Source organism: Lunatimonas salinarum (genome assembly GCF_017811155.1).
GTDB classification, from domain to species: domain Bacteria; phylum Bacteroidota; class Bacteroidia; order Cytophagales; family Cyclobacteriaceae; genus Lunatimonas; species Lunatimonas salinarum.
On record NZ_JACVCV010000006.1, the window covers coordinates 1 to 230,686 of the forward strand.

Annotated in this window: 196 protein-coding genes, 4 tRNA genes and 1 riboswitch (1 of these 201 cut by a window edge); of the genes, 107 read left to right on the top strand and 93 right to left on the bottom strand. The window is 47.0% G+C overall.

Annotation, left to right across the window (positions count from 1 at the left end; genetic code table 11):
• The first annotated feature begins 44 nt into the window (after positions 1-44).
• Complete coding sequence (locus IAQ59_RS08485; protein ID WP_209330376.1) at positions 45-347, top strand: hypothetical protein; 303 nt, start codon at positions 45-47, stop codon at positions 345-347.
• A 254-nt stretch (positions 348-601) separates the two neighbouring features.
• On the opposite strand, the gene IAQ59_RS08490 is transcribed toward IAQ59_RS08485, so the two are convergent.
• The 4 genes from IAQ59_RS08490 to IAQ59_RS08505 form a co-directional block, all read right to left on the bottom strand.
• Positions 602-1,480: a glycoside hydrolase family 16 protein gene (locus IAQ59_RS08490; protein ID WP_209330377.1), complete on the bottom strand. Its 879-nt coding sequence runs from the start codon at positions 1,478-1,480 to the stop codon at positions 602-604.
• A gap of 202 nt (positions 1,481-1,682) precedes the next feature.
• On the bottom strand, positions 1,683-2,204 hold the full coding sequence (locus IAQ59_RS08495; RefSeq protein ID WP_209330378.1) for a hypothetical protein: 522 nt from the start codon (positions 2,202-2,204) through the stop codon (positions 1,683-1,685).
• Positions 2,205-2,401: 197 nt separating this feature from the next.
• On the bottom strand, positions 2,402-3,496 hold the full coding sequence (locus IAQ59_RS08500; RefSeq protein WP_209330379.1) for a hypothetical protein: 1,095 nt from the start codon (positions 3,494-3,496) through the stop codon (positions 2,402-2,404).
• Between the two features lie 82 nt (positions 3,497-3,578).
• Positions 3,579-4,946 (bottom strand): Gfo/Idh/MocA family oxidoreductase, encoded by a 1,368-nt coding sequence (locus IAQ59_RS08505; RefSeq protein ID WP_209330380.1) that lies wholly within the window; start codon positions 4,944-4,946, stop codon positions 3,579-3,581.
• A gap of 393 nt (positions 4,947-5,339) precedes the next feature.
• Between IAQ59_RS08505 and IAQ59_RS08510 the strand changes: the two genes are divergently transcribed.
• From IAQ59_RS08510 to IAQ59_RS08540, 7 genes are all read left to right on the top strand, one after another.
• Positions 5,340-5,729, top strand: a complete 390-nt coding sequence (locus IAQ59_RS08510; RefSeq protein WP_209330381.1) for a heme-binding domain-containing protein — start codon at positions 5,340-5,342, stop codon at positions 5,727-5,729.
• A gap of 4 nt (positions 5,730-5,733) precedes the next feature.
• Positions 5,734-6,225, top strand: coding sequence for a heme-binding domain-containing protein (locus IAQ59_RS08515; protein WP_209330382.1), 492 nt, complete (start codon positions 5,734-5,736; stop codon positions 6,223-6,225).
• A gap of 143 nt (positions 6,226-6,368) precedes the next feature.
• The gene (locus IAQ59_RS08520) at positions 6,369-7,592 is read left to right on the top strand and encodes an FG-GAP repeat domain-containing protein (protein WP_209330383.1); all 1,224 of its coding nucleotides are present in this window, start codon (positions 6,369-6,371) and stop codon (positions 7,590-7,592) included.
• Between the two features lie 108 nt (positions 7,593-7,700).
• On the top strand, positions 7,701-9,299 hold the full coding sequence (locus tag IAQ59_RS08525) for a fucose isomerase (protein WP_209330384.1): 1,599 nt from the start codon (positions 7,701-7,703) through the stop codon (positions 9,297-9,299).
• 132 nt (positions 9,300-9,431) lie between these two features.
• Entirely contained in the window at positions 9,432-10,592 is a 1,161-nt protein-coding gene (locus IAQ59_RS08530) for a sialidase family protein (protein WP_245189510.1), read from the top strand.
• Positions 10,593-10,654: 62 nt separating this feature from the next.
• Entirely contained in the window at positions 10,655-11,575 is a 921-nt protein-coding gene (locus IAQ59_RS08535) for a dihydrodipicolinate synthase family protein (protein ID WP_245189511.1), read from the top strand.
• A 26-nt stretch (positions 11,576-11,601) separates the two neighbouring features.
• Positions 11,602-13,089, top strand: coding sequence for a sodium:solute symporter family protein (locus IAQ59_RS08540; protein WP_209330385.1), 1,488 nt, complete (start codon positions 11,602-11,604; stop codon positions 13,087-13,089).
• Here the strand turns inward: IAQ59_RS08540 and IAQ59_RS08545 are convergent.
• The 4 genes from IAQ59_RS08545 to IAQ59_RS08560 form a co-directional block, all read right to left on the bottom strand.
• The gene (locus IAQ59_RS08545) at positions 13,086-13,745 is read right to left on the bottom strand and encodes an MCP four helix bundle domain-containing protein (protein WP_209330386.1); all 660 of its coding nucleotides are present in this window, start codon (positions 13,743-13,745) and stop codon (positions 13,086-13,088) included. The genes IAQ59_RS08540 and IAQ59_RS08545 overlap by 4 nt on opposite strands.
• A gap of 85 nt (positions 13,746-13,830) precedes the next feature.
• Positions 13,831-15,918, bottom strand: a complete 2,088-nt coding sequence (locus IAQ59_RS08550) for a tetratricopeptide repeat-containing sensor histidine kinase (RefSeq protein WP_209330387.1) — start codon at positions 15,916-15,918, stop codon at positions 13,831-13,833.
• 521 nt (positions 15,919-16,439) lie between these two features.
• Positions 16,440-16,512, bottom strand: a tRNA-Lys gene (locus IAQ59_RS08555).
• Between the two features lie 80 nt (positions 16,513-16,592).
• Positions 16,593-16,666: transfer RNA gene (locus IAQ59_RS08560), tRNA-Arg, on the bottom strand.
• A 230-nt stretch (positions 16,667-16,896) separates the two neighbouring features.
• On the opposite strand from IAQ59_RS08560, the gene IAQ59_RS08565 reads away from it, so the two are divergent.
• Both IAQ59_RS08565 and IAQ59_RS08570 read left to right on the top strand, forming a co-directional pair.
• Entirely contained in the window at positions 16,897-18,351 is a 1,455-nt protein-coding gene (locus tag IAQ59_RS08565) for a DUF294 nucleotidyltransferase-like domain-containing protein (RefSeq protein ID WP_209330388.1), read from the top strand.
• A gap of 91 nt (positions 18,352-18,442) precedes the next feature.
• Positions 18,443-19,774, top strand: coding sequence for an MATE family efflux transporter (locus IAQ59_RS08570; protein ID WP_209330389.1), 1,332 nt, complete (start codon positions 18,443-18,445; stop codon positions 19,772-19,774).
• A gap of 3 nt (positions 19,775-19,777) precedes the next feature.
• Here IAQ59_RS08570 and IAQ59_RS08575 read toward each other — a convergent pair whose 3' ends face one another.
• Positions 19,778-21,139, bottom strand: a complete 1,362-nt coding sequence (locus IAQ59_RS08575; protein WP_209330390.1) for a sugar phosphate nucleotidyltransferase — start codon at positions 21,137-21,139, stop codon at positions 19,778-19,780.
• Between the two features lie 20 nt (positions 21,140-21,159).
• Complete coding sequence (locus tag IAQ59_RS08580) at positions 21,160-22,083, bottom strand: endonuclease/exonuclease/phosphatase family protein (RefSeq protein WP_209330391.1); 924 nt, start codon at positions 22,081-22,083, stop codon at positions 21,160-21,162.
• Between the two features lie 537 nt (positions 22,084-22,620).
• Between IAQ59_RS08580 and IAQ59_RS08585 the strand changes: the two genes are divergently transcribed.
• Positions 22,621-23,052 (top strand): response regulator, encoded by a 432-nt coding sequence (locus IAQ59_RS08585; protein WP_209330392.1) that lies wholly within the window; start codon positions 22,621-22,623, stop codon positions 23,050-23,052.
• Here the strand turns inward: IAQ59_RS08585 and IAQ59_RS08590 are convergent.
• Positions 23,049-23,555 carry a GNAT family N-acetyltransferase gene (locus IAQ59_RS08590; RefSeq protein ID WP_209330393.1) on the bottom strand — a complete coding sequence of 169 codons (507 nt, stop codon included), beginning with the start codon at positions 23,553-23,555 and terminating at the stop codon, positions 23,049-23,051. The genes IAQ59_RS08585 and IAQ59_RS08590 overlap by 4 nt on opposite strands.
• 306 nt (positions 23,556-23,861) lie before the next feature.
• Between IAQ59_RS08590 and IAQ59_RS08595 the strand changes: the two genes are divergently transcribed.
• Positions 23,862-24,128 carry a VF530 family protein gene (locus IAQ59_RS08595; RefSeq protein ID WP_209330394.1) on the top strand — a complete coding sequence of 89 codons (267 nt, stop codon included), beginning with the start codon at positions 23,862-23,864 and terminating at the stop codon, positions 24,126-24,128.
• Here the strand turns inward: IAQ59_RS08595 and IAQ59_RS08600 are convergent.
• From IAQ59_RS08600 to IAQ59_RS08610, 3 genes are all read right to left on the bottom strand, one after another.
• Entirely contained in the window at positions 24,112-25,395 is a 1,284-nt protein-coding gene (locus tag IAQ59_RS08600; protein ID WP_209330395.1) for a CehA/McbA family metallohydrolase domain-containing protein, read from the bottom strand. The two genes, IAQ59_RS08595 and IAQ59_RS08600, sit on opposite strands and share 17 nt — an antisense overlap.
• Before the next feature lie 134 nt (positions 25,396-25,529).
• Positions 25,530-26,105 (bottom strand): TlpA family protein disulfide reductase, encoded by a 576-nt coding sequence (locus IAQ59_RS08605; protein ID WP_209330396.1) that lies wholly within the window; start codon positions 26,103-26,105, stop codon positions 25,530-25,532.
• A gap of 369 nt (positions 26,106-26,474) precedes the next feature.
• Entirely contained in the window at positions 26,475-26,939 is a 465-nt protein-coding gene (locus tag IAQ59_RS08610) for a globin domain-containing protein (protein WP_342450690.1), read from the bottom strand.
• Positions 26,940-26,993: 54 nt separating this feature from the next.
• Here IAQ59_RS08610 and IAQ59_RS08615 point away from each other — a divergent pair, with 54 nt between their 5' ends.
• From IAQ59_RS08615 to IAQ59_RS08625, 3 genes are all read left to right on the top strand, one after another.
• Positions 26,994-28,661, top strand: coding sequence for a prolyl oligopeptidase family serine peptidase (locus IAQ59_RS08615; RefSeq protein ID WP_209330397.1), 1,668 nt, complete (start codon positions 26,994-26,996; stop codon positions 28,659-28,661).
• 5 nt (positions 28,662-28,666) lie between these two features.
• On the top strand, positions 28,667-30,085 hold the full coding sequence (locus IAQ59_RS08620) for an SLC13 family permease (RefSeq protein ID WP_209330398.1): 1,419 nt from the start codon (positions 28,667-28,669) through the stop codon (positions 30,083-30,085).
• Positions 30,086-30,149: 64 nt separating this feature from the next.
• Positions 30,150-31,067 (top strand): hypothetical protein, encoded by a 918-nt coding sequence (locus IAQ59_RS08625; protein WP_209330399.1) that lies wholly within the window; start codon positions 30,150-30,152, stop codon positions 31,065-31,067.
• Positions 31,068-31,077: 10 nt separating this feature from the next.
• On the opposite strand, the gene IAQ59_RS08630 is transcribed toward IAQ59_RS08625, so the two are convergent.
• Positions 31,078-31,995 (bottom strand): sugar phosphate isomerase/epimerase family protein, encoded by a 918-nt coding sequence (locus IAQ59_RS08630; protein WP_209330400.1) that lies wholly within the window; start codon positions 31,993-31,995, stop codon positions 31,078-31,080.
• A 172-nt stretch (positions 31,996-32,167) separates the two neighbouring features.
• Here IAQ59_RS08630 and IAQ59_RS08635 point away from each other — a divergent pair, with 172 nt between their 5' ends.
• Together IAQ59_RS08635 and IAQ59_RS08640 are read left to right on the top strand one after the other, a co-directional pair.
• Positions 32,168-32,695, top strand: coding sequence for a DinB family protein (locus IAQ59_RS08635; RefSeq protein ID WP_209330401.1), 528 nt, complete (start codon positions 32,168-32,170; stop codon positions 32,693-32,695).
• 73 nt (positions 32,696-32,768) lie between these two features.
• Positions 32,769-33,689, top strand: a complete 921-nt coding sequence (locus tag IAQ59_RS08640; RefSeq protein ID WP_209330402.1) for a Nif3-like dinuclear metal center hexameric protein — start codon at positions 32,769-32,771, stop codon at positions 33,687-33,689.
• Between the two features lie 134 nt (positions 33,690-33,823).
• On the opposite strand, the gene porU2 is transcribed toward IAQ59_RS08640, so the two are convergent.
• Positions 33,824-38,857 (bottom strand): putative type IX secretion system sortase PorU2, encoded by a 5,034-nt coding sequence (gene porU2 / locus IAQ59_RS08645; RefSeq protein WP_209330403.1) that lies wholly within the window; start codon positions 38,855-38,857, stop codon positions 33,824-33,826.
• Positions 38,854-39,978 carry a putative type IX sorting system protein PorV2 gene (locus tag IAQ59_RS08650; RefSeq protein ID WP_209330404.1) on the bottom strand — a complete coding sequence of 375 codons (1,125 nt, stop codon included), beginning with the start codon at positions 39,976-39,978 and terminating at the stop codon, positions 38,854-38,856. Before IAQ59_RS08650 ends, porU2 begins: the two co-directional genes overlap by 4 nt.
• Before the next feature lie 457 nt (positions 39,979-40,435).
• On the opposite strand from IAQ59_RS08650, the gene IAQ59_RS08655 reads away from it, so the two are divergent.
• The 8 genes from IAQ59_RS08655 (at position 40,436) to IAQ59_RS08690 (ending at position 48,281) form a co-directional block, all read left to right on the top strand.
• A complete protein-coding gene (locus IAQ59_RS08655) occupies positions 40,436-40,792 on the top strand; it encodes a PadR family transcriptional regulator (RefSeq protein ID WP_209330405.1) in 357 nt (118 codons plus the stop codon).
• 25 nt (positions 40,793-40,817) lie between these two features.
• A complete protein-coding gene (locus IAQ59_RS08660; RefSeq protein ID WP_209330406.1) occupies positions 40,818-42,713 on the top strand; it encodes a PspC domain-containing protein in 1,896 nt (631 codons plus the stop codon).
• A gap of 157 nt (positions 42,714-42,870) precedes the next feature.
• Entirely contained in the window at positions 42,871-44,271 is a 1,401-nt protein-coding gene (locus IAQ59_RS08665) for an MBL fold metallo-hydrolase RNA specificity domain-containing protein (RefSeq protein WP_209330621.1), read from the top strand.
• A gap of 11 nt (positions 44,272-44,282) precedes the next feature.
• A complete protein-coding gene (locus tag IAQ59_RS08670) occupies positions 44,283-44,750 on the top strand; it encodes a carboxypeptidase regulatory-like domain-containing protein (RefSeq protein ID WP_209330407.1) in 468 nt (155 codons plus the stop codon).
• 100 nt (positions 44,751-44,850) lie between these two features.
• Entirely contained in the window at positions 44,851-45,417 is a 567-nt protein-coding gene (locus IAQ59_RS08675) for an RNA polymerase sigma factor (RefSeq protein ID WP_209330408.1), read from the top strand.
• On the top strand, positions 45,389-46,150 hold the full coding sequence (locus IAQ59_RS08680; RefSeq protein WP_209330409.1) for a hypothetical protein: 762 nt from the start codon (positions 45,389-45,391) through the stop codon (positions 46,148-46,150). The genes IAQ59_RS08675 and IAQ59_RS08680 overlap by 29 nt, the downstream gene beginning before the upstream one ends.
• A gap of 123 nt (positions 46,151-46,273) precedes the next feature.
• Entirely contained in the window at positions 46,274-47,299 is a 1,026-nt protein-coding gene (locus IAQ59_RS08685; protein WP_245189512.1) for a PorT family protein, read from the top strand.
• A 67-nt stretch (positions 47,300-47,366) separates the two neighbouring features.
• The gene (locus IAQ59_RS08690) at positions 47,367-48,281 is read left to right on the top strand and encodes a DUF4097 family beta strand repeat-containing protein (protein WP_209330410.1); all 915 of its coding nucleotides are present in this window, start codon (positions 47,367-47,369) and stop codon (positions 48,279-48,281) included.
• Between the two features lie 18 nt (positions 48,282-48,299).
• Here the strand turns inward: IAQ59_RS08690 and IAQ59_RS08695 are convergent, their stop codons facing one another.
• Positions 48,300-48,797, bottom strand: coding sequence for a hypothetical protein (locus IAQ59_RS08695; RefSeq protein ID WP_209330411.1), 498 nt, complete (start codon positions 48,795-48,797; stop codon positions 48,300-48,302).
• An 8-nt stretch (positions 48,798-48,805) separates the two neighbouring features.
• Positions 48,806-49,906: a ferredoxin--NADP reductase gene (locus tag IAQ59_RS08700; RefSeq protein ID WP_209330412.1), complete on the bottom strand. Its 1,101-nt coding sequence runs from the start codon at positions 49,904-49,906 to the stop codon at positions 48,806-48,808.
• A gap of 216 nt (positions 49,907-50,122) precedes the next feature.
• Between IAQ59_RS08700 and IAQ59_RS08705 the strand changes: the two genes are divergently transcribed.
• The 3 genes from IAQ59_RS08705 to IAQ59_RS08715 all read left to right on the top strand — a co-directional run bounded on the left by IAQ59_RS08705 (position 50,123) and on the right by IAQ59_RS08715 (position 54,244).
• Entirely contained in the window at positions 50,123-50,857 is a 735-nt protein-coding gene (locus IAQ59_RS08705) for a DUF4397 domain-containing protein (RefSeq protein ID WP_209330413.1), read from the top strand.
• A 250-nt stretch (positions 50,858-51,107) separates the two neighbouring features.
• Positions 51,108-52,451: an adenylosuccinate lyase gene (gene purB / locus IAQ59_RS08710; RefSeq protein WP_209330414.1), complete on the top strand. Its 1,344-nt coding sequence runs from the start codon at positions 51,108-51,110 to the stop codon at positions 52,449-52,451.
• Between the two features lie 227 nt (positions 52,452-52,678).
• Positions 52,679-54,244, top strand: a complete 1,566-nt coding sequence (locus IAQ59_RS08715) for a SulP family inorganic anion transporter (RefSeq protein ID WP_209330415.1) — start codon at positions 52,679-52,681, stop codon at positions 54,242-54,244.
• A gap of 11 nt (positions 54,245-54,255) precedes the next feature.
• On the opposite strand, the gene IAQ59_RS08720 is transcribed toward IAQ59_RS08715, so the two are convergent.
• From IAQ59_RS08720 to IAQ59_RS08735, 4 genes are all read right to left on the bottom strand, one after another.
• On the bottom strand, positions 54,256-55,179 hold the full coding sequence (locus IAQ59_RS08720) for a hypothetical protein (RefSeq protein WP_209330416.1): 924 nt from the start codon (positions 55,177-55,179) through the stop codon (positions 54,256-54,258).
• A 389-nt stretch (positions 55,180-55,568) separates the two neighbouring features.
• Complete coding sequence (locus IAQ59_RS08725; protein ID WP_209330417.1) at positions 55,569-58,097, bottom strand: ATP-dependent Clp protease ATP-binding subunit; 2,529 nt, start codon at positions 58,095-58,097, stop codon at positions 55,569-55,571.
• Between the two features lie 72 nt (positions 58,098-58,169).
• Positions 58,170-58,805 (bottom strand): WbqC family protein, encoded by a 636-nt coding sequence (locus IAQ59_RS08730; RefSeq protein ID WP_209330418.1) that lies wholly within the window; start codon positions 58,803-58,805, stop codon positions 58,170-58,172.
• Positions 58,806-58,854: 49 nt separating this feature from the next.
• A complete protein-coding gene (locus tag IAQ59_RS08735) occupies positions 58,855-59,484 on the bottom strand; it encodes an L-threonylcarbamoyladenylate synthase (protein ID WP_209330419.1) in 630 nt (209 codons plus the stop codon).
• A 326-nt stretch (positions 59,485-59,810) separates the two neighbouring features.
• Between IAQ59_RS08735 and mltG the strand changes: the two genes are divergently transcribed.
• From mltG to IAQ59_RS08760, 5 genes are all read left to right on the top strand, one after another.
• The gene (gene mltG / locus IAQ59_RS08740; RefSeq protein WP_209330420.1) at positions 59,811-60,857 is read left to right on the top strand and encodes an endolytic transglycosylase MltG; all 1,047 of its coding nucleotides are present in this window, start codon (positions 59,811-59,813) and stop codon (positions 60,855-60,857) included.
• Between the two features lie 7 nt (positions 60,858-60,864).
• Positions 60,865-61,284: an acyl-CoA thioesterase gene (locus tag IAQ59_RS08745; protein WP_209330421.1), complete on the top strand. Its 420-nt coding sequence runs from the start codon at positions 60,865-60,867 to the stop codon at positions 61,282-61,284.
• Positions 61,285-61,294: 10 nt separating this feature from the next.
• Positions 61,295-62,236, top strand: a complete 942-nt coding sequence (locus IAQ59_RS08750) for a YihY/virulence factor BrkB family protein (RefSeq protein ID WP_209330422.1) — start codon at positions 61,295-61,297, stop codon at positions 62,234-62,236.
• A gap of 116 nt (positions 62,237-62,352) precedes the next feature.
• Positions 62,353-64,449 carry a phosphate acetyltransferase gene (gene pta, locus IAQ59_RS08755; protein WP_209330423.1) on the top strand — a complete coding sequence of 699 codons (2,097 nt, stop codon included), beginning with the start codon at positions 62,353-62,355 and terminating at the stop codon, positions 64,447-64,449.
• Between the two features lie 29 nt (positions 64,450-64,478).
• Entirely contained in the window at positions 64,479-65,678 is a 1,200-nt protein-coding gene (locus IAQ59_RS08760; RefSeq protein ID WP_209330424.1) for an acetate/propionate family kinase, read from the top strand.
• Positions 65,679-65,758: 80 nt separating this feature from the next.
• On the opposite strand, the gene IAQ59_RS08765 is transcribed toward IAQ59_RS08760, so the two are convergent.
• Positions 65,759-67,291 (bottom strand): DUF4394 domain-containing protein, encoded by a 1,533-nt coding sequence (locus tag IAQ59_RS08765; protein ID WP_209330425.1) that lies wholly within the window; start codon positions 67,289-67,291, stop codon positions 65,759-65,761.
• Between the two features lie 266 nt (positions 67,292-67,557).
• On the opposite strand from IAQ59_RS08765, the gene IAQ59_RS08770 reads away from it, so the two are divergent.
• A tRNA-Ser gene (locus tag IAQ59_RS08770) sits at positions 67,558-67,642 on the top strand.
• Positions 67,643-67,879: 237 nt separating this feature from the next.
• On the opposite strand, the gene IAQ59_RS08775 is transcribed toward IAQ59_RS08770, so the two are convergent.
• Both IAQ59_RS08775 and IAQ59_RS08780 read right to left on the bottom strand, forming a co-directional pair.
• Positions 67,880-71,464, bottom strand: coding sequence for a tetratricopeptide repeat protein (locus tag IAQ59_RS08775; RefSeq protein WP_209330426.1), 3,585 nt, complete (start codon positions 71,462-71,464; stop codon positions 67,880-67,882).
• 213 nt (positions 71,465-71,677) lie between these two features.
• Positions 71,678-71,863, bottom strand: a complete 186-nt coding sequence (locus IAQ59_RS08780; protein ID WP_245189513.1) for a hypothetical protein — start codon at positions 71,861-71,863, stop codon at positions 71,678-71,680.
• A gap of 431 nt (positions 71,864-72,294) precedes the next feature.
• Here IAQ59_RS08780 and IAQ59_RS08785 point away from each other — a divergent pair, with 431 nt between their 5' ends.
• Genes IAQ59_RS08785 through IAQ59_RS08795 form a run of 3 tightly spaced genes read left to right on the top strand, consistent with a single transcriptional unit; the run spans position 72,295 to position 74,312 of the window.
• Positions 72,295-72,591, top strand: a complete 297-nt coding sequence (locus IAQ59_RS08785; RefSeq protein ID WP_209330427.1) for a hypothetical protein — start codon at positions 72,295-72,297, stop codon at positions 72,589-72,591.
• 29 nt (positions 72,592-72,620) lie between these two features.
• Positions 72,621-74,117: a hypothetical protein gene (locus IAQ59_RS08790; RefSeq protein ID WP_209330428.1), complete on the top strand. Its 1,497-nt coding sequence runs from the start codon at positions 72,621-72,623 to the stop codon at positions 74,115-74,117.
• A gap of 6 nt (positions 74,118-74,123) precedes the next feature.
• On the top strand, positions 74,124-74,312 hold the full coding sequence (locus tag IAQ59_RS08795; protein ID WP_209330429.1) for a hypothetical protein: 189 nt from the start codon (positions 74,124-74,126) through the stop codon (positions 74,310-74,312).
• A gap of 187 nt (positions 74,313-74,499) precedes the next feature.
• On the opposite strand, the gene IAQ59_RS08800 is transcribed toward IAQ59_RS08795, so the two are convergent.
• Positions 74,500-74,778, bottom strand: a complete 279-nt coding sequence (locus IAQ59_RS08800) for an ImmA/IrrE family metallo-endopeptidase (protein ID WP_245189514.1) — start codon at positions 74,776-74,778, stop codon at positions 74,500-74,502.
• A gap of 229 nt (positions 74,779-75,007) precedes the next feature.
• On the opposite strand from IAQ59_RS08800, the gene IAQ59_RS08805 reads away from it, so the two are divergent.
• Positions 75,008-75,559 (top strand): hypothetical protein, encoded by a 552-nt coding sequence (locus IAQ59_RS08805; protein ID WP_209330430.1) that lies wholly within the window; start codon positions 75,008-75,010, stop codon positions 75,557-75,559.
• Between the two features lie 290 nt (positions 75,560-75,849).
• On the opposite strand, the gene IAQ59_RS08810 is transcribed toward IAQ59_RS08805, so the two are convergent.
• From IAQ59_RS08810 to IAQ59_RS08835, 6 genes are all read right to left on the bottom strand, one after another.
• Entirely contained in the window at positions 75,850-76,425 is a 576-nt protein-coding gene (locus IAQ59_RS08810) for a hypothetical protein (RefSeq protein WP_209330431.1), read from the bottom strand.
• Positions 76,426-76,600: 175 nt separating this feature from the next.
• Positions 76,601-77,158 (bottom strand): hypothetical protein, encoded by a 558-nt coding sequence (locus tag IAQ59_RS08815; RefSeq protein ID WP_209330432.1) that lies wholly within the window; start codon positions 77,156-77,158, stop codon positions 76,601-76,603.
• Positions 77,159-77,629: 471 nt separating this feature from the next.
• Complete coding sequence (locus IAQ59_RS08820; protein WP_209330433.1) at positions 77,630-78,493, bottom strand: hypothetical protein; 864 nt, start codon at positions 78,491-78,493, stop codon at positions 77,630-77,632.
• Between the two features lie 19 nt (positions 78,494-78,512).
• Complete coding sequence (locus tag IAQ59_RS08825) at positions 78,513-79,130, bottom strand: hypothetical protein (protein WP_209330434.1); 618 nt, start codon at positions 79,128-79,130, stop codon at positions 78,513-78,515.
• A gap of 43 nt (positions 79,131-79,173) precedes the next feature.
• Positions 79,174-79,596: a hypothetical protein gene (locus IAQ59_RS08830; protein ID WP_209330435.1), complete on the bottom strand. Its 423-nt coding sequence runs from the start codon at positions 79,594-79,596 to the stop codon at positions 79,174-79,176.
• Between the two features lie 3 nt (positions 79,597-79,599).
• Positions 79,600-80,232, bottom strand: a complete 633-nt coding sequence (locus IAQ59_RS08835; RefSeq protein ID WP_209330436.1) for a hypothetical protein — start codon at positions 80,230-80,232, stop codon at positions 79,600-79,602.
• Positions 80,233-80,671: 439 nt separating this feature from the next.
• Here IAQ59_RS08835 and IAQ59_RS08840 point away from each other — a divergent pair, with 439 nt between their 5' ends.
• The 5 genes from IAQ59_RS08840 to IAQ59_RS08860 all read left to right on the top strand — a co-directional run bounded on the left by IAQ59_RS08840 (position 80,672) and on the right by IAQ59_RS08860 (position 87,492).
• Entirely contained in the window at positions 80,672-83,827 is a 3,156-nt protein-coding gene (locus IAQ59_RS08840) for a PVC-type heme-binding CxxCH protein (protein ID WP_209330437.1), read from the top strand.
• Positions 83,828-83,834: 7 nt separating this feature from the next.
• On the top strand, positions 83,835-84,419 hold the full coding sequence (locus IAQ59_RS08845) for a plastocyanin/azurin family copper-binding protein (RefSeq protein WP_209330438.1): 585 nt from the start codon (positions 83,835-83,837) through the stop codon (positions 84,417-84,419).
• A gap of 22 nt (positions 84,420-84,441) precedes the next feature.
• Positions 84,442-85,203 carry a ThuA domain-containing protein gene (locus tag IAQ59_RS08850; protein ID WP_209330439.1) on the top strand — a complete coding sequence of 254 codons (762 nt, stop codon included), beginning with the start codon at positions 84,442-84,444 and terminating at the stop codon, positions 85,201-85,203.
• 32 nt (positions 85,204-85,235) lie between these two features.
• On the top strand, positions 85,236-86,354 hold the full coding sequence (locus IAQ59_RS08855) for a Gfo/Idh/MocA family protein (RefSeq protein ID WP_209330440.1): 1,119 nt from the start codon (positions 85,236-85,238) through the stop codon (positions 86,352-86,354).
• A gap of 100 nt (positions 86,355-86,454) precedes the next feature.
• Entirely contained in the window at positions 86,455-87,492 is a 1,038-nt protein-coding gene (locus IAQ59_RS08860; protein ID WP_209330441.1) for a glycoside hydrolase family 43 protein, read from the top strand.
• A gap of 15 nt (positions 87,493-87,507) precedes the next feature.
• On the opposite strand, the gene IAQ59_RS08865 is transcribed toward IAQ59_RS08860, so the two are convergent.
• The 5 genes from IAQ59_RS08865 to IAQ59_RS08885 form a co-directional block, all read right to left on the bottom strand.
• Positions 87,508-88,542, bottom strand: coding sequence for an aldo/keto reductase (locus IAQ59_RS08865; RefSeq protein WP_209330442.1), 1,035 nt, complete (start codon positions 88,540-88,542; stop codon positions 87,508-87,510).
• A 12-nt stretch (positions 88,543-88,554) separates the two neighbouring features.
• Positions 88,555-90,402, bottom strand: a complete 1,848-nt coding sequence (locus IAQ59_RS08870; protein WP_209330443.1) for a TonB-dependent receptor — start codon at positions 90,400-90,402, stop codon at positions 88,555-88,557.
• Positions 90,392-90,871 carry a phosphoribosyltransferase gene (locus IAQ59_RS08875; protein WP_209330444.1) on the bottom strand — a complete coding sequence of 160 codons (480 nt, stop codon included), beginning with the start codon at positions 90,869-90,871 and terminating at the stop codon, positions 90,392-90,394. Before IAQ59_RS08875 ends, IAQ59_RS08870 begins: the two co-directional genes overlap by 11 nt.
• Positions 90,868-91,389, bottom strand: coding sequence for a hypothetical protein (locus IAQ59_RS08880; protein ID WP_209330445.1), 522 nt, complete (start codon positions 91,387-91,389; stop codon positions 90,868-90,870). Before IAQ59_RS08880 ends, IAQ59_RS08875 begins: the two co-directional genes overlap by 4 nt.
• A 197-nt stretch (positions 91,390-91,586) precedes the next feature.
• Positions 91,587-92,720 (bottom strand): sialidase family protein, encoded by a 1,134-nt coding sequence (locus IAQ59_RS08885; RefSeq protein ID WP_209330446.1) that lies wholly within the window; start codon positions 92,718-92,720, stop codon positions 91,587-91,589.
• 1,392 nt (positions 92,721-94,112) lie between these two features.
• Between IAQ59_RS08885 and IAQ59_RS08890 the strand changes: the two genes are divergently transcribed.
• The 8 genes from IAQ59_RS08890 (at position 94,113) to IAQ59_RS08925 (ending at position 108,529) form a co-directional block, all read left to right on the top strand.
• A complete protein-coding gene (locus IAQ59_RS08890; RefSeq protein ID WP_209330447.1) occupies positions 94,113-97,172 on the top strand; it encodes a SusC/RagA family TonB-linked outer membrane protein in 3,060 nt (1,019 codons plus the stop codon).
• Between the two features lie 2 nt (positions 97,173-97,174).
• Positions 97,175-98,776 carry a SusD/RagB family nutrient-binding outer membrane lipoprotein gene (locus IAQ59_RS08895; protein ID WP_209330448.1) on the top strand — a complete coding sequence of 534 codons (1,602 nt, stop codon included), beginning with the start codon at positions 97,175-97,177 and terminating at the stop codon, positions 98,774-98,776.
• 462 nt (positions 98,777-99,238) lie between these two features.
• Positions 99,239-100,858, top strand: coding sequence for a hypothetical protein (locus IAQ59_RS08900; protein ID WP_209330449.1), 1,620 nt, complete (start codon positions 99,239-99,241; stop codon positions 100,856-100,858).
• A 120-nt stretch (positions 100,859-100,978) separates the two neighbouring features.
• The gene (locus tag IAQ59_RS08905) at positions 100,979-102,349 is read left to right on the top strand and encodes a DegT/DnrJ/EryC1/StrS family aminotransferase (RefSeq protein WP_209330450.1); all 1,371 of its coding nucleotides are present in this window, start codon (positions 100,979-100,981) and stop codon (positions 102,347-102,349) included.
• 20 nt (positions 102,350-102,369) lie between these two features.
• Entirely contained in the window at positions 102,370-103,665 is a 1,296-nt protein-coding gene (locus IAQ59_RS08910; RefSeq protein WP_209330451.1) for an NHL repeat-containing protein, read from the top strand.
• A gap of 199 nt (positions 103,666-103,864) precedes the next feature.
• On the top strand, positions 103,865-105,643 hold the full coding sequence (locus tag IAQ59_RS08915) for an FAD-dependent oxidoreductase (protein ID WP_209330452.1): 1,779 nt from the start codon (positions 103,865-103,867) through the stop codon (positions 105,641-105,643).
• Positions 105,640-107,472 carry a 2-oxoacid:acceptor oxidoreductase subunit alpha gene (locus IAQ59_RS08920; RefSeq protein ID WP_245189515.1) on the top strand — a complete coding sequence of 611 codons (1,833 nt, stop codon included), beginning with the start codon at positions 105,640-105,642 and terminating at the stop codon, positions 107,470-107,472. The genes IAQ59_RS08915 and IAQ59_RS08920 overlap by 4 nt, the downstream gene beginning before the upstream one ends.
• Before the next feature lie 4 nt (positions 107,473-107,476).
• A complete protein-coding gene (locus IAQ59_RS08925) occupies positions 107,477-108,529 on the top strand; it encodes a 2-oxoacid:ferredoxin oxidoreductase subunit beta (RefSeq protein WP_209330453.1) in 1,053 nt (350 codons plus the stop codon).
• A gap of 78 nt (positions 108,530-108,607) precedes the next feature.
• On the opposite strand, the gene IAQ59_RS08930 is transcribed toward IAQ59_RS08925, so the two are convergent.
• Entirely contained in the window at positions 108,608-111,259 is a 2,652-nt protein-coding gene (locus IAQ59_RS08930; RefSeq protein ID WP_209330454.1) for a DUF5686 and carboxypeptidase regulatory-like domain-containing protein, read from the bottom strand.
• A 288-nt stretch (positions 111,260-111,547) separates the two neighbouring features.
• Between IAQ59_RS08930 and IAQ59_RS08935 the strand changes: the two genes are divergently transcribed.
• Positions 111,548-112,054 (top strand): fasciclin domain-containing protein, encoded by a 507-nt coding sequence (locus tag IAQ59_RS08935; protein ID WP_209330455.1) that lies wholly within the window; start codon positions 111,548-111,550, stop codon positions 112,052-112,054.
• Positions 112,055-112,092: 38 nt separating this feature from the next.
• Here the strand turns inward: IAQ59_RS08935 and IAQ59_RS08940 are convergent, their stop codons facing one another.
• The 3 genes from IAQ59_RS08940 to IAQ59_RS08950 all read right to left on the bottom strand — a co-directional run bounded on the left by IAQ59_RS08940 (position 112,093) and on the right by IAQ59_RS08950 (position 114,408).
• Positions 112,093-112,812, bottom strand: a complete 720-nt coding sequence (locus IAQ59_RS08940) for a 2-phosphosulfolactate phosphatase (RefSeq protein WP_209330456.1) — start codon at positions 112,810-112,812, stop codon at positions 112,093-112,095.
• Between the two features lie 17 nt (positions 112,813-112,829).
• Positions 112,830-113,924, bottom strand: a complete 1,095-nt coding sequence (gene gcvT, locus IAQ59_RS08945; protein WP_209330457.1) for a glycine cleavage system aminomethyltransferase GcvT — start codon at positions 113,922-113,924, stop codon at positions 112,830-112,832.
• A 157-nt stretch (positions 113,925-114,081) separates the two neighbouring features.
• Positions 114,082-114,408, bottom strand: a complete 327-nt coding sequence (locus tag IAQ59_RS08950) for a HesB/IscA family protein (RefSeq protein WP_209330458.1) — start codon at positions 114,406-114,408, stop codon at positions 114,082-114,084.
• A 609-nt stretch (positions 114,409-115,017) separates the two neighbouring features.
• Here IAQ59_RS08950 and mce point away from each other — a divergent pair.
• Both mce and thiL read left to right on the top strand, forming a co-directional pair.
• Positions 115,018-115,434: a methylmalonyl-CoA epimerase gene (gene mce / locus IAQ59_RS08955; protein WP_209330459.1), complete on the top strand. Its 417-nt coding sequence runs from the start codon at positions 115,018-115,020 to the stop codon at positions 115,432-115,434.
• Positions 115,427-116,452, top strand: a complete 1,026-nt coding sequence (thiL, locus tag IAQ59_RS08960) for a thiamine-phosphate kinase (protein WP_209330460.1) — start codon at positions 115,427-115,429, stop codon at positions 116,450-116,452. The genes mce and thiL overlap by 8 nt, the downstream gene beginning before the upstream one ends.
• Before the next feature lie 26 nt (positions 116,453-116,478).
• On the opposite strand, the gene IAQ59_RS08965 is transcribed toward thiL, so the two are convergent.
• The gene (locus tag IAQ59_RS08965) at positions 116,479-116,853 is read right to left on the bottom strand and encodes a hypothetical protein (protein WP_209330461.1); all 375 of its coding nucleotides are present in this window, start codon (positions 116,851-116,853) and stop codon (positions 116,479-116,481) included.
• Complete coding sequence (rlmD, locus tag IAQ59_RS08970; RefSeq protein WP_209330462.1) at positions 116,850-118,262, bottom strand: 23S rRNA (uracil(1939)-C(5))-methyltransferase RlmD; 1,413 nt, start codon at positions 118,260-118,262, stop codon at positions 116,850-116,852. Before rlmD ends, IAQ59_RS08965 begins: the two co-directional genes overlap by 4 nt.
• Before the next feature lie 203 nt (positions 118,263-118,465).
• Between rlmD and IAQ59_RS08975 the strand changes: the two genes are divergently transcribed.
• Entirely contained in the window at positions 118,466-119,278 is an 813-nt protein-coding gene (locus IAQ59_RS08975) for an SDR family oxidoreductase (RefSeq protein ID WP_209330463.1), read from the top strand.
• 102 nt (positions 119,279-119,380) lie between these two features.
• A complete protein-coding gene (locus IAQ59_RS08980; protein ID WP_245189516.1) occupies positions 119,381-123,256 on the top strand; it encodes an AAA domain-containing protein in 3,876 nt (1,291 codons plus the stop codon).
• Between the two features lie 19 nt (positions 123,257-123,275).
• On the opposite strand, the gene IAQ59_RS08985 is transcribed toward IAQ59_RS08980, so the two are convergent.
• From IAQ59_RS08985 to recQ, 4 genes are read right to left on the bottom strand one after another with little or no spacing between them, the layout of a single operon-like run.
• The gene (locus IAQ59_RS08985) at positions 123,276-123,752 is read right to left on the bottom strand and encodes a gliding motility lipoprotein GldH (RefSeq protein ID WP_209330465.1); all 477 of its coding nucleotides are present in this window, start codon (positions 123,750-123,752) and stop codon (positions 123,276-123,278) included.
• Entirely contained in the window at positions 123,742-125,127 is a 1,386-nt protein-coding gene (gene ricT, locus IAQ59_RS08990; RefSeq protein ID WP_209330466.1) for a regulatory iron-sulfur-containing complex subunit RicT, read from the bottom strand. Before ricT ends, IAQ59_RS08985 begins: the two co-directional genes overlap by 11 nt.
• 28 nt (positions 125,128-125,155) lie before the next feature.
• A complete protein-coding gene (gene purD, locus IAQ59_RS08995) occupies positions 125,156-126,466 on the bottom strand; it encodes a phosphoribosylamine--glycine ligase (RefSeq protein ID WP_209330467.1) in 1,311 nt (436 codons plus the stop codon).
• Between the two features lie 11 nt (positions 126,467-126,477).
• Positions 126,478-128,655, bottom strand: coding sequence for a DNA helicase RecQ (gene recQ / locus IAQ59_RS09000; RefSeq protein ID WP_209330625.1), 2,178 nt, complete (start codon positions 128,653-128,655; stop codon positions 126,478-126,480).
• 98 nt (positions 128,656-128,753) lie between these two features.
• Between recQ and IAQ59_RS09005 the strand changes: the two genes are divergently transcribed.
• Positions 128,754-129,722: a KpsF/GutQ family sugar-phosphate isomerase gene (locus IAQ59_RS09005; protein ID WP_209330468.1), complete on the top strand. Its 969-nt coding sequence runs from the start codon at positions 128,754-128,756 to the stop codon at positions 129,720-129,722.
• A 4-nt stretch (positions 129,723-129,726) separates the two neighbouring features.
• Positions 129,727-130,800, top strand: a complete 1,074-nt coding sequence (locus IAQ59_RS09010; RefSeq protein WP_209330469.1) for a mannose-1-phosphate guanylyltransferase — start codon at positions 129,727-129,729, stop codon at positions 130,798-130,800.
• A 15-nt stretch (positions 130,801-130,815) separates the two neighbouring features.
• Here IAQ59_RS09010 and IAQ59_RS09015 read toward each other — a convergent pair whose 3' ends face one another.
• Genes IAQ59_RS09015 through IAQ59_RS09025 form a run of 3 tightly spaced genes read right to left on the bottom strand, consistent with a single transcriptional unit; the run spans position 130,816 to position 134,054 of the window.
• Positions 130,816-132,060 (bottom strand): DNA recombination protein RmuC, encoded by a 1,245-nt coding sequence (locus IAQ59_RS09015; protein WP_209330470.1) that lies wholly within the window; start codon positions 132,058-132,060, stop codon positions 130,816-130,818.
• Positions 132,061-132,084: 24 nt separating this feature from the next.
• Positions 132,085-132,858, bottom strand: a complete 774-nt coding sequence (gene rlmB / locus IAQ59_RS09020; protein ID WP_209330471.1) for a 23S rRNA (guanosine(2251)-2'-O)-methyltransferase RlmB — start codon at positions 132,856-132,858, stop codon at positions 132,085-132,087.
• The gene (locus tag IAQ59_RS09025; protein ID WP_209330472.1) at positions 132,831-134,054 is read right to left on the bottom strand and encodes a GWxTD domain-containing protein; all 1,224 of its coding nucleotides are present in this window, start codon (positions 134,052-134,054) and stop codon (positions 132,831-132,833) included. The genes rlmB and IAQ59_RS09025 overlap by 28 nt, the downstream gene beginning before the upstream one ends.
• Positions 134,055-134,126: 72 nt before the next feature.
• Here IAQ59_RS09025 and IAQ59_RS09030 point away from each other — a divergent pair, with 72 nt between their 5' ends.
• A complete protein-coding gene (locus IAQ59_RS09030; protein ID WP_209330473.1) occupies positions 134,127-134,900 on the top strand; it encodes a class I SAM-dependent methyltransferase in 774 nt (257 codons plus the stop codon).
• Positions 134,901-134,960: 60 nt separating this feature from the next.
• On the opposite strand, the gene IAQ59_RS09035 is transcribed toward IAQ59_RS09030, so the two are convergent.
• Positions 134,961-137,936, bottom strand: a complete 2,976-nt coding sequence (locus IAQ59_RS09035; RefSeq protein WP_209330474.1) for a glycosyltransferase family 117 protein — start codon at positions 137,934-137,936, stop codon at positions 134,961-134,963.
• Between the two features lie 425 nt (positions 137,937-138,361).
• Between IAQ59_RS09035 and IAQ59_RS09040 the strand changes: the two genes are divergently transcribed.
• The 6 genes from IAQ59_RS09040 (at position 138,362) to IAQ59_RS09065 (ending at position 144,573) form a co-directional block, all read left to right on the top strand.
• The gene (locus IAQ59_RS09040) at positions 138,362-139,552 is read left to right on the top strand and encodes an NAD(P)-dependent oxidoreductase (RefSeq protein ID WP_209330475.1); all 1,191 of its coding nucleotides are present in this window, start codon (positions 138,362-138,364) and stop codon (positions 139,550-139,552) included.
• 333 nt (positions 139,553-139,885) lie between these two features.
• Positions 139,886-141,019 (top strand): tetratricopeptide repeat protein, encoded by a 1,134-nt coding sequence (locus tag IAQ59_RS09045; protein ID WP_245189528.1) that lies wholly within the window; start codon positions 139,886-139,888, stop codon positions 141,017-141,019.
• A 210-nt stretch (positions 141,020-141,229) separates the two neighbouring features.
• Positions 141,230-141,712: an Lrp/AsnC family transcriptional regulator gene (locus IAQ59_RS09050; protein WP_209330476.1), complete on the top strand. Its 483-nt coding sequence runs from the start codon at positions 141,230-141,232 to the stop codon at positions 141,710-141,712.
• A gap of 131 nt (positions 141,713-141,843) precedes the next feature.
• Positions 141,844-142,395 (top strand): NUDIX domain-containing protein, encoded by a 552-nt coding sequence (locus IAQ59_RS09055; RefSeq protein WP_209330477.1) that lies wholly within the window; start codon positions 141,844-141,846, stop codon positions 142,393-142,395.
• A 19-nt stretch (positions 142,396-142,414) separates the two neighbouring features.
• Positions 142,415-143,806: an MATE family efflux transporter gene (locus IAQ59_RS09060; protein ID WP_209330478.1), complete on the top strand. Its 1,392-nt coding sequence runs from the start codon at positions 142,415-142,417 to the stop codon at positions 143,804-143,806.
• Positions 143,807-143,844: 38 nt separating this feature from the next.
• A complete protein-coding gene (locus IAQ59_RS09065) occupies positions 143,845-144,573 on the top strand; it encodes an SDR family NAD(P)-dependent oxidoreductase (protein ID WP_209330479.1) in 729 nt (242 codons plus the stop codon).
• On the opposite strand, the gene IAQ59_RS09070 is transcribed toward IAQ59_RS09065, so the two are convergent.
• Positions 144,553-145,053 carry a SixA phosphatase family protein gene (locus IAQ59_RS09070; protein WP_209330480.1) on the bottom strand — a complete coding sequence of 167 codons (501 nt, stop codon included), beginning with the start codon at positions 145,051-145,053 and terminating at the stop codon, positions 144,553-144,555. The two genes, IAQ59_RS09065 and IAQ59_RS09070, sit on opposite strands and share 21 nt — an antisense overlap.
• A 303-nt stretch (positions 145,054-145,356) precedes the next feature.
• Here IAQ59_RS09070 and IAQ59_RS09075 point away from each other — a divergent pair, with 303 nt between their 5' ends.
• The gene (locus IAQ59_RS09075) at positions 145,357-147,495 is read left to right on the top strand and encodes an outer membrane protein assembly factor BamB family protein (RefSeq protein WP_209330481.1); all 2,139 of its coding nucleotides are present in this window, start codon (positions 145,357-145,359) and stop codon (positions 147,493-147,495) included.
• A 540-nt stretch (positions 147,496-148,035) separates the two neighbouring features.
• A complete protein-coding gene (gene pgi, locus IAQ59_RS09080; protein WP_209330482.1) occupies positions 148,036-149,682 on the top strand; it encodes a glucose-6-phosphate isomerase in 1,647 nt (548 codons plus the stop codon).
• A gap of 50 nt (positions 149,683-149,732) precedes the next feature.
• Here the strand turns inward: pgi and IAQ59_RS09085 are convergent, their stop codons facing one another.
• The 9 genes from IAQ59_RS09085 to IAQ59_RS09125 all read right to left on the bottom strand — a co-directional run bounded on the left by IAQ59_RS09085 (position 149,733) and on the right by IAQ59_RS09125 (position 160,582).
• Complete coding sequence (locus tag IAQ59_RS09085; protein ID WP_209330483.1) at positions 149,733-150,425, bottom strand: LytR/AlgR family response regulator transcription factor; 693 nt, start codon at positions 150,423-150,425, stop codon at positions 149,733-149,735.
• An 11-nt stretch (positions 150,426-150,436) separates the two neighbouring features.
• Complete coding sequence (locus tag IAQ59_RS09090; RefSeq protein WP_209330484.1) at positions 150,437-151,843, bottom strand: sensor histidine kinase; 1,407 nt, start codon at positions 151,841-151,843, stop codon at positions 150,437-150,439.
• A gap of 524 nt (positions 151,844-152,367) precedes the next feature.
• Positions 152,368-153,072, bottom strand: coding sequence for a 3-keto-disaccharide hydrolase (locus IAQ59_RS09095; protein WP_209330485.1), 705 nt, complete (start codon positions 153,070-153,072; stop codon positions 152,368-152,370).
• Positions 153,073-153,222: 150 nt separating this feature from the next.
• Positions 153,223-154,596 carry a neutral/alkaline non-lysosomal ceramidase N-terminal domain-containing protein gene (locus IAQ59_RS09100; RefSeq protein ID WP_209330486.1) on the bottom strand — a complete coding sequence of 458 codons (1,374 nt, stop codon included), beginning with the start codon at positions 154,594-154,596 and terminating at the stop codon, positions 153,223-153,225.
• A 5-nt stretch (positions 154,597-154,601) separates the two neighbouring features.
• Complete coding sequence (locus IAQ59_RS09105) at positions 154,602-156,677, bottom strand: BNR-4 repeat-containing protein (RefSeq protein ID WP_209330487.1); 2,076 nt, start codon at positions 156,675-156,677, stop codon at positions 154,602-154,604.
• Positions 156,678-156,835: 158 nt separating this feature from the next.
• Entirely contained in the window at positions 156,836-157,486 is a 651-nt protein-coding gene (locus tag IAQ59_RS09110) for a hypothetical protein (protein WP_209330488.1), read from the bottom strand.
• Positions 157,487-157,637: 151 nt separating this feature from the next.
• On the bottom strand, positions 157,638-158,675 hold the full coding sequence (locus IAQ59_RS09115) for a DUF3500 domain-containing protein (protein WP_209330489.1): 1,038 nt from the start codon (positions 158,673-158,675) through the stop codon (positions 157,638-157,640).
• A gap of 11 nt (positions 158,676-158,686) precedes the next feature.
• Complete coding sequence (locus IAQ59_RS09120; RefSeq protein WP_245189518.1) at positions 158,687-159,850, bottom strand: FG-GAP repeat domain-containing protein; 1,164 nt, start codon at positions 159,848-159,850, stop codon at positions 158,687-158,689.
• Between the two features lie 285 nt (positions 159,851-160,135).
• Positions 160,136-160,582: a hypothetical protein gene (locus IAQ59_RS09125; RefSeq protein WP_209330490.1), complete on the bottom strand. Its 447-nt coding sequence runs from the start codon at positions 160,580-160,582 to the stop codon at positions 160,136-160,138.
• A gap of 258 nt (positions 160,583-160,840) precedes the next feature.
• On the opposite strand from IAQ59_RS09125, the gene mog reads away from it, so the two are divergent.
• A complete protein-coding gene (gene mog / locus IAQ59_RS09130; RefSeq protein ID WP_209330491.1) occupies positions 160,841-161,368 on the top strand; it encodes a molybdopterin adenylyltransferase in 528 nt (175 codons plus the stop codon).
• Between the two features lie 179 nt (positions 161,369-161,547).
• Here mog and IAQ59_RS09135 read toward each other — a convergent pair whose 3' ends face one another.
• The 3 genes from IAQ59_RS09135 to IAQ59_RS09145 all read right to left on the bottom strand — a co-directional run bounded on the left by IAQ59_RS09135 (position 161,548) and on the right by IAQ59_RS09145 (position 165,276).
• The gene (locus IAQ59_RS09135) at positions 161,548-162,501 is read right to left on the bottom strand and encodes a polysaccharide deacetylase family protein (RefSeq protein ID WP_209330492.1); all 954 of its coding nucleotides are present in this window, start codon (positions 162,499-162,501) and stop codon (positions 161,548-161,550) included.
• A 31-nt stretch (positions 162,502-162,532) separates the two neighbouring features.
• Positions 162,533-163,630: a hypothetical protein gene (locus IAQ59_RS09140; protein ID WP_209330493.1), complete on the bottom strand. Its 1,098-nt coding sequence runs from the start codon at positions 163,628-163,630 to the stop codon at positions 162,533-162,535.
• A gap of 398 nt (positions 163,631-164,028) precedes the next feature.
• Complete coding sequence (locus tag IAQ59_RS09145) at positions 164,029-165,276, bottom strand: ABC transporter permease (RefSeq protein WP_209330494.1); 1,248 nt, start codon at positions 165,274-165,276, stop codon at positions 164,029-164,031.
• A gap of 226 nt (positions 165,277-165,502) precedes the next feature.
• Here IAQ59_RS09145 and queA point away from each other — a divergent pair, with 226 nt between their 5' ends.
• The 5 genes from queA to IAQ59_RS09170 all read left to right on the top strand — a co-directional run bounded on the left by queA (position 165,503) and on the right by IAQ59_RS09170 (position 170,166).
• The gene (queA, locus tag IAQ59_RS09150) at positions 165,503-166,552 is read left to right on the top strand and encodes a tRNA preQ1(34) S-adenosylmethionine ribosyltransferase-isomerase QueA (protein ID WP_209330495.1); all 1,050 of its coding nucleotides are present in this window, start codon (positions 165,503-165,505) and stop codon (positions 166,550-166,552) included.
• A 187-nt stretch (positions 166,553-166,739) separates the two neighbouring features.
• Positions 166,740-167,420, top strand: a complete 681-nt coding sequence (locus IAQ59_RS09155; RefSeq protein WP_209330496.1) for a 2-C-methyl-D-erythritol 4-phosphate cytidylyltransferase — start codon at positions 166,740-166,742, stop codon at positions 167,418-167,420.
• 236 nt (positions 167,421-167,656) lie between these two features.
• Positions 167,657-168,388, top strand: coding sequence for a LiaF transmembrane domain-containing protein (locus IAQ59_RS09160; protein WP_209330497.1), 732 nt, complete (start codon positions 167,657-167,659; stop codon positions 168,386-168,388).
• A gap of 1 nt (position 168,389) precedes the next feature.
• Positions 168,390-169,454 carry a sensor histidine kinase gene (locus tag IAQ59_RS09165; RefSeq protein WP_209330498.1) on the top strand — a complete coding sequence of 355 codons (1,065 nt, stop codon included), beginning with the start codon at positions 168,390-168,392 and terminating at the stop codon, positions 169,452-169,454.
• Positions 169,429-170,166 carry a LytR/AlgR family response regulator transcription factor gene (locus IAQ59_RS09170; protein WP_209330499.1) on the top strand — a complete coding sequence of 246 codons (738 nt, stop codon included), beginning with the start codon at positions 169,429-169,431 and terminating at the stop codon, positions 170,164-170,166. The genes IAQ59_RS09165 and IAQ59_RS09170 overlap by 26 nt, the downstream gene beginning before the upstream one ends.
• A gap of 37 nt (positions 170,167-170,203) precedes the next feature.
• Here the strand turns inward: IAQ59_RS09170 and IAQ59_RS09175 are convergent, their stop codons facing one another.
• Together IAQ59_RS09175 and IAQ59_RS09180 are read right to left on the bottom strand one after the other, a co-directional pair.
• Positions 170,204-170,425, bottom strand: a complete 222-nt coding sequence (locus IAQ59_RS09175) for a DUF2795 domain-containing protein (RefSeq protein ID WP_010855875.1) — start codon at positions 170,423-170,425, stop codon at positions 170,204-170,206.
• A gap of 77 nt (positions 170,426-170,502) precedes the next feature.
• Positions 170,503-171,750, bottom strand: coding sequence for a DUF349 domain-containing protein (locus IAQ59_RS09180; RefSeq protein WP_209330500.1), 1,248 nt, complete (start codon positions 171,748-171,750; stop codon positions 170,503-170,505).
• A gap of 138 nt (positions 171,751-171,888) precedes the next feature.
• Here IAQ59_RS09180 and ettA point away from each other — a divergent pair, with 138 nt between their 5' ends.
• On the top strand, positions 171,889-173,568 hold the full coding sequence (gene ettA, locus IAQ59_RS09185; protein WP_209330501.1) for an energy-dependent translational throttle protein EttA: 1,680 nt from the start codon (positions 171,889-171,891) through the stop codon (positions 173,566-173,568).
• A 46-nt stretch (positions 173,569-173,614) separates the two neighbouring features.
• Positions 173,615-174,943 carry a pyridoxal phosphate-dependent aminotransferase gene (locus IAQ59_RS09190; protein WP_209330502.1) on the top strand — a complete coding sequence of 443 codons (1,329 nt, stop codon included), beginning with the start codon at positions 173,615-173,617 and terminating at the stop codon, positions 174,941-174,943.
• A gap of 10 nt (positions 174,944-174,953) precedes the next feature.
• Here the strand turns inward: IAQ59_RS09190 and IAQ59_RS09195 are convergent, their stop codons facing one another.
• Positions 174,954-175,907 (bottom strand): zinc dependent phospholipase C family protein, encoded by a 954-nt coding sequence (locus tag IAQ59_RS09195; RefSeq protein ID WP_245189519.1) that lies wholly within the window; start codon positions 175,905-175,907, stop codon positions 174,954-174,956.
• Between the two features lie 219 nt (positions 175,908-176,126).
• On the opposite strand from IAQ59_RS09195, the gene rpsT reads away from it, so the two are divergent.
• From rpsT to IAQ59_RS09270, 15 genes are all read left to right on the top strand, one after another.
• Complete coding sequence (gene rpsT, locus IAQ59_RS09200; protein ID WP_209330503.1) at positions 176,127-176,381, top strand: 30S ribosomal protein S20; 255 nt, start codon at positions 176,127-176,129, stop codon at positions 176,379-176,381.
• A gap of 160 nt (positions 176,382-176,541) precedes the next feature.
• Positions 176,542-177,237 carry a RadC family protein gene (gene radC, locus IAQ59_RS09205; protein WP_209330504.1) on the top strand — a complete coding sequence of 232 codons (696 nt, stop codon included), beginning with the start codon at positions 176,542-176,544 and terminating at the stop codon, positions 177,235-177,237.
• Between the two features lie 6 nt (positions 177,238-177,243).
• Positions 177,244-177,864, top strand: a complete 621-nt coding sequence (locus IAQ59_RS09210) for a DUF1684 domain-containing protein (protein WP_209330505.1) — start codon at positions 177,244-177,246, stop codon at positions 177,862-177,864.
• A gap of 156 nt (positions 177,865-178,020) precedes the next feature.
• Positions 178,021-180,432: a phenylalanine--tRNA ligase subunit beta gene (pheT, locus tag IAQ59_RS09215; RefSeq protein WP_209330506.1), complete on the top strand. Its 2,412-nt coding sequence runs from the start codon at positions 178,021-178,023 to the stop codon at positions 180,430-180,432.
• 4 nt (positions 180,433-180,436) lie between these two features.
• Positions 180,437-180,721 (top strand): hypothetical protein, encoded by a 285-nt coding sequence (locus tag IAQ59_RS09220; protein WP_209330507.1) that lies wholly within the window; start codon positions 180,437-180,439, stop codon positions 180,719-180,721.
• Positions 180,722-181,006, top strand: a complete 285-nt coding sequence (locus IAQ59_RS09225) for a cell division protein ZapA (protein ID WP_209330508.1) — start codon at positions 180,722-180,724, stop codon at positions 181,004-181,006.
• Between the two features lie 65 nt (positions 181,007-181,071).
• The gene (gene rny / locus IAQ59_RS09230; RefSeq protein ID WP_209330509.1) at positions 181,072-182,637 is read left to right on the top strand and encodes a ribonuclease Y; all 1,566 of its coding nucleotides are present in this window, start codon (positions 181,072-181,074) and stop codon (positions 182,635-182,637) included.
• Positions 182,638-182,732: 95 nt separating this feature from the next.
• Positions 182,733-183,074 (top strand): avidin-fold protein, encoded by a 342-nt coding sequence (locus IAQ59_RS09235; protein ID WP_342450691.1) that lies wholly within the window; start codon positions 182,733-182,735, stop codon positions 183,072-183,074.
• Positions 183,075-183,088: 14 nt separating this feature from the next.
• On the top strand, positions 183,089-183,466 hold the full coding sequence (locus tag IAQ59_RS09240) for a nuclear transport factor 2 family protein (protein ID WP_209330510.1): 378 nt from the start codon (positions 183,089-183,091) through the stop codon (positions 183,464-183,466).
• 168 nt (positions 183,467-183,634) lie between these two features.
• Positions 183,635-184,735, top strand: coding sequence for a serine hydrolase domain-containing protein (locus tag IAQ59_RS09245; RefSeq protein ID WP_209330511.1), 1,101 nt, complete (start codon positions 183,635-183,637; stop codon positions 184,733-184,735).
• A 192-nt stretch (positions 184,736-184,927) separates the two neighbouring features.
• Positions 184,928-185,009: transfer RNA gene (locus IAQ59_RS09250), tRNA-Leu, on the top strand.
• 90 nt (positions 185,010-185,099) lie between these two features.
• Positions 185,100-186,026, top strand: a complete 927-nt coding sequence (locus IAQ59_RS09255; RefSeq protein ID WP_209330512.1) for a ribose-phosphate pyrophosphokinase — start codon at positions 185,100-185,102, stop codon at positions 186,024-186,026.
• Positions 186,027-186,069: 43 nt separating this feature from the next.
• Positions 186,070-186,651 (top strand): 50S ribosomal protein L25/general stress protein Ctc, encoded by a 582-nt coding sequence (locus IAQ59_RS09260; RefSeq protein WP_209330513.1) that lies wholly within the window; start codon positions 186,070-186,072, stop codon positions 186,649-186,651.
• A gap of 201 nt (positions 186,652-186,852) precedes the next feature.
• On the top strand, positions 186,853-187,413 hold the full coding sequence (pth, locus tag IAQ59_RS09265; RefSeq protein ID WP_209330514.1) for an aminoacyl-tRNA hydrolase: 561 nt from the start codon (positions 186,853-186,855) through the stop codon (positions 187,411-187,413).
• 121 nt (positions 187,414-187,534) lie between these two features.
• Entirely contained in the window at positions 187,535-187,828 is a 294-nt protein-coding gene (locus tag IAQ59_RS09270; RefSeq protein ID WP_209330515.1) for a thiamine-binding protein, read from the top strand.
• Positions 187,829-187,903: 75 nt separating this feature from the next.
• Here the strand turns inward: IAQ59_RS09270 and IAQ59_RS09275 are convergent, their stop codons facing one another.
• The gene (locus tag IAQ59_RS09275) at positions 187,904-188,842 is read right to left on the bottom strand and encodes a succinylglutamate desuccinylase/aspartoacylase family protein (protein ID WP_209330516.1); all 939 of its coding nucleotides are present in this window, start codon (positions 188,840-188,842) and stop codon (positions 187,904-187,906) included.
• A 234-nt stretch (positions 188,843-189,076) separates the two neighbouring features.
• Here IAQ59_RS09275 and murB point away from each other — a divergent pair, with 234 nt between their 5' ends.
• Positions 189,077-190,090: a UDP-N-acetylmuramate dehydrogenase gene (gene murB / locus IAQ59_RS09280; protein ID WP_209330517.1), complete on the top strand. Its 1,014-nt coding sequence runs from the start codon at positions 189,077-189,079 to the stop codon at positions 190,088-190,090.
• Between the two features lie 4 nt (positions 190,091-190,094).
• Here the strand turns inward: murB and IAQ59_RS09285 are convergent, their stop codons facing one another.
• On the bottom strand, positions 190,095-190,577 hold the full coding sequence (locus IAQ59_RS09285; protein WP_209330518.1) for a deoxycytidylate deaminase: 483 nt from the start codon (positions 190,575-190,577) through the stop codon (positions 190,095-190,097).
• Between the two features lie 414 nt (positions 190,578-190,991).
• Between IAQ59_RS09285 and IAQ59_RS09290 the strand changes: the two genes are divergently transcribed.
• The 4 genes from IAQ59_RS09290 (at position 190,992) to IAQ59_RS09305 (ending at position 192,482) form a co-directional block, all read left to right on the top strand.
• On the top strand, positions 190,992-191,366 hold the full coding sequence (locus IAQ59_RS09290; protein ID WP_209330519.1) for a response regulator: 375 nt from the start codon (positions 190,992-190,994) through the stop codon (positions 191,364-191,366).
• A gap of 74 nt (positions 191,367-191,440) precedes the next feature.
• A complete protein-coding gene (locus IAQ59_RS09295) occupies positions 191,441-191,926 on the top strand; it encodes a hypothetical protein (protein WP_209330520.1) in 486 nt (161 codons plus the stop codon).
• Positions 191,927-191,990: 64 nt separating this feature from the next.
• On the top strand, positions 191,991-192,197 hold the full coding sequence (locus tag IAQ59_RS09300; RefSeq protein ID WP_209330521.1) for a hypothetical protein: 207 nt from the start codon (positions 191,991-191,993) through the stop codon (positions 192,195-192,197).
• Positions 192,198-192,341: 144 nt separating this feature from the next.
• The gene (locus IAQ59_RS09305) at positions 192,342-192,482 is read left to right on the top strand and encodes a hypothetical protein (protein ID WP_209330522.1); all 141 of its coding nucleotides are present in this window, start codon (positions 192,342-192,344) and stop codon (positions 192,480-192,482) included.
• A 64-nt stretch (positions 192,483-192,546) separates the two neighbouring features.
• Here IAQ59_RS09305 and IAQ59_RS09310 read toward each other — a convergent pair whose 3' ends face one another.
• The gene (locus tag IAQ59_RS09310; RefSeq protein ID WP_425342604.1) at positions 192,547-194,046 is read right to left on the bottom strand and encodes a peptide MFS transporter; all 1,500 of its coding nucleotides are present in this window, start codon (positions 194,044-194,046) and stop codon (positions 192,547-192,549) included.
• 407 nt (positions 194,047-194,453) lie between these two features.
• On the opposite strand from IAQ59_RS09310, the gene IAQ59_RS09315 reads away from it, so the two are divergent.
• Positions 194,454-194,888, top strand: a complete 435-nt coding sequence (locus IAQ59_RS09315) for a peptidylprolyl isomerase (RefSeq protein ID WP_209330524.1) — start codon at positions 194,454-194,456, stop codon at positions 194,886-194,888.
• A 53-nt stretch (positions 194,889-194,941) separates the two neighbouring features.
• Here the strand turns inward: IAQ59_RS09315 and IAQ59_RS09320 are convergent, their stop codons facing one another.
• The 4 genes from IAQ59_RS09320 to IAQ59_RS09335 form a co-directional block, all read right to left on the bottom strand.
• Positions 194,942-196,225 carry a NupC/NupG family nucleoside CNT transporter gene (locus IAQ59_RS09320; RefSeq protein WP_209330525.1) on the bottom strand — a complete coding sequence of 428 codons (1,284 nt, stop codon included), beginning with the start codon at positions 196,223-196,225 and terminating at the stop codon, positions 194,942-194,944.
• Between the two features lie 97 nt (positions 196,226-196,322).
• Positions 196,323-196,919, bottom strand: a complete 597-nt coding sequence (locus tag IAQ59_RS09325) for a bifunctional nuclease family protein (protein WP_209330526.1) — start codon at positions 196,917-196,919, stop codon at positions 196,323-196,325.
• 6 nt (positions 196,920-196,925) lie between these two features.
• Positions 196,926-197,891, bottom strand: a complete 966-nt coding sequence (locus IAQ59_RS09330; protein ID WP_209330527.1) for an electron transfer flavoprotein subunit alpha/FixB family protein — start codon at positions 197,889-197,891, stop codon at positions 196,926-196,928.
• A 12-nt stretch (positions 197,892-197,903) separates the two neighbouring features.
• Positions 197,904-198,641, bottom strand: a complete 738-nt coding sequence (locus IAQ59_RS09335; RefSeq protein WP_209330528.1) for an electron transfer flavoprotein subunit beta/FixA family protein — start codon at positions 198,639-198,641, stop codon at positions 197,904-197,906.
• Between the two features lie 70 nt (positions 198,642-198,711).
• Here IAQ59_RS09335 and IAQ59_RS09340 point away from each other — a divergent pair, with 70 nt between their 5' ends.
• The gene (locus tag IAQ59_RS09340; RefSeq protein WP_209330529.1) at positions 198,712-199,041 is read left to right on the top strand and encodes a tetratricopeptide repeat protein; all 330 of its coding nucleotides are present in this window, start codon (positions 198,712-198,714) and stop codon (positions 199,039-199,041) included.
• A 63-nt stretch (positions 199,042-199,104) separates the two neighbouring features.
• Here the strand turns inward: IAQ59_RS09340 and dnaB are convergent, their stop codons facing one another.
• Positions 199,105-200,712 carry a replicative DNA helicase gene (dnaB, locus tag IAQ59_RS09345; RefSeq protein WP_209330530.1) on the bottom strand — a complete coding sequence of 536 codons (1,608 nt, stop codon included), beginning with the start codon at positions 200,710-200,712 and terminating at the stop codon, positions 199,105-199,107.
• Positions 200,713-201,089: 377 nt separating this feature from the next.
• Here dnaB and IAQ59_RS09350 point away from each other — a divergent pair, with 377 nt between their 5' ends.
• On the top strand, positions 201,090-201,899 hold the full coding sequence (locus IAQ59_RS09350; protein ID WP_209330531.1) for a 3'-5' exonuclease: 810 nt from the start codon (positions 201,090-201,092) through the stop codon (positions 201,897-201,899).
• 43 nt (positions 201,900-201,942) lie between these two features.
• Here the strand turns inward: IAQ59_RS09350 and IAQ59_RS09355 are convergent, their stop codons facing one another.
• Positions 201,943-202,746, bottom strand: a complete 804-nt coding sequence (locus IAQ59_RS09355) for a M48 family metallopeptidase (RefSeq protein WP_209330532.1) — start codon at positions 202,744-202,746, stop codon at positions 201,943-201,945.
• A 199-nt stretch (positions 202,747-202,945) separates the two neighbouring features.
• Between IAQ59_RS09355 and IAQ59_RS09360 the strand changes: the two genes are divergently transcribed.
• Positions 202,946-203,437 (top strand): PaaI family thioesterase, encoded by a 492-nt coding sequence (locus IAQ59_RS09360; RefSeq protein ID WP_209330533.1) that lies wholly within the window; start codon positions 202,946-202,948, stop codon positions 203,435-203,437.
• 2 nt (positions 203,438-203,439) lie between these two features.
• Here the strand turns inward: IAQ59_RS09360 and trxA are convergent, their stop codons facing one another.
• Together trxA and IAQ59_RS09370 are read right to left on the bottom strand one after the other, a co-directional pair.
• Positions 203,440-203,757 (bottom strand): thioredoxin, encoded by a 318-nt coding sequence (trxA, locus tag IAQ59_RS09365; RefSeq protein WP_209330534.1) that lies wholly within the window; start codon positions 203,755-203,757, stop codon positions 203,440-203,442.
• A 72-nt stretch (positions 203,758-203,829) separates the two neighbouring features.
• Positions 203,830-204,354 (bottom strand): DinB family protein, encoded by a 525-nt coding sequence (locus IAQ59_RS09370; protein WP_209330535.1) that lies wholly within the window; start codon positions 204,352-204,354, stop codon positions 203,830-203,832.
• 52 nt (positions 204,355-204,406) lie between these two features.
• Between IAQ59_RS09370 and IAQ59_RS09375 the strand changes: the two genes are divergently transcribed.
• Positions 204,407-206,446: a M3 family metallopeptidase gene (locus tag IAQ59_RS09375; protein WP_245189520.1), complete on the top strand. Its 2,040-nt coding sequence runs from the start codon at positions 204,407-204,409 to the stop codon at positions 206,444-206,446.
• Between the two features lie 517 nt (positions 206,447-206,963).
• Here the strand turns inward: IAQ59_RS09375 and IAQ59_RS09380 are convergent.
• Complete coding sequence (locus IAQ59_RS09380; protein WP_209330631.1) at positions 206,964-207,953, bottom strand: cation diffusion facilitator family transporter; 990 nt, start codon at positions 207,951-207,953, stop codon at positions 206,964-206,966.
• A gap of 303 nt (positions 207,954-208,256) precedes the next feature.
• Here IAQ59_RS09380 and IAQ59_RS09385 point away from each other — a divergent pair, with 303 nt between their 5' ends.
• Together IAQ59_RS09385 and IAQ59_RS09390 are read left to right on the top strand one after the other, a co-directional pair.
• Positions 208,257-209,315, top strand: a complete 1,059-nt coding sequence (locus IAQ59_RS09385) for an AI-2E family transporter (protein ID WP_209330536.1) — start codon at positions 208,257-208,259, stop codon at positions 209,313-209,315.
• Between the two features lie 7 nt (positions 209,316-209,322).
• Positions 209,323-210,258: a tetratricopeptide repeat protein gene (locus tag IAQ59_RS09390; protein WP_209330537.1), complete on the top strand. Its 936-nt coding sequence runs from the start codon at positions 209,323-209,325 to the stop codon at positions 210,256-210,258.
• Here IAQ59_RS09390 and IAQ59_RS09395 read toward each other — a convergent pair.
• The 4 genes from IAQ59_RS09395 to IAQ59_RS09410 all read right to left on the bottom strand — a co-directional run bounded on the left by IAQ59_RS09395 (position 210,255) and on the right by IAQ59_RS09410 (position 214,874).
• Complete coding sequence (locus IAQ59_RS09395; protein ID WP_245189521.1) at positions 210,255-210,677, bottom strand: DUF4174 domain-containing protein; 423 nt, start codon at positions 210,675-210,677, stop codon at positions 210,255-210,257. The genes IAQ59_RS09390 and IAQ59_RS09395 overlap by 4 nt on opposite strands.
• Before the next feature lie 206 nt (positions 210,678-210,883).
• On the bottom strand, positions 210,884-212,944 hold the full coding sequence (gene metG, locus IAQ59_RS09400) for a methionine--tRNA ligase (protein WP_209330539.1): 2,061 nt from the start codon (positions 212,942-212,944) through the stop codon (positions 210,884-210,886).
• A gap of 59 nt (positions 212,945-213,003) precedes the next feature.
• Positions 213,004-214,299: a serine hydrolase domain-containing protein gene (locus IAQ59_RS09405; RefSeq protein WP_209330540.1), complete on the bottom strand. Its 1,296-nt coding sequence runs from the start codon at positions 214,297-214,299 to the stop codon at positions 213,004-213,006.
• Between the two features lie 38 nt (positions 214,300-214,337).
• Complete coding sequence (locus IAQ59_RS09410) at positions 214,338-214,874, bottom strand: DinB family protein (RefSeq protein WP_209330541.1); 537 nt, start codon at positions 214,872-214,874, stop codon at positions 214,338-214,340.
• 135 nt (positions 214,875-215,009) lie between these two features.
• On the opposite strand from IAQ59_RS09410, the gene IAQ59_RS09415 reads away from it, so the two are divergent.
• Together IAQ59_RS09415 and IAQ59_RS09420 are read left to right on the top strand one after the other, a co-directional pair.
• A complete protein-coding gene (locus tag IAQ59_RS09415) occupies positions 215,010-215,789 on the top strand; it encodes a sugar phosphate isomerase/epimerase family protein (protein WP_245189522.1) in 780 nt (259 codons plus the stop codon).
• Between the two features lie 116 nt (positions 215,790-215,905).
• On the top strand, positions 215,906-217,477 hold the full coding sequence (locus tag IAQ59_RS09420) for an amidase (protein WP_209330543.1): 1,572 nt from the start codon (positions 215,906-215,908) through the stop codon (positions 217,475-217,477).
• A gap of 112 nt (positions 217,478-217,589) precedes the next feature.
• Here the strand turns inward: IAQ59_RS09420 and IAQ59_RS09425 are convergent, their stop codons facing one another.
• Complete coding sequence (locus IAQ59_RS09425) at positions 217,590-218,765, bottom strand: trans-sulfuration enzyme family protein (protein ID WP_209330544.1); 1,176 nt, start codon at positions 218,763-218,765, stop codon at positions 217,590-217,592.
• 128 nt (positions 218,766-218,893) lie between these two features.
• Positions 218,894-218,993: riboswitch (SAM riboswitch) on the bottom strand.
• A gap of 268 nt (positions 218,994-219,261) precedes the next feature.
• On the opposite strand from IAQ59_RS09425, the gene IAQ59_RS09430 reads away from it, so the two are divergent.
• Positions 219,262-219,942, top strand: coding sequence for a DUF2461 domain-containing protein (locus IAQ59_RS09430; RefSeq protein WP_209330545.1), 681 nt, complete (start codon positions 219,262-219,264; stop codon positions 219,940-219,942).
• A 40-nt stretch (positions 219,943-219,982) separates the two neighbouring features.
• Here the strand turns inward: IAQ59_RS09430 and IAQ59_RS09435 are convergent, their stop codons facing one another.
• The 6 genes from IAQ59_RS09435 to IAQ59_RS09460 all read right to left on the bottom strand — a co-directional run bounded on the left by IAQ59_RS09435 (position 219,983) and on the right by IAQ59_RS09460 (position 224,085).
• The gene (locus IAQ59_RS09435; RefSeq protein ID WP_342450692.1) at positions 219,983-220,864 is read right to left on the bottom strand and encodes a Cof-type HAD-IIB family hydrolase; all 882 of its coding nucleotides are present in this window, start codon (positions 220,862-220,864) and stop codon (positions 219,983-219,985) included.
• 32 nt (positions 220,865-220,896) lie between these two features.
• Complete coding sequence (locus tag IAQ59_RS09440) at positions 220,897-221,046, bottom strand: type II toxin-antitoxin system antitoxin (RefSeq protein ID WP_209330546.1); 150 nt, start codon at positions 221,044-221,046, stop codon at positions 220,897-220,899.
• Entirely contained in the window at positions 221,036-221,533 is a 498-nt protein-coding gene (locus IAQ59_RS09445; protein ID WP_209330547.1) for a hypothetical protein, read from the bottom strand. Before IAQ59_RS09445 ends, IAQ59_RS09440 begins: the two co-directional genes overlap by 11 nt.
• The gene (locus tag IAQ59_RS09450; protein ID WP_209330548.1) at positions 221,530-222,024 is read right to left on the bottom strand and encodes a hypothetical protein; all 495 of its coding nucleotides are present in this window, start codon (positions 222,022-222,024) and stop codon (positions 221,530-221,532) included. The genes IAQ59_RS09445 and IAQ59_RS09450 overlap by 4 nt, the downstream gene beginning before the upstream one ends.
• Positions 222,025-222,028: 4 nt before the next feature.
• Positions 222,029-222,877 (bottom strand): SPFH domain-containing protein, encoded by an 849-nt coding sequence (locus IAQ59_RS09455; RefSeq protein ID WP_209330549.1) that lies wholly within the window; start codon positions 222,875-222,877, stop codon positions 222,029-222,031.
• A gap of 293 nt (positions 222,878-223,170) precedes the next feature.
• On the bottom strand, positions 223,171-224,085 hold the full coding sequence (locus tag IAQ59_RS09460) for a hypothetical protein (protein ID WP_209330550.1): 915 nt from the start codon (positions 224,083-224,085) through the stop codon (positions 223,171-223,173).
• Positions 224,086-224,668: 583 nt separating this feature from the next.
• Here IAQ59_RS09460 and IAQ59_RS09465 point away from each other — a divergent pair.
• Together IAQ59_RS09465 and IAQ59_RS09470 are read left to right on the top strand one after the other, a co-directional pair.
• Positions 224,669-225,139, top strand: coding sequence for a (2Fe-2S)-binding protein (locus IAQ59_RS09465; protein WP_209330551.1), 471 nt, complete (start codon positions 224,669-224,671; stop codon positions 225,137-225,139).
• Position 225,140: 1 nt separating this feature from the next.
• Complete coding sequence (locus IAQ59_RS09470; RefSeq protein WP_209330552.1) at positions 225,141-227,273, top strand: xanthine dehydrogenase family protein molybdopterin-binding subunit; 2,133 nt, start codon at positions 225,141-225,143, stop codon at positions 227,271-227,273.
• A 70-nt stretch (positions 227,274-227,343) separates the two neighbouring features.
• Here IAQ59_RS09470 and IAQ59_RS09475 read toward each other — a convergent pair whose 3' ends face one another.
• A complete protein-coding gene (locus IAQ59_RS09475) occupies positions 227,344-229,479 on the bottom strand; it encodes a c-type cytochrome domain-containing protein (RefSeq protein ID WP_209330553.1) in 2,136 nt (711 codons plus the stop codon).
• Between the two features lie 32 nt (positions 229,480-229,511).
• Positions 229,512-230,686 carry the 3' portion of a DUF1501 domain-containing protein gene (locus IAQ59_RS09480; RefSeq protein WP_209330554.1) on the bottom strand. It continues 283 nt past the right edge of the window, so only the last 1,175 of its 1,458 coding nucleotides appear in the window; its start codon lies beyond the right edge, outside the window; its stop codon occupies positions 229,512-229,514.

Here is a 230,686-nt window from a genome sequence, read left to right on the forward strand (position 1 = left end):
CCGCCACATTATTGAAAAGCCCTTCGTGAAATCGAAGGGCTTTTTTGCGTTTAAGGGGCTTTGTAGGGGGACGGATACCTGGCGGGCAGGGTTTCGCCGAGTTCAAAAGGGTGTTGCGGGAGTATTCGCTTTTCGGACATATCGGTCCCACCTCTTCCCATCCCGATCCGCCTGGGCGGATAAGCCCTGCCGCGCCGATGGTACTGGTACGCCTAGGCGTACGGGAGAGTAGAGCCTGTCCCGACTGGTCGGGATCGCCGCCACATTATTACATGGCCCTTGGAGTGATCCAGGGGCTTTTGTCGTTTATCGGCTGCCGGGAAGGTATGGAGAGGGTCTGGGGTTGATATATGCCTTCGGCGATATAAAGTCGATATATGCTTCGCGATATAAAATTGAAACCTGCCGGCCGGCAGGTACGCCTTCGGCAATGTATGGGGACGTGTTTAAAGCCTATTCAACCGCCATTTGCGGGAACACCGCCGCATTATTGGAAAGCCTTCTGGACGATTGGGAAGCTTTTTTGCGTTCAGGGGAAATGAAGTTATTGGATAAGAGAAATGAGATCTGATTTGTGGGAATGGTAATTAGACTTTCGATTTCATTTTAACGGTTCGTAGGACATCCAGTCTACTTCCAGTTCGTAGGGGTGCAAGGGTGGTTCGAGCGATAGAGGATTGGTTTCAACTGACCAATCTTTGGTGTGCCAAAAATTCATCCTATACTTTGAAGCGTGCTGTGGTATGCCCCGTATCGTTCCCTGATAATCCCACAGGATAATTTTTTCACCGCTATCCGGGTGAATCATCCACCAACGAATTCGTTCGGAATACCAATCAAAACCATAGGTGTAGAATGCCTTGGAGGCGTCAAATCCCTTCAATGCGGAAATGGTTTCGGGTTGGTCTTGAAGGCCTGTCAGAGGTTCCCTTATGCCGGTGTGGTTTTCCCGGTAACTGGTGTTGTAGATAATCCCTTCGGCAAGGTTGATGATCCTGCCCACCCGCTTGAGTTCTCCGGGCGGACCTGTCCATGTTCCTATGTAAATCACAGTTGGGTCAGCCAGTAACCATTCAAAATCTATTTCACTTAGCCCCTGTAGACTGTCTTCGTGATAAGTGAAATAACCAACTACGGCACCGACATTCGGTTGTATGTCTTTTACCTCCGGGACCCTGAGGCGGGTGGCATAGGTGCCGAAATGGGTGAATTTTGTGGATATAATTTCCGGTCCCTTCCCTGGCCCGGCATTTTCGCTAGGGTCAATCTTAAAGGAAAGGATGTTGGTTCCGGTTTCCGTGGGGGAAGGGACTCCCATACTGTATTTGAAAGGAGATTTGTTTCCGGTAGAACCATAACGGAAATACGCCGATGATTCACCGGAAAAATCTTCCATGAAGGCCGTATGTTTATTTTTCGTTTGGCAAGGTGCCATATACCAGCTACCAATTAGAAAGAGGGTAATGATGAGTTTTTTCATAGACTTCCGGGTTTCGTAGTTGTGTCGATATACAAAAGGGCAGCATGATGCGGTTTCTAACCTTGTTCCAATTTAGGTGCTTAGTGATAGGTATCTGCTATGTCATCTGTTTCGCTTCTTTCAAACCTGGTTAAATCTGAGGAGCAATGCATTAGGAGGATAAATAACTTCTTATGTAAGCTGTAAGCAGATGGGAATCGTATCATCGAATTCGAATACCAAGTCTGATAGGAATAAGTAATGATTGCTGGGTTACGGTAAATCCAGATTTTGCGTACACACCTATCTTTTCTGCCAATCGATAATTTAATCCCACTCCAAATTCTCCAAGACCGGTACCCGTGCCGTTTTCATACTGATTCCAAAGGTGACTGTAGCCAATCTTTAGATTGACAAGTGGCGTCAGTCTGGCTTTTAAGGGCAAATATTCTACTTCCGAAAATGTCGAAAATCCGTTTGTTCCTTCGACATTTATGTATCCAATTCCAATTCCTGCAAATAGCTTCTTATTCACTTCTATTCCATTTATGATGTTAAAGTCGATGCCATTTTGTTTGTGTAAATAGTAACCTTTCCAATTTGGCCCGGGGTCAACGTCTACTGTGTTGTATTGATACTTTAATAATCCCGTCTCTACTTTGATTGAATAGCTGATCTGGGCATATCCTTGAATAACAGTGAAAGGCAGAATCCATGCGATCAGGAAAAGGGTTAGGCGATTCATTTCTCAATTCGATCCGTTTTATATTGACGATTTTCTGTTTGCGTGCACGTTATGCCTGGTCCTTATTTATGGATAGGGATGGAATCCCGGTATACGGAAACCTACGCTATTTTCAAGGTTTTATGGCTGCTATAAGGGATACGAGTCATGTAGCCGTAAAGTAAGTGCGAAAACCTGCGTTGGATTACTTGCTCTTTCTATTGTCCTCCTGTAATGGTTTTTAGTAGTTCGAAGAAGGCTTTTTTTCGCTCAGAACCAATTCGCCAGTCTACCGGCACACTCTGATATCCTTCTTCGTAGCCCTCGTTCTTCATCCGAAAATCGAAGTATCCCCAAGAAGCATAAACGGAAACAGCCGCAATAAAATTATTCCAGTCCTTGTCAAAGTCGAAATGGTCGTCCTCGTTAAACACGATGGGTTTTGGGATGTAACCTTTCACGGTCCGGGTTTCCTCTACCATGGACACGATGCGGTCGGGATCGTTGACGCCGTTACCATGCAGCAGGAGGTAGTCAGCTGATTGCACCACGTTTGGTAGGGGAATAAATCCTCCTCCGTAGCTGGTGCTCACATAGAAGCGGTAGCCGTCCTTTTCGATGGACTGGGCTAGTTTGATCAGTTCGTGGACCCGGTCGGGCTTCAGGATATCGTGGTCATAGCGGATGTTGGATTCGTTGTTGATTTCGATCAGCACATTTCGATATCCTTTGGCATGCAGCCACTCGGTAACATTTCGCACGGCCCTAATGACGGCAGTTTCATCTTCCAGACGCTCATCCTGCCCAAAATAGAAGAATCCCACCATGGGGACCATGCCTAGTTCGTCCGCCCGATCTAGAATGCGTTCCAGCCTTTTCATATAGGAGGGGATCAGTTCCCCGTGGCGTGTAAAGGCTGAATTATGCCAGGGCTGTAGCCGTGAGTATCCTTCGGGACTTCCTCCCTGTAGGTTGAGGGTAAAGGAGAGCAGCCCATGGTTTCGCCAGGATTCCATTTGTTGTATAAATTCATCTGTATTGCGATCTGCGTCCCAGTGTCCTGTATCGGGGTATTTCCAGCGGCTGACCGTGCGGGTATTCATGTCGTCAAAGATTCCTTGAACCATCCGGGAGTTCATCAGGAGTCCTTCGATGCGGTATTTTTTCCATTTCCGTTTTTCGTAGGTGGGTTTTCCATTGATGAAAAATTTCTCTCCCCGTATTTCAATGGAAGTTTGGCGGGTTTGCTGTGCCTCGGTTGGAGGCAGGAAGAAAAAGTAGAGCAGTAATAGCCTCAGTAGGGATCGTATCATGGTTGAAATGGGTTTCTGGGTTGATTCATGGAAAATATTCCGGCCTGTGCCCGGTTTGGCATAGGCCGGAGTGGCGCTGTTGTTATACAGTCCTGGGATCGGGGTGCTGATACGGCGCTCTGTAAGGCCTGCGAAGGCGATTGGTTGCTTCCATGTCACCCACCACTACCATGGCCTTGGGGTCATAGACCAGCGGCCTGCCTAGTTCCATAGACAGATTGGCAAGAATGCAGCTGGCGGTAGAGATATGGCCTTGTTCCACATCTGCTACAGGCAGTCCTCCTTTTTCGATTGCCTCCAGGAAGTTGATCATTTGCCTGCGGGTGGCTGGTGCTGCATGTAGTTCCATACCTTCCTCGTTCAGGTCTTCTGGGTATTCTTCCCGCTCATAAAGTGCGGTTCCGGTAATGGTTTCGCCCTGTCCATGGGGGATAAACTCATACTTCATTACCGATGCTTTGAGGGTGCCCTTTTCGCCATAGATCTTATAGGCCCATGGATATTCAGGATCTTGTGGAGTGCCCCAAGAGCGGTGGTTCCACACGCAATCTAGCTCATCGTATGAAAACGTGGCTGTCTGAGTGTCAGGAGTGGTGGAAATCCCCCCTTTTTGTACATAGATTCCACCCGTGGCGTAGATCTGTTTTGGCCAGCCCAGGTCCAGCATCCAGCGTACGGCGTCAAACATGTGCACGCACATATCGCCGGGTATACCGTTGGAGTATTCCATCATGGTGCGCCACCAGCGTCGGTGTGGCAGGCCTCGGTAGGGGAGTTTGGGGGCGGGCCCTACCCATCGGTCGTAATCAAAGAAGTCGGGCACAGGCGCTATTTCCGGATTGCCATTTGCCCGCATGTGGTAGTAGCAGCACATCTCGGCATGGGATATTTTGCCCAGCATGCCGGTGTCGATGATGTTTTTTTTTGCTTCCACAAGGTGCGGTGTGCTCCTTCGCTGTGTGCCGATCTGCACGACCCGGCGGTATTTACGGGCGGCGGCCAGAATGGCTTCTCCTTCGATCACGTCTACCGAAATGGGTTTTTGGAGATATACGTGGGCGCCAGCTTTTATAGCATCGATGGCGTGCAGGGCATGCCAATGATCTGGACTTCCTACGAGTACGATTTCTGGTTTGTGTTCCCGGAGTAGCTGTTGGTGATCGTTGTAGGCTTGGGGCTTTTTGCCAGAAGCTTGTCGGGTGGCAATCAGGTTTGCCGCTTGATCCCGCATGTTTTTGTCCGGATCAGCTACGGCCACGACTTCTACCGGTGCTACCTGAATAAGTCGAAAAAGATCACTTTTACCATACCATCCGGTGCCGATCAGGGCCACCCGATAAGGGTCCTTTCGTGTGCCAAACTCCATTGCCTGGGCACCAAGAGTTGTAAGGGCAAGCAACGCACTGCTGCCTTTAATGAAGTTTCTTCGATTAATGGGAATATTACTCATTGATGTTGCGAATTGGTTGTGTCTAGAGAATTTGCGTTAAACAGAAAGTCAATATAGGAAAAAATACAAGCAGTCCTCTCGGGAAATTACATAAGATGCCATTTTTCGTATCCATACAAATCAGCGACTGGATAAGGCGCTATGAAATTTCGAGGAGATCTTTCCGCTACTCTGGGGTATTCCGTTATTTTAGGACACATTGAATTATTCTGATGTGGAAAATAACGTCTTCCTAACCATGGGCGGTTTTGGAGCAAGATGGCTTTTTGGATAAACCTGTAAGCTGCGTCAAACTACGGGAAATTGCTTGAGAATAAATTTTTTCTATCCATTGCCATTGCGCAAACCGAAAAAAATGTGGAAATTCCGTGTAATAACCAAAAAACACACCTAATGAAGAAATTATTCTTATTTCCAGCTTTGGCCATTTTGGGCCTTCTTTTCTTTCAGGGCACTCCAAGAACGGCCGTCGAAGTCGACAAATCGCCTTTGGCTGTCATGCCGGATATGCCGGCCAATGTAAAAGCGGTAGTTGACCAAAAATGCTATGGCTGCCACAACGCCGAATCCAAAAACGAAAAAGGGAAGGCCAAGTTGGACTGGGATGCGTTTGAGGCATCCAAGAAGTCCAAACAAATGGCTGTGATGAAAAAGATCAATGAAGTCGTGGTCAACGGAGACATGCCGCCCAAGAAATATTTGGAAAACCGTCCGGAAGGAAAGCTAAGTGAGGCGGATTTGGCTACACTTACTGAGTGGAGCTCCGGCAAAAAGAAAAAATAGGAAAATGAAGGTTGGACGGATTCTCTTAATCGGGTTTATAGTGGCAGGTGTTGGAGTTCAATTGGTGCCCAACGAATTGCCCCCGGTTGAAGCCGATAACTCCCAAGATTTAATCCAGAGTGGCTTGGTTAACGAAAATATCGGCAAGCTGATCCGTACAGCTTGTTACGATTGTCACAGCAATGAAACCGTTTACCCTTGGTATTCCTACCTTGCGCCCTCCTCTTGGTTGGTGTCCAAGGATGTACGGGAAGGGCGGGAAGCGCTAAACTTCTCCCATTGGGAAAGTTTGGAAATGCTGGACAAGCTTGCGCTGTTGGATGACCTGGCCATAGAAGTGAATGAAGAGACCATGCCCATGCCCATTTATACGTGGATGCATGCTGCTGCCAAACTTAGTGAGGAGGAGCGAGCAGCCCTTGTACTTTGGGCGGAAGAAGCCATGGATATATTAGTTGAAGAAGAGGAAGAAGACGATCAGGAAGAAGGGGAATAGCCTTTTTTCTCAGGTAATCTGTTAATTATCCAAAGGCCCGGTGGTGATTGCCGGGCTTTTTTTTGGACTTCACCGTAGGCTTCCTAGATGCTAGGCGATTGTAGGTAAAAAAAAAGACCTTTGACCCTAATCCAATGTGACCCATGACGCCATTTCTTTATTGTATACCACTGCTGTTAGTGCCCCTGCCTGATCTGTTTGCCCAGTCTGGGGATCCTTTAAATCCCATCTCTTGGAAAATGCACGTCATCGACGATACCTCGCTGGGAGCCGATGGGGCCAAGTTGGCGGACGTCAATGGGGATGGTTTTCCAGATATGGTTTCCGGTTGGGAGGAAGGCGGCGTGAGCGGGCTTTACATCAATCCGGGTAAGAAAGCTGGAGATTGGACCTATGTAGAGGTATCCTCTCCCGATGTGGAGGATGCGTTTGCCGTTGACCTGGACGGTGATGGGTTCATGGATCTGGTGACCTTATCGGAAGGGAAGCATCAGCGGGTCACCATTCACTGGGCTCCCGCAGACGGGGAGGCCTATTTTCAAAGTGATCAGTGGATCAGTCAGGACATTCCAGTCACCGTAGGGATGACCCGTTGGATGTTTGGTCGGTCCATCGATGTGGACGGAAATCAGGGTGTTGATCTGATTGTGGGCTCTAAAGATCCAAACGGACGCCTCGGCTGGCTGGAAGCACCGGAGAATCCCAGGGATATGGCGGATTGGAAATATCATCCTATCAGTGGTGCCGGATGGATCATGTCTATCGAGACCCTTGACATGGATGGTGACGATATCTGGGATATTTTGGTTACCGATCGCTACGGGGACATGAGGGGCTTGCGTTGGCTCAAAAATCCCGGTGATTCAGCACACCAACCTGAGGGATGGGAAAACCACTACATCGGTCTGCGGGACGGAGAGCCCATGTTTTTTGGAATGACTTCCCCGCAAGTATTCAACGGGGATGGCCTCCCCATGGTGATTGTACCAGACCTGCCAAACGGTTGGGCGTTGTTTTACCAAGAGGATGGATCTTGGAATAGGAAAAACATAGCCTATCCATCGTTTAGCGGAAGGAGGGGCAAGTCGGTGGCTGTAGCAGATATCGATGAGGACGGAATCTTGGATTTTGTAGCGTCCTTTGAAGGGGCTGAGGAGCGTTCGGGTGTATTGGCGGTTACGGCATTTCAAAGTGATTATCCGAAGTTTATTGATATTAGCGGGTTGCCTGGGATCAAGTATGATTTTGTGGTTTTGCTGGATATGGATGGAGATGGTGATCTAGATGTGCTGACCTGTGAAGAAACAGGAGGCGATGGCAGCAAACGGGGACTTGGGATCATCTGGTATGAAAACCCGCTTCGCTAACCTGTGCAAAACAAAAAAAAATCATGGTGCCGTTGGGGGGTACATTTTGGAGATTGCAACGTATTACTACCTAAATGAAGTGGCATATAATAGGAAATCAACCATACAATGAGCATTACAAAAGAGATATACCTGGTAGCGAGTGGGGATTTGAGATTAGCGGCCAACCAAACCTGCTGGCAGGCACAAGCAGATATGGAAGCGAGACTGGAGAAAGTCTTGGTGGGGATGGGTTATTCTGTGGTTAGAGGCCATGCTTTTGACAAAAAAAAGGGGCACGGTTTTATTGATTCCCAACGAATGGGAATAGAGGTGTTTAAAATGTTGGATTCCACCAAGCCCTTGATAGTTGCCGAAAGTGTGTGGCAGTACTCGCATCACGTTTTGCCCGGCTTGACGACCCATCAGGGGCCCATTCTCACGTTGGCCAATTGGAGCGGACAATGGCCAGGTTTGGTGGGCATGCTCAATTTGAATGGCTCGCTGACCAAAGCAGGAGTCAGTTATTCAACGCTTTGGAGTAAGGATTTTGGCGATGCCTTCTTTATGGAGAAGCTGTCGCAATGGTTGGAGACGGGTAAGATCTCCCACGATGTGAGCCATGTCAGGGCCTTTGATGCAGCTTCCATTTCTCCTGAATTATCCGAAAAGGGTAGGGAGTTTGCCCAGCGTTTTCGCCAGAATAAGGCGATTATGGGTGTTTTCGATGAGGGCTGCATGGGGATGTTCAATGCCATCATTCCCGATCATTTGCTGCACCCTACCGGGGTGTTCAAAGAGCGGTTGAGCCAGTCCACCCTATATGCAGCTATGCGGGAAGTGAAGGACGAAGAAGCAGAGCAGGTCTTGGCGTGGCTGATACGGGAAGGAATGACTTTTGAATGGGGAAAAGGCGATGCGGAGTTTACCAAGGAGCAGACCTTGGACCAGTGCAAGATGTACATCGCTGCCCTGCGGCTGGCAGATGAATTTGGCTGCGACACCATTGGTATCCAATATCAGCAGGGGCTAAAGGACCTCGTTCCTGCCAGTGATCTGACCGAGGGATTACTGAACAATACCCATAGGCCACCGGCATATGATTTAGCAGGTAGGGAGCTTTTCCCCAGCAAGGCCTTGCCTCATTTCAACGAGGTAGACGAGTGTGCCGGACTGGACAGCCTGATCACTTACAAGCTTTGGGACGAATTGGGAATGGTAGGGGACAACACGCTGCATGATCTCCGTTGGGGAGAACACTTTATAGGAGAAGGGATAGACGATTTTATCTGGGTGTTCCTAATATCCGGTGCTGCACCACCCTCACATTTTGTAGGCGGTTATAAAGGGGCTTCCAGCGAGCGGCAACCGGCCATGTATTTCAGACTAGGAGGGGGCAGTCTCAAGGGAGTAAGCCGTCCCGGACACATTGTTTGGAGCCGTATTTACGTAATGGACGATGCGCTTCATGCCGACCTGGGTGTCGGAGAGGTGGTCTCCTTACCTAAGGCAGAGACGCAGCGTCGGTGGAACATGACAACGCCACAGTGGCCCATCATGCATGGTCGCTTGGAGGGAGTGACCCAAAACCAGATGATGGCCCAGCACAAAGCCAATCACATCCATGTGGTGTACGCCGACAGCAAGCAAAAGGCGTTGGAAGCTTGTCTGGTAAAGGCTGCCGCACTTCAGGAACTCGGGATCCGGGTTTCGCTGTGTGGTATTTAACGCCAAATAGACAGTTCAGTAGGCGGATGCCTGCGTGATATCCGCTGGGATGATCAGCAAACAGGCGGTAAAGTCGGCACTGCTTTCTTTGTGGAGCAGGGCCGTCTTTACCGCAATAAACCTAGTAAAGCAATGAAGAAATTAACCATAGGCTGTATGCTGACGGCGTTTGCGCTGCATTTTTCCTGCGGCTCGGGTCAGCACACGGGTGCAGAACGTACGGATGCACCGGCTCCCAATGACGTTACCGGTAAATTTTATCTGCCTCCGCTGGTAACTCCAGGAGAGCAGGGATACCTGCGGGGAGCGCTGATTTACGGTCTGGATAATAAGCCCACACCGCAGGTGCATGCGTCTACGATCGTAGAAACACCCTCCGGGATGGTGACGGCTTTTTTTGCAGGGACGCATGAAAAGCACCCAGACGTGGGCATTCGGGTTTCCAGGCTGGTAGACGGCGTCTGGACTTGGCCGGAAGAAGTAGCGAACGGAGTTGAGAACGATACACTGCGGTACCCTTGCTGGAATCCCGTGCTGTTTCTCCCCAAGGACGGTCCCCTAATGTTGTTTTATAAGGTTGGACCAAGTCCCATGGACTGGTGGGGCATGCTGATGACTTCCGAAGACGACGGTGAGACCTGGTCCAGTCCGATCAAGCTGGGAGAAGACCCCAAGATAGGTCACCTACTTGGCCCCATCAAAAACAAGTCGGTTCAATTGGAAGATGGTACCATTATCAACCCTTCCAGTGTGGAGATTGTAGAGGGGGAGGATGTGAAGTGGATGACCCATTTTGAGGTAAGCCGAGACAATGGGGCTACCTGGGAAGTTATCGGCCCGATCAATGACGGGGAAGCATTTGATGCCATTCAGGCCAGTATTCTGACCCACCGGGACGGGACGCTTCAAATCTTGTGCCGCACACGTCAGGGCGTGATTTCCACCAGCTATTCCAACGATCAAGGACGTACTTGGTCGGAGATGACGGCGACTTCCCTGCCGAACCCCAGCTCCGGAACGGATGCCGTTACCCTGTCGGATGGGCGTCATTTGCTCATTTACAACCACAGCACACGGGAGGGAGAAGAGCCCAAGGCACGGAACATCCTCAACCTGGCCTTGTCTTCTGACGGCGAGGAATGGCTGCCCGTGATGACCTTGGAAAACGAACCTATTCGTTCGGGTTATGCCTATCCGGCCATCATCCAATCATCGGATGGCTTGGTCCATATCACCTATACGTACAACCGGGAAGGAATCAAATACGTGGTCATCGACCCATCAAAGCTGTAAAAGGCATACTGTACGCAGTATATCAATTTAAAAAAAACAAATCACAAGATTATACTTCACTCATGTCTGAAAAACCATTTGCCCTGCCCTTGGAAGGAATTGTACCTCCCTTGGCAACTCCCCTGCTGGATGATCATACCCTTGACCTGGTTGCACTGGAAAAACTCGTCGGCCGCATGTTGGAGGCAGGTGTTCACGGACTCTTTGTATTGGGCACCACCGGGGAATGTACCAGTCTCTCCTATGAACTCAGGCGTCAACTCATATCGGCAGTCTGTTCTCTAGTGGGTGGGCGGGTGCCGGTATTGGTGGGAATCACCGATACCGCTCCCAATGAAAGCTTGGCACTGACCGATTATGCCAAGCAGGCGGGCGCGGCGGCCGTGGTAGCAGCACCACCGTATTATTTTGGGCTTTCCCAACCCGAACTGGTGACCTACTTTGAGCGATTGGCGGATCAGCTCTCCTTGCCCTTGTTTTTGTATAACATGCCTTCGCACACCAAAACCATGATCAGTGTAGAAACCGTGGTTCAGGTAGCCAAGCATCCCAATGTGATTGGCTTTAAAGACAGTTCGGCCAATGCAGGGTACCTGCATGCATTGATTTACGCCTTCCGTGCGCAACCGGAGTTTTCAATTTTTGTAGGACCCGAAGAAATGATGGCTTCATCTGTACTTATGGGGGCCCATGGCGGAGTCAGTGGAGGGGCGAATATGTTTCCAAAGCTGTATGTGGACCTGTACCACGCCGCCAAGGCAAACGATCGGGAAACCACGCTGCGATTACAGGCCAAGGTGATGGAGGTATCTGAAAAAGTGTATTCACTGGGCACCTACGGATCCAGTTACTTGAAGGGGCTCAAAGGGGCGATGCATTTGTTAGGGCTTTGTCAAAATGTTCTCGCTTTTCCGCACACAGCATTTGGTCCGGCTGATATGGATAGGCTTCGGGCTAATGTAGAAAGTATAGAGGGCGTATAAACAACACCTAAACAGTAGGAAAAGGGATGGATTTACCACTGATTGATTTAGCCGTATTTTTGATTTACATGCTTGCGATTGTGCTCTTTGGGGCGTCGTTTTATTACAAAAAGCGTTCTGCAAACGATTTTATTACCGGAGGGGGTAAGTTGCCTTCCTGGGCAATCGGGATGTCTATCTTTGCCACTTTTGTGAGCAGTATCAGTTTTCTGGCCCTGCCGGGAAATGCCTACCTAAGCAATTGGAACGGCTTCGTCTTTAGTTTGTCCATCCCCTTCGCAGCGTGGTTGGCGGTTAAGTTCTTTGTGCCGCTGTATCGCGGGATCAAAAGCCCCTCGGCGTACTATTTTCTTGAGACGAAGTTTGGTTCTTGGGCGAGGGTCTATGCGTCCATTTGCTATCTACTTACGCAGCTTGCTAGGATGGGAGCCATCATGTACCTCTTGGCCCTCCCAATGAATGCCTTGTTTGGTTGGAGTATACCGGTAGTTATCGTGATTACGGGTATTAGCGTACTTATTTACTCCATACTGGGAGGGTTTGAAGCAGTCATTTGGACAGATGCCATTCAAGGCATTATACTGATTACCGGAGCGCTTGCCTGTGCAGGAATTTTGCTTTTTTCTATGCCGGAGGGTCCCAGTCAAATGTTTGAAATAGCCAAAGCACAGGAAAAGTTTAGTCTCGGAAGTTTTCAGATTAGTTTTTCGGAATCGACATTCTGGCTGATACTCATTTATGGATTATTTATCAATGTGCAGAATTTTGGTGTGGATCAAAATTACGTTCAGCGGTATTTGAGTGCCAAAAATGAAGCCGAGGCGGTAAAGTCCACCCTAATGGGAAGTCTGTTATACGTGCCGGTTTCCTTGCTTTTTTTCTTTATTGGGACCGCCTTGTTTGCCTACTATCAAGCTATGCCGGAGTTGCTTCCGAGCCATCTATCGGTTGGGGAAAATGCCGATAAGATTTTTCCCTATTTTATCGTGAACGGTCTTCCCAAAGGGATGACTGGGTTGCTGATCGCATCGATCTTTGCGGCAGGCATGAGCACCGTATCTACTAGTGTGAATAGTTCTGCTACCGTGATTTTGACAGACCATATCAAAAAATATGTCAACCCACAGATTAGCGAAAAGGGAGAAGTGACCACGTTGGTAGTAGCTTCCTTGGTAATGGGGTTGTTGAGTATTTTGGTTGCTCTCGCCTTTAACGGGGTCACAAGCGCACTGGATGCTTGGTGGGCACTTTCGGCGATTTTCAGCGGGGGCATTCTGGGGCTTTTTCTCCTCGCTTATGTGGGTAAAAACATCCGTCAGAAGTATGCTGCGATAGGAGTGATATTGGGCGTCCTGATTATTGGTTGGATGAGCCTCTCCCCTTTGATTCCGGATGGAAGTGGGTGGGTATCTTTCCGAAGTCCCTTCCACGCCAATCTGACCATTGTATTTGGTACCGTCGTGATCTTTCTAGTCGGTTTCGTAGGAACGGCCCTCTTTCACAGAAAAGATTAAGAGTGTACCTTGCTCGATTTCTTGACAGATTTGGAGGTGAAAACTAAGATGCCAATCAGCACCAAAAGGATAAATAACACGGCATATTCAAAATTTAACCAAATGTCTGAACGCGCTTTGATTTCATACGATCGTACGGTCAGTTTAGCCCCCTCTTCCAGTTGGATGTTTGACAGCCCCCTCAAATCGGTTAAGACACGTTCAAAATCGGAATTAAACCTACTTACAGACGCCTCAAAATCGTGGTTTGCACTCTGATCCGTGTCGAAGTAAGTTTGGATCTCTAGCTTATTGGTGATCAAATCTTTGAATTCTGCCAGGTACTCGGCCTCTTTAGGGGTTAACTTGGTCGTTTCAAAGTCTTCTATTACGGTCAGAATCCGGTTATGGTAGTCGATCACTTCGTCTTTCACCGCGAGGTATTCTTCCATAGTGGCGCATTCGGACACGAGTAAGCGCATGCGGAACACCATTTCGGTAATGGAAAAGATGTGTTCCTGCACCACAAGCCGATCATCGTAAACGGATATAAAGGCTTCTTCCAATTCTGCTACATTCTGTTTGTCTATGATGCTTTTGATAAAGATGAGCAATAGGACCGCGGTTAACGCAATCGCCATTTTTATCTTAAATCGGATAAATGCTGTTTCTTTCATAATAGGTTGGTTAACCAACGTTGTATTAGTTGCCTAATATATAAAAATATTTATATGAATTAAAGGGGACTCGTGAAAGAACGGCTTATTTCCTTTTTGGAAGGGTAAAGCTGAAGGTGCTTCCCACACCTTGTTTGCTTTTTATGGTTAGTTCTCCATTGTTTTTTTCAACGAAATCCTTTACCAAAATTAGTCCAAGTCCGGTTCCTTTTTCCCCCGCAGTTCCGTATCTTTTACTTTGAAAATCAGGTTTAAAAAGCCTTTCGAGGGTATCGCTGTCCATTCCTATACCGGTATCCTGTACGGAAAATTTCCACGTGCCATCACCGGTATCTTCTCCAAGTATGGTTACCTCTCCTCCGTTTGGTGTGAATTTCAACGCGTTATTTATCAGGTTTCTGATGATCAAGTTGACTTGGTCACGGTCAGCCCAGCAAGTGGTCTCTGAAGGTATTTTGTTTTCGATGTGGATCATCTTACTTTGGGCAATGGGGCTGTATAAGTCCAGATTGTCTGCAATCAGCTCGCTAATCAGTATATCGGAAGGGGCTGTGGTTATTCCCCTCATTTGGGTTTTTGCCCACTGAAGCAGGTTCAACAGGGTGAAATGGACATGTTCCACCTCGTGTTTTAACTTGTAAGAAATTTGTAAAAACTCTTCCTGAGAAAGGTTCTCATCGAGCGTGTACTGCATCAGACTGTTAAGGGAGTTAATAGGGGATCGGAGATCATGACTGACGATAGAGAAGAGCCTGTCCTTCGTTTTGTTCACCTCTTCCAAATTTTTGGCAATGCTCTCTATTTCTTCTTTTTGTGCGGAAGTCTCTTTGTATAATCGCTCCAGTTCATCTTTTTGTCTGGTGACCTGTAGGCGAGCTTTGCGTTGTATCTTCACTGACCGGATGGAAATGATCAGCGCCAGCGTCATGATGATTAGCAGTACGAGGATTCCGTTTCGGATTAGCCGTGAGGCCTCGTTTTCCATGGCCAATTCCCGCTCACGTTGTTGCTGGATAAAATCAGCTTCCTCCCGTTCTAATTGGTACCGCTCTTCTAAGTCTTTACGAACCTTAATCGAGTCGGAGTTGAATATGCCATCGTGTATCTTTTTGAACATTTTGTGGTGATACAACGCATTCATGCCATCTTTGCGTACTTCGTAAATCTTACTGATCAATTCATGAATCTCACCTTGTAGCGACCTTAATTGGTTGGTTTCGGCGATGGAAAGTGCTTCCTGTAATAATGAGAATGCTTGATTATAATCTGACGCCGCAACGTGGGCGCGTGCCAAGCCTAACAAATCGGCACTGATGCCCTCGTAGTCATCCATTTCCTTGTCCAGTTTTAAGGCAAGGTTCAAATATTCAATACTTTTCGCAAAATTTCCCTCCGCGATGGCGATTTGTCCAAGGTTATGGTTGATAACCGAAAGTAGGTAGGTGTTTTGCGACTTTTCTACCGTACTCTTCAATTTCTCCAAAAGCTCAGACGCTTTATCGTATTTTTTTTGATCCTTGTATACCAAAGCGATATTGGTCAGGAGTGGCTCTAGATTCTGGGTTTGGTTATGTTGTTCTCTGATTTCCAATGCCCGTTGAAAATACGCTAATGCTTTTTCGTACTCCTTATTTGTAGAAGCTAACAGGCCAAGATTGTTTAAGGTACTGGGGAGTTCAGCGGTAAGGTTGTTTTCCTCCTTGATTTTCAAGGATCGTAGATAATACTCTACCGCAGATGAAAAATATCCCAAATCTTCAAAGGTGCGGGCCTTCGTGGATAAAACGTTTGCCTGTCCCTTGGGGTACTTGTGGTCCTTAGCAGCCCTCAGCCCTAGGTCTAAAAAGTAGAGTGCGCTGTCATAATTCGATACCCTGTTATAAAAGCCTCCCAAATTTCTATAGGAATCTATGACCCCTTCGGAGTAGTTTAGCGACTTTCCCAGAGCCAACGCCATGAAGGCATAGTAACGGGTCGAATCGGGATAATAGTTATACAACTCTTCCGCTAAGCGATTAAGTAGGTCAACTTCTTCAATCGTGCCCGATCCTTTTTTTGCGTTTATCTGTGATTTGAGTTGAGTGGCCATCTCTGTTTGTGGGTAGCCAGAAATAGGGCGTATCAAAAACGAAAAACACAAAATCATGCCATACTGAAAATACGGCGTACCCATTAGGATATTTGTTTTTCGGGTAAAAAATTGAACGAATTTTTCTATCAGCATTTGATACTTGAAATTTGCGCAAAATACTCTTCAGCACCGACCACTCGCAATAGTTCCTTGCAATTTAACGAGTTTTCGCTGATCATTCGGTTTTTTTTACAGGTTTGTGAAGATATCGTTAATTTCCTTTTTGCTGTGTCCCAAAAACCATAAGCAAGCAGAGGTATTTTTAGGGTGCAGGATTAGGTATTATTTTGAATATTAAATGCTAAGCCTTGTTTAATTTCACAATTTTGTTTTGTGTTTAAATTATATTAGGTGAATTTCGGCTTGATAGGCTACGGATGCGGTCTTGCAACAGGACTCTTGCTTTGTTCAAATTTACTAATAAATCTTAAATAAGGCTAATGCATTTTTTGTGGAAATTTTCGCTTAAAGCAAACTTTCTCGCCTCAAATGATAAATCCAATCCTGATTCATGATTTGGTAAAAAAAAAAGGACTGCCGATTGGAGCAGTCCTTTATTCAAGTGATCCCGCTGGGGCTCGAACCCAGGACCCTAACATTAAAAGTGTTATGCTCTACCAGCTGAGCTACGGAATCATTCTAAACAGAAAAACCGACGGTATCGGTTTTTGGGGTCTTTGAAAACACAGTGTTGCCGCGTTCGCGGAACTAGTTTGTGATCCTGTCAGGACTCGAACCTGAAACCTACTGCTTAGAAGGCAGTTGCTCTATCCAGTTGAGCTACAGGACCCTGATTTCCAAACTTTTTGGCCTTTTTAACAAGGCACTAGCTTAGATCATCATAATCAGTGCCTTTCTAACGGATAATGGATACCTATTTGTATCTATTTATCCCCTTTTTAAAAAGGTGCTGCAAAGGTAAAATAAGATTTTTTAAATACCAATAGTTCGAATTAAAAAGCATATTTTAAATTGATTTTTGGCCGGGAAGTGATTAATTTGATGGTTTAATTCTGTAAGATGTCCCAGAGAACTCCAGCTGGAATAGATGATTTTTATTCCAAGAAGATCAGTGAATTACGCCTTCGGGAAATTCGTCTTTTTCCCCCGGATATGCCGGTGCACGAGGTGGCCGCCCACATGGCTTCAGAGAAAATCAGCTGTGTGTTTATTGGCCAAAACAAGCAGCAATTGTGCGGCTTTGTCACAGACATTACCCTTAGGGATCGCGTTTTGGCGAAGAACTTGCCTCCAACTACTCCGGTAGGTGAAGTGATGGATCAAAATATCGTGGCGATTGATCAGGACGATTATGTCTATGAGGCGCTTTTATTGATGTTCAGAACCAAAACGCGTTATCTTTTGGTGCAGCATGCTGACGGCTACATGGGATTGATCAGTAGAAACAAGATCCTTACGGAGCCGTCCAAGTCGCCATTTTTATTTATTCAGTCTGTCAAGCAAGCGGTTTACAAGGAGGAACTTAAGAAGAAATGGGAAAGGGTGCCCAAAATGGTGTTCAAATTAATACAGCGAGGGGTGAGGGCGGAAATAGTCAATCAGATCATTTCTACGGTTGCGGATACCATTATGGTGCGCGTGATAGAAAATGTGCTTAAGGAGATGGGGCCGCCTCCTGCGAAGTTTGTTTTTTTTACGATGGGAAGCGAAGGTAGGATGGAACAGACCCTGAAAACGGATCAAGACAATGCCATTATCTATGAGGATAAGGGAAATCTGCAACGGGAAGTAGTGCGCGACTATTTTTTGAGTTTTGCCAAAGAGCTATCCACTAGGCTGGATTTTATTGGTTTTGCCTACTGTCAGGGAGATTTTATGGCTCAAAATCCCAAATGGACGCATTCACTTTCCCATTGGAAGAAGAATTACCAAGGCTGGTTTTTGGAGTCCTCACCCGATACGGTGATGAAATATGCGTTGTTTTTTGATTGCCGGCCTTTATATGGGGAAATTTCGCTACTCGAAGAACTAAAGACCTTTATGGCGGAGCAACTTGAAAATCCTTTGGAGCGATTTTTCTACAATATGGCGCTCAATGCGCTACAATTTAATCCCCAGCTTACATGGCTGAACAACATCAAGACGTTCAAGGTAGCGGGGGTGGAAGTCTTTGATATAAAACGGGCCATGAGTCCGATGGTAGAGGCCATTCGGATCTATGCGCTGAGGGAAGGGGTTTTCGAAACCAATACCGGCAAGCGACTGAAGATACTTCATGAAAAGGGAGTGCTCGACGGCAAAACCTATTCAGAATGGTACAACGCCTATTATTATCTCATGGCACTCAGACTGGAGTGCCAAGCCGCCCGAATCATTAAGGAAGGAAAGGAACCCCAGAACTACATCGAGGTACCTGGATTGACTAAGGTACAGCGGGTTACCATCGCCGAGATCTTTAAAGTGATCAGTGACCTCCAATTGCGAATAAAAATAGAGTTTACCAAATCCTTTTAGACCGTTGGGACATTTTTTGTTTTCGACACACCAAGAATTGGTTAGTTTCACCGTTTAATCTAAATCATCGGACTTTATAGCAGGGAACACCATGGGGGAACGGAATTCAAAATTTGGGACTGACCCTGTCGGTTCCTTGCTGTTTCAGCAGGCCGTTCCGGCCGCCGTGGGGATTTTAGTGCTCTCCATCTATGGAATCGTGGATACCATTTTCGTAGGGCGGTTTGTAGGTTCTCTAGGTATTGCAGCGATTACGGTCGTGTTGCCAATTTCATTCCTTATATCCAGCATTGGCATGGCCATAGGGGTGGGAGGGGCATCCATGATTTCCCGTGCCCTCGGAGACAGCAACCACGAAAGGGCATATAGTACCTTCGGAAATCAGCTTGGATTGACGATGACTCTTGGAGTGATTTTCGTGGTATTCGGGATGTATTTTCAGGAGCCTATCGTTAAGTTGTTTGGCGGAAAGGGAGAGGTTCTTATTGCAGCCAAAGAGTTTTTTACCATAACCCTGTATGGTGTTCCTTTTTTAGCTTGGGCCATGATGAGCAATAATGTGATTCGCGCCGAAGGCTACCCTAAGGTTGCCATGTTCACCCTCATCGTGCCAGCGGTGTGTAACATCATTTTGGACCCGATCTTTATTGTTGTGCTGAATATGGGTCTGGCAGGGGCTGCCTGGGCCACCACGTTATCCTATGTGGCAAGTGCAGGCTATACCCTATGGTTTTTTGTGTATGGAAGGTCCTCAATGAAGATTTCGCTTAAATATCTTAAGCCTAATTTACTCATTTTAAAAGAGATATCCTCTTTGGGCTCGGTCACACTCGCCAGGCAGGGCACGGTGAGCGTATTGGCTATCGTACTCAACAACGTGCTTTTCAATCATGGAGGAGAAATGGCTTTGTCGGTTTATGGCATCATCAACCGGGTTATGATGTTCGCTAATTTTCCGGTACTTGGGATTACACAGGGTTTTGTGCCTATCGTTGGATACAACTACGGGGCCCGAAAGAAGGACCGTGTCCACCTGGCCATTCGCCTTGCTTTACGCTATGCCAGCCTGATCGCATTGGGTATCTTTGTGGCAATTCTGGCTTTTACGGCAACCCTCGTTGAAGTTTTTACCAACGATCAACTGCTACTTGAAGAGACTGTTCCCGCCATGCGTCGGGTATTCATGGCTACACCGCTTCTTGCTTTTAGTTTAATTGGAAGTGCTTATTTTCAGGCTGTTGGTAAGCCAAAGCCGGCCTTGCTCTTGGCACTCAGTAAGCAGGGGCTATTTCTTATTCCCTTGGTTTTCGTTATGCCTATGGTATTTGGGTTGGAAGGGGTGTGGTATGCCTTTCCCCTAGCTGATACCGGAGCAGCGGCGATTTCTTATTTCTATCTCAAAAAAGGTGAAGGGGCGCTTTAGCGTTTACCACCCGTATTTGTCGGTGTTCCAGTCTTTTTTAGTCAGCTCCTGTTTTAAAAGCAGAATTTTGCCGGATTCCAGGTCTTCGGAGAGGATAACGCCCGGTCCCAAGATGCTTTCATTGCCCATTTTAACACCCGGAAGCAATATCGAATTAACGCCCGTTCTGCACTGATCGCCAATGTAACAGGCGTTTGCCAGGTCTTGGTGGGTGAGTGTTTCCCTCCGTCCCTTTACGGTTTGGATACTTAACCCATCGTCAAAGCGGAGAGAACCGCATACTGTCCCGGCACCAATGTCGGTATTTTCTCCTACCATCCCGGCGATTTCCATGTAATGGTAGAGGTATACATTTGGGAAAAGCACCCCGCACAATTCGGCGCCATGGAGCACCTTACACCCGTTTCCTACCACACTGTATTTTTCTATATAGCACCCATATCCGATTTCGCATTGATCTCCTATGACAGACTCCCCACGGATGAAGGCACCATTGTCAATGACCGTGTCATCCCCCACCCACAGGTTGCCTTCAACGATTACGTGCTTGCCTATGCTGGAGTTTTTGCCCAGTCGAACCTTTCCTTTGATACTAGCGGAGGGGTCTATGGTAGCTCCATCTAGTAACAGATTACTCGTCATCTCAGCGCAAATTTGACCGGCAACGGTTCGGTTGGCCTCAAGTAAGTGCCATGGTTTGTCAATGTCCAATGCGAAATTCCGGGCTTCCAGCGTCCGTATGGTAATGCCCGCCTCAAGCATCCGGATGAGGCCTGCTTCAAGATACGTTTCTTTTGGAACCATCATCCCTACATCCACTTTGGGAAATCGCGAGGGTGCTGCGGTAATAAAGGGTAGGTACTTGGCATGGAGGGAAAACGCCAGAAAATGATGGGTGGTCTTTTCACGGGAATGTGCTACCACGGCGCTTAATAGGCCGTTTTCCATACAGGCTCCAATGTGGTTTCGAGAGGTTTCTCCATGTTTGGTCAGCAGGACAGCTGCTGGTCCCGTATCTTTTAGCAGTGCAAGGTCCTCTTTGTCGATCCAGCAATCTCCATAGAGCACCCAAACCGGTTCGTTTACGTCTTTGGGAAAGGCCTTTGTTAGCGTGTCGGCTGTACCTTCCGTCTCCCTCACAAGAGATACCTCTACCGCTGCCTCTTCCCGGAAAAGATGCGTGATGGCTTGGTTTTCGCTGTTCGCTGCAATGATAATCCGTGTTATTCCCAGATTTTTTAATGTGTTCACTTGGTGAACTAGAAGGGGGGTGTTGGCTACCGGAAGGAGGCACTTGGGTCTAAAGGTATCATAAGGCCAAATTTTGGTCCCTTTTCCGGCGGCTAAAATTAGAGCGGTAGGCATGGATCCGAGGGTTGTTTTTGTTATTGCTTAGGCTGGGCAAAATCAAACGTAGCGATGGCAGGATAATGGTCCGAAAGACGGGTAGTGGTACCGGTATTGGCTATTTCAGCTGAAATACAGAAGAGCTCTAAGGCTGGGCTCACCATAATGTAATCCAGGCGTCGGTGCAGTCCATCCATGGATTCCTTGAGGGGATCATCCTGAATGACCGGAGCGGGAAAGGAATAACGGGCGTTTTCTGAAGTGAATTTTTCTACCACATCAATCAAAGGAAGCGATAAGAAACTAGCCATGACACTGTAGTCGTAGTTGCCCATACGAAGGGACTGATAAGCTTCTCCTCCCTTTTCGGCATATCGCTCTGCATCGTGGTTGCGGTGGAAGGCCAATACTTCCGGATTTAGTCGGTCAAAGGATACATCAAAAGGGCTGTGCGCATTAAAGTCACCGAGTACCATGAAACGTTTCTGACCAGGTTCCTGTATGCTACCTTTTATGTAGTCTAGGATCAGGTTGGTCTCTCGCTTTCGGAACCTCCAGTCATGCGGACTCAGGTGGACAACTACGAAGTCTATTCCGTAGGTTTCTACGTGAAGCAATCCATGCCAAAATCCACCCAACATCTTGGATTTTAACTTGATGGGTTGCTTTGATGTAAGGCCAATGGGGAAGCCTTCTTCTTTCAATATGACTGCGTAGGAGTGGCCAATCAACTTAGCGAAGGTTTCCAGGCTTTCTTGTGTAAAGTTATTTAGTTCTTGGAAAGCAATGACATCGGCATCCTCGTTGTTCAGCCAAGAGATCATCTGACTCCGCCTTTCGAGATCTTTGCCATGGTCAAAACCATTCCAAATATTGTAACTTATGACTTTAAGCGATTGCTGCGCAGCCGTCAGCCCAACGACGAAGTTTAGGAAGAAAAGTGTGAAAATAATGCGGTACATGGTTTATTTGGTTTGGAGATTGCCCTATTTAAAGTAAATATAAACGGATATCGGGAATTTCCGCCGTATGAATCAACAAAAAAGCCCCGGCCAACAGACCGGAGCCTTTCCTCTACAAACCTAACCAACTTTAATAACCTGAGTCGCCTCTCCGTCGGGGCACACCGGCGAATCGGCATTTTATTTTTTCGCTCTTTTGGCCTGTTATTTCTTTTAACCTTCACTTGATTATACGGTAAATATACAGGTAGAGACTTGACGTAATCAGTGATAAAAGTCATATAAGGCCATGATTTTTATTTACATTTCCAATATGGAAATTGGAGGGGGTGGAGATACAAGTAAGGGTTACTTAATCAATTGGTTTTTAGTGGGTTTGAAAAAATAAGATCAAGTTACGACGTGGATAATTTTGTTTTTTGAGGCTAGCTGTCGGTTAGTTTTTTTTGCATTAAACTACTATAATGTAGATTTATTGATAATATTATTGGTTTTTTAAGTTAATATTCTCTTTAATATTCTTATATTTGGTGTGGTATGAATGAGCTTAGGATTTTACTAGTTGAGGATAACGAGGGGGACATCTTTATGATTTCGGAGGCTTTGGGAGAACTCTCTGTGCCGGTAAAGTTAGTAAATCAGAAGGATGGTCAGCTTGCCATAGAATATTTGAGTGGATTAGTACACTGCGAGGCCCGTGCGTTTCCGGATTTAATTCTGCTCGATATAAACCTGCCTAAGAAAAATGGGCATGAGGTACTTCAGTTTATCAAGTCTCATGACCAGCTAAAGCATATTCCGGTAATCATGTTGACAACTTCCGCGGCTCCGGAAGATGTCTTGTTTGCCTATCAAAACTATGCGAGTAGTTACGTGACCAAATCGAGCTCTGAAAACGACCTCAGTAAGGTGATGGAATTGGTGGAGGATTTTTGGGTAAATTTGGCCCGGCTGCCGTCACGGCATTAAAGGAGGTGTTTTTCCATCACAAAGTCCTCCATGAGGTATCCTTCTCCGATTGGGATTGTTTCTTCTTTTACCGTTTGAAAGCCTGCTTTTTCGTAAAATGAGATTGCCGTATGGTTGTATTTGTTCACATTTAACGTGAGTTTGTCGTTGCCCACTTTCATGGCCTGTCGGCCAACTTCCGCACAAAGTTCCGTTCCGCTTCCAAGTCCCTGAGCACTGGGAAGCACATATAGTTTGTGGATTTTTGTCTGTTTCCCCCCCCTATAATTCAGTTCGTAGGCAGCAAATCCAACAGGTTGTAGCATTGCGTCCAAGGCCAGGAGAAAAATGTTTTGCTTCGTGCCGATAAGCTCTGAAAGGACATCGCTTCCGTACATCCGAGCCAGCATATAGTCTATCTGATTTTGGGAAAGTATATCTTTAAACGCCACAGGCCAGGTGGTCTGCGCAATCGCTTGAATCATAGGGATATCTCCGGGCGTGGCTATGCGAACTTTTTCCATGTATTTGTTATTTTGCGTACTACTGCCGGTTCTTCGGTAAGCAGGCATTCCTTTAGTGACTGCCAGGCTCGGTTTAATGGTTTTACTCGTTGATTCCCTATTCGAAGGATGCCTACCTAACGGGTATGGATTTCTTTTGTTTTAAACCTATAGTTTGTGCGATTATTAACTTGCCTTTTTGAAATCAGGCCCGCTTTTTTGAATTCAAAAATACACAATTGCGAATTTCGGCAACGGTCTTTTGGGATTTTTAGCGATCGGACATCCGTTTCATCTTATAAGCTGCTTTTTTTGCTAATTTTGACCATGGAAGAATCTGGTTTACCCAAACAGCAGCCAAACAATCCGCTGCACGGAATTACTCTAAAGGTAATCTTGGAACACCTATATGAAGTCTACGGCTGGGATGGGCTGGCGCAGCGAATACAGATACGTTGTTTCACGCACGATCCCTCCATATCTTCCAGTCTAAAGTTCCTTCGAAAGACAGAATGGGCCAGAAAAAAAGTGGAAGAATTATACCTTTATTCCCTTAGGGCCGGAAAAACAAATAAAATCAATAGACATAAATAGGGTTGGTATATATCCAGGGTACGGAATTTCCATTTAACGTGATGCGGCAAACTATTCGGTAATTTCCAGCCTCTGAGATGCTGTGTTCGTACTCGTATCCGTTTTTGCTGTTGTCAATCAATTCTCCGTTTTTAAAAAGTTGAAAATCTACCGGGTAGGGAGACACTGCTCGGAGCTGGGAGACTTGAGGAAGGGGAATGGAATCCCCGAGAATACCCGTCACGCCTAGGTTTGGTCCAAGGGCCAGGTATTGAAATCCTTCGGCCTCTAGTAGGTTTTCGAAAGAGACAAAGGCGTTGCCGGATTCCAGGCCTTGCTTGATGGCCTTGCTGCTTAGTTCATGGGTAAAGATATGGGTTTGAACGTATTTGAAGGAGTGAAAATAGGTGTCCAGTTCCCATTTGAACGACCATCCACCCACATCGGGATCTCCCAATAACCAATTTTCTTTCCATCCCGGTTGCACGATTCGGATGGTTTTTGCGTTTGGCCCCACCCATTCTACCAATCCATCTGCTAAGTACCGGGCCCTCAGACTTTGATTATTGTGTACATCTGGCGCACCATAGCCGATAATTTTACGGTGTTGGTTGAGCGAGTCCCAAAGCGCAAGGATATCCGTTTGCTCATCGAATATTTCCCGGTAGGTCCAGTGCTTGTGTTTTTTTCCATTAACCATACTGTTCAGCAAAAATGGCCAAATACTTTTTTCATCTAGCAGATCGGTGTGAATGTTGTATATTTCCATTCCCTGATAATGGGGATTTCCCCAGTCGTGATCCCGTTCGGTATGTAAATACAAAACGAGCCCGCCATTTTCTGTCTCCTCCTTAATCAACGAATCCTGATGCCGGCCCCAATCCAACACGGTTTCACGGAGAGGGTTTACCATGAGTAGGTTCGATTCTGTGCCCGGTTCGAAAAGAATTCCCTCGTGAATGCCTCGGATGGAGCGGGGAAAGGAATCCAACGCATTTCGTTTGTGATCGGAGAAAAACACAAAGTCAAGCTTTGCTTCCTTTGCCGCAGGTAATATTTCATCCAATACACCTCGGCTATCGTGTGACCAAAACGTGTGGGCATGGAGTGCGCCCTGATAGCTAGGCGCGGCAATCATTTGTGGGGGTTGACGATATTGCTGCGTAAGCGCCATGATCTCTCGGTCCATTCGGGGGTAAACCACCCATTTGTTCCAAAGGGTCGGCGCCAGAAAATAGCCTGCGCCGAGGATGGCGATGAATACTAGCCCTATTAATAGGTATTTCAACAGGATGGCGATTCGAGATAACACAGGCATAAGTAGGGGCACAGAATAGGTATTACGGAATACTCCCCAAAAAGGCTATTCTGGAAGCCATAATTTAGGTTTGCCACATACTGCACTGCCCCACGAGAGAAAAATCAGTCGAAATTTCCGGTTAGAAAGTCTCTGAACTCTTTCGTGTCAAAGTTGCTCATTCCCTCTTGGTAAAAGACTATTTTGCCTTCCGGGCTTACGACCAAGGTAGTGGGGATGGCCTGACTTCTCAGCGAGGGGTTAAGGCCATAGGCAGCGTGAATGATGGGAAAGGAAAAGCCTTTTTCTGAGACAAATTTTTTACTTTTTTCAAAGTCATCGTCGAGCGCAATCATCAGGAATGCGACATTATCTCCATTTACTTTCATATACAGTTCGGAAATATGCGGCATCTCTGCCCGGCAAGGTGGACACCATGTAGCCCAAAGATTGATAAAGAGGGTTTTTCCACGATACTGTGATAGACCTACACGGTCTCCGTCGGTATCCAAGAACTGTCCAGAAAAGTCAAAAGCTTGCTGTTCCTTGTTTTCAAGCGTCACTTTTGGTTTGATCAATCCGGTACTGAGAATCAGGGATTGTAGTCCACCCATGATGGGTGTGATGAGTCCGGTGAAATACAGTATGGCGAATGTACCTAATACGATGCCCCAGCTTTTTGCTTCTTTTTTCCACTCCATGTTTCGTTGGCGATTTGATTAATAAAACGAGCGTTTTTTTGGCAAAGATCTGTCAAAATACATACCCCTACTGTGATGTCGATTACAGTCGTTCATGCCTTCAACAGTTCGCGACCTTAGAAGATAGTCCCTTCGTTTTTCAAATTTAACAAAATAGGTACCTCGCAGGGTTCATTTGTCTCCACTTTCCAAAGGGCAGGTAGGTTTGTTATTCAATTTTAAGAGTGGATATTGCCACTTTTAGGGTGCCTGTTGCTAGTCAAATAGGCATTAGATACACCAAATTTCCCACCCGTATGTATTAAATATCGGTGAAGGTCGGTATTTTGACCAAAGGTCGAAGTTTATTCCTTTAGAGAAGTCAGTTAATCATTTGTTTACCATATGGTTTGCGGCTTTTACAAAATAAGCTAACAAGGCCTCTCTAGTCTCATTTTCCATAGGTACCGAATCTATGGCCTTAAACATGCAGTTTAGCCAAGTATTACGGATGGCACCATCTATGGGCCATTGAAAATGCCGTCTACGCAACATCGGGTGGCCTCTTTTTTCCAAATAGGGAGATGGACCACCAAATACATGCAGTAAAAACCAAAAGAGCCTTTGTTCCGCGGGCTGTAGGTCCGGTGGGTATAATTTCCGCAAGGATTCCTCCTTTGCTACCTCGATGTAAAAGGTTGTAGCGAGCCTTTTGATTTTTTCTTCGCCCAGTGCTTCGAAAATAGAGATGTTTCCATTCATCCGACAAAAATACACATCTCTCTCAATAAAGGTGGTGTGCCGAAAACCGGAAAGCCGAAAATTAAGGGTTGCACTCGGTTTCAACTTACGCATAAATTCACGAAATTTGACAGACTTGGATCAAATTGGGATTAAGTCGTCATGATTATGAAAAGACCTGTATGTATTTTCCTTTTATTCTTTGTGTTGGTAGCTTTGGAATTACAGGCTCAAAAGCTGAAAGCCGGGCCACAGGTGTTGACTATACACAGCGTGGCCGATGATACCGAGCAGCCCTATGCACTGTATCTTCCCGCCGACTTTCAGGAGGATAAAGATTACCCGCTGGTAATGATGCTTCATGGAGCCGGTTCGAACCACCGTTTGGCGTTAAGGCGGGTTTTTGGAAAGAGCAATGCGGAAGGCGAAACAGATGTGGAGGCTAGCAGGTACTTCCCCCAATGGGATAATGTGGATTATATTGTAGCTGCACCTTTTGCGAGGGGCACTGCCGGTTATCAAGGTATTGTCGAACAAGACGTTTATGCCGTGTTGGAGGATGTAAAGGAACGGTTTCGGATAGACGAAGATCGGATTTACCTTACCGGATTGTCCATGGGGGGAGGGGGCACGCTTTGGTTGGGACTTACCAGGCCAGATATTTGGGCGGCGATAGCACCGGTATGCCCCGCACCACCCGCCGGTGCCACCGATTTGGTCGGCAATGCATTGAATCTTCCGGTTCATTTTTTTCACGGGGATGCCGATCCGGTGGTACCTATTTCCGGCACAAGGGCGATGGTAGAAGATATGCAGGCTAAAGGTATCCTGGTGTTTTCTGAAGAATACGAGGGGGTAAAACACGATAGTTGGGTGAATGCCTATGCCGGTGGGCGGATTTTTGACTGGTTTTCTCGGTACAAACGTGATCCATTTCCAGAGAAAGTGGCCTTTAGGACAAGGTCACTTACCCATCACCAGGCCTATTGGGTAGAACTGAATCAGCTAGTTCCCGGAAGTCTGGCGTCCATTGAGGCATCCATCCTTTCCGGGCAAAAGATCTCGGTAACCACAGATTCCGTATTGGAATTTACGCTGCATCTCCAGGATCATCCGGCGGTACAAACGGAACAACAGCTCGATATTTCCATAGATGGAAAGAGCCTTCGGTTGTTGCCCGGTTCGCAATTGTCCTTTTACAGGGATGGTAATACTTGGAGAGTGGGCAGTTTGGTGCAAGCGGGAGGACTCATCAAGCGTCCGGGTCAGTCCGGTCCGGTGTTCGCGGGGTTTTCGGATCGGCACGTGTATGTATACGGCACTGCGGACAATCCCTCTTCGGAAGAGTTGGTGCGTCGTCGTCAGCAGGCATACGAAGCAGCTAATTGGTCGGCTTATCGGGGTGAGTTTTTGGGGAGGATCATGTTTTTTCCGCGCATCTTAGCCGATAAGGAAGTTCGTCCCAGTGATCTCGCTTCCAGTAATCTGGTCTTATTCGGTGTCAAGGAGACCAATTCCATCATTCGGCAGATGGAGAAATCGGTGCCTATGCATTTGGATCCTGAGGATCAGGATCATGGGCTATTGTATATTTATCCCCACAACGGCCAGTACGTAGTCGTGAATTCCGGATTGCCTTGGTGGGGCGGGAGTAGGGCTCCAGGTTTTAATTTTGTGGGCGAGGTACATCAAAAGTTGGGTACTTTCAAGGATTTTCGGCTATACAAAGGCCATGTGGACGAAGTGCTGGCCGAGGGGTATTTTGATACGCGATGGCAACTTGCCGATACAGACAGTGAATTATTGATAAACAGTGGGGTGATTACCGTAAAATAAGGACTATGCCAGATAGCGATTCCAGGTATGCAGCAATCAAGTGGTACAGGAGACTTCGGTTGAATTGGATTTTTAATACGTCTACTTTTTTTGGGAATTTTGTCATCGCACTTATCATTACCTCCTTTTTTAGTCAGTTGGAATATGATGTAGAGGTGAATTATGTATTTTTTATCACGGTATTGGCGATTGGTCTATGGGTGACGGAGGCGTTGCCTCCTTTTGCCGTTGGGATTTTTATCATTGCCATGATGTTGGTGGGCTTCAGTACCGATTACGTATTTGAAAAGTCCGCCTCCCCCGAATTGTTTTTGGATACTTGGACCTCGAATGTGATCTGGTTGCTCTTGGGTGGATTCTTTCTTGCCGAGGGTATGAGTATGGTAGAGCTGGACCGGGAGCTGTTTCGATTTACGGTCAGAAGGTTTGGTAGTAAACCACAACGGTTGTTGTTGGGGTTGATGATGATGACTGCACTGGCCAGTATGGTTATGTCAAACACCGCAACCACTGCCATGATGGTATCTTCGATTCTTCCTTTGGTGCATCTTTTGGGAAAGGCCTCGCCTTATTCGAAGGCACTACTTACGGCGATTCCTGCCTCGGCATCGGTAGGTGGTATAGGCACCATCATCGGCAGCACTCCCAATGCCATTGCTGTGGGGGCTTTGCAGGAGAAGGGGATTTCCCTCACGTTTATCGAATGGATGGCGGTAGGTTTTCCCACCGGATTGTTTTTGGTCTGGCTGTTTTGGAAGTTTCTTTGCAGTCGTTACGATTTTTCGGAGGTGGTACTGGATTTGGAAAAATTGCCCAAACGGGAAGGGTCCGTGGATCCCGCAAAGCGGTATTCGGTCATAATAACCTTATTGATAACCGTGGGGATGTGGTTGACGGAACCATTTCACGGAATACCGGTTGCTGCTACTTCTGCAATTCCGATTGTCCTGCTGACGATGACACAGGTGATTCATGCCGATCAGGTACGTACCCTACCCTGGGATACCTTAATGTTGGTAGCCGGAGGATTGGCCTTGGGGATAGGATTGGTGGATGTGGGTTTGGCAGCTATCGTCATGGAAAAGGTAAATTCATTGCCGATTCATGTCATAGGGGTGGTGATTATTTTTTGCATCATTGCAGTGTTGGTCTCCAATGTGATGAGCAATACGGCCGCGGCAGCTATTCTGGTGCCATTAGGCGCCTCGCTTCCAGGTTCATACGGTATCGCTGTTCCGGTTATGGTGGCGATTAGTTGTTCCTGTGCACTGTTATTACCGGTTTCCACTCCTTCCAACGCCATCTCCTACAGCACCGGGTTGGTGGAGCAGAAGGATTTTAGACTAGGTGGTTTGTTTTTTATCATTCTTGGCCCGATGCTCGCATTTTTGACAGTGATGGTTTGGGTGTTGTTTTACATTTAGTGAGAATGAAACCTATTCAATCGTTAATTTGTACCTTTGTGTGCACATCGGTTACGAAATAACTATGATCTCCCAGATAACCTCTTTTAGCGGCCTTCGCGGTGCCGCAAGTTTCCTGTTTATCCTCGCGTCTTTTTCAGCCCATGCTCAATTAACGGGTAGGGTCGATTTGGGTGAGTATGGAATCTCCTTTACCATTCCGGAGGGATGGATGGGGCAGGAGGTCGAAGATGGGCTGGTTCTGGTGTCTGAGGGAGTTGCCGGGTTCATGTACCTTTCACTGAACTCTTATGATTCTATAGAGGAACTGAAGCGGGAAATGTCGCAGGGAGTGCAGGAAGGAGAGGCGATCTCCCTACAAGCTGCCGGACAAATTGAACAGCTAGATGCGCAGTCGTTCGGGACTATTTTCGAGGGTGTGATTGAAGGGGATGCTGCCAAGGCCTACGGGATTGCGGTTTTTCACAGCGAGGGATTCGGAGTCAATATCCTGGCGGCGACCAATGCCTCCTCTTATGAAGATTCCTTTAAAGACACTGCCGTGAAGTTGGCCCGAAGTTTTGAGTTTACGACGGTGAATACCGTAGATGTTGGCTTAGTGGAAGCTTGGAGAGAAAAGCTAAATCATAGCAGCTTGTACTATTTGGAATCTTATTCCAGCGGATTGTCCGGGGGAACTAGCGCCCAAGTCCAAATGACGTTGTGTCCTGACGGGTACTTTCAGTATTCTTCCCAATCCTCCCTGTCCATTGATGTGGGAGGAGCTTCAGGAAATGCTGCCGGAAAGCAACAAGGGTCAGGTAGCTGGGAGGTAATGGCTACCCCTCAAGGTGGCGCAAAACTCCAACTTCAATTTGCAGATGGCGACGTTTGGGTGTTTGATCTCACGACCAATGCAGAGGGTCACACGCTTCTTAACGGCAGAAGGTACCTGCGGATTCTGGCGGGTGACCCAAATGGCTATGGCCCAAACTGCCCTTAATGGCAATTCTTTAGCCGATCGCTTTCACGGCCGCTTTCATTTTGGCAAGTCCGGTTTTGGCCACTTCCAGTGGATCCTGTTCCCAATACGTGCGGTTAAACAATTCCAGGGAAAGCACTTTCTCCCCACCCATATTTTGAAGATCGGTCAAAATCTGCGTCATCGGTGCCGCCCCGTCGCCCGGGTACACGCGGTCTTTATCCTCCTGTTGTTCACGAGGGATGGAGTCCACGTAATCATTCATGTGAAAAATCTCGATGGCCTGACCGTTGAGGAGTTTGAGTCCGTCGTAGCCGGATCCTCCCCGAAAGAGGTGATAGACATCTGCGAGTATTCGGGCATCGGGATCGTTTGCGGCGGCAGCCACCGCGAGTGTCTGTCCCAGGTGGTGGAAAGGCTTAAAGGCACCCCAAAATTCCAATTGGGGCCGGACTCCTGTTTTTCGGCCAAGGTCTAACAGGCGCCTGTATTTTGCCCCGGCAGCCAATAAGTCGATGGGTCCGTCGTTTCCGATGGCCGGGGCTGCGATCCGATGGCAGCCAATGGCGGCAAGCATGTTCATCTCTTCCTCCATTTGCTTGAATCCGGCTGCACTTCGCGCCTCGTCCATCGCCATCCACGGAGCGAAGCCAATGGCATTTTCTGCTTTGAGGCGATTGGTCTCCAGTAGCTTGCGGAGGGCAGGAGCCCCCTGTTCATCAACGAACTTTTTGATGTCTTCCACCCAGAGCTCTATCCCGTCGTAACCGGCTTTGGAAGCTATCTCGATGTACTTTACGATTCCCGGATTCTGACCCCGAATGGTGCTGGTATTCAGGCAATATCGGAAATTGCTTTTTCGTTTTGGAGAGGCATCTGAAGCTTGCGGCAAAACGGTCATGGCAGGCAATAGGGTAAGACCTTTTAGGATATTCCTTCGTTGATTCATGGGCTTGTGTTCGGGTAGTAGTTGACTTCTACAGCCTAAAGATAAACGATAGACGCAGTTAATTGAAGGATATTTGGAAAATTTATGTATACTGTTGTACCAATGGTTTTGGTGAAATGATTAGAAAGAATTAAGGTAAGGAACAAAGAAATAAATAACCTCCCAATCAACCATGCAAAACAAACCAATTTCTCCCAACCTCGAAGTATGGCAGTGCGGCCCTATAGAAGGGGTGCCTCCCTTGTTACAACCCGTGGCCCATGCCCTGTTGCAGACCGTGGAAGACGCTAACAAGTACCTGCAGGACGTGGACGACCACCTGCTGTGGGAAAGACCCGGTGGGCTGGCTTCGGTGGGATTTCACCTGCAGCACATGGCTGGAGTGGTCGATCGGCTTTTCACCTATGCCTATGGGCAGACCCTGCGGGAAGAGCAACTTACCTATCTCAAGCTGGAGGGGACACCACGGGCAGGTTTGGAGACGGTAGCAGACCATATCCGCCATTTGGAGCAGCAAATCGATGAAGCCATAGCCATGCTTCGCCACACCGATGAAAGCCTGCTGACCGACGCCAGGTACCTTGGCAGGAAGCGTATACCTACCACGCAGATTGGGCTATTGGTACACGCAGCGGAGCACTTGCAGCGCCATGTCGGTCAGTTGCTCGTGACCGTAAGATGGGTTCAGTCCATCGACTAATTTGCCGGGTGGTTTGGGATTTGCGGAATTTTTTGTGAATTTTCCTTCCGACAAACCTATTAAACGTAAACCGATGAGTAAACTTAATGGCTCGGCAGAGATGCCTGGGCGACGGGAATTTATTGTTTCCGCAGGAAGGGGGGTGGGTGCGCTTTTTGTCGCACCGACTTGTTTGGCAGCAGCTCATAATTCGGCGCCTTTGGAGATCACGGTGCAGCAGGTCATCGATACTATTCTCCGAGATATCCCCCAATCGCCGTTCGCAAAAACCGTTGATGTATTGGTGTCCGGGTCTGCGCATCAGCCGGTATCCGGTATTGTTACCACCATGTTTCCAACGATAGAAGTAATCCACGCCACCGCGCAGGCCGGTGCCAACCTGATCATTGCACACGAAACTCCCTTTTACAACCACCAAGATGAGACAAGTTGGCTTCAAGAGGACCCTGTCTACCGGGAAAAAGTGCGCCTACTAGAAAAATACAAGATCGCTATCTGGCGGTTTCACGATCACTGGCACCGGGCAATTCCCGATGGGATCATCATGGGAAACCTAATACGTGTTGGTTGGGAGGGGTATTACGATCCGAATAGCCCTCGGCTAATTAACCTTCCGGAAGCCGTGTCGCTTGGTGCATTGATTTCCCATGTCAAAAAGGGGCTGCGTGCCCAACAAGTCCGGGTGATAGGTGCCATGGATCAGCCCTGTCAATCCGTATATATGGCATTTGGCTTTATGGACAGCAAGATGCAAATTGAGGCGATAAGACAGTATCAACCGGATGTCATTCTCAGCGGCGAGACCAGGGAATGGGAGACCGTGGAGCGGGTGAGAGACGGGAAGGCTTTGGGGGCGAATACCTCGCTGGTGGTGCTGGGACATGAAGTGAGCGAAGACGCAGGCATGGCCTACGCCGCACAATGGATTAGCGAGCGTATCCTTGGGGTTTCGGTGACGCACGTGCCATCAGGAGACCCCTTTTTGTTTCTTTGAGGGGAGTGAAAAGAAAGCCGCCGTGTATTCGCTTTGGCTACGCCTTGGATGGACGAGCTATCCGCTGTCAGGTGGTTGGGAAGGATTTATTCGTATAACTGGCAGTTTGCGGGCACTAGATGCCTTTGGTGTGATTACCGTAGGAGGTACATCTTGCCGTAGCCCCGCTTAAAGGCCTTGTCTCCAGCGGTGGCCCGATGCTCCATGAATTGCCCATTTTTCCGCACCAATACCCGGTAGATATATACCCCATTTGCCAGTTGGTCACCGAATTCGTCTTTGCCGTCCCAGGCATATTCCGAGAGGTTGTTGCCGATCCGAATCGGGCCGAGCTCATCTTGAAAAATCTCACGGACGATTTTTCCGGTGACCGTCATGATTTGGATTTTGATCTCGTCAGGTACCTCCGCACCGGTGACGGTGAAGACAAAGCGAACGCTGCTGCTAAAGGGGTTTGGGTAGGGATAGAAATTGGTGATCTGGCTTTCATTGATTACTTCGAAGGATACTTCATAGGGTTGCTCTCCGGCAATATTGCCGGCCACATCACTGGCATTGACCCGAAGCGTGTAGATACCGTCCTCCAGCGGACCTGGCTGAAATTCGATCTTGAAGTCACTGTTTTCCGTGGCTTCAAACCAACGTACTTGAGGGTTGCTAAAGCTGATTCGCTGGAATTCACAGCCCTCACAGGGGCGTTTTAGCATGAGTTGCAGCCCTACGGTGTCTTTTTTTAGTGAAAACCGGTTTTCGTCCTTTACCATGGTTGAAATCACTACCGTAGGGGATACGATGTCGCCGTCCATGATATACACCCCGTCAAAATGTACATCTAAGATGGGGTTTAGGTCATCGCCGGCTACCAGAAAAAACGCTGGCAAGTCCATGAGGTTGTTTCGGAAGCGTTGTTCCATGAAAATTCTTGGGTTGACGGATACGTTGACGGAGTTTTTCCCGGCTTTTCCTCTGGAGTCAAAGGGGAGTGTAAACGTATGGCTTTGCCCACCCTTGATTGCGGGGATTTTCATACTAAATCGCTCTATGCGCCGTTGGTCCAAGTTGTTGAAGCTGTACTCGACCGTGAGGGAGTCCGGGAAGTCAAATTTGGAGATGTTTACAAACTCAAAGGAGACTTCGGATTCCTGGCCTTCGAACAGGTTGATTTGATCTTGCCGGCTTTTCAGGATCAGTACGCCTTCCGGTACTCCGGTGTAGTTTACCTGCCATTTGTCTAAATGCTCCGGAAGTTCGGCGTTTGGGTCTTGCATCGCATATTTGAGCCGCAGGTAGGGATACTCAGCAGGGTTTATGGCGTTCAGATCAAGCTGACTGGTTTGGAGGTTTGGGTAGAGCGTGATTTCGCCGCCCTCGGGGGTAATGCCCACCAAGTCTATGTGGGAGAGGTTGGGATTGAAATAGTCTCTTTCAAGAATATGGTTGAAGAAGGAGACCCAGTGGGAAGATGGGCCGATCAAAGGCGAGATGATGTTGGCGAAGGGAGAGTATCCTTTTAGGACCGTATCAAAACGCAGTGTCTGGGCATTTGCCGGTTCTTCTCGCTCGTCATTGGGTACCAACTCTATCGCATCGCCGGGGCGCATGCCCTTTCGCCCAAAGAGTATATAGGGATCTCCTGTCCGTAGGTTACGGATGGTGGCCTCGTTGGCACCGATTTCTTTCATCTTCATGATCACCTCCTCTGACCAGTCCGAGAAGGTTACATTGCCGATGGAAAAGATGATTACGTAATCGTCCTGGGCAAGGGTGTTGATATAATCCAGCAACATGGTCTGTCCGGCCCCGGTGATCCATTGATTCCGGATGTTTTGGATAATCTGAGGAGACCGGCCGCAGGCTTTTGGATCCAGGATTTCGGCCGTGGTAAGCGGGATAGGCAGATAAGGCTCTAATGTTTTGTCCTGGAAAGCCAAAAGCCCCAAGGATCCGGGGAAACACACCCGACCGGCCTGATCCAATATGTAGGAGACCCCATTGATCACCAGTTGAATATTGGTAGGATCCATTCCCTCCGTTTCAGGTCCAAAGGTGAAAAGGTCAATAGCGAGCTGTTTGTCTTCGAATTTCCAGGCGCGTTGCTGTTGGTCTATTTCGATATTCTGGAGTTGTGCTCCTTCAAACTGCGGAAGCTCCCGTTGTGTCCATCCTTCCGGACCATTTCGGATATACGAAAAGCTGGCGGCTGTCCAATCCGCGTTTTCTCCAGGTTTGGGTTCCAAAAACCGCGTACGCCAATAGTAGGTTAGCGAGTCTCTGGGCGGGATTTGCTGGAACAGGTCTACTTGCCAGCGGGCTAGGTTGGCCGTGGTGATACGGGTTTCCCTTCGCCAAGCACTTGAAAAGTCGGCTGCGGTATCCAGTTGTATGACCACATTTCGCTCCTCAATGGATTTTCCCGGTATTTGTGTGATGATTTCTAGATTTCTATTGTTTACAATGGCGTAATCGATTGGGACGAGATTCAGCGTCCCACTCATGGGGATGTATTTGCTGACCATGATGGTGTTGTTTGCATAGGTCAGTTCGGGGATTTGGCGCCTTCTGTTTACTTCGATGGTGAATAAGTTATCTCCAAAGGCATTCACACCGGTATTGCCAATGGTTAATAATACCGTATCCTTACGGAAGATCGCTTCAAATTGGCGGGTGTCGTAAACGACCGAACTGCCGTCCGGCAATTGGCGGGTCACGTTGATTTCGATGGAGTCCAAGTTTACGATACCGAGATTTCGGACTACAAAGGAAAGTTCTACAGAGTCCAACAAAGAACTTAAGGGGTCTCCGTTGAATCCCTCCAGCCAGACCTCTTCTGCATTCAACGCATAGTCGGCCTTGGTAGCAGGGAATATTCTCGCAGCAGGATCACCAAGCATGATCATTTGATTGGCGTGGCTTTGATTTACCTCGGAGGTGCCATACCGGTCGTAAAGGAGCTTGTCAGATTCGATCTTCACTTTGCCCACACTTTGGTGGATTAGCGAGGAGTCCGCAAAGGCTTTGGCATAAAAAGACTCGCTGTACCTTCTCAGGTATACGTCAATGCCGATATCCGAATGTGCCAAAAAGTTGGAGGCACCCCGATCCGGTGTATTGATCCAGTCTTCGCCGAAGGTATAGGCTGCTCCGAAGGCATTTCCCGCATCACAGCCGTTCAGTAGCAGTACGGGATATTTGCCTTTATTTCGGTAGCCCATCTCATCGATACCGGCAAAGCCGATATCGATATCGGTACTTGAAGGTGCCGCATGGCCAAAAAAGGTTACCAATGACACGCCTTCATTCACCTGATCTGAAATATTGATCAGTTCAACGGTTGCATTGGATCGCTTTCGGAAGGTAAAAACACTGCCACCGAGGTAAATGTCCTCGGCGACGGCCTTGAACCCGGACAAGAAGGTAAAAAAGCGGTCTAGTTCAAATGCGGAACGGCCACCGCTGAGATGTACCAGGTTTTTTTGCCAAGGCTCCTGTACGCCTAGGGCGTCTTTTTCTTTGATCTTATCCAAGTAGTTCGCTACATCCTGGGGTACCCGCGCAGGTAATCGGCCAACGGCTATATCTTGCCGTAGCGGAGAGCCCGGCTCCAAACCTAGCGCATATTGATTATCCGAATAAGGATATCCATAGACAGGAACCAAGTCCTGAAAATCAAATATTGCCGGATTGTTTCGGTAAAAATAATTTACGCCTCCTGCCCGGCGGGTGTTGTAGATGCCAAAAGCCCTGCCAATCAGCAGCAAGTGCTCTGGCTGGTGCAGGGGGAAATAAGCTTTCAGGAATTCCCGAATTGCCAATGGGGATTTCTCGCCGTAGGAAAATTGGTTGTACAGCTGGTCTACATTGACCGTGAGGGTATCGAATCCTCCGCCTGCGGGTCCTGCCCGATGGGCGGCATAAGCTTCTATGGGATTTCCATAGGTGCTGGCAGGCCGAGTGAGTAGCTTATGGGAAATAATCAGGTAGTCGGCCGCTTGGGCCAATAGGTTACGAAACCTCACTCGTTCCAACACATTGGGTTCTATGACGTTTTCCGCTTGTTGGATGTGCAGGGCGTTTCGCTTTCCAGCCGTTCCTGCCGCGGTTTCCAGCAGATTTCCGGTTCGTCGAACTTCATGCCTGATGACATTATACACATCTGAAACCTCGTAAGCCAGGTAGTTGTTGGAAATTCCCTGTAGGGAAATTCTGGAAGCACCTGGTCTGAAGTGAAATAGCCGCTGTTCGAAGTCACCGGATGGGATAGCTACACCTAGGGTTACTTTGAGGTAGTTGATGGATATATTGTCTATTTCACCGTCGACCCCCATGGAAGCTACCCGCACGACCAAGTTTCCTTCTGAGCTGAAATCTGTTGCCAAAAGGGGTTCGGTTCGCCTGAAAGTTTCGAAGTTTTCGTATTCGTAGGTCCCTAGTGGTCTTAGTGAGGCGAGAGAAGGACCTACTTGGACAGCGGTACGGTGCAGCGTTTCTGATCGCCCTAGTAGGCTTATCTCCAGCGAGGGTGCATTGGCTGGGTTTACGGTTCCCAGGTTGTTTAGGTTTATGACACGGTTATTTCCTCTTGCGATGTTGGAACTGGTCCAGCCCTGCCCTTCATCGTATTTGGAAAGCCTTACGTTGGGGAAATAGGTTTTTCCCAAAAAGTAATTTTCTGAAAAGTCAAGAATTTCTTCCCGTTGATATGCGGAGGTTAGTGGTATTTGGGTCTCGGGTAGGCTTCGCAATGGCATCCGCTTACCGCGGCTTCCCGGTGTGACGGTCAAAAAGAAGGCAGTGGTATCGTTGTGGGTATTGAAGTAAGGGTTAGGCAGGTCGTCAGGATTATCGTAAAGCTGCCTGTCCAGTGTTCCGTCACTTTTTCGTCCGAAAAACTGGAGGTAATCTTCAGGATCGAACCGGCCGTCTTCATCGCCTTCTAGTTCTATGGCCACCTCTTGGCCTCGGTGATAGATCCGAATATCTCTAGGATCCAAAGTGTTCATGTTGACTCCGGAGGCAGAAAGGGTGGTGTAGCTGAGTCGGTAGATCCCGTTGGACGCCGTTGGGATTTTATAGTAATCCAGGTTGAAGTTTATCCATTGGTTGTTTTGACCATGGGCAATACTTGCCATACACAAGGAAAAAAGAACGATGAATGAAATGGTTCTCATCTGTCTGCGCCGGTATCCCAACCTTTGTTTAGCCTAAAATTCGATTTCAAGGGGTTCAAGCTCACCTTAACGCTGAAAACGTGGGAAAAGGGTGTCTCTGAAATGCTGCCGATATCAGTCAGCGCATAATCTACCTGAACTTTGCTGTTTACCAAAAAACCCAGCCCAAAGCTTGGCTGTAGGGAGGTGTAGGTGGATTGATCAAAGTCCCGAACCTGCTGTATATTGCCCGCACCCAGTCGGAGTGATGCGGTTTTTTTATAATTCAACTCCAATCCCAACCTTGGGTCTACACTGACGAGGTCGGTGGCGAGAACGGCATTTCTTCTGCCGTCAAAGGTCATGTCCAGGTCTAGTACCACGACCATATCCAAGAGGTCGTTGATATCAACGTGTTTGCCTACACTCCAAATGGCTCTCGGCAGGGTCAATTCGATGCTGTTTACAGGTATTTCATTGTTGGTCTGATTGTAGATCTCCCTTACCATGTCGGCATGGTGAAACCACGCATTGAAGGTAGTCGTGATATCCCGCAGCATCAAGCCAAAGCGCCAGGAATTATGCAGGTAAATCCCTCCTACGTCGAGGCCAAATCCCCAGGCGCTGGCAAATTTGCCCACGTTCCGGTGGATCAGTTTGGTGTTTACGCCCAGCTTAAACCGGTCGCTAATGTCCCGGGCATAGGAAAGGATGAGGGCATAGTCTGCCGCATTGAAAAACTGTATGTTATTGTAGTTGAGTGCGCCGTTGGCATCGTAAAGAAATCGGGTATCGGGGATGTCGTCTACGCCAAACCGAATAACGGAAACAGCGATCTGATTATCTTCTTGTATGTTGGTCGTAAATGCCGCGTAGTCGTATTTGGCGATTCCCGCAAAATATTCCGCATGCATTAGTGAAAACTCCTGTTCGTGTGCTACGCCGATGAGCCCTGCCGGGTTCCAATAAGCCGCTGTTACATCCCGCACGATGGCTGCTTGGGCTCCCCCCATTCCCAATGCGCGGGCACCTACACCAATATTAAGGAATTCATTGGAGTATTTAGGGGCAATACCCTGGCCGTACGTTTGAAAAACTCCTGTGGCAAAAATCAATATATAAAAATACCCCCTGATAATCATCTGATTAATTCACTTCCCAAGACGCAAAATAAGAGGATTTTGGGTTTGGATAAATATTCTGTGGGAAATTATTTCCATTTTTTGATCAAGTGGTCATTTACGGACACAATTGTGTTCATTGCTAATACAATAAATCCGGCAGAATGCACTTGGCTGTAGGTGATTTAGGGTGTGCGGAATTTTTTTTGGATCCAACTTTCGTTAGAAACCTGCGCCAAATGCCGTTTGGACGCGTATTTTTGGATTGGAAGGTAATTGGTTATGGGGTAATATATGGTATTACATAGTACTACGGAAAAACTTGGTATTGTTTTTCATGTGTCTGTATTTGATTCTTAATGGTCATGACATGTCCCGGTTTATTGTGGTGCCTGCCTTGTAGGCAGACAGGCTCGATTTCATAGGATCGGGGAGAGACAGGGACACTGCATGAAATTTTCAAATAAAAGGCGAAGTTATGAATGTGTCAAACACCCAAGTCCAAATGAGGAAGGGAATATTGGAATGCTGCATCCTCCATATTATCTCAAGGGGGGAGGTATATGCAAGCGACTTGATGGAGGAATTAAAGGCTGCAAATTTACTTATTGTAGAGGGAACCCTATATCCCCTTCTAAACAGGCTCAAAAACTCCGGTTTGGTGACTTATCGGTGGGTGGAGTCTGACGCAGGGCCTCCACGAAAGTATTACGTCATCACAGATACCGGGAAGGATTTTCTGACGGGGCTGTCCGAAACTTGGGAAAAGCTGCATGTATCTGTAAATTCCATTCTGGCTAACCATGCATCCGGCCGCCAACCATCTGATCAGTAAACATTGCACATAAATTTTCACTCCGATGAAGAAGACCTTAAGTATAAATATCAGCGGAATCCTGTTTCACATCGAAGAGGATGGATACACTACGTTGAAAAAGTACCTGGATGCCATTAACGAGCATTTCTCTCACTATGAAGATAACCATGAGATCATCACGGATATCGAAAGCCGGATTGCTGAGATTTTTCTAAGTAATTTAAAGAATAACAAGCAGGTGATCACCGCCGAGGATGTGGGTAATCTGATTGAGAAAATGGGAACGATAGCGGATTTTGAAGCGGTGGAAGAAACAGCCGCCGAAGATCAGGTTGCTGCCGAAAACGACTTCTATAAGTATATCACGCCAAATGATCAGCAGGCAAATAAAGCGTATAAGAAGCTTACGCGGTTTCAAAATGGAAAGATATTGGGCGGGGTATGTGCCGGATTTGCGCATTATTTCTCTATCGATCCCCTATGGACCCGTTTGATAGCTATCTTGTTGCTTTTTAGTGGGGGGCTACGATTCGGCAGCCTTCCTTTCGGCATTTTCGGTGATTCGTTTAATTTCCAGATTTCTTTGGGTTGGTGGACAGTGCTGGCTTACGGGCTGCTATGGGCTATTTTACCTGTTTCCTATGAAAAACCTGAGGATAAGAACATCAAGAAGCTATACCGCAATCCAGATGATCGGGTGCTGGGTGGAGTGGGCAGTGGCCTAGCGGCGTATTTTAACATAGACGTCATCTGGGTTCGTTTGGCTTTTGTCGCCATGGTGTTTGCTGGTGGTGCCGGTGTCGTGCTTTACCTAATTCTTTGGATTATCACCCCTATGGCAAAGTCCATCACCGAACGCATCGAAATGAAAGGGGGAGCCATTACCCTATCGAACATTGAAACAACTATCCAACAAAATATCAAGCCAGAGGAGAGCGGAGAAGAGTCCGCCCTGAAGCGCGTAATACTCCTGCCGTTTCGGGTCATCGGATACGTGCTAAATGGGCTTGGAAGGGCACTGGGTCCATTTGGGAAATTTTTGTTGGAGTTTGTACGCGTGATCTTCGGGTTGCTGATTTTCTTTCTGGGCATGGTAATCACCTTGGCTCCCCTGATACTTTTAGGGGTCTATTCCGAAGTACTAACGGATAATGATTGGGGATATGTTTTTGAAGGCATTCCTGTCGAGGCCTTCGTGGAGGTGTTTCCGTTATGGCTGGCAATATCCGCGGCAATGGTTATTATCATTCCGGGCATGGTAATTACGCTTCTGGGGATAAGTGTGTTGATCAAGCGAAGCTTGATTGATGCCCGGTTTGGCCTGGTGATTTTCGGTGTTTGGATTTTGAGTATCCTTTTCAGTGCATTTCAGTTTCCAAAGTTGATAGGGCAGTTCAAAGAGCAAGCGAGCTTGGAGTTGGACCATCGGGTGCCTCTTCCAGAAGAGACATTGCTCATCAAGTCGACCCGCCGCAGCTCGTCCGACACGGGAATCGGGAGTGTTTCTCTTACCCTCAAGGGCCATCCCGGTAATGCGGCACTGCTGGAGCAAAATTTCACTTCTAAAGGCAGAACCGAGAGTGAGGCAATGGAAAATGCGGAGGATGTTACCTACGAATACAATCAGGCGGATAGCATATTGACTTTTGGAAGTCATCTGGGATTTCCAGACCTTTCTAAGTACCGAGGGCAATATTTACGGCAGACGTTATTGTTGCCATATGATTATCCTTTTGTAATGGATCGAACGCTGATACCCATCCTTCGCAATACGGTGAGTACCAATGGGTATAAAAACCGGGATATCAATGGACGAAATCATTGGGTGTTTAACGAGGAGGGGCTACTTTGCCTAACCTGTGAAGGCACGCAGCGAAATACCCGAGCAGATAGTCTCAGCCGGGCGAAATTTCGGGATAAATACTTTATGCAACCTTAGCCTCTGAGGTATTAACTGTATATTTGATGTATCAGGTTCCTACTGGAATTATCTTGTGGGTGCCGGACTGCACCAAGCGGGGTGATGCGATGGCGATAATTTCCGGTTGCCCGGCATGCAGATGAGGAGAATAAGCGGATGTATCAATGATGGAATTATGGATGTGAGCGTTAAGTTTTTGGGCGGTGCTGGTACCGTGACGGGTTCACGGTTTTTGTTGCAGATCGGAGCCTTGAGGGTGCTGGTTGACTGCGGGTTGTTTCAAGGCATGAAGGATTACCGGCTGCGAAACTGGGGTCCTTTTCCGGTGGATCCCGTAGGCATTGACATGGTGTTGCTTACCCATGCCCACATAGATCACTCCGGGTATTTGCCTAAGTTGGTGAAGGAAGGTTTTTCTGGTCCGATTTATTGCACAGAGCCTACGTTGGAGTTGGTAAAGATCCTTTTGATGGATGCGGGCAAGCTGCAGGAAGAGGAAGCAGCCTATGCGCAAAAGAAAGGCTACTCAAAACATAAGAAGCCCGAACCACTTTTCACTATCAAAGATGCTGAGCGGGTGTTTCCGCTGCTACAGCCGCTTCGGTTTGAGGAGGAGTATACCCTTCACGAGGTACTAAAGGTCACCGCATACAACGCCGGCCATATCCTCGGAGCCGCTATTTTAAAGCTTAAGGTCAAGGGTCAAAACCAAGAAAAGGCGATTGTTTTCTCCGGTGATCTGGGAAGGTATCACGATCCCATTCTTAACCCGCCTGCAGATATTCCGTTTGGAGATGTACTTTTTATGGAGTCTACCTACGGAAATCGGGTGAATGAAAACGCCAAGGTCAGTGTTCAACTGGCCAAAATTATCAAGGATACCTACATGAGGGGAGGCGTGTCCGTAATTCCATCCTTTGCGGTAGGCCGTACACAGATGATTCTGTACCTCTTGCATCGGATGCAAAAGCTGGGAACCATCCCCCAGATTCCCATTTACGTGGATAGCCCCATGGCCATTGACGTGACACATTTGTATAAGACCTTCTCCCATTATCATCATTTAGGTCCTTTTTTGGATGAATCTGATGCGAATCCGTTCCTGCACAGGAATTTACATTATTACAAAACGCAGGATTCGTCCATGTCCTTAAATCATTTAAAGGGCGATGCGATTATAATTTCAGCAAGTGGTATGGCTACCGGTGGTCGGATTCTACACCATCTCTACAATCGTCTTCCAAACGAGGACGATAGTGTGATATTTGTCGGATTTCAGCCGGAAGGGACCCGGGGCAGAAAGTTGCTGGACGGTGACAAGACCTGTAGAATTTACGGAGTGGACGTTCCGGTGAAGGCTTCGGTCCATTTTATTGAAGGATTATCAGCCCATGCGGACCAAAACGAGTTGATGGAGTGGAGCGAGGGTTTTATTCATAGACCTAAGATGACCTTCTTGGTACATGGGGAAGCTGAGTCTACCCAAGCCCTTGCGGGGCTCCTGCGAAGTCAGCGGCAGTGGAATCCGATCATTCCGGCTTACATGGAGTCATTTGAGCTGTTTTCCGGTATCTGATGCTCCGGAGGATGAAAGCGTCACAGACTTGGTTTTTGGTAGCCTTGGTGTTGTTATTGGTCGGCTGTAGGGCTCATAGACCGACTACTCAAGGGCTACGTGGACAGGTTTTTTGGGTAGAGGGTAACCTGATGCCGCAGGTCTCGGAAGATGGGATGGCGGCGCCCAAGGAGGCCCAGGCAAAACGTGGCGTAACAAGGACTCTTAGGATCCACGCGCTTACTACGCTGGATCAGGTGAGCCTAGGAGATTTTTTGATAGGATCTATACTGACCGAACAGGTGGCTGAATTGGAGACCGAATCCGACGGTACCTTTCAAATTGAGCTGCCGGTCGGTAAGTATTCTGTGTTCACGGTGGAAGATGATGGGTATTTTGCCAATGTCTTTGATAGGGACAATCATATTAATCCGGTGGAAGTAAAGGAAGGGGTTTGGAGTTTTTTGGAAATTGTTGTTAATTATAGGGCTGTTTATTAGGTAGTTAGGTGTTTTTGCCTATGTTTTCTTGCTAAATTCCTCAGCTGCGTGCAACCTATTGAGGGCAAGCTGCATCTATAGAATTAGAATCGTCATTGTAATGTTTGTTAGAAGGATTTACTCGGAAGCAGATCTGATCAAAAAGTGTCTTGGGGGAGATCGAAAGGCCCAACGAGCGCTTTATGAATTGTATTCCGGGAAATTTCTAGCCGTCTGTCGGCGCTATGTGAAGGATTATGGATCCGCAGAGGATATCATGATTGAAGGGTTTATGAAGATCTTTGAATGCCTACCTCAGTACCAGGGTTCAGGGAGTTTTGAGGGATGGATGCGGAGGATTATGGTGACCCAATCGTTGTTGTACATCCGTAGTAATCGGAGGTTTCAATTTGAAGTTCAGTTGGAAGAAGGTGAAATGGATGGCTATTTGGAGCCTGAAGGAGGCAGATTGGAGAGCGAGGATTTATTGAAGCTAATCGATGAATTGCCACTTGGGTACCGCATGGTTTTTAACCTATATGCAGTAGAAGGGTATTCGCATAAGGAAATCCGAGAATTATTGGGCATATCGGAGAGTACTTCTAAGTCCCAGTTGAGTCGGGCTAGAGCGGCGTTGCGCAGCCGGCTATTGGCAGAATATGAAAAGGAGAAAAATCATGGAGGATAAGGAGTTAGACAGCTTATTTAGGGAAAAGTTGGCAAATCACCGGGTATTGCCTAGAGAGGAGGTGTGGCAGCGGCTGGATGCGAAATTGAACTCGGAGCCCAAACGCGTGGTATGGCTTCCGTATGCGGCCTCTATGGCACTGTTGATAGCTGCTGTGTTTGGCATGAAAGGGCTACTGGAACGGGACCATGGGATTAACCATCCCCTGGTTACGCAGCTTACCGAAGCGCCATTTGATGTGCCGGTTATTGTTCCGATTGCGGAGCAAAATCAGCATCCGATTGAACCGTTGCGGCCTAGTAGAACAGCAAAAACGGTCAGTAAAGAGCTTCCAAAGCCTTTGCCAAAGCCTTCGGATTCACAATTGGCGGAAAATGCCCGGCGGGATATTACCGGGATAGACACCGTAGAACTCCTTGATCCGGTAATTGCGACAGATTTTATAGCCGAGGCAAATGCGGACCAGGATGAAGAATTGAGGTTATTGATGGATTCGCATAGTGAGGAAATGGCAGACAACAGCGAGGTGACTATTCGGATTGTGTCCAATGGATATGCCTTTGCTTCCGAAAAGCCAGCCTTGATTGAGGGGATTGAGGGAGGTATTGGCAAGCTTGGGGGAATCATTGCAAAAGTAGATAAGGGTTTTGCAGAGCTGCAGGATGTTAAAAACAATTTCTTTGCATCGGGGATTTCTCTAACTAAGGATCGAAAAGAAAGTCAGGACAGGTGATAGGAAAACAGGCACTCCTAAGGCAGATTGGCTTAGTGGGCCTGCCTTAGCGTATGGGCAACAGGCGACCTGCCTGCCGGTAGGCAGAATTCCATATTTCCTTTGAAAAACAATTATAGACAGATGAAAAAGTACCTAATAGCAATTATCCTAATGGTGTTGTACCAGCAATTGTTTGCGTTTCAGGGAGAGTCAAAAGACAAAGTCATGAGTGACAGTGTTATCGTACAGTTTGGGCGTTCGGGAAAGCTCGTCTTTGTGATCGACAACCCTCAAGACTTTGAGCGCCTGCAGCAGATGGATGTAAATCAGCTCATCCGTGAACTGGAACTGACTCCTCCGGAGGGAGAGGGTGAGCAGACAGTCGTGGAAATCAAATATCGGGACGGAAAGAAGGAGATCGTCCGGGTGTATGAAGGTCCCAGCGAGACGGAAGTGACCGTAGGGCGGTACCGGTTGATTGTGGACGAATCGGGGTCTAAAACCAAAGTGAAGCTAGAATCTGATCCTAAGGATGAGAAAGATCCCGATTTTCGTACCTATTTCAGTACCGATCTAGGTATCAACTCGTATTTTGGGGAAGGGGCTATTCCTTCACCCGTCCAGCCGTATTCTGTAAAGGGCTGGGGTAGCTGGAATGTAAATCTTAACTGGATGGCCAGTCAAAAGATTTCACAAGGCACTTATTGGGATTTTGGACTCGGGGTGCACTGGTACAATTTCAAATTCAACAACACCCAATTTCAGCCTAGAGCGACGGAGTTAGGGGTGGATTTTCTCCCTAGACCCGATGTGAACGGGTTTAAAAGCAAGATTTCTGCCTCTTATCTTACCGCTATGACCCTCCTGAAATACGATTTTGGGAAAAAGCTGGGAAAAGGCAGAGAAGGCATGAGGGTTGGCATAGGGCCTTATGCGGGATACCGTCTCGGGGGACGCAGCAAATTTGTTTATAGGGAACTGGAAGGCTCCGGGAGAAGCAAGGTAAAAAAAGGAGCAGGATCGTACCTCAACAACTTCCGGGCGGGCATTCGCGGGGAAATAGGGTTTCGGAGTGTGACCTTTTTCACGACCTATGACTTTACCCAATTGTTTCATCCTGGCCTAGGGCCGGAACTTAGGCCCGTTGCGTTTGGGATTACGTTTTAAACGTAGAACAACACCGTTTCGGTGGCAGAACGGATGAGATTGAATCATAAAACATTGAAACCAGCAGATGAAGAAAGTTAAAACAAGCGTTGCATTGGGGGTATTATTTGCCCTTTTCACGCAGTTGTATGCTCAGGAGTTAATTGAAAAAAGCTTTACTGGGATTGAAGTACTGGAGATGGACATCGGAGGGGTGGATGTTGTGTATACTGGTGTGTCGGGCAAGGAAGACGTGAGCCTAAGTGCCATGTTTGGGAAGTCAGAGGATGGGGTACGTAATTTTTTCATGGTCACCCTTGGCAACACCCTGAAACTGGCCTATAAGAACCAATCAAAGTCATTTTCTCCCCAGGAAAGGCGCTTTATCCACCTAGAGGGTCCGGAAAACATCCGGATTGACGGTAAAAATTCCGCAGGTCTCCTTTCGGTCAGAAACGTGATTTCTCCGGAGACCAAGCTAACCGTAAATTCTGGTATGATAAAAATTCAGCAGGTACATGGTAGCTTGGTAGTGAAGGCAAATTCAGGGAAGATTGAAGTGCAAGAGGTGCAAGGAGATGTACAGTGTGCGCTCACCTCGGGTGAGGCGGATCTTTCTGATGTGACCGGTAACGTAGCGCTCAGTGCAAACAGCGGGTCGCTAAAGGGTAAAAAATTGAGTGGTTTGGTACAGGTGAAAATTTCTTCTGGAAATGTCCGCCTAGACCAAATAGGAGAACTGGGAAGCGTAACGGTATCTTCAGGTAATGTCAAAATCAGCAAGGCTGGCTTGGGTGAGGAGACGTTTTTTCAGGGCTCCTCTGGGAATATTGACGTGGAAACGGTGTCTGACCTTCGGCAGTTTAATTTCGATATGGCTGCGGGTAGCGGGTCACTTCGGGTGGGAGATGTCTCTAGGACAAAATCCTTGCAGATAGATAATGGGTCTCAAACAACCATCCGGGGCAGTATGCGCTCAGGTTCACTTCGAATCAATCATTAATATTGGATGGGTGTCAGTTTAAGGATCCCTTCGCCTTATATCGTACACCTGTTCCTTCTCTTCTCCTTTTAGCTTTAAGGCTTTAGCAATACGGTCAGGGGTTGGTTTTCCGAGCGATACGAATAAAAGACAGACGGCATAAGCAATGGTAAATCCAGGTTTTTCCGATAGTAAAAGCCCGATGGATGAAAGTATTCCGACCGCGAAAAGCATCCAAAACCGGGCGATGGAGGCCGCCGCATACGCTTTTATTCTGCTTTGGATCGGGGTTTCCTGCACACGGACTTTACGAACCTGCCGGTTAAACGTTAGAGTCTGCAGGATCAATAGACCGATGGCAACAACTAACATGCCCCTACTTAGAAAAACGGGCAGCTCCGGCAAATCCAAGCTCATAGATCCACCGGTGGTATATAGATAGGCAAACGAAAATAGCGGTAGCGGCACTGCTGTAAGTATCAGTACATTTCTTTCCAGTACCCGAAATTCGTTTTTTAACAGATTGGGTGTACTCATGGATTGAATTATTCGATGGTAATTTTAATATCACCCGACTTCGGTTTTGACGAGCAACACAGGATATAGCCTTGTGCGATTTCATTTTCACTTAAGCCGGCATCCTCTATCATGCTAACCTCTCCGGAAATCAAACGTCCTCTACAGGCGGTACACAACCCGCTTTGACAAGAGTAAGGCATATCTATATTTTCATCCAGCCCTGCCTCTAGGATGGTTTTTCCCGGAGCCACCTCGTATGTGTAGGTTTCACCTTCCAGTACGATAGTCACCTGCTTGTGCAGCGGCGCAGATTCCAGTACCTGTGATTCATTTTGCGTCTCGGGCGCTTTATAGAAGTTTTCCGATAGGACCTGTTCTTTGCCGATGCCCAAATTCTGCAACGTTTCGGTCGCTAGTTCCATTAACTCATTGGGTCCGCAAAGGTAAAATAGTCCTTCCGATGGGCCTTCATGGAGCATCCCCTCCGCAAACGTCTTTATCGATCCGGCGGTTATTCGCCCTTTGTTTCCGGGCCAAGATTCCGAAGGCTGACTTAACTGGTGGGTTACTTCCAAACGCCCTGGGTACTCCCTCTGAAGTTCCTCTAAACGCTGTTTGAAGATGATTTGGTCTTCTGCCCTGCTCCCATATAAAAGATTAACCTTGGATGCCGGTTCGTTGATCAGAATGGATTTGGTAATTCCCATAACCGGGGTAATGCCACTTCCTGCAGCAATCATTCCATAGTTTCTTTGGTGTTTGGAATGGTAGTCACAAGTAAAGTTACCCATGGGCTTCATCACCGTGATTTTTTTACCCGGCCGGATGTGCTCATTTAGGTAATTGGATACCAAGCCCCCATCGAGGCGTTTTACGGTAATTCCCGGAAAGGGATCCACGAATGGCGAGGTACTTAAGCTGTACGATCTACGCTCCTCTTTTCCGTTTAGTTCTACAATTACGGTGAGGAACTGCCCTGGTTTGTATTCCAGATGCGGTTCAGGTTGCTCAAAATAGATCGTAGTAGCATCCGGAGTTTCCTTTATGATTTCCCTTACTTTTAGCGTAAGATAGGGAGAGGTTTCGCTGGTATTTTTGGAGTTTTTGGAAAATAGATTGAAAAGCATTCCGGCTGTATATTAGGGTGATCGATGCTGATTTATACGCAAACCTACGGTTTATTTACAGAATTAGGAATTTTTCCTGCAGTTCACGATTCTTTCATTTCATAAACCATGGCAAGCAACCAAAGGTTCTGGTAAAAAAATATATTTTTCGGGTTTTAGTTGTAGCGTTTTGGGCGGTTTCTTCGTATTGGCGCAGAAAACTAACTAAATCCAACGATGATTGTATCTAATAATCGCCCTAAGACCCTAAAGAAAAGTGGGTTGAATTTGTTCATGTGGTTCCTATTGGGCATAGGCGCTAGTTCCTGCCTGGATGAGCAGCAATTTACGGAAGTGACACCCATTGCGTATGTGTCTTTTTATCACGGATCACCTCAGACCGATCCGATTTCCATAACCGTTGATAGTCGGGTGTATAACACCAACCCTTTTACATTTGGCAGCTACTTTGAATACGGGAATTTCTACACGGGTGAAAGGAACTTTTCATTCCGTAATCCCGGTACTTCGAGCAGCTTGCTGGATACTGTGGTGAATCTAAAGGCGAGCGAAGCTTATTCCGTTTTTCTTGCTGAGCAGCAGGATTTGTTTCAGCCAATTATTGTAAAGGATGAGTTGGTGAATCCCGGGCCGGAAAAGGCACTACTTCGCTTGGTACATCTATCGCCGGACGCGCCGCAGGTACACCTTCTGGTTGGTTCGGAGACTGAAGCGGTTTTTGAAGATCAGGCCTTTGGAGACGTCAGTGCTTATAAGGCGATCGATTCGGGCCGGTTTACTTTACGTATATTGGATGCGGAGTCCGGAGAGGAAGAACTCGTTTCGGCCAATGACATTTCCATTATGGCCGGAAGAATCTACACCCTGGTGCTTCGCGGCTATCAGGAAAATGCTTCCGGTACGGAAAACCGACTAAGTCTTCAGCTCCTTCGAAATTACCCGAATTATTAGTTTGGCGACTACTCATTGAGTGTTAGCTAGGGGGCATGGAGCCCCCTCAATACATCTTAGATGGGCAAAGGGCGACCTTTGGTTGGCTGTAATAGGGTCAGCCGAAGGTGGCCTTTTTGTTTGAGAGGGATATCGAAATAAGCAATTTAGATTTAGTATGGGCGGTCGTCGTTACTGGATGTAGCCGGTAAATTCGGAATAAAAACCTATTTTTGCATTTCTTTTATTAACGGGAAGCAAAGGCAACATCATGGAACTAAATCATTTGACTGCAATTTCATCTATAGACGGGCGTTATGGGAGCAAAACGGCCTCATTGAGAGGCTATTTTTCGGAGTTTGCCCTAATCAAATATAGGGTGAAAGTTGAAATCGAATATTTCATTGCACTTTGTGAAATGCCGCTGCCCCAGCTAGAGGCGGTCGATCATTCCATTTTTCCCCAATTAAGAAAATTGGCTACGGACTTTTCGGAGGCCGATGCGATGTATATTAAGGAGATAGAAAGGACCACCAATCACGATGTAAAGGCTGTTGAATACTTTTTAAAATCTAGGTTTGAGCAGCTTGGTTTGGGAAGCCATTTGGAGTTTATTCATTTTGGGCTTACTTCTCAAGATATCAATAATACAGCGATTCCCATGATGTTGAGAGATGGATGGAGAGATTCCGTTCTTATGGAGCTGAATGAGGTGCTGGAAGCACTTCGCACCCGGGCAGAGGAGTGGTCGGCTATTCCCATGTTGGCCAAAACCCATGGACAGCCTGCTTCGCCCACGCGGTTGGGAAAGGAGATTGCTGTGTTCGTTGCTCGGCTGGAGGGGCAGCTTGGACTACTCTCACAGGTGCCCTTTTCCGGTAAATTTGGTGGCGCTACGGGTAACATGAATGCCCATTTCGTGGCGTATCCGGGTTATGATTGGCATGGGTTTGCAGACAATTTTGTCGCTAAATACCTGGATTTGCACCGCAGCTACCCAACTACACAGATCGAACATTATGATCATCTAGCGGCATTTTTTGATGGGCTCAAGCGAATCAACACTATCCTGTTAGACCTATCCAAGGACATATGGCAGTATGTAGCGATGAATTATTTTAAGCAAAAGATTAAAGAAGGAGAGATAGGATCCTCGGCAATGCCCCATAAGGTAAACCCCATTGATTTTGAGAATGCGGAGGGTAATCTTGGGATCGCAAACGCCTTGCTTGAACACCTTGCGGCAAAACTTCCTATCAGTCGGTTGCAGAGAGACCTGACAGATAGCACGGTACTGCGGGTGATCGGCGTTCCCTTGGCCCATATGAGCATATCTTTTCAGTCGTTGCTCAAAGGACTGGGTAAGCTGGAGCTTAATAAGGCGGCATTGGATGCCGATCTGGAGGAAAACTGGGCGGTAGTGGCTGAGGCGATCCAAACCGTATTGAGGAGGGAAGGGTACCCCAAGCCATACGAGGCGTTGAAGGATCTAACCAGGACCAATACCCCCATTACCGAAGAACGCATCAAGGCCTTTATCCATTCCCTTTCGGTGGGGGTAGAAATTAAAGCGGAATTATTGAAAATCACGCCTTTCAATTACACAGGAAAATAAAATATACGAAAGGTGAAACGTTTTTAGTGTAATCACCGTTAATTTTAGTTTATTTCAAAAACTGGAATCTCATTTCGAGATATATGTCGAGAAGCCATTTTTATTTGGTCGGTTAGGTATATTGCCGTTAATGCGTGTAATTTTGGGATAGATTTCCTCTTTTTCGAATCGAAAGGGAGACTAGCTGAATAGATTTCTTTTGTTTTACCAATTAAATTTAGTTTATAATGCCTAATAGAAAGGGTTTACTAGCCAACCTTGATGCAGATCTACCATCGGGATTAGTCGTTTTTTTAGTTGCTCTTCCATTGTGTTTGGGGATAGCCCTTGCTTCGGGCGCACCGCTATTTTCCGGGGTTATCGCTGGGATTATTGGTGGTATCGTCGTTGGATCATTGTCGGGTTCACACACATCGGTATCCGGACCGGCGGCGGGGCTGACGGTAATTGTACTGAACGCCATTACAGACTTGGGAGCTTTTGATTTGTTTCTTACTGCAGTGTTTTTGGCCGGCGCAATACAGGTCGCATTGGGAGTGGCTAAAGCCGGTGTGATTGGTTATTATTTTCCCACGTCGGTCATCAAGGGGATGCTTGCCGGTATTGGGATAATTCTGATTATTAAGCAGGTTCCGTATGCTTTTGGTGTCGCGGATACCGACACACTTTTGGAATATGCCCCATTCGTGAATGATATCGATGCGGTTTTGTCTTTAAAGTTGCTTTTTACCAATGTGATTGAGTACGGGTCGTTATTTGTGGCTTTACTCTCCATGGGGATTTTATTGCTATGGGAAAAGCCAATGATTCAAAAGCACCCCCTATTGGGAAAAGTGCCAGGGGCATTGGTAGCGGTATTGGCGAGTATCGGTCTAAACAAGTTCTTTAAATTTTTCGTGGAGGACTTATATATTACCATGGAAGACAAGGTGAAATTACCTGAGATTTCCGGTATTAGTAGCCTAGTAGACCAGTTGATGTTTTTGAATCCCGCTGGGTTTTTAAATCCAGAGGTATGGATGGTGGCCATTACGATTGGAATCATCGCCAGCTTGGAGACGCTGCTTAGCCTTGAGGCAGCAGATAAAATTGATAAATACAAGCGTATCTCTCCTCCAAACAAGGAATTGTTTGCACAGGGAGTCGGGAATATGGTAAATGGGATGATCGGTGGCCTTCCGGTGACCGCGGTTATCGTGCGAAGCTCTGCTAACGTCAGTTCAGGTGCCAAGTCAAAGGTATCTGCGATATTTCATGGGCTGCTATTGCTCCTGAGTGTATTGATTATCCCCAATTTGCTTAACCTAATCCCTTTAGCGAGTCTGGCATCGATTCTGCTTTTGGTAGGCTACAAATTGGCTAAAATTTCCCTCTTCAAAACCATGTACCGCCTAGGTTGGGATCAGTTTCTGCCCTTTGTGGCTACAATAATGGGGATCATATTGTTCGATTTGCTTAAAGGCATCGGTATCGGTATGGCCATCGGCATCGTATACATTCTGATGAGAAATTACAAGAATGCCTATTTCTATGAAGAGCGTAAGGATGAGGATGCCGAAGTGTATCACATTGTGCTCTCTGAAGAGGTGAGCTTCTTAAACAAGGGGGCATTGATATCAGCACTAAATAAAATTCCTAGTGATTCGAAGGTGGTCATTGATGGGTCGAATTCCAAGGTGATCGATTACGATGTACTGGAAGTGATCGAAAACTTTAAAACCAATGCGTTGGAAAGGGATATTGAGGTGGAAACAATAAAGATTCAACCCGTGGTTATCAAATCCCTTCATTAGGAACAGCGGTGTTAGGGTAACCGGTTGTACCGGTATAGTACCGGGTCAATTCTCATCCGTTTTTCGCTGAGTGTAAAATAACCAGAACCGTCGGGCAGGAATGCGATAGCTTCCCCTTGCGGTTCTGGTTTATAGGGTATAAGAACAGGGTCTTTGGCCAAGGTTTGCGCAATATGCTCGTTTTCCAATCTGGGCCAATAGTAAATCACCCAATAGTTTTTTATGGCTATGTGGCTACCGTCTTTGGAGATATCACCCGCTACAGACATGGTGATTGGTAGTTTTTGGACTTTTTCCAATTCATGCTTTTGACCGGTTGCCGTGAGTTTGTTGGCTGGTAAGGTGTATAAGGTATTGCTGGAGTCCCGCTTCGATAAGATAAAAATGTCTCCATTTTCCGGATCAATCATCAGCGTTTCTGCATCTCTGGGGCCATCGGGATAGGTTAGGTGAAACACTTCTGGTGTAATTTCCATATCTTCTTTTATCTCCAAAGGTTCCGGAAACCGAAGGAGGCTGATATGGGCGTATTTCCCTTGATTGTCTCCGATTTCACCTACATACACGTAGGAAGTGCTTGGCTTAGGGCCTGGTCCTACGGCGATGTCTTCCCAATCTCGGTTGTCCACACCTTTTAATTTTATGTTTCCAAGGTTTTTTCCGCTGTAGTCGATCAGGTAAACATTTGGTTTTCCCCCGCTATCGTTGTGTGTATATAGCAGGTTAGGGTGTTCCCAAGAAGCTGCCAAACCACTTGCCTCATCTATCTCCTTGTTGTCCAGTTTTCCCATTGTCTGGGGATGGGAAAACAAGGTGTCAATTACTTGAGGGTCGATCCGTACTTCATATTTTTCCTGTATCTTTTCTGCTAGCAAAAAGGGAAAAATTGACAGGGCAAAAAGAAATTTCCAAATTAAGTCGATGTAGAATTGCATGTGCCTGTAGTTTATTTTCCAACTCGTAAAGATAGATGAACGAATCTGGTACTACCTTCCCAACCGAGGTACTGTCTGATGCGGGAAGCTATTGAATTAAAGGGTAATAGGAGGATTTCCTGTTGTTAAGCAAGGGATTCCCGATGACCTGCGGAAACGCCAAGCCCTGGTTCATCTGTTTATCATTGATTTTAAGCGGTCACAACTTGTACCGGTTTATCGGGATGGAATCCCTGCCTACCGGCTGGCGGGTCGCACGGTTACCCGGATGGCTATCGGGGCAACCCAGTGTGTGTCGCTTGCGTCATGCTCGATTTCATCTTGAGGCCGTTTAGATAAAAAAAAGCGGAACCAAAAGGCTCCGCTTTTAATGGGATTAGCCGATATTTTTAGTCAGCTTTTTCTTTTCGTTCCACACTAATGGACAATTCGTCGCCTTCACCGGTGTAATCCGCTGTGATGACATCTCCCTCGGAAAGCTCTCCCTTGAGAATTTCTTCGGCAATGGCATCTTCCAAGTATTTTTGTATGGCACGGTTAAGTGGGCGTGCACCATACTGTTTGTCATATCCTTTTTCAGATAGAAAATCCTTGGCCTTATCGGTCAGTTTGATGGCATAACCCAAGTCGGTAATGCGTTTGAACAGCTTGGCCAAGTTGATGTCAATGATCTGATGTATATGTTCTTTGCTCAGACTATTAAAGATGACCACATCGTCCAATCGGTTGAGAAACTCTGGGCTAAATGCTTTTTTCAGGGCACTCTGAATGGTAGATTTCATGACATCATCCATGTTTTCCTCTTTTGCCTTGGATGAGAATCCGATGCCTGCACCGAAATCCTTTAAATCCCTGACACCGATGTTGGAAGTCATGATGATGATGGTATTTCTAAAGTCTACTCTGCGTCCCAAACCGTCGGTTAAGATACCGTCGTCCAACACCTGCAAGAGAATGTTGAATACATCCGGGTGGGCTTTCTCGATTTCATCCAGAAGAACGACTGAGTAGGGCTTTCTTCGTACCTTTTCAGTTAGTTGGCCTCCTTCTTCGTATCCCACGTAGCCGGGAGGTGCTCCCACCAAACGAGATACACTGAATTTCTCCATGTACTCCGACATGTCTATTCGTATCAATGCATCGTCTTTAGCAAACAGGTACGTAGCCAACATTTTGGCCAGTTCAGTCTTTCCCACTCCGGTAGGTCCCAAGAAGATGAAGGAGCCTATTGGTTTTTTTGGATCTTTAAGGCCTACCCTTGTACGCTGAATCGCTTTAGTGAGCTTGATGATGGCACTTTCCTGCCCTACTACCTTGTTTTTGAGCTCCGCACCCATATTTAGTAGTTTTGCGCCTTCATTTTGGGCAATTCGTTTGGCAGGAATACCGGTCATCATGGCGATCACCTCGGCCACGTTGTCCTCCTCTACGATGTAACGTTTTGTTTTACTTTCCTCCTCCCATTTTGCTTTCGCATTTTCCAGTTGCTCCAGCAATTTTTTCTCACGATCACGGAGTTGGGCTGCTTCTTCATACTTTTGGGATTTCACCACCCGATTTTTCTCCACTTTGATTTTTTCTACCTCTTCTTCGAGGCTGAGGATGTTTTCAGGCACATGGATATTGTTGATATGTACCCGCGCACCTGCCTCATCCAAAATGTCGATGGCTTTATCCGGGAGGAATCTGTCTGAAATGTACCTGTCTGAAAGATTCACGCACGCCTGAATGGCCTCAGGTGTATAGATCACGTTGTGGTGATCCTCGTATTTGTCTTTGATGTTTTGCAGGATTTGTACGGTTTCTTCCGGGGAGGTGGCATCCACCATTACCATTTGAAAACGTCGAGCCAATGCGCCGTCCTTTTCGATGTATTGGCGGTATTCATCTAGGGTCGTCGCGCCAATGCACTGGATTTCACCCCTAGCCAAAGCCGGCTTGAACATGTTCGAGGCATCCAAGGAGCCACTTGCCCCACCGGCACCTACGATGGTATGAAGCTCATCGATAAAGAGAATGACGTTTGGTGATTTTTCCAACTCGTTCATCACAGCTTTCATGCGTTCCTCAAACTGTCCACGGTACTTGGTGCCTGCCACTAGGGAGGCCAAGTCCAAGGTAACTACACGCTTGTTAAAAAGCACGCGGGATACCTTCTTTTGGATGATCCGCAGCGCAAGACCTTCTGCGATGGCGGTTTTACCCACACCCGGTTCACCGATAAGAATGGGGTTGTTTTTCTTTCTCCTTGATAGTATCTGCGCCACCCGCTCGATTTCCTTCTCCCGGCCAATGATGGGATCCAGCTTGTCCTCCTCCGCCATGCGAGTGAGGTCTCGGCCAAAGTTGTCAAGTACCGGAGTTCGGGACTTCTCTGCCGTACCGGATTTCGCACCGGAGGAAGAACCGGCAGAGGATCCAAACAACTTGGACCCTTCATCGTCCGAGTCGTCCGCTTCTGTACCGGATCGTGGAGATTGATCGGTTTGAAATTCCAACATTTCCTTTACGGAATCGTAGTTCGCATCAAATTTTTGGAGGATTTGAGTGGCGATGTTGTCTTCGTCCCTAAGGATAGACAGCAGCAAATGCTCCGTACCAATCAGCTGACTCTTGAAAATCTTTGCTTCCAAGTAAGTGATTTTCAATACTTTTTCAGACTGCCGCGTAAGGGGGATGTTAGCCAGATTTTTTACGGTATGGTTTGCGGTACCTTTGACGGCCCGTTCTACGGCGTTTCTCAATTCATCCAGGTTTACGCCCAGTTTTTTCAGAATGGAAACAGCTACACCTTCTCCTTCGCGAATCATGCCCAGCAGAAGGTGTTCCGTGCCTATGTAGTCATGACCTAGACGTAATGCTTCCTCTCTGCTGAGGGAGATTACCTCTTTGACTCTATTTGAAAATTTTGCTTCCATTTATATCCTTTCTTATCAGCTTTTCAAATCGTTGTTTAATAGTATCGAATTTGTTTTAAAAACACAATACTTTTATGTATTGTTCAATTTCTTTTTTACCGATTGGTCTAAAATGTATTTGGCTTCCGGACCTTGGCAAAACAACAAATCGATGATGCTCAAATTAGGAACAAAGTCTACGCCAAAGACTTGTGTGTAGGGCACCGGATGGTAAAATTCCAGTTCCAAACCCTCCTTTTTCGTGTCTAAGACCCCTCTGAAGTCCATTGCTTCAATAAATGGCCCCGATTCATCCTCCATGACCAAATTGGCGCGAATGTTTAGAAATCTAAGACAAATTGTCAGTAAATCCAAGTTTAGTTCCCATAGAAACCGGCGATTTTTTTTGTACACGCCCTCCAGGTCCGGGAATAGATACTCAAAATAAGGCGCCTTACCATAGGCACTCTGTATTCCCCTGAGGTGTACGTGCAGCCATTTTTGTGCATAATCGATCTCAACGGCCTCAAATCGGTGGTTTTTCTTTCCACCCTTCACCGGCACACTCAATTTTTCCACCTTGTTGGCAAGCAAAATTTCACAGCGGTTTCGATATGTCTGTTTAACGTATCTGTCTTCCAGAGGGATACGGATTTCCTCAAAATCTTTTACCAAACAAAAATATGCCAGATTTGGCAGGTAAAAAAGGTCGGTCCGGACAATGTGCATTATTTTTTTGTTTAATGGGCACTTTCCTCGTTGTCAGTCGCTTGACAGTTTAGAGATATTCGTCGATTTCACCCAATCCCTGCCTTAAAACCGTTATTTCATCTTGGGTACAATCCACCACGGTGGAGGCAACATTGTGCCCATATCCACCATCGATTATAATATCTACCTGGTCTTTGTATTTTTCGTATATCAATTCAGGGTCTGTACTGTATTCTATTACGTCGTCTTCATCTCGGATCGAGGTAGTCAGGATGGGCTGCCCCAGTTCTTTGACCAATAGCCGCGGGATGGCGTGGTCCGGCACGCGGATACCCACGGTCTTTTTTTTGTTATTGAGGAGCTTCGGGACTTTGTTGTTTGCTTCCAAGATAAAGGTAAAGGGCCCTGGCAGGGATTTTTTCATCAACTTAAACACCCGGTTTCCAAGGGTTCGGGTATATTCGGAAATATCACTTAGATCGTAGCAAATAAAGGAGAAGTCGTGTTTTTCGGGCTTTACACCTTTGATCTGAGCTACTCGCTGTATGGCTTTTTGGTTGAAAATGGCGCAACCCAAGCCGTATACGGTATCCGTTGGGTAGATGATGACCGCACCTGCCTCTAGGGCATCAACGATTTTTCTCACCCTTCTGGGATCCGGGTTTTCCGGGTAAAGTCTTAGATATTCGGCGGGCATGTGTAAGCTCGGTTTGGGTAACCCATTGCTGGATAAAGCAAAAGGTCTATATATTTGGCGAAAAGTAGAATTTTTATTTGTCAAATCAAAGCAATCAACCTAGGTTGCTTATGAAAATACAATTTGTGTGGGGTCTTCGTTTTACCCGGTGGGTTGGCCTGACCAAAATCCCTGAGTTAGCAGCAACGCTTTCCTGCCGACATCCCGGTCACCGGTGGGGCATTCTTGCTTTTTCGTGTTATATTTGTGCCCAATCGTTGGGGCAAGCAGCGATTGGGTTGGTCGTTAACCAGTTGATAAAGAATAATATGTCGAGCTAAAATCCAATGGTTTCAGAAAAGAGAAGTAAATACTTAATGGTTGGGATCGTGGCATTTTCGGTGCTGTTTGCGTCCTTATCCTTTTATTTTTATCAGGCCTTTTTTTCTCCTAACACGCTAGTGGAGGGAGATACCCCGGTGAGTTTTTACATCAGCACCGGATCTGATTTTGAGACTGTAAGGGACGAACTCGTCGGTCAGGGGATTGTTCAGGACCTGCTTACCTTCAGTTTTGTGGCGAAAGTGATGAAGTACCAAGACCGCGTTATGCCCGGGCACTACCGAATTGCTCCCCGGCTTTCCAACCGGGAGTTGGTAAATCTTTTGCGTTCCGGCAGGCAAACAGCCGTTAACGTGACTTTCAATAATGTTCGGTTAGACACGGACTTAGCCGAGAAGATTACGCGGAATCTGGAAATGGACAAGGAGGACTTTCTGAATCTCCTGCGAGATACGGTATTGATTTCGAAGTATGGTTTTGAAAAGGAGACGCTGCTCTCCTTGTTTATTCCCAACACCTATCAGGTATTCTGGAACGTTAGTCCCGAGGGGCTGATCGATCGGATGTACAAGGAATACGAGCGGTTTTGGACAGAAGAACGAAAGGCAAAGGCCAGCGCCTTGGGGATGACCCAACAAGAAGTGTCTACCTTGGCCTCTATTGTGCAGGCGGAGACGGCAAAGGCGGATGAAAGGCCAAAGGTTGCAGGGGTTTATATCAACCGGTTGCGGATCAATATGGCCCTGCAGGCGGATCCTACCTTGGTGTTTGCATTGGGAGACTTTGAGATCAAGCGAGTGCTAAACGTACACAAAGAGATTGACAGTCCTTACAATACCTATAGGCACGTAGGCCTTCCTCCGGGCCCGATAAATCTACCCGAAATCTCCGCGCTAGACGCCGTGCTTAATTATGAAATGCATGATTACCTGTATTTTTGTGCAAAGGAAGATTTCTCCGGGTACCATGCTTTTGCCACCAACTTGAGAGACCACATGAACAATGCGAGGAGGTACCAAAATGCCTTAAACAGGTCGAAAATATATAAGTAAAAGAGCCATGTTTTCATCACAGACAAGCCTGAGAGTACGGTATGCGGAAACCGACCAAATGGGATATGTGTACTACGGTAACTATGCCATGTACTACGAGGTGGGCCGGGTGGAGGCCATGCGAAACATCGGGTTTTCATATAGTCAAATGGAGGAAGAGGGCATTATGATGCCTGTGTTGGAAAATCATACGCGCTTTTTGTGGCCGGGGCGTTACGATGAGTTGCTCACCATCCATACGCACATCAAAGAAATGCCGGGTATGCGGATTTGCTTTCATTACGATATCTATAACGAAGAAGGTCGATTGATCAACCAAGGGCAGACGTTGCTTACCTTTCTACGGACCGCCAACCACAAGCCATGTCGGCCTCCGAAAAATCTGCTAGAACTGCTGCGCCCTTATTTCGAAAACGAAACTGCGTGAAATAGCACCTTTGAGAAAGCCATTGCACGATATCGCCGTCAAGCTGCATCAGCAGGCCATCAAGTTGCGGACGGTCCACTTTGGCAATCCGGATCAAAACCTATATGATGTAGGAAAGATTTTTTTTCGACAACTCCAAAAAGATGAGATATTTGAAAGAGCAAGTGCCATGGCCTTCAATTTTACCATCGCACTCTTTCCACTGATTCTTTTTTTGCTTAATGTGATTCCCTACGTGCAGTTTTTTGTCGGGGCCGTTACAACGGAAAACATCCTGCTCTTTATTCAGGAAATCATGCCTGGATCACTCTATCAGGAAGCGGAAGCAACCATTATGGATATAGTGAGCAAGCCGAGACAAAGCCTTCTCTCGCTGGGCTTTTTTCTTGCCCTATACCTGGCGACGAATGGAGTGATTTCTCTGATGAACGCGTTCAATGCGGTATATAGAACAAAGGAAAGCCGGGGATTTTTATATACCAGAGCAATTGCGGTAAGTATTATCATGGTGTTGGTCCTTAGCATTTGTGTGGCGGTATTGATCATGATTATTGGCAGCGGGATGTTGTATCGCTTGTCCACCTACGAATTTGTCAATAATACGCTGTACTATTACTCGTTGTCCGCCCTAAAGTTTCTGGTGCTTCTATTGCTGTTTTTGATTGCCACAGCCTATATTTTTCGGTTTGCGCCGGTGGTGCATGACAAGTGGCATTTCTTTTCTGCCGGATCGATCGTGGCTGCACTGTTGATCAATCTCAGTTTTTATGCCTTTACCTTTTACCTAAACAATTTTGCCAGCTATAACAAGCTGTATGGTTCCATAGGGACTATGATCGCGCTGATGCTTTGGCTTTGGATTACCTCCATCATCGTATTGGTAGGATTTGAAATCAACGTAAGTCTGGACAAGGCTGCTATACGTCGCAAGCGGCGAATTTCCCGCGGATAGGCCATTCATCCGCGGATGACCGTGGGGGATTGCCCAAAATACCGTAAATTTGACGGGGTGTTGGTCAGGAGGGGGATTTGCCAAAAATTTGCTTTGCCTTACATTTAAACGATTACATGCAACCTAACAAAAGTATTTTTATCGCCACTACCCAGCCTTTTAGCGGCAAGTCAGTTATCGCATTGGGGCTAGTAGATATGCTGCTGGCCAAGGCGCAGCGCGTAGGGTATTTTAAACCCATTGTAAATCAGCATCCGGATTTAAAGCGGGATCCACACATCGACACCTTGATACAGCACTTTAAACTCCCGATTGAATATAAGGGATCCTATGCCTACACCAAGGAAGAAGCAAATCTGCTGATTGAGTCGGGTCATCAAGATGAAATTATCGATACGATCATCAGCCGGCAAAAGGAGATAGAAGCCAACTACGATTTTACGGTGATTGAAGGCAGTGATTTTCTGGGAGAGGGAACGGCCTTTGAATTTGACGCGAACGTGACCATCGCCAAAAATCTGGGTGCCCCGGTGATCATCGTACTGTCCGGTGATGAAAAAAATATCGCCCAGATTTCCAGTGCGGCCATGGTGACCCTGCGGAATTTTATAGACCGTAAGGTGAAAGTGGTTGCCGTGGTTGTCAACAAAGTGGACGGAGAAAATTTGGAGGGTGTACGGGCAGCGCTCCAAAGTCAGCTTCCTCCATCGGTGCTGCTTGCCGTTATACCCAAGATCCAAGAACTCAAGAGCCCCACCATGCAGGAAGTGAAAAATTACCTGGGGGCTACGGTGCTTTTTGGAGAACGTCACCTCGCAAACCGAGCCGATCACTTTATTTTTGGGGCCATGCAAGTCCCCAATTTTTTGCAGCACATCAAGCGAAATGTTTTAGTGGTCACTCCGGGCGACCGATCCGATATCGTATTGGCTACCTTGCAGGCCGATCTGTCCAAAAATTACCCGAAGATTGGCGGAGTAGTCCTGACAGGTGGTTTTGAAGTCCCCGAATCGGTCCTTCGACTGATAGAGGGTTCTGAGCATACACTCCCAATTTTGGCCGTGAAGGAGCCGTCATTTTATGCAGCCACCAAAGTGGCTGGGATCCACTCCCGAATCATGCCGGACGATGTCGAGAAGATACATCATGCGGTAAGTACTTTCCGCCGGTTTATTGATGTAGACCGCCTGGAAAAAGAGATCGCTTCCTTTAAGCCCACAGGGGTTACGCCGCGAATGTTTCAATACCAACTGGTGAGTAGGGCAAAGCAGCGGAAACGGCACATTGTATTGCCAGAGGGTAAAGATGAACGCATCCTGAAGGCAGCAGACCGTTTGGTGCGCCAGGAAGTGGTAAATATCACCCTGCTGGGTGATCCGGAGGAAATCCTAGGAACGATCAACAGATTGGGGCTGAGCCTTGATCGCCATAATTGCCAAATCATCAATCCGGTGGATGCGGTGTATTTTGAAGACTACGTGAACACCTTGTATGAACTCCGTAAGGCAAAAAATATGACCCTCAGCGTAGCCCGGGATTTGATGAGTGATGTGGCCTACTACGGCACCATGATGGTGTACAAAGGGCACGCCGATGGCATGGTGTCGGGAGCCATTCACACCACCGCCCATACGATCCGCCCTGCGTTGCAAATCATTAAAACCAAGCCGGGCATTTCGCTGGTTTCGTCGGTCTTTTTCATGTGCTTACCGGATCGGGTCACCGTTTTTGGCGATTGTGCGATCAACATCAACCCCTCTGCCGAGCAGCTGTCCGAAATTGCCATTTCTTCGGTGGACACCAGCAGGAAGTTTGGGATTGAGCCACGGGTAGCCATGCTGTCCTACTCTTCCGGCGCTTCGGGTACCGGGGATGACGTGGAGACGGTGCGCCGTGCAACGGCGATTGTGAAGGAGTCCCATCCCGAAATAAAGATAGAAGGGCCCATACAATACGACGCCGCCGTAGACCCGACAACCGGACGACAGAAAATGCCAGAGTCTGAGGTGGCGGGCAATGCATCGGTACTTATCTTTCCGGACCTAAATACGGGAAACAACACCTACAAGGCGGTGCAACGGGAGTCTGGAGCAATGGCAATTGGCCCGATTTTGCAGGGCTTGAACAAGCCGGTAAACGACCTAAGCCGAGGCTGTACGGTTGATGACGTGTTTAATACGGTGGTTATTACCGCCATTCAGGCGCAGGATTAGCACTTTTTTTTGGACAAAGAACGAAAACTATGAAGATACTCGTGATCAACTCGGGGAGTTCCTCCCTCAAGTACCAACTTTTTGACATGCCTGCCGAGACCCCCCTATGTGTGGGATTAGTGGATCGCATCGGGTTGGCCAAGTCCTCCCTGACCCATACGGTGCAAGAAGGTGGCCAGGAATTGGTTTTTCGCGTAGACGTGCCCATTCCAGACCATAAGGCTGCCCTGTTGAAGGTAACGGCCATGTTGACCGACAGAGAGGCGGGGGTGTTGGATAGTTTGGCAGAGGTTTCGGCGATTGGCCATCGAGTGGTGCATGGGGGTGAAGAGTTTGCTTCCACGACCCTGGTCACGGATGCGGTCAAGTCCAAGATAGCAGAACTGATTTCCCTCGCTCCCCTTCACAACCCACCCAACCTACTTGGGATTGAGGTCGCCGAGGAATTGTTTCCAAGGGCGAAGCAAATTGCTGTTTTTGACACGGCTTTTCATCAATCCATGCCATCCCGAGCGTATCGGTATGCCATTCCACAGGAGCTCTATACAGTGCAGGGCATCCGTGCTTATGGGTTTCACGGCACCTCCCATCAATACGTGGCCAAAAAGGCGCAGACCCTACTAAATAATCCGAACGCTAAGCTCATCACTGTCCACTTGGGCAATGGATGCAGCATTACGGCGATTGACCGTGGGGTTTCTATGGATCACAGCATGGGGTTGGGCCCAATGGGCGGTCTGGTAATGGGCACCCGGTGCGGAGACATAGATCCCTCGGTGATTTTTCACCTGATCCGCGAAAGGGGATTTTCCGTCAAGGAAGTGAACGAAATGTTCAACAAGCGAAGTGGTCTATTGGGGCTTTGTGGCTACAGCGATATGCGGGATGTGAAAAAGGCCATTGCTGCTGGGGAGGAAGATGCCCGGCTCGCTTACGAGTTGTATGCCTATAGAATCAAAAAGTACGTGGGGGCCTATTGTGCGGTACTCAACGGATTGGATGCCTTGGTTTTTACGGCAGGGGTAGGCGAGAATGACCCCGATATGCGAGAGGCCGTGTGTTCGGGTATGGATTACTTGGGTATTCGTCTGGATCCGTTCAAAAACCGGCAGGGTAGTGGGGTGCGTGAAATTCAGGATCCTTCCTCCGCGGTGAAGGTGCTCGTAGTGCCCACCAACGAGGAACTGGAAATTGGACTGCAAACCTATGCGTTGGTGCAGGAAGGCTAGGCACTGCTACAGCTGAAAAAGCGCATGGCCCCCAAGTCTATCTCGGGAGCCATGCTAAATTTCTCAATGCCAATTTTTTTTTAGAATCCTAGCCCTACGGCCATCGCTGTGGGCTCAATGGCGAAGTCGGCTATCTTGGTAGCCATGCCGGTGCTGAGGTTTATGCCGTACACGGCTGTCGCATTGCCCACTTTCAGCAGCGCAAATCCGTTGTCCGAATCACCTCCTATATCAAACCCGTTATCTGCGTGAATGTCTACCCCCAATGGACCTACAGGTACCAATACGCCGTCATTTGGTGGGTCTTGCGTGTACAGCATGTTGGTTTCGGAGTCGATCACATAAAGCAAGGTGCTGCTGGTTCCGGCAAAGTTGTTGGTATAAGCGACGCCGTTTACCATGGGGTAACCGGGGTTTAAATCCCCGTCGGTAGCTACCACTGTGCCGAGTTCTGGGTGTAATCTCAAGTTTTGTCCCGTGTTACTTACCAATCGGATACGGTCTACGGTGGGATTAAAGTCAAACCCAAAGCTCTCGCCCATTAGGCTTGGGGATAGTCCGTCACCGATTTCCGTTGCTGCTCCGTTGGCGGTATTTATGGTAAACAGCCTGCTGTTGCTGCTGATGGCATACAAGGCACCGTTTGCTGGCCTAAAGTCAAGTCCTGCAATCCATTCGCCTTCCATTAGTCCGGTGATGTCCACGGGATTCATGGATGGCGCGGTAGGATCGAAGCGGTGCAATTTATTGTCAGTGGTAGCTGCGTAGGCGACGGGATTTGTTTTAAACGCGATGCCCACAACTGGGAGGGTAAATTTCCCTACCCATTCGGCCTTTCCCGTGGAGAGATTAATGGTGTAGAGTCTGGATTCATCCTCGTGCTGGGTGACGGCCAGTGCCGCGGCATTGTCCGGACTGATGTCAAAGTTGCCCATGCCCATAAAGTCGATTCCCAGGTCACCTACTTCTTCCAATCCACCGTCATTTGGGGGATTCTGGATGTAGAGCTTGTCGGTGGCGAAGTCAATATCGTAGAGCAGGGTAGAGGAAGCACCTGCCATGCTGTTGGTATAGGCAACAGCACCGATTTGGGGGTTGTTGCCGCCGCTTATGTTTCCGTCGGTGGCCACGACCGTCCCCAGCTCTGGGTGCAGGCGTAGATTTTGGCCTGAGGCGGTCACCAGCCTGATTCGGTCTACGGTGGGGTTAAAGTCTATGGAGGCATTATCTCCCATGATCGCTGGGGAGAAGGGGCCGTCACCGAGTGGTGTGGCCATGCCGGAGTTTTCGTTGATCAGGTATAGGCGGCTGCTGCTGCCGAGCGCATAGAGCTTGCCGGTGGCGGGTCGGTAGTCTACGCTGATGATCATCTCGTCCGTGGGCAGTCCGGTAATGCTACGGATATCCATGGGATCGGCCAGGTTTCGCGCCTGGTAGCTGATCAGGCGGTTGTCATTGGTTAGTGCCGTGAACATTACCTCCGGGGCAGTCCCTGTAGGGCCGTCGGGGGTTTCTACGGTAGGCATGATGTCGTCGTTGCAGGCTGTAAGACTTAGGCCCGCAGCCAGGGCGAGTGCGCCCAGGAGGGTTTTTGAAAAATGGGATGTAATCATGATAGAAGTTTGTTTGGTTTGGGGGCATGTACGAGCTGGATGGTGCAGTTGGATTTGGGTGTCGGAAAAAAAGCGCGTACTTTTTTCTTACCAAGTTTGGCTTGGTGTTTTATTGCCTCTGAAAATCAATAGGGTAATGCGTAGAAGGGGAAAGTCTTTCGGGCCTAAAAAAAATTACCGGGGCCTTCATTTGAAAAATCAAAGAATGGGTTTACCTTTGCATTCCCAAAAGGAGTAAAAAGCTTTTGGAGAAATTCGACTGAATTAGAGGAGTGGCAGAGTGGTCGATCGCGGCGGTCTTGAAAACCGTTGAACCGAGAGGTTCCGGGGGTTCGAATCCCTCCTCCTCTGCAAAAGAAAAGTATAAAGCCCTGTAGATGAAGTATTTACAGGGCTTTTTCTTTGGGGTAGTCACAAATAAGTCACAAAACTGGGTAATCTTATCTGTCATATTTTATTTTAATAATTTCTTCTGCAATGTCATCCCCCCATTTTATGGGAACTGGTTGGGCTTCTTGAATTCCAGGAGTTTACCGTTATGGGTTCAAAGGGAAAGAGGAGGACTATCGGCGCATGAGCCCTTTAAACTCAAGAATTATCCGTAGGAATATTGTTATAGAATTTTCTTTTCTCCCTTATATCTGATATTAGTTCTTCAAATCTTTTTCTAAGTTGCAGGGGTATTGATTTAAGGGAAAGATCGTCTGGGCTTGAGAAATACAATATAGCGAAATATTCAACCTGGTAATTTTTTCTAAAAAAATTGAAAAGTTCCCCTCCTTCCAACTCCTTGCGAAGAAAATTTGAGTGATCATGGTAATAAATTAATAGGTAATTTCGAATTAGTTCTGGTTGATTTAACGTTATTTTCCTGAAAATTACCGATCGATTCTCTTGATAAAAAGGTTTTTTAACCCAAGCTGAAATAATTAATTTTTGAACATATTCATTTAAGGTTTTTCTTGAATTTTTTTCAAAATAAAACTCAAACAATTTCCAAGAAAAATCCTTGTTTTGGTTTTTCTTCCAATAAAAAAATGCAAGGTTATTATATGCTATTAAATACTTTTTCTCTATTGCCTTGTAATATAATTTCTCCGCCTCTCCCAACCGATTCTGAGATTCGTAAAGAAGTGCAAGGTTGTTTAATGAAGCTACATCATCTTTTTCAATGGCTTCGAGATAGTATTTTTTCGATTCTTCCAACCGGTTCAATTTCTCATAAAGAAGAGCAAGATTAAATTTCGCGGCAATAATTCCCTTTTCATCGGCTTTAAGATAGTATTTTTCCGCATCCAACATTCGGTCCAGTTTTTGGTAAAGAACTGCAAGGCCGAATAGTGGACCTACCTGTCCTGTTTCAATTGCTCTAAGGTAAAATTCCTCAGATTCTTTTAACCTGTTTTGGCCTTGGTAAAGAACTGCAAGGTTGTTTAAGGCACCAAAATCTCCAAATTTGATTGCTTTGAGGAAATATTGCTCGGCTTCACCCAAACGATTCAGTTTTTGATATAAAACCCCAAGGCTGTTCAGTGCTCCAAAATCACCACTTTCGAGTGCCAAGAGGTAATATTTTTCTGCTTCTACCAACTTATTCTGGTTGAAATATAAAAATGCAAGATTGAAATATGCTAATAAATCTCCATTATCAACCGCCTTAAAGTAAGATTTCTCGGCCTCTTCAAATCTTTTTAATTTTTGGTAAAGGTTAGCTATAATGTTCAATGCACCTTTTACTCCCTTTTGGATAGCAATTAGGCAACATTCCTCAGCTTCTTTCATTCGGTTTTGGATTTGATAAAGAATAGTTAGGTTAATCCGCGAACTTTCATATCCCTTTTCAATGGCCTTAAGATAATATTTCTCCGCTTCTTCCAAGCGGTCCAGGTTTTGGTAAAGAATGCCTAGGTTGTTCAACGCTAACTTATCACCTTTTTCAATTGCCTTTAAGTAATATTCCTCGGCTTCTTTTGTCCTATTAAGCTCTTGATATATTAAAGCAAGGTTATTTATCGCACCTATATGTCCATTCCTGGTGGCATTCAAGTAAAATTCTTCAGCTTCTTCTAATCGGTGCTGTTTTTGGTAATGTATTGCAAGGTTGAAAAAAAGCATTCCCACATAATGGTTTTCCAAAATCTCAGTCTCAGAAACCCATTTAATATAGTGGTTTAGTCCGGGAAAAGTTTCATCCAAAAAGTTTGAAAATGTAAGGAAGCTCATCCACCATACCCGTTCAGGTCGAATATTCCAAACAGAATTATAAAGAATGGGTAGGTATGAATGAAACATGGGCTTCTCATACAGGTTGGAAAGATGGCTGGAAATATAAAATTCAGCTAACAAGTCTGGTTTTAACCCTGGAAATTTTCCCTCGGAGGATTCAGAATTTTCCATCCTAAATAAAGATTCTAATTGTTTCCAAAAAGACTCCTCTTCCCAGCGAGCCCCCAATCTTTTAAAAGGGGGAAGTTCCTTAATCCTTTCGAAATCTTTAAAAGTAAGAAATTCGCATACTGCTGCAAGCCAGATCAGATTTTTAAGAGCTAAACGTGAACTTTCATCTTTCCAAATATCAAGCTGGTTCCAAACCTTATCTTCCAATCTTTGTAAATGAAATTTAAGGTTGTCGTTGGTGTTCCAGCCGGTAATACTGGCACCTTCTCTTATCGCTACCGCCGAGAAAAATGCGAAGAGCGGCCTTTTTTCAGGATCCTGTATTTCCAATTCTCTCAATATGGCTGTTTTCTGGGAAAGTAGGAAATCAATTACCTCTGGATCATTCGACTCCTTGACTACCTGCAATACTATCTGCCATCTGTCATCCTCGTCCATTTCCGCAAGGTGTAGAGGTACTTCTTTTCCGTTTTGATAATAAGTAAAATAATGGGTCCTGGTTTTAGATGTAAAAATGATACGACTTAAATCTTCATCAAATTCCCTTTCCAAAAGTAAAACCCTGACATTATATTCAAAGTAATTCTGTTCTGACAAGTAGGATAAAGATTCAAGGATTTTGGAGATTTCCTCTTTCCGACCCTTTATGTAATCAAAAACAATCAAGGTAGGTGCAATAGGTTTAAACGAGTCCCAATTAAACTGGCTGTTTTTGTCCTTATCACAGAAGCCACAAATCCACCGAGAGGTGGCAGCCCTAAGACAGAATTCATTGGCTAATCTGCTTTTTCCGGCCCCTCCTGGACCACTTATCGCATAAAATAGAAAAATTCTATTATCAAACAGGAAGTCAGACAACACATTTAACTCATTTATTCTTCCTTGAAATGTGGTGTAAAGAGTTTCAAAACGGAATTGATCTCTAATGTCTATTTTTTTGTCTCGGTAGGATATAAGTTTTAAAGAAAATTGATTCAAAAATTCGGATTGAAGCTTTTGAAAACCCTTTAAAAGTAATTCATTTTGTATCCTGATGTCTTGGTCAATATCCAAAAGTGATATTTTGTAATACTCAGCATAATCTAAAAGCCCGTCTATTTTTTTATCAATCTTAGACAAACAACTCACGGAAGCCTGCAAAAGTTGGATTTGATAGGCTTTCCGAGCAGGCTCGCTTTTACTTAGGTTTTGAACAAAGTGGTACATAAACCTATCTTTAAACCCTTCTACAAGGGCTTTTACCAATCCTTCCTGATGATCCGACCTGAATTCGGGAAGTTGAATTTTCTTCTTTTCAACAAGCATTTCAATAAATTCAGATGGGTTAAGTTCCTGGTTCTTCGTTAAAATTTCTTTGATTAATTTTTCATCGTTCAGAAATTTTAAAAGGGGTACAAAAAAATTTTGTTCTATGGAATTTTGAAGGGTAAAATTTTCATCATAGGAAGGGATTTCAAATCCAAATTTGAGGGATTGCATTCGCCACCATGGAATATTTAGATGATTCCCTTCTATAAAATCCTTTTTTACTGATTCAATGGTTTGTTCTACGGCTTTCTGGAATGCTTTTTCTAGTTGTTGGTTTGGTTCCGTAATCCCTTCTTTGGAAAAATGATGAGCCGAAATTCCTGCCAAAATATTAACCCCTGAATCTGTCAATGCTGTGAGAATACTGGCAATCCCTAATCCTGTCAGTGATGCACTTCCTCCTGTAGCAAAGGCATCAAGGAAAACGGCAGTCCCAAGGAAAAAACCTGCTTTTTTAGAAATAGCCATAATTTTTATTTTGCTCAAAATAAAACCTTAGGAGCAAAATTCCCACTATTGAGGCTAAAAATCATCCTTTTAGCTTAGATATTTTCTCAGCAGATGTTAGATCTGTCCCAGTAGAATTAAAAAAAACTTAGCCCTAATTTTTTGTGGTATAAATCCGGAATTAACTCTTTTTAATCTAAGTTAAATTATAAAAATAGCCCCAAAGGGCTTTTTCTAAGCTTTCGTCTTTCGAGCCTTACCGCCTTTCGGCTCAGCTACTTTTTTGCTGATATAGGCCGTATGGGTTGATTGGTCTGGCTCTTTTAGCGAGGCGACTTCAAATACCAAGTATTCGTTGCCATCGTAATCTACCAAGTGGTCTTTGAGGATTTCCTCCAATTTTTCCCTGGAGATGGACACCCGGATGATGTTTAGATCTTTGACCTGGGTTCCTTTGCCAATGTAAGTTTTTTAATGTGGATTTGATTTGCTTTTCAGCGGTCACATTGAATCTCGCAAATTTAATTATCCCAGATTGTGAAAAGCACGTCACCCTCGATTTCAAATTGTGACATGACGTTTACTGTTTAAGGTTTGAAATTTGATTATGCCTAAGAAATCGGGGGCTGCGAGGATACCCAAGACAAGGGCCGGGCAAAAAAATTGCGGAAGGATTCCTCTGGAAAGCCCCATTTTTTTGACAGGCGAAGCGTACCATTGGCGGGTGGACCGCTGCTCCCATATTTGCATGGATCATAATTCAAAACCGGGAACAGGATCGATTATGGCATTGAAAAAGCCGTTGAAAAAGGAAATAGGGTAGGGCTTAAATCGGAAGAAGGTGCTAGGGAATGGAAACCAAGAGCAACTTTGGACTTCGTGGAAACGACAATGTAGTATACTTTTATTTTTTGCGGAACAAAACGGAACGACTGACGAACACCGCTTTACCTGCGTTGGGAAAAGCAAGTGTGGCACGGTATCGAATGCAGCTTTCCGGAATGGAGCAACGGGCTACTCTTGCTGTGTGGTGCAGGAAGTGGGTGAATGAAGAGAGTGAAGTACGAACAAACGGAATAAACCTACTGGAAGCACATGGATGTGGGCAGGGTGTACTTGGGGTGCATCAATTTAACTTTTTTTCATGATATTTGTTAGGTAATAATTTTCCTTGTTGATGAACACAAGTATTGAAATTGAGATTTCACCAATTGATGAAGTGGTCGAAGCTATCCTTGAAAAAATTGATGTTTTTTTCTTGAAGGATGTTGACGATAAATTCGTTTCGCCCGAAATTGAAACCGAGATTGCTAAACTGATAGATGAGCTGAAAGAGGATTTATATTGTGTAATTGAATACCCATATGTTGATAAGGTTTACAGGGATAGTTATTACCACTACTATTCATCCAAGCATTATACCTATCAACGGGATTGTATCAGAGTTTCATTATTCAGCGGTGAAATTTCGCATAATGATTTTCTTGATCCGGGAAGGCATGGTGAACTGAACAATAAATTTCTGGGGTTCTTTGTACTACGGCCTACCATCAATGCTTTATTTGGAAGGTCAATGATTAACCCAAAAGCATTTGAGGGATATGGCTATAAAATTTGCAGCTGTAAAGCAGATTGCCTTGTTTATGGGGTGAAATTAGTTGTTGATGGATTTCCCCATAGTTCTCAGGATGGAGAAACAATCAAATGTGCTGAGACAACTATTTGGGCACTGATGGAATATTTTGGAAATAAGTATCCAGAGTATAAACCTGCCTTGCCTGCGAAAATTCATCAAGCACTTGAAAGATTTTCCTATCAGAGACAACTGCCTTCGAATGGTCTGACTATGGACCAGATCTCTTTTGCATTAAAGGAGTTTGGGTTCGGGACAAGAATTTATGCTTTAGATGCTTATGGTAAATCGCTATACGAGATTATTGATAGTTATTTGGAATCAGGAATCCCGGTAATTGTTGGGTTGCAAAGCGGACATATTGGACATGTGATAATTGCCATTGGAAAGCATTATGGGAATACAAATGAATGGGAGGAGATTAAAAAAAGTCAGAAAGCAATAAAGGGGTCAGATATAGGTAGAATAGAAACAAGTTCAATACCTTCTCGATATGTGGTTCAGGATGACAATCTGATTCCATACAGATTGATAAATTTGGAACGACCAGGTGAGCACTACAAGGATGAGGATTGCTCCAATTTTGAAATTGATTCGATTGTAGTTCCTCTATACCCAAAAATTTATCTTGAAGCGGTTGTTGCAAAGGAATTGGTAATTCAGGTATTAGGAGATGTGAATATTGGGTATGATTTTGGGCACGATTATGTGTTTAGATTTTATCTAACTTCCAGCAGATCATTCAAAAATCATGTGGCTAAAATTGCGGATCTGGACATTGGATTGAAGAATAACATCCTGATTACAAAGATGCCCAAATTTATTTGGTGTGGTGAGATTTACACCCAAGATGAGTTTGATCATGCGGATAAAAAAGCAAATGGAATTGTTATTCTAGACGCAACTGAAGCTAATAAGGAGAGTATTGATGCGCTGATCTTTGCGGGATACCCCGACAGGTGTGTTAGCCTGAATGAAAATAATTTTGTAACTTTACAACACCAGTTTCAAAACTTCCGTTACTTCGGTAATCTGAAATAAAGCAAAATGGCAAGCAAAAGAGTTAAAATATCATTCCAAACTGTTAATGACGGTAAGTACACTGTCATTAAGAACAGTGCAATTGCCGAGACCAATCAACGGGTAAAAGCTGCCATGAAGGAAGTAGTCAGGGTTTACGAGAAGAAGGAAACCGAGTCGCAACAAAGTGCAGCCCTTCTTGTTCTAAACGCATAGAAATTATTAAAAATCAATATTTTAGCTATCCTTTAGATGCCTTTTTTTGTGCCTTTTTGTTCTTGGAACAATTCATTTATTACTTCAACTGTCGTGTGAAGCGGAAGGTCCAATTGAAAAAAATCGGAAATAAGATCCAATTCAATTAGATCAATAAAAATACATGCATCAGTAACAGCAATTTTCATCAAATGACTAGGTTCTCCTTTCTAAACTCCGCCAACTTCTGATTCTTCAATGCCGCTGCTTTGCTGATACTAATAAATTCTTCTGCCAGGGCCCTGAACAAGAGCTGGGAAAACCGATTCGAATGCTCTACACCTTCATATGCTACAGGTTCACTGGACCGGTATCCTAACTGGGTAAATACGATATAAAACTGTTTGAGGTAATTCTCAGAGATCAATCCAAGATCTTTGGCTCTGTAAACCAACGCCTGCATGGAAATCCCATATTGTTGTTTCATGGCCGAGAGTTCTTGAAAAGATAGTTTTGACCTATTTTATTTCTGACGCAAATTCATTTACCTTTCGGAATAGAGAATGAGCGGATTATAAATGCTTCTGAACAAATTCAGAATTTAATTCTTTAAAATGAAAGTATTATTGAAAATATACAAGTTTATTGATAACCATGATTGAGTGAATAGATAAAGTTTTAATGCTTATACGGTAGCTGTGACGAAAATAGAACAGATGTCAGAAACAAATAATGAGATGAATGATTTTTGGAATAGTAATTACTTAATTTCTTTTATAAAAGAAGAGGTTCAACGCCCTATTTTCAAAGTAGGCGAAACAACCTTAACTCCCAATGCAGAGAGTAAATACTTAATCAGGATAACAAGCAAATCAGAGGAGCAGTATCTTTCAAGTTTGGAATCGCAGCAAGCAAAAATCTTTGTGATCAAATCAGGCTCTGAATACATTTATGTAGGATATGCTTCGGATTCTATCCTCACTCGACTCTCAAAGGGATTGACAGATTCACTCGGCAATTACTTTGTAAAAGAAGGTGAATTTGAATCTGTAGAACTGGATTTATATGTTTTTGAATTTCCGCTTCTTGTTGATTACACCAAAACCGAAACAAGAAGTTATTACCAAATTATTCAATCTGAATTGATTTATTTAATCAAATCCGAAACCGGAAAATGGCCTACCCTTCAAAAACACATCAGCGTTTCGAGTTTAAATCAGGAAAAGGCTATTAAAATAGCTAGGGAGATGTTTGAAAAAGTAAAATAATGGATTTAACATACTTTGCTAGTGGGATTTTCCTATCAGTGGAGATGTAAACCCTCTGCCTGGAAGAACCACCTCAAAAGGTGTTTTTGACGGCAATTTTAGCCTGTGCAGTCTTTTGATATACTGCTTTTAATACAAGATTTGAACGATACATTTTAGGGGGCTAAACATTATTTTTCACCAAAGCTTCTGATTAGGTGGGTAAAGCTAGGTCAAATTTGATGAAGATTTAAAGGTTTTGGATGAGGGCGGTATTCTTCTTTTTATTGAAAACTGAATGATATCTTCCACTAATCGGATGGCCTGACGGAATTTAGAGGGATATGATAGCCCGCAAAAAATAGGAGTGGTGGAAGATTTTTGATGTCAGAGATGGATTGGGCAATCCGGAAGGACTCCTCAAAGGCATGGCTCCTAAATGGTAAAAGCAATCCGAAATCCCAGTATTGCCCGCGCCTCCGGTTGGAATTTAAGCGAAGTCCAGCGCCTGTACTTGGGCCACGGTAACTTTCCTGAAACCCGCCCACACCGGTAATCCGGATTACTGCATTGTAACCGTACATTCCGGTAACAAAAAAAGTCGTTTGCTTTTGGCTGGGAAACGAATACATAAAACCCACATTGTAGCCTAGCGAAACCAAGTTGTACCCCAATCCTGCAAATAAGCCCAACTCGTCCACTGGATGATAGGTAAATCTTGATCCAAAGCCCCCGTAGAGGAGCCCTATGCCGCCACCGATAGAGGCGCTGCCTTGAGTTGAAGTGCCGTATTTTTCCCTGGCGTACGGCCTTTCCTGTTGGCCAAAGCACACACCATGGGCGACGAAAAGTAACCCTATTGCCAGTAAGCAGATACGATGTTGCATGTGTTTATAGTTGATTCTTACGTGGTCAGCACAAATCCTTGTTTGTCGGCAGACCGTCCTATCAGCAGGCGGGCAATGCATTGCTAAGCGCCTTTAGTTAAGAGGATTGGATGTAAAGAGGACGAACGGTTTGAAGGACGCTTCATGCCGCCACTCGTTTTATTAAAATAGTGAACTAGTCTATCGCATGTATGCTCGTTAATTGAGCAACGGTTTTTCCTTTGGATTTGTCGCTGGTATACTTTTCCAATCCGTTTTGGATAAAAAAGTCCATCGATTCCCTGTCTTCTGCTACTTTGGCGTCATCAAATACCATAGGCTGTTTTTTTAAAATCATCCTATTGACCAATTTCATTCGTTTCGTATCAGCGGGATCGATGGGCAGTACTTTTACTGCGGCTTTTACGCCCCCTATGGTTGGCCTTACTTCAATAAAATAGGTTTTTCCGCCTTCCAGCGTGGCTTCGATGAAATCTCTGTTTTCCGAGGTTACCCAAAACAGGTGTTCCCCCGGTTCAACTTCGTATACGAAGTAATTGGGGCCTGAGAATTTTCCCAAATAGTGATTGCCATGAAAGTATTTGAAATTCACAAGAGCCCCTGTGCCGCTAACACGCATAAAGTAAACTTTGGCTTTGTCCGGGTTGGGATTATCGGTCTGCTGCGCATATACCGGAGATAGTGCGGTTAGAAGCCCTGATAAGAAAAGTAGGAGGAGTGTTGATTTTGACATTGGTCTGTTGTCGTGTTTAATGGGTGAAAACCGTGTGCTACGGAGGGCGGAGTGCAATACCGAAAAAAGCATGGACTTCTCTTTCGTAACGTCTAGGTTATGATAAATGTTTTGGTCTAAATTTTGGTGAAATATAGAGATTAATTTTGATTAAAAGATACACCAGGTGAAATAAAGTTGAAAATGAGAGGCTCGTTGTTGTTTTTGGAGAAAGCGGATTTTTCGGGTGAAAGTCAAACCAATGTTTTTCACAAAAGACCCTACTTCCCAAGGGACATTGGCGTGGATATATGGTGGGGTACCGGATGATTAGTGCATGGAGGTCGCAAGCTTTCGATTGCTCTGCTAGGCGTTTCTTCAATTAAATTTTTGCGCCATAAAAGCATAGACGGAGTCTATTTCAGAAGCGGTAAAAAAAATCCCAAAAGAGCGGGGGTTATGCTCTTTTGGGAATAATTTGCCCTTGGCAGGTTATTTTTTACGCAAATGGAGGCGATCTTTATTGTCAGATTTCCCTTTCTCCACCAAGTTGATGCGCTGATCGGACAGGTACTGTAATAGCCACTCATCATCCAAATAGCTCCCCAAAACCTGCGATGGGAAATCCAGGTCCAGTAAAACCGACTGACTGTCAAATCCCACGAGCCAAATTCCAGATACCAGCTCCTGACCGTCCAACTCGACCGTTACGCTACCCCAATCGCCAAATACCAATTGGGCATTATTAAATAGCAGGGTTTTATCCCGATTGCCATCCAAGAAGCTATCGATGCCGAAGTTGGATCCAGTCATTTTGGCGAATAGTGCCTCGGCATTTTCTTTTAGGGATTGGTAGGGAGGGGCAATGCTACGCTGTTCGGTTTCCCGTACGAGAACCAGTTTACCATCATATTCCTCATCATCGTATTCGAGGACGATTTCTGAGTCATCTCTGCGAACGATGTACCAGTCATCATCAAGTTCCTCCAAGATGGTGCCCTTTGGGAAATCCAAGTACAATTCATCTCGCGGAGAGTCTCTTTCAATGTACCATCGTCCGAATAGAGATTGCTCTCCCAATTTGGCCTCAATCCTCCCGGACTCCTCAAAAAAGAGTAGGATATTTTGGAAGTTTTTGGTGATATCAAATCCGTCTTCTATCATCAGGCTGACGCGCCAGGCTTCTCCAGTACTTGGGTTATTCGCTGTCAGGGTATCTGTAGGTTCAGGGGAGCTTGGATCTGTGGTGATCAAATTTTCCACCAAAGAAACTTCTGCCGGAACAGGATTCGTATCTTCCGTAAGGCTACATGATGACAACACGGCAATGAGTGGTATCAGGGCATAGTATTTCATTTTCAGTGCGATTTTTTGGTTAGAAAAGACGGAATTTCAATCCTATATATCCTGTCAGGCCAGAGATGTCCGATTGATCGAAGTTACGGTAATCCATGTTTCCTACGATTCGGTAACCTGCCCCCGCATTGAATGAGACTGCTCTGTGCAGGTTGACTTCTACCAGGGCTGATGGCTCTACTTGGAAGAAATTGGCTTCACCTAGACCAGCATCACCAATCTCATTGTCCATTTGTACTTCACCATAACCCAAGTATAAGGGGAAGGTCAAGTGCACTAATTTGGAAGCGTTCCAAGTATATTCTGCAAATCCTCCCACTGTCCAGTAATCCATGTAGACGTTTGGTGCCGTTTCACTCTGGGGCCTAATGTCATTGAGCGAGGTGCTGAAATAGGCACCCAGGGAGATTTGGTCCTTAATGGTGACACCGGTGCGCAGGTTGAAAAGTGCTGCATTTGCTCCATCCAGTTGGGTAAATCCGATCGAAGGAGCGATCAGAACCCTCAGGTCTTCCGTGTTGATAGGATCCTTTTTTTGGAACAATGTCTGGGGTTCGGTTGTGCTTTGTGCGGCCACCATAAATGTAGTAGTGACCGTCAGCAGAAATAGTGCGAAAGCTGCAAGGTGCTTTTTCATAATATGGATAGTTTATAAGTTGGTTTAGAAGCATTTTTAGGTATTAGAATCCGAAGACAAGGCGGTCTAGATCATCATCGTAGTCGTCTTCAAAAGTAATCCGGTCATTCGTTTCTCCACGAAAATACCAGTCGTCGGTAAATTCATTTAGCAGCGTATTGAAAGGAAAGGTCATAGCTAGTTCGGTTTCACCATCGTCTCGGAACACCCGGTAGGTTCCAGCGATTTCCATGCTTTCCCGGCTTGCTGTCACCGTGCCATCGGCGGCAAATCGGAACACAAATCCAGCATACCTGGAAGTTTTGTCCTCGTTGTCTTCAATAAATTGGATCACCCGTAGGCCGGAGGCGATGGTCACGCGATCGGTAAGGGAAGCGACGCTGGTATTGGTCGGGCCGGAGGTATTGTCATCCAAGTTACAGGAAGCTAGCCCGATAAGGAGCAGTATCGACGTTAGTTTTCTCATCGGTTAGGGTGTTTTTAGTTGGTTGAAGTTGAATACGCCCATCTTCAGGCCAATCTGAAAGGTTAGGGCATTGCCGGCATCTGGCACTCCCGGATAATCTTGAATTGATCCGGTCATCATTCGGTATCCCAATCCCGCATGAAGCCGCGCAAAGCGGTGCAAGTTTACCTCAATCTGTGCACCAGGTTCTACAAAGAGGGTTTTGGTCTCCTCGTAGTCAAAGTCTCTTCCTTCTTCATCTACCTCCAGCTCCATCATGCCAAAGGCAAGCGGGAAGGTCAGGTGGACCATTTTAGACGCTTGTAGGGTATATTCTATAAAGCCTCCTGCCTGGTATGAATCCATATGCGCCCGAGGAGGCAATATGTTTTCAAAGGAGGCTGGACGGATATCGTTGATCATTTGTCCGTAAAAGCCTCCGAAGCTGAGTTTGTCTCCGAATGTCACCCCTCCCCGAAAGAGAAAATATCCTGTATTTTCTCCTGCAATCTGGGTCATCTGGAAACCGGGGTCTACAAATACACCTAGGTTGGAGAAGGAGACCTTGCCGTTGAAGAGCGTCTCAGGAGCTTCCTGCGCGCTGAGGTTGGTCAGTGAAAGTCCGATAAATGCGAAGATCAATACGATGTTTTTCATCTGTTTATAATTTGTCTTTAAGCGGTCAGATGGAATCTCGCACGTATTACAATCGTTCCTCCGTGTGTCGCTTGCGTCGTGCTCGATTTCATGTGTATATAATTGGTTTGTTTTGCTCTCATTACGCTGCCGGTAAATCAAAGGGTTGCCTCGGTATGGAAAAAGTATTGAAAAAAACTCCCGGTGTTTATGCTGACTGTAACTAACGGGCAGAGGCAGGCTTGATAACAATCGCTGCTGAACCACTCCTCCCTACATGGTGACATAGGTAAAAAAGAAGTTGGTTCCATAGGGCATCTTAGTGTAGTTTACGGCTTAAGAGAAGGCTTCAGATGCAAAGCACGCATGGAGATTTGTATTTCGAAGAAAGAAAGCGCATCTTTAGGCTGATCGATTAGTCCTTAGATTAACAAACCCAAAATCCATCTTTTTCTAGCCCATGATAACCAAAAAGTACCCTGCCTTTCTTGATAGGCGGCCAAGAAACGGAGTTCTTATAGCCGCATGTTTATTGATTGCCGTTTTCTGCGCCTGTGCTGCTCCTGCCGGTTACGGATACCCACCGGAGGAGCCTGATACCACTCCCCGCCGGGCCGAGCTTCTGTTTCTAGGACATCCCAGTGAACATCACCATTCAGGGCTTTATGCTCCTTGGCTTGCCACGGCCTTATTCAGTCAGGGTGTCAACCTTACCTATACCGAGAGGGTGGAAGACCTGACACAGGAAAACCTGAACAAATACGACGCACTGCTGATCTATGCCAACCACGAGGTGCTCCCAAAGGCCCAAGAGGATGCGCTGAAGGCATTTTTGGCAAGCGGAAAAGGCCTTATCCCACTCCACTCCGCTACCGGATGCTTCAAAAATTCAGATTGGTACATTGAAACCATCGGAGGACAGTTTGCCTCTCACGGAGAGGGCGAATTTTCCGCCACCATCGTAAATCCATCCCACCCCGTAATGAAAGGCCTAAAACCGTTTGTTACCTGGGACGAAACTTATGTGCATCAGCGCATCAACCCGGACATGGAGCTACTCATGGTGAGGGAAGAGAACGGCAAAAAAGAACCATACACCTGGGTTCGTAAAATAGGTAAAGGCAGGGTGTTCTATACTGCCTTTGGGCATGACGAACGAACCTGGAAGCAACAGGGCTTTTTGGACCTAATGGCGAATGGCGTGAAGTGGGCAATGGGAGATGAAGTGATTGCGCTCGTAGATGCCTTGGATATTCCTCAGGTGTCCATATACGACGAGCCGATCTCTGACTTTACCAAACGATACGAGGTGCCCCGCATTCAGCCGGCCTTGGAACCCGAAGAATCTCAGAAGCTGATCCAAAAACCAGTAGACTTTGAAATTTCCCTTTTTGCCACCGAGCCAGATATCCTGAACCCCATAGCCTTGGCCTGGGATGAACGGGGCCGTCTTTGGGTGGTGGAATCGGTAGATTATCCCAACACTTTCAAAGAGACAGATGGTGCTGCTAACGACCGCATCAAAATCTGTGAGGACACTAACGGGGACGGGCGTGCCGACAAGTTTACCGTGTTTGCCGACGGCCTCAATATCCCCACCAGCATGGTTTTTGCCAATGGCGGGGTAGTCGTCTCCATGGCCCCTGATTTTGTTTTTCTGAAAGACACAGATGGGGACGATGTGGCGGATGTGCGTGAAGTAATCATGACCGGCTGGGGTAAAAACGATACCCATGCGGGACCTTCCAATCTTAAGTACGGTTTTGACAATAAAATCTGGGGAGTTACGGGCTATTCGGGCTTTAACGGTACCGTCAACGGTAAGCGTATGACGTTTCCTCAAGGGCTCTATCGTCTTAATCCGGATGGCTCAGACTTTGAATACCTGGCCAGTTCCAGTAACAATACTTGGGGACTTGGATTTACCGAAGATCATAATGTGTTTATCTCCACGGCCAATAATACCCATGCGGCTTACTATTCCATTCCCGCCAAATACCTTCAGCGAACGCTGCCGGCGCCGGGGGAAAACGACGTGAAGCCTCCTTTCCAGATTCAGCCCATACAAAAAATAGACGGCCATTACGACGCCCATGCCATGACGCCTAATTTACGACAAGTGGATGTGGTAGGTGGATATACTTCGGCTGCCGGTATCAATTTCTATACGGCCCGGGCCTTTCCCAAAGAATACTGGAACCGTGTGGCCTTTGTCAACGAGCCAACGATTCGATTGACCCACAATGCCATCATCGAGCCGCTAGGTGCCGGCTTTCAGGAAAAAGATGGCTGGAACCTGCTTGCGAGTTCCGATGAATGGTTTGGCCCAGTCCATGCAGAGGTAGGCCCTGATGGTGCGGTTTGGATTGCCGACTGGTACAATTTTATCATACAGCACAATGTATTTGTGGAGCGGCAGGCACCTTCCCGGATGGTATTGCCCTTTGAGGATCAACCGCATGGGCAGGGAAATGCCTTTCAAAGCGAACTTAGAGATACGAACCATGGACGAATCTATCGAGTGGTCTACAAGAATGCCGCGGACTACAAGCCGATGAGCCTTTCCAAGTCTGATACAAAAGGATTGGTGGCGGCACTTTCACATACCAATTTATTTTGGAGAATGACAGCCCAACGTCTGTTGGTCGAGTCTAAAAACAAGGCTGTAGCGCCTGAACTAATAGCTCTGGTGGGGGATCGAAATGTCGATGAAATTGGACTAAATGGAGCCGCATTACATGCCATTTGGACCCTTCACGGGTTAGGGATGCTTGACGGGAATAATGCCCAGGCCGTTGCGGCTGTTTCAGAAGCGCTAAAGCACCCCGCCCCGGGAGTTAGAAAGGCAGCCATGGCCGCGTTGCCGCGAACCCAAGCTACAGTTAATGCATTTGAAAACGCCGGTGTATTCCGCGATCCAGATCTGAATGTCCGTATGCATGCGTTCCTCGAGTTGGCCGATTTGCCATCAACACCTTCAGTGGGGCGATTGCTTCTACAAGCCGCACAGGACGATACCCACGCTCAAGACGACTGGTTGGTGCGTGCCCTATTTGCCGCAGCTTCCGCACACGGAACATCTTTTTCCGAAGCGGCAAAAGGGAAAGCTACCGGTGGATTGGCTGCCCGGCTGCTGGCTGGTGTAACGTCCGAACGGTACGAAATTGGAAGACGAAGCTATCTAAACCACTCACCCGCCGTATCCGGAAAGGAAATACGAGTGAGTGCTACAGTATCAGATCGTCGGGATGAAAAAATATCAGGGGTTATTCTAGCTCACGGAAACGGACAACATGGCTACGCACTTTATGTGCAGGACGGCACCTTGGTGTGGGAGATTTCTCAAAACGGCAAAAAGACAAAAGTCACATCAGGCAGTAAGCCCTTGCCCTCCAGTTTTGTGGTGAATGCTACACTGGACTCCAAAGGAAGGGCAGCACTGTACCTGGACGAACAGCTGCTCGGAGAATCAACCGGTTTACGTCTATTTAACCAAGATTTGCATCCAAGTGTCCGTTCTGGACGTGACCTAGGCGGTACGGACAATATCGGGCAATACGAAAAAGATTTCCCATTTGAAGGCAATATTCCACAATTGACACTTGAATTAAATTAACCTGTTTATGTATCTGATTTCATGGAAAGGCCTATTGGCATTAATGGTTTCCTCGATTTCCCTTGGTTGGACCGATATGGTCAGCAAGCGTTTTGGGTCCTCTACTCCTCCGGGAGAAGAGATTACATCATGTGCCGTCGAGTTCGCCACTATTCCGAACCGCTATGGGAGAATTCCGAAGAGCATCGATTTTCAGCCCCCTCAGCAGGACGCCACCACCATCTGGTTGGAGGTAGTTCCCGAACAGATGAAATTTGACCTGGATACCTTTGCGGTGAAGGCAGGAAAAAAAATCATCCTGGAGCTGGACAATCGGGATGGTATGCAACATAATCTACTGATCTTGAGGCCCAATAGCCTACAGAAAGTGGGTGAGGCAGCGGATGCCATGCTTCGGGATCCAAAGGCTTCGGAAAAGCATTACGTTCCCGAAATGCCGGAAGTATTGTTTGCGACCGAGATGTTGGCACCCAATGAAGTATATACCCTGAAATTCACGGCGCCATCCCAACCCGGCTACTATCCCTTTGTATGTACATTTCCAGGACATTGGCGGATGATGAACGGGATAATGGTGGTAGAAAAACCTTAATAAACCCTAAAACACGATAAAGATGAACATCATACCCATTGAAATAACCCCTCATTTGCGCTGGAATCGTTTGTTGATCCCCGGACTTATGTTTTTGCTGCTAGTATGGGGAGCGGTAGTTGCGCAGGTAAAGGCCGATCCTCCCAAAAAGGCCATTCGCGTCTTGATGGTTGGAGGAGGGGCCTCCCACGATTTTGACCGCTGGTACAAAGGCAGTGACGTTGCCACCCTGTCGGACAAAGACTTTGCCGATGTTACCTATACCGACAAAACAGATGAAGTGCTTTCTTACCTGGATAAGATCGACGTGCTTTACCTGACCAATAATCAGCCCTTTAAGGATGCAAAAACCCGGGAAGCCATCATGAAGTTTGCCGAAAGCGGCAAAGGACTGGTGCTGGGGCATGCCGCGCTCTGGTACAACTGGGCCGACTGGCCGGAATATAACCTAAAGCTCGTTAGTGGTGGATCCCGAGGGCACGATAAATATGGTCCATTTGACGTAACGGCGGTCAATAAAAAACATCCCGTAATGAAAGGCGTACCTGCCAAATTTACGCTAAAGGATGAACTGTATTACCACAAGGTAGACCCGAATGGGGCCGGAATAGAAATTTTGGCCACTGCCAAAAACGAAAAGCCGGAGGAATATCCTTCCGTATTTGTGGTAAAGCACCCCCATGCCCGCATTGTGGGTATTGCACTGGGCCACGATGGGGAATCTCATGATCTGAAAGCCTATCAGCAACTGCTAAAGAACGCAATCCGCTGGGCTGCAAAATAATCGAACGACAAACCAAAAATCAACAAGTTAACATGAGCGACAAAAAAATAACCGTAGTCATCGTAGGAATGGGTTTTGGAAAGGAATTTATCCCTATATACCAAAGCCACCCCAATATCAAGGAAGTGGGTATTTGTACGCGTAACCAACAGACGCTCGATGAGCTTGCCACCCGCTTTAACCTGAACAGAGATTTGTGCTTCACTGATTTTGAAGATGTGCCCAAGCGCGATGATGTGGATGCGATACACATTGTAACCCCCGTGCCGGAGCATGCGAAGATGACTTTGGCCTCCCTTAATGCGGATAAGCACACTGCCTGTACGATCCCGATGGCAATGACCGTGGAGGATTGTAAGGCCATTGTGGAGGCCAAGAAGCGCGTCAACAAGGTATATATGATGATGGAGACCGCCCTTTATACGCGGGAGTTTCTCTATGGCCTAAACTTGGCAGAAACAGGCAAGTTGGGCAAAATACAGTTTGTGCGCGGATCACATATTCAGGATATGAGTATGGAAGGCTGGGCAGAATACTGGAAGGGTTTCCCGCCCATGCTGAATGGTACCCATGCGATTTCTCCCCTGCTTAGGATCAACAACACCAAGGCAGAGACGGTAGTTTGCCACGGTTCCGGACGTCTTTCCGAGGATTTGGCCAAGCGTTATGGTTCTCCGTTTGCCGTAGAAACGGCCACATTTACCCTCAAGAATTCCGACGTAGTGGCAGAAGCTACCCGTTCGCTGTTTGATGTGGTGCGGCAGTACAGAGAGTCTTATGACGTGTACGGAACAAAGATGTCTTTCGAATGGGAGCAGCTTGCCGATGAACACCATGTGATATTCCCGGGAGGAGAAGATGCAGAGCGCATCGAGGTGCCTGATACGGACGAGCTGTTGATCGAACCGATCAAGCATTTTACCAAGCGCGAAAAGATTGATGATCCCAACCACGTGTCTTTCTTGCAGGGTGCAGGTCATGGAGGTTCTCATCCACACCTGGTGCAGGAGTTTGTGGCAGCGATTATAGAGGGAAGGGATTCCGCAGTGGATGCTGCCCTGGCGGCAAACTATACCTGCGCGGGAATCTGTGCCCATGAATCGGCCATGAATGGGGGTAAGCGCATCACCATTCCTGATTTTGAGGATTAATTTACCCTGCATTGGGTTTAATTTACGGGTATCGAACTTGGTACCCGTAGTTTTCGCCCTTCGTAGGGGCAAAAAAGGGAAGCGATAACCAACTCCTCATATGATACAGCTCAAAGTAAGGCAGCTCTCCAGTGTATTGTTAGTTACGTTATTAGCGGTGAATTTTTCGGGTTTTGCTCAACCAACGTTCTCCAACCCCATTAGAGATGGTGCAGACCCTTGGGTATTTCAGAAAGATGGGGAATACTACTATTGTGCCAGTCAGGGAGGTGGAATAGCCATTTCCAAGTCCAACAAGTTAACCGATCAGGGTGAGATGGTGCAGGTGTGGAAATCGCCGGACTCGGGCTGGAACAGTGCCAATATTTGGGCACCCGAAATTCATTTTATCGAGGGTCGCTGGTATATCTATTATGCAGCAGGAAGTAAGTCAGGCAGCCCATTTATCCATCAGCGCTCCGGCGTACTGCGATCAGTAGGAAGGGATGCCTTTGGTCCCTACGAAGACCTTGGCATGCTGTATACGGGCGATCATATAGGAGATTCAGCTTCCGTTGTTTGGGCTATTGACCTTACCCCTTGGCAACCCAAAGGCAGGATGTACGCCATTTGGTCGGGGTGGGAAGAAAACCGAGATACCGACAAAACCCAACAACACCTGTACATTGCGGAGATGAGCAATCCGTATACAATCTCCAGTAATCGGGTCAAAATCACCTCTCCCGTGGAGCCCTGGGAAACGGGCGGTCCACTGAACCTCATCGAAGGCCCCCAAATGCTGGAAAGAAACGGAAAGACCTTTATCGTTTATTCTACCCGGGAGTCCTGGCTGAAGGAATACCGGCTCGGACAACTGACCCTGCGGGAAGGAGCCGATCCAATGGTGCCGGAAAGCTGGTTGAAAAAAGGGCCAGTATTTATCGGAAACGACCTAGTCCTTGGTGCGGGGCATTGCAGCTTTGCCAAATCCCCTGATGGGACAGAAGACTGGATTTTGTATCACTCGAAGAAAACCGCGCAGCCGGGCTGGAATCGGGACGTCCGCCTCCAGCGGTTTGGCTGGCATGCTGACGGAAGCCCGGATTTTGGCACACCCATACCGGCAGGTGTAGCTATACCGGTTCCGTCGGGAGAATAGCGAAATACCTGTGCATTATACTTTATAATACTCTACGAGTCTTCCGTCAAAGCTGGCTACTTTTTCCACCAGTTGTTGCCTTTTGCCTTCATCCATCATGCGGAAATTTCGGGCTAGTTCTACTTTTTCCAATAGCATCGCTGCGTTATCCGCACCGGTGACCAATGTGCTGATGGGCATGGACCAAGAGAAATGCAAGGCCTCCTGAATAGACAACACGGCGGGGACGATTTTTGCGTTGTCGCCGTGGTTGAAATGGGAGGTACCGCCAAAAAAACCTCCATTAGCGAGGGTTTTCATGGCAACCGGAGCAATCTGTTTTTCGGAAAGAATTGGCAGCACATTGGTGATAAAACTCTTATAGTTTGGATCAAATGCATTGATGGGCATCTGACAGGCTTCCATCAGGTCGGTGACTTCCAGCATGCGTAGGTGGGCGTTGAAATCGGAATGCCCGGAGAAGCCAATGTGGCGAACTTTTCCTTCCTTTTTTGCTTTCACCAGGACATCCAGCACCCCGTTTTTCAGTCTGGCGTCTACGTCCGCCGGGCTGGTGACGGCATGGATGTAGTAAAGATCGAGGTAATCGGTATTCATCCGTTTCAGGGTTCCCTCCAGATGTGCCTGTGCGGTTTTTCCGTCTCGGGCTGTTGTCTTACTTTGGATAAAGGCAATGTCCCGGTATTTGGGTGTCAAAAAGCGCCCATATTTGCGTTCGCCTTCACCCGCTCCATAGGATTCCGCATTGTCGAAAAAGCGAACGCCTTCTTCCAGTGCTTTCTCTATGGTTTTTTCCGCTTCGGCGTCGCTCATCCGAGCGATGTGGGCACCGCCCAGCCCCAACATGGTGATGGATTTTCCGCTTCGTCCAAATTTTCGCAACGGAAGCAGTTCCCCGAAACGATCTACATTTCTGGCGGCTGTCGAATTGATTTCGGAACCACCAAGCCCGGAGGGGGTGGCTGTCAGTGGAAGCATCATGCCGGCTGTGAGACCTGCCAATGATTTGAGAAAGTCCCTCCGGTTGTTTTTGTTGTCTCGATTTTCCATAAGGCTTATTGTTTATATTTTTACTTGGATTCCGCTCATGATATTGATTCCCTGCATGGGGTATCCGCGTTCTACCTCGTAGCTGGTGTCTGTCAGGTTATTTCCCGCGAGGTATGCACTGATTTTTGGAGTAATGGCGTAGCCGATGCGAAGGTTTACCAGGGTATAGCTTGCGGTTGGGTATCCAGGTTCCGGACTGATGTTCATCCCTGCCAGGTATTGGATAGAAGGCAACAGGTGAAATTTTCCGGTCCGTACCGTTGCCTGTGAATTGAGGTGGTGTTCGGGCGCGAAAAGAACGTTTTCCGACGCATCTAGGAAGCAATAATTCAGGATCCACTCCACTCCTTCGGAGGGAGTGAAACGGATCTGGGATTCCAGTCCACGATTGGTAAAGCTCCCGATATTTCTACCCCTAGCGGGGGTTTCCATGGGATTCACCGCGATGAGGTTGTCGCCTTTTGCCAGAAAGAGATTGGCTTCCAGAAATAGTTTTTGCTCGATGAGTTCCTGCAGGATTCCGACTTCATGGTTCCACATTTCTTCCGGCCGTAGCGCATCGTTGGAGGCCGGAAACAGGAACAGATCCACCACAGAGGGGCTCCGGAAGGCTTTGGACGAGGATGCCTTCAGGGTACTGCCCTTGCCCGCTTCCCAGGAAAGTCCAACTCCCGGCAGCGTAGCATCTCCAAACTGCGAGTTGCGCACCTGTCGGAGTCCGGCATTTAGGTGCAGCTTGTCGCCAAAGGTTTGCTGAATGTGTGCATACACATCTGTTTCCTGCACCCAATGTTGTACACCCAATCCCACACGTGCAGGGGGAGGAAGTGTCTCGTTAAACGCAGTTCCTCCAAAGCGTTTGTAATCTAATCCCACGGTGATTACTTGGTCGGGCAAAAGGGTGATGTTTTGGAAAAAGGTAATGCCTTGGTTTTGGTCTTTGGATTCGTATCCGCTATCAAAGCGATGGTCTCCGAAATTGTGGTAAAGCAGTAGGGCGCCGGATACCGGACCGTGATTGGTTTTCAGAGAGGTAGCGATTCTGCCTCGTAGAAATTCCCTACGGTCGTGCTGTTGTGGTGCTGTGATCGTTCCCGGTTGAAAATAGGTTGCGTCCGAAAGCTGGACTTCCGAAGACCATTGATAGGTTTGGCTAAAGTCGTATCCGCTTTTTAGGTAAAAGGCGGTGTTTTCAAAGCTGTCTGCGGCATCCTCCCGAAATCCGGCAGTCTGATTTCTATTCACAGATGCGGTGCTGTGGAATTTTCCGGATCGGAATCCGGAGTGAAGGTTGGCGAGCAGCGTCCCGAATGAACCATAGGCCAGGTTACCGCTTCCCTGCCACCCGGGGGTATTCGATTTCCGGGTGATCAGGTTGATGGCTCCGCCCATGGCGTTAGATCCGTAGAGCAAGGACGCGGCTCCACGCTGCACTTCCACCCGTTCGATATCGGAGGTGGCGTACGAGTCCCCAATGGGGTGGGTGAAGATGCCCATGTATTGTGGTTGCCCATCGATAAGCACCAATACCCGGTTATTGGGAGAACCACTGATGCCCCGAATGCTGATATTTCCTCCGGAGTTTGGCCCCACTCCGAACCCGGTCGTTCCCCGGTCATTCAAAAAAAATCCCGGCACTCGGTGTACCAGCACCGGGAGTATATTGATTTGTCCGGATTGCTCTAATGTGGCGCGATCTATGACGGTGACGACAGCCGCTACCTTTCTTTTGGGCATCTCGACGCGGGTTCCGGTTACAACTACTGGATCCAGGTCTACCTGTAGGCTGTCCTTTTCCTGTGCAGAGATCCATCCCGGCAATAAAAGAAGAATGAATAGCAGTAGCGTGTTAACCTTCATGGGGCAGGATGTTTTGAGAGGCATGCCAGGGCCAGGTCACGCAGGTGTTCAAGTGGGGTAAGAGCACATGGTCTGCCTTTCCTTTCAGAACCAAGGTAATGACATGATAATCCGGTAGTGCCTGCCTTACTTTATCCAGCGTCTTGCCGGTCACGCTGACATCATCCACCAATAAGATGGTAGCATGGGAGGAAAGAGGAGGTAGTTGAAGTGAAGAAAGGAACTCCGGAGCTTCCCGCTGGGGTTGATTGCGCTCGTTTCGGTAATTAACCTGTATAGACCGGAAAGGTAAACCCAACTCGTGCGCGATGAGTATGGCAGGAAACGTTCCCCCGCGTGCTATGCCCAATATCAGGTCAGCCTTCGGAAAAGGATAGGACCGTATGGCCGCGCTGATGGTGGACAAATCTACCAAAGGCTTAGCGGCTATAGGTGAATCGACTATGGACTCCGGTCTGGAATGGTTCATCTCTGCCTCGGGGCGAATTTTGCCAGCGCTATATTAATAAAAAAAAGGATGAGTATTCCGGGTGCCCCATTCTGAAGGGAATTGGTAAAGAACTCCCAAGGCGTAGCCGGAAGGATGGGCCACAGGATCAGCAGGGTGGAGGAAAGAATTTTAGCTCCTAAGTAGCTAAGAGGCCCTGCCGCCCAACGCACCCCCGTATTCATCCATAGGGCTGCGACTCCCGTGAACAACAAAACTTCGAGGGTCAGCATGCCCATGATGCCGGATTGGGGACTACCGGTCAATAAAAAATTCACCAACGGAGCCAGTACGGTAATGGCAATCGCAGTTCGCCAGCCGCTAAGCCAAAGAGCGACGAGCGGTATGTAAAACATGGGCAGTAAATAGGCACCAATCGGTATGCCCTGATACGGAGGTATGAAATGGATAAGTATGGGGAAAACAACAGCAGCGGCCAACCAGCCTGTGGTTGTTTTTAACGTGCTGATCCTTTGGGCGCGGGTCAGAGATGCTTGCATGAGATTTTAGGTTTTGTAAGAGCCTCAAGGTACGCAATTTAAGGCGTATAGTCAACCCTTTTGCCCGGTGTCCGTTTTTGCGAAGGCGGAGCGGTCAGCGAAGTGGAGATTTAACACCGCTTTTGAAAGGACGCGGATGCGCATAATCAGAAAAAAAAACAGGTAAACGGGATAAATGGGCGTCACAGGCCACCCTGTCAGGGCAAGGGTGGTTCCCAAATACTGGCACCGATATAACGCTCGGGACCACTGTTGTGATCGTTAAAATAATAGAGAATAACCAGCTTGCCGTCCGGTCTTTGCACAACCCTGGGGTAGCCCATGTCCCGGCTCGCGCCATCCGATCGGATCACGTAGTCTGAAGACCAACTTTTGCCGCCATCATTACTTAGCCGTGCCATGATAGAGTAAGGTTCGGCCCGATATCCATAAATCAGGCATAGCCTGCCATCCTGAAGCCGTACCAAGGCAGGTGGATTCCCGATGCCACAGTCTTCGACGGGGTCGGCTTCCTGTTGCCAGGTTTTTCCTTTGTCCAAAGACCGATAGGCTCCAATAAAACGCCTGTCAGCCTCCCTCCGCCGCACCGCAACGTACAGTTCCTGATCACTGAGTTTTACGCTAGCAGGCATAATAGCAAAACCCTCGGGCTCATCCCCGAGGAAAGACAATAAGCGCCAGGTCAGGCCCCCATCATCGGTGTGAAGTGCCACGGGCCGGCCTTCTCTACCGTCTTCTTTGGCGGCAGTTACAAATAGCAGGGCTTCCCGGCTATTGTACACCTGATAGTCTGTGCGGGCGGCGATGCCCGGAGTTCCGAAATTGGGCAACAGGTGCGGTCCTCTCCAAGTCTGCCCCCGGTCATAAGAGTACCAAAACCGGGACTGACCGGCGTGGATATTGTCGGTGCGCACGGTGAATGCCAAATCCGGATGCAGGAAATCGATGGGATCCTGTAGTTGGATAGGCTCTTCCGGAGTCACGTCTGTGCGGAGTTGTCCATGAAATACCCCATTGTTTGGGAGCAATAGACTGCCCTTTTTTCCGGGATCTTCGACGGTCCAGGATATCCCGCCGTTTTTGCTTCTGGCCAGCAGGTGTCGCTCTGTTTTGTTTCTTGCGAGGTGGTGGCGTTCTTCGCCTAGATCCTCGTAGTCCCCTTGAGCAAAGCCCACGAGGATTTCGTTTTCCCAGATCCACACCCCCCAGTTGGCAGGCCATCCACCAAACTTTCCTTGTTCATGATACACTTTCACATGTGCCGGGTTTTCCTGAGCAGAGAGGGGGAAAACGGCAAGAGCCGAAAAAAGAATGGGAAGGAGGGATCGCATAGTGTGTCTGGTTACTTACCACATATACGCTTTAAGGTGTGAAATGGACTAAAGGGGCCTGGTCTTAAAACTTTGTTTGGGACGTCAGGATTGGGGCGGTAATAAATCAATGGCATGGTTGAGGCTTAAAGTATGGTTGCGATTGGGGCTTAGAACACTGTTGAATCGCCCCGTTGTGTTATGGCATTGATTTTTGGATTAGTTGCTTTTTAGTTGGCATGTAAATTGAGGTTTAAATATTACTGTATAGCATTTATGGTCATTGGTAGTAATAAGGGCGCAAAGCGCTTTATCTGCACTTTCTTCCTTCTCCTATTCTTTGTGAGGGGTAGTTTTTCGATCTATTATACTGAATACCGGACCGGATATCGCAGTGACGAGCCTGACAAAATTACTTTGTCAGGTACCTCACTGTCAGCTAGAGCCCACATCCCTTTCCCATCATTTTCAGATAATACCGCTAAGGTTCCCGGTGTCCAATTTCTCGATTGGGGTGTTCCACTTTTGCCAAGAGTCACCCATGTTCAGTTTTTACTGAGCTCATCTATTTCCCTTCTTTTGGAGCAGCGGGAGGCTGTTTTTCCTTTTTTCGGTATTCGCGAGTTAAAGTTTCCCACCCATTATTTTTGGTAATACTTCTTTTAACCGATAGAACGGTACGCAGCCATTTGCTGCTTTACTTTATAAGTAATTTTGATTTACCTAGCTGATAGGGTCGCACAAGCCTCTGTCAGCTCAAAACGAATTATACATGTTTACCATTGATCATATGTCATTGGCGAGGCTGTTTTAAGTAAAAAGTGGGAGCGATTATTGAATGAAGCAATCCGTTAAGCCGATGATTTACTGCGGCGAATAATGTCTTCCTCGGTCAACTACCCGTTCTCAGATTGGCTTAAATGGGGCTTTTTGAGTTTTAGAAGATCGTGGATAGCGGGGGTAGGGGAGAATGATTTTTCTCTCTTGCTCTTTTTTTTTTGGCTGAATAAATCGCTGTCTTTAATGAAACGTGAAGTTTCTGTGATGCGTATTTTATTAAAGTAAATCGTGGTATTCGGAAACATCCTTCGTTAGTTGTAAGAAACACTAAAATTTATTCGATGTATTTTTGGCTTTCTTTTTTTGTATATTTTTAATAATTTGGATTAGAATAAATAAATTTTTTTATTTTCACACTTTGAATTCCTGTTCAAGCTAGGTAATTTTGATTTTAGTAATACAAGATTTATCTAATGAATGCTATTATAGGGTAAAATTATTTTTGATGATTTTAATTTTGGTTAAAAAGATAGTGTTTCGTTATTATCAAATAATTCAAAATTTCCTTTGTTTGATAGCTGCTGATTTGGATAGTATTTATTGTGTTCGTAATGTTAACTTAAACGATTAGTGATGAAGAAAAAATTATCAATCCTTCTGGGAATGGCCCTTACACTGATGATGTGTATGGAAGGTTACTCCCAAAGTCGGACATTGACGGGTACCGTCGTTAGTGAGTCTGACAATATGCCTATTCCAGGCGTAATGGTATTCGAAAAGGGTACGCAGTCAGGAACTACCACGGATATGGATGGAAAGTATTCCATCAATGTAAACGAAAGTACGGTCATAGTGTTTTCGTACATTGGCTTTGCGGATCAAGAGTTTACCGTTGGTAACCGCAGCCAGTTGGATGTTTCGCTTGTTGAGGAAGCAAGTGAATTAGGTGAGGTAGTGGTTACTGCCCTAGGTTTGACCAAAGAAAAGCGCAAGCTGGGTTATGCCATTACTACGGTCAATAGCGATGTGATGGACAAAGCCCGTGAGCCAAACGTGGCTAATTCCCTGGTTGGCCAAGTAGCTGGATTAGTAGTCAAAGGTACCAACGGTGGCCCGCAAGGTTCATCTAACATCGTGCTTCGGGGCTTGCCCAGTATCTCAGGTACGGGATCTCCGTTATTTGTGATCAATGGTATCCCGATGGATAATACACAGCGTGGTGCCGCTGGCCAATGGGGTGGTTCGGACAACGGTGACGGTATCGGTAACCTGAGTCCTGACGATATTGAGTCGATGACGGTATTGAAGGGTCAGGCGGCCTCTGCCTTGTATGGCGCAAGGGCTTCCAATGGGGTGATTTTGATCACAACGAAAGGAGCTAAGAAGGGCCAAGATTGGTCGCTTACCTATAACTTGAATGTGATGGCCGACCGGCCGATGGATTTCACGAACTTCCAGAATGAATTCGGCCAAGGTAGAGGTGGGCAGCGACCACAGACGGTTGCTGATGCGACTACTACCGGTAGATTTGCTTGGGGCGAACGTATGGGCGGTTCGGTAATCGGCTACGACGGCAATCAGTATCCCTATCAACCATCAAGCGAAAACTACTTGGATTTTTACAATGTAGGCACGAACGTCACTAACACGGTAGCTGTTTCAAAAGGAATAGGTCAGGATGGATCATTTAGGATGTCTGTTTCCAATGTGGCGTCCAACTCGATTGTGCCGAACAGTGGAAATGACCGACTGAGTATTAACCTGAATGTAGATCAAAACATCACGGATAAATTTAATATCTCTGCGATGATCAACTACATTGACCAGCGAACCACCAATGCACCACGTCTCAGTGATGGACCTCAAAATCCAAACAATTTCCTGTTTTTGGCGCCAAACATTGCTCCCAGCATCTTTGCGCCAGGGTATGATGCGTCCGGAAATGAAATTGTGTTCAGCGACGATATCTTCGTTACCAACCCGTATTTTGTTGCCAATAGGGGTATAAATGACTTGGGTAGAAAGCGTAATATTTCCGCTTTATCCGCCACCTATAATTTTACGCCTAAAATCTATACCATGCTTCGGGTAGGTAGTGACGTTTCAAATGACGACTTCTTTGCCGTTGAGCCCACCGGATTGGCATATGCGCCTGACTTGAAAGGTAATCTAAATGGGAGAGGACTCTCTACCCGCTCGGAACTGAACGTGGATGCGCTTTTTGGTGCGGATGTGCAGCTGCATGATAATGTTGGATTGGATGCATTGGTAGGAGGGACATTCCGCAATAACCGGTTTGAATCTGTAGGTGTGGGAGGTCAGCGATTTGTGATCCCCGGTTTGTATTCACCGTTTAACGTGGAGGTATTTAACCGGTCCTACGGATATAACGAGCGGGAGGTACTATCCGGGTTCTATTCCATGGCATTTGAGTACAAGGACTTTCTGACCTTGACCACTACGGGTCGTTACGATGTGTATAGTACCCTTCCTGTGGATAACAACAGCATTTTCTCACCATCGGTGACCGGTGCGTTTTTGTTTGATAAATTCCTGAATATCCCAGCGCTGGACTTTGGTAAATTCAGGACTTCCTATGCTGTGACTAGTGGCGAGCCTTTCGCAGCCTATCAGACGCAGTTTTATTACAGTTCAGCAAACTCCATCAGCGGAGTGGCGGCGGGCTCCTCTCCGCTAGGACTGCCTAACCTGTTTCTAAAGCCATTTACTACCGACGAAGTGGAACTTGGAGTGGATCTGAGCTTTTTCAATAACCGACTTACCTTTGATGTTGCCTATTTCTCCAAAACCACACGAGATGAAATCATGAACGCCAGCTACAGCATTGCGTCCGGATTCAGTTCGGCGGTTGTCGCTACGGGATCCGTCAATAACAGGGGGCTGGAGTTGTTTGTGTCAGGTACGCCTATTCAGACGCCGGCATTTACATGGAGAACTTCATTGAACTTCACCAATGTGAGAAACGAGGTGCTCAGCACCAACCTTGCCAACACCCCCATCAATTTGGGCCAAAACAGGGCGACACTGGGGAATGCCGTAACGGCTTATGTCCCCGGATTGCCTGGTCCGCAGATCAGGGCATTTGACTATCAGTATGATGCCAGTGGCAATATCATGGTAGATGAAGCAGGCCTGCCGTTAAGAGGAGAACTGAAGAACTGGGGTTCAGTCTTGCCGACCCATTACGGTGGATTGAATAACGAATTTAACTACAAGGGTGTGTCATTCTCCTTCTTGGTAGACTACAACTTCGGCAACAAAGTCCTTTCGGCAACCGAGTTTTATTCTCATTTCCGAGGGCTACACCAGAATACGCTCGTGGGACGAGAAGGAGGGGTAACTACCAACGGGGTGACAGCGCCTGCTGAAAATTACTACCAAGCCCTGGTACAAAATGTTACCAAAACAAGTGTGGTTGACGGGGATTTCATCAAATTACGTCAGCTAACCCTAGGCTATACCTTTCCAGATGAATGGTTCAATAATGTTCCGGTGTTTAAGGGACTTACCGCGTCCATCGTTGGGCGTAACCTCGCAATTTTGTGGAGAAAAGCCGAAAACATTGATCCGGAGGCAACCTTTGGTTCCAATATCAATTTCCTAGGAATTGAAGGTACCTCACTGCCTCCCGTTCAGTCAATCGGATTCAATCTAAACTTCAAAGTGAATTAAAGATGAAAAAGTATATAGGTCTATTTATAGTAAGTTTTGTATTGTTTGCCACTTCGTGTGACGAGCGATTTCAAGAAGTAAATACCGATCCCAACAGGCCCGGTCCCGACGTGTTTGATCCAAACCTGTTGTTGCCGACGGCATCTTATGGTTACGGTAACCTGACCACTGGGTATACAGGTGCCATCCTCTTTCAGAGCATGTGGATACAGGCATTGGCCTCTACCTCTACCGGTGGAGCAAACTATTATTCGAACGGTGACAAGTATGTGATCTCTGGGAGTACCGTTTCCTATATCCAAAACGCCTGGATTACTGGCTTTGAAACGGCCTCTAGGATCAACCAACTACAGCGCTTGGCACAAGAGAGGAACCTGACCAATTTAAATGCGGTAGGAGGGATATTCAAGGTGAACACCTTGTCATTCCTTGCCGATATCTATGGTGATATTCCTTTCTCCGAAGCATTGAGAGCCGAGGAAGGAATCATGCAGCCCGGTTATGATAGTCAAGAAGAAGCCTATATCGGCATGCTAAATTTGTTGGCTGAGTCCGTGGATGCCCTTAGTCCTTCCGGAGACGCGATCTTAAATGATATCATCTACGATGGCGACATTGAAAAATGGCGACGATTTGGAAATTCCCTTATGTTAAAAATGGCGCTCCGTTTGGTAAATGTCGATCCGACGCTGGCACAAACCTGGGCCCAGAGGGCGATTTCGGGGGGTGTTTTCAGTTCTCCCGATGACGATGCGCTGGTTCCTTCGGACGAAGCAAATGGCTATTCGAATACAAGTGCAAACGCCCTGAATGTACCTGATGATATCTACGAAGTTCGCTGGTCTGAAAAGATGATCGATTTCTTGCAGTCGAGCAATGATCCCCGCCTAGCTGTAGTGGCAGAAGTACCACCTGCAGGATTGGCAGCCAACCGTAATGGTGTGGTAGTAGGAAACAACGATCCAGCCGTTCAGATTGGTTTGCCCAACGGGTTCGACTTGGCGGGCGGTGATTTTGATATCACTACGCACCCTGACTTTCCCGGAGCGACGGGTTCAGGTGGCGATGTAGCGCTAATAGGCGCATATTCCCGCCCCACTGGAATTTACCGTGATCGTAACGCACCGGTTTTTGTGTTGACCTACGCGGAGGTGCAGTTGCTGCTCGCAGATGCCGCGGCGCGGGGTTTGATCTCCGGATCAGCGGCGGATTATTACAGAAATGGCGTAGAAGCTGCGATGATCTCTCTGGGTAAGTTCGGAGGAGCTACCATTTCAGCCTCTGCTGCAGCCAGTTATGCTGCCGCCAATCCGCTGGATGTGAGCACGACAGAGGCCTCGCTGCAGATGATCAATGAGCAGATTTGGGCTACCACCAGCATGTTTGCCAACTTTGTGGAGGCATGGAACAACTGGAAGCGGTCCGGATATCCCGAGTTGACTCCGGTGAATTTTCCCGGTAACTTTGCTTCCGGGCAGATTCCACGTCGTCAGCCCTTTCCGGCAAGTGAAACAGGTGTAAACGAAGAAGCCCGTGACAATGCTATCGCGCGCATGGGTGGAGACACCTGGTTGACCAGAATCTGGTGGGACGGCGGTAATTGATGGATTGCTCTGTCTGAAAAATAGTTTAAAAAAAGGAGGTTCCGGATTAGTTCGGAGCCTCTTTTTTTGCCGTGCTGCCAATGCTAGCAGAGGGAATTGGTGGTAGTATTTCGCAAATCATCAGTTGATCTACGGCGAAAATTCCCCGATTAGCGAAATGGATCGATGGGTTGGTGAAGTGTTTAATACAGATTTCTGAAGGGTTGGTTACCATTTCTACTGCATGCAGGTTGCTTGGGACAAGGGGTTGGTGGGAAACCAATAGAGCATTGGCCTCCTTTATGGATCTACTGCTGCCGATATTCCTAAAGGGAAAATGCAGGCAGGCAGTAGAAGTATTTGAAGACATTTCCCCTGGCCACACCATCATTTTTCAATTAATCATAGGCTTTTTGAAGCGCTTCGTGTATTTTTCTATACTAAATGTAGCGAGTTAACCTACGCAAACCCAATTTGACACCTATGTTTACCGATACGATTTATTTTCGCAGCTTTCTCTATATTATTTTCACAGGTGTGATGCTTTTGGCTTCGCTTCCGGAGCTTTCTGCCCAGGGGGAACAGTCCTCACCGTTACAGGTAGGGTGGGCAAGTTCCGATATCACACCGGAGCGGCCGGTGTTGATCGTTGGTCAGTTTTACGCACGGGTGTCCGAAGGCGTGATGGATCTGTTAACGGCAACAGCCCTCGCGCTGGAATCTTCTACGGCGGGACAGACCACTCGGGTGATCTGGATTAGCTGCGACCTGATTGCCATTGGCGACGGTATGCGGGGGCAGGGCAGTCTTCGGGAAGCAGTGAGACAACGTGTGGTACAGCGATTGCCCGAGCTGGCACCCGAACAGATTATCCTAAACGGTACCCACACGCATGCGGCACCTTTGGTTTCCACGGAAATGGACGTGGAGGAGCTTTACGGGGTAAGTCTGAACGCCATGGCGCCGGGAGCCGAGGCGATGCCACCGGCTGCCTACCTGGCCTTTGCAGCGGATCGAATCGCGGACGCAGCGGTAGAGGCCTGGCAGTCCCGGCGCCCCGGAGGGATGAGCTTTGGGCTGTCCCATGCGGTGGTGGGGGGCAACCGACTTCAGGCACTTAAATCCGGTAGGTCGCAGATGTATGGGAACACGAACAGTCCCGACTTTTCGCATATAGAGGGCCACGAAGATCACAGTCTCAACCTCATGTTTTTCTGGAGCGAAGACAGTCAGCTAACCGGCATGATAGTCAACCTGGCCGTACCATCTCAAGTCAGTGAACACTCGTATGAGCTTTCTGCGGATTTTTGGCACGAGACCCGAGCTGAATTGAGGGATAGATTTGGGGCGGATCTCTATGTGCTGCCCCAGGTCAGTGCCGCGGCAGATCAGTCCCCGCATATCATGATTGGGCAGCGGGCGGAATCCCGCATGCAGGAGCTGTTGGGCTTTGCCCCCGAGCAAACAGGCAGGGGCAGTATGGGCCACCGCAGGCAGATAGCCCTGCGTATCGCAGACGGAGTAGCTGCTATCTTTCCCCTTATGCAGGAAGTCATTTCTTGGAATCCCCGCCTGGGACATTCCATGGAAGAATTGCCGCTTTCCCGGCGCTTGCTGTCGGAGGCAGATGTGGCCGAAGCACTACAGGATGCAGAAACCTGGGGGCAGCGGTTTATTCAAATGAAGGACGATTTAGAGAGCGAGCCTGCGCGCATGCAGAATACCCGCTGGTACCGGGAGATTACGGCTGCCCATACGCATATGAAGCGGGGTAAGGCAGTGGCCGAACGGTTTGAACAGGAAAAGATGGATCCCACCTTACCCATCGAGGTGCAGGTGCTTCGTATCGGTGACGCTGTTTTTGCCACCAATCCCTTCGAACTTTACCTCGACTATGGCATGCAGATGAAAGCGCGAAGTTCAGCCGTACAGACCTTTGTCGTACAGCTCGCGGGATCCGGCACTTACCTGCCCACCCGTAGGTCAATCTCAGGTGGGGCCTATGGAGCCATCCCCGCCAGTACACTGATTGGGCCGGAGGGAGGTGACGAACTGGTAGCGGGTACCCTTCGGATGATCGGTTCCCTCTTTTCCGAACCATGAATGCAGAAGAAGTTTGTTGCTACAGTCCTTCCACAGGTTATCCGTTACCGTTTAGGTTATTTTCTTTTCGATCCCATTTGAAATTTGGTATCTTGTTGCTAATAACAGTAAATGACCCACATGATGGAACCCATTGACCGAAGAAAGTTTTTGAAAACCAACGCGCTGATCGGTGCAGGAGCGGTAGCAGGCCTTTCCTCCTTTGCGCCTTGGACCCACAGCAGCAGCGATGTAACGAAGCCTGCCCTACTTGGCGGAACACCTATACGTACCTCCCCTTGGCCCAAGTGGCCGCAATGGGATAAGGACAGGGACGAGGAGTTGGTTCTTAAGGTGCTTCGGAGTGGGGTTTGGTCGCGGGATAAAGTAGTAGAAGAATTTGAAGCCAAATGGGCTCAAACACTCGGTGCAAAACGATGCCTCACCGTGGTCAATGGTACCAATGCGCTGATAGCTGCGCTCGTGCAGTCCAAAATTGGGGGCGGAGATGAAGTGATCGTGTCTTCCTACACCTTTATTGCTACCATCGTAGCTATCCTGCAGACTGGAGCGATGCCGGTTTTCGTGGATTCAGACCCGGAGACCTTTCAGCTGGATGCCACCAAAATAGAAGAAAAAGTAACCCCTCGCACACGGGCCATATTGCCAGTTCATATCCTCGGATTACCAGCTGATATGGGGAAAATTATGGATATAGCCAAGCGCCATGACCTGGTGGTGATCGAAGATGCCTGCCAAGCCTGGCTGGCGGAATGGAATCACCAAAAGGCGGGCACCATCGGCCATGCCGGATGCTTTAGTTTTCAGAATTCCAAAAACCTTCCCATGGGAGAGGGGGGGGCGATCGTCAGCGACGACGATGATTTTATGGATCGTTGTTTTTCCTATCATTCCTATGGATTTCCCTACGGCAATATTGGCGTAACCAATGTCAGTGCGGTCTTGGCGGGAACCAAGCTTCGCCTTTCCGAGTACCAGGCGGCCATTGGGCTTACCTTGTTGCCCCGACTGGATGGGGAAACTCTGCTACGCAGTCAAAATGCGGCGTACCTGCGTGGCAAGATCGAGGGGATTCCGGGAATTAGCCCCTATGTGCTCTACCCCGAAGTAACCAGGGCATCCTTCCACCTTTTCCCGTTCCGCTACCACCGGGAAGCATTTCATGGTATGTCCAGGGAAGTTTTCCTTAAGGCCTTGCAGGCAGAGGGAATTCCCTGTTCCAGTGGCTATGTGTCGCTGAATGACAAGCTTTACCTGAAAGATGCCTTCGAATCCAAGAATTACCAAAAAATGTATGAGGCCAAGGAATTGGACTTCGAGGCTTTTATAGCGAAAAATCAATGTCCAGAGACAGACCAGCTATGTCAGGAAACTGGTGTATGGATCTTTCAGAGCCTTTTGCTGGGCAGCAGGCAGGACATGGACGATATCGCCAACGCCATCCAAAAGATTCAGGCCAATTCGGAAGCACTTGCCAGACATCAGGCTTAATCCTCCTTTTTTATCACAACATGTCGCAAAAAAAAATGCGGGCGAAAGCCTTTTATTCTGGATTTCCCTACGCACACGACACCTACCTCGCGTTAAGCAAGGCCAGTGACGGGAAATTGTATTATAATCTCTCTTCCGAGCGGTTGGATGTGGGCGGACAGCTTTATTCCTTTGACCCCCAAACCGACACCATCACTTTTCTGGCAGACTTGACCGATGTATGTGGGGAAAAGGACCGCAGGGCCATCCCACAGGGGAAAAGCCACGTAGAGTTTTATGAGGCGGATGGAAAGCTGTTTTTTGGCACCCATGTAGGCTTCTATGAGATGATAGAGGGGATGGAAAGACTGCCCCAAAATCCGCCAGAGGGGTATGGGTTGTATCCGGGAGGCCATTTCCTGTCCTACGACCTACAAACTGGCGCGGTTACACGCCTGGGGCTAATGCCCGATAGCGAAGGTATCCTCAGCATGGCGATGGACACCGATCTTCGTCAGATCTACGCAATCTCCTGGCCCACAGGTATGTTTGTGCATTTGGATTTGACTACGGGAGCCCTTCGGGAAATCGGCCCGGTGTCGGCGCGAGGGGAAGCCGGAGAGGTAGGTAAGGATTACCGTGTGCTCTGCCGTTCTTTGTTGGTAGATCCCGATACGGGAATTGTTTACCTGTCAAATGCGGAGGGTGATATTCTTTTTTATGATCCAAAAGTCGGCGGCCCACTTCAGGTGTTGGATGACGTGAATTTGAGGCTCGATTATTTTGGTAAGTATGACCCTACCCAGCCCGGAAGCATGGGGTATAATTGGAGAAAGGTACTTTGGCACAAACGGGAGGGAGTGGCCTATGGCACCCATGGCAATTCGGGTTACTTGTTTCGCTTTGACCCCAAAGGACGTAAATTAGAGCTGGTCGACCGGCTGTGTTCCTTGCCTTCCAAACGTTCGGGCATGTTTGACCAGTTTTCCTACGGGTATTTGGGCCTGCAGTTTGGTCCGGATGGAGATACGCTGTATTACCTTACAGGTGGCCCCGTCATTCGCGATGGCAAACGGCTAGAAGGTGAGCGTCAGATTGCCAAAGGCGGTGCCAAAGGATTGGAGAATCTCCATTTGATAACCTACCAGGTGTCTGAAAACCGCTATACAGACCATGGAGCCATCTATTATTCCGATGGCAGTATCCCCACCTATGTCAATTCGATCGCCATAGATGATCTGGGAAAAGCCTATGCGCTCGCACGTATGCAGACTTCGGTGGGGGAAATCCAAGATCTGATTCGAATCGAGCCGGAATCGAATGCAAACGGCTTATAAATAGAGATGAACTGGTTCGTTTCGAAAACGGGGGACATTATTTGTCCGATCCCTCTCCTATTGGTAGTCTGTGACTTAGTCCAACTGAAAATAAAAAGTTAGAAGATAATTTGTTTTCGCTTGTTTAATTTTTGAAATTAATTGCGCAATTAGCAGAGAGGGCGTAGGATAAATTCTGCCCCTTTAACCCAAAATAACTATGAAGCCTACCGATACCCAGAATCCGGAGTATTACCACAAGGTCGTGGATTGCCAATACGCCTGCCCTGCGCATACACCGGTTCCCCATTACATTCGTCTCATTGCGGCCGAGCGCTATACCGAAGCCTACATGGTCAATTGGGAGAGCAATGTTTTTCCCGGAGTTTTAGGAAGAACCTGTGATCGTCCCTGCGAGCCCGCTTGCCGCCGGGTGCGGGTGGAGGAGGAGCCTGTGGCCATCTGCCGTCTCAAGCGGGTAGCTGCAGATAACAAGGGTGATGTAAGGAAATACATGCCCCAGGGTCCGTTTCCTTCCAATGGAAAGAAAATTGCCTTGATCGGTGGAGGGCCGGCCTCCCTGACCGTGGCACGTGACCTCGCCCCCTTGGGCTACGAGATCCATCTTTTTGACGAGCAGGTAGCTGGAGGAGGCATGATGCGCAGCCAGATTCCAGCGTTTAGGTTGCCCGAAGAAGTGTTGAATGAAGAGGTGAACCACATTTTGGATATGGGTATTCACACCCAGTTTTTGACCTATGTGGACAGTCTCAAGGGAGTGTTGGAGAAGAGTTACGATGCCGTCTTTGTTGGAACGGGAGCACCGAGAGGGAAGGACCTCCCCAAGTTGCCGGGGCGGCAAGAGGCCGATGCCTTCATTCATATCGGTATCGAATGGTTGGCCTCGGTGGCCTTTGAGCATACCCATAAAATCGGCAAAAAGGTAATCGTATTGGGTGGAGGAAACACCGCCATGGACTGCTGCCGCACCTCAAGACGCTTGGGTGGAGAACAGGTGAAGGTGGTGGTCCGAAGCCCCTTCAGCACCATGAAGGCTTCCCCTTGGGAAAAGGAGGATGCTATGCATGAAGATGTAGCGATATTTGACAACCACGTTCCGTTAAGCTTTGAGATGGCTGATGGAAAACTGGCAGGGATGATGTTCCAGAAAGTCAAGGCTGTATTTGACGAGAAGGGCAAGCGGCAACTGGTTCCTACCGGGGAGCCGGACGTTTTTATCGAGGCAGATGAGGTTTTGATAGCCATCGGACAGGAAAACAGCTTTCCTTGGATTGAGCGTGATTTGGGGTTGGAATTTGATGACTGGGGAATGCCCGTGGTGGACAAAGTAACCTTTCAATCCACGCATCCGAATGTGTTTTTTGGGGGAGATGCGGCCTTTGGGCCTGAAAACGTCATTACGGCCGTCGCGCACGGGCACCAGGCCGCCGTGTCTATGCACCTATTCTGCGAAGGCAAGGATGTGCGACAGCGTCCGGCTCCCTACACCAACCTGATGAGTACCAAGATGGGCATCCATGAGTGGAGCTATGACAGTGAGGTGGCGAGAGATACCCGCTATGCTGTACCCCAAGCCGCCAAAGAGCTGACGCTGGTGGACCGGAAGAAAGAAGTAGAATTGGGTTTTGACCTGCCCACCGGATTCAAAGAGGCACAACGCTGCCTAAACTGTGACGTACAGACGGTCTTTAAGGAAGACCGTTGTATTGAATGCGATGCCTGTATGGACATTTGCCCCACCTCTTGCATTACGTTTACCACCAACGACAATGAAATGGACCTCCGGCAAAAATTGCTGGTTCCGGCCGAAAACCTTACCCAGGATATCTTGGTGTCCGACACGTTGAAGACCGGCAGGGTCATGGTAAAGGACGAGGATGTATGCCTTCATTGTGGGCTTTGTGCCGAGCGATGCCCCACCTCTGCATGGGATATGCAGAAATTTTTCTACAGTGTTACCAAAGCCAGCAATTTATGAGTAGTACAGTAAGCGCCGTGATGACGAAGAAAAAGGTAAACGATTTTGTCATCCGTTTTGCCAATGTGAATGGAACAGGTTCTGCCAGCGCAAACTTCCTCTTTGCCAAGGCCATCTTTCGAATGGGTATTCCCGTCACACCGAAAAACATCTTTCCATCCAATATACAGGGTCTTCCGACTTGGTATGAGGTGCGGGTTAGCGAAAAAGGCTACCTGGGCAGACGGGAGGGCGTGGATTTGATGGTGGCAGTAAACGCCCAAAGTTTACGACAGGACATAGCAAGCGTTAGGTCTGGTGGATACCTGATCTACGATAGCACCAAAAAAATGCATCAGGACTTCATCCGCCCGGATATCCATTATTTGGGGATACCGATGATGGAGATGTGCAATACCCATTTTTCCGACCCTCGTCAGCGGCAACTGTTCAAAAACATCATCTACGTCGGCGCACTTTCCGTGTTGCTGAATATCGAGTTTGAGGTGTTGGAGGGGCTGCTGGCAGAGCAATTTGCAGGCAAGGAAAAGCTGATAGCACCCAATGTAAAGGCATTGAAATTAGGCGTAAACTACGTGATGGAGCAGTTTGCGTACCCCTTGGATTTTCATTTGGAGCGAAGGAAACTGGTTGGCAACCGTATACTGGTGGATGGCAACACGGCCTGCGGATTGGGAGCGGTTTACGGGGGTGCCACGGTGGTGGCCTGGTACCCGATTACCCCTTCCACGTCTGTGGCTGAGGCATTCGAAAAATATGCCTCCAAGCTTCGTGTAGATCAAGAAACAGGAAAGAAGAAATATGCCATTGTGCAGGCAGAAGACGAACTTGCTGCTATTGGAATGGTGATCGGGGCCAATTGGAATGGAGCACGCTCCTTTACAGCAACCAGCGGTCCGGGTGTTTCCCTGATGAACGAGTTTATCGGCCTATCCTATTTTGCCGAGATTCCGGCGGTGCTTATCGACGTGCAGCGTGCAGGGCCGAGTACCGGTATGCCCACTCGAACCCAGCAGTCGGATGTGTTGCTGGCTGCCTATGCTTCCCATGGTGACACAAAGCACGTACTTTTGTTCCCCTCTACCCCCAAAGAATGCTTCGACATGACGGCCGAAAGTTTTGAGTTGGCCGAGTACCTTCAGACGCTGGTGGTGTTGATGACCGACCTGGATTTGGGAATGAATGATCACATGAGCGAGCCCTTCACTTGGGATGATACCAAAGCGTATAACCGGGGGAAGGTGCTTTCTGAACAGGAGTTGGAGAACATGGGTAGGTTTGGACGCTATTTGGATGTAGATGGAGATGGCATACCCTATCGAACCATTCCCGGTACCCACCCTACTAAGGGTGGCTTTACCACCAGGGGTACGTCGCGGGATGAATATGCGGTCTACACAGAGGATAACAAGGCCTATCAACGAAACATGGAACGCCTGCTCCTGAAATGGGAGACGGCCAGAGACCTGGTGCCTGCTCCTGAGGTGTACCAAGATGGCAGAAATAGTGAGTACGGCCTGTTGTTTTATGGTACTTCCACCTACTCTTCTGAGGAGGCCAGGGACCTGTTGGCAGAGGAAGGGATTGACCTGGACGCGATACGCATAAAAGCCTTTCCGTTTAATCAATCCGTCGGGGAATTTATCGCCTCCCACAAACAGGTGTTTGTCGTAGAGCAAAACCGCGATGCGCAACTGCGATCGCTGCTGATGCTGGACCTGGGGATAGCTCCCGAGAAGCTGGTTCCTGTCCTAAATTTTGACGGAATGCCCATTACCGCTGATTTTATAGCAAAGACGATTACCGCCCATATTAACCCAGCCCCATAAGCTTATGACATTTGTAAAACCGATATTCAGGCATCCCAAGCTGCCCAAAAACGATATAGGATATACCTTGAAGGAATACGAGGGTGCCATTTCCAACCTTTGCGCAGGTTGCGGTCACGACAGTATCAGTGCCGCCATCGTGCAGGCCTGTTTTGACCTTTCCATAGAGCCCCATAAGGTTGCCAAGATTTCCGGAATCGGGTGCTCCTCTAAAACACCTGCTTTCTTTCTGGGCAATTCCCACGGATTCAATTCCGTTCATGGCCGTATGCCTTCCGTTGCCACGGGGGCCAATCTGGCCAACAAGGACCTGGTCTATTTTGGGGTTTCCGGAGATGGCGATACCGCCTCCATCGGGATGGGACAATTTGTACATGCCATCCGCCGCAATTTAAATATGGTGTATCTGGTTATGAACAATGGATGTTACGGCCTCACCAAAGGGCAGGACTCAGCAACGGCAGATTTGGGATCAAAAAACAAGTCCGGATCCATCAATCCGTTCCAGCCGGTTGACTTGGCCAGCCTTGCGGTTGAGCTAGGTGCTACCTTTGTGGCTCAAAGCTTCAGCGGCGATAAGGGACAATTGGTGCCCCTGATCAAGGCGGCTATCCACCACAAAGGATTTGCCTTTATCAATGTCATTTCGCCCTGCGTGACATTTAACAACAACGTGGGTTCCACCAAGTCCTATGACTTTGTCCGCGACCACATCGAAGCTACCGGCAAATTGGATATTGTGCCGCGTCAATCGGAAATCAACGTGGACTACGAGGCGGGTACATCCAAACGGGTGACCATGCATGATGGTTCTGTGATCCAATTGGAAAAGGTGGCTACGGATTGGGATCCACAGGATAGGGTGTCTGCCATGCAGGCTATCCAACGGGCGAGGATAAATGAGCAGATCATTACTGGATTGCTATACCTTCAAACCCAATACGGTGACTTGCACGATATTCTGCATACCGTCGACAAGCCCCTGAATCAATTGGACACCGCTGAGCTGAATCCTGGAGCTCCAGCCTTGGAAAAGATCAATGCGAGTTTCTCCTGACAAATCGAATAGGTTTGTTGATAAGCGCCTTTTTACAAATCCTTCAGCCTACCCCATATGGGTTGAAGGATTTTCTTTTCATTCATTCATGCTGATGTTGATGAAACTGGCAATGCCAAACTGTATCCCGCCCCGTAGCGCGTTTCGGTTTTCAAATCCCACGCCGGTTTCCACCCGGAATATGCGAAACAGGTTATCCAGCGAATACCCCAATTCCCAGTAGTGCGGAGAGTTCGCAGTTTTTAGGTAGTTGAAAAAAACGTTTTCCCGCAGGCCAGAATACCGTAGCATGGGAAGCTGGGTGAAGAGGAACTTCCGGAATTGGTAGTGCACAATACCACTTGTGTAGTGACTCTTGGTGCTGTATAGGTAGTAATCCATAAACCGATAATTGGAGGTAACGCCCATGTTGGCAAAGAGCGTACGATTTCCTCCAAAGTGCTTGTAATCTGCAAAAAACACATTTTCCTCCTGGATAAAAGTTCCCACCGTCAAGTTAAAATGTAGCTTTCCACTCACTCCGAGATCGATTCCGTGTTCGATGTTCGCTTCTACCCAGTCGAAGGATGCAGCGGTAAGCCGATCCCCCCTTGGAAAAGCCTTGGTATAGGAAAAGTTGACGAGGGGAGCGGATCCGTATAGCGGATATTTGCGTCCATTTCGGATGCGGTATTTCAGTCCCGGTCGCCATTCTACGCTGTTTTGCCACAACAGTGCACGGTGTCTGTCAAAGGCCCCAGCTGTGGCTTCGATGTTTTCAGGTCGGTTGTCGCTGAAGGTCCGTCTGGTATCGCTGTGCCAACTGTAGTCTGACTGGTTTTCCAGCGGCCTACGCTCCGCATAGGTGAACCGAGACCTGTATGTGATGCCATCATGTACTCTATGGAAAAAATAAGCTTCGACAAAGTCCTGTGCGTAAAGTTTCATATAGTTCTGCCGTAAAAGTAAGGAATATGCCATGTTCACGTACTCGGAAATAGGGTTATCCCGGTTGAATTGAAACACATAGGAGCCACCGGTGATCCCAAATGTCATCCCCTTTCGTCCCAGCGTGATCGCTCTACGCACGTCCAACGTACCGTATAGCTGTTCACTGCCAAACCCGTATCGAATTTCAGGGCGGAAATTCCAAGACGTTCGATGGACCGTAGCGGAGTCGGCCATTTTTTCTGATTTTTCCAATCGGTAGAACCCCGCCAAGCCTACCTTAAATCCTTCTACGGTGTTGAAGGAAAACCGGGAGATATTGGAATGAAAGCCGGCGGAACGCCCATTGCCGAAATGGTAGCGTCCACCCGTTAGAATGTCAAAAGGAGTGAAGTTCCGTTTGGCTTTGGCCGAAACCGAGTCTTCTTTGGCCAGCTTGGCGGTCTCGATCATTGCCAGGCTATCATCCCTTCGGTAACCCCTAATTTCGGCTTCAGTAAGTTTTACCGGGCGGATGCTGTCCCAGTAGGTCAGGCTTCGTTTGGAGGCAAGCGAGTCAACGGAATAATGCCGTTCAACCGCCACTTCGGGGTTTTTCTGCTCCTTTAAACTTTCTTTTTCGTACGCGTTAACCAGTTTTCGAAATTCCTTTCCGGTCATCTTATCTGCTTCGGCGAGTTGATCCAAGGCAGACGCTTTCCTATCCAGCTTTTGGATGTCATCGGGTACATGATCGACCTTTTCATCGATAAGGGTGGGGTCAGTAGCCAGATCCGGATTGAGGGTTACTTCATAATCATTTGTTGAAGCCAGGTAGTGATACTCTCCGGCAAACCCAAAGAACTTGCCGGAAAAGCGGTAGGTGTGCGTCGCGGGCATCCACACGTTTTCGGCCACAGGCCTATAAAGCTGCTTCACGTCAATCTGGAATCCCAGCAGAGAGGTACGAAGGTCCACGCTGTGGATAGTCCAAAGGTCTTCTATAATGTGGATGTATCCCTCAAAAACCCGCTCGCCACGGGACCTCGGTGTGACCTGGATACGATTAATAACCAAGCCCTCCTCCAAATACGATCCTTCGTATCGAAATCGGTAATAGGCAAAAGCCGCAGGCGCTAAAGGGGAGATGGCCTCGTTGATCTTAGGTTGGTAAAAGCTTGCTCCGATATAGGGTGCAGGCGAGGTTTGGTTGCTTTCTCCCTGAGATCGTACGCTGATCACCGTTTCCTCCACGTAGTTTGGTTGGCGAAAGGTCAGCCGCGATACGGACTCACTGGTATAGGCTTCGTTTGCCTTGATGCCGTCTTTCTCCATTTCTTTTCTGAGCAGGAAGGGAATGTTAGTCAGTTGTCCGGTGCCTTTGATATAGGCATTGAATGTGTACTCCTGTACCTGCAAGCGGTGAAACTTGGCTTTGGCGATGGCTTTGCGCATAATGGTGAGCGCCGGATCTTCCTGTTTATTACTGACCACCACTTCTCGAAGCGCATAGGTTTGTTCCGCTAGAGAAAAATCGACGGTTGCCCAGCCCGAAGAAGGAACTTCTACAGTTTTTACCTCTGTGGCATACCCGAGAAACTGCGCCACGATGTCGTAACGTCCCGGTGCGAGCCGGATTTCATAGATGCCGAGTTCATTTGCGGGTGCCCCCTCCCCGGTATTTCGTATCAGTAGCGAGGCAAAGGGTAGGGGCGACCCTTGCTCGGAAAGTACACTGCCCCGAATACCCTGGGCCTGTAGGTAGTGGGTACCGCATGGCCAAAGCCAAAAAAATACTAAAGCAACGAAAATACTTGTTCGCATGAAATCGTAGAAAAGGTTATTCCCTAGTACGCATTTTGGGAGTGAAAGGATTTTCAATCAGTAGGAATCCTGCATTGCTGGCTAAAATTATTGTTTAACGAAATAACCTAAATGAATAAACAAATAATATTTTTTTTTCGGTTAAAACATACATCAACAGGTCTAATATCGGGTCTAACGTTTGAATTTTGTTAAATAAATAAAAATTTGTGTTTTTGTATTTTTTTTAAATCAAACAATTGATTTTATCAGGTGTTAAAGGTGTTGTAACTATCCAAATATAATATCATGATAAAATTACTGAGTACATTTGTAGTGGCCCTGTTTACAAGCGTAACATTGATGGCCAATGACGGCATTGACAAGCCCGTAAAAGAAAAAGCAGAAATGGACATCGTTGACTTGGCAGCAAGTACGGATTTCCTATCTACCCTTGTAGCCGCTGTGAAGGCGGGGGATTTGGTAGATGTGTTGAAAGGCGATGGGCCATTTACCGTGTTTGCACCAACCAACGAAGCATTTGCGAAACTTCCTGCCGGAACCGTGGAGTCGTTGTTAAAGCCTGAAAACAAGGATAAGCTGATCGCTGTTTTGACTTACCATGTGGTTCCAGGTATCGTGAAGTCAACAGACCTGAAGGATGGACAAAAAGCAAAAACCGTACAAGGCCAGGAAGTAACCGTTTCCCTTAAGGGCGGAAAAGCCATGATCGATAATGCAACGGTCACTGCCGCAGATATCGAAGCAACAAACGGCATTGTGCATGTAATTGATTCGGTCATATTGCCGAAGTAATTAGGGAATGTAAAAAATTCGAAAGTCCTCACCCTATCCTAATAGTGGTGAGGGCTTTTTTGTGCGCTAATTTCTTCACCTACCTGTTTGCAAACCAAATTGTATTTGTCCAAAGTAAGACAAAAGTCAATATCTGCTTCAATATTGTAATTCTGAAGTCGTTTGGCGTGGGATGCTTTCTTGAGAAATCCCGACAGGTCATCCTGTACATGTTGGTACAGTGTTTCCATGGCGAGCGTACCGTCGCAATCATAGGAAAACTGGAGCAAGGATGCCAATGCACCTGCGTACAATGAGTCCTCGAGGTTAAATTTCCCTTTCCAGCCGGCACAAAGTATCAAGACAGGCTTATTAATTTCAAGTAGGTAGGTGGCAGTGGCGTTTAGGTTTAAAAATGCCCCGATCAGGATCTCGTCGGCATGGCCCTTGGAACGCTCTATGGCTACGGTCCCATTGGTCGTGGTCATGGCGACACGTCGACCTGCGTAGGTGTTATGAAGGTAGCTCAATGGTGAATTTCCCAATTCGAATCCTTCCGCTTTATGTCCGTTGCGCTCACCTGCAGTTACGTAGCCTTTTTCCTGCAATGAGCGGCAGGATTCCAGGTCTTCGACCGGACGGATACTGATCACCCCATTTGCCAAGGCAGTGACCATGGTGGAGGTCGCTCTGAAAATATCAACGACGACCACCGCTTTTCCGCGGAGGTCGTGCAGGTGTATCAGTTCGGGACTGAAACAGATTTCCAATGAATTCATCTTTGTAAAGGACGTATTTATTGCGCCAAAAGGGGCAGTTTTTGAATAGTGGCTTGGATGGTCTTGTTCCGGATGCCGATGGCTACTTGGGTGCCCGGTTTGGCGTAGGAGGTTTCCACATAGCCCAACCCTATGCCGATACCCATGCTTGGGGATTGGGTTCCGGAGGTTACCTCTCCGATCACGCCGCCCTCGGCGTTTAGAATGGGATAGTGGGAACGAGGAATGCCTTTTTCCCCTAACTTGAATCCTACTAACTTTCTGCTCACACCGGATTCCTTTTGCTTTTTCAGTTGCTCGGCGTTGATAAAATCCTTAGTGAATTTGGTAATCCAGCCCAGCCCGGCTTCTATGGGGGAAGTTTCATCGGTGATGTCGTTTCCATACAGACAGTATCCCATTTCTAGGCGTAGGGTATCCCTGGCTCCCAAGCCAATAGGCTTGATTCCTACGCCTTCGCCGGCAGCAAAGACGGCATTCCAGACGTCCAATGCATCCTGATTTTTCACGTACAGTTCGAATCCACCCGCTCCGGTATATCCAGTGGCAGAAATGATGACGTCGTTTTTTCCAGCGAGGGTGCCTACAGCGAAATGGTAAAAGGGAATAGCGTTTAGATCCACATCGGTAAGTGGCTGCAGGACTTCTTTTGCCAGTGGTCCCTGCACGGCAAATAGGGAGATTTGGTCAGATATGTTTTCCAACTCGGCTCCCATACTATTGTGCTGATTGATCCAAGCCCAATCCTTTTCGATGTTGGAGGCGTTCACGACAAGCATGTAAGCCTCTTCGTCCATTTTGTAGACCAGCAGGTCATCCACGATCCCCCCTGTTTCATTGGGGAAGCAAGAATACTGGGCTTGGCCTATTCGTAGCGTAGCGGCGTCGTTGGAGGTCACTAGCTGAATAAGCGCGAGGGCTTGGGGGCCTGTGACCAAAAATTCTCCCATGTGGGATACATCAAACACGCCCACTTTCTCCCTGACCATCTTGTGTTCCTCGATATCAGAGGTGTACCGCACAGGCATATCAAAGCCTGCAAATGGAACCATTTTAGCTCCTAGCGCGCAGTGGACACCATGGAGCGTGATTTTTTTTGTTTCTTCTGGCATGTGGATAGGGTGGTTTTTTTTAACGTGTTGTAAATGGGCGAGGGTGTTGGCATGCAAGAAAAAAGGCCAGAATGCCTAAAAAATGGCAAATAGTCTGGCCTTCAATATATATGTGCCGGATTCCGCCGCGAATTCGTAAGCGAAGTGCGCCGATGTGTCAAACGGAAAAACTCTCGCCACAGCCACAGGTTCGGCTGGCGTTGGGGTTTACGAATTGAAATCCTTTTCCGTTCAAGCCATCTGAAAATTCCAAGGTAGTGCCTGCCAAATAAAGGAGGCTTTTCCTGTCAACGATGATCTTAACGCCTTTATCCTCAAATACCTGATCGGTGTCGGTAAGCTGACTGTCAAAACCCAAATCATACATCAGCCCTGAACAGCCACCACCTTTCACAGACACTCGGATATTGTCTTGGTCGGCTCGGTTCTCGATTTGCTTTAATTCCAAGATACGCTCTTTCGCTTTTTCTGAAACGGTAATCATAGATGAGTTGATTGGTTATGTAACACAAAGTTAACGGTTACGCTCTTTTTTAACCGAAATACTGGTTGAAAAATTCATTTCATTCAACTGGAATCGGTATTTTTTTCTGGATAGACCTTCCTGAGTGGGTAGGGAGGTTTACCAACGCTTATAGCGTATTTTTTGGCTGACACAGCATTTTCCGGATTTGGAAATTGATTGGCTTGAAACCTTTGAGGATTTGAAAGAAGCATTGATCCTATATGAGCAGATCGACGAGGTGCTTTCTTTTGTAGCATGGTATAACCAAAAATACCCCCAAAGATTACAGCGAAGGATATGGATTCATTGAAAAGGATTTATGCGACTATTTTTTCTTCAAGAAAGATCTAAATAGATTGCAGGAAAGTACTTCTTCTGTGGTCAATGATCAGGTGAAACTCATTTTCTCCCCCTTTTAGACCGAAAATCCAAAACTCCTATGAAACAACGCCATTTGGGTGTAAAGTTAAACACGGTAATTCCAAAATCAGCTTTTGCAATGCTAAGTTAAACCTCTGGTTCCGTTTTAGGGGAGTATTAAAACAATGAATAATCCTTTACCTTTAAGCATCATAACGTTCCCGACACATGAAAATTGAACATATCGGTATCGCCGTAAAGGACCTCGAGACCTCCAATGCACTATTTGAGAAGTTGCTCGGGGAAGGGCCCTACAAGCAGGAAACCGTGGAGGCTGAGGGGGTGATCACCTCGTTCTTTCGAGTGGGAGAGAGCAAGGTAGAACTGCTTCAGGCTACCCACGAAGGTAGTCCGATCGCCAAGTTTCTACAGCGGGGCAAGGAAGGCATGCACCACATAGCCTTTGCAGTGGAGGACATTTATACGGAAATGGAGCGCCTGCGCGGAGAAGGCTTTACCTTACTTTCAGAGAAGCCCAAAATGGGTGCCGATAATAAATTAGTTGTATTTTTGCACCCAGCCAGTGCCAACGGCGTGCTGGTGGAGCTATGTCAAGAGATAAAATCGAGCGAAGAAGATGTCTAAACGTACAGAAATCAGTGAATTGGGTGAGTTTGGCTTAATCGAAAGGCTGCGGGAGCAAATCGAAATTTACCACGATACGACCATCAAGGGAGTGGGCGATGACGCGGCTGTCATTGATTGTGGAGACAGCTACCGGGTGGTTACCACTGATCTGTTGGTAGAGGGGGTGCATTTTGATTTGTCCTATTGCCCCTTGAAGCATTTGGGATTCAAAGCCGTAGCGGTCAATGTGAGCGATGTGGCTGCCATGAATGCGGTGCCTAAGGAGATCACTGTCAGCATTGCCCTTTCCAATCGATTTTCTGTGGAGGCGGTTGAAGAACTGTACCAGGGGATTCAGTTGGCCGCCAAACATTACAACGTGGACCTGATAGGAGGTGATACCACTGCCTCTAGGTCCGGCTTGGTTATTTCCATCACGGCATTGGGCGAAACAACCAAAGAGAGCGTGGTCTACCGCTCCGGCGCCAAGGTCAACGACATCATTTGCGTTACCGGAGATCTGGGAGGGGCGTTGATGGGATTGCAGGTCCTGGAACGCGAGAAGCAGGTTTTTTTGGCCAACCCAGACATGCGTCCAGACTTGGATAAGTATGCCTATATCACCAGCCGGCAACTAAGGCCGGATGCCCGCATGGATATCGTTCACGAATTAAGGGATCTGGGTGTGGTACCGAGCAGCATGATGGATATTTCGGACGGTTTGGCCTCCGAACTATTTCACATCTCCAAGGCCTCGGGGGTGGGAGTCACCATTTACGAAGACAAACTTCCCATAGACAAGGAAACCTACGATGTGGCGGTGGAATTCAACATGGATCCCGTCACTGCGGTGCTTAATGGGGGGGAGGATTACGAATTACTGTTTACCATTTCCCCAAGCAACTACGCCAAACTCGAAAAGCATCCGGATATTCACTTCATCGGCCACGTGAATGCCCCTGAAGAAGGAAAACAACTTGTCACCAAAAGCGGTACGGCTGTACCCCTGAAGGCCCAAGGCTGGAAGCATTTCTGATTTCGTAGCCCTAAGCCCAGTGATGCTTAGTCATTGGGATAGGGGATGTAGAGGAAATTCGTAAACTCCTCGTCTACCACAAAAAGGCAACAATACTCATCGGGATCCTTGTAGGTGCTTTTGAAGTGTTCCAAGGCATCCTCTTTGATCAGTTTTCGTTGTACAAATTCATCCACATAGGTGATGTAATAATTCCATACCGTCTGTGCCTTTTGCTGATCCAGCAGGAGTTGCCCAATAGGTTGTGCTACTTTGCTTATCGGAAAGATGGGATAATCCGAAAATTTCCGAGACCGCACCTGGTAGGAGGCTTCCTTTAGTGTGTCGCAAATTTTCACAAAATCGGAACTGATGGTCCCTAGGTATTTGCCGTTAAGTTCGGGATCGTTTTCGTCTCTCATAGATTAGGCTTTTTAGTTAATAGGACAACGTTTTCCACGTGATACGTTTGCGGAAACATATCCACAGGTTGTACAGCGCGCACATCGTATTTTTCCGATAGCAGGGCTACGTCCCTTGCCTGTGTGGCCGGATTGCAGCTTACATACACGATCTTGGGAGCGGCTAATTGGAGCAGGGTTTGGATCACATCGTCGTGCATACCAGCTCTGGGTGGATCAGTGATCACCACATCTGGAGCGGCATGGCGCTCAATAAAATCCGCATTTAACAGGTCTTTCATGTCGCCGGCGTAAAACAACGTGTTGGTCAACCCGTTTTCGGTGGCGTTGATTTTTGCGTCAGCGATGGCCTCTTCCACGTATTCGATGCCAATCACCTGTTTGGCCTTTTTGGCAACAAAATTGGCGATGGTGCCGGTACCGGTATATAAGTCGTAAACGACCTCATCACCGGTAAGGCCGGCAAACTCCCGCGCCACCTCATAGAGTCTATGTGCTTGGGCGGGGTTGGTCTGGTAAAAGGATTTGGGACCTACCCGAAAAATCAGTCCCTCCATCTCTTCTTCCATGTAGGGTTTGCCTGAAAAGGTATGCACCTCCAAATCATGGAAGGTTTCGTTCTTTTTCTGGTTTATGATGTATAGCAGCGAAGTGATTTCTGGAAACTCCCCTTGTAGAAATGCCATTACATCCCGAATAGCTTCCGGGTTTTCTTCACCGAACTGGACGATGACCATTGTCTGGCCACTAAGGGTGCTGCGGATGATCAGGTTTCGGAGTAGCCCTTGTTGCTTAATAAGGTCGTAAAAGCTAAACCCTTTTGCCAGGGCATAATCCCTGAGTTTGTTGCGCACCTCGTTGGAGATCCCTCCCTGTAGGTAGCAATGACTAATGTCAACGATTTTGTCAAAACGTTTGGGAACGTGGAAACCCAAGGCATTACGCTCAAATTCCTCGCCACTGGCGATTTCTTCGCTGGTCAGCCAACGGTTACTGGAAAAGGTGAAGTCAAGCTTGTTTCGGTAATACGTACTTTCGGAGGCTCCGATGATGGGCAGCACTTCCGGAATGGGTACTTTGGCTATGCGTTCAAATTGATCAATGACCTGCTGTCTTTTGTAACTAAGCTGCAGTGGATAGGAAATATGCTGCCACTTGCAGCCTCCGCACACACCAAAATGACTGCAAAAGGGTTCGGACCTATCGGGGGAATAGTGCTGTATGTGGATGGCTTCTGCTTCTAAGTAGCTGTTTCTTCCTTTGGTCACCCGTACATCTACAATGTCTCCCGGTGCTACCTGCTGTACAAAAACCACTTTGCCTTCATAGTGTGCCACACATTTTCCCTCAGAGGCAATCCGTTCAATGGTGAGGCCTTTGAGGATTTGGTTTTTCATTTTTCGCGACATAGGCTGCAAAATTATGGAATTTAGGCGATGGACTGAATTGATCTACATTTTTCTTGTCGGAATTCGTCTACCTCCCGTGTTGCCGACCTAGAAAAGCCGATTTAAGGGCCCTATTTGCAAGCTTGGTTTTGAATCCGCTCAATAAACCAACCGATTTCCTCAAAATATTTTCTAATTTAGCTCGATATACGAATCAATACCTCATGAAACTGAAAGACAAAGTAGTCATTGTGACAGGAGCCACCTCTGGCATCGGAAGGGCCTGTGCCTTTGCTTTTGGCAAAGCTGGCGCCAAGGTAGTCATTACGGGTAGAAGCCAAGCTCGGCTAGATAATACCTTGATTCAGCTACAGGAAGCCGGTATAGAGGTGTATGGAGTAATGGCTGATGCGGCTGATCAGGAGGAAAATGAGCGTGTAGCGCAGGAAGCAATCAGCCACTTTGGAAGGATCGATGTACTCGTCAACAATGCGGGGATTTCCATGCGGGCATTGTTTGAAGATCTGGACCTAAGCGTTTTTCACCAAGTGATGGATACCAATTTTTGGGGCGCAGTTTACCTGACAAAGGCCTGTTTGCCGGAAATCCTGAAGCGAAAAGGCTCTATAATCGCGGTGTCTTCCATCAACGGTTTTCGGGGTACTCCTGCCCGAACGGCCTATACGGCCAGTAAATTTGCCATGAACGGTTTCTTTGAGTCGCTTCGAACGGAAGTAATGAAAAGGGGGGTGCACGTGCTCGTGGCTTGTCCAGGCTTCACCGCATCCAATATCCGTAACAAGGCATTGACCGCGGATGGATCGGCGCAGCAGGAGTCGCCACGGGATGAAACCAAGATGATGAGTGCAGAGGAAGTAGCCGAAGCCATACTAGTGGCTACCCTCAAGCGAAGAAGGGATTTGGTACTGACCCGGGAAGGGAAACTGGCACATTTTCTCAACAAGTGGGTGCCTGGAATGATGGATACCATTGTCTATAACCACATGGCCAAGGAAAAGGATTCCCCATTTAAGTAATTGCCTATGCTACAGGATATTTTTCAGGTATACAAAAACAGGTTGGTTGATCTTTCGTCAAACAATCGCTCAATTTTTTTGCCCAAATTGGTTCAGCAGCAGATGATCGATTTGAAGGATTTTCATTTTTTGAACAATCATCCCGCATTTTATTACATCACTGAGCTCCTCGGACGTAAGCGAAATATCCCCCTGATTGTGGGAAATGATGCCCGTGATCAAAATGTCAACCGACTTTCCCAACGCCTGAAGCGCCTGTATCATCAGGTGAGGTTTATGGAGGAGGAAAGCGGGGAGCGCAGTCTGTTTGTAGGTTGGCCCTTTGTGGAGGGGAAGTTTTCAAATGAGCAGCTGGTACGGTGTCCGCTTATTTTCTTTCCGGTTACGCTGGAGTTGGAAGACAATGTATGGTATCTGCGGAAGCATGTAGGTGAACAGCCCTTTATCAATCCGGCATTTTTGCTGGCCTATGCGCAGGCAGAGGGTAAGACGTTGAGCAAGGAATGGCTGGAACAGTCTCTGGAGGATTTTTCCAAGGATCCTAGAGGCTTCCGAACTGACCTGTACCACCACCTCCACAAGGCACTTGTGCTTAACTTCAACCGTGAAATCTATCAGGATCGGTTGGAAATTTTTTTTGAAGAGTCCCGGTCTTATTTTCAAGAAGTATTTCAGATAGGAATCCTCAAGTTGCAGCCCTACGCTGTTCTGGGTCAGTTTTCTCAGAAGAGTTCATTTCTAATGGACGATTATTCCCAACTTATCGCACATACCGAGCATAGGAGTTTGGATGCGCTGTTTGAGGATCGCTTTGCCAGCATAGAGCCCTCCACTACGCCAGTTAGAGAGGATACTACTTACAATACACTTCCATTAGATGCACCACAAGAGCAGGTTTTGCAGGCAGTGAAGCAGGGAATGTCTTGCGTGGTGCAGGGTCCCCCTGGGACGGGCAAATCCCAATTGATATGTAATTTGGTAGGCGATTTTACATCTAGGGGCAAAAAGGTGCTGGTAGTTTCCCAGAAGCGGGCTGCGTTGGACGTAGTTTACGCCCGATTGGCTGGACAGGGATTTGCCAATTTTGCCGCACTGATACATGATTTTAGGGGAGACCGAAAAAGCCTGTACAAAAAGATAGCCCACCAGATAGCATCTCTGGAAAACTATCAGGAGCTTAATCGCTCGATAAATGCCATTCAACTGGAGCGTTCCTTCAGCTTACATGCTCGGGTGATCGAAAAGCACCGGGAATTTTTTGACGAGTACAGAGAGGCGTTGTATGACATGCGTGAATGTGCCCTTCCCATCAAACAGTTGTATCTACAGGCGGCCTCTGACGGGGAAACCATTGGTCTTGGGGGGCATTTCAGGGGCTTTTCATTTAACGACCTGGATGGATTTATTCAAGACTTTCGGGTTTTTCATCCCAGCTATAAGAAGTACGATTACCACTCGTCCTTTTGGTTTCATCGGGTGGATTTTGCCGGATTTAAACTTGGCGATTTGGGGGCTTTCCACACGACCCTCTCAGAGATCATCGAGGTGAAGCGGGCTGCCGAACAGGATTTGTTTGCGCTATTGGGAGAGAATTTTGATTTCAGCTTGATTTATCAGTCGTTTGAACACCGGGATCGGCTTGCGGAACTGATGCAGCTAATGGAGGATCAGCCCGTTTTTGACCGGATGCAGCGCTTGATGGAATTTCCAAAGACGGATTTCGATTTACTTTGGTTGGATAACAAATCAGATACCATACACAAGCTGTTTCAATCCACCGGGATCGAATGGCATACCAAGGACGGGGAGGTAGAGGATATCTTTGGGAAGGCACTACAGCTTGAAGCGCTTATGGCCAGCTGGTGGGGACGGGTACGTATCCGGTGGGAATCCAAGAAGTTTTGGGATATTTTAAACCTGCTGGAGCTTAATGACCTTAAGAAGAATAAGGAAGGGATAGGTATATTGGTAGAAATGCTTGAAACCCGCCTGAATCTCAATCACCAGTATACCCTGTTGCAGCAGAAACCTTGGATAAAATTGCCCGGAAAACCGTTTTCCATAGAGGCTTTTGATCAGGAAGTCAATTTGCTCGTTCGTGCAGTGAGGGCCCGCTTTATCATGTCCGATTTAGGTATTTTGCCCTCCTATATCTATAGTCCACGCATCAGCTATGGTCGGTTTTATTCCACGCTTAAGGAGCTGGTCAGGCTGAATAAGTGGGGATTGCAGCAGGTTCCTAGGTGGCGGTCTTGTTTTTCAGATGTCCAGTTAAAGCACTTATTGGGCACACCCGACGAAGATAGGCTGCTGCCATTGACCGGGACTATCCGGCAGGATTTGGATGCCCTCATTCGGTACGATGCGTTAAAGAGCAGGCTCTCGGCGACACATCTCGATCTGATGAAAAAGTTGGCAGATACCTTTCCGGACTATTCGATAGATGCATTGGAATCCATCTTTATAGACAGTCTGAAGATCGCTTGGATAGACTATATCGAAACCAAGTATCCGGTATTGAAAGAGATCAATGGACCTCATGTACGCAGTTTCATTGAGGAGTTTCAACAGGCAGTGGAGGAGAAGGATAAGACTGCCCGGTTTATTGTTGAGTTGAGGCTGAGGGAGGAGGTATGTAAAAATCTGGAGTACAACCGGCTCAATAACCTGGTAACTTACCGGGATCTAAACCATCAGGTGACCAAAAAGAAGGCTGTTTGGCCGGTCAAAAAGTTGGTTGAAGTCTACCACGCAGAGCTTTTTAAGCTAATGCCGTGTTGGTTGACTTCTCCTGAAACTGCTTCGGCACTCTTTCCAATGCAGCAATACTTTGATTTGGTGATTTTTGACGAAGCTTCTCAGTGTTATTTTGAGCGAGCGCTTCCGGCCATGCTGCGTGGTCGACAGGTGGTAATAGCTGGTGATCGCAAGCAGCTTCAGCCAATAGACTTGTACAAGGTACGCTTGGAGTCCGAGGAAGATCTTCCCGAGCTGGAGTTGGATTCTCTACTGGAAATGGCAGAACGTTACTTTCCGGTGTATTGGCTTACCACCCATTATCGAAGTCAATACCTTCCGTTGATTCATTTTTCAAATCAAGCATTTTACGAGGGAAGGCTGGCCATGATACCCGAAATGGAATCACTTAATAAGCAGGTAATGCCATTTCGCTTGGTGAAGTGTCAGGGTATTTGGCAAAACCAAACCAATCGGGTTGAAGCAGCGGAAGTAGTTTTGCAAGTAAAGGGACTGAGGGCCGAGCAGGTTGGTAGTCGAATTGGCGTGATTACGTTTAATTATTTCCAAATGGTGCTCATCTTGGAGTTGTTGGAAGCGGAGGGGTTGCTGACGGATGAAGTGACCGTACGAAATATTGAGAATGTGCAGGGAGATGAGTTTGACTTCGTGGTGTTTTCGGTTGGTTATGCCAGAAATGCGCAAGGAAAATTTACCGCTAATTTTGGCTTGTTGGCCCGTAAGAGCGGTGAAAACCGCCTAAATGTGGCGGTCACCCGGGCAAAGAAGCAAGTCATCCTGGTCACCAGCATGGATTCCGCTGATTTCAAAGATTCGCAAACAGCAAACAGAGGTATCGGATTGCTGCGGGACTACATACGTTACGTAGAAACCATTTGTGCACAAGGCAGCTTGGAGGTTTCACGCCTATTACCTCCTCAGTTTGATGTGCAGTGGGCATTGAAAGATTTGCTCAAAGGCACTTATGGTAGCCATACTGTCGAAGAAAACCACTACCCCAAAGTGATGGACTTGCAGGTTGCTGACCAAGGACGGGTAAATGCCGCCATACTGACAGATGATCAACGTTTTTTTGATGCCTCGGGGGCCAAGGAATCTCTCGTATACCAACCTAGACTACTTCGTCAAAAGAGTTGGAACCTCATTTACCTTTTTAGCAGGCAGTATTGGGTGGATAGGGAAGATATCTTACAGACAAAGTTGGGGCATAAGTCACCCTGAGGGTACCTCCTACATCCGACTAGTTACCACTTCGGATCAACTTAAGCCCAAGGGATTCTATTCCCTCTATAGATTCTTTTCGCATGTATTGGATGAACTGGACTTTTTTCGCGTTAATGATTTCCGAACCCGAAGTAGTAAGCGTGTCGTACTTGGTGAAACGATTGCCAAATCCTGTTCCAAGGGGTTTCCCGCTCTTGGAATCAAACAAGTTGATATTTACCAGTGTGTCTTTGATCGTGCTGTCCGAGCTGTCTTTGAGCACCATTTTAAGGTACAAGTTGTGAAAGTCGTATCGATCGGTAAAGCGCACCGAAATCACAGGCAGGACACGATCTTCCGCCACTCCGGAAATCTCAAAGGTTACGGAATCTTCCAAATGCCAACTGGGCGTGGGAAAGTCGTGGTAGGATTCGTATAGCCGATCGCTGTCACATCCTACCAAAACTGACAATACCGTAAGCAAGACCAAGAAGGGGATGAGCCTAAGCACCATTGGAAGAATCGTTGTTTTGCGAACCTGAATTGCCCCGCTTTCTGTTAGGGTTATTTCTCCTCTTTTTACGTCGCTGCTCTCCTCCTTGGGGAGTGGTTCCTGCGGTGGTTTGCGGTGCCACCGTTTGTGAATTTTCTGGTCGGGGTCGGTTTTGGTTCCGGTTTGGTTTTTTACTACGAGGCGGCCTCTCCCGTTCCTTAGGTTGGGGGGGGGCATTGGGTGAAGCGGCAGACTTAGGCTGAGGGGCGTCGCCACCGGTGCCCGGTTTTCTGGGCTTTCGTTTTTTCTTCTTTTTAGACTGACTGAACTTCTTGTCCAGCGCCTCTAAGTCTTTGTTGGAATTTTCGAATACATCTGCGCTGTCGGCGGCAGTATCTTGTTTTAGGCTAAAGGGCATTTTACCTTGTGCATTCATCTCCATGATGACAGCTACTCGCTCACAGTCAATGGAATGCCAGTTGTTGTCGTCATTGTAGCTGAACCACATCAGCTTTCGAAAGATGTCCGTTTTTTGCAGCTTGGCATTTCCGGCTTCGGTGAGCAAGGGCTTGTCCACTTGAGGGATATCCTTGAGGGCGCTCATGTAGCTATCCAACTCATAGTTGAGGCAGCATTTCAGACGCCCGCACTGTCCGGAAAGTTTGCTGGGATTTAATGAAAGGTTTTGGTACCTCGCAGCAGATGTAGTTACGCTTTTGAAATCGTGGATCCAGGTGGAGCAGCAAAGTTCCCTGCCACAGACACCAATGCCTCCCAGACGTCCGGCTTCCTGCCTTAGGCTGATTTGGCGCATTTCCACGCGTATTTTGAATTCGGAGGCCAACATCTTTATCAGTTCCCGAAAATCCACCCGGTCTTCGGCAGAATAATAAAAGGTAGCCTTGGAGTTGTCTGCTTGGTACTCTACGTCAGAGAGCTTCATCTTCAAGCCGAGCTCATCGATGATCTGTTTGCTTCGGTAGAGGGTGGGCAGTTCCCTGTTTTTTGCTTCCTGCCATTTGTCTAGGTCTTTTTGACTCGCTACCCGGTAAATTCGAAGGATATTGTCGTCATTTTTGATTTTTCGTTTCTGCATCTGTAAGCGTACGAGCTCTCCCTGAAGCGACACGTATCCGATGTGATGTCCATTCGGTACATCCACCACCACCGGATCGCCGGTGGTCATTTGCAGGTAATCTACATTTCGGAAATATTCCTTCCTTCCACCCTTAAACTTTACCTCTACGATATCAAATCTATCTACTTCCGGTAGCCCCATGTGAGACAGCCAGTCGAATGAGTTCATTTTATTGCATTCGCTCGTACCACAGGAGCCGTTGTTTTGACACCCCCCCACTTTTTCAGTTCCGGTAGAGCAGTTACTACATCCTGCCATATATCTATTTTTTAGGGACTATTCCCTCTTAGTCATTTACGTTTGTCTTTTCCCATTGGAGGATATCTTGACCGATATCCTTTCGGAAGTTGACACCTTCCCAATGTATTTGGTTTACTCGCCGGTATGCACTGTTCAACGCAGCAGATAAATCGTTTCCTTGACCGGTAATGCCCAGTACCCGTCCGCCATTGCTTATGACCTGACCGGATTGGTTTAGGGCTGTTCCCGCGTGAAACACCAAAGCCCTGTCGTTTCCTGTGTTGGTTAATCCGGTTATTGGTTTCCCTTTTTCGTAGTCTCCTGGATAGCCACCGGCTACCATCACCACCGTGGCACTCACAAAATCCTCAAGTTCGAGCTGATACGTTCTTAGGTTGCCCTTGGCGATGCCTTCGAGGAGGCTTACGAAGTCGCTTTTGATACGAGGGAGGACTGCCTGTGTTTCAGGATCACCCATTCGTACATTGTATTCGATTACAAACGGATCTCCACCCTGATTCATCAGGCCGATGAAGATGAATCCTTTGTAATCAATGTTTTCTTCTTTCAATCCTTTGAAAGTGGGTGAGACAATCCGTTCAGACACCTTTTGCATGAAATCGGCATCGGCAAAGGGAACAGGGCTTACAGCACCCATTCCGCCGGTATTTGGTCCGGTGTCGCCATCACCTATCCGCTTGTAATCTTTCGCTTCCGGGAGGATCACATAGTCTGACCCATCCAATGCCACAAATACCGAAAGTTCTATACCCGACAAAAATTCCTCCACTACCACCTTTTGCGAGGCAGCACCGAACTTCGCTTCGAGTAGCATGGATTTAAACTCTGATTCGGCCTCCTTGTGGCTGGGGCATATTAACACACCTTTACCTGCTGCAAGACCGTCTGCCTTTAGCACCACAGGTAGTTGCTGTTTCCTGATGTAGGAGATACCCTCCTCAACGGTTTCTTTGGTGAATGTCTCGTAGGCCGCCGTAGGTATACCGTATTTTTTCATAAATTTTTTTGAAAAATCCTTGCTGCCTTCCAGTTCCGCTCCCGCTTTTCCCGGACCGACTATGCCGATGTGTTTGGTGCGGTCATCTGCTTGAAAGTGGTCTCTGAGACCTTTTACCAGGGGCTCCTCAGGGCCTACTACAACCATCTCCACGTGATTTGCCACGCAAAAGTCCTGCATTTTGACAAAATCGGTGACATGAATCGCTACGTTTTCACCGAAAGCTTTCGTTCCCGCATTTCCTGGTGCAATGTACAGTTTTTCGCAAAGCGGACTTTGCGCAATTTTCCAAGCAAAGGTGTGTTCTCTGCCACCGCTGCCGATCAATAAAATGTTCATTATTCTTTGGTTTAGTTTGCGTGGTCGGAAATGAATTTGATCCGGTAGACCCTGATTTCTTCTTCGGAAAAATCTTCATCTTCCAATTCCCCTAACGCTTCCCTGATGTTGTCTGACTCAGCCGTCATAAAATAATCATGGAGAATATCCTCTCGTTCGTCGTCCATGATGTTATGTATGTAGTAATTGATGTTAAGCTTGGTCCCGGAGTAGATGATCTGTTCTATTTCGTGCAACAGTTCCCCCATTCCGATAGTTAGGTTGTTGGCTATTTCATCGAGATCGATTTTTCGGTCTATCTGCTGGATAATCGAGATTTTAACTTTGGATCGGGTGCCAGATGACTTTACTACCACGTCGGAGGCGGTGATGATTTCGTTTTCATCCACGTAGTTTTCGATCAACTTTAAAAAGCTGGCCCCAAACTTGGCTACTTTTCCCATGCCTACCCCGTTGATCTGGGCGAGTTCCTCCCTGGTAGTAGGGTAAACCGTGGCCATTTCCTCTAACGAGGGATCCTGGAATACCACGTAGGGCGGAAGCCCTTTTTGCTTGGCTACTTTCTTTCTCTCTGCTTTCAGCAGTTCGAATAGCTTTTCATCATAGGCCTTGCCCAAGTTGCTCATTTCCTCCGAAGAAACGGTGTCCGCAATTTCCTCGAAATTATGATTTTTGCTGATCATCACCGGATAGGGCTTCTTGTAAAATGCCTCACTATCTACGGAAAGCAGGATTACTCCGTAATTTTCGATGTCTTTTTCCAGCAGTCCAAAGATCATGGCTTGCCGGATCACCGTCTTAAGGTGTACTTCGTCTTTATCTTTACCCTTCCCAAACGCAGGTAACTTGTCGTGCCCGTAACTACGCACGTAGTCGTTCAGTTCTCCCCGGAGTACACTTACGATATGGTCTAAGCTAAACCGTTGCTGCGTATCTCGTACTGCCTCAATGACCATCAGGATGTCTTCTTGCCCATCAAAGGATTCCTTGGGTTTTTTACAGTTGTCACAGAACCCGCAGTCTTTGTCGAGTTTTTCTCCGAAGTAGTGCAGCAGAAAACGGCGGCGACATACGGAGCTTTCGGCATAGGCCGCCATTTCCTGAAGAAGGATCTTGGCATTTTCCCGCTCATTGACAGGTTTGTCTTTGTTGAATTTTTCCAGCTTGACGATATCGTCGTATCGGTAAAACATCAAACAGTGCCCCTCTAGTCCATCCCGGCCTGCCCTTCCGGTCTCTTGATAATAACCTTCCAAGGATTTGGGCACATCGTAGTGGATGACATACCGTACATCCGGTTTATCTATGCCCATGCCAAACGCAATGGTGGCCACGATCACGTCCACTTCCTCATTCAGAAAGTCATCTTGGTTTTTTATGCGCACATTTCCGTCCAGCCCTGCATGATAGGGAGCCGCGTTGATGCCATTTACCTTCAATAACTCGGCAATTTCCTCGACTTTCTTTCGGCTTAGGCAATAGATAATTCCGGACTTTCCTTTGTGTGATTTGATGTATTTGATGATCGCTTTTTTGGTTTCATTTTTTATTTTCGGTTTTACCTCGTAGTAGAGATTGGTTCTGTTAAAGGAGGACTTGAACAGATCCGCTTCCTCCATCTGCAGGTTTTTTTGGATGTCCTGCTGTACCTTTGGCGTGGCAGTGGCGGTGAGCGCTATCACGGGCAGGTTTGTGCCTACCTGACTGATGATGGATTTGATCTTGCGGTATTCAGGGCGGAAATCATGTCCCCATTCCGAGATGCAATGGGCCTCGTCTATAGCTACAAAACTGATGTTTGAATTACTTAGAAACTGAATATTTTCCTCTTTGGTAAGGGATTCAGGAGCCACGTAGAGGAGTTTCGTTTTACCGGCAGTGACCTCGCTTTTCACTTTGTTTGTTTCCGATTTGCTCAGCGTGGAGTTGAGAAAATGGGCATTAATCCCAAAGGAATTCAATTGGTCGACCTGATTCTTCATCAGGGCAATAAGCGGAGATATCACTATCGCCGTCCCTCCCTTTATCACAGCAGGCAGCTGATAGCAAAGCGACTTGCCTGCGCCTGTCGGCATAATCACGAAGGTATTGTGGCCTTTCAGGATATTATCGACGATTGCTTCCTGGTTTCCCCTAAACTGGTTAAAACCAAAAATCTTCTTTAAATTTTCTTTTACAGTAGAATCCACTCCGTCACTCATTTAAGGATTTACACCGTTATTATCATGCAGGCATGTAGGAATTGTTTCCTACTTTTGTACAAATTTAATGATAAACAACAGCAAAATTGAAGTTAGCAAAAAATATTAAATTTAGTGCTATAAAAGTTCTTCAAAACGAGTCCGAGGCGATCAATGGGCTAGTTGAGTACATTGATGAGCAGTTTGAGGAGGTAATTGGAGTACTTTTAGGCACCTCGGGGAGGGTAGTCGTGACCGGTATCGGAAAGAGCGCAATCATCGCCAGCAAGATTGTTGCCACGTTGAATTCTACCGGCACCCCTGCCTTGTTTTTACATGCCGCTGATGCCATACATGGAGATTTGGGTATGATAAAACAGGAAGATGTTGTAATTTGTATTTCGAAAAGTGGGAATACACCGGAGATAAAGGTTTTAGTGCCTCTTTTGAAGCGGTTGGGATCCAAGTTGATTGCGCTGGTATCGCAAAGAGAAAGTTACCTGGCAGAACACGCAGACCACCTGCTGTTCGCTGGATTCAAGCAGGAGGCCTGTCCCAATAATCTGGCCCCGACCACTAGTACGGCGGTTCACATGGCCATGGGAGATGCACTTGCTGTCTGTTTGCTGGAAGCCAGAGGGTTTACGGCGGAGGACTTTGCACGCTATCACCCCGGGGGTGCGTTAGGCAAGCAGCTTTATATGACGGTAGGAGATTTGGTGGCCAAAAATCAACGTCCTGCTGTCGGTCTAGAAGCGGATCTGAGGGAAGTGATATTGGAAATAAGCACCAAGCGCCTGGGGGCCACCGTAGTGATGGATCAGGAAGAAAAGGTACGTGGAATTATTACCGACGGCGATCTCAGACGTATGTTGGTTCAAAATCCGGATTTGAGTGTAGTGAAGGCGAAAGATATTATGACTGTTAACCCAAAAACCATAGCCGTGTCGGATTATGCTATCCGGGCATTGAACAAGATGAAAGAATTTAATATTACCCAACTGGTCGCATTAGAAGCGGGTCGCTTCAGGGGCTTCGTGCACATACATGATCTGATGAAAGAGGGAATCGTATAATCCTATGGGTAGGCAGCCATATATTGTGATCCTTGCGGGGGGCTTGGGAGTAAAGCTTTGGCCCGAAAGTCGGCATGCGAAACCAAAGCAGTTTTTGGACCTATTGGGAACCGGTAGGACGCTATTGCAAATGACGTTTGACAGGTATGCCGCTAGGTTTTCCAAAGATCGTTTTTTAGTCGTTACCTCGAAAAGGCATGTTCAGCTGGTGCAAGAACAACTGCCGGAACTGGAAGAACGTCAGATTGTGGCGGAGCCGCTGCGTCGAAATACCGCTGCTTCGCTCTGCTTGTCCAGCTATATCATACAGCAGCTGGATCCTGATGCTACGGTTATTGTCAGCCCTTCGGATCAGGTGATTTTTAACGATGCGGCTTTTTTTGACGTGTTGGATGCAGCCTTAGAGGCATCCGTAGCGGATCATCGGCTCATAACGGTCGGTATTCAGCCTCATAGCCCGGATACTGGATTCGGTTACATTCAATACCTGGACGGCACTCCGGATCGGGCCAAAAAGGTAAAAACATTTACGGAAAAGCCGGATTTGGCGCTGGCCCAAACATTTTTGGAGAGCGGGGATTTTCTGTGGAATTCGGGCATTTTTGTATGGAAAAATCAAAGCTTCATCCGCGCTCTTGAAACCCATATGCCCGAGATGTCGGAAGTTTTTGAAGAAGGGGACGCTTACTATGGTACTCCGGAAGAAGCGGGGTTTTTGCGGAAAGCCTACAGTATGGTCAAAAACGTCTCCGTTAATGCGGGGGTGTTGGTAAAGTCAGATGCCGTCTATGTGGTACTTGGAGATTTTGGCTGGTCTAACTTAGGGTCATGGCGTACGCTGTATGATTTTAAAAACAAATCGGCGCAGGGAAATGTGACTGAGGGGAATGCCCTCCTGTTTGATGCCGAAAACTGCTACGTAAAAAGTAATCCGGAGCGCTTGGTGGTGGTGCAAGGACTAAAGGACTACCTTGTTACAGAAAATGAAAACGTATTGCTGATTTGCAAGCTGGGCGAGGAGCATAAGTTTAGGGAATTTCTCAATGGAGCGAAGGAAAAAGGATCGGAGTTTTTATGAGCTGGATGGCAAGGGTTAGCCTTCCTCTTCTAGTTTTCGTTGAAATTTTTCCGGAAGTGGCGCTTTAGAGGGAACGCCCATTTTGCGTAATTTCACGGCCTGACTCATGAGGTTTCCTTTGCCAGATGTTAGTTGCTTGATGGCTTGATCGTAGGCCTCAGAGGACCGTTCAAGATTTCTGCCCAAATCTTCCAAAGTTCCCAAAAAGCTTGCAAATTTGTCGTAAAGGAGCCCTCCTCGTCTGGCAATTTCCAGGGTGTTTTTGGTTTGGTCGTCCCGAATCCAGAGGTCTTTGATCATTTTCAGGACGGCTATCAGATTACTACTACTGATCATCAATATGCGCTTTTTATACGCATATTCCCAAAGCTGGGGATCCGCTTGGACTGCCGTCATATAGGCAGCTTCCATAGGTATGAACATGATCACAAAGTCCAAAACCTTCGAATATGACTCGTATTGTTTTCCCGAAAGTTGGTCTATGTGGGTTTTGATAGCCCTAAGGTGGCTTTTTAGTGCAGCCTCTCTGCCCTCCGTGTTTTCGGCACTGAAGTACCTTTCGTAGTCCAGCAGGGAGACTTTCGAATCTATAAGTACTTTTCGCTGATCCGGGTATACGATCGTCACGTCCGGTTGCATCCGTTTTCCATCGGGTCCTAAAAGGTAGCCCCCTGCTTCGTCCTTTAAGAATTCCTGCAGGTAATAATGCCGACCCGGCTCAAGACCGGAGTTTTGAAGAATCGTCTCCAGTATTGCTTCTCCCCAGTTGCCGCGGATTTTGGCGTTCCCTTTCAGGGCATTGGCAAGGTTTCGGGCCTCCTCGCTGATCTGCTGATTCAGCTCTGCCAATTCCTTGACCCTTCGCTCCAAAGAGAAACGCTCTTTGGATTCCTTGTCATAGGTCTCCTGCACCTTGTTGCGAAACGATTCCAGCTCCTTTCCAAAAGGGTGAAGGATGCGTTCCAGGTTTTCTTGGTTTTGCAACGAAAACTTCCTGGATTTTTCTTCGAGGATACGGTTTGCCAATTGCTCAAAGGCCAGCGCATTTTTGTCGTTCAGTCGAAGGGTTTCTGCCTGTTGCGCCCGCAGTTTTTCTTCCAGATGTTTTTTTTCCTGGGATAGGATGGAGTTTTGTACAAGCAACTCCTGCACCTTGACTTGTAGCTGTTCTGTCTTTGAAAGTTGGTCTCTATGGGATCTGAAAACCCAAATGACAACTCCCAACAGCAGTAAAAAGGACATGATGGCCAAGTGTTCCATTTGCATCCCTTTTGGTAAGACGAATTATTTTCGTTGCCGCATGGCTTCGTAAATCACTACCCCCGTGGCCACCGATACATTCAAGCTATCTACGTGGCCATGCATGGGGATTTTGACAAACTCGTCGCTGATACTCATCAAATCCTGCGAAATACCGTCTTCCTCAGAACCCATCACCAATGCGGTGGGGGCGGAAAAATCCGCCTGATACATCTCCCTGTCCGTTTTTTCGGTGACACTGACCACATTTAATCCCATTTTTTTGAGGTCTTTTACCGTGTAGTAGAGGTTTCTCGACCTGCATACAGGCAAAAAATTCAGGGCTCCCGCGGAGGTCTTCACGGCGTCGGAATTGATCTGTGCACTGCCCTTTTCCGGGATCACCACCGCATGTACACCGGCTACTTCTGCCGTGCGGCAGATGGCACCGAAATTTCTGACGTCGGTAATTCGGTCGAGGATCAGGATTAAAGGGGATATTCCTTTGGAGAAACACCCGTCAACCACATTGTCCAGTGATGCATAGGCAATGGAAGAAATGTAAGCCACCACTCCCTGATGGTTTTTGCGGGTAATGCGGTTCAGCTTGCCGTCCGGCACCCGGGAAACCGGTACTCGGTGTGCTTTGGCCAGTTGAAGTAACTCATCGGTCAGTTCGTTCTTCTGCTCCTTGAGCACAAGGATCTTATCAATGTCTTGACCTGCATGGAGCGCTTCCATGACCGCCCGTATCCCAAAAATATAGTCTTTTTGGCTTTCCTGCTTATTGATTAAAAAGCCACTATTCCGTTTCTCCATGCTGTGATGTTTCTAAACCACTCCGGCTGATAGGCCCTCGATCGGTTCAATGTGTAGTAATTTGGCGTCAAATTGTTTTTGATCCGCGCAAAGGTAAAGGTTATTTTTGAATTGGAGTTGCCTGAAAGGTAATTCCAGACCTCCCTGTCAGCCTGAAAATACACCTCCTGTGGAGGGCCCATAATGATGTAAACCATGCCCCTGTCGGTCATCCAACCCTCCTTAAAATCGGTAAAGAGAATATTGGCAAATTCTACCTGCCGAAAATATTCTCTAATAAGGTTTTTCGCTTTCTCCTCGTTTTTGGTCATTCTGATCCAGTATTCATCCAGCGCGAGCTTCTTGTTTTCTGCTTGTAGCAGGGTTTCATGTTCCCGGCGGGTAGAAATATAGGTGACCATTTGTACCATTTCCTCCCAGGTGGACACGCGAGGAAATGACTTGTGGGCGGTTTTGACTAGCAGACCGGTGGATGAACTGGTGTCTGATTGCACCAAGTAATATCCCTTGTCTTCGAATGGCTGGGGTACATTTATCAGAAACTCGCCTTTGTACTCCACCTCAATTTCCATCGGCACGGGGGCCGGTTTGGTTTCCATGGGAGGAAGGGGCACCGGAAATTCCTGTGGGTAATAAAAATGATGTAAGTTGACATTTCTACCTCCTTTAAACAGCAGCGATTCGCCGACATTTAGATAGGGTTGGTCAAAGGGCACGTCATTACCGAAATAGGCAGCAAATTCCGGGTGGTCAGTGACAAAGGGACTGATCAAATCGATATGGTATATGTATTCGTCCCCTTGACGGGCATCCTTTGCCATGAAGACTGCATAGGCGGCGTCTTGGGAGGCCGGAATGGTCACCTCCTCCTCAAATACAAAGTGCCGATTGGTGTCCTTCTTTAGCGATTCTGCATCCAGCGCAATGACCATGTCATCCGAAATTTCTTCTTGGAAGCCCGAAACAACCATATAGGAAAAGAGGTAATTTTCAAAATCCAGATTTTCCTCGATCTTATCCGCTACCAGCTGAAGTCGGAATGCCCTGTCGCCAGTTTTTAGAGGGATGATTTTTAGCGCAATCCTCGAATACCGCGAATATCGCAAGTTTTGGTTCATCTCTCCAAGTGTGACCTGACCCACGGCTAGCGTGCTGGTCAATAGTGCGAAAAACAGCCCCGGAATAATGTGTTTCATAGTCAACGTCTTTGTTTTTTGTCGTCGGTGTTAAAAATAACCTTAATTTTGCCCAAAATAACAAAATTTTAAATGGCTACCTATACAACGGAAATCGCCTCCGATAAGTTGGTAAGTGATAACCCTATTCATCAACGCCTCCTAAAGGCCTATATTGCTGCTTTGCCATGGGTTCAGGGCAAGCTGTTGGAAATAGGCTGTGGTGAAGGTCGGGGGGTGGAAGTGTTGGCACCGAAGGCGGATTCGTACTTGGGATTAGACAAAATAGGCGAGGTGATTGTTCGATTGAGATCGAAGTTTCCGTCATATGCTTTTGAACAATCGGTGATTCCTCCCTTTAAGTCTTTGGAATCCAATGCCTTTGATTGCATTGTCAGCTTTCAGGTGATCGAACATATCCGGGAAGATAGATTGTTTTTGGAAGAGATTTACCGGGTATTAAAACCGGGAGGCAAGGCGATAATCTCCACCCCTAATATCCATTTCAGTCTTTCCCGAAACCCTTGGCATATAAGGGAATATACCCCCGCGGAATTAGTGGATCTCTGCAGTGCAATTTTTACCGGGGTTGAGGCCAAAGGAATCGGTGGCAATGCCAAGGTCATGGCCTACCATGAGGCAAATAGGATTGCGGTAAACAAAATTATGCGGTGGGATGTGCTTAACCTCCAGCATAGACTTCCGGCTAGCATACTCAAACTTCCCTACGAAATTCTGAATAGGTTGAATCGCAATAGGTTGCGTCAACAGCAAGGAGACCGAGTCACAGACATCAGACACGAAGATTACCTGCTGCTTGATAGTCCCGATCAGGCGTTGGATCTGTTTTATATCTTGACCAAATAAAAAAGGCTATCTTTCCCCGGAGGGTAAGACAGCCTTGATCCTTGACAGGACAGGTGATGATTACCTGCGGTTCAGGCTTGGTATGCTTCCCGTTGGGCCGAGAAGTCTTTCAAACTCATTTTGGATACGGGTAGACAGTTCCGTATAGCCTCTTTCTCTAAGCACCGGGATGAAATAGCGTAACATTTCCACGGAGATACTGGCCTCTCTATCCATTGCCCGACTGGTACGATCGTAAAAATCAAGCATTTGAATGGCTTTGTCGGACATCTTTTCGATAATATCCAACGCTTGTTCGTCTTTGCCCAATTCAAATAACAAAGGTACAGATTGGCCACTTGCCAAGTCATATGGGATGGCCTCATGTGGAAATTTTTCAAGACTAAGATCCATGATTTCGGCAGCCCTCACGGTATCTTCCTCATCTATAAGCGCAATGGTAATGCTGTTCAGTACACTTCGATGATTGGAAGTAAAGCGCCTATATTCGTCGTCGTAGTAGTTCTCGGGCTTATTCATATTTCGGTAGGAAAACTCCGTCATTGCATTGTGATAGGCCAGGTCGGTGTTTACCAGTTCTTCTTGGTTATCCGGTTTCTGTACGGGCAGCAGGCGGTAAGTTAGCCCCTCCATGACCACATGACTACTTAGATCGAAGCCGATGGTTGCAAGGGAGGTGTTGTTGAAGTAGATCGGGCGTTTCCAGTCATTGGTAGCAATGAGATCCAGTAGCATCAAACTGCCTTTGGTAATGTAATTTCCTCTTACACCGATGTTCATCTGAGGGATGATTAGGTCTTCAAACTGGGGAGGAACCAATCCCTCCGCCGTGATGGCCTCGGTGTCAATATTCAGGGTAAGGTTTCTGGACGGTACGGTGTAAAGACTTCCAGAGTAATTTGAGGCGAGCTTTAAGAGTTCGCTGTTGCTTTTCAGTAGCCGGAGGTAATCCTTCAAAGGAATGGATTCCAAGTTTCTATCTACCACATAAAGCACATCGTTGGTGCCCTTTTTATAGTTGTCAAACTCAAGGGTAAAATCCAGGGCGGGGGAGTTGTTAACCGGACGTTCCATCTGGCGCACATACCAGTCGGTATCGAAATAGCTGAGCACAATCACACGGACGTCTGTTCGGAACCCTTCGACTTCCTGCACATACCACAATGGGAATGTGTCGTTATCTCCTCCGGTGAATAGGATAGCGTTCGGTTCGCAGGAAGCCAGAAAGTTTCTCGCCGAATCAACCGAAAAGAAGCGGTCGCTCCGGTCATGGTCATTCCAGTTTTGGGCTGCCATGATTATGGGAACGGGCAGGCAGACCATTGTAGCGATAAATGCAGCGGTTACCGCATTTTTGTTTACCTTTCTAAGTTGACTCGCCAAAGCCAACACGCCGAATCCGATCCAAATGGCAAATGCGTAAAAGGAACCCACATAGATGTAATCTCTCTCTCTGGGTTCCACGGGTGGGGAATTCAGGTACAGTACCAAGATTACGCCCATCATCAAAAAGAGCATCAAGGTGACCCAAAAGGATTTACTGTCACGTTTTGCCTGAAAAAACAGGCCGATAAGCCCTAAAATGAGCGGCAGCATGAAATAATTGTTGTGCCCCTTGTTTTCTTTGATGTAGTCAGGGAAATCGGTAGTCAGGGTATTCCAAATGCTGAGGTACGGGGCATCGCTGAGGTCGCTTTCCCGGCCGGAAAAATTCCACATAAAATACCTCCAATACATGTGCCCCAACTGATGCGTAAACATAAAGTATATGTTGTCCGCAAATGTGGGTTCTTCTCCCTCTCGTAGTCCCAGTTTAGACCGATAGATCTGTCGGTGCCGTTCTTGCGTGGAATAGATACGGGGAAGTAGGGTGGTCTTGCTGGGATCGTATACACTGACGAGTTGATAGTCAACGATCTCGTATTTTTCTTTCCCTTTTGCATAAACAGGCGCCCCTTCTTTCTGATCAATCACATCGGCTGTGAAATACTGACCGTGCATCAGCGGCCTGTAGCCGTATTGTTCCCTTTTTAGGTAGCTCACAAAGCTAAGTACGTCTCTCGGGTCGTTTTCGTTAATGACCGGGTCGGCATTGGCTCTTATAACGATCAATGCATAGGAACCATAGCCGATGAGAATAAAAGTAAGACAGAGCAGGATGGTGTTTAGGATGACCTTTTGGTGATTGATGGAGTAGATGATTGCGGCGATCAGTGCACCTACGAAAACAATGACAAAGAAAATAATGCCTGAACCAAAGGGTAATCCGAGGCTATTGACGAAAGAAATCTCAAGAGAACCTGCTACGCTTGGCAATCCTGGTATGATGATGTTATTGATAATAACCAATGCTACGCCACCCAAAACAAAGGCAGCAACTCCACCCAATAAGGTAGGCGTGGGGTATTTTTTGAAATATACGACCAACGCAAGCGCCGGAAGGGTAACCAAGTTGAGCAGGTGAACCCCGATGGAAAGACCAACCAAATAGGCAATAAATACCATGTATTGGTTTTCTTTCTGAGGATCCTCTATGACATCCCATTTTAAAAACGCCCAAATTACGATGGCGGTGAAAAACGATGACATGGCATAAACCTCCGCTTCTACTGCAGAAAACCAAAAGCTGTCTGAAAAGGTGTAGGCAAGAGACCCTATAATCCCCGCCCCCATCAGCATGGCGGTTTGTCCCATTGTTTCTTCCCCTTTCTTCACCTGAATTACCTTTCTTCCCAACAAGGTAATGGTCCAGAAAAGAAATAAAATGGTAAAGCTGGAAAATAAGGCACTTGCGATATTCATCCAATAGGCCACTTGAAGCCCATCTCCCAATGCCAAAAATCCAAACATGCGGTATATCAAAAGGAAGAACGGGGCACCCGGAGGGTGAGGGACCTGTAACTTATACGAAACAGCGATGAATTCACCGGGATCCCAAAAGCTGGCGGTCTCCTCCACCGTTAACACATAAGTCAATGTAGCAATAAAAAATACGGCCCAGCCAGTAAGGTTGTTTACCTTGGAGTATGAATACATGTGAATCTGCTTTAATACGGAAAAGCGAAAATAAAAAAATATTCAGGAATAACGGTTTTTTTAACCTATTTTAAAGCGTACACGTCGGGAGGGCAGGAGGGTTGCAGGTTTTTGATCGAATGTTTTGTGCCTAATCCCCATCTTTTCACATTAGGGCCGAAACACTCGTTTAAAATAATTAACGGATAGAAAAAAAATTATAGTAAATATAATTAATAAAAATCGGGATATTATTCTGTAACAAATATCCATTTAAAAATATTTGGTTGACATTCTGATTTATTGGCAAACTAAAGTTTTAACATGAAATATTTTTAAATTATTTTTTTTGCATTTTAAACACAGAAATTTGGTGTTTGAAAAAATATTTTCTTTACCTTTACATCGGTGATTTTACGAACAAATTTTTAAAAAACACAACAGCTATGAAAAACAATTTCGGGAAATTAATCAGAGTGGGGATCGTTGGTACAGGAGGTATCAGCAGAGGGTTGGCGAAGTTGATCGCAAGGCGTAAGGACATGGTTATCTCCAAGATTCTTACTAGGAGAAAGGGTGCTATCGAGGATTTGGGTGTAAACCAAGAATACTTGACCAATGACATCGATAGGATTCTGGAGCTATCTGATGTGCTGGTAGTAAGTACTGGAGACCCCATATATTCGACGAGAGTGATAGAGCATGCATTTACTTATGGTGTGCCCGTAGTAACGATGGATGCAGATACGCAGGTATTGACTGGGTCTTGGCTTTCCAAGAGAGGGGTGATTACCGAGGCGAATGGGGATCAACCGGGAGTCTTAGCTGCGTTGAACAAAGAAGTGGTGCAAATGGGCTTTAAGCCGCTCGTCTATGGAAATATTAAGGGGTTCCTAAATCAAAATCCCTCTTTGGAGGACATGTTGTTTTGGGCGCAGAAACAAGGGTATAGTTTAAGCTCTGTTACCTCTTTTACCGACGGTACGAAGTTGCAGATAGAGCAGGCATTGGTAGCGAACGGACTGGGAGTGGACATCTTAAAGCGAGGAATGATTGGGTACGAAACCCATGATTTTCAAGAGGGTGCTTTTGCCTTGGCCCAGGAAGCAGTGAATGCCGGAAAAGTAATCAGTGATTATATCATCTCCCGTGAATCGCCTCCCGGCGTATTTATCACAGCTACCCATCAGGAGGACTTGGCCCCTGAGTTGAAGACATACAAGCTGGGTGATGGCCCTTATTATTTATTGTATAAACCCACCCATCTCTGTTTCTTCGAAATTCCTGGTACAATTTTGGATTTGCTCCATCGTGATGAAATCCTATTGGACAATGGCAGCGTGCCGCATGCGTCAGTTGGTACAATTGCTAAACGTCGGTTGGAAGGCGGATCGGTCATATCCAAAGGCATTGGAAGCATGGATGTAAGAGGCGAGGCGATCAGCATCGCGGAGCAACCTAACCATGTCCCCATTGGCCTGATGAGTGAGGCCTACCTCAAGCGAACAGTAGAACCGGGACAGTTGATTACGTTTGACGATGTAGAAATTCCTGATTCTTTGGCTTACGACGCATGGAAGGAAACAATGGTCAATGTAGATCAATCTCCTCGCATTAGAGAATCGATAAAGAAATAAAAGGTAAGCTGTTAATTTTTTAATATAATTGCCAATCAAGTCTATTTGCTCAGGTTCCTGCAAGGGGATCGGGGTAGATAGGCTTGTTTTTTCTTTATTCCAATCCAGATAAATGGAAGATGAACCCTTCTTCTCATTTAAAAAGTTTCCGCTTGTGAAATTTATTGGATTTTAATTTTGTTACAGCATTTGATCAGACCAAAAAGCGGAGGTATGTGTGTGACGGCCAAGGACGCCAAAAAAATAGATCAGTTGTCGGTAAGCCGAATCATGGGTAGGGCGGTAATGACCTTTGCCCTAGCGATTGGCTTCATGCTCGTCGCTGTGGGTCAAATGCAACGTGATAGTGTCTTTACCAATATCGGTGGCAGTGCCGAGTACCTGTTGTTGGACCGTTCGTTGCAGTTTCGGATTACAGATGCCGTGAACAGCATGTATAATTTCGATTTCGAAACGGCGGAACGCGGGTTTTCGGTTTTGCGTTACACCTATCCGGAACATCCACTTCCCTATTTTTTAATGGGGCTAAGTCAATGGTGGAAGATAGCCGTAGACACGGAAAATGAAGTTCATGATGCGTCATTTTTGGCGTATATGGACCTGGCCATCGAGAAGGCGAAAGTCATGTACGACAGAGATCCGACGAATAAAGAAGCAGCTTTTTTTTTGGCGGGGGCTTATGGTTTTCAAGGCCGATTGCATAGTGAACGCGAGAGTTGGACCAAGGCGACATTTGCTGGCAAGAACGCCCTCAAGTATCTGGAGTTAAGTAAGGGAGAGGATGAGTTGAATCCGGAATTATTATTAGGTGATGCGCTGTTTAATTATTTTTCGGTTTGGATTCCGAAAAACTATCCGCTATTAAGACCGGTGATGGTGTTGTTTCCAAAGGGGGATAAAGATTTGGGAATCAGGCAGTTGGAAGACGTAGCTGAAAATGCTTTTTATGCCCGGGTAGAGGCGCAGTATTTTCTTTTTCGGTTGTATGCTTCGGAGGAGAGACAACCCTTTAAAGCGCTGAGTATTACGTCTTACCTGCATTCAAAATATCCAAACAACCCGTATTTTCACCGCTTCTTTGCGCGGCAACTTTATGCTGTGGGTCGGGGAGAAGAGGCCAAAGATGTTTCATTGGAAATCCTGCGAAGGATAGACGAAGGATGGACGGGATATGAGTCTAACAGTGGCCGGTATGCAGCGTTTTTTACCGCACAGTATTTTGATAAAGTTGGTCAAGTAAATGCCGCCAAAACATATTATCTAAAGACCATTTCTTTCGGGGAAGAGTCGGAAAGCCAAGAAAGCGGCTATCATTTGTATGCGTTGATACAGCTTGGAAAGATCGCAGTAGCCGAAAATGACAAAAAAAAAGCCAGAGGATACTTTGATCAGGTCAAGAGTTTAGCCAAGAGGAAGCATCCCGCCCACAAAGAAGCCAGGGATTTTATTAAAAAGAATAAGTTATAGGTTGGGTTTTCGCTGAGTTGATTCTTTAATTCAGCAGGAAATTTGACTTTTGTATATAAATATTGGGGCTTGGAGCTGTTTTTTTTGATTAAATAGCGAAATTTGTAACAATATTTCGTCCGTGCCGACGTTTTTTTCGTAAATACCTTTAAAATAAATTTAAAATAGATTAATTTTGCACCGCATATAATTCGGTAAATTCTTTAAAACATGGATAATTACGTAAAAGTAAAATTTGACAAGATAGATCGGAAAATCCTGGAGATCTTGCAAGCCAATGCAAAAATCACGAATGCCCAATTGTCAAAGGATATCGGTCTATCCCCCGCGCCTACCTTGGAGAGGGTGAAGAAGTTGGAACAAAGTGGCATTATCAAAAGCTATCATGCCAAGTTGGACCCTGAGAAAATCGGACTAGGTGTTAGCACCTTTGTTCTCGTAGGTCTGGTGGGTCACAACAAGTCAAACATCGAGGCTTTTATGAAGGAAATAGACCAGATTCCGGAAGTGATCGAATGTCATCACATCACCGGTACCGGCGACTTTATTCTTAAAATCATCTCTAAAGACATCACCTCCTACCAGAAACTAATGCTGGAAAAAGTCAGTGAAATCAAAGAGGTGGATTCAATGCAGTCCATGGTGATCCTGTCTACTTTCAAAGACAGCAAGGTGCTGCCCATTCCCGCATAATCAACAACGACAAAGTTGAAGCATTCATACAGAGGTGGCCAAATGGTCACCTTTTTTACTGCTTAAAAAGCAGTTTTTGTCATTATTCATTCGTGCAGTCAGGCGAAGCTGCCTACGTAAACTACTAACTCATGAAGAATCCATGGACTACCCTCTCGAAAACGGAAATCTACACCAATCCTTGGATTACGGTAGAGGAACATCAGGTGATCAATCCCAAGGGAGGTTCCGGCATTTACGGTCAAGTTCATTTCAAAAACATTGCCATAGGGATCATTCCCTTGGACAAGGAATTGCATACTTGGCTAATCGGTCAGTACCGGTATACCCTTGACGACTATTCCTGGGAGATTCCTATGGGCGGAAGTCCAATTTCCGACACCTTGGAGGCCGGGGCGATGCGGGAACTAAAGGAAGAAACCGGGCTCTCGGCCAAGAGATGGCGGAATATTTTGAGGATACACACGTCTAATTCGGTTACTGATGAGGTGGGTTTTGTATTTATCGCGGAAGATCTTACCGAGGGGGAGACAGACTTTGACGAGACGGAGGATTTGCAAATCCGTAAGCTGCCCTTTGTGGAGGCAGTTCAGATGGTGATGTCGGGCCAAATTACCGATGCCATCAGCATGGCGGGCATATTAAAGACGGAAAAAATATTGATAGAGGAAGGCAGGCTTTAAGCACGGCCTTTACATTGACATGGCATTACAAAATTATACAAAACACTTAGATGTCACCATAAAGCTTGCCTATCCAGTTATGCTGAGCCAATTGGGACAGGTTCTTGTGGGGGTCGCAGATAATATTATGGTGGGCCGCTTGGGTGCGGAAACACTTGCAGCGGCCTCCCTGGCAAATAGCATATTCTTTTTGATCCTCATGTTTGGGACGGGGGTATCCATGGCAATCACGCCATTGGTGGCGGTAGCGGATGGAGAGGGTAAGAAGCGTAGAATCTCCCGGATTTTCCAACACGGATTCTGGATCAATATCGTGTCCGGTATCCTGTTATTTTTGTTCGTTTTAGGGCTGTCACCGGGTCTTAATCACCTGGGTCAACCGGTAGAGGTGGTTGCATTAGCCATTCCCTATCTACTGATCATTACTTTTTCCTTGGTGCCGCTGATGTTTTTCCAAACATTTAAGCAATTCATCGAAGGGCTGTCTCAGACACGGCAGGCCATGACGATCACACTTGCCTGCAATGCAGTCAATGTCTTTCTAAATTGGGTATTGATATACGGTAACCTCGGCTTTCCTGCCATGGGTTTAAATGGTGCCGGGTGGGCTACGCTGATTTCCCGGGTGATGATGGCGGTAGTTATTTATATTTATGTTCAACAATCTGGTCGATACCGAGCCTACAGTCTGATTTATGGATTTGCGAAAATAAGCCGGGGTATGGTAAGCCGCATGTTGAAAATCGGGGTTCCCACAGGCTTTCAATTTGTGTTTGAGGTAGGAGCGTTTAGCACGGCCGCCATCATGATGGGTTGGCTAGGGGTGAATGCGCTGGCGGCACATCAGATAGCGATCAATTTGGCCTCCGTCAGCTACATGATGGCCTCGGGACTTGCCGCAGCGGCCATGGTCCGAGTCGGTAACCAATTGGGTAGAAGGGATATTCTTGCTTTAAGGGAGGTTGGTTTCTCCATTTTTGGCATGGTAGCGGTATTTATGTTCTTTTTTGCCGTTTTGTTTGTGGGTTTGCGCAATTACCTTCCGTTGATTTACATTGACGATCCGGGGGTTGTTCAAACCGCGGCGGTGCTGTTGGTGATTGCCGGGATATTTCAGCTTTCTGATGGTGTCCAAGTGGTGGGCTTGGGCGCCCTGAGAGGCCTGTCTGACTTGAAAGTGCCGACCTTGGTAACACTAGTCGCTTATTGGGTAGTCGGGTTGCCTTTGGGCTATATCCTCGCCTTTCCATTTGGTATGGAAGAGGTCGGCATCTGGATAGGCCTGCTTACGGGGTTGACTGCTACGGCGATCATGTTAATCTGGCGCTTTCATCGCATCAGTAAACGATTGCTAAAAGCGCAACATAATTCGGCGCTTGACAAGGAAGATCAAGTGTTGGCGCTAAAATGAAAGGGATATTTCCTATTCAACATAACAACTGCATTGGTATGCAAACAAGCTTATACATCGTAACAGGAAGTAGCAAAGGACTTGGGAGAGCGCTGGTAGAATCGTTGCTGCGGCGTCCCGACACAAAGGTAGTGGGCATTTCCAGATCGGAGGAGAAAGCCACAGAGCGTTTCTTTCCAATTCAATTGGATCTCAGTGATATCCAAACCCTGATCGGGAACTTGGATAGGGTATTTCCATCCGGTAGTTATCAGCGCGTCGTGTTGATCAACAATGCCGGATGGATCGGTGAAATTGGTCCCATGGGAGACTTGTCTCCTCTGGGAATAGCAACTGTCCACCTAGTAAATACGGTGGCGCCGGCCATTTTGACCAATGCTTTCATTGAAAAATACGGAAACAGTACCCCAGAAAAAGTCGTGATCAACGTGAGTTCCGGAGCAGCAAGAAAGGCCGTGGATGGCTGGTCCAGTTACTGTTCTTCCAAGGCAGCGTTAAACCAGTTTACCTTGGTGGCCCAGGAGGAGTCCGATTTAAAAGGCTATGGTATCCGGTACATCGCGCTGTCCCCTGGGATCATAGATACGCCGATGCAGGGTGAAATCCGGGCTGCCTCACAGGAGAGATTCAGTCAGTTGGAAAAGTTTAAGGCATTCAAGGATACCAATCAGTTAAGTACTCCTGCAGAAACAGCTGCAAAGGTCAATTACCTGCTGGATCATTTGGACGAATTTCCGGGGGTGCTGTTAGATGTCCGGGAGTTTTGATTTTGGAAAGTCGTAAAACCAAAAGCGGGTGTTTTCCGGTGATATTTCGTTCCAAGCGCCCGCGGATGATTGAAAGCCGAATTGCCCGCAAGTAGGCAGGTTATCCAGTTCTTCACCGAAGTGGTTCACCAAGTCCGTCATTCCGGGATTGTGTCCAAAGAAAAACACGATTTCATGCCTATTTTCCGTCTGGTGGATGGCATGTAAGAGCCCCTTGGTGCCGGCGTGGTACATGGATGCTAACGCCATGATTTTTTCTTTTGGGTATTGGAAAATAGATGCTGCCAACCTCGCCGTGTCCAAGGCTCGGACGGCGTCCGAGCTTACCATTAGGTCGGGTTTGATCCCTTTTTTAAGTAATCTAGTGGCCATTTCGGGGGTGTCACTAAGGCCTCTGTTGGCTAAGGACCGCTCGTGGTCGCTCCGGAAAGCATGGTCCCAAGAGGATTTGGCATGACGCCATATTACGAATTTTTTCATCTGTTTATAATTTGTTCTTTAGCGGTCAGATGGAATCCCTGCCTACCGGCAGGCAGGTCGCACGAATTACAGTCGTCCCTCTGTGTGTCGCTTGCGTCGTGCTCGATTTCATGTTTTTCAGCGGTCAGAAGTTTCGTGGTCTTCAGCTTGGTCAGTTCTCCGCGGGAACCAGCCCGAGCTGTTGTTTTTCGGGTTCTTTCACGACGAGCGCATAAAAGTGGATGATTTGTCAAAAGGAATCAACTTTTTCTTAAATTAAGCTGTCAAAAATCCAAAGACCTCTATTTGCATACCTTACTGTTTATGAAGATCATTTCCCCTACCTGCTTTGCCTGTCTGGTATTCTCTTGGCTCTTTTCCGGCTGCGGCACTTCCTCCGAGGAAGGCATCGGATCCCATGAAAATTGGGAGGTTAGTCTCGGAGACAAATTCAGTTCTCAATACTCTCATTTGGATCAGATTAACCGGAAAAACCTTGATCGCTTAGAGCTGGCGTGGACCTTTCGTTCCGGGGATTTGACAGAACGAAGAAATACGCAGATTCAGTGCAATCCCATCATTGTGGATGGCGTGCTCTTCGGCAGTACGCCTACGATGAAAGCCGTTGCGCTGGATGCAGGCACGGGGAAGCTTCTGTGGGAGTTTGACCCAAAGAAGGATTTTGAAGTTCCTATAACCGTCAACCGGGGGCTAACGTATTTTCGGGATGGATCGGGAGACCGGGTTTTCTTTTCCGCAGGATCCTTTCTGTTTGCGCTGAATGCGCAGACCGGTCAGTTGGTGCGGGATTTTGGGGATTCTGGGAAGGTTTCGCTGAAAGAGGGGCTCGGTGATTGGGCCAAGGATCTGTACGTCATTTCTACCTCTCCCGGGATTATTTTTGAGGACAAAATCATCGTGGGAACCAGGGTTTCCGAAAACAACGATGCCGCTCCGGGATACGTGAGAGCTTTCAACGCGTTTACTGGAGCGCTGGATTGGGTATTTCATACAATCCCAAGACCCGGGGAGTATGGGTATGATACCTGGCCTGTAGACTCTTACCAACGTGCTGGAGGAGCCAACAGCTGGTCCGGATTCAGCTTGGACGAAAAGCGGGGGATGGTGTTTGTCCCCACGGGCTCGGCTTCCTTTGACTTTTGGGGTGGGAATCGCCTTGGAGATAATTTGTTTTCCAATTCGGTGATTGCGCTCAATGCCGCCACAGGGGAACGGATTTGGCATTATCAGACCGTTCGGCATGACATGTGGGACAGGGATCTTCCCGCACCTCCCAATTTGGTTCGGGTGGTTCACAGCGGCAAGACCGTCGATGCCGTGGCGCAGATCACCAAAACCGGAAGAGTGTTTGTTTTTAATCGGGAGACGGGAGACCCCCTCTTCCCTATCGAGGAGATGGATGTTCCGTTGTCGGATCTAATGGGCGAGGTGGCCGCTGCATCCCAGCCACTGCCTGTGCTGCCTCCGCCTTTTGCCCGGCAGGTGTTTACGGATGAGGAAGTGACGGATATCTCTCCAGAATCTGGGGACTATGTGAGGGAGATGCTTAAAGGCAAACGCTATGGTCACATGTACATGCCTCCCAGTACGGAGGGGACGGTTGTCTTTCCGGGATTCGATGGGGGAGGCGAATGGGGTGGTGCTGCGTTTGACCCAACTTCCGGTTGGCTATACGTAAATGCAAACGAGATGCCTTGGATTCACACCATGGTTCCTACGTTCGATCAGGCGGGCGCCGGCTTGGGCAAGTCGGTTTATATGGTCAATTGCGGAATGTGCCACGGTCCCGCCATGGCAGGGGACCCAACCGGTGACTACCCTTCGTTGATCGGTGTGGGCGGTCGATTGGCGTCCGGGGAACTGGTGGACATCATCACCAAAGGTAAGGGAAGAATGCCCGGCTTTCAGCACCTCAAGGAGGCCGAAAGGGAAGCGGTCTTGGCGTACATCAACAGACAGGAGGGCTCCGAAGTGGATGCCCACGAAGAGGGCATGGAGTCAAATCTCGGAGCGGTTCCTTACACGCATACGGGGTATCATCGGTTTTTTGATCAGGATGGATATCCTGCCGTTAAGCCCCCTTGGGGAACTCTGAGTGCGATTGATTTAAACAAGGGAGAAATTAGCTGGCAGGTGCCTCTCGGAGAATTTAAGGAACTCACGGAGCGGGGTATTCCCAAAACTGGAACAGAAAATTATGGCGGACCGGTGGTGACGGCGGGAGGTCTGGTGTTTATTGGGGCATCTAAGGACGAGTATTTTCGTGTGTTTGACAAGGTGACTGGAGAGGAACTGTGGAAATACAAATTACCGGCGGCAGGCTATGCCACCCCGGCGGTATATGCCGTGAATGGCAAGCAGTACGTGGTCATTGCCGCAGGTGGGGGGAAGATAGGCACTGATCCTGGAGATTATTATCTGGCGTTTGCGCTGAAGGATTAGCGCGGTCAGCAGGTACCGGATTCTAAAGCATATTTCCGTTAGGGCTGTCAAATTCGATGTATTAGGACAAAGTTTCCCAACAAATAACGGTTGCATCGATAAGGAGGAGAGGTTTGGGTAGATTTCCAAGTTGGCTTTAAGGGTCGACCTCTGGAAGGGCGGATCAATTGTTGCCCTTCTTCGATGGTCATTTTTAGTGCTTTTAAGTGACTTGGATCGGATTTGGAAGGTTACTTGTTTTTTGGCACGGATAAGCGGGATGGCGTATCTTGCGGCAAGTTTGTGAAAAGTTTTTAGCAGCCCTGTTTTTTTTATAGTTTTACGCATCCAATCAGGCTGGGCCTAGTTTGCGTACGCGAAACAGCGGTGTTGGACGAAAATGCTACAAATACTTGCAGACAATCGTAACCTTGCGGACCTTTCTGTACGAATCATGGCATATACCAGTTCGATGAAGGTAGATTTCGAGTGTTTTGGGAAAGGCTATTTAGGCCCTTTGCACGTTGCTGTCGATAAATTTTGTTAGAAAAAGAGAAAACTATGCAACATATTAATCCCACCGAAACCAAGGCATGGAAGGTTCTCGGTCAGTTATCCGAAATAGTAATCAACATTCGAAACCTCTTTCAGGAAGATGCATCTCGGTTTGAAAAATACCATGTACGGTTCAAGGATATTCTGTTGGATTTTTCCAAAAACCGCATAAACGACGAGATTTGGCAGGGGCTACTACGACTGGCCCAAGAAACTGCGCTCTCGGAGGCGATAGAATCGATGTTTTCGGGCAAGACCATCAACGGGACTGAAAATCGCGCTGTGCTGCACACGGCCCTTCGCAACCGAAGCAATACGCCGGTTTACGTAGATGATCGGAATATCATGCCGGATGTGAACCAAGTGCTTGGCAAGATGAAAATTTTTGCCGACAAGGTGTCCAAGGGGGTATGGAAGGGGTATACCGGTAAATCAATTCGTTCGTTGGTAAATATTGGGATTGGTGGGAGTGATTTGGGGCCGGTAATGGTTACGGAGGCGTTGAAGCCCTACCAAAACCCCAATTTGGAGGTGTTTTTTGTGTCAAATGTAGATGGCACCCATATTACGGAGGTATTGAAGAAGGTAAATCCGGAAACTACGCTGTTTTTTATTGCTTCCAAAACCTTTACCACCCAGGAGACCATGACCAATGCCCATACGGCCCGGGAGTGGTTTTTGGAAAATGCCCATAACGAAGAGGAGATTGCCAAGCATTTTGTCGCCCTTTCCACCAATTCCAACGCGGTGATGGAATTTGGCATTGATATCGACAACATGTTTGGATTTTGGGATTGGGTTGGGGGCCGCTATTCCCTTTGGTCAGCCATAGGTCTGACCATTGCCTGTGCCATCGGATTTGACAACTTCCGGAAATTGCTGGAGGGGGCACATGACATGGATAATCATTTCCGGCAAGCGCCCTTTGAACAGAATCTACCGGTGATCTTGGCCCTGATAGGGATATGGAACACCAATTTCTTAGGTGCAGCCACCGAAACCATCCTGCCCTACGATCAGTACATGCACCGTTTTCCGGCGTATTTTCAGCAAGGAAACATGGAAAGTAACGGCAAGTGCATAGATCGTACCGGTAAGCGGGTTGGCTATACTACCGGTCCGGTGATTTGGGGTGAACCGGGAACGAACGGGCAGCATGCCTTCTACCAGCTTATTCATCAGGGTACGCAGTTAGTTCCCTGTGATTTTATCGCACCCGCGGTCAGCCACAATCCAGTTGGTGACCATCATATCAAGCTGATGTCCAATTTTTTTGCACAGACAGAGGCGCTGATGAATGGTAAGTCACTCGAAGAGGTAAAGGCCGAAATGCGCAAAGAGGGTAAGTCTCCAGAGACCATCGAAAGGATTGCTCCACACCGCGTGTTTGAAGGCAATCGGCCCACTAACTCCATACTTGTGAAAAAGATCAATCCATCCACCTTAGGTGCCCTGATTGCTATGTATGAGCACAAGATTTTTGTACAAGGGGTGATCTGGAATATCTTTAGCTTCGACCAATGGGGTGTGGAATTGGGTAAAGTACTGGCAAAGTCCATCCTGCCGGAATTGGAGAATGAAGAACCAATAGCCTCCCATGATGGATCTACCAATGGCCTGATTAATGCCTTTAAGGCCTTTCGGAGAGATTAAAAAATAACGAGCCATCCATACCTCGAACCTATATCGTTTACAAGAGTCTACTATCCTGCCGGATTCAACTTGCTGAGTTCGGCGGATAACAGCTCCTGAAAGGTGCTGCTGATCGGAACCACTTTATCCGCCAGGGTTAGTTGGTGCCTTTCTACCTTGCGTACTTGGGCAAGATTGACGATGAATGAACGGTGTGTTTTTACAAAGGTTGCGGGTAGTTGCTTCTCGATTTCCACCAGTGTCGTCCTGCCTACTACGGTCTCCTGCAAAAGGTGAAAGGTCACGTAATTTCCCTGCGCTTCACAGTAGAGGACGTCTTCGAACCGTATTTTCACCTGCTCAAAGCCGGTCTTGATAAAAAGAAATGTTTTTTCCGGCACATGCTTGAGGTCATGCCATTCGCGTGCGCGCTGACATGCCTGCAGGAATCGGGCCAGGGAAAAGGGTTTGAGCAAATAATCGGTGGCATCCAATTCGAATCCTTTCACCGCATGTTCGGAATAGGCCGTCGTAAAGATAACCAACGTCTTTTTGGGCAATAGGGCCGCGACTTCCATGCCGGATATGTCGGGCATTTTGATGTCCAAAAAGAGCAGATCTACCGGTTCCTCCTGCAGAAACTCCAAGGCTTTGATGGCATCGGTAAATACCTCTTTCAGGTGTATAAAGGGCACTTTGGAAGCGTGTGACTTGATCACCTCCAAGGCCATGTATTCGTCGTCAATGGCTACGGCCGACAGCATAGGGCGGGGGGCTACAGTTGAATACTCAAATGTACGAAAAACTCCAAATCGTTTTCCCGAATGATCAGCTCGTGTTTGCCGGGGTATAGCAGTTGCAGGCGTTGTCGGACATTTTGAAGCCCAATGCCGGAGGATTTGTGTTCGGGGTCATCGGATTTACTTCGGTGCATGCTGTTAGTGACATCCAGGTGGACCGATCCGGCCAGGCAGCGCAGGCTGATGTTTACCCAGGATTTGTGCTGCAGACTGATTCCGTGTTTGAAGGCATTTTCAATAAAGGGAATAAGAAGCATCGGTGCGATTTGGCCTTTGCAGGTGTCGGTCGATCGGTTAAACGTAATGGAGGTGTTTTCCTGCCCGTTGAATCGAAGTTCTTGGAGGTCTACGTAGTTGATTAGGTATTCCTTTTCCCGTTCTACAGCGATTTTTTCCTGGTTGTTTTCATGCAGCATAAAGCGCATCATATCTCCCAGTTTTTGAATCCCAGTAGCGGTATGTTCCGACCCCTCCTGAAGTGCGGTTCCGTAGAGGGTATTCAGAGCATTGAACAGAAAATGCGGGTTTATTTGCGAGCGTAGAAAGGAGAGGTTGGCAGTGGATTGGTCAGCTTTTGCGGTCAGCGTATGGATCTTCCCGAGGTAGGTTTCGTATTTGTCAAAGACCATCGTAGACAGGGGGATCACGATGACTACCACTATAAGCGCTAGGCCAATGCCAAAAAACACCATGTCTGGACCTAAGTTAAACGTCGCGGAAATTGCTGCGCTCAATAAGATGATTCCAACGGGTAGGATCCAATGGTAGATCCGTGCTTCTCGGAGATTGCCCGATCGCCTATTTCGGTAGATCAACAGGAAATGGTATACGATGGTAAAGCCGATACTTGGGATGGCTACCGCATAGCAGAAAACGATAAAGGGAGCTACCAGTTCCTTGAATTGTAGCAGAAAGAGCAGCACAAACAAGTATATAATTCCAATTCTAATGGAGTTATAGAGGGAGTAATCCTTAGGCTGCGGGGAGAGAAAAATCTTGTCCGCCATGTAGGCGAATGCCAGGTACCCAAAGTAGGTAACTATAGCGCCGAAGTAGGCAGGTAGAAAAATGCGTTCGCTTATATCAAACCCTGCCCCAATCATGGCGGTCAGTGCCAAAGAAAGCACAAATAGGAGTAGGGATAGCAAGATTGGTTTGGTCTTTTTTCTGGTTTGACGGTACTTGGGAATCAGCCAGAAATGCATCAGGGATACCGAGGCGAACAGCACCATCGGTATCAGGATTTTGGCGAAGTAAAGGGAAAGATCCGACCAGGGGTTAAGGTTGGATGAGCTAAGCACATTGCTGAGGATAATCGTCACAAAGACGAAGATCAGCACCCACCGTTCAATTTGCGGGAACTGGAGTTTATGGTGTTGCATCGTTATTGGGCTTGGTCCATGAGATCCTTGGGTTCCTATGGGGGGGCGTTGAATGGGTTTCTGGGGAAAGATGGGAAATGGGGCGGAAAGACAACACCGGGCAAATGCAGGGTTGTGCCCAAGGATGGCATTCCTGCACCAATCGGATAAATAACAGAAGTACCACTACTTTGATGTATGGGGTGTGGGGTTTTTCCTGATATCGCTGTTTTCGTTTCACGCTACAAGGATACCGCAATCCATTACCAACACCAATTTCAAGGGACGAAATCCCTGATTGCGGGGATGGAAATACCGAATGCATGTTGCACCAAACGATAAACGTTATTTAGGGAAGTACACGCGTCTTACGTCTCACCACTTCGTGAGTCTTTTCCAAACTACACCCAGCGCAGGCAATCTAAACCCAAATCCGACATACTATACTTAGAGCGCTTTTTAATAATGGGGCGATCTCGTAAGTTTCACAAGTCTTATGTCTTAAATCTCGACTAATCTCAAACCTGACATCACACTGCCCTCACCTACAAACTCCTGATCTTTATATTCCGAAAATACACCTGATCTCCGTGGTCTGTTAGCAGGATATGACCGCGCTCCAGTTCACCATAGTTGAGATCCGATTTGAATTTGGTTTGGGCCTTGCGCTTCAAAAAGTCCCTGCTGCCTCTAGTATACGAAACTACCTTGACTCCATTCAGCCAATGCTCGACCTTTTTTCCTTTTGCAATGATCCTACCGTTGTTCCACTCACCGTGTGGATGCAAGACTTTGTTTTTGGGTTGGTAAAGTAAATATCCCGACGCGGTGGAACTTAGTCCATTCGGGTCTTTTTTTATTTCGGGATGGTTAAAATCGTCTATGATCTGGTATTCCGGACCATTGATCATCGTTTTGCCGGTTTCTTCGTTCACGATGGGACCTACAAAATATTTGATGCCGCTGTTGGCCTTTTCGGTCAGGTTAAATTCAAATACCAGTTCGAAATCACCGTAGGTTTCCTTGGTCATGATGTCTCCTCCTTTTCCGTCCAGATAGAGGATGCCGTCTTTATATTTCCATGCGTGACCTGGGAAGCTCTGATCAGATTTCCCCTGCCATTTGTCCATACTTGTTCCGTCAAAAAGGACTTCCCATTCTCCTTGGGCCATTGCATTTAGAGCGGAGGTAATGTACAAAATGGCAACTATCAAGCAGGGAGTTACGATGCTTTGGTGTGTGATTTTCATGTGTTTATAATTGATTCTGAGTTTTTTTTGGTGACTTATAGATTGCCGCGGACTTTGGCAGATGGTAAATGACGCAATGTTTGGGTTGCATCTACCCGTATGCCGCTCACTGTTGGTTAGGGACTTGATCTGCGCATTTATTCCAAGAGGTTAGTCAGCCGAAGGGTTGGGTACCATGCCAAGATCCGCAGCCAGCCGGTCGAAGGCCTCCAAAATGTGCTGCTGAATGCCCTTTTCCCAGGTACTCGGCAGACCATATACCATCTGTGAAGAATAGCCTTCGTAACCACCTTCTTCCAAAATCACCTCAGAGGGGATGTAGCCCATTACATCGTTGGAATAGGCCATGACGAAACTGTTCTGTCCGTAGGCGGCTTTGAGCTCATTGGCATAGGCTACTGTTACTTCTCCACCCATATTGAAAATCCGTTGTCCGCCAAGCTGCCAGATCTGAAGGGGGTACGGGTAAGATGATATGGGTGTTATTCCCATGGTTTGCTCGGTAAGCATGCGCTCAGCCCACCGGCGCATGTATCCCGACTGCTCGTTTGCCATACGTGTGAGTTCTGCCTGACTTGGTGCGGGTGATAATGCCAAGGGGATCTCTGTATAGGCAGTCTGGATTTCTGCGGTAAGTGATGTCATTTCTTCTTCGAGTACCCGCTCCACGGCTGCCGCTAAGGTTTTACCGTATTGCTTGGCCAACGGTAAGCTTCGGCGTGGAATGGGGTTTTGGTCTCCGGATGCTCCCTGAAAGAACAGCGCAACCGCCCCGGGATATAACCTCTCCAACTCAATCTGTGCATACCCCGGAAAATCTCCCGACCACGAATAATGATCCAATACAGTGGGGTGGCAGGCATAGCCGAACACGATTCCCAATAGGTCACCACCTGGCGCCTCAATTTTTATTACCGGTACGGCGTGATCATTTGGTCCCGAAAGTGCTACTTGGTTTATAATGTCGCGTTCGGAATTATTGCGCCTGTTGACTTGAAAACGTGCCACTCCGCTGCCCGCTGATAGGTTTGCGGCCACCATGTCCGCCATGGCCTCGTCTACAAGCCCGATCACCGCGCTTTCAAGCCAGCGAGAATAGTCCTTGACCAGGGTAAGTTGCTCCTCATCCAATGGGTAAATGTCATACAAGGCATCTTCCAACACCGGACCCGAGTGGGTATGGCTCCCATTTAGGATAATCTGACTGTAGTCCCAGCCGTATTTCTGTTTAAGTGCCTGTCGGATACGGTCTGACATTTTTTTGGGAAATCCCAAGATATCGGCTGTAATCAATACCGACTGCCTGCCAGCCTGATCTTCGAGTACCAAAGCTTTGGCCCAGAGTTCTTGGTAGGTACCTGTTGCCGGGGTGGTGCGCGCTGCATATCCGGCCATCCACATGGGCTTATCCGGCGTGATGACGACCTTGCTGATGCCGGCCTTCCACATGAAGTTTTGCTGGGCAAAATTTTTATTCACTGTAATGAGAAGCAGAAAAAGGAAGATGAGATTTATTTTTGACATGGGTATCAGGGGTTATTTTCTAGTGACCAGTCTATTGCTTGATAGATCAGTTGAATAAATGGAGTTTTGGAAAAATCCGTCGGAAAACCCAAGGAGGTATAAAACACCTTGCTCCTGCCAACTCCTAGAGAAAATGCCACCGGCTCACGGTGACCATCGGATACACCCTCCAACAGGATGGTCGTGTTTGGCTCAAGCAGCGGATTTACCAAGTAAATGTTCCCCTGACTGCTCCATTCACTTATGGGTAGCTTGTTTACGATAGGGTGCTTACGGTTTTTACGGTTGACCGTCACATGGGTGGGGCTTTCGGCCGGGCCATATCCCCTGTTTTCATGCCCCAGTATGGTTGGAACAAATTCCCACCAGGCCTCATGCCCCGTTTCCAGCGTTTCCTGGGGAATGGAAAATGCATGGTTTGCTGTTCGGATTCCGATCAGGGGCTTTCCTGCTGCCAAGTGGTTTTTGATCAATTTCAACTGTTCTTTAGGTAAGCCAACTCGACGCATGAATACGATGAGCAAGTCGGCATCTGTGATGTGCCGGTTGTTTGGGAATGCATAACCCTCCCTAGGACCGGAACCTAATAGTACCTGCGAGCGATAGCCGCGATCTTCTGCCAACTGATTGGCAAAAGCAGGGACGGTCCACGTCGCTTCGTAGTTGTTTGGATCTTCACTGATTAAAAAAGTGATCAGTTTCTGACTGTTGGCTGTTTTTTTTTGCTCCGGAAGAGAGGGCGGCTGCATTCGAACCCTGCCCTTTACGTTTAACTGATAATCCTTGTAAGTAGTGTACCGACCACTGAGCCAGAGCACCACTTCTTTTTCCTGGTCTGCCAAGATTATGGGCCGGATATTGTCTTCGGAGGATTGATAAGTTACAGGCGTCCATTCCCATTGGCTATCTTTGGTACGGGTACCCCGAAAGATCTCGTATCTGCGTTCGCCGTTTATCAGCAACGGGTTTCCGGTTTTGGGGTCTACGTCTGCGGATATATAGACGATATCCGAACGCATTGGATGTAGGCTGATTAACCCGGTATATTCGTTTTCACCAGGATATAGACGACTGCCGGCGTAGGCAATTTCCTGACCCACCCATCGGGCGCCATCCCAATAGGCGTGGTGGTAGCGGTGGTCAAAACCTCCCAGCGAGGTGTTGCGTGTTTCTCCCTTGGTGATGGGGTCTTTGGTTACCGAAAAAACGATGTAGGGCCGTCCTTGAGCATCCAGCTTGATGTCGCTAGTCCATGCTACATCGGCACGCGTGGATACATCCCCGTCGTATACCTTGGTGAAATCTGTCGGTTTATAGGGGCTACTTACGGTTCTGCTTATAGGCCCCACCAAGGTACCATCGCTTTTATAGAGGTTTCCGTCTTCGTAATACCCGTGGTAAATACTATTGTTGTAATGGCGGGGGTGTTCTTCGGTTGTAATAAAGTGAATCCGCTTTTTTCCATCCGAGGTATACCGAAGGTAAGCCCTACCGAAATCCTCGAATAGCCTGCCACCAAATTCCCACGTGTTTCCGTCGTTTTTGGAAATCAAAAAATGTGGGTTGTTTTCGTTGCCACGGTAAAAATTGAACGTTTCTCCTGTGTCGCTAAGCCGGTAAACGTTGGAATAGCAGACTCTTCCGTTGGTTTTAAAGGTTTGTTCAGGCGCCCAGACCTGCATATCTCCGGGTTTTTCCGAAATGCGGTAGCGGATCAGAGAGTCGATGGAGTGTCCGGCGTACACCGCCAAAAACCTTCCGTCAGGCCGCAACATCAGCGCGCTTACATTGTGGTCATCTGCAGGAAGCATCCCCTCTGTAAGATTCACAGCGCGTGTTTGGTTGGTTTTGAGGTTCCATTCTGTGACGGTATTGTTTCCTTCTGAGGTGACGCCCGAGAAGATGACCCGGTCACCAAGCAGCAATGCCCGGTCGTCCTGAAACCAGCACCAACTACCGTCCTCGTGTAGGGTAACGTCGTCACCTGCCAAGAGAGGACTTGGGAATTGAAAGGCCATAAGGCTGCTGTACATTCCCAGCAGCAGTTGGGTGGCAAAAAGTGCTAGGCATCGTTTATTCATGGGTGAAGCATTCGTGTTTAGTAGCAATTTATTCGAATAGGTCTGCATCTTCAAGGGAGTAATTATACAAACCTAATCGTTATTGCGCGACCAAAGTATGTTGGGCGGCCGCATGTGTAGGAAAAAGCCGTTTATGGCGGGTTAAAATGTCCGGGGAGTCATTTTTTGGTGACCTTTACATTGGTAAACCAAATGAACTTTTCCCCCGCCTCATTTTGGTGATCCAGTGTCAAACGAATGCCTTCAAATTCTTGGACATTTTCCCAAGTCACGGCCCGCCCTTCCGGGCCATTTCCCCGTCTAAATACCCATTCGACGATTTCTAGGTTTTGATTCAAGAATAGATCATACGCATCCCCTGGTGTGTAACCATCGGCATTGTTATAGATGATTGAAAGTTTGGTGCCCTGTATTCCCTGAATGGGCGAGCGTTGGCCTTCGGTCACCTCGTAGCGGTACCCAGTGTCCCAAGCAAGCTGAAAGGGAAACATTAGCCAATACTTGTCATTGATAAATCGCTGGTCTATCGCGTCCAGTTCCGAGGATTTCTCGGCGATCTGGTACGTAACGGTAGTGTCTGGTCCGGAATAGTAAACCTCACCTTTGATCCTGTCCCAGGTCCAATCGCGGGTCAAAACGGTGGCACTGTCCCGGCGAACATTCCAAGTATAGGAAATCGTAGCCACATCCTTCAATTGGTGAAACCCATACACGTTGGCTATCTGCATAGGGAGCGTTTGTTCTTCCTCCGGAGGGGTGCATTGGCTCATCAATAGCGGAATTAAAAGGGACGCAATAATCTTTTTCATAGGGTTTTGTAAGTTATTTGATGAATTAGGTTTGGAAACAAGGCTGCTTCATGACGATGCTTAAAGGGAGGTTGGTTCAATCTTATTGATCGAGCGGTACATTATCGGGTAGAACGCCACGTGGTTACAGTCCTGTATGTATGCTTAGGACTTATTCAGCTACATGGGGATGTCCGTTTAGGTAATGGCTTCCGAGCAGATCGTCTCCGAAATCATTTTTTAGATCCCTAACTACCGTATGCACATGGTTGGCATTGTTTTGTACGTTGTCATATTCTATGAGCAGGGCGGGGTTTTGAATCCGATAGTAGTGTGGTTCGCCGATTGCATTGGTGGTGCTGCCTGCCCAAGCAAAATAGGTGTTTTCTATTCCTGCTTCGCGCACCTTCGCCCAAAGTTGATCCCGTACTTGGTCGGTATAGTTGGCTAGGTACATGCCGATTAAATCCTCCAGCATGTTTTGCTGGGTAGGGGTCATTTGTCGGTAGCTAAGTCCGGCAGGCTGTAGGAGGGACGCCTTCCGGTCGTTGGCAGTAAGGATGTCATTGGGAGCTTTGTCGGTGTAGATGGCTATGGACTTTTGGGATTCACCCAGTGTTTCCAGAAATGAAAACCCCCGGTTTGTTTCCAGTGCAAGTGCTTGTCTGCCCCGATGAAGGTCCACCTGAACAATGCCGGGATTGGAACCAAAAAAAGTAGGAGTGGCGGAAATGACGGTTCCTCTTAGGGAGGAAAAATTAAGTGATATATGATGTCCTTCAAACCTCCATCCCCACTCACCGGATGGATGGGGTGTGCCGAAAACGGAAAAGTAGTAATTTTCAGGATCTCGATATGAATCGTTTGGCGGTCGGTTTTCGATTATCCGAAGTACATTTTCGAGCTCAATAATTGCTTGCGTTTTTTGATGACCTTGTGTGCCGAGTGATGCCTTCAATAGCGTCAGGCCAGCCTGGGTTTGCCGTTCGTTTAAGTCGTGAAAATTTACACCCTTTCGGTCTCTCGGGATGAAGTGCCAATTAAACCGTTCCGAATGGTCAAAAGGGAAGGTGGCCTTTTGTTTTAGTGCGGGATCCAATGTTTCCAGGAAAGCCATAGCTTCTCCGGATAGGTCCTGCCCCATTAGCCTTGGCACAATAAAAAGATATACCAAGCTGATGAATAAGTAGCTTATGTGTGTTCTACGCATGGGGATGTCGCTCAGTGGCTTTTGTTCCAGTAAATTTTCAGGTTGTTCGTAGCTCTGCCGGACGCTATGATATCCAATTTACCATCTCCGTTGAGATCGGCTACTTGGAGGTCTTCGCATGCCATGCCGCCTTCATCAATCCAGATCAGATCCCAACCCTTGGTTCCATTTGGGATGTAAAGTTGAATGCCGATTTTACCGGTTGTGTTTTTCTCTCTCCAGCCCACCACCAGTTGATCCTGCCCTTGATTTAACAGGTCTACTGCCGCCAGCCCATGCCCTTGATTTAGCTGATCCGTTACTAGGGAACGTTTTAGGTTTTCTTTTTTAAAGGTACCATTACTTGGGATGTAGGTGGTTAGCAAGTTGCCGTGTAGCGGTTCTATTCCGGTGAGGAACTTCTGACCATCCCAGCCGGTACCAATACGTAATTCTCCGAAGGAATGTCCCTGAACCAACCAAGCCCCGTCACTATGAGCTGTCCACCTACCGTTTTTAAACTGAAATGCCTTTACTCCTTCTTTACCCCCTATGTACACAGCATCCCCGTTTTCTTCGGGAAAAACGTCTAAATTATGCGTCATATGCATGGAATCGTCTATAACGGAGTAGGTCCATGGTCCGGTCAGGTCTGAAGGTACCTCGTAGGCGATGATGTGGACACCTGCTCCTTCCCCACCTTTATTGCCCTGACCGTGCAAAGGAGCCATGATCAATTGGTACTTGTCGCCGGCTTTTGCCCACCTCATGCGATGTACGGTGGGTTCGTGGTGAAGGCGCACGGGGGTCCATTTTTGGGTGGGATCGGCGGGGCGGACTAGGTAGTGCACAGACCCGGATTTGATTGGATCCGACGTTTCTCCTGGATTCCATTGTGCACCCACGGCTACTTCAACCTGTCCGTCGCCATTGATATCGGCGGCGGCAATGCACACATTATCGAATGCAGTTAGGTTTTCGACCATTACAAAGCGCTTCCAGTCGCCGTTTCGGTACCATACGAATTCTTTTTTGTCTACAAGGAGGATATCAAGTTTGCCATCTCCATCCACATCGCCTATGGCCAGTCCATAGCCAATAGCTACGTTGCTATCCAGTAGCTGTGCTTCAAATTTGGGCGTAAGAGCGTGGGCTGGGTCGGCCATTAGCCATTGAAAAAGCATTAAATACCACATCTATCAGGTTATGTTTGGTTTATTGCTAAATATAACCATTTTTCCGTGGATTTTTCAGGACATGGCGCAATAGAATTTTAGATGGAGTACCGATTCAAACCACAGTTCTTTGGTCCTAGCACACCATTGCCCGTCCAAGCCTGTAGATAACGGTAACATCAGTGGCTGTTTCCACAGTTGCTGCGGGCAACGTAAAGGCCAAACGTTCCTTCCAGCCAATACCTGTCGCAAGTGAAGACTCGGTACCAACGGGGATGCTGACCCGATATAATAAACCTATATCCGCTATCTAGAAAAAAACAGTCTGGTAATAAAGATCCCCTGACCGTCATCTGCTCCTGAGTCACTTTCTACTCCGCTTGTCACAAACGTCAATTTCCATCCCTCCGAAAGCATGGTATTTATCTTGGAAGAGATGATCGCATCGTTTGAAGCGATATTTTGGAAATTAATGCCTGTAGCGCTAAAGAAATTCAGAAGTTTGGTCTCCTCTATCTCGTCCACTCTCAGATCCGAACGCTTGATTTCACGTTGATCACTCTTTTTGCCATCTGTACGCTCGGTAGTAAACTCCTCGTAGTTGGTTTCCGCTTGGTTGTCGACGATTCTTGACCTGCCGATCCCCATGGGAACGATGGATTCGACGATGGTGACAATCTTGAACTCCTGCTGTGCAATCAGCTCCGCGGAGAATGCCATAAAGGCGACGAGTAAAAGAAAGGTTTTCTGCATGTTACAAATTTTTTCTTTGGGGTAAACGTTTTTTTACTTAACAAAGTTGTACGAAAATCAATAATTCTCCAAAGCTATTTAGGTAGGGGTGTAAATTTAGTGGTTTTTAGCAAGTTCAAGTAGCACGTTGATTTTATTAAATTGTTTGTAGACAAATTGAATGGATTTTAGATGAACGATTTTGTTTCAAGATGGAATGGGGTGGCGCTTTGATCTGAGGTAAAAATCCCTTTCTTTGAACCCTAAATACGAAATGGCATGGGTATCAAAATAGGAATTATCACCTCATCCGACCGGGCAGCAGCAAACGTGTACGAAGATATTTCCGGGAAGGAAATCATCCGGACGCTGACAGAATACCTAACGACTCCATGGGAACCCGTATATCGGGTAGTTCCAGACGAACAGGATCAGCTGGAAAATACCTTGATGGACTTGTGTGACAATGCAGGCTGCTGCTTGGTAGTGACAACAGGCGGTACAGGACCAGCCCTTCGTGACGTAACCCCCGAAGCCACTGAGGCAGTGTGTCAAAAGATGATGCCTGGTTTTGGTGAGCTGATGAGGCAGGTGAGCCTTCAGTACGTGCCTACGGCCATTCTTTCGCGGCAGACTGCCGGTATCCGGAACCAAAGCCTCATTGTCAACCTTCCCGGAAAACCGGCTGCAATAAGGCAGTGCTTGGATGCGGTATTTCCAGCGGTGCCCTACTGCATAGATTTGATTGGAGGGCCTTACTTAGAAGCAAATCAGGAGGTTATTGATGTATTTCGCCCGAAGAAATAGAAATGCAGCGTTGATGGGAGTAAGGATCTATAAACTGCATTTCGGTTGGTAGACCTGGAGAGAAAACAGTACCTTTCGCTGCTGTAACGGGAAGGTTTAGTACGAGGATGTACTGGGTACTCAGTTGCTCGAGATGCCCGAAGATTGCCGTATCTTAAACCTGCATTTTTGCAGCTGGCTTAAGTGAAAATACTTCCCATTCCCCTTGAAATCATCCCGTGTTTTTCGTGTAGCTGACGGTAATGGGCCAATAACCTGCGGAGTTCAGTAAAGGTCTGTTCAAAATTATGGCCGTGGTTATGGGGATGCCACCAAAGATGGTAAACTTCCCCCAATTGTGCCGCTAAACTCATCTCCCGTATGATGCGCTGAAGCTTCATGTGGTTTACCCAAGCTACCCGTGGCTGAAAGGGACGGAAAAACCGAGATGCCGGAATTTGTACCGCGTCACCTTCATCTTGGATATTTGCCAAGGGGTATGATGTTTTGCGCCCCAGCGGAACTACTGCATCACCTGTACGGAAGAGGCGCTTGGTAAGTTGACTGTCATGTGGATCCCTCCAATACCAGTCCCCAGGGTTCGTCCGTAAAAAACGGAAGCCTTCTTGTCCTGCGATAAGAATGGCTTCTGGGTGAAACTGGTTACGGGGGAATACCATTGACCGCATCTCCAGGCCCAACTTGTCCGCTACGATGCGTTTGGCAGCTTGAAGGTCCGCCCGAAAGCTCTCTGTACAGGCACCGGGTTCACGGGTGTAATAATGAGCAAAGGTATGGCATCCGATTTCCTGTCGGGGGTAGGTAGCAATTCGTTTTACTAATTCCGGTGCAAAAAGGAGTTTGTCCGAGGCGGGACTTCGTTCGTACCATCGGTAGGCAGAGTATTTGTCCGAAGTAAAACGTGGTAGTTGGCTGGGCTGATAGGTACGCCATTCTTCCCGGTTCTCTGCCAGAAGCATGCCCACCGTGGCCCAGGTGACCGATATTTCAAAATCGGCAAAGATATCCAGTAATCGCGGAACCGCTTCCCTTGCCAGGGCGTAATAACGTTCTTGTCCCTCCACTGGTATTTTATCGAAGCGCCCCCAATGCAGCTCAAAATCAAGGGATATGACGAAAAGTGACTTGCCCAACGTTGCGTAGAGACATTAACGGGTAAAACAACTAAATCCGATCAAATGTAGGATGCTTTTTTGAAAATACGATACATCGCGCACAAAGAATCCCAATAAAGGGTGTAAAAATACTTTTCATTCGCATGATAATCCCGAGGTTGTTTAATGTTACCATATAAATCAATAGCATGCCGCCGGTAAGCAGTAAGCCCATAGTTAGAAAACGTGGAAGATGGAGGTGGGGGCGGTACCAGCAGTAGCGCACTATCGCCGCAATAAAAGCTAGCAGCAGGAGGCTGTTTTCCAGTGCAGCAGCCCATTGCCAGATTCCCACTGCTTCCCAAGGCAGGGGACGGAACAAAACGGCCCATAAGCGTTCAGGCCAAGTGTACTCATGCATCGGCACATAGCTGAAAGCCCCAAAGCTTTCCAAGAACCGTTGTTGACTGGAAAGGAAATCAGCCAAGGCCTGCAGGCTAAAAGCGGGGAGATGAGTCTGTCTCTGCAAGATTAGCAATGCCACGATGCCTGCGGTTCCTATTGTTGACCAAAGGTACCACCTATAGGGAGCACTTCTGACGTTGGGGTCGGTGATCACGAAAAAAAGAACCATGCCAATTAGCAGCGCCCCGTGAATGGGACGGGTCATTAGGGCTAGGAAGATTCCCAAAAGTGTCCAGTATCCATTTCTAAAAGGGCCTGCCAAACCTTTCAGCACCCAGATGGTTCCTATCCAAAGAATGGCTTCTTTGCCCACGCCTGCGGTCCAGAAATGTATACCGGGCAAGAAGAGCGCTGCTATCCATCCGTTTGCCCACCTACTGCTGCTGTTCCATCCCCAGTGCGCTAGCCCCAGACGCAGCAGTTCGGCAAACCCCACAAATGCCAAAAGACCATAAATCATATTGCCAACATAATAGGGCAACCCCCATTGCTTGGCTGGGAAATAATTAAGCCATTGCATGAAAAAATTACCGTATTCAAAGTAATCCATCCATTGCGATGCCGGGCGGTAGTTCCCAATGGAAAACTCCCAATAGGCCCTTGAATCTCCTCCATGCACCATCAGGTAATGGTGAAAAACCAGCGTAAAAAGCATATGGTAAAGCAAAAGGAGAATGAAAAGACGTAAAGAGATAGTCGGCATGTAGGATGATAGGGTATTCGAGTGCTTAATATACGGGATATTGTTGAATTCTTTCCGGCGAAGACGTAAGGTCCGTGGTAGCGAAAAACTCAATCAAGAAGCGATAGAAAGTTAAACCGGCCAAAATGGGGTTGATTTCATGATCGCTACAGACGACCGGTATGTTTTGCTTTTTTGGGGGATGGGCTTTAGTGTCCAAAAGCAGTGGACATCGGAGGTGGGTTGGCCAATGGCAAATTGTCCGGGGTAATAGAGGGTAGTCGCAACCTAAACCAGGGACAGCGCCCTACACACCCCGCCGACAGCGTGCTTTCAAAAAGAAAGAAATGGTTCTCAAATTTTGGGAGTCTAACTTCTCATGTTAAACGTCTAGCATCCACGAAAAAGGATTCTTTGGGTTATGCGGAGCGAATAGCCTCTACGGGATCTAATCCTGCTGCAATTGTGGCGGGCACAATGCCGGAAAGTATTCCGATCACCGATGAAAGTCCCAAACCCAGCAGGATATTTTTAATGCTTAAAATTAGTTCTAAACACCCTAGATCCACAAAGGTAGCCGCATATACAATCCCTAGGCCGGCCAATCCACCAATTAAACTCAGGAAAACGGCTTCAAACAAGAACTGTAATAGAATGAAGTAGTTTTTGGCCCCGAGTGATTTTTGGATGCCGATGATGTTCGTTCGTTCTTTTACAGAAACAAACATGATATTGGCGATGCCGAAGCCACCGATTAGAATGGAAAATCCACCGATAACCCATCCTGCAGCGGAGATTACGGAGAAGATGGAACCTATGGCGTTTTGGATAAATTCCGATTTGTTTAATGCAAAATTATCCTCCTCAGTAGGCTTCAGCCCTCTTTTGGCCCGGAGCAATCCTGCCATTTCGTTTTCCAAGGCAATCAACTCCAGGTCATCATCAAATCCCTTGGCAGCTATAACGGGTTCAAGTCCATACCTGCCCACATTGTACAATTTTGAAAATGCACCAAAGGGGATTAGAATGCCTTCATCCTTGGAAGGTGCATCGAACAGCCCTTCTCCTTCCTCTTCAAATAGACCGATCACCGTAAACTTAAGACCTTTCACCTTGAACTCGCGCCCGATAGCACTGGGTTGTCCCGGAAACAGCGCATTTGCAATTTTGACACCAATAATAGCCACATTGCGAGCGGCGTTGATTTCCAGTTCCGTAAAAAACCGTCCTTCTCCTATGGGGGTTTCGTACACGTCTTTGTGACTAAAAACTACCCCTTGTAAATTACACCGCTCGTAGGCATTGCTCCCTTGTTTGGCGGTGGTTCTTGCCTCGGCAAAAATGGTTACTCCCTCGGCACTTTTCAGCCGCTCGCTCAGAAACTGGTATTCCGCATACGTTCCGGGCGGTCGACGAAAGTACTTCCACCAGGGATACTCCTGAGGCCCTGAAGAAAATGGGAATCGGTCTACCCGTATGATGTTGTTGCCTAGGAAAGAAAGACTGTTTTTGATGTTGTTCTCCAGAGAATCTACCAAGGTAAAAACGGCGATGATCGCAAAAATGCCGACTGTAACGCCTAGTAAAGAGAGCACAGTGCGGGTTAGGTTTGATTTTAGCGCCTGCATGGCAAAGCGAAAGCTCTCCCAGATTAGTCGAAATACCATCACACTTAACAAGTTGAAATAAAACTATTTGGCAATATAGATACAATTAGGCAATATTCTTGCTATCTTTGCATTTTTTATGACTGAGACAAAAGCTAGAACAAATACCTAATATCTTACAGATGAAATCGAGCATGACCTACCCGTCACACACCGGGATGCCCCGATAGCTATCGGGACAAACATGCGAGATTCCATGTGACCACTGAAAAACAATTATAGACACATGAAATTATCAGATTTCAAATTTGAAGTTCCCAAAAAACTTATTTCTCTATACCCTACTGAAAATCGCGATGAATCCCGCCTAATGGTGGTGCACAGATCCACCGGAAAAATCGAACACCGGGTGTTCAAGGAAGTCATTGATTATTTCAATGACGGAGATGTTTTTGTGACAAACAACACCAAAGTATTTCCTGCTCGTCTATATGGCAACAAAGAAAAGACGGGTGCTAAGATAGAGGTGTTTTTGCTGCGGGAACTAAACCGTGAACTCAGACTTTGGGATGTATTGGTAGATCCGGCCCGAAAAATTCGAGTAGGCAATAAGCTTTATTTCGGCGATAGTGACCTGGTAGCAGAAGTAATCGACAATACGACCTCAAGAGGCCGGACTATCCGGTTTCTGTTTGACGGTACGGACGAAGAGTTTTTTAAAACCATCGATATTTTGGGAGAAACCCCTATTTTGAAAGATTTTATAGAGCGTGAAGTAGACAGTTCGGACCGTGAGCGCTATCAAACGATATATGCAGAGCACGTAGGCGCAGTAGCTGCACCTACTGCCGGATTGCATTTTACCCCGCACCTGCTCAAGCGATTGGAAATCAAAGGGGTTTCGGTAAGTCCGATTACGCTACACATTGGTTTGGGAACGTTCCGACAGGTAGACGTGGAAGACCTCACCAAACACAAAATGGACTCGGAAAATTACGACATACCCCAACAGACCGTGGACTTGGTGAACAAGGCATTGGATAGCAAAAAGCGGGTGGTAGCAGTAGGGACAACTTCTCTGAAAACCATCGAGTCTTCGGTGACAGCGAATGGTCGCCTGAAGGCCAGTTCCGGATGGACCGACAAGTTTATCATTCCTCCTTATGAGTTTAAAATCGCCAATTCATTGATTACCAATTTTCATTTGCCTGAATCCACACTGTTGATGACTACGTCGGCATTTGGCGGATACGATCTCATTATGAAAGCCTATCAAGAGGCGATCAGGGAAAAATACCGGTTTTTCTCCTACGGAGATGCCATGTTGATACTCTAATTCACGAGGGCGCCTAGGGCGCCTTTTTTCGTGTGTTAGCCCAAAGCAGCAGGATATAGCTGGGTTAGTTTGCGTTTTTTTTGCCATGTGTAGGCCTTCGCTAAATTTGAGCGAGTAAGCCGCAAATACCAGGCTAGCCAAAAGTAAAGGAAGAAAGAGATTACTGACCAGAATACCTGATAAAAAAATGACACGATCAGTCATAATAGTTGCCGGAGGAAGCGGTTTGCGTATGGGATCGCCTATCGCCAAGCAATATATACCAGTGGGTGGAGTGCCGATCCTAATGCGTACCTTGCAAGCCTTTCATTCTTTCGACGAAACCATGCAACTGGTACTGGTCTTGCCAGAAAAAGACATGGGATTCTGGAGGGATCTCTCCAAGCAGTATGGGTTTCGCATACCTCACGAAGTGGTCGCCGGTGGTCAGTCCCGGTTCCAATCAGTTAGAAACGGTCTTAGCGCAGTGCCTGAAGGGCAAAGTTTGGTGGCGATTCACGATGGTGTGCGTCCATTTGTTTCTTCTGAAATAATAAGGCAAAGCTTTGAGCAGGCTGCTAGCACAGGAAGTGCCATCCCTGTGGTGCCTCTCAAAGATTCCCTAAGACGGGTAGGGGCAGACGGGCAATCTGTGTATCAAGACAGGCAGGCCTATCGGTTGGTGCAAACCCCTCAGACTTTTCAGGTTACCCGGATAAAGAGCGCTTTTTTGGTTGAAGAAAGTGATGCCTTTACCGATGATGCGACGGTGTATGAACATCAGGGCTGGCAGGTTCACCTAGTCGAAGGAGATCCCGAAAATATCAAGATTACGACTCCTGAGGATCTCCGTTATGCGGAGTTTTTGGTTGGTAAGCGTAAGATTTAGCTAATTAGGTGTGTTGCTCACCGATGGAAATCCGGTATTTACCGATATATTGGCAGGCATGGCCTATTTCCGAGAGGGGATTTGCATGGGAATGCCTAAGTTTAGCTCATCATTCAATCAATTGCACCGCAACGCCTGCTAGGCAACGTTCCTGATTTGGGATATTTGCCAGTGGAATCTCAAGCGCTTTTGTCGGTGTTCGCTAAGTCACGTCCGCTCACGTAAATTATTGACATATGAAATCAGATAACCAACGTACCCTTGGTGTGATCGTTTTGGTCATAGGCACCGCGCTTCTGCTTAAGCAATTTGGAGTGGTATTCCCTTCATGGATTTTCTCATGGCCGATGATACTTTTGGCCTTGGGAGTGGTCATTGGGTTCAAACATGGTTTTACAAACACAGCCTCCCTGGTCCTTCTTGGTATCGGTACATTCTTCCTTCTTCGAAACAACGATGTGCTTCCTTTTGGTGCTGAGAAGATGCTGTTACCGGTAGGATTGATTGTTTTGGGTATTTTTCTGTTAATGAAAAAAAAAGGAAAAATTGGTAATTGGGAGGGCAATTACGATCGGTTTGAACGAAAGCTGCGAACCGGCAAGGCAGGTAGACAGCAGGAAGGGGATCCGTCGGACTACCTAAACGTAGAAGCGGTCTTTTGTGGAATCAAACGAAAAAGTATCTCAAAGGCCTTTAAGGGAGGAGAGATTACCACCATATTCGGAGGCACGGATGTTGATCTCAGCCATGCCGACTTGGAGGGGCCTGCTGTGATAGATTTGTCGGTGGTCATGGGGGGGGTTAAGTTGATCGTGCCTTCGCATTGGGATGTTTCCTTTGGAGTCACTAACATTGCTGCTGGCGTAGAAGATAAACGGCTGCCTCATATGGCTTCTTTCGAAAGTGGTAAGAAGCTCATCCTTACGGGTACCGTTATTTTCGGTGGGATAGAAGTCAGCAGTTATTAGCATGGATAGTCTGATCCGGAATACGGTGACAAAGGGTGGAAGTGGGTGGTTTTATGCGGGGCTTTTTGGTGTATTGGCCGTGGCAGCCATTCTGCTATTCATATATTACCGTGGGCTGGACGAATATATTCTTGTCGATGGTGGCCTTCACGCAGCCTTGGTAACAGCGGGTACTTTCTTGCTTTATCAGGTATATCCATTTCTTCGGCTTTCCGGTCCCACGTATTTGCCGGCGCTGAGTTTTCCTGCTATTCTGGGTCTGGCAGTCGTTTTTTGGGGTAAAATCATGCTTCAGTGGATTTGGGGGGAGGGGGATTACCTGGGTTTTGTCGAGCATTCGTTGCCGCTTCGTATGGCCTTTGTCCTATTGTTGTTTTATGGAATGTCCTTGTGGATACTGTGGCAGCAAGAGCGGGAGCGAAGTTGGGCGGTCAAAGAGCGGGAGATGTTGACCGAACGGCTTTTGAGGGAATCGGAGCTTCAGCACCTCCGTATGCAGCTGCAGCCACATTTTTTGTTTAATAGCCTGAATTCGGTGAGCGCGTTAATGTCCAGGGATCCAGAGCGTGCCCGACAAATGCTGTTGAAATTAGCCGATTTTTTTCGGCTGTCGATTCAGAAGCATGGAGCTGAGAATGAGCCATTGGATAGGGAGTGGCAGCGAATTCGACTATATTTGGATATTGAAAAAATCCGATTTGGCAATCGCCTTCAGGTAGACATGGTGATGGGCGAAGGCTTGGAAGGTTGGGTGTTGCCCGCGCTATTGATGCAGCCGCTGGTAGAAAATGCCGTTAAATTTGGTTTGTACGGAGTGGTGGATGCGGTTGTCATTCGCATAGAGGCGCAAGAGGTTCAGGGTGTGCTGCATATAGTCGTATCTAATCCTTGTGACCTAGATTCCCTTCAGCCTCCCGGAACCGGATTTGGTTTGGATAGTGTGCGCCGTAGGCTCTACCTTCTCTACGGACGAAATGACCTGTTGCAATATCAGCTTCAAAACAACCGGTTTACTGCAACGCTACAAATTCCCAAGGCCCATGACAAAGACAGTAATCATCGATGACGAGCCGCTGGCACAAGAAGTACTGGAGGAGTTTCTCCGCGACCACCCAGATATACAGGTGGTAGGAAAGTTCCTCAACGGATTTGAAGGGATTAAGGGGGTACAAGAACTCCGTCCCGACTTGGTGTTTTTGGATATTCAGATGCCGAAGATCAATGGGTTCGAGCTGTTGGAGCTGCTGGACGATGCGCCTGAGATCATTTTTGTAACGGCCTACGACGCATATGCACTGAAGGCTTTTGAAGTACAGGCATTGGATTACCTATTAAAGCCCTATAGCCGAGAACGCCTTGCGCAGGCGTTGGATCGGTTTCGGAAACAAAAGTGGAAGGCCGGTACAGGACAGTTGGATGGGAGTGCTTTGCGTATGTTTTATCCGGAGGGCCTTTCCCGAATCGTGGTGAAGACGGGGAATAAGGTCGATGTAATCCCCGTCCCGGAAATTCAGTACCTGTGTGCGGAGGACGATTATGTGGGCATCGTAACGGCGAAGGCAAAATATTTAAAGCTAAAACCCTTGAAGTATTTTGAGGAATCAATGGATCCTCACAAGTTTGTCCGGGTACACCGCTCCTATATGGTTAACATTGCCGAAGTGACCCGAATAGAACCTTATGAAAAAAACCGGCAGCACCTGGTTTTGCGGTCTGGACAACGAATCCCGGTAAGCAGGCAGGGAGCGATTCGATTAAATGAGGTTTTTAAGGTATAAAAAAACTCCCAAGGGTTAGCTTGGGAGTTTTTCATTTTTAATACTCGTCTTCATTGAAGAAGAAATCATCTTTGGTGGGGTAATCCGGCCAGATTTCTTCGATGTTTTCATAGGGCTCCCCGTCGTCTTCCAGTTCCTGAAGGTTTTCGACCACTTCCAGCGGAGCGCCGGAACGGATGGCAAAGTCAATCAATTCATCTTTGGTGGCGGGCCAAGGTGCATCTTCCAAGTAGGAGGCAAGTTCTAATGTCCAATACATAGTATACACAGTTAAGAATGGTCCCTTTCGGGTTGGCAAAAATAGGTGTCTTAATTTACGATTTAATGCTAAACGGTTTATGGCGTAGATAGTTCCCGCAACAGGAAATTTTTTACATCCATCTTCCGGATATAGCTATTGATCTTGCGCTGCAAGATGGTGTCAAAATCCCTTTCGTTGGTTCGAAAGTTCTCTGCATTGCTTTTTACAGTGTCCAACTCCTTCTGATCCCGGGCTATCAAGTCTTTCAATATCCCGGCTTTGATAATGTTTTTTTCTTCTGTGGACTTGCCGTCAAAATCCTCGTACTTTGAGTGACAGAGCTTGTTAAGAAATGATTTTTCATACACCAAATCCGTTGAGAATACGAAAGTCTTGATGCTTTGTTGTGCGTTTCGGGGCTTTTTAGGAGGTAATTTTTTCCACTCGGCCTGCAGACGTTTTGCCTCCGCCATGGTAGCTGGGGAGGAAGGTCCTTTGGAAAGGATACGCATCTCTTGTGCCAGTTTTTCCATTTTACGCAGCAAAAGTCCCGGGCTTAACGTGGGACCGCTTTGCATCACGCGTTTGTACTTGGAGAATATCCGGTTATTCAATTTTGAAAATTCATCCCAAATGGGCTGTCGCTTGTCGGCGGGTACTCTCCCTGCTTCCTTCCATTGCTTTTGGATTTTTTTGCTGATTTCGAAAGCCAATTTCACATCTGCCAAATCATGGGCCTGACGGGCTTGGACAAGGAGGTCTTCGTATGTTTTTAGGTTTTGTTCAGCCTGCAACGCCAAGGTGTCAAAGTAATTCTTGCGGTTTCCGTAAAAGACATCCAGAGCTTGTTGGAAGCGTTCTTCTGTTTCCTGCTCCACGGCTTTCTCCACCGGGCCAGTTTTGAGCCAGCGTAGTTTGATGTTTTTAAAATCCTCCGAGGCCTGCTTCCAGTCGGTGCTGTGCATGAGGTTTTCAGCTTCCTCAATTAGCCCATGCTTGATTTCAAGGTTGCGTTCACGGTTAGTTTGAATGATTTCTTCAAGGAATTTCTCTTCTTCTTCCAAATCGGAAATGAGAGCGGGGAAATCACCAAGTGCATCACTGCTGTACAGGGAATTTTTCAGGTGGATAAGTTTCATCAAAAAAGAACCTTTGTTCTGATTTTCCTGGATATCCTGTTTGAGTTTTTCTACTTTCTCCCGTATCATTTGGAACCTAGCCTCAAAATATTGGATCGTAGAGGCCTCGTTTTCTTTTACTTCGCCGATCACCCTGTCTTCTTGGCCTAAGAAACCTTTTAGGTAGACTTTATCGTCCTTAATGTATCCATAGGGATGTTCCATGGTGGTATGCGGGTTCGTTTTTTACTGGTGATTTTTCTAAACTGCAAATTAATTAAATATGCCTCATTTATCCTAAGAAAGGCGATTTTTTACCATCTTTGTGCCTTGTTGCCAAGGTAAAAACAAAGACAAAAAGATATGAGTAACGAGAAGATAATATTTTCTATGGCGGGGGTTTCCAAGGTGTATCCTCCCCAAAAGAAAGTGTTAAAGGATATTTACCTCTCTTTTTTTTATGGGGCCAAGATCGGTGTTTTAGGATTGAATGGTTCAGGAAAAAGCTCCCTGCTTCGAATCATCGCGGGGATGGATAAGGAGTTTTTAGGTGAAGTGGTTTGGTCGCCGGGATACACCGTAGGCATGCTGGAGCAGGAACCAAAGTTAGATCCGGAAAAAACCGTGAAGGAAGTAGTAGAAGAAGCGGTAGCGGATACGGTGAATCTGCTGAAGGAATTTGAGGAAATCAACGAGAAATTTATGGATCCGGCACTCATGGAGGATCCGGACGCAATGGATAAGCTAATACAGCAGCAGGGCGAGGTACAGGAGAAACTGGATGCTTGTAATGCGTGGGAGTTGGATGTGATGCTGGATAAGGCCATGGATGCGCTACGTCTTCCCCCAAGCGACGCCCAGGTCAAACACCTTTCGGGAGGCGAGAAGCGTCGCGTCGCCCTTTGTCGTCTCTTGCTGCAGGAGCCCGATGTGCTGCTTTTGGATGAACCCACGAACCACTTGGATGCTGAGTCGGTACACTGGCTGGAGCAGCACCTGAAGAATTACAAAGGCACGGTAATCGCCGTCACTCACGACCGGTATTTTCTGGATAATGTCGCTGGATGGATCCTGGAATTGGATAGAGGAGAAGGGATCCCATGGAAAGGCAACTATTCAAGCTGGTTGGATCAGAAGCAACAGCGGCTGAAACAAGAAGAAAAGACCGAGTCCAAGCGGCAGAAGACACTGGAGCGGGAGTTGGAGTGGATCCGGATGTCTCCCAAGGCAAAACAATCCAAAGGTAAGGCCAGGCTAAATGCCTACGAGAAGCTGGTAGGAGAGGAGGCAAAGGAACGGGAAGCCAAATTGGAACTCTATATCCCACCGGGACCTCGTCTGGGCGCCAAAGTGATTGAAGTAAACGGCGTTTCAAAGGCCTTTGGAGAAAAGCTTTTGTTTGAGGATCTTAGTTTTTCGCTGCCGCAAGGTGGAATCGTAGGTGTAATTGGTCCAAATGGCGCAGGAAAGTCTACCTTGTTCAAACTCATCACTGGGCAGGAGAAGCCGGATGCGGGGCATTTTGAAGTGGGCGAAACCGTCCGGTTAGCGTATGTAGATCAAGAACACGATTCCTTGGATCCCAACAAAACGGTCTACCAGATTATATCGGAGGGTAACGAATTTATCAAGCTTGGGAATAAGGAGATGAACGCGCGGGCTTATGTAGGCAAGTTTAATTTTGCCGGGGCAGATCAAGAAAAGAAGGTGGGCGTGCTATCCGGCGGCGAGCGAAACCGTGTTCACCTGGCAATCACGCTGAAAAAGGGCGGTAATTTGCTATTGTTGGATGAACCTACCAACGACTTGGATGTAAATACCTTGCGGGCATTGGAGGAAGCATTGGAAAACTTCGGCGGCTGTGCTGTGATCATCTCCCACGACCGTTGGTTCTTGGACCGTATATGTACTCACATACTGGCTTTCGAAGGGGATTCGCAAGTCTATTGGTTTGAAGGCAACTACTCCGATTACGAAGAGAACAAGAAAAAGCGATTGGGAGACATTTCTCCGAAGCGGATCAAATACAGGAATCTGAAATAACCAAACCCTAGCGGGCAGGTTGTTCCCTGCCTTCACCCGACATACTATGAGACAGTTACTGCTTAGGCCCGGAGCTGAGGAATTGAATTACGAAATCCGTGGAATCGTAAAGAAGGCCCGCCAAATCGAAGCGCTTGGGTATGATATGACCTGGGAAAATATTGGAGATCCTATCCAAAAGAGCAATAAGATTCCCGCTTGGATGAAGGAGATCGTTGCTGATCTGGTAAGTAAAGATCATACCTACGGCTATGCCGATTCAAAAGGCATGCTCGAAACCCGACGGTTTTTGGCAGGACTCAATAATACCAAGAATGGAGCACAGATCAACGCAGAAGATATCCTCTTTTTCAATGGACTAGGCGACGCAATAGCCAAGCTGTACCAGTTTTTGATACCCACAGCACGAATCATTGGCCCCTCACCGGCATACTCCACCCACAGTTCGGCAGAGGCTGCGCACGCTAACACCAGCCCAATCACCTACCGACTGGACCCGGACAACAACTGGTACCCAGATATGGAGGATCTTTACAATAAGGTAAAATACAATCCGGGCATTGTGGGCATCCTGATCATTAACCCGGATAATCCTACGGGAATGGTGTACCCGAAGGAGGTTTTACAGCGTTTTGTGGAGATCGCCAAGGAATTCAGATTGCTGTTGGTGGCAGACGAAATCTACCAAAACATCACGTATAACGGCTATGAAGCCATCAGTTTGGCGGAAGTGATCGGTGAGCTTCCCGGGATTTCTATGAAGGGGATCTCCAAGGAATTTCCCTGGCCCGGATCCCGCTGTGGATGGATGGAGTTTTACAACAAAAATGCGTCGTTAGAGTTTGCCAAATTGTGTGCAACGCTGGAAAATGCCAAGATGATAGAAGTCTGCTCCACCATTCTTCCGCAATTGGCCATTCCGCGTATTATGCAGCATCCACTGTATGCGGAGTACCGAAAAACAGCCAACGCCAAAATTGGACGGCGTAGTCAATTGATGGAGGATATTTTATCTCCGGTAAAGGGAATTAAATTCAATCGGACCAAGGGAGCTTTTTACAACACCATTATCTTCGATGAAAATTTGCTGCACGACGGGCAGCGCCTCCCAGTAGAGGATGCCCGCATTCAGGTATTATTGGATGCCTGGCTCCGGGAAAAGGAGATGCCCCATGATAAGCGGTTTGTGTACAACTTATTGGCATCCGAACGGATTTGTGTGGTCCCGGTTTCTTCCTTTTGCTCCGACTTACGTGGGTTTCGCGTCACGCTCTTGGAAGAAGACGAAGAGGTATTTGTGGACACCTTTAAGCGCATGGCAAAAAGCATCACTGCTTACTTGAAGTCAGGCAAAGAAGTCTCAGTAGGCGCCTAAGAACATGTCATCACGGGTCATGTCCCCTAATTCCCCGGAGTTCCTCTATAGGCTGGTAGTTTTCTTCTTGTGTTTGTTGGGAATCCGGTTGATCCGCTTTGTTAAGGTCGGGCTGTCCTGCCAATACCCATGCGGTAAACCAAAGGTCGGCAATCATCTTCATGGCTTGGCGCATCTGCCGTTCCACCTGTCCGTTTAGCAGTCGGTGGTAGGCATGCGTAAAATCTTTGGAATAAACCCGTGTGTTGATCCCTCCGCGTTCCTCGTAGCTGTACTTACGGTTTTCAGGGAATGATGCGCTCAAGGATTTTTCAAATTGTAATACACTGTCCACAGCTTCGTGGGTACGGATGAGGGCATCCCAGATAGCGATTTGCGGTTGTTCCAAGTAAGTTGCCTTTCCTACCCAGAACTCATAATCATCCGCCAGCAGTTCGGGAATGCGGGATTCCCAAAAACCGTGGATGCCGTATTGGCCGGTGAGTTGGCCGTTATAGTTTTTGGTGGTGTGGAGGGGCACGTGGATATCACCCACGTAGTGTCCTAAGTCGGATGAAATCCGCAAGATGCTTTTGGTGTCTACCAATTCAAAAGCGCGGATTAGCTGCAAGAAGGTGTGATAAGTACTCCAAGGGGCAATGCCGTGTGCCCTGAGGGTGTCTTCGCTATACTGTTCTACAGCCTGCTGCCAATAGCGAGGTAGCCGATAGACCGCGCTGTCGCCGTATACGTCCGCATCCAGAAAATGTTTTTCGGCCTCTCCTTTCACAGCATACCTTCGGCGGTCAGGGTTAACCGCATTTTCCGTAATATAGGTAAGGTGATACTTGTAAAACCGGATCATTTCAGGAGGAAGGCTAAAAACTGCTTGCCGGTTAATCAGGCGGTGTGCGTAAAACCCCCAAGGGGGTATAGCCGATAATGATGCGCTCCAAAGTGCCATCGATAGGACGAGTACCTTCATTTGTAGCAGAAAAATGGCCCAACGAGGTTAAATATAGGTACTTATTCGTTATGGTCAAAATACCCTAGGGTATGTACTGGGATGGCTGAATGGGCCTTTGTGGAAAATATCCCATGTTTAGCTGAAATAATTTTTGCACGTAATATAAAATGTGTTAAATTTGCATTCCGTTTCCTATACAGGGTGGTTTTTAACGCAATCAAGTAATTAGATCAATATATGGCAAATCACAAATCGGCTCTTAAAAGAATTCGTTCCAGCGAAGTAAAGAGACTCAGAAACAGGTACCAAGCCAAAACAACCAGAACCTTCATCAAAAGGTTGAGAAATACAGAAGACAAAGCAGCGGCCCAGGAGTTGTTGAAAGAAGTGTCTTCTATGTTGGATAAATTGGCCAAGAAAAACGTTATCCATAAGAACAATGCGGCAAATAAAAAGTCAAAACTTACCAAACTGGTAAATTCGTTGGCTTAAGCCTTGCACATAAAGTGAAAAAGCTCCGTTCTCGGGGCTTTTTTTTTGGATCATATTTTTTTATTTTGGCATTGATTCCGGCTTTGGAGCGAATAGATTGGCTGAACAGAAGGATAGACGTGTTTTCCGAGCCCTGGGCATATACCAAATGTAGTTTCCGATGGACCATTTTTCATCCATACCCATTTCTCACTTGGCAGAGGAAGACCGGCCAAGGGAAAAGTTGCTCCTAAAGGGGAAGTCCTCCTTGACCGATGCGGAGCTAATTGCCATATTGATAGGTTCGGGCACTAAGTCCATGAGTGCGGTAGATCTGTCTAAAAACATTCTCCGGAGCGTTGAGAATGACCTCAGTACACTCGCAAAGTTATCGGTCAAGGACCTACAGCGCTTCAAAGGAATCGGAGAAGCGAAAGCCATTGCCATTGTCAGTGCCATGGAACTTGGGCGTAGAAGGAAAAGCCACGATCCTCAAAAGAAGGTAAAGGTTCAATCTTCGGCGGATATCTATCAATTGATGAAGCCAGAATTGATGGATGAGACAGTGGAGTACTTTTATGCCGTATTGCTTAACCGTCAGAATATGGTAATCAAAAAGCAGCTCGTCAGTAAGGGAGGCTCATCTGCCACGGTGGCCGATCCCAAGGTGATTTTTAAACATGCCATGGACCATTTTGCCAATGCCCTCATTCTTGTGCATAATCACCCTTCCGGACAACTTAAACCCTCCGAACAGGACGTACGATTGACCCGCCGATTGGTAGACGCCGGCAAAAGTTTAGAGCTTCCGGTCATTGACCATGTGATATTCACAGATGTTGGCTATTTTAGCTTTTCGGATGAAGGATTGATCTAAAAAAATATGAGTCAAAAAAACGGTGTATTGCTTTTTATTGTAGTGGTTGTCTTTGGATCCCTAATCTACATGCTGTTAGGGGGAGGCGAAAGCCCGGAGCAATATAAAGAGCGCATAGAGGCAGAGCGGGAGCGTCAATATAAATACCTGAAATTTAACTTAGAGTCCCCACTTACCGAGGTTCAAAAGCGGGAACTGGAGCAGCTGGAGTTTTACCCGGTGGATCAGACCTATTTGGTGAAAGCCCGGTTGGAGCCTCTAGAAACCAAGAAAATGGTGGAAATACCACTCACAGACGGGTCGGTGGAAAAATACGTGCGCCATTCTTTTGCAGTTTTTCAGCTGGATGGAAAGGAAGTTCGTTTGTTGCTTCTTCAGGCTGCCAATGAGGTGGATAAACGAAACTTTTTTCTTGCGTTTGCGGATGCTACCAGCGGAGAGGATACCTATGGTGGAGGCAGGTTCCTGAATCTCAGGCAGGACGGTCAGCGCTCGATCACCATCGACTTTAACCTGGCCTATAATCCATACTGTGCCTATAATCCCGATTATGCCTGTCCCATCCCTCCGAGGGAAAATATCCTGGAAATCCCTATTCCCGCTGGGGAGAAAAATTACGATAAATAGCCCGTCCTAACTCAAGTTTCTCTTAAATTTGTGGGTTACCATTATTGGGATAGGTGAAATCCAAGCCGTCGGACTGGGATACCCCGGTATACGGTTTGCTTGACATGCTATTTGTGAAGGTAATGGTAATAATCTCATAAAGAAGATTTTATATAGATGAAGATTTCCATAAATAGACTAAAAGATTTCATGTCCTTCGACCATTCCTCCGAAGAGATTGCAGCCTTGCTAACGGCTTCGGGATTGGAGGTGGAGGGAATAGATACCTATGAGTCCATCCCCGGAAGTCTGGAGGGGGTAGTGATCGGAGAGGTATTGACCTGTGTTTCCCATCCGAATGCGGACAAACTAAGTGTGACCACCGTAGATATAGGTAAGGGTATTGTCCCCATCGTGTGTGGTGCACCAAATGTAGCTAAAGGGCAAAGGGTGGCGGTGGCTACTGTCAACACCACACTATACACTTCCTCTGGAGAGTCTTTTCAAATCAAAAAGGCGAAAATACGCGGGGAGGTTTCTGAAGGGATGATTTGTGCAGAGGACGAGTTGGGACTGGGCGACAGCCACGATGGCATCATGGTTTTAGATACTGACCTGCCCAATGGCACCCCAGCGAACACGTTTTTCAACATTTCCCGTGCGGAGGTGTTGGAGATTGGTCTCACTCCGAATCGGGCGGATGCCGCATCTCATTTGGGAGTGGCTAGAGACCTCAAAGCGCTGATGAGAAGGCCTTTGAACCTGCCCTCCGTTGACAACTTTCGGGTTGACAGCGAAGCCCTTCCTATTGCAGTGGAGGTAGCTGATCCTTCCGACTGTCCTAGGTATGCCGGACTGACCATTTCCGGGTTGAAAGTGGCGCCTTCGCCTGCTTGGTTGCAGGATTACCTAAAGGCCATCGGTTTGGAGCCCATTAACAACGTCGTTGATGCGACAAACTTCATCCTCCACGATCTGGGTCAACCACTACACGCCTTTGATGCTTCAAAGATCCAAGGCGGCAAAATCTTGGTAAAGAGACTGCCCGAGGGAACACCTTTTACCACCTTGGATGAAAAAGAGCGTAAGCTTTCTGGGTCTGAACTGATGATATGCGATAACGAGGAAGGATTGTGTATCGCAGGGATCTTCGGTGGATTGGGCTCCGGGATTTCGGATGAGACTAGGGATGTGTTTTTGGAAAGTGCCTGCTTTTCTCCGGATATCATTCGAAGAGGCAGTCAATACCATGGACTGAAGACTGATGCCTCCTTCCGATTTGAGCGGGGAACCGATCCCAATATGCCGGTGTATGCCCTGAAGCGTGCAGCCATGCTGATTAAGGAATTGGCAGGGGGGGAGATTTCTTCACAGATAGTGGATATTTACCCCAATCCGGTGCAAGATCATCAAGTGCCTGTAAAGTATCGAAATATTACCCGACTGATAGGGAAGGAGATTCCCAAAGAAGAGATTCACGAGATCCTTCGGTGGTTGGAGATTGAGGTAACCCAAGAAACGGAAGCTGGATTTGTCGCTTTGGTGAAACCCTATCGGGTGGATGTCACCAGGGAAGCGGATATTATAGAAGAAGTTTTGAGAATCTATGGTTTTGATGCCATTCCCCTTGCGGAGGATTATCATTCCGATTTTCTGGCCAACCATCCCGCCAAGGACGGCAACCGTCTGCAATACCGTATGACAGAGATTTTGTCTGGTAGGGGTTTTAGCGAAATCATCACCAACTCCCTTACCAAGGCTTCCTATGCCGAAAAGGTGCCGCATTTGGATATTGATGGCAGCGTAGTCATTCTGAACAAGCTCAGCGAAGACTTAGGGGTGCTGCGGCAATCCTTGCTTTTTACCGGGTTGGAAGTATTGGCCCACAATATCAATCGCCGACAAAAAGATCTTAAGTGCTTTGAATTCGGTACGGTCTATTGCAAAGAGGGGGAGGGGTATCGCGAGAACAATAACCTGTCGATTTTCCTTACCGGAAATCAAACGTCAGAAAGCTGGTTGGCACCTGCGGTACCGGTGCAGTTTTCACAGCTATATGCCGTGGTGGAGGTGATACTGCAAAAGCTTAACGTAGGAGAGCCTTCTGTAGAGATGGTCGAAGAGGGGCCGTTTGAGTATGGTTTGAAACTGATGCTGGGAAAACGAGAGATCGGAAGCTTGGGGTTGCTTTCTGCTTCCATCGCCCGGCTGGCGGAGGTAAAGCAGGAGGTTTACTATGCGGAGTTGGACTGGACTGCACTGCTCGTTGCTTCGCAAGGAGTCAAGAAGTTTCAGGAGATTTCAAAGTTTCCCGAAGTCCGCCGGGACCTTTCTCTGGTGATCGACCAAGGCGTGTCCTTCGCATTTCTGAAGTCCTTGGCAGAAAAGGCCGGTGGGTCCTTGCTCAAGCGTATCGGTGTGTTTGATGTATATACTGGGGATAAGATTGAGGCCTCTAAAAAAGCCTACGCATTGAGTTTTTTCCTGCAGGACAACGAAAAGACCCTGACGGACAAGGTGATCGACAAGACTATGGGTAGGCTGATGCAGGTGTTTGAAAAGGAAGCGGGAGCATATATCCGAAAATAAATGTATGGTATTCGAGGAACTTCAACGGTTGGAAAGGCTGGCTGGGCACGTGATCCGCAAGGTGAAAATGCTCGAAAGGGAGAATGAAGGGCTCCGAAAGGATCTCTTGGAAGTTCAGGCCGAATTAAAAGAGAAGGATGATCTTCTCGAAGATTTTAAAAATCAAATAAAAATCAGTAAAATTGTAAAGAACATACCGGTAGAAAATATAGAGTCTGCTGAATTGAGAGGAAAGATTGATAATTATATAAAGGAAATTGATAAAGTAATTACCTATTTGTCTGAATAAATGGAGACACTTTCGATACGAATCAAGATAGGAGATAGAGAATATCCTATGAAAGTGAAGGCCCAAGATGAGGCCAAAATCAGGCGTGCGGGAAAGTTGATCAATGAAAAACTCAAACGATACAGGGAGGAATTTGGCTTGGATGACAGACAAGACCTACTCGCTATGGTGGCTTTTGACAGCATGGTGGAGGCAATGGATCTGAATGAATCGAATGCACAAGGTAGTGAACAGGTAAAAGCTACCCTCACCCAAATCAATGCAGAATTATCTGCCATTTTATAATTAAACAGTACCCTCTTTCTTGGCTTTTCCTAGATTTTTCCGGTAGGATAACTTAATATATACCTATGGGAATGTCATTATACATTATTATCGCGGGAGTAATTGGTATCCTGCTTGGTGCGCTTTTAGCGAGTTTATTTACCAAAAACAACAGTAAAAAAATAGAGGAAGAAGCCCGGGATAAGGCCAAGAGCCTTTTGAGAGAGGCAGAGATTACGGCCGAAGGTATCAAGAAGGATAAAATCCTCGAAGCCAAGGAAAAATACCTGAAACTAAAAGCTGAATTTGAGGAGGACGTAAACAAGAAGAAAAGCGTTCTCTCCACTAATGAAAACAAGCTCAAGCAGCGGGAACAGCAACTCTCCAAAGAGATGGAGCAGCTTAAGCGAAAGGAAGCCGAGCTGGATAGTAAAAAGGAAAACCTCAGTGCTCAACTGCATGCCGTACAGGTGAAAAAGGAAGAATTGGATCGGGTGACCAATCAGCGGATTACCGACTTGGAAAAAGTTGCTTTGCTCACCAAAGAAGAAGCCCGAGAGCAGCTAATCGAAATGCTGAAGGATGAAGCTACCACCCGTGCATCTTCTCACATCAAGGACATCTTGGATCAAGCCAAGCTTACCGCCACGAAGCAGGCCAAGAAAATCGTGCTTGATACGATTCAGCGTACTGCGACAGAGCACGCAATCGAAAACTGTGTATCCATATTCAATATAGAAAGCGACGATGTGAAGGGTAAGATCATCGGAAGGGAAGGTCGGAATATCCGGGCATTGGAGGCTGCCACCGGTGTGGAGATTGTCGTGGACGATACACCTGAGGCAATTATCATCTCCGGCTTTGACCCGGTGCGTAGGGAGGTTGCTAGGCTGTCGTTGCACCGGTTGGTTCAAGATGGTAGGATCCACCCGGCCCGTATAGAGGAAGTGGTTGCCAAAACTGAAAAGAACATAGACGAAGAGATCATCGAAATCGGGGAAAGAACCTGTATTGAACTTGGTATCCACGGCTTGCACCCCGAACTGATTAAGATGGTCGGAAGGCTGCGTTTCAGATCTTCCTACGGCCAAAATCTATTACAGCACTCGCGAGAAGTGGCCAAGCTGAGTGCAACCATGGCCGCGGAAATGGGCTTCAACGCCAAATTGGCCAAGCGGGCCGGCTTGCTTCACGATATTGGAAAAGTGTACCCAGAAGAGGCGGAGCTTCCTCACGCAATCTTGGGTATGGAATTGGCCAAGAAATACAAGGAACATCCTGAGGTAATCAACGCGATTGGTGCCCACCACGACGAAATTGAGATGACCTCCATGCTATCGCCGATCGTACAGGCCTGTGATGCTATCTCCGGCTCCAGGCCGGGTGCTCGTCGAGAAATCATGGATAGCTATATCAAGCGTCTGAAAGACTTAGAAAACTTAGCACTAAGCTTTGATGGGGTCAACAAATGCTTCGCGATGCAGGCAGGCCGTGAACTGCGCGTGCTTGTGGATGCGGACAATGTGGATGACGCGACCGCGGGGAAGCTGTCTTTTGATATCTCCCAGCGCATCGAAAAGGAAATGCAGTATCCTGGACAGATCAAGATTACCGTAATACGGGAAATGCGCGCGGTAAATTACGCCAAGTAGGAACGCAATGTACTAAACAAGCTTTGAGGGAGTGGTCGATATCACTCCCTTTTTTTATATCTTTATCATCCACAGAGTTGAATTCTTCGTGCGACATGATGATAAACTATAACAACCGAAAATTCCGGCCGGTAAGCAATACTGCTAATGGAGAGACCTCCGCGGATACCGTTTTTTTGTACGAGCAGTCAGGGGATACACTTACTTCATCCTACGCCGGAGGCGACATCGTACAGGGTCATTTGATGGGAAAAGTGGACGGAGACGGCAACATCACGATGTGCTATCATCAGATAAATCGAAAGGGAGAGCTGAATAGCGGAATATGCCATTCCCGTCCGGAAATAATGGAGAATGGCAAAATCCGCCTTTTTGAGGCTTGGCGATGGTTTACCGGGGACAAAGGCACAGGAGAATCCGTTTTGGAAGAAATTTAACCTAATGAAGCGGTATGGATCGAGGTGAAAAGCTTATTCACGATTATATAGCTGCATACAATGCGTATGATGTGGAAGGAATGACTGCAGGGATGGCGTCCGATATGGTCTTTGTGAATATACAGGGCGGAGATATTACCCTTCGGTTAGAGGGTGTCGACGCCTTTCGGCGGCAAGCTGAGGAAGCGAAGTCTTATTTTTCATCGAGGAAACAAAAGATAAACCACATCGTCCGACTAGGGGAAACATATGAAGTGGAAATTGACTACGAGGCCGTATTGGCGGTAGACCTGCCTAATGGCCTCTCTCAGGGGAAAAAATTATGTATGACCGGAAAATCCATCTTTCGGATCGAAAAGGGTCAGATTGTGAACCTAACGGACATTAGTTAACCCAAAAATAGATGACAGCTGTAAAAGTGTGCTAGGACGTAGTTTTATGAGGGAGAATGGAAGGTTTTTAGCTACATTGAAAAATCTCTGTAAGAGACGTTGTGGTAGGGTCTTAAATTGAAATCCACAGATGAGATTAGTTGATTTATGGCTATGGAAAGATGGGCTATGAAATACAAGTTTGCGCTTTTGGGAGCTTTTATCCTTTATGGTTGCGTTACATACGACGAAAATATAGCCGATTTTCCAAGTCCTCCTACGATCTATTTCCCTCCAAAGGATGCTGATTTGTGGGAGAGTATTTCTCCCAATGAGTTAGGTTGGAATACCGCAAAGCTATCCGAGCTCTTTGCCTATTTGGAGAGTAATAACACACGGGCATTTATTGTCCTAAAGGACGGTAAAATTGCAATTGAAGCATACTTTGGAAAGAATGTTTTGGGGAACGATTCATTTGATAAAGAATCGAGATGGTATTGGGCGTCGGCAGGCAAAGTACTGACTGCTACGCTAGTCGGTATTGCGCAGCAGGAGGGACTTTTGCGTATTGATGATCCTACATCCGACTATTTGGGAAGTGGCTGGACCAGCATGACCGCAGAAAGGGAGCGATTGATTACAGTTAGAAATCAACTTACCATGACAACGGGGCTGTCGTACCAAATAAATGATCTGGATTGCACGCTTCCTGCATGTCTAACCTATGGTTCAGATGCTGGGAATCAGTGGTATTATCACAATGCGCCGTATACATTGCTAGGAAAGGTCGTTGAGAATGCCGCCGGTATGGGCTATAATGAATATACCCGTCGAAAAATTCATTCCGTGACCGGTATGAGTGGACAGTGGGTTACTCAAGGATTCAATCAGATCTATTGGAGCACAGCCCGGGATATGGCTCGATTTGGACTGTTGATTCTTAATAAGGGAACTTGGGGCACTACTGAAGTCCTATCCGATACGGGGTATTATACTCAAATGATCCAAACTTCACAGGATCTCAATCCCTCCTATGGATACCTTTGGTGGCTAAACGGGAAAGGATCGATTAGGTTTCCAGGGCTGCCAAATTTGTTTAATTTGCCATTGGCAGATAATGCTCCGAGGGATTTGGTTGCTGGGTTGGGTAAAGATGGCCAATTCGTTGAGATTGTTCCAAGTCAGGGTTTAGTAGTTGTTCGGATGGGGTCAGCACCAGACAACTCGCTTGTTCCAATTTTATTTCATAACGAAATGTGGGAAAAGCTGGGATTGGTGATAATCCCGTGAATCGGTTTCCTTTGCCAGGGACGGTAGACTATCCGGTAAGGTTAGGTAATAGGAATTAAGGTTGGTTTATCTGGGCCTTTGGCTGGGTGATTTCGAAGGGCTGGGACCATGAATACTTTTTCGCAAAATCATTTGAGGTCACTTGCAGGACCGCGATTTACTTTCTACTTTTGCTGACCCAAATAGAGTGCTGCGCACGTGGTGAAACTGGTAGACACGCCACTTTGAGGGGGTGGTGCCTTCGGGTGTGGAAGTTCGAATCTTCTCGTGCGCACAATGCCTTGCTTCTTTAAGCAAGGTTTTTTTATTACCTTTGATTCTTCATTCCTAGGAACCCATCCACAAAACAATCAACAAAGATCCCATGCCTGAGGTAAAAATTTTCTCCGGAACCAATACCCCGGTGTTAGCAGAAAAAATCGCGAAAGCATACGGTCAGGACTTGGGAAAGTTAACCATCAGCAAATTCAGTGACGGTGAGCTTTCTCCCAGTTTTGACGAATCCATCAGAGGTTGCAACGTTTTTTTGATTCAGTCGACCAATCCTTCGGCGGATAATCTGATGGAGTTGTGCTTGATGATTGATGCAGCCAAAAGGGCGAGTGCCTACAAAGTATGTGCGGTAATTCCCTATTACGGATATGCTAGACAAGACAGAAAGGATCGCCCTCGGGTTTCCATTGCTGCAAAACTCATCGCCAATATCCTCACTTCTGCGGGAGCCGATAGGATAATGACCTGCGACCTGCATGCAGGACAAATCCAAGGGTTTTTTGATATTCCTTTGGATCATTTAAATGGATCAGCTATCTTTGTGCCCTATTTGAAAAGCCTTGATCTTGGCAACCTTATTTTCGCCTCTCCCGATGTGGGAGGAGTGGGTAGGGCCAGAGCTTATGCCAAGTATTTTCATTCAGAAATGGTCGTCTGTGATAAGCATAGAAAACGGGCCAATGAAGTTGCCTCCATGCAGATTATTGGAGATGTAGAAGGGATGGACGTGGTGCTGGTGGACGATTTGGTAGATACTGCGGGTACGATTTGCAAAGCAGCGCAGATCATTATGGACAAAGGGGCCAATTCGGTGAGGGCTATTTCCACCCATGGGGTTTTGTCTGGGAATGCCTATGAGAATATTGAGAATTCGGTACTTTCTGAGTTGGTAATTACGGACACCATCCCCTCAAAGCAGGCATCCTCAAAAATTAAAGTACTGACTGTCGCTGATTTGTTTGCTAAGGCAATCCATGCTGTAACGGGCAATGAGTCAATAAGCGCACTGTTTCTTTAGAAAAAAAGAGAAAATTATTTTACACAATTATAGCTTAATATTTATGAAATCAATTGAGATTATAGGGTTTAAAAGAGCAAATCTCGACGGCAGAGAACTTACCCAAATCAGGGAAGAGGGAAATGTTCCCTGTGTAGTGTATGGTCCAGGTATCAAAGAGCAGATACACTTTTACGCTCCTATTATTTTGTTCAGAGATTTGATCTACACCCCAGAGGTGCACATGGTTGATTTGAACATTGAAGGTACCAAAATAAAGGCGGTATTGAAAGAAAGCCAATATCACCCGGTAAGTGAAATGATTCTTCATGCTGACTTCTTGGCTTACAGCGAAGACAAGCCTATCAAAATGGAAATACCGGTGACCATCACAGGATCTTCGCCTGGTATTATGAAAGGTGGTAAATTGGAAATAAAAACCAGAACTCTCACCGTAAAAGGTCTTGCAAAGGATCTGCCGGATAATATACCGGTAGACATCTCTTCGTTGGATTTAGGTAAGTCCTCCAAGGTAGGCGATTTGAAGGGTGAGAATTTTGAGATTTTAACCAGCCCTAACGTAACCATCGTAACCATCGGAATTCCAAGGGCGCTCAGAGGCAAAAAGGCCGGAGACGAGTCTTAATTTACTAGCGGTAAAATCAAATTCAATCCTGTTTCTTTACGGAGGCAGGATTTTTTTGTTATTCCCCCGTATAGGAAAAATCAATTATAGACACATGAAATCGAGCACGACGTACCCGTCACACACTGGGATGCCCCGATAGCTATCGGGGCAACCATGCGAGATTCCATGTGTGACCTTTGAAAAATCAATTATAGACACATGAAATACCTGGTAGCAGGGCTGGGAAACATTGGGCCTCAGTATGAATTAACGCGACATAATGTGGGATTCCTCACCCTAGATAGGCTAGCAGATGTTAAGGGGATCGCCTGGGAGTCAAACAGACTCGCTTTTACGAGTTTTTACAAGCACAAAGGAAGGCAGATTCATTTAATAAAACCTACCACCTATATGAACCTGAGCGGTAAGGCGATCAGCTATTGGCTAAAGGAGCTTAAAATTGACCTAAGCAACCTGCTAGTCATTGTGGACGATATTGCGCTTCCATTTGGTAAGCTTCGGATGCGCCCCAAAGGATCTTCCGCAGGGCACAACGGACTGAAAAACATCGAAGAAATCCTCGGAACCCAGTCTTATGCGAGGCTTAAATTCGGCATTGGGGATGATTTCCCGAAGGGCAGGCAAGTAGATTATGTGCTGGGAAGGTTGCCCGAACCCGAACTGGCCGAGCTTCCTTTTATAATGGATCGGGCTATTCAGATTACAGAATCCTTTTGTACCGTGGGGATTCAGCAGACGATGAACCAATTTAATCAATGATGCTTTCCGTTAGGAGTGGTCTTTATGTGCCTGTTGGACGGCAATGCATGCAGGATCCGAATGGCTCGTCAGGTCAGCAATTGATAGGAACCGCTTAAATTCTAATGATAATCGAAATCATATGACACTCATTAATCTTGGCATTCAAATTGTTCCAAAAGGCAAATCTTTGGACAGCTATGCACTGGTAGATAAGGCGATAGCCGTGATCCAAGCGTCTGGTATTAAACACACTGTGACGCCGTTTGAGACGGTTATGGAAGGGCCGCAGGAGAAATTGATGGCTATCGCGAAGGAGGCCCAGAATGCCGTTTTCGAGGCCGGTGCGGAGGAAGTATTGATTTATTACCGCATGCAGATTCGCAAAGATTCCGATGTCACGATGGATGAAAAAACAGCGAAGTTTCGGCAGTGACTGCGCAATGTAATCAGGGCTACCTGAGCTCCATAGTAGGTGTAGCTGAGTCGAAAGATCCTCTGTCTATCCTTTTCAGGGACGGCCTATATGCACCAGCGCATCGCCGGCGTTGATCACAGGTTGGTTGTTCAGTCCTATGACAAAGCCATTTGCCATACTTTTTACCGGTACCTTTACTTGTCCGTAAGGGTCTGATATTTTTGCCAATATTTGTCCTTTTTTTACCTGGTCACCTATGCTAACGGTAGGCATGAAGATTCCCGAAACGCGGGCTCTGAGCCAAGAGCTTTCTTGGAGCATCATGGAAGCTGCTACAGGGCCATCTTTTTCTATCATCTCTAGGTAGCGAAGGAGCCTGCGTGTACATTGTATGCCCTCCTCCACGGATTGGTTGTCCAGCCGCATAGATTCCCCTCCTTCAAAAACCAAGATGTGCTTTCCCATTTTGAAAGCCTCCTTTCTGAATGAGCGGTCAATGTGCGGAGAATTAAGAATAAAAGGGGCGCCAAATGCCTTGGCAAGTTCTAGACCCTTCGTGTCTTTAAAATCCACCCGAACCTGTGGGAAATTACTCAGCATCCTTCCTCCAGTATGAAAGTCTATGCCAAAGTCGATCATCGGAATGATTTCTTCGGTCAAGATGTGTGCAATTTGAGAAGCAAGAGAGCCCTTATTGCTGCCAGGAAAGCTTCTGTTCAGGTCTCGGCCATCCGGAAACGTCCGTGAATTGCTTAAGAAACCATAAACATTTACCAAAGGAATAAAAATAAGTGATCCTCTGCTCAGTCGGAACAGATTTTCCTCCAGCATGCGCTTCACGGTGACCACCCCATTGATCTCATCGCCGTGTAATCCGCCACTGATCAATACTACAGGGCCGTCGGTTTTTGCTCTTCGGATAAATACGGGCAGATCGATCAGTGTATGGGTAGGTAACCGGGCAATTGCAATATCAATGTTAATAGATTGTCCCGGGCGGATGCGCACGCCATTGATAATCATTTCCTTCATTTGACGTTGTAATGTTTTTTCGAGATATACTAATTCAAATATACCGGTATTGTGGGTAACTAATTTGATTCAGAAGCATTATATCGCAAAGATCCTTTTTCCGAGTTAAGCGATGGGGGATGACTGTTAAGTGGGGCTTGGAAGTGACCCTATCCGACACCTAATCATTTTATGGTACAAAGAATTTCTATTTATGCTTTAAAAATCCGTAAAAACTGCCTTATTTCGTGCCTCATGCAGATACAGGAAGATTTTTCGTTACGGCAGTTGAATACGTTTGGGCTGGATCAGTGTGCCCGTTTTTTTTCCGAGGTTTATTCAACTGAGGATCTTACCGAGGTACTTCGTTGGTGTGATGAACGGGCGATTCCAGTATGGGTCTTAGGCGGTGGAAGTAACGTGCTGCTGACAAGCGATCTAGAAGGGATGGTCATCAAGATAGGGATCAAGGGAAGGGAAGTGGTGGAAGAAACCGAAGACCATGTGTTGGTTAGGGTAGGAGCTGGTGAAAATTGGCATGAATTTGTCATGTTCGCCGTTGCAAAAGGTTGGGGAGGGGTAGAGAATTTGTCACTTATCCCGGGGACGGTAGGTGCTGCACCCATTCAAAACATTGGCGCATATGGTGTGGAGGTTAAGGATGTTTTTCATAGTTTAGAGGCCATAGACAAGAAAACTACCTCGTTGGTTTTTTTCGATTCCAAAGGATGTGCTTTTGGGTACAGGGATAGCTATTTTAAAGGGCAGGGAAAAAATCGATACGTGATATGCTATGTGACTTTCAAATTGTCCAAGTCACCTGTATATAACCTCACTTATGGCAATGTGGAGGATATGCTGCACGAACTGGGGTATGTAGAACCTAGCCTGACGGCTGTGAGTGAGACGATTAGCTTTATCAGACGGCAGAAGCTACCAGATCCGTCTCGTATAGGAAATGCAGGGAGTTTTTTTAAGAATCCAGTGGTTTCGTTAGCACAATATCAATCGCTGAAAGATAATCATCCCACTTTGCAGGGGTTTCCCACGAAGGATGGAATGAAAATTGCTGCTGCGTGGCTGATAGAGCACTGTGGGTGGAAGGGGAAGCGTTGGGGTACGGTAGGTGTCCACGATCGGCAGCCCTTGGTCCTTGTTAACTATGGTCAGGGGAGAGGGCAAGATATCGTGAACCTTAGCCAAGCCATCGCAAAGGCGGTGATGGAAAAATTTGGGGTACCATTGGAAGTAGAGGTAAACTTCTGGTAGAGCGCTAAATAAGCGGATCCACTTTTTCCAATGGCTTGGCGTATTTCACGACATCAATACCAAATTTTTTTAAAAACTCGAGTCCCTCATCCTGAGGTAGCCCTTTATACTCTGCGTATGAATACAAAAAAACCACTTTTTCGATACCCATAGAATAAATAATCCGGGCGCAAGGTAGACAGGGTGCCAATGTCACAAAAAGAGTGGAGCCCTCTACGGTGGCTTTATTCTTAACAGCGTACAAAATGGCATTTTGTTCGGCGTGCAATGCAAGTGAGCAGCTTCCTTTACTATCCCTGCTACAGCCCTCCTCAGGAAACTCTTCGTCGCAGTTGTGGGTCCCGGAAGGTGGGCCGTTGTATCCGATAGAAATAATCCGGGTATCCTTTACCAGTACCGCACCCACGTGCTTTTTGATGCAGTGGGAGCGTTTAGCCAAATTCACGGCTAATTCCATAAAAATATCTTCAAAGTCTGGGCGTTTCATGGATGGCTGCTTTATGATTTTCCTATTCGGATCTTACGATGGTATAAGGCATTGATTTTTAGTTTCAAAGCATCTTTGGGTATATCGAATCTATTCTGCTCCTAATCACCGTTTCGCTGGGTTTGTAAGAAGAGCCCTGCTGCTTTTAAACCGAAAATCGCAATTAATCCAGTCAAAAATAGCGCTAAATTCAGCAAAATTAAAATGGAGAAGGATGGTACATTGGGCTGCGTCCAGTGTTTTTACGGCAGCAGGTGGGATCTACCACCCAATAAGTTAAGAAAATGCGGGATGCTAGGAAAGACCTGCAACGCTTCGATCAAAAAAAAATATTGGATTCAATAGCAATTCAAAATTTAATAATTATTTTTGTACTTAATTAAATGCTTTTCAAAAACACCTTTTTGCAATTCAATGGTCAAAATTATCCTTATCGACGACGATCCCATAAGTACATTCGTCACTGAAAAGCTCATACATAAAAATATTAAGATTCCTTGCCAAATATTTACGTTTGACAATGCGAAAGATGCGCTAAGGGATGTTAATAAAATCAAGCCACATTATTTATTTTTGGACTTGAATATGCCTGAGATGACCGGTTGGGATTTTTTGGAGGTGTTTGACCCACAACACGAAGATCCTGAGATTTACATTTTGAGTAGTTCAGTAGATGAAAGGGACATCAACAAGGCCAATGAATACAAACAGGTAAAGAAGTACCTTTCCAAGCCGCTCATCAAACAATACATCAAATCCATTTTTGGGAGTGGTGAAAAACCCGATTAATAGATAAAAATAGTTGCCTCTTCAAAACTCCTTTTCGTGAATTCTGTTTTATTATTGAAACAGAACTTTACGCCATGGCTATACCTAATCCAAAATTAATTAGTAGCATTCGCAAAACCGCCCAGCGCCTCAAAAACGGAACTCCTTACCAATGGGGACACATGGGTGCCTGTAATTGTGGGAATTTAGCCCAGGAGCTCACTAGCCTGAGCAAGGGCGATATTCATCGCCTAGCCATGCAGGGTGTCGGCGATTGGAATGAACAGCTCCGAGACTATTGTCCCACGAGTGGCTTCCCGATGGACTTGATGATCAGTAAGTTGCTTGAGGCAGGACTTTCGCTGGATGACCTCAGCGACCTTGAAGGGCTCTCTGATCCGGTTATTTTGGCAGAAATTCCTTCGGAGCGCCGTAAACAACTTTCCAAAAACAACCGGAATGATGTCGTTCTATACATGGAAACATGGGCAAATTTGCTGGAACGGCAGTGGCTTGCGCTTCATGCCATTTCCGGTGAAAATTCGAAGGAAAAAATAAATCAGTTTGTCGTATTGAGTTAATAAGTAATTTTTCATTACTTAGCGGGTGAAACAAGTACCTGCGCTAATTTTAACGAGAACTGAAATGGAAGACTTCGACGACGATTTTGACGAATTTGATGATCAAGAAGATGAGTTCGCTGACGAATTTGATGACGAGATTTTTGATGAGGACGAAGATCACGGTCTAGAGGACGACATCTTTACGGACTTTGACGATGACGATTTCGACGAATTAGAGGATGACTTTGATGACGGCGAAGAGGAAGAGGATGATGAAGATGATTTCTGAAAAGAATCCGAAATACCCTTCGGCTAGCTATTGAAAATTGTAAAGCAGGACCTTTAAACCGGCCTGCTTTCTTTGTTATAAAGGAAGGCTGTGTTAACTTGCGAAAAAAATTAAATTTACCTCGAAAATCAAACCTTTCATGATATGCTGTTAGAAATTTTCAGTGCTCCAATAGCTTCCGGAGCTCAGTTGTTCTGGACAATCGTTTGTATACTCGTAGGACTTGGTGCTGGATTGTCCGCCATAGACTTTAGAAGTACGCATTTTAAGAAGGAAGAGGATTAAACTTCCTTTTAGTCCATTAATTTTAAGAAAAGGCTTTGGCAAGATGGTTTGCCAAAGCCTTTTTTTATTTAACCTCTCCCATAAGCTTGCGAATGGGAAAGCTAAGGAAAAAGAGCAGTATACCTGCGCCTGCAGTAATCCAAACGATACGTAAATACTGGTCGGGCATACTTTGCAATGCCTCCGCTGATCCTCCGCTGGTAGCCCCGGCAATTCTTCCTGCAATCAAGTTGCCCATTGCAATGGATAAGAACCACATCCCCATCAGCTGACCCGCATATTTTTCCGGGGCGAGTTTCGTCGTCAGGCTCAAACCAACCGGGCTTAGGCTCAGTTCGCCAAAGGTATGGAACAAGTAAGTCAATATGAGCCAAGTGGGCGCTGCCATTTCACCAGAGGCTGCAACTTTGGCAGCAAAATACATGATCAAAAATCCAATCGCCAAAGAGAGCAAGCCAAGCGCAAATTTCAAAGGTGAGCTAGGCTCGAGATTTTTACGGCCCAACCAAACCCACATAGCCCCGAAGAATGGAGCGAAAAGGATGATGAACATTGAATTTATAGACTGAAAGTATCCTGTAGGGATCTCCATACCGAATGCGCTGCGGTCTGTAAAACGTTCCGCAAACAGATTCAGTGAAGAGCCTGCTTGTTCAAATCCAGACCAAAACAAGGCGGTGAAAACAAATAGAATCGCTATAACCCCCACTTTCTTTTTGTCCACTACAGATAGGCCTCCGAATAGGACCAAATATCCAAAATAGAGTAATGCGACTATCAGAATAATGTTGTTGGATGCAGCTGCTACTTTTGGGGCATCGATGGAGAAAACTCCTCCAAAAAGCAAAAGCAACACAAAAAGTAACATTCCCACGATAGCCGACGACCAACGGGTTAAATTTCGTTTGATGGCCAATTCTTCGGCGGTTCTGGCCTGAGGTGCCTCGCCTACGCCGGCTAAGTGGTGTCCTGTGACTCGATATTGAACCAAACCCAGTAACATGCCAAAACCGGCCAAGCCAAAACCTAAATGCCAGTCATAGACGGCCAATGTGCTGCACGCAATGGGGGCTATTAGCGCCCCAAGATTAATTCCCATGTAGAAAATGGAGAATCCGGCATCCCTTTTGGAGCTGCCCTCTGGGTAAAGCTTGCCTACAATTGAACTGATGTTGGGTTTGAGCAGCCCGGTTCCCATTACGATAAGTACCAATCCAGCGTAGAATGAGTATAAGTCTAATCCGGTGAGTGCATTTTTGGAGGCCGTTCCTCCTTGAATAAGGTGAACCACACCTGGTAGTGCCATGGTAAAATGGCCCAGTGTGATGATGATTCCTCCATACCAAACGGCCTTCTTTAATCCAAAAAGCCGGTCTGCAAACCAACCACCGGGAAGGGCAAACAAATAAACACCCATGGTATACAACCCGTAGATAGCTCCTGAGGTGACGTCATCCATGCCCAAGCCGCCATTAACCAAGGGTGCGGTCATGAACAAGATCAGGAGCGCCCTCATTCCGTAATAGCTGAACCTCTCCCACATCTCTGTGAAAAATAAGGTCATCAGCCCTTTCGGATGTCCAAATAATTGCGGGCCTTCTACCTTAAGTGTCTGATCCGGAATAGCATGCTTGCCAAATGCAGAGTCTTTCTTTTCCAATGGAATAAAATTTGTGTCAGAAGATCTAGTTTGTTTACTAACTACTTTGTCTGGGGTTCAGGGATTATGCAGCGTGGTACCGCATGGGTCACTGGCACTCTCCTAGAACCAAGTAGTTCGGGTTTCAATTACAATTATACACCAATTTCTGATTTTCCATTTCACCAGGCTTGATAATTCCGGACCAAATCCAGATAAATGATTAATTTTGCCAAAATAAGCTGAAAGAAATACCGCCGATGACGTTCATCAACGCAAAGATGGCGCCTTGGTTGGGATGCTGACTTATCTTCAAAAACAATCAATAACACATGCGAACAGGAGAAATACATACCGCCAAAGGGGTGATGAAAGTGAGCTTTTACGACGAAGATGCCCCTAATACCGTGGAAAATTTCGTAAAGCTATCTAAGGAAGGTTTCTATGATGGGCTGACCTTTCACCGGGTCATTCCCAACTTTGTAATTCAGGGAGGCTGTCCCATTGGAAATGGTGCCGGTGGGCCAGGTTACACAATCAAATGTGAGCTGAACGGTGAATTGCAATACCACGATAGAGGGGTTCTTTCCATGGCCCATGCTGGGCGAAATACCGGAGGATCGCAATTTTTCATTTGTCATAGCAGGGATAATACCAGTCATTTGGATCGAAATCATACCTGCTTTGGTAAAGTTACCGAGGGGCTAGAGGTCATCGATGCTATTCGGGCGGGAGATAAAATCGAGAAAATCGTGATAAACGAATAAGTGCTAGGATTAGGTGCCTCTTACAAGCGTATAGGGAGAGGCACCTAGTCCCATTAAAACAGTGCGCCTGCAATGGTGGCAGTCATCAAACAGGCTAGCGTAGCGGCAAGGAGTGCCCGCATGCCGAGTTTGGATAGGTTGCCTTGTTGATTGGGAGCGATGCTTCCAATTCCGCCTACTTGTATAGCGATGGAAGAAAAATTGGAAAATCCGCATAGTGCGTAGGTGGCAATGGTGACGGCGCGCTCCGAAAGCATGTTTGCCTCCTTCATTTCGGCTAAACCCAGGTAAGCTACAAATTCATTGATGACCGTTTTCTGACCTAAAAGAGAACCTACCGGTAACGTTTCGTGCCAATCCACACCAATTACCCAGGCAAATATTCTGAAAAGTTGCCCTAGTAGATACTCTAGGGATAATCCCTTGAATTGGCCTTGAGTGGACTCGATAATCCATGGGTTGATGCCAGTGAGCTCTCCTGCCACCTCCAGCAAGAGGTAATTTACTGCAGCAATCACTGCTATAAACGCCAACAACATCGCTCCTACATTCAATGCGAGCTTGAGTCCTTCTGAGGCGCCTCTCGACATGGCATCTATCAGGTTTACGTCTGTGTTTTCCGCATTGATTACCAATTTATCATTTACCCCTTCCCGGTTTATTTCGGGGAGGATGATTTTTGCCATTACAATCGCGGCTGGCGCATTCATAATGGAAGCTCCCAAGAGATAGGTAGCAAAACGACTCTGTTCTTCGGGACTGTCTCCTCCTAGAAAGGCGACATAACCTGCCAGTACGCCTCCGGCAATGGTAGCCATTCCCCCTGTCATTAGGCACATCAGCTCCGACCGAGTCATGGTCGGTATGAATGGTCTGACCAATAAAGGCGCTTCTGTCTGACCTAAAAAGATATTTCCGGCGGCAGAGAGACTCTCCGCACCGGAAAGTCTCATCGTCCGGGACATGACCCACGCAATCCCAAAAACAACTTTCTGGAGAATGCCTAAATAATAAAGGCCCGCTGATACGGTAGAAAAGAAAACAATGGTAGGGAGTACCTTAAAGGCGAAAATGAACCCAAAGCTGTCTGTAGCCAAATCTCCAAAAAGAAACGTGGCTCCATCTTCTGAAAAACCCAAAAACCGTACGAATATCCTACTTACCGCAGCAAACAGGTTCGCTACAAAAGGTACCTTGGTAATTAGGAATCCAAAAATAAGCTGTAATGAAACCCCTATAAGCACAAGTCTCCAATCAACAGATTTCTTATTGACAGAAAACAGGGCTGCAACACCCAATAGCACGGCAATCCCTAGTAGTCCTCTGATATATTCCATATGTTAGAGCAGAAGCGCTTTGAGTAAGTGTGTAAGCACCATCTGTTTTATTAATTTAGGCGCTTCATCATGCTAAATGAGTACCATGCAAAGTGAATCAGTTTCTTCGGTTGATTTCGTCCCTAAGCCGGGCCGCTTTTTCATAATCCTCATTTTGAATGGCCTTTTCAAGGAGTTGGTTTAACTTTTCAAGTGAATAGTCCTTGAGGCTAGGTTCCTTTTTTTTCGTAGAGGGGATGTCCCTCTCTTCAGTGGCTTTTCCCCCGGTACTTTCATTGGTTTCAGCCTCCTCGATGCCCGCTTCTTCCATTACGGGTAGGGAACAATATACTGGTGCGCCAAAGCGTACGGCGATGGCTACTGCGTCAGACGGTCTGGCATCAATTTCAACACGCTTGTAGGGCCCCTGACATACGATTTTGGCATAAAATACTCCCTCTCGCATGTCAGAAATCAGGATATACTCCACGGTAAAGTCAAAATGCTTTGAGAACGATTTGACCAGATCATGCGTCATGGGGCGGTTGGGCGTAATCTTTTCCAACTCAATGGCAATCGCTTGGGCTTCGAACATCCCGATGATTATCGGAAGCCTTCGCCTACCATCCAGTTCGCCAAGAACCAGCGTAAATGATCCAGATTGGGAATGACTTGCCGTGAGGCCAATTATTTCTAACTCTATTGCGTTTTCCACAGGCGTTTATTTTTGTGCCCTAATGGCTTCCGTCAATTTTGGAAGAACTTCAAAGGCATCTCCAACGATTCCGTAATCTGCAGCTTTAAAGAAGGGCGCATCCGGATCTTTATTAATAACCAAAATGTTTTTTGAGGAGTTGACACCTGCTAGGTGCTGAATAGCACCAGATATGCCAACCGCAATGTATAGGGTCGGTGACACTTTCACTCCTGTTTGCCCCACATGTTCGTGATGAGGCCTCCAGTCCATGTCTGAAACCGGCTTGGAACATCCAGTAGCGGCGCCTAGTGATTTGGCCAGGTCTTCGATCAATCCCCAGTTTTCGGGACCTTTGAGCCCTCTTCCCCCTGACACGACAATGTCTGCCTCGGGGAGGGAGATCTCACCGGTAGCCTTGTCCGTTCCAGTGATTTTAACGTTGAAATCTGAATCGTCTAGTACCGCTTCGAAAGATTGAACGTCAATCTTCCCATCTACTTGCAATGTTTCCACCGTGTTTTTTCGGATAGCCAAAATTTTGTTTTTGGTGGTCACTTCGCTGACGGCGAAGGCCTTGCCAGTGTAGATGCTCCGTTTCACACAGAATCCACTTTCAAGCGTAGGCAATTCAATTACATTTGACACCAGGCCTGCGCGTAGTCTTACAGACAATCTAGCGGCTACAGCATCACCCAAGGAGGATTTTGCCAGTACCAAAACATTGGCAGTGGTAGCCTCATATGCCTGCGCGATTGCTTTTGCATGTGCTTGTATGATTCCAGCGTTTAGGCGGGCATCATTTACGTGAAGGGCATGCTCCGCACCAGCTTGGGCTACGCTGTCCCACTCGCCGGCGGCGAAAGTTCCTAGGCCAATTGCTTTGACCTCTGTCTGCAATAAGTCGGCTAATTTTCTTCCGTAGGAGATTGCTTCTAAGGATGACTTCTTGATGATTCCTTCTTCCTGTTCTATATAAACCAGTACTGCCATTCTATCAGTCTATTAAAGTACCTTCGCTTCGTTTTTCAATAAATTCACCAGTTCTTCCACGTTGTCCTTGTCGATCAACTTCACCGCTCCTTTGGCCGGTGGTAGGGAGTAGGAGAGGGTTTTGGTTCCCGTCTCTGCTGTTATCGGTTGGATGGCATTCAATGGTTTCGTTCTAGCTGACATAATTCCCCGCATATTGGGTATTTTCCATTCGGCGATGGGCTCTTGGCAGCCAGCTACAAAAGGAAGTTCAAGTTCCAAATGTTCTTTGCCGCCTTCGATTTCTCTTACCAGTTTCGCGCGGGATCCTTCCAGTTCCAGCTTCATTACTGGAGATATCGAGGGTATTCCTAATAGCTCACCCACCATGCCATGTACCATCCCTCCGTTGAAGTCGATCGACTCTCTACCCATTAAAATCAAGTCAAATGTTTGTTCTTTCACCACATGTGCAATTTGCTGCGCGACAAAAAAAGCATCCGAAGGTGCGGCATTTATTCGGATTGCCTCGTCTGCGCCGATAGCCAGTGCTTTGCGGAGCGTAGGGTCTGTTTCTGCTTCGCCTACATTTAGCACGGTTAGTTTGCCCCCTGTCTGATCCCGCAGCTCTACCGCCCTCGCCAAGGCGTAGTCGTCATAGGGGCCTATTACAAACTGTACACCTGATTTATCTAATATGGTATTGTTTTCCGCAAATTGTATCCGGGATGTGGTGTCCGGCACATGGGTAATACAAACGAGAATTTTCATGTTCAAAATTTATTACTTTCTTTAAATTTCGTGAATTTAGCGAATACGAAGCTAATTCAAAAAAAGAATCATGGCCAATTTAAACCGCATTGAGCAACTGCTCCGATTTGTAAAAGAGGATCCTTCTGACCCCTTTAACTTTTACGCACTAGCGTTGGAATACCAGAATGATCACAAAAAACAGGCAAAAGAATATTTTAAATTGCTTTTGGATCAGTTTCCGGAATACCTGCCCACTTATTTTCATGCTGCCATGTTTTTCACCGAATTGGGAGAATTGGAACAGGCAGCGCAAATATATAAAAAAGGAATCAGCTTGGCTCAAAACCAACAAAATCATCACGCCGAGCGGGAATTAAAAAGCGCTTACCTGAACTTTCAGCTTGAACACGAAGACTGAAGCCCCGACCTTAGCTGAGGGGGATGCACTTGCGAGGCCATGGAATAGCCCTAAACGCTATTGTTAGAATGGCGCGGGATCGTTGTTGCCAAACCCAGCGGCAAAATCATCCCCATCTCCGTCCGAGGTGGGCATCCCGGGACCGTTTGCTTTACTGCCCATACGGATCATATTGCCCTGATCAAAATCAGACCCTCCGGCCCGGCTTGGAAATCTGTTTCCATATAATGCGTCCTGAGGCATATAAGGGGTGTTCAGGTCTAAGTCTGTAAATTTGGTGTATTTACCGATAAATCGGAGTTTTACATTTTCGAGCGCGCCATTTCGGTGCTTGGCAATAATCACTTCTCCTACACCGGCCGTGCTGTTGCCATCTTCATCTTCGGTGATTCCATAGTACTCAGGGCGATACAAAAACATAACAATATCGGCATCCTGTTCTATCGCTCCGGATTCCCTAAGGTCAGAGAGTTGAGGACGCTTATCCCCCCCACGGGTCTCTACCGCTCTAGAAAGCTGGGACAGCGCGATCACTGGCACGCTCAATTCTTTTGCGATTTTCTTCAGCGCGCGCGAGATGCTGGATATTTCTTGCTCCCGATTTCCTGAGCCTCCATTCCCGCCTTTACTGTCCCCGGACATCAATTGAAGGTAATCGATTACGATAAGTTGAATATCATTTTGGGCCTTTAGCCGCCGGCATTTAGCACGCAATTCCAAGATAGAAAGAGCGGGGGTATCGTCGACAAATAAGGGCGAGGTAGAAAGTTTGCTGGTCTTATGAATCAGTTGCTGCCATTCATAATCCGCCAGGTTGCCTTTTTTGATTTTTTCCGAATCCAGCTCTGCTTCCGATGAGATCAATCGGTTGACCAGCTGCACGGAGGACATTTCCAATGAGAAAATAGCAACAGGACGGTTGTGGTCTACCGCAGCATTTCGGAGTACGGAAAGCACGAAGGCTGTTTTTCCCATAGCGGGACGGGCCGCAATTATCACTAGATCTGATTTTTGCCACCCTGCTGTCACCCGATCGAGAGCCGTAAAACCACTCGGTACACCGGTCAACCCATCTTTTTGGCCTTTTTTGCTCTCCAACTCTTCGATCGCTTCCCGCATGATGGAACGCATATCGGCATAATTCTTTTTTATGTTTGTCTCCGATAGCTCAAAAAGTGACTGCTCCATCTTATCTAGCAACTCAAAGACATCGGTCGTGTCCTCAAATGCTTCACGCTGAATGTCAGAAGCGATTTTGATCATATTGCGCTTCATAGCCTGTTCGGTCACAATCCGCGCATGGTATTCAATGTTTGCTGCTGAAGAGACTCGGCTGGTCAAATCGGTTACGTGGAAGGCCCCGCCCGCGAGTTCCAACTTGCCGTTTTTTCGGAGCTGGTTGGTTACGGTGAGAATGTCGATGGGCTCGCCCTCGTTAAACAGGTCAAGAATGGCTTCGTAGATGACTTTATGGGAGTCTTTGTAAAAGCTGTCTGGGGAAAGGATGTCCACGACGGCGGTAAGCGCATCCTTCTCTAGCATCAATGCCCCCAAAACCGCCTCCTCTAAATCCACTGCTTGTGGAGGAAGTTTTCCCAGTGCCGCTCCCGGATCAGGTACTCTACGCCTCACAAGGGATCGCTCTCCTTTACTCAAATTACTTTCTGCCATAAGAACAAATGTACCTGCTTTACACGAAAGGTTTTAAACATTTTATACACCCACTTATCCACAGTTATCCAAATCCGATCCAAATTGCTCATCGATAGCTGATTAAACAGGCATGGGAATATTTCCTGCCGGGTCACCTGACCGAAAATCATTTTTCAGACCGAAAGGAGCGTGTAACATCGGCAACCTAAATGTAAGCGTTCACTATCACAACGGTTTGTACTTGGGTTTCATTCCTTGGTTTCAAAAAAATAGTCCCCAAGGTAACACGGTAGGTATACGTAAAAGTCCACGCAAAAATCCTATATTTGTATAAAAATATGTCAACATGGCCGCGACGGTAAAAAAAGGCCGCTATTTTAATCATACGTACGTTCATGGAACTAAACCTAAGATCACCACTGGCATTTTTCGATTTGGAAGCTACCGGTATCAACATCTCCTCGGACCGAATTGTGGAAATTTCCATCCTTAAATTATTCCCTGATGGAACCAAGGAGACAAAGACGAGTCGAATTAACCCCACTATTCCGATTCCTCAGGAAGCGTCCCTGATTCACGGTATCTATGATGAGGATGTAAGGCATGCGCCAAAATTTAAAGATATTGCCAGTGAATTGTTCCAGTTTTTTGAGGGGGCTGACCTGGCAGGGTTTAATGTGTTGAAATTTGATATCCCGTTACTGGTGGAAGAGTTTTTAAGAGCGGGCTTGGATTTTGATATCGAAAGGCGAAATCTGCTGGATTCTCAGAAAATATTTCATCTAATGGAAAAACGAAACCTGGCGGCTGCATACAAGTTCTATTGTGGTAAAAGTTTGGAAAATGCGCACAGCGCTGAGGCGGATACGGTTGCATCTTACGAAGTGTTTAAGGCACAGATTGCCCGTTATCAAGGGGAAGCAGTCGAGGATCTTCAAGGAAACTTGTTGGGCACCATGGAAAACGATATGCGTAAGCTGCACAACCTACTCAACGAAAAGATGGTAGATTTAGCCGGACGATTTATCTTCAACGACAAAGGAGAGGAGGTCTTTAATTTCGGTAAGTTGAAGGGCAAAACCATTGAACAGGTCTTGGTGGAAGAGCCGGGTTATTACGATTGGATGATGAAAGGCGATTTTCCCCTTGATACCAAACGCAAGTTTACCCAAGTAAGGTTGAGAAGTTTCAATAAAAGGCATTAGCCAAAGCAAGGTATATGCCTTGCTTTGGTCTTCATGAAGCTACCTAGCGCTTGTTTTTTTCGTAAAGGGCGCTGGCCTCTGCCATTTGTTCGTTCAGTCGGTCTATCCGACGGTCAGGTCCGGGGTGGGTGGAAAGAAATTCCGGAACATCCGCTCTATCCGCTCCTGCGTTCATTCGCTCCCAAAATTTGGGGGCCTCTCGTGGATCATACCCCGCTATGGACATGAATATCAAGCCAAGCTTGTCTGCCTCTAACTCTTGGTCTCGCGAAAACTTCAACATACCGACCTGACCCCCGTATCCTATGGCCTGTAAAAATATCGTTTGGGTCAACGATGGGTTTTCCCCCATAGCCATTTGTACTCCCCCCAGCAGACCGTTTGCTACCAAGCCCTGTGACATCCGTTCTCTTGCGTGATTTGCAATAGCATGGGCTACCTCGTGGCCCATCACAACCGCCACACCGGTTTCGTCCCGGCAAATTGGCATGATACCAGTATAGAAGGCTACCTTGCCTCCAGGCATACACCAGGCGTTTACCTGTTCGCTTTCTATTAGATTAAATTCCCATGAAAAACCTTCTGTGATTCCTTGGTAGTTATTGTCTTTAAGGTACTGTTCTACCGCAGAAGCAATCCTTCTGCCTACGTTTACCACCTTTTGCCCGTCAGGTGTGTTGGTGACAATTTTACTATCTTTGATCACGGTGGAATACTGATCATACGACAGTGGCAAGATCTCACTGTTTCCTACTATACTGAGCTGCCTTCGGCCGGTTAAAGGGACTGTCGCACATCCGTACACCATCAATCCCAGAAAAAAAAGGGCAATAATTTTCTTATACATACTTCATCCATTAATCTGAAAGCAAATTACCAAAAAAAATGCCAGATTGGGTGAATGTTGCCTAGATTTGTCTTCTAAATAAAAACGGGGTAGGGAATTCGGATCTTCCAACTACCCTCGGTGGAACCTTAATCCAAAAGTATAACCCTTAGGAGTTGTATATGCCGGGAAACCAGCTTGTGGACCTAATATTGAAATCATGACAAGGAAGCAGGAGAAATTCATCAAGGATATGCTAAATCCTTTGAAATTTAAATGGTTTGTTCTCACGAAGTTGCCTTCGATATGGTTTTGGGGTGTGAAAATTACAGACCTGACAAGCAAGCGGTGTGAGTTGTCGATTCCTTTTCGGTGGAGTACCAAAAACCCCTTTCGCTCGATATACTTTGCCGCACTATCCGGTGCGGGAGAATTGGCCTCTGGAATACTGTGCATGTACCACCTATCGGGAGTGGGGTCTTTTTCCATGTTGGTAACCGGGTTTGAAGCTCAGTTTCACAAAAAGGCAGATCAAACCACTCGGTTTTTTTGCGAAGATGGAGAAAGTCTGAAAGCCATGCTGAAAACACTACAGAAGCCGGGTCAAACAGGCACCCTCACCATGCATGTAAAAGGGGTTACGGAGGAGGGTGTCCATGTGGCGACATTTCACCTGACATGGTCTTTTAAGAAGCGGGAGAATCCGTCATAGGATTACGCGTTTTCGTGTACGAATTGATCTACCACTTTTGCCAGTTGATGCGCCGGAACCACACCGGACTGTCTCCAGAGTATTTTTCCTTTGTGAAATAATATCAGGGTAGGCACGCCTCTCACCTGGTACTTGTTGGCCGCCATGGGGTTTTTGTCTACATCTACTTTTACAATTTTTACCCTATCTCCCACTCGTTGGGCGGTTTCCTGCAATATCGGCTGCATCATCTGACAAGGGCCACACCATACTGCAAAAAAATCTACCAATATAGGGGTGTCCCCCATTACCAATTCTGAGAAACTTTTCGCTTTAGACATTTTTTGTGTTATTTGATTTCATTGCAAAACTACGGGATGAAATGGACTCAAATCAGTAATGTTTATCACACATCACGCGGACAGGTATTGCCTAAAAAGAAGCAGGTGGTGCTGCATATGTCCACATATGATGTAATATAATGCCCTCACGGATATGGGGTGGCCGTCCACGGTTCCGGTAAGAGTTAGCTGCTCATCGTTCAGGCCATCCAAAAAAAAGCGGAGGAGGTTTCGATTAAGAGCAATCGCATTTAGGTTAGAATGAAATACTTCCAAGCCTATAAAATTACCACTGGCCACGTACAAGTCCTGGTCAAAGCCAGGTAATGCTATGCCAGGTTCCCGGGTGATTGACAGTATTCGGTAATGCATGATTTTTTCGGTATCCAGCAGGTGCCCGATCGCTTCATTATAAGTCCACTTTCCTTTCGCCATCGGTTTATCCACGTTTTCGGCATCCAACGCCTCTAAGACCTCTTCTAGTAGAAAGCTCTGTATGGATAGCCGCTCCCGTATGGAAAAACCTTCCATGTGATCCATGTACCCTTGGTAAAAAGGGTTGTATTCGCCTGGATTAGGTCTGATTAATGCGGACATGCTCTTTTTATTTTGTTATTTTTGTGAGACTGATACAAAGCTACCTAAAGATATGATAAATCCATTGTTGGAAATATTTCAAACACCATTCCAAACGCCACCTTTTGGTCAGATTAAAGACGAACATTTTTTGCCTGCTGTAATGGAGGCCATCCGTGAGGCGAAGGAGGAAATTAGTCAAATAAAATCCCAAGATCATCCCAACTTTGAAAATACGATTGAGGCATTGGAGTCTGCCGGTAGTCGGTTGGCTCAGGTTTCCGCCATCTTTTTCAATCTCAATGCCGCCGAGACCACCGATGCGATTCAGCAGATTGCCAAGGAAATATCACCCCTCCTTTCCGAATACGGCAACGACATCCTACTGGATGAAGCGCTTTTTGAGAAAGTAGAAGCCGTTTATAGGCAAAGGGCTACGTTGGAGCTGGATGAGGAGCAGGCGACACTGCTTGAAAAGACCTTCAAGTCATTTATTCGAAATGGTGCGAAGCTTTCCGCCACGGAAAAGGTTCGGCTTCGAGAAATCGATCAGGCGCTCTCGAAAATGGGGTTACAATTTGGAGAAAACGTTTTGAAGGAAACCAATAGGTACGAATTGGTGATCGAACACGAGGAAGACTTGAAGGGCTTGCCGGCCAACATTATTGAAGCGGCGGCACAGACCGCAATAGAAAGGGACAAGGAGGGCAAATGGATCTTTACACTCGCCTTCCCGAGCTATGTTCCATTTATGACCTATTCCGAAAACAGGGGATTGAGAAGGGAGTTGTTTCTCGCCTATAATACCAAATGCTGCAAAGGAGATGAATTGGATAACCGAGGCATCATCCAATCGATCATCCGGCTTAAGAACGAGCGGGCAAAATTGCTTGGCTACCCAAGCTACGCCGACTTTGTGTTGGAGGAACGCATGGCCTCAGGGCCGGAGCAGGTGCTTGCTTTTTTGCATGAACTGCTCGAAAAATCAAAACCCAAAGCAGAGGAGGAAGTGAAGGAGCTTGCGCAATTTGCCCAAGAGCTGGACGGACTTGAGCAGTTGGAGAAATGGGATTTTGCTTATTATGCGGAGAAGCTCAAAAAGCAGAAATTTGAGGTGGACGATGAATTGCTCAAGCCTTACTTTGAGTTGGAAAATACGGTGAGAGGTGTTTTTGCCACGGCCAATAGGCTGTTTGGGCTTGTATTTGAAAAGAACGAAGCCATTCCGGTTTATCACCCAGAGGTAAATGCCTACCAGGTTAAGGATCTCACGGGAAATCATGTAGCCGTATTATATACCGATTTTTACCCTCGGGCGGGAAAGCGAAATGGAGCATGGATGACCTCCTATCGAGGGCAGCGAAAAACTGCCACCGGCGATCAGAGGCCGTTTGTCTCCATTGTTTGTAATTTTTCCCGTCCTACCAAAACCAAGCCTTCTTTACTTACCTTCAACGAGGTGACCACCCTTTTTCATGAGTTTGGGCACGCGTTGCACGGGATGTTGGCCAATGGAAAATATGAGTCCTTGTCAGGTACCAGTGTTTTCTGGGATTTTGTGGAGTTACCCTCCCAGATATTTGAAAACTGGTGCTATGAACGTGAATGCCTAGACCTTTTTGCTACCCATTATGAGACAGGAGAGAAAATCCCCGATAGCCTAATTGAACGGCTTAAACTGGCGGCTAATTTCCATCAGGGCTATCAGACAGTAAGGCAAATCAGTTTTGGTTTATTGGATATGGCCTATCATAGCTCTTCTCCCAATGACCTGATTGATATTGTGGCGTTCGAAAAAAGCAGCATGGCGAAGACTGAACTGCTCCCGGCTGTGGCGGAAACCCTGATGAGTACCTCCTTTTCGCATATATTTCAAGGTGGCTATGCAGCAGGATACTATAGCTATAAGTGGGCTGAGGTATTGGATGCAGATGCATTCGAGCTTTTTGTGGAAAAGGGAATATTTGACCCTGAGACTGCCTCTGCCTTCAAGGAGCACATTTTGGGTGCTGGAGGTAGGATCCACCCTACCATTCTTTACCGTAGGTTTAGAGGGAGAGATCCCAAGCCGGAGGCATTGCTTCGGCGGGCGGGTTTATTGGCGACTTCGTAAAAAAAGGGGCATTATACGTGCCCCTAAAAATTTATTTCCAAAAACACGATTAACAGGCTTTAAAAGGTTAGGGAAACAAATACAGATTTATTAGATCGTCCGTGCGCTATATGATGATAATTCCTATTATCACCAACCATACAATCGCTGTGACTGCGATTAGAAGGGTAAACTGTTTATCTTTCATGGCGTTCAACTGTTAGGGTTTTACCATTTATTTGTGGTTAAGTTAAGAAAATAATATGTGAAAAGCAATTTTATGCTTAATATTATTGGGTTTGGTTTAATTTAAACAATATATAATTTTTCAAAGAAGCCTGTTTAAATGATTGTTTGATTTAAAAATGATTTATAATGGGGTTATTTTTTGAAAATATTTTAAAATAAATTCGGATTTATGAAAAAGAATTAAATCAGCTATTTGGGGAGTGGTTTCAATTGATAATGAGCATTTTGTACAAAAGTGGGTAGGAGAAATCGTGTATGAAATCAGATTCGCTCATTCTCGATAAACCATTTATGATTTTGCTGAATTTGGAATTGCCGAAGTAAGCTCATGGTAGTGTTTTTGGTTTTTGGCCATATTTTGTTCGTCCCACTTGATTCGCTTGGATTTAGGGAATTTGCGCACAGGACAGGCATTGATCTGACAATAATTGCAGCAGGATTCCGGGATGCATGGGTCTGCATGGACAAAAACTTCCACGTACCCGGGGAGGTTTTCCTCTAACACTTCTTCAACCCGATGGACTTCGTCGTGAACCTTGACCAAATCGAAATAATAGGGTAGCGTGAGGTGTAAATCTATGTGGCTGTCCCCGCCATATTGCTGTACCCGCATATTGTGGATGTCTATCCAATTGTCCTTTCGGTGCCTGTTTAGGACTTTTACCACCATCCCCAGTGCCATGGGGTCTTTCTCATCCATCAGCCCTCCAACAGAACGACGCACCAGCTTATAACCATTATAGATAATATAGCCGGCGAAAAGCAGCGAAAAAACACTATCCAGAAAGTAAAGGTCCGTGAAATAGATTACAGCAATGCCCAAGATAAGGACAAAACTGCTGATGGCATCGGTAGTAAGATGTTTTCCGTCGGCAGTTAAGGTGATGCTATTCAGGCTTTTTCCTTTATTCTGCAGCAAATTTCCCAGCGCACCATTTATCACTCCCGAAACTCCAACCAACACCATCCCGATAGGAAGCGCGTAGAGCGGTTCAGGAAAGAAAAGGGTATAGATGGCTTGATAGATAATAAATACACCTGCTAATACGATAAGGATTCCCTCAATACCTGCACTGAAAAATTCGATCTTTCCGTGACCGTATGGATGATTGCTGTCCTTGGGCAGTGAACTGAGGTAAATGCTGTACATTGCAAAGCAAGACGCTACTACATTGACGATGCTTTCCAGGGCATCTGTTAAAATGGCCGTTGATCCTGTGACATAGTAGGAGTAAAATTTTAAGATCATCAATCCCACGCTTACCACGAGAGATAGCATGATCAGCCGCCATTTTTCTTTGTTCACCCGAATTGTATTTATATCGCAATAAGCCAAAAATAGGAAAAATCACCTACATTAAGAAACCATAAGGTAAATCGCCCTCGCTCTCAAATAAGGAACCAAACCGAATGGAGTCAGCCCTAGAATGTATCCTTCAAGTATTCTAAGTAGGAGTGCAGTTCTTTTTTTCGACTTGCTTGGCATTACATTTGGTAAAAAAAAGTGTATTGTCAGTATTTATGATTATCTTTTAGTTGGAAAATAGTTGACAGTGGTTCTTACCGTTTATTCAAAGCTAAGATGAAGCAATCTTATATTCCCAGCTACTTACAAGTGCTTTCTATCCTTTTGTTGATTATCGTCATCGTTTTTATCATGATTCTGGGACGAAGTCTCCTGATTCCACTTGCTATCGGCGGTTACATCGCGATGCTGATGATTCCTGTCTGTAATTGGATGGAAACTAAGAAAGTACCCCGAACGCTCAGTGCGGTAATTGCACTTTTGAGTTCAATTACAGCTATCATTGGTTTGATTGTTCTGGTGATCTTGCAGGTAAGGAGCTTTTCTAAGGACTTTGAAGATGTGACGGATCGATTAAATAATTATTTGGCCGAAGTGGATCGATTTGCAACGGAAACGTTTGGTGCCGATTTAGGTGTTCGGCAAGGGGTAGACAAGACTCAACTGTTTGAACTCCTGGAGTCAAATAGCGAAACCGTATCAAATTTCCTCCTAGGTACCATCGGATCGCTTTCTGGCGTCGTTTTGGTGCCTGTTTTTATTTTCTTTATGCTTATTTATAGGGACCATTTGGCCGAATTTATTGCGCGGATATTTTCCGAGCACGATGGGGAGGAAGTGAAGGCCAACATAAGCTCGCTGCGTAAGGTGGTGCAGTACTATATTTTAGGCGTGCTGAAGGTAATGGCCATCTTGGCAGTGCTGAATACTTCTGCGCTTTACGCCATTGGGGTGAAGCATGCGTTGTTTTTTGGCTTGTTTGCCGCCTTATTGAATATCATACCTTATTTGGGGCCATTCTTGGGGTCTATTTTGCCCTTTATTTTTGCCTTTTTGACGATGGATGGCTTGTTATATCCTTTTGCGGTGCTAGTGTCATTTGTCGTGATACAGTTGATAGAAAGCAATGTGCTTACTCCCAAGATTGTTGGAAGCAACGTCAACTTAAATGCGCTTGTGACCTTTGTGGGGTTATTGGTGGGCGGAGCCATTTGGGGAGTAGCCGGTATGATCCTGATCATCCCAACTTTAGCTATAATGAAGCGTATTTTCGAGCTCAAGGACAGCACCAAACCTTATTCTTTTTTGTTAGGAGAGGACAATCAAACGAATTAGTGTCATCATGTACCTCACCAAAACACCTCATTTGTTCTGGGTTGCCCTAATCCTCGCTTCGGCTTTCTCCTGTGATACAGCAGAAAGTAAAAAGGGTCGTTTTTTATTGAAGGGAAATGCAAAGTTACAGGACGGAGACACACAGGGTGCTATACAGTTTTATGAGGAAGCCATTCGGGTAGATGATGCCTACGCGGAGGCCTACTATAATAGGGGGATCGCTTACCTACGGTTGGCAAATCCGGAAAGGGCCATCAGTGATTTTTCGCGGGCATTAGCCATTGATCCTTCGTATGACGAGGCTTTGTATCAAAAGGCACTTGCCCACCTGGATTTTGGGGAGAACTACAAAGCACTTGAAGGAGCCAAAAGGCTTACCCAAACGGAAGCTTTTGCGTCAAAGGGTTTTTTCGTGCTTGGACTAACCTACACCGAGCTTAACGCATACGATTCAGCGCTTAGCGCTTTTGAAAGTGCGTTGACCCTGGAGCCCGATAACTCAGACTTGTGGGTAAATAGGGCCACTATCAGATATTATCAAGGAGAGCACGAAAAAGCCTTGGAGGACGTAGAAACTTCGCTAAAATTAAACGATAGGGAAGCAAATGCTTACAATTTGGAGGCGTTGATCCGATTTGAACAAAAGGAATACGGAATAGCCTTGGAAAAAATAGAAAAAGCCATTTTGTTAAATCCCAATCAACCTTATTTTTATAACAACCGAGGGCTGTTTCGCCTGTACAGCAACGAATTGGAGGCTGGTTTATCGGATATTAACTACAGCTTAACTCTCGATCCTACCAATCTTTATGCACTCCGAAATAAAGGAATCTATTATTTCCTAAGTGGGGATAATGCATTGGCAGCTCAATACCTACAAGAGGTCGCATCAAAAAATAATTCCTTGCCTTTATTGGCGGAATACTTGGAAAAGGTACGTTAGGGGCGTTTTCTTTCTTGGAGTTCCCTAGCCCGCATCGGCATAGCGTCAATGATACCAAAGAGCTCTTCCCAGTTTGGGCCATCGCCTTCCTGGCGAACCTTCGTTCCACCGTCTTTTCCAATCAGCACCCAACATACATTTTTACTTCCAAGTCTATATTTTTTTTTCAACGATACTTCATAGGCAGGATCGAACCTGTGCGTTGAGTTTGTCAATAGGCTGTCTTGAAATACAAAATACAACAAGTCTCGTTCTTCAAATTCCATGCGGAGACTATCCGTAATCTCCCAATCCAGCGCCAAAGGCTGCTCGGCATCCGGAAAGACAAGAAGCACCCTGTTTTTCCACCTTAAATCCTCCAACGTAATTGTTTCGGCATAAAACATACCCAATAGAACGACCCAAAATGCATTATTCATCACCATTTTAACGGACTGATACCCAGTTATTATAACAAGGAACGCTTGACAAAGTTCATGAATGGTACTATTCGGTGGAAATATTTTTTGAAAATGGCATGCCAAATACGTAGTAACCTAACCATGACATAAAACCAATCCTTAATTTCACATCGGTTCGCCGATTAGCATCCTGGATGGATAAAGGTATGGCATAGAAGAGGGTTTTAGCTGATGACCGAACCAGGCTTGACATGCCGATGGGGTTGCAGCAGCTTCAGGCTTCCATCCGCATCCTCTGCCATCAAGATCATTCCCTCAGAATCAATGCCAACCATTTTTCGAGGTGCAAGGTTAAGAAGCATTACAACCTGCTTGCCGATTAGCTCTTCCGGTGAAAAATGCTCCGCTACCCCGCTTAATACGGTACGCCTTCCTAAGCCGGTTTCTACTGTTAGCTTCAGTAACTTTTTGGATTTTTTGACCGGTTCTGCTTCTAGCACTTGTACAATGCGCATGTCCAGCTTCACAAAATCATCGTATACAATGATTTCTTTCATAGGGACTGCTTGTGCTGCTTCCACTTCGTTTTTACGCTTGGTGTTCAATAGCTTCTCTATCTGCGCATCGATGGCATCATCCTCCACCTTCTCAAATAATAGTCCAGGATCACTCAGTGCCTGACCGGAAGGCAATAGGTCTTGCCTTCCAGCATCTTTCCACTTGGCATCCGCCAAATCCATAGCCTCCCTAAGTTTGGCAGCCGTGAAAGGCAAAAATGGCTCCGAAACAACGGCCAATGACGCTGCAATCTGTAAGGCCACATTCAGGATAGTACCGGTACGTACTTCATCCTTTTTGATCTCCTTCCAGGGTTCCATCTCTGCCAGGTATTTATTGCCGAGACGGGCTAGGTCCATCACGAAACTTAAAGCTTCTCTAAAGCGAAAGCGCTCCAATGATTGACTGATGCGCCGCGGAAACTCCGCCATTTCCTGCAATACCTCGAGATCGTAGGAAGACAGTGCTCCCGGATGGGGGATCTTTCCCTCAAAGTATTTATGCGTGAGGACTACAGCTCGGTTCACGAAGTTTCCGTATATGGCCACCAACTCGGAGTTGTTTCTGGCTTGGAAGTCTTTCCACGTAAAATCATTATCCTTGGTCTCTGGGGCATTGGCAGTCAACACGTACCGAAGCACGTCTTGTTTGCCAGGGAAATCCGCCAAATACTCGTGCAGCCAAACAGCCCAGTTTCTCGAAGTAGAAATCTTGTCTCCTTCCAGGTTTAAAAATTCGTTGGCCGGAACATTTTCAGGGATGATAAAATCTCCATGGGTTTTTAAAATGGCCGGAAAAGTGATGCAGTGGAAGACGATGTTGTCTTTGCCAATAAAATGAACCAGCTTGGTTTCTTTGTCCTTCCAATAGGGTTCCCAATCAATTCCCTTCTCCCGGGCCCACTCTTTGGTAGAGGAAATATATCCTATAGGCGCATCAAACCACACATAGAGCACCTTTCCCGCGGCTTCCGGCAGTGGGACAGGAATACCCCAGTCCATATCTCGGGTCATGGATCTGGGTTGTAAGCCATCCCCCGCTTCCAGCCAACTGCGACATTGTCCAAGCACGTTGTTTTTCCAATCATCCTTATGGTCTTCGAGGATCCACTTTTTCAAAAAACCAGCGTACCTGCCAAGGTCCAGAAACCAATGTTTGGTTTCTTTCAAAATGGGGGAATTGCCACTTAATTTTGATTTGGGATTTATCAGCTCGGTAGGACTTAGCGAGGAACCGCATTTTTCACATTGATCTCCATAGGCCTTTTCGTAGCCACACTTGGGGCAGGTGCCTTCTATGTACCTGTCTGCTAAAAATTGGCCCGCCTCTTCGTCAAAATATTGTTCGGTTTGTTGTTCTACAAACTCTCCCTTATCGTAAAGATCTTTGAATAGTTGTCCGGCGGTTTCGTGGTGAATCGCCGCCGAAGTACGGGAATAATGGTTAAAGCTAATCCCAAATTCCTGAAAGCTGGCCTTCATCAGTTCGTGGTAGCGATCCACGATTTCTTGCGGACTTACTCCCTCATTTTTAGCCTTGATAGTTATCGCTACGCCATGTTCATCGGATCCGCATACATAGGCCACGTCGCGGTCCATGGATCGTAAGTAACGTACGTAAATATCGGAAGGGATATAACACCCTGCCAAATGTCCGATATGGAGGGGCCCATTGGCATATGGCAGGGCGGAGGTAACGGTATACCGTTTAAATTTTTTCTCGCTCATAGGGCACAAAGATAGGTAAAAATGGTTTTTCCACTTACCCCGTTGTTACCTTTTTCGCCTTAGTCATCGATCGCTGCGCCCATCATTTGCTTAAACTTCCATCCGGTTTGATCCCCGGTTCCTCCTTGTGTCTGCTTCAGGATAACGCCTATCAATCCTTCTTTTGGATCGGCAAAATATTGGGTATTGAAATAGCCTCCCCAATTAAAAGTTCCTTCACTGAGGTCGCCACCACGGCCCTGTCCCTTTTCGGTGAGCACGCCAAACGCCAACCCATAATGGGCATTTCCTCCGCCATAGAGATCACCCGCATGGTTGGCCATGATGATAGCGACCGTGTTTCGGCTGAGGATTCGTACCCCGTTCAGTTCTCCGCCATTTAGGTACATTTGCAGGAAGGTAGCATAATCTTTTGCAGTACTCGAGAGACCTGCTCCGCCGGAGAAGAATCGTTTCGCTCCTTCTTTGGGATAATTCACATTATAAAAGGTGTTCGGATAGTTTTTCCACACGCCATCCACTCGGTGGTGAATGGCGACGAGGCGATTTGCCTTGTTTTCCGGTAAATAAAACCACGTATCCTGCATTCCGAGTGGGTCAAACAGCCGCTCCCGTAGAAACTGGTCAAAAGGCATACCTGAAACCACCTCCACGAGGTAGCCCAATACATCCAACCCCATGCTGTAAGTGTATTTTTCTCCCGGGTCATGATGCAGCGGAAGTTTGGCAAGCTTCATGACCACATCCTTGATTGACACATCTTCGGTGCTAAACAAATCGGTGGTTCCTGCCTTGGCATAAAGCATCTTCATCCGCTCATCGCCGTCGATAACTCCGTAACCCAATCCGGATGTATGGGTCAAGAGATGGCGTATGGTAATTTCCCGACTGGCTGGACGCGCGGTAAAACTGGTGTCAGCATAGCGGAAGTTTTGAAGCACCTGTGGATTCTTAAATTCCGGAATAAACTTAGACACGGGGTCATCTAGTCGGAACTTGCCCTCTTCCCATAACATCATGACAGCGGTAGCAGTGATCGCTTTGCTTTGAGAGGCAATGCGAAAAATATCGTCCTTTTTCAATGCCCTGCCCGATGCCACATCAGCTGAGCCATAGGCCTGATGGTAGACTATCTTTCCATTACGGGCGATTAATGCCACCACGCCCGGTATGTCGCCGTTGTCCACCGACTGCTTTAACATGGCATCTATGCGCTGAATTCGTGCCGGGGACATGCCCACACTCGCCGGACTGCCATCCGAGAGTGGTAGGGACTTCTTATTTGTGGCAGTCTGAGCACCGGAAAAATGAACTTGAGCCAGCAGGCAGGCTACCAGCAAGATGGATCTAAACATACTTTTTGGGTTTTTGAGGAAATGCAATTTATATAGATTTATTGGTAAAGGATATAATTCGGTGGTTTGATGCCATTCATACGCAAATACACGACCAACTGACCTCGGTGGTGGGCAATGTGATCGGCGGCTAGTAACAGAAACTGCCGACCGGTACGGCGAAGCTGTCCGTATTGATTGATTTCTCCCAGTCGGCTCGGGTCAAATTGGGCAATGTGTCCCGCTGCCTTATCCATTTCTTTTTCCAGCACCTCGATGATCTCCTTTTTTGTCATACCTCCAGCCTGGTAATCTTTTGTCCGGTAGGGCGTATTCAGGCCCTCAAATCGGCTGAATATGTGCCATTCCACCGTTACCGCGATGTGCATAAGCTGTTCAGCAAAGGACATTTCATCCGGAGTGGGGCGAAAGTCATAGTGTTCTTCCGGCAATGCCTCGGCTATGGTCAGCATGTACCGCTTAGATCCTTCCCATCGCTCTAGGAACTCCTTCATAAAAGGGTCTGATTGAGCCTGCAAATGAGAAGCGGCCAATAAGGCGACCGCTAGAAGAAAGGTTTTTGTTTTCCACTTCATAGGTGATTGGTGCTTTGGGAAATTTGGCTAATTTTAACGAATATAAAATTTAAAACCCTGTTAAAGTAATCATTTATTATGAAGCCACATATGTTCAAAACGTTATTTTCCGTAATATTTTGCTTAGCAAGCTTTATGGCCCAAGCCCAAAGCAGTATCCCAGAAGATTGGAAACTAGGCAGTCAGGCATACACCTTTCGGCTGTTTAGCTTTGAAGAGGCCCTCGAAAAATTGAACAGCATAGGAGTGAAGTATGTGGAGCTTTATCCGGGGCAAAAGATCTCCAAGACCGGTGAGGCTACTACGGCCTTTACGGCAAGCGTACAAGAGCTGAACCTCATAAAATCCCTGCTTGCCAAATACGACATACAAGCTGTCGCCTATGGAGTAGTTAGTCCCAACGACGAGGATTGGCCCAAAGTATTCGCCTTTGCAAAGGCGTTGGGCATTGAAGTGATCACCACCGAGCCGCGAGCCAATCAGCTAGACCTAGTGGAAAAACTCTGCGAAGAACACCAGATCAAAGTGGCCCTGCATAATCACCCCGTGCCTTCCTTCTATTGGCATCCGGAGGTTCCGGCCAGATTGTTGGAAGGGAGAAGTCCCCTTATGGGCGTGTGTGCCGACATTGGCCACTGGATAAGGTCTGGCGTAGACCCCATTGATGCCCTGCAACGATTAGAAGGCCGTATCCACAGCCTCCACATGAAGGATCTAAATGCCCGTGGCGTGCGATCGGCCCACGATGTGCCTTGGGGAACCGGGACCTGCAATGTGGCAGGCGTCCTTCACGAGCTCCATCGGCAGGGATTTAAAGGGGTCTTCTCCGCAGAGTACGAACATAATTGGGAAAACAGCCTGCCGGAAGTAAAGGAAAGCATGGAGTATTTCAAGCGGGTTTCTGCGCAATTTTAGCCTGCATTTATTGACGAATAAGTTTGGGTTTACGTCATAACGAATACACCATGCACAACCAAAACACTACAAAATTGCCATCAAACCACCGGTATTTTGGCTCACCTATTTTCTTAATGCTTACCCTTGCAATGCTCATTACCTGGGGGGCGTGCCAGCCAAAGGATCCTCAGGTAGCGAATGCCTATGAAGCGGATTCATTCCCCTATTTGGAATGGGGGATAGCTGATTTTCAAGCAAAATACGATGATGGTAGCCTATCTATTGAGGAAGTAGTCCGTGCGTACCTGGCACGTATCGAGCAGCTCGATCAAAACGGCCCCGAGCTTCGTTCTGTGTTGGAAGTCAATCCGGATGCGTTGGATATCGCCCGACAATTAGATCAAATGCGCGGGCAAGGAGAGAAAAGGGGAGTCTTGCATGGTATCCCCGTTTTGCTGAAAGACAACATTGACACCCATGACGGGATGCATACCACCGCAGGTTCTAGGGCACTGGAAGGTTCCAAGCCATTGCAGGATAGTCGTGTGGCGAAAAAGCTACGGGAAGCCGGGGCAGTAATTATCGGTAAGGCCAATCTGAGTGAATGGGCAAATTTTCGTGGGCAACTATCCAGCAGCGGGTGGAGTGGGCTGGGAGGGCAAACTAAAAATCCTTACATACTTGACCGGAATCCCTGTGGGAGTAGTTCCGGGTCTGGAGTAGCCATTTCCGCAAACCTCGCCGTAATGGCGGTCGGTACAGAAACCAACGGGTCCATCGTATGCCCTTCTACTGCCAACGGAATTGTGGGCATCAAACCGACCGTAGGCTTGATCTCTAGGTCCGGTATCATACCCATTTCCTATACCCAAGACACACCCGGCCCAATGACCCGAACGGTGAGGGATGCCGCCATCAGCTTGGGTGCCATGGTGGGGCTGGACCCCGCCGATCACAAAACCAGCGACAGTGATGGCAGATACCTGACCGACTATACTCCATTCTTAAAGGCCGATGGTCTGAAAGGAAAGAAAATCGGCTGGATGAAATCAACCGCTGGAATCAACTACAAAGTGGATCAGCTTATGGAAGAAGCCATCGCGTTTATGAAGGAACAGGGAGCTGAAATTATTCCGCTACAGGAAATATCGCCTCCCGGAACCGGATCCTATTCTTTCGAGGTAATGCTCTATGAATACAAAGACGGGCTGAATAAGTATTTTAGCTCCTTGGGTCCGGACGCAAAGATAAAAAGCCTAGAGGAGCTAATTGAGTTCAACAAGCAGGATCCCATAGAACTGGCCCATTATAATCAACACTACCTAGAACTTGCCTTGGAAAAAGGAGATTTGAACAGCCCTCAGTATCTGGAGGCATTGAACAAACTCCGTGAAAACAGTCAGGACAACGGTATAGACAAAGCCCTGAAAGAACACGGCTTGGATGCCATCATCGCACCTACCGGAAGTCCTGCATGGAAAACGGACTGGACCAACGGGGATTATTACCATCTCGGAAGTTCCTCACCCGCAGCACATGCCGGGTACCCCAGTATTACGGTACCCATGGGTATGATTGATGAGCTTCCGGTAGGAATTTCCTTTTTCAGCACCGCATGGTCCGAGCCGGTATTGATAGAGTTGGCCTACGCCTTTGAACAAGGTACAAAGGCCAGAAGAGTCCCTAAATTTCTTGCTCCCAAGTAGTCGTCTTTTCCCCTAATGGGTTTTGCATTCCCATCGGTGGCTTTAAACGCCGTCTCCTGTGCCATGAAACCAATGATCTGCCGTTCCGTCAGTTACCGTTGTCCGTTTCCGTCTACCTGGACTTTATTAGTGCCTGTTCTATGTCCTGTATTATATCATCGACGTGTTCCAGCCCTACCGATAGGCGAACCAGGCCGTTTAGGATGCCCACCCGCTCTCGTTCCTCTTCGGTCAGCTTGCTGTGAGTGGTAGAGGCGGGATGCGTGATGATGCTGCGACTGTCGCCCAGATTGGCCGTTACCGTGATCATTTTCAGGTGGTCAATAAAACGTTTTGCTCGCTGAAGGCCTCCTTTCAACGTCAAGGTAATGATTCCGCCTCCGTGTTTCATTTGCTTTTTCGCCAAGTGATATTGCGGGTGCGAAGGTAAAAATGGGTACTTAACGAATTCAATATCGGTACTTTCTTGGAAGTAGGTTGCTACTTTCAATGCATTTTCGCAGTGCCGATCCATACGAACCGCCAAGGTCTCCATACTTTTGGCCAGTACCCAAGCATTAAAGGGTGAGAGGGAAGGTCCGGTATGCCGCATAAAAAACTGGACCTCATCGATGTATTTCTTCTGACCTAAAATCAACCCTCCCAGAACCCTACCCTGTCCGTCGATAAACTTGGTTGCACTGTGGGTCACAATGTGTGCACCCCACTTGGCCGGCTGCTGTAGGTAAGGGGTAGCGAAACAATTGTCTACCACCAGAATCAGCTTGTGGGCGTTTGCCATGGCTGCGATGTACGCGAGGTCAATGATTTCTAATCCTGGGTTGGAAGGGGTCTCGATGAACAGCATCTTGGTATTGGGCTGGATCAGCTCCTCCCAGCGTGCGATGTCTTTGATGTCCCCGTAGGTATGTGATATACCCCATTTGGGAAAGACACGGGTAAGCAGTTGGTGCGTGGATCCGAACAGAGACCGCGACGCGAGAATATGGTCCCCTTGGGACAAGAGTGCTGCCATGCTGCCAAACATAGCCGCCATGCCCGAGGCAGTGGTGAGGCCCGATTCGGTGCCTTCTGCCGCACACACCTTGGCTATCAGGTCACTCGTGTTCGGGTTGGCATAGCGGGAATAGATGTTTCCGGGGATTTCGTCGGCAAACATCTGCCGGGCCTGTTCCGCAGAATCGAACACAAAACTGGAACTGAGGTAAATAGGAGACGAGTGCTCGCGCTGGTCAGAAGCAGATTCGGTAATTCGTACGGCTTGGGTCTCGAAATTTTTATACGACATGGTAAATTTTAGTTTTGACGAAGGGATGGAGGTTGAACTGGCAAAGCAAGTCACGCGAAAAAAACAACGCCAGTACAAACGCGTGATTGATAAAGAAAATGCCGGAAATTTGCTGGGTCATATAGTCTAATTTATCGTTCCCTTTCGGGCAGGTATTGGCACCTTTCCGCAAAAGGAAGGTTGCCAGAGGTTCAAAGAGCCTGTTCTCTCCCCTCTTCTGTATAAATCAGTTGCCTGAAGTGTGCCACAAAGTAAATGTAGCGAAATTGGAAATCCAAATGGTGGGCTTAAATAGGTTGGAAAACTGATTGGGTTTTGGTTTCGCTTTTCTTTAGTGTAAATTTTGATTGTCAAAAAGCCATATTTACCAAACCAACTAGATGGCCAATGATGTTATGTTTACCTAAGACATTTTGGAGTCATGCCAAACCCTGTGGTCTTGGTTTCAACTCTATCTGAATTATCTTACAAAATCTTCAAACGTACCCGATGCCTTATGGAAAGTCCTTTGATACCCTTTTTACGAGATCTTGCAGAAAACAACCACAAAGAATGGATGGATGGTCATAGGGGGCGCTATCTACATGCCAAGGAGTTTTTTTTGATGGAGGTAGCCGAATTACTGCAGGGTATGCTTGCATTCGAACCGTTGCTTGAATCTTTGAAGCCCAAAGATTGTGTTTTTCGGCAAAATCGGGACATCCGGTTTTCTGCGGACAAGCGACCTTATAAAACAAATATGGCAGCTTATTTCGCGGTGGGAGGAAAGAAAAGTTTGGGTCCCGGCTATTACCTACACGTGGAGCCCGGGCGCAGTTTTTTGGCCTGTGGGGTTTGGATGCCGCCTGCAGACACCTTAAAGCGTATTCGACAGGAAATCGACTATTCAGGTGCGGAATTGTATCAACTGCTACAGCACCCCACGGTCAAGGGGTATTTCAATGGATTGGAAGGGGATCAACTCAAAACCAGTCCCCGCGACTATCCCGCAGATCATCCCTACATCGACTACCTGCGGCATAAGAGCTTTATTCTTTCGAAGCCACTTACCGATGATCAAGTGACTAATGGGGTGTACAAGATGCTCGCATTGCAGGCTTTTGAGCGTGCTAAGCCTTTTAGCGATTTCCTTTCCCGAGCATTGGAGGAGGTGGAGGACGGAAGTGGACTAATCTAAGGGTAAAATACCCTAAAACCATTGTTGGAGAAAGGGTACGTTACAACAAAAACGACTCGATCGCAATAGCTACGCCATCGGCTTTGTTGCTAGCAGTCAGGTGTTTTGCTACCGCCTTTACTTCATCGCGTGCATTCTCCACCGCTACGCCGAACCCAACACCGGAAATCAACTCCACATCGTTGAAGTTGTCGCCAAAGGCCATTACCTCTTCCATGCTGAAATCAAACTTGTTCTGTAACAATAGGGCCAATGCGCTGGCTTTTGAGATTTGTTTAGGAGCAATCTCTATGTAGGTATCCTTTGATCGGTATAGGTGTAATTCGGTTCCTAAAAGCTCTTCTAAACGTTTGTAAAGGTACTGTATTTCAACTTCCTCTCCCATGCACATCACCTTGTGGGCACCGCTATTGGATTTTTCCCATATATCCAAAACCTCTTTACCTGATTTTAGGATGGATTTTACTTTGGTGACAGTTTCTTCTTTTTCTGTCCAGCGATCGGCCTTAGGGGCATACCAATCATCTGCAGAGTAGAAGCTCACATGAATGGAGGTGTTTTCCGTCAGCTTCAAAATTTCTTTGCAATGTAGAAGAGATATGTAAGTGGAATCAATCGGTAGCATCTGTTTGGATTCCTGATCCCATGCCAGTAGGTATCCTCCGTTATAGCAGATCAATGGCTGATAAGGCCTGCCCAATTCCTCGAGCAAGTGGGTCATTGCGGAGGGCATGCGAGAGGAGGCCAAGATTACCGGGAAGTCCTTTGGTAATTGGGAAAAGGCCGCTTTGGTTCTAAGTGAAAGTTGGCGATTCTTATCTAACAATGTCCCGTCTATGTCGGTACAAATAGCCTGTATATTCATGGAATAGGTGGTGCAGCGTGACTGGACAAAATTACCAAAGGCGGTAGGGTTTGCCAAGCCATGTCAATGATTAATGGAGTTTATTTGCTTTAGGGGAGCCTTCCGGCTTTTTTCAGTGCCTCGTGGATAATCCACTCCAGCTGACCATTGGTACTACGGAATTCGTCCGAAGCCCATTTTTCTACAGCCTTCATCATCTGCTCGTCTATCCGTAGTGCAAAGGGTTTCTTATTCGGCATTTCGCTGAAGTTTTTGCTGGTTGAACCACTGAATAGCCCCAAGAGCGGCTTCGGGTTGTTGGGTGCCTAACAAGAATTGTTTCTTTTTGGTTTTTACCATTATCCCATGGTTTCCACCCGTATTGTACACCCAATACTGGAAATTTGTTCGGATCCCCCAACCCCCGAACTTGCGAAGGGAATTGTACCTTATCAATGAAAGGCTCTCTATGTCTTCCAGGGGATAAGTCCTTTCGGCCAGCAAGGGGAAGTAGCGAAACCTTAGGTGTCGTTCGTCTATCTTCACATCCAGCTCAATTACAAACAATAGCACAGCCACTGAGATCAATACGAAGACCGCAACCAAAGCTCCCTGCCAGTCGTTGAGATCCTCCTGCAGCGTGGTCTGTGCCAAGATCCATAACGCCACCACTGCGGTAAGAAAGATGGTTAGGCAGATCCATAAATCTTTGAATTTTTGGGTTTCCTTGAATATCGTTTTGCTCATGATTTATCCTGCTCTACTTGCCATACTTCGATTAACTGCTGTAAGTCCCGATGTCGGTGAGTACTGAAAATTAGTGTTTTAGGGGTGCTCCATCGCTGGATTTCCAATACATGGTCACTAAAGAAAATATAAGCCGTTCGGGTTTTGCTGATCCGTACGCCCACACCTCCATAGTCCATCAACCCCGCTGATTTTTTTACTGTAACGGAGCGGATATCTGAAAGGGGGATTTTCTTCCAAGTGTAAAGGAAAGGTGGGTTTCGAAAGGAAATGCCCGTTTCATCAGCCCGAAGCTCCAGCGAGATACTTAATACAAAGAAGAAGGTGACCGCCAAGATCCCAAAAACCACGAGCAGCACTTTCCACCCTTCATCGCCAAGATTTCCGGTAAAATGAAGGGTCGTGAGTAGGATGAGTGTGGGTGCTTCCAGCATAATCATGCCCCACATCAGTATGCTTCCCATAAAGTTTTGCCGCTCGTTTACCACCATGATCCTAGTTGTTTAGGGTTCCTACGTTCAATACCGGACTTGCCGAACGGTCTGAACACAGCACCACCATCAAATTGCTCACCATGGCTGCTTTCTTGTCCTCCTCAAAATCCATAATCCCTTTTAGCTTGAGGTCTTCTAGGGCCATTTCTACCATTCCTACTGCACCATCCACGATTTTGCGCCGCGCAGCCACTATCGCAGTGGCTTGTTGCCGCTGTAGCATCGCAGAGGCTATTTCTGATGAATAGGCAAGATGGGAAATCCGCGCCTCTATCACCTTAATGCCGGCGTGATTAAGCCGCTCTGATATCTCCTCTTCGAGTGAATGGTTGACTTCTTCTACGCCTGACCTTAAGGTGATTTCTGCATTTTCAGCTTCAAAGTCATCATAGGGATATTTTCCTGCCATTTTTCGTACCGCTGCGTCAGTCTGAAGGTGTACAAAGTTTTCGTAGTCTTCTACATCGAATGTTGCACGGAACGTATCCTCCACCTGCCAAACCACGATGGTACCCACCATGACAGGGTTACCGATTTTATCGTTCACTTTTAGAGGTTTGTTTTCAAAGTTTCTCACACGAAGCGATATCTTTTGCTTTATCATGAAAGGATTCACCCAAAAGAATCCATTTGCTTTCACGGTCCCCTTGTATGCGCCAAACAAAATCAAAACAACTGCCTTATTGGGCTGAAGCGTAAAGAACCCGGGAAGTAAAAGGAGGGTGCTTATTGTACAAATAATGCCTACAGGTGGAATTTTGTAGACAAAGGAAAGTACAGAGCAGGTGGCTAGGAGGAAGGTACTTACCAAAACGGTATAGCCGGAGGAGGGAGTGACGATTTTTTCCATTTTTATCTATTATTTTTTGATATCAATATGATATACGTTTGATGTTGAAATAAAGTTTTGTATTCCCTGTTTTTTTCTGATTGAATTTCAGGAAAATCAATGGAATTGTAAGGTCGGTTGTAGGCCATTAACGACCCGTGGTGACTTTAACTCGGGGAGTGCGTTTTCTTTGTTCGAAGGCTACTAAATTTCAAAAAGTTATCTGATGATTTTTTCGAACAGGTAAAGTAGGTTTTAGCGGACACTGAAGGCTGCAGGAAAAAGGGAAAATCGCGGAAAGTTAGAACCCTTGATCACGAAATGTTTTGCAGGTAGGTATTGATAGCTTCCTTTTCTTTGATGGTAACTTTTATTCGTTCGTGCACGATTCTCTCAAATAGTGGAAGGTTCATAGGCTTGACTGTGGAGAGGCACTCATCGAAGGCCTCAAGGGCTTCATCGTACAATGCTGTAGCAATGCCGCTAAGGTAAATCAGTTTATGCAGTTCTTCTGCGGTAAACAGGCGTTTGTCCAGGTTTTCGTTTTCCAAGTATTCGGATAGGTGAACCCAGGCGTAGTTTTTTAAACCAAGAGTAGTGTCAGAGGTGAATCCGATGATTTCATTGGGGATGTTAAATCCAATGGTAAAATAAAAGAGGGCCTCGCGAAGGTAGTAATAGTTGGTTTTTGCCTTTTCATTTGTAAGGTGAAATAAGGCGTCTAGGGGCAAATAAAGTAGGGAATACTTGAATTTCAGCAGTTCATGATAGGCGGCCTGATTCCATGCCTTTTTACCGGTTTTTTTCACGGAACTCAACGAGACTTCATGAAAGTGGTCTCTTAATCGTTCTTGGAACTTATTCCAAAAGCGTGATTTTGCAGGGATCACCTCATTCAAAAGTTGTTGGGAAGCACTGATTGCGAGGATGCTGTCACATAGCGGTGATTTGATTTCAGAACCTGTCATCTGTAGATCCAAAATTGGGTCAAGTAGGTATATACCCATGGCTCCTAAAAAAATGGCGGTACTTATGGTGATTTGATCCTCCTCATCAATTTCTCCAAATGCAGGAGATAGTGAGTAGCAAAGTGGTATGAGGTAATCCCTTTGGTGCTGAGGCAATTCTTCGTTCAAGATGCGCTCACGCAGCGGGTTGGGTAGCTCTAGGGATTGTATCCTTGAGTACACTACTTGATTGAGCGTTTGAAGTTGCTGTTTGGTGTTCATGGAAAAAAAGAACAATTGGATTTCCTCAGTTATTCAAGTGAATCCTTTTTATTAATGATTTTGTCGCAGGTTACAAATGGTAGAAAATTCAATTAGGTAATTTTTTACGGGTCAAATCTCCGCAGCCAGCTTACACTATTTAGATAAGAGCTTTATCCAAACCCAGTTATATACATGATCTTTTTACGAGGGAAAAGTTAATTAAATTGGTTTTTAATTTCAATTTTATGCGGTTAAATTTTTACCTTTTCATGTGAGATAAAATTTTTTTAATTTGAAATGCATTTATTTATAGATGTATGATAATTATCGTGGGTTGATGAAAGGAGACAAAGGCAAAAGCGGAGGTGGGGCTGAACTTGCTGGCCCGGAAGTCAGGCAAGCAATGGGTTGAATAGGGTGTGATTTACTCCCTATTCTTTTTGCTTGTTATTAAGCTATTTAATGGGTAATTTGGATGTTCCGCCCATTTAGGGACAAATTATAGACACATGAAATCGAGCACGACGCAAGCGACACACGGAGGAACGATTGTAATACGTGCGAGATTCCATCTGACCGCTTAAAGACAAATTATAAACAGATGAAAATCAACATAAACGGAAAGGAACATACCGTTAACGTGGCTGGAAATCCCATGCTATTGGAAGTTATTCGGGAGCAATTAAACCTCACAGGTACCAAATATGGATGTGGTGAAGCTGTTTGTGGTGCCTGTAAGGTTATGATTAATGGGAATTCTGTGCCAAGCTGCATTACGCCGGCTGTATCTGCACAGGGCAAAAATGTGGTAACCATTGAAGGATTAGCTTTTGATGGTGAACTACATCCGGTGCAGCAGGCCTTTCTCGAGGTTGATCCTTTTCAGTGCGGGTACTGTGCGTCGGGAATGACGGTCACTGCCGCTGCATTTTTGGAGCGAAATCCATCACCAAGTAAAGAAGAAATTGTGGATGCCATGAACGGGAATATTTGCCGTTGCTGCACCTATCCTCAGCTCGTGGAGGCGATTTTTCAAGCGGGTAAGAAAATGGACTTAATCAAAAATCGATAAGATGAAGAACGGGACAGCGAAACCTCCCCATTTATATCCGGAGCAAAACGAGCGGTGTGAAATTGAATTCAAGCAGCAGCCCATCAGCAGACGCCGATTTTTTAAGCGAATGGGTCTAGGGATAGCTTCCTTTGTGGTGGCATCGGATATTATTTCTGCGCATGCTGCTGATTTTTTAGGTTTTCAGGTAGGCGAAGACAGCATCGCTGCGTGGATACATGTGAATGAAGAGGGAAAGATTACTGTGATGACTGGAAAGGTAGAGGTAGGACAAAACATTCGCACGTCTTTGGCACAAGCTGTGGCGGAAGAATTGTATGTTTCGATGGAGGATGTCCATTTGATCATGGGGGATACCCAGTTGACTCCCTACGATAGGGGAACATACGGTAGCTTAACCACCCCTCAGATGGCTCCGATCCTGCGAAAAGCAGCTGCATCCATCCGTGAGATGTTGAAGGAAGTGGCAGCCTCTGATTGGTCGATATCCAAGGAAATGCTTCGGTTAGCGCAGGGTATCGTATACCATCCCACCAATGGAACCCAACTCTGCTACGCAGCATTGGCTAAAGGTCAAAGGCTGTTGAAGCCTGTAAATCAAAACGTAGCACTTGTTCCTGCTACTGAATGGCAGATTGCCGGTAAATCCATTCCAAAGGTAGGTGGTGCTTTGTTTATTACCGGCAAGCACCGCTATGTTTCCGATATGGTATTACCGGATATGCAATATGGCAAGGTGCTACGTGCCCCGTCTTATGGGGCTAAGCTGATTGCTGTCAACACAGAAAAGGCAGCGGCATTACCCGGTGTCAGAGTAGTTAGGGAAGGCGATTTTGTAGCCGTTACGGCTCCCGATAGCCAGACCGCTACCTTGGCCTTGGCGTTGATCGAATCGGAGTGGGAAAAAACAGCGCAGGTGTCCAGGGATGGTCTTTTTACCCATTTGAAAGCTTCTGCACGTGACACAAAAGCTCCAGCGGATAAGGTGAAAGCGGCCTTGGACTCGGGAGTCAAGAAAATGGAGTGTAAATTTTTGGTCGACTACATCGCTCACGTACCACTTGAGCCAAGGGCTGGGTTAGCTGAATGGAAGGGAGACGCGGTCACTGTATGGACAGGTACGCAGCGTCCTTTTGGGGTGCAGGAAGAGCTTCAGCGTGCCTTTGGTATGCCCAAAGAAAAAATACGGGTGATCATGCCCGATACAGGCTCAGGATATGGCGGAAAACATACCGGCGAGGCGGGCATAGAGGCAGCCCGACTGGCCAAGGCGATTGGTCGACCGGTAAAGGTGATCTGGACCAGGGAAGAAGAATTCAAGTGGGCCTATGTGCGGCCTGCAGGAGTGATTGAAGTTTCCTCGGCCTCGGATCAGAATGGAAGTCTCGTGGCATGGGAAATGTATAATTATAATTCTGGAGGAGCAGGAATCGAAATCCCCTATGATGTGGCAGCGAAGCATCACCAGTATATCCCTTCCGATACGCCTCTGAGACAAGGTTCGTATCGGGCGCTGGCATCAACAGCGAATATTTTTGCGATTGAGTCGCAGGTGAACGATCATGCAGTCGAGTTTGGAATTGATCCATTAGCGTTCCGGGAGCAGCATCTTTCAAACGAGCGCTTACTCACGGCACTTCGTGCCTCGGCAAAGAAGTTTGGGTGGGGCAAGGCAAAGTCTCCCGGTACTGGTTTTGGTATCGCTTGTGGTACTGTTAAAGGGGGGTACGTGGGAACTTGCGCAGAAGTACAAGTCGACGCAAACAGTGGAGAGGTTTCCGTAAAACGGTTGGTGGTTTCTTTTGAATGCGGAGCAATTATCAACCCCCGGCATTTGGAGGGGCAGGTTATAGGCTGTGTGCTGCAGGGCTTAGGTGGGGCATTGTTTGAGGCCGTGGATTTTAAAGATGGAGAGGTGTTAAACCCGTTTCTTTCCACTTATCGGGTGCCCCGGTTTCGGGATGTGCCGGCCATTGAAGTGGTTTTAATAAACCGCAAAGACCTGCCATCCGCGGGGGCGGGGGAGGCACCGATAGTGGGGGTCGCACCTGCTATCCGCAATGCCATTTACGACGCATCTGGTGTGAGATTATATAGCCTTCCTTTGGTGCCAGGAGGAAGGCTGAATGTGTAAACGGTCTAGCCGGCTTTTTTGCAATGCTATATTGGGGTAACCCAAACGATTTTTTGATTAAGGTGTTTTTCTAATTTATGACAAGTTCATCTACCATGATCCAGCCTTGTTGTCCTTTTGCTCCATGCCATTCGGGAAGTTTGGCGATAGGGTGTGCAACCAATTTGAGGAATTTGGTGTCCTCTGATTGAAAAGGAATAGGAACCCTGGTCAGCATACCTGGATCCTCTTTTTTGGGTTGGCTTGGGCGATGTTTTGTTTCCAACTTCCACTCATCCGCGTCGCCTTTTTTGGACCAAATTTCAATTTCCTGTGGAGGGAACATCCAACCACCGCTGTTATACCAGATAGATAGGGCCATATCTGATATGGGAGTGGGTTCCTCGAATTCCATTTCAACCTCCAAAGGTGTGAAACGAAACCCTAACCAATTGAGGTTCCAAGAATCTTTTACCGCTTTGTTTCCATCAAAAAGGCTACTGGCACCATCTCCTTTGTATCGGTCTGCGGGAGGGTATTTTAAGGTATAGTTCTTGGGGCTTTTTGCAGATTGGATAAATTCCGCAGAAGTAGGATCACTACCCGTCCATCCGGGGGCAAATGCCCTCGCCTTTAGCGTTAGATTTTCGGTAATCTCCAATGGGCCCTGGTAGAGGATGTGGTTGCTACTGTCCGGTTCTGTGCCATCGAGGGTGTAAAAAATACTCGTTCCTTGGATGGGATGCTGGATTTTCACTTCCATTTTATCTTTGAAAAACGCACGATCGAATTTAATGACTGGAGGATTTAGCTGGTAAACAGTGCCGTCATCTTTGTAACCGGTCTCAATGGTTGTGTTGGGGAGAGCTGATTTTAGCGACTGAAGCTGCGCATCTTCCAAACCGGTGTTCCATATATACAGATGGGTTAGTTTTTTCAGCTCGGAAAGGTGTGTAATGGCTGCTTCATCCAGCGCATTTCCAGAGAGAGAAAGCAGCCGTAACTGTTCCAATTCTTTTAGGCTTTTGATACCCTCTCCGGAGATATCTGTAAAATTCAGAAATAAGCGTTCCAAGTTAGGGAAATTTCCAAGTATGGCCATATCCTCATCTTTCAAAGGCATGTTGTTAAGATTGATGGAGACGGTTTGCTGATAGATATCTTTGAGTTCGGACAATGACTGCGGATCAAAAACAGATCGACCAAAGTAACTAACTGATAAAGCAGGCGAATCCATTCCCAACGCTTGAACCTTTCGGTAGAAGTTATTGAGCCCTTTGACGGTATTGGCATCAGCTGCCTTAAAATCGTAGGACTTGGCATTGGTAAACTTAGTTGCTGCCAATAGAAAAATAGAACTGGTATCGCTATAGGCCACTAATTTACGGTCAAGGTCTGAGCCATTGGCGATCCAAGCTTCCAATAGCGCTATTTCTTCTTCGGATAGTTGTGGTTTGCCTTTTGGGGGCATATGCTCCTCATCTTCAAGAGGAAGTAAAATCCGCTGCACAAGCAGGCTGCCTTGCGGGTCGTTTTCTACGAAGGCAGGGCCGGAGTCTCCTCCCCGTTGCAGTAATTCAGGCTTGTCCATTCGTAGCCCTCCTTTTTGCTTAGAAGCTTTGTGGCAACTCACGCATTTTTGTTCCAAGATAGGCATCACCACGTGGGCGAAAACCTCTGCATCCTCCAGTGCCACCAAGGGGGCCTCCGAAGCAAGTGGAGCTGTGACAAAGCCCTCTCCATGGGTAATGGAGGCACCTAGGTGACCAGATACCAACAAGCTTACTCCGATTACCCCCATGCCGGCTTTTTGCCAAACAGGGAAAGGTTGGTGCAGGTACGTATATAATAGAGATGCAAGCCAGAAGACTGCCAATCCGGACCATTTATGCCAGAGTAATTGTTCTTGGTCATATCCCGGCTCATGGGACAAAAACAGCCCAGCGATTACGGTAAATGCCGTGGTGAGACATCCAAGTAACAGTAGGTTTTCTCCGTATTCCAATCCGTCTTCTTTGGTTTTGGCCCAATGGGGAACTAAAAGTAGAACCAGTGCGAGCAGTAGGATGACGATCGGAAAATGAAGCAATAAGGGATGCAACCGGCCAAAGACATGTAACCAATCAGGAATAGCCAGTCTGCCCTCGGCAAAAACCAACACCAAAACAAACGCATGGGCGGCAAACAGCACCTGTCCAGCGATTGTTTTCCATTTTTCTGTAATCATAAAATAACGGTTATTGAGGGTTTTCCTGTTAGTTAGGCAATGATGTCGTTTACCAGATGTCCATGAACGTCGGTTAGCCTATAGCGTCTGCCCTGATGTTTAAAGGTGAGTCTTTCGTGGTCCACTCCCAACAAGTGCAGCATGGTCGCGTGGAAGTCATGCACATGAACCGGATCCTTAACAATGTTGTATCCAAATTCATCGGTTTCGCCATAGACAATGCCCGGTTTTACACCACCGCCGGCCATCCACACAGAAAACGCCCTAGGGTGGTGATCACGGCCATAGTTTTCCGCAGAGAAGCGCCCTTGGCAATAGTTGGTTCGGCCAAATTCTCCGCCCCAAATTACCAGTGTTTCATCGAGAAGACCTCGCTGCTTCAGGTCTGTAATTAATGCGGCAGAAGCTTGGTCGGTGTCAAGCGCTTGTCCGGCCATCTCACTCGGAAGGTTGCCATGTTGATCCCATCCCTGATGGTAGATTTGAACAAACCTAACACCGTTTTCAGACAGTTTCCTGGCAAGCAGGCAGTTAGCTGCATAAGTTCCCGGAACCAGGCACTCCGGACCATATAGTTTGACAATGCTATCAGGTTCCTTGGTTAAGTCGGTTACTTCAGGTACCGCTGTCTGCATACGGTAGGCCATTTCGTATTGCTGGATTTTCGTATTTATCTCCGGATCACCAAAGGACTCGTAGTTCATTTGGTTTAGTTGCGCCAGCTTATCCAACATTCTTCGGCGGTCTTCTTTGGACATGCCCTCCGGATCGGCCAAGTAAAGGACAGGCTGCTCTCCACTGGAAAACTGCACGCCCTGGTGTACTGAATCTAAGAAGCCATTTGTCCAAAGCTTGGAGTACACCCCTTGCCCATTTCCTTTGCCACGGCTCAGGAGTACGCAGAAGCTGGGTAAATTGTTGTTGTCACTACCCAGTCCGTAACTCAGCCAAGCCCCCATACTGGGGCGGTTACCCACTTGCGCCCCTGTTTGAAAAAAGGTAAGTGCTGGATCGTGATTGATAGCCTCGGTGTGCATGGAGCGAATGATGCAAAGATCATCCACAATTTTGGATGTGTAAGGGAATAGGTCGCTAACCCAGGCACCGGCTTGTCCATACTGCTTGAATTTAGGGTACGAACCTACCAATGGGAAGGAGGCTTGCCCGGAGGTCATTCCCGTAAGGCGTTGCCCCTGACGGATGGAGT

Bases quoted from the DNA above. Each gene is read 5' to 3' on its own strand.
- IAQ59_RS08490 (WP_209330377.1), bottom strand. From the start codon at position 1,480: ATGAAAAAACTCATCATTACCCTCTTTCTAATTGGTAGCTGGTATATG.
- IAQ59_RS08495 (WP_209330378.1), bottom strand. From the start codon at position 2,204: ATGAATCGCCTAACCCTTTTCCTGATCGCATGGATTCTGCCTTTCACT.
- IAQ59_RS08500 (WP_209330379.1), bottom strand. From the start codon at position 3,496: ATGATACGATCCCTACTGAGGCTATTACTGCTCTACTTTTTCTTCCTG.
- IAQ59_RS08505 (WP_209330380.1), bottom strand. From the start codon at position 4,946: ATGAGTAATATTCCCATTAATCGAAGAAACTTCATTAAAGGCAGCAGT.
- IAQ59_RS08510 (WP_209330381.1), top strand. From the start codon at position 5,340: ATGAAGAAATTATTCTTATTTCCAGCTTTGGCCATTTTGGGCCTTCTT.
- IAQ59_RS08515 (WP_209330382.1), top strand. From the start codon at position 5,734: ATGAAGGTTGGACGGATTCTCTTAATCGGGTTTATAGTGGCAGGTGTT.
- IAQ59_RS08520 (WP_209330383.1), top strand. From the start codon at position 6,369: ATGACGCCATTTCTTTATTGTATACCACTGCTGTTAGTGCCCCTGCCT.
- IAQ59_RS08525 (WP_209330384.1), top strand. From the start codon at position 7,701: ATGAGCATTACAAAAGAGATATACCTGGTAGCGAGTGGGGATTTGAGA.
- IAQ59_RS08530 (WP_245189510.1), top strand. From the start codon at position 9,432: ATGAAGAAATTAACCATAGGCTGTATGCTGACGGCGTTTGCGCTGCAT.
- IAQ59_RS08535 (WP_245189511.1), top strand. From the start codon at position 10,655: ATGTCTGAAAAACCATTTGCCCTGCCCTTGGAAGGAATTGTACCTCCC.
- IAQ59_RS08540 (WP_209330385.1), top strand. From the start codon at position 11,602: ATGGATTTACCACTGATTGATTTAGCCGTATTTTTGATTTACATGCTT.
- IAQ59_RS08545 (WP_209330386.1), bottom strand. From the start codon at position 13,745: ATGAAAGAAACAGCATTTATCCGATTTAAGATAAAAATGGCGATTGCG.
- IAQ59_RS08550 (WP_209330387.1), bottom strand. From the start codon at position 15,918: ATGGGTACGCCGTATTTTCAGTATGGCATGATTTTGTGTTTTTCGTTT.
- IAQ59_RS08565 (WP_209330388.1), top strand. From the start codon at position 16,897: ATGTCCCAGAGAACTCCAGCTGGAATAGATGATTTTTATTCCAAGAAG.
- IAQ59_RS08570 (WP_209330389.1), top strand. From the start codon at position 18,443: ATGGGGGAACGGAATTCAAAATTTGGGACTGACCCTGTCGGTTCCTTG.
- IAQ59_RS08575 (WP_209330390.1), bottom strand. From the start codon at position 21,139: ATGCCTACCGCTCTAATTTTAGCCGCCGGAAAAGGGACCAAAATTTGG.
- IAQ59_RS08580 (WP_209330391.1), bottom strand. From the start codon at position 22,083: ATGTACCGCATTATTTTCACACTTTTCTTCCTAAACTTCGTCGTTGGG.
- IAQ59_RS08585 (WP_209330392.1), top strand. From the start codon at position 22,621: ATGAATGAGCTTAGGATTTTACTAGTTGAGGATAACGAGGGGGACATC.
- IAQ59_RS08590 (WP_209330393.1), bottom strand. From the start codon at position 23,555: ATGGAAAAAGTTCGCATAGCCACGCCCGGAGATATCCCTATGATTCAA.
- IAQ59_RS08595 (WP_209330394.1), top strand. From the start codon at position 23,862: ATGGAAGAATCTGGTTTACCCAAACAGCAGCCAAACAATCCGCTGCAC.
- IAQ59_RS08605 (WP_209330396.1), bottom strand. From the start codon at position 26,105: ATGGAGTGGAAAAAAGAAGCAAAAAGCTGGGGCATCGTATTAGGTACA.
- IAQ59_RS08610 (WP_342450690.1), bottom strand. From the start codon at position 26,939: ATGCGTAAGTTGAAACCGAGTGCAACCCTTAATTTTCGGCTTTCCGGT.
- IAQ59_RS08615 (WP_209330397.1), top strand. From the start codon at position 26,994: ATGAAAAGACCTGTATGTATTTTCCTTTTATTCTTTGTGTTGGTAGCT.
- IAQ59_RS08620 (WP_209330398.1), top strand. From the start codon at position 28,667: ATGCCAGATAGCGATTCCAGGTATGCAGCAATCAAGTGGTACAGGAGA.
- IAQ59_RS08625 (WP_209330399.1), top strand. From the start codon at position 30,150: ATGATCTCCCAGATAACCTCTTTTAGCGGCCTTCGCGGTGCCGCAAGT.
- IAQ59_RS08630 (WP_209330400.1), bottom strand. From the start codon at position 31,995: ATGAATCAACGAAGGAATATCCTAAAAGGTCTTACCCTATTGCCTGCC.
- IAQ59_RS08635 (WP_209330401.1), top strand. From the start codon at position 32,168: ATGCAAAACAAACCAATTTCTCCCAACCTCGAAGTATGGCAGTGCGGC.
- IAQ59_RS08640 (WP_209330402.1), top strand. From the start codon at position 32,769: ATGAGTAAACTTAATGGCTCGGCAGAGATGCCTGGGCGACGGGAATTT.
- porU2 (WP_209330403.1), bottom strand. From the start codon at position 38,857: ATGAGAACCATTTCATTCATCGTTCTTTTTTCCTTGTGTATGGCAAGT.
- IAQ59_RS08650 (WP_209330404.1), bottom strand. From the start codon at position 39,978: ATGATTATCAGGGGGTATTTTTATATATTGATTTTTGCCACAGGAGTT.
- IAQ59_RS08655 (WP_209330405.1), top strand. From the start codon at position 40,436: ATGAATGTGTCAAACACCCAAGTCCAAATGAGGAAGGGAATATTGGAA.
- IAQ59_RS08660 (WP_209330406.1), top strand. From the start codon at position 40,818: ATGAAGAAGACCTTAAGTATAAATATCAGCGGAATCCTGTTTCACATC.
- IAQ59_RS08665 (WP_209330621.1), top strand. From the start codon at position 42,871: ATGGATGTGAGCGTTAAGTTTTTGGGCGGTGCTGGTACCGTGACGGGT.
- IAQ59_RS08670 (WP_209330407.1), top strand. From the start codon at position 44,283: ATGAAAGCGTCACAGACTTGGTTTTTGGTAGCCTTGGTGTTGTTATTG.
- IAQ59_RS08675 (WP_209330408.1), top strand. From the start codon at position 44,851: ATGTTTGTTAGAAGGATTTACTCGGAAGCAGATCTGATCAAAAAGTGT.
- IAQ59_RS08680 (WP_209330409.1), top strand. From the start codon at position 45,389: ATGAAAAGGAGAAAAATCATGGAGGATAAGGAGTTAGACAGCTTATTT.
- IAQ59_RS08685 (WP_245189512.1), top strand. From the start codon at position 46,274: ATGAAAAAGTACCTAATAGCAATTATCCTAATGGTGTTGTACCAGCAA.
- IAQ59_RS08690 (WP_209330410.1), top strand. From the start codon at position 47,367: ATGAAGAAAGTTAAAACAAGCGTTGCATTGGGGGTATTATTTGCCCTT.
- IAQ59_RS08695 (WP_209330411.1), bottom strand. From the start codon at position 48,797: ATGAGTACACCCAATCTGTTAAAAAACGAATTTCGGGTACTGGAAAGA.
- IAQ59_RS08700 (WP_209330412.1), bottom strand. From the start codon at position 49,906: ATGCTTTTCAATCTATTTTCCAAAAACTCCAAAAATACCAGCGAAACC.
- IAQ59_RS08705 (WP_209330413.1), top strand. From the start codon at position 50,123: ATGATTGTATCTAATAATCGCCCTAAGACCCTAAAGAAAAGTGGGTTG.
- purB (WP_209330414.1), top strand. From the start codon at position 51,108: ATGGAACTAAATCATTTGACTGCAATTTCATCTATAGACGGGCGTTAT.
- IAQ59_RS08715 (WP_209330415.1), top strand. From the start codon at position 52,679: ATGCCTAATAGAAAGGGTTTACTAGCCAACCTTGATGCAGATCTACCA.
- IAQ59_RS08720 (WP_209330416.1), bottom strand. From the start codon at position 55,179: ATGCAATTCTACATCGACTTAATTTGGAAATTTCTTTTTGCCCTGTCA.
- IAQ59_RS08725 (WP_209330417.1), bottom strand. From the start codon at position 58,097: ATGGAAGCAAAATTTTCAAATAGAGTCAAAGAGGTAATCTCCCTCAGC.
- IAQ59_RS08730 (WP_209330418.1), bottom strand. From the start codon at position 58,805: ATGCACATTGTCCGGACCGACCTTTTTTACCTGCCAAATCTGGCATAT.
- IAQ59_RS08735 (WP_209330419.1), bottom strand. From the start codon at position 59,484: ATGCCCGCCGAATATCTAAGACTTTACCCGGAAAACCCGGATCCCAGA.
- mltG (WP_209330420.1), top strand. From the start codon at position 59,811: ATGGTTTCAGAAAAGAGAAGTAAATACTTAATGGTTGGGATCGTGGCA.
- IAQ59_RS08745 (WP_209330421.1), top strand. From the start codon at position 60,865: ATGTTTTCATCACAGACAAGCCTGAGAGTACGGTATGCGGAAACCGAC.
- pta (WP_209330423.1), top strand. From the start codon at position 62,353: ATGCAACCTAACAAAAGTATTTTTATCGCCACTACCCAGCCTTTTAGC.
- IAQ59_RS08760 (WP_209330424.1), top strand. From the start codon at position 64,479: ATGAAGATACTCGTGATCAACTCGGGGAGTTCCTCCCTCAAGTACCAA.
- IAQ59_RS08765 (WP_209330425.1), bottom strand. From the start codon at position 67,291: ATGATTACATCCCATTTTTCAAAAACCCTCCTGGGCGCACTCGCCCTG.
- IAQ59_RS08775 (WP_209330426.1), bottom strand. From the start codon at position 71,464: ATGGCTATTTCTAAAAAAGCAGGTTTTTTCCTTGGGACTGCCGTTTTC.
- IAQ59_RS08785 (WP_209330427.1), top strand. From the start codon at position 72,295: ATGGAAACCAAGAGCAACTTTGGACTTCGTGGAAACGACAATGTAGTA.
- IAQ59_RS08790 (WP_209330428.1), top strand. From the start codon at position 72,621: ATGAACACAAGTATTGAAATTGAGATTTCACCAATTGATGAAGTGGTC.
- IAQ59_RS08795 (WP_209330429.1), top strand. From the start codon at position 74,124: ATGGCAAGCAAAAGAGTTAAAATATCATTCCAAACTGTTAATGACGGT.
- IAQ59_RS08800 (WP_245189514.1), bottom strand. From the start codon at position 74,778: ATGAAACAACAATATGGGATTTCCATGCAGGCGTTGGTTTACAGAGCC.
- IAQ59_RS08805 (WP_209330430.1), top strand. From the start codon at position 75,008: ATGTCAGAAACAAATAATGAGATGAATGATTTTTGGAATAGTAATTAC.
- IAQ59_RS08810 (WP_209330431.1), bottom strand. From the start codon at position 76,425: ATGCAACATCGTATCTGCTTACTGGCAATAGGGTTACTTTTCGTCGCC.
- IAQ59_RS08815 (WP_209330432.1), bottom strand. From the start codon at position 77,158: ATGTCAAAATCAACACTCCTCCTACTTTTCTTATCAGGGCTTCTAACC.
- IAQ59_RS08820 (WP_209330433.1), bottom strand. From the start codon at position 78,493: ATGAAATACTATGCCCTGATACCACTCATTGCCGTGTTGTCATCATGT.
- IAQ59_RS08825 (WP_209330434.1), bottom strand. From the start codon at position 79,130: ATGAAAAAGCACCTTGCAGCTTTCGCACTATTTCTGCTGACGGTCACT.
- IAQ59_RS08830 (WP_209330435.1), bottom strand. From the start codon at position 79,596: ATGAGAAAACTAACGTCGATACTGCTCCTTATCGGGCTAGCTTCCTGT.
- IAQ59_RS08835 (WP_209330436.1), bottom strand. From the start codon at position 80,232: ATGAAAAACATCGTATTGATCTTCGCATTTATCGGACTTTCACTGACC.
- IAQ59_RS08840 (WP_209330437.1), top strand. From the start codon at position 80,672: ATGATAACCAAAAAGTACCCTGCCTTTCTTGATAGGCGGCCAAGAAAC.
- IAQ59_RS08845 (WP_209330438.1), top strand. From the start codon at position 83,835: ATGTATCTGATTTCATGGAAAGGCCTATTGGCATTAATGGTTTCCTCG.
- IAQ59_RS08850 (WP_209330439.1), top strand. From the start codon at position 84,442: ATGAACATCATACCCATTGAAATAACCCCTCATTTGCGCTGGAATCGT.
- IAQ59_RS08855 (WP_209330440.1), top strand. From the start codon at position 85,236: ATGAGCGACAAAAAAATAACCGTAGTCATCGTAGGAATGGGTTTTGGA.
- IAQ59_RS08860 (WP_209330441.1), top strand. From the start codon at position 86,455: ATGATACAGCTCAAAGTAAGGCAGCTCTCCAGTGTATTGTTAGTTACG.
- IAQ59_RS08865 (WP_209330442.1), bottom strand. From the start codon at position 88,542: ATGGAAAATCGAGACAACAAAAACAACCGGAGGGACTTTCTCAAATCA.
- IAQ59_RS08870 (WP_209330443.1), bottom strand. From the start codon at position 90,402: ATGAAGGTTAACACGCTACTGCTATTCATTCTTCTTTTATTGCCGGGA.
- IAQ59_RS08875 (WP_209330444.1), bottom strand. From the start codon at position 90,871: ATGAACCATTCCAGACCGGAGTCCATAGTCGATTCACCTATAGCCGCT.
- IAQ59_RS08880 (WP_209330445.1), bottom strand. From the start codon at position 91,389: ATGCAAGCATCTCTGACCCGCGCCCAAAGGATCAGCACGTTAAAAACA.
- IAQ59_RS08885 (WP_209330446.1), bottom strand. From the start codon at position 92,720: ATGCGATCCCTCCTTCCCATTCTTTTTTCGGCTCTTGCCGTTTTCCCC.
- IAQ59_RS08890 (WP_209330447.1), top strand. From the start codon at position 94,113: ATGAAGAAAAAATTATCAATCCTTCTGGGAATGGCCCTTACACTGATG.
- IAQ59_RS08895 (WP_209330448.1), top strand. From the start codon at position 97,175: ATGAAAAAGTATATAGGTCTATTTATAGTAAGTTTTGTATTGTTTGCC.
- IAQ59_RS08900 (WP_209330449.1), top strand. From the start codon at position 99,239: ATGTTTACCGATACGATTTATTTTCGCAGCTTTCTCTATATTATTTTC.
- IAQ59_RS08905 (WP_209330450.1), top strand. From the start codon at position 100,979: ATGATGGAACCCATTGACCGAAGAAAGTTTTTGAAAACCAACGCGCTG.
- IAQ59_RS08910 (WP_209330451.1), top strand. From the start codon at position 102,370: ATGTCGCAAAAAAAAATGCGGGCGAAAGCCTTTTATTCTGGATTTCCC.
- IAQ59_RS08915 (WP_209330452.1), top strand. From the start codon at position 103,865: ATGAAGCCTACCGATACCCAGAATCCGGAGTATTACCACAAGGTCGTG.
- IAQ59_RS08920 (WP_245189515.1), top strand. From the start codon at position 105,640: ATGAGTAGTACAGTAAGCGCCGTGATGACGAAGAAAAAGGTAAACGAT.
- IAQ59_RS08925 (WP_209330453.1), top strand. From the start codon at position 107,477: ATGACATTTGTAAAACCGATATTCAGGCATCCCAAGCTGCCCAAAAAC.
- IAQ59_RS08930 (WP_209330454.1), bottom strand. From the start codon at position 111,259: ATGCGAACAAGTATTTTCGTTGCTTTAGTATTTTTTTGGCTTTGGCCA.
- IAQ59_RS08935 (WP_209330455.1), top strand. From the start codon at position 111,548: ATGATAAAATTACTGAGTACATTTGTAGTGGCCCTGTTTACAAGCGTA.
- IAQ59_RS08940 (WP_209330456.1), bottom strand. From the start codon at position 112,812: ATGAATTCATTGGAAATCTGTTTCAGTCCCGAACTGATACACCTGCAC.
- gcvT (WP_209330457.1), bottom strand. From the start codon at position 113,924: ATGCCAGAAGAAACAAAAAAAATCACGCTCCATGGTGTCCACTGCGCG.
- IAQ59_RS08950 (WP_209330458.1), bottom strand. From the start codon at position 114,408: ATGATTACCGTTTCAGAAAAAGCGAAAGAGCGTATCTTGGAATTAAAG.
- mce (WP_209330459.1), top strand. From the start codon at position 115,018: ATGAAAATTGAACATATCGGTATCGCCGTAAAGGACCTCGAGACCTCC.
- thiL (WP_209330460.1), top strand. From the start codon at position 115,427: ATGTCTAAACGTACAGAAATCAGTGAATTGGGTGAGTTTGGCTTAATC.
- IAQ59_RS08965 (WP_209330461.1), bottom strand. From the start codon at position 116,853: ATGAGAGACGAAAACGATCCCGAACTTAACGGCAAATACCTAGGGACC.
- rlmD (WP_209330462.1), bottom strand. From the start codon at position 118,262: ATGTCGCGAAAAATGAAAAACCAAATCCTCAAAGGCCTCACCATTGAA.
- IAQ59_RS08975 (WP_209330463.1), top strand. From the start codon at position 118,466: ATGAAACTGAAAGACAAAGTAGTCATTGTGACAGGAGCCACCTCTGGC.
- IAQ59_RS08980 (WP_245189516.1), top strand. From the start codon at position 119,381: ATGATCGATTTGAAGGATTTTCATTTTTTGAACAATCATCCCGCATTT.
- IAQ59_RS08985 (WP_209330465.1), bottom strand. From the start codon at position 123,752: ATGGTGCTTAGGCTCATCCCCTTCTTGGTCTTGCTTACGGTATTGTCA.
- ricT (WP_209330466.1), bottom strand. From the start codon at position 125,127: ATGGCAGGATGTAGTAACTGCTCTACCGGAACTGAAAAAGTGGGGGGG.
- purD (WP_209330467.1), bottom strand. From the start codon at position 126,466: ATGAACATTTTATTGATCGGCAGCGGTGGCAGAGAACACACCTTTGCT.
- IAQ59_RS09010 (WP_209330469.1), top strand. From the start codon at position 129,727: ATGGGTAGGCAGCCATATATTGTGATCCTTGCGGGGGGCTTGGGAGTA.
- IAQ59_RS09015 (WP_209330470.1), bottom strand. From the start codon at position 132,060: ATGGAACACTTGGCCATCATGTCCTTTTTACTGCTGTTGGGAGTTGTC.
- rlmB (WP_209330471.1), bottom strand. From the start codon at position 132,858: ATGGAGAAACGGAATAGTGGCTTTTTAATCAATAAGCAGGAAAGCCAA.
- IAQ59_RS09025 (WP_209330472.1), bottom strand. From the start codon at position 134,054: ATGAAACACATTATTCCGGGGCTGTTTTTCGCACTATTGACCAGCACG.
- IAQ59_RS09030 (WP_209330473.1), top strand. From the start codon at position 134,127: ATGGCTACCTATACAACGGAAATCGCCTCCGATAAGTTGGTAAGTGAT.
- IAQ59_RS09035 (WP_209330474.1), bottom strand. From the start codon at position 137,936: ATGTATTCATACTCCAAGGTAAACAACCTTACTGGCTGGGCCGTATTT.
- IAQ59_RS09040 (WP_209330475.1), top strand. From the start codon at position 138,362: ATGAAAAACAATTTCGGGAAATTAATCAGAGTGGGGATCGTTGGTACA.
- IAQ59_RS09045 (WP_245189528.1), top strand. From the start codon at position 139,886: ATGCAACGTGATAGTGTCTTTACCAATATCGGTGGCAGTGCCGAGTAC.
- IAQ59_RS09050 (WP_209330476.1), top strand. From the start codon at position 141,230: ATGGATAATTACGTAAAAGTAAAATTTGACAAGATAGATCGGAAAATC.
- IAQ59_RS09055 (WP_209330477.1), top strand. From the start codon at position 141,844: ATGAAGAATCCATGGACTACCCTCTCGAAAACGGAAATCTACACCAAT.
- IAQ59_RS09060 (WP_209330478.1), top strand. From the start codon at position 142,415: ATGGCATTACAAAATTATACAAAACACTTAGATGTCACCATAAAGCTT.
- IAQ59_RS09065 (WP_209330479.1), top strand. From the start codon at position 143,845: ATGCAAACAAGCTTATACATCGTAACAGGAAGTAGCAAAGGACTTGGG.
- IAQ59_RS09070 (WP_209330480.1), bottom strand. From the start codon at position 145,053: ATGAAAAAATTCGTAATATGGCGTCATGCCAAATCCTCTTGGGACCAT.
- IAQ59_RS09075 (WP_209330481.1), top strand. From the start codon at position 145,357: ATGAAGATCATTTCCCCTACCTGCTTTGCCTGTCTGGTATTCTCTTGG.
- pgi (WP_209330482.1), top strand. From the start codon at position 148,036: ATGCAACATATTAATCCCACCGAAACCAAGGCATGGAAGGTTCTCGGT.
- IAQ59_RS09085 (WP_209330483.1), bottom strand. From the start codon at position 150,425: ATGCTGTCGGCCGTAGCCATTGACGACGAATACATGGCCTTGGAGGTG.
- IAQ59_RS09090 (WP_209330484.1), bottom strand. From the start codon at position 151,843: ATGCAACACCATAAACTCCAGTTCCCGCAAATTGAACGGTGGGTGCTG.
- IAQ59_RS09095 (WP_209330485.1), bottom strand. From the start codon at position 153,072: ATGAAAATCACACACCAAAGCATCGTAACTCCCTGCTTGATAGTTGCC.
- IAQ59_RS09100 (WP_209330486.1), bottom strand. From the start codon at position 154,596: ATGTCAAAAATAAATCTCATCTTCCTTTTTCTGCTTCTCATTACAGTG.
- IAQ59_RS09105 (WP_209330487.1), bottom strand. From the start codon at position 156,677: ATGAATAAACGATGCCTAGCACTTTTTGCCACCCAACTGCTGCTGGGA.
- IAQ59_RS09110 (WP_209330488.1), bottom strand. From the start codon at position 157,486: ATGAAAAAGATTATTGCGTCCCTTTTAATTCCGCTATTGATGAGCCAA.
- IAQ59_RS09115 (WP_209330489.1), bottom strand. From the start codon at position 158,675: ATGCGTAGAACACACATAAGCTACTTATTCATCAGCTTGGTATATCTT.
- IAQ59_RS09120 (WP_245189518.1), bottom strand. From the start codon at position 159,850: ATGTGGTATTTAATGCTTTTTCAATGGCTAATGGCCGACCCAGCCCAC.
- IAQ59_RS09125 (WP_209330490.1), bottom strand. From the start codon at position 160,582: ATGCAGAAAACCTTTCTTTTACTCGTCGCCTTTATGGCATTCTCCGCG.
- mog (WP_209330491.1), top strand. From the start codon at position 160,841: ATGGGTATCAAAATAGGAATTATCACCTCATCCGACCGGGCAGCAGCA.
- IAQ59_RS09140 (WP_209330493.1), bottom strand. From the start codon at position 163,630: ATGCCGACTATCTCTTTACGTCTTTTCATTCTCCTTTTGCTTTACCAT.
- IAQ59_RS09145 (WP_209330494.1), bottom strand. From the start codon at position 165,276: ATGGTATTTCGACTAATCTGGGAGAGCTTTCGCTTTGCCATGCAGGCG.
- queA (WP_209330495.1), top strand. From the start codon at position 165,503: ATGAAATTATCAGATTTCAAATTTGAAGTTCCCAAAAAACTTATTTCT.
- IAQ59_RS09155 (WP_209330496.1), top strand. From the start codon at position 166,740: ATGACACGATCAGTCATAATAGTTGCCGGAGGAAGCGGTTTGCGTATG.
- IAQ59_RS09160 (WP_209330497.1), top strand. From the start codon at position 167,657: ATGAAATCAGATAACCAACGTACCCTTGGTGTGATCGTTTTGGTCATA.
- IAQ59_RS09165 (WP_209330498.1), top strand. From the start codon at position 168,390: ATGGATAGTCTGATCCGGAATACGGTGACAAAGGGTGGAAGTGGGTGG.
- IAQ59_RS09170 (WP_209330499.1), top strand. From the start codon at position 169,429: ATGACAAAGACAGTAATCATCGATGACGAGCCGCTGGCACAAGAAGTA.
- IAQ59_RS09175 (WP_010855875.1), bottom strand. From the start codon at position 170,425: ATGTATTGGACATTAGAACTTGCCTCCTACTTGGAAGATGCACCTTGG.
- IAQ59_RS09180 (WP_209330500.1), bottom strand. From the start codon at position 171,750: ATGGAACATCCCTATGGATACATTAAGGACGATAAAGTCTACCTAAAA.
- ettA (WP_209330501.1), top strand. From the start codon at position 171,889: ATGAGTAACGAGAAGATAATATTTTCTATGGCGGGGGTTTCCAAGGTG.
- IAQ59_RS09190 (WP_209330502.1), top strand. From the start codon at position 173,615: ATGAGACAGTTACTGCTTAGGCCCGGAGCTGAGGAATTGAATTACGAA.
- IAQ59_RS09195 (WP_245189519.1), bottom strand. From the start codon at position 175,907: ATGAAGGTACTCGTCCTATCGATGGCACTTTGGAGCGCATCATTATCG.
- rpsT (WP_209330503.1), top strand. From the start codon at position 176,127: ATGGCAAATCACAAATCGGCTCTTAAAAGAATTCGTTCCAGCGAAGTA.
- radC (WP_209330504.1), top strand. From the start codon at position 176,542: ATGGACCATTTTTCATCCATACCCATTTCTCACTTGGCAGAGGAAGAC.
- IAQ59_RS09210 (WP_209330505.1), top strand. From the start codon at position 177,244: ATGAGTCAAAAAAACGGTGTATTGCTTTTTATTGTAGTGGTTGTCTTT.
- pheT (WP_209330506.1), top strand. From the start codon at position 178,021: ATGAAGATTTCCATAAATAGACTAAAAGATTTCATGTCCTTCGACCAT.
- IAQ59_RS09220 (WP_209330507.1), top strand. From the start codon at position 180,437: ATGGTATTCGAGGAACTTCAACGGTTGGAAAGGCTGGCTGGGCACGTG.
- IAQ59_RS09225 (WP_209330508.1), top strand. From the start codon at position 180,722: ATGGAGACACTTTCGATACGAATCAAGATAGGAGATAGAGAATATCCT.
- rny (WP_209330509.1), top strand. From the start codon at position 181,072: ATGGGAATGTCATTATACATTATTATCGCGGGAGTAATTGGTATCCTG.
- IAQ59_RS09235 (WP_342450691.1), top strand. From the start codon at position 182,733: ATGATGATAAACTATAACAACCGAAAATTCCGGCCGGTAAGCAATACT.
- IAQ59_RS09240 (WP_209330510.1), top strand. From the start codon at position 183,089: ATGGATCGAGGTGAAAAGCTTATTCACGATTATATAGCTGCATACAAT.
- IAQ59_RS09245 (WP_209330511.1), top strand. From the start codon at position 183,635: ATGAAATACAAGTTTGCGCTTTTGGGAGCTTTTATCCTTTATGGTTGC.
- IAQ59_RS09255 (WP_209330512.1), top strand. From the start codon at position 185,100: ATGCCTGAGGTAAAAATTTTCTCCGGAACCAATACCCCGGTGTTAGCA.
- IAQ59_RS09260 (WP_209330513.1), top strand. From the start codon at position 186,070: ATGAAATCAATTGAGATTATAGGGTTTAAAAGAGCAAATCTCGACGGC.
- pth (WP_209330514.1), top strand. From the start codon at position 186,853: ATGAAATACCTGGTAGCAGGGCTGGGAAACATTGGGCCTCAGTATGAA.
- IAQ59_RS09270 (WP_209330515.1), top strand. From the start codon at position 187,535: ATGACACTCATTAATCTTGGCATTCAAATTGTTCCAAAAGGCAAATCT.
- IAQ59_RS09275 (WP_209330516.1), bottom strand. From the start codon at position 188,842: ATGAAGGAAATGATTATCAATGGCGTGCGCATCCGCCCGGGACAATCT.
- murB (WP_209330517.1), top strand. From the start codon at position 189,077: ATGCAGATACAGGAAGATTTTTCGTTACGGCAGTTGAATACGTTTGGG.
- IAQ59_RS09285 (WP_209330518.1), bottom strand. From the start codon at position 190,577: ATGAAACGCCCAGACTTTGAAGATATTTTTATGGAATTAGCCGTGAAT.
- IAQ59_RS09290 (WP_209330519.1), top strand. From the start codon at position 190,992: ATGGTCAAAATTATCCTTATCGACGACGATCCCATAAGTACATTCGTC.
- IAQ59_RS09295 (WP_209330520.1), top strand. From the start codon at position 191,441: ATGGCTATACCTAATCCAAAATTAATTAGTAGCATTCGCAAAACCGCC.
- IAQ59_RS09300 (WP_209330521.1), top strand. From the start codon at position 191,991: ATGGAAGACTTCGACGACGATTTTGACGAATTTGATGATCAAGAAGAT.
- IAQ59_RS09305 (WP_209330522.1), top strand. From the start codon at position 192,342: ATGCTGTTAGAAATTTTCAGTGCTCCAATAGCTTCCGGAGCTCAGTTG.
- IAQ59_RS09310 (WP_425342604.1), bottom strand. From the start codon at position 194,046: ATGACCTTATTTTTCACAGAGATGTGGGAGAGGTTCAGCTATTACGGA.
- IAQ59_RS09315 (WP_209330524.1), top strand. From the start codon at position 194,454: ATGCGAACAGGAGAAATACATACCGCCAAAGGGGTGATGAAAGTGAGC.
- IAQ59_RS09320 (WP_209330525.1), bottom strand. From the start codon at position 196,225: ATGGAATATATCAGAGGACTACTAGGGATTGCCGTGCTATTGGGTGTT.
- IAQ59_RS09330 (WP_209330527.1), bottom strand. From the start codon at position 197,891: ATGGCAGTACTGGTTTATATAGAACAGGAAGAAGGAATCATCAAGAAG.
- IAQ59_RS09335 (WP_209330528.1), bottom strand. From the start codon at position 198,641: ATGAAAATTCTCGTTTGTATTACCCATGTGCCGGACACCACATCCCGG.
- IAQ59_RS09340 (WP_209330529.1), top strand. From the start codon at position 198,712: ATGGCCAATTTAAACCGCATTGAGCAACTGCTCCGATTTGTAAAAGAG.
- dnaB (WP_209330530.1), bottom strand. From the start codon at position 200,712: ATGGCAGAAAGTAATTTGAGTAAAGGAGAGCGATCCCTTGTGAGGCGT.
- IAQ59_RS09350 (WP_209330531.1), top strand. From the start codon at position 201,090: ATGGAACTAAACCTAAGATCACCACTGGCATTTTTCGATTTGGAAGCT.
- IAQ59_RS09355 (WP_209330532.1), bottom strand. From the start codon at position 202,746: ATGTATAAGAAAATTATTGCCCTTTTTTTTCTGGGATTGATGGTGTAC.
- IAQ59_RS09360 (WP_209330533.1), top strand. From the start codon at position 202,946: ATGACAAGGAAGCAGGAGAAATTCATCAAGGATATGCTAAATCCTTTG.
- trxA (WP_209330534.1), bottom strand. From the start codon at position 203,757: ATGTCTAAAGCGAAAAGTTTCTCAGAATTGGTAATGGGGGACACCCCT.
- IAQ59_RS09370 (WP_209330535.1), bottom strand. From the start codon at position 204,354: ATGTCCGCATTAATCAGACCTAATCCAGGCGAATACAACCCTTTTTAC.
- IAQ59_RS09375 (WP_245189520.1), top strand. From the start codon at position 204,407: ATGATAAATCCATTGTTGGAAATATTTCAAACACCATTCCAAACGCCA.
- IAQ59_RS09380 (WP_209330631.1), bottom strand. From the start codon at position 207,953: ATGCTATCTCTCGTGGTAAGCGTGGGATTGATGATCTTAAAATTTTAC.
- IAQ59_RS09385 (WP_209330536.1), top strand. From the start codon at position 208,257: ATGAAGCAATCTTATATTCCCAGCTACTTACAAGTGCTTTCTATCCTT.
- IAQ59_RS09390 (WP_209330537.1), top strand. From the start codon at position 209,323: ATGTACCTCACCAAAACACCTCATTTGTTCTGGGTTGCCCTAATCCTC.
- IAQ59_RS09395 (WP_245189521.1), bottom strand. From the start codon at position 210,677: ATGAATAATGCATTTTGGGTCGTTCTATTGGGTATGTTTTATGCCGAA.
- metG (WP_209330539.1), bottom strand. From the start codon at position 212,944: ATGAGCGAGAAAAAATTTAAACGGTATACCGTTACCTCCGCCCTGCCA.
- IAQ59_RS09405 (WP_209330540.1), bottom strand. From the start codon at position 214,299: ATGTTTAGATCCATCTTGCTGGTAGCCTGCCTGCTGGCTCAAGTTCAT.
- IAQ59_RS09410 (WP_209330541.1), bottom strand. From the start codon at position 214,874: ATGAAGTGGAAAACAAAAACCTTTCTTCTAGCGGTCGCCTTATTGGCC.
- IAQ59_RS09415 (WP_245189522.1), top strand. From the start codon at position 215,010: ATGGCCCAAGCCCAAAGCAGTATCCCAGAAGATTGGAAACTAGGCAGT.
- IAQ59_RS09420 (WP_209330543.1), top strand. From the start codon at position 215,906: ATGCTTACCCTTGCAATGCTCATTACCTGGGGGGCGTGCCAGCCAAAG.
- IAQ59_RS09425 (WP_209330544.1), bottom strand. From the start codon at position 218,765: ATGTCGTATAAAAATTTCGAGACCCAAGCCGTACGAATTACCGAATCT.
- IAQ59_RS09430 (WP_209330545.1), top strand. From the start codon at position 219,262: ATGGAAAGTCCTTTGATACCCTTTTTACGAGATCTTGCAGAAAACAAC.
- IAQ59_RS09440 (WP_209330546.1), bottom strand. From the start codon at position 221,046: ATGCCGAATAAGAAACCCTTTGCACTACGGATAGACGAGCAGATGATG.
- IAQ59_RS09445 (WP_209330547.1), bottom strand. From the start codon at position 221,533: ATGAGCAAAACGATATTCAAGGAAACCCAAAAATTCAAAGATTTATGG.
- IAQ59_RS09450 (WP_209330548.1), bottom strand. From the start codon at position 222,024: ATGGTGGTAAACGAGCGGCAAAACTTTATGGGAAGCATACTGATGTGG.
- IAQ59_RS09455 (WP_209330549.1), bottom strand. From the start codon at position 222,877: ATGGAAAAAATCGTCACTCCCTCCTCCGGCTATACCGTTTTGGTAAGT.
- IAQ59_RS09460 (WP_209330550.1), bottom strand. From the start codon at position 224,085: ATGAACACCAAACAGCAACTTCAAACGCTCAATCAAGTAGTGTACTCA.
- IAQ59_RS09465 (WP_209330551.1), top strand. From the start codon at position 224,669: ATGAAAATCAACATAAACGGAAAGGAACATACCGTTAACGTGGCTGGA.
- IAQ59_RS09470 (WP_209330552.1), top strand. From the start codon at position 225,141: ATGAAGAACGGGACAGCGAAACCTCCCCATTTATATCCGGAGCAAAAC.
- IAQ59_RS09475 (WP_209330553.1), bottom strand. From the start codon at position 229,479: ATGATTACAGAAAAATGGAAAACAATCGCTGGACAGGTGCTGTTTGCC.